This is a genomic window from Prauserella cavernicola, assembly GCF_016595675.1.
GTDB lineage: Bacteria > Actinomycetota > Actinomycetes > Mycobacteriales > Pseudonocardiaceae > Prauserella_A > Prauserella_A cavernicola.
In genome coordinates this window covers 113,577-303,593 of the sequence record NZ_JAENJH010000008.1, presented here as the reverse complement: position 1 = coordinate 303,593, position 190,017 = coordinate 113,577, and the positions used below count along the sequence as shown (strand labels likewise).

General features: G+C 69.0%; 169 protein-coding genes and 1 pseudogene. 101 read left to right on the top strand and 69 right to left on the bottom strand.

Features of this window, described 5'->3' with window-relative positions; genetic code table 11:
- On the top strand, window positions 1–229 hold a 229-nt coding region (locus JHE00_RS27135; RefSeq protein ID WP_200323329.1), incomplete at its 5' end, for an integrase core domain-containing protein.
- 191 nt (window positions 230–420) lie between these two features.
- Here the strand turns inward: JHE00_RS27135 and JHE00_RS35675 are convergent.
- The 10 genes from JHE00_RS35675 to JHE00_RS27090 all read right to left on the bottom strand — a co-directional run bounded on the left by JHE00_RS35675 (window position 421) and on the right by JHE00_RS27090 (window position 7,867).
- Complete coding sequence (locus JHE00_RS35675) at window positions 421–543, bottom strand: hypothetical protein (RefSeq protein ID WP_268958423.1); 123 nt, start codon at window positions 541–543, stop codon at window positions 421–423.
- Window positions 540–1,310 (bottom strand): carboxymuconolactone decarboxylase family protein, encoded by a 771-nt coding sequence (locus JHE00_RS35285; RefSeq protein ID WP_307832136.1) that lies wholly within the window; start codon window positions 1,308–1,310, stop codon window positions 540–542. The genes JHE00_RS35675 and JHE00_RS35285 overlap by 4 nt, the downstream gene beginning before the upstream one ends.
- Window positions 1,311–1,418: 108 nt before the next feature.
- The gene (locus tag JHE00_RS27125) at window positions 1,419–2,117 is read right to left on the bottom strand and encodes a GntR family transcriptional regulator (RefSeq protein WP_200323327.1); all 699 of its coding nucleotides are present in this window, start codon (window positions 2,115–2,117) and stop codon (window positions 1,419–1,421) included.
- A 33-nt stretch (window positions 2,118–2,150) separates the two neighbouring features.
- The gene (locus JHE00_RS27120) at window positions 2,151–3,107 is read right to left on the bottom strand and encodes an NAD(P)-dependent oxidoreductase (protein WP_200323325.1); all 957 of its coding nucleotides are present in this window, start codon (window positions 3,105–3,107) and stop codon (window positions 2,151–2,153) included.
- A 1-nt stretch (window position 3,108) separates the two neighbouring features.
- Complete coding sequence (gene pcaC, locus JHE00_RS27115; protein ID WP_200323323.1) at window positions 3,109–3,507, bottom strand: 4-carboxymuconolactone decarboxylase; 399 nt, start codon at window positions 3,505–3,507, stop codon at window positions 3,109–3,111.
- Window positions 3,507–3,914, bottom strand: a complete 408-nt coding sequence (locus JHE00_RS27110; protein WP_200323321.1) for a cupin domain-containing protein — start codon at window positions 3,912–3,914, stop codon at window positions 3,507–3,509. Before JHE00_RS27110 ends, pcaC begins: the two co-directional genes overlap by 1 nt.
- On the bottom strand, window positions 3,911–4,819 hold the full coding sequence (locus JHE00_RS27105) for an NAD(P)-dependent oxidoreductase (protein ID WP_200323319.1): 909 nt from the start codon (window positions 4,817–4,819) through the stop codon (window positions 3,911–3,913). Before JHE00_RS27105 ends, JHE00_RS27110 begins: the two co-directional genes overlap by 4 nt.
- On the bottom strand, window positions 4,816–5,664 hold the full coding sequence (locus tag JHE00_RS27100; RefSeq protein ID WP_200323317.1) for an SDR family NAD(P)-dependent oxidoreductase: 849 nt from the start codon (window positions 5,662–5,664) through the stop codon (window positions 4,816–4,818). Before JHE00_RS27100 ends, JHE00_RS27105 begins: the two co-directional genes overlap by 4 nt.
- Window positions 5,664–6,500, bottom strand: coding sequence for an N-acyl homoserine lactonase family protein (locus JHE00_RS27095; protein ID WP_200323315.1), 837 nt, complete (start codon window positions 6,498–6,500; stop codon window positions 5,664–5,666). The genes JHE00_RS27100 and JHE00_RS27095 overlap by 1 nt, the downstream gene beginning before the upstream one ends.
- The gene (locus JHE00_RS27090; RefSeq protein ID WP_200323313.1) at window positions 6,497–7,867 is read right to left on the bottom strand and encodes an MFS transporter; all 1,371 of its coding nucleotides are present in this window, start codon (window positions 7,865–7,867) and stop codon (window positions 6,497–6,499) included. Before JHE00_RS27090 ends, JHE00_RS27095 begins: the two co-directional genes overlap by 4 nt.
- A 246-nt stretch (window positions 7,868–8,113) precedes the next feature.
- Between JHE00_RS27090 and dctP the strand changes: the two genes are divergently transcribed.
- The 4 genes from dctP to JHE00_RS27070 are packed head-to-tail and all read left to right on the top strand — an operon-like array spanning window position 8,114 to window position 12,242.
- The gene (dctP, locus tag JHE00_RS27085) at window positions 8,114–9,136 is read left to right on the top strand and encodes a TRAP transporter substrate-binding protein DctP (RefSeq protein WP_200323311.1); all 1,023 of its coding nucleotides are present in this window, start codon (window positions 8,114–8,116) and stop codon (window positions 9,134–9,136) included.
- Complete coding sequence (locus JHE00_RS27080) at window positions 9,133–9,690, top strand: TRAP transporter small permease (protein WP_200323308.1); 558 nt, start codon at window positions 9,133–9,135, stop codon at window positions 9,688–9,690. Before dctP ends, JHE00_RS27080 begins: the two co-directional genes overlap by 4 nt.
- On the top strand, window positions 9,687–11,114 hold the full coding sequence (locus JHE00_RS27075; protein ID WP_200323306.1) for a TRAP transporter large permease: 1,428 nt from the start codon (window positions 9,687–9,689) through the stop codon (window positions 11,112–11,114). The genes JHE00_RS27080 and JHE00_RS27075 overlap by 4 nt, the downstream gene beginning before the upstream one ends.
- Before the next feature lie 33 nt (window positions 11,115–11,147).
- Window positions 11,148–12,242 carry a zinc-binding dehydrogenase gene (locus JHE00_RS27070; RefSeq protein WP_200323304.1) on the top strand — a complete coding sequence of 365 codons (1,095 nt, stop codon included), beginning with the start codon at window positions 11,148–11,150 and terminating at the stop codon, window positions 12,240–12,242.
- Between the two features lie 346 nt (window positions 12,243–12,588).
- On the opposite strand, the gene JHE00_RS27065 is transcribed toward JHE00_RS27070, so the two are convergent.
- Together JHE00_RS27065 and JHE00_RS27060 are read right to left on the bottom strand one after the other, a co-directional pair.
- Window positions 12,589–12,957: a YciI family protein gene (locus JHE00_RS27065; protein ID WP_200323302.1), complete on the bottom strand. Its 369-nt coding sequence runs from the start codon at window positions 12,955–12,957 to the stop codon at window positions 12,589–12,591.
- A gap of 124 nt (window positions 12,958–13,081) precedes the next feature.
- Window positions 13,082–15,808 (bottom strand): helix-turn-helix transcriptional regulator, encoded by a 2,727-nt coding sequence (locus JHE00_RS27060; RefSeq protein ID WP_200323300.1) that lies wholly within the window; start codon window positions 15,806–15,808, stop codon window positions 13,082–13,084.
- Window positions 15,809–16,363: 555 nt separating this feature from the next.
- Here JHE00_RS27060 and JHE00_RS27055 point away from each other — a divergent pair.
- Window positions 16,364–17,137 carry a transposase gene (locus JHE00_RS27055; RefSeq protein ID WP_307832135.1) on the top strand — a complete coding sequence of 258 codons (774 nt, stop codon included), beginning with the start codon at window positions 16,364–16,366 and terminating at the stop codon, window positions 17,135–17,137.
- 253 nt (window positions 17,138–17,390) lie between these two features.
- Here JHE00_RS27055 and JHE00_RS27050 read toward each other — a convergent pair whose 3' ends face one another.
- The 3 genes from JHE00_RS27050 to JHE00_RS27040 are packed head-to-tail and all read right to left on the bottom strand — an operon-like array spanning window position 17,391 to window position 20,099.
- The gene (locus tag JHE00_RS27050) at window positions 17,391–18,074 is read right to left on the bottom strand and encodes a response regulator (RefSeq protein WP_200323298.1); all 684 of its coding nucleotides are present in this window, start codon (window positions 18,072–18,074) and stop codon (window positions 17,391–17,393) included.
- Window positions 18,071–19,258, bottom strand: a complete 1,188-nt coding sequence (locus JHE00_RS27045; protein WP_307832134.1) for a sensor histidine kinase — start codon at window positions 19,256–19,258, stop codon at window positions 18,071–18,073. The genes JHE00_RS27050 and JHE00_RS27045 overlap by 4 nt, the downstream gene beginning before the upstream one ends.
- Before the next feature lie 10 nt (window positions 19,259–19,268).
- On the bottom strand, window positions 19,269–20,099 hold the full coding sequence (locus JHE00_RS27040) for a CPBP family intramembrane glutamic endopeptidase (protein ID WP_307832133.1): 831 nt from the start codon (window positions 20,097–20,099) through the stop codon (window positions 19,269–19,271).
- 387 nt (window positions 20,100–20,486) lie between these two features.
- Here JHE00_RS27040 and JHE00_RS27035 point away from each other — a divergent pair, with 387 nt between their 5' ends.
- From JHE00_RS27035 to JHE00_RS27020, 4 genes are all read left to right on the top strand, one after another.
- A complete protein-coding gene (locus JHE00_RS27035) occupies window positions 20,487–20,810 on the top strand; it encodes a hypothetical protein (protein WP_200323294.1) in 324 nt (107 codons plus the stop codon).
- Between the two features lie 52 nt (window positions 20,811–20,862).
- Window positions 20,863–21,558, top strand: coding sequence for a DedA family protein (locus JHE00_RS27030; protein WP_200323382.1), 696 nt, complete (start codon window positions 20,863–20,865; stop codon window positions 21,556–21,558).
- Between the two features lie 184 nt (window positions 21,559–21,742).
- Complete coding sequence (locus JHE00_RS27025; protein ID WP_200323292.1) at window positions 21,743–22,768, top strand: TerC/Alx family metal homeostasis membrane protein; 1,026 nt, start codon at window positions 21,743–21,745, stop codon at window positions 22,766–22,768.
- A gap of 407 nt (window positions 22,769–23,175) precedes the next feature.
- Window positions 23,176–26,076, top strand: coding sequence for an FAD-binding and (Fe-S)-binding domain-containing protein (locus JHE00_RS27020; RefSeq protein WP_307832132.1), 2,901 nt, complete (start codon window positions 23,176–23,178; stop codon window positions 26,074–26,076).
- Window positions 26,077–26,347: 271 nt separating this feature from the next.
- Here JHE00_RS27020 and JHE00_RS27015 read toward each other — a convergent pair whose 3' ends face one another.
- Both JHE00_RS27015 and JHE00_RS27010 read right to left on the bottom strand, forming a co-directional pair.
- Window positions 26,348–27,478, bottom strand: coding sequence for a hypothetical protein (locus JHE00_RS27015; RefSeq protein ID WP_200323280.1), 1,131 nt, complete (start codon window positions 27,476–27,478; stop codon window positions 26,348–26,350).
- Between the two features lie 367 nt (window positions 27,479–27,845).
- Window positions 27,846–30,641: an ATP-binding protein gene (locus JHE00_RS27010; protein ID WP_200323278.1), complete on the bottom strand. Its 2,796-nt coding sequence runs from the start codon at window positions 30,639–30,641 to the stop codon at window positions 27,846–27,848.
- A 438-nt stretch (window positions 30,642–31,079) separates the two neighbouring features.
- Here JHE00_RS27010 and JHE00_RS27005 point away from each other — a divergent pair, with 438 nt between their 5' ends.
- The 22 genes from JHE00_RS27005 (at window position 31,080) to JHE00_RS26900 (ending at window position 51,185) form a co-directional block, all read left to right on the top strand.
- The gene (locus JHE00_RS27005) at window positions 31,080–31,796 is read left to right on the top strand and encodes a class I SAM-dependent methyltransferase (RefSeq protein ID WP_200323276.1); all 717 of its coding nucleotides are present in this window, start codon (window positions 31,080–31,082) and stop codon (window positions 31,794–31,796) included.
- Between the two features lie 333 nt (window positions 31,797–32,129).
- Window positions 32,130–32,984: a ParB/RepB/Spo0J family partition protein gene (locus JHE00_RS27000; RefSeq protein WP_230425012.1), complete on the top strand. Its 855-nt coding sequence runs from the start codon at window positions 32,130–32,132 to the stop codon at window positions 32,982–32,984.
- 235 nt (window positions 32,985–33,219) lie between these two features.
- Window positions 33,220–33,369 carry a hypothetical protein gene (locus JHE00_RS26995; protein ID WP_200323271.1) on the top strand — a complete coding sequence of 50 codons (150 nt, stop codon included), beginning with the start codon at window positions 33,220–33,222 and terminating at the stop codon, window positions 33,367–33,369.
- Window positions 33,370–33,559: 190 nt separating this feature from the next.
- Complete coding sequence (locus JHE00_RS26990; RefSeq protein ID WP_200323269.1) at window positions 33,560–34,309, top strand: phosphotransferase; 750 nt, start codon at window positions 33,560–33,562, stop codon at window positions 34,307–34,309.
- Window positions 34,302–35,168: a T3SS effector HopA1 family protein gene (locus JHE00_RS26985; protein ID WP_200323257.1), complete on the top strand. Its 867-nt coding sequence runs from the start codon at window positions 34,302–34,304 to the stop codon at window positions 35,166–35,168. Before JHE00_RS26990 ends, JHE00_RS26985 begins: the two co-directional genes overlap by 8 nt.
- Window positions 35,165–35,797 carry a flavoprotein gene (locus tag JHE00_RS26980; protein ID WP_200323255.1) on the top strand — a complete coding sequence of 211 codons (633 nt, stop codon included), beginning with the start codon at window positions 35,165–35,167 and terminating at the stop codon, window positions 35,795–35,797. Before JHE00_RS26985 ends, JHE00_RS26980 begins: the two co-directional genes overlap by 4 nt.
- Window positions 35,763–36,335: a GNAT family N-acetyltransferase gene (locus JHE00_RS26975; protein ID WP_200323252.1), complete on the top strand. Its 573-nt coding sequence runs from the start codon at window positions 35,763–35,765 to the stop codon at window positions 36,333–36,335. Before JHE00_RS26980 ends, JHE00_RS26975 begins: the two co-directional genes overlap by 35 nt.
- Window positions 36,332–36,790: an ester cyclase gene (locus tag JHE00_RS26970; protein ID WP_200323250.1), complete on the top strand. Its 459-nt coding sequence runs from the start codon at window positions 36,332–36,334 to the stop codon at window positions 36,788–36,790. Before JHE00_RS26975 ends, JHE00_RS26970 begins: the two co-directional genes overlap by 4 nt.
- Window positions 36,787–37,743 (top strand): 3-oxoacyl-ACP synthase III family protein, encoded by a 957-nt coding sequence (locus JHE00_RS26965; RefSeq protein WP_200323248.1) that lies wholly within the window; start codon window positions 36,787–36,789, stop codon window positions 37,741–37,743. Before JHE00_RS26970 ends, JHE00_RS26965 begins: the two co-directional genes overlap by 4 nt.
- Window positions 37,744–37,752: 9 nt before the next feature.
- Window positions 37,753–38,874: a quinone oxidoreductase family protein gene (locus tag JHE00_RS26960; protein WP_200323246.1), complete on the top strand. Its 1,122-nt coding sequence runs from the start codon at window positions 37,753–37,755 to the stop codon at window positions 38,872–38,874.
- Entirely contained in the window at window positions 38,871–39,713 is an 843-nt protein-coding gene (locus JHE00_RS26955; protein WP_200323244.1) for an SAM-dependent methyltransferase, read from the top strand. Before JHE00_RS26960 ends, JHE00_RS26955 begins: the two co-directional genes overlap by 4 nt.
- The gene (locus JHE00_RS26950; RefSeq protein WP_200323242.1) at window positions 39,710–40,270 is read left to right on the top strand and encodes a DUF6624 domain-containing protein; all 561 of its coding nucleotides are present in this window, start codon (window positions 39,710–39,712) and stop codon (window positions 40,268–40,270) included. Before JHE00_RS26955 ends, JHE00_RS26950 begins: the two co-directional genes overlap by 4 nt.
- Window positions 40,270–41,433, top strand: a complete 1,164-nt coding sequence (locus tag JHE00_RS26945; protein WP_200323240.1) for a glycosyltransferase — start codon at window positions 40,270–40,272, stop codon at window positions 41,431–41,433. Before JHE00_RS26950 ends, JHE00_RS26945 begins: the two co-directional genes overlap by 1 nt.
- Window positions 41,423–42,307 (top strand): phytanoyl-CoA dioxygenase family protein, encoded by an 885-nt coding sequence (locus JHE00_RS26940; protein WP_200323238.1) that lies wholly within the window; start codon window positions 41,423–41,425, stop codon window positions 42,305–42,307. Before JHE00_RS26945 ends, JHE00_RS26940 begins: the two co-directional genes overlap by 11 nt.
- A gap of 31 nt (window positions 42,308–42,338) precedes the next feature.
- A complete protein-coding gene (locus tag JHE00_RS26935) occupies window positions 42,339–43,838 on the top strand; it encodes an NDP-hexose 2,3-dehydratase family protein (RefSeq protein WP_200323236.1) in 1,500 nt (499 codons plus the stop codon).
- Window positions 43,835–44,797, top strand: coding sequence for an NAD-dependent epimerase/dehydratase family protein (locus JHE00_RS26930; RefSeq protein ID WP_200323234.1), 963 nt, complete (start codon window positions 43,835–43,837; stop codon window positions 44,795–44,797). The genes JHE00_RS26935 and JHE00_RS26930 overlap by 4 nt, the downstream gene beginning before the upstream one ends.
- A complete protein-coding gene (locus tag JHE00_RS26925; protein ID WP_200323232.1) occupies window positions 44,794–45,906 on the top strand; it encodes a DegT/DnrJ/EryC1/StrS family aminotransferase in 1,113 nt (370 codons plus the stop codon). Before JHE00_RS26930 ends, JHE00_RS26925 begins: the two co-directional genes overlap by 4 nt.
- Window positions 45,903–46,547 (top strand): dTDP-4-dehydrorhamnose 3,5-epimerase family protein, encoded by a 645-nt coding sequence (locus JHE00_RS26920; protein ID WP_200323230.1) that lies wholly within the window; start codon window positions 45,903–45,905, stop codon window positions 46,545–46,547. Before JHE00_RS26925 ends, JHE00_RS26920 begins: the two co-directional genes overlap by 4 nt.
- The gene (locus tag JHE00_RS26915) at window positions 46,529–47,761 is read left to right on the top strand and encodes a class I SAM-dependent methyltransferase (protein ID WP_200323228.1); all 1,233 of its coding nucleotides are present in this window, start codon (window positions 46,529–46,531) and stop codon (window positions 47,759–47,761) included. Before JHE00_RS26920 ends, JHE00_RS26915 begins: the two co-directional genes overlap by 19 nt.
- Window positions 47,762–47,764: 3 nt before the next feature.
- Window positions 47,765–49,039 (top strand): activator-dependent family glycosyltransferase, encoded by a 1,275-nt coding sequence (locus tag JHE00_RS26910; protein ID WP_200323226.1) that lies wholly within the window; start codon window positions 47,765–47,767, stop codon window positions 49,037–49,039.
- The gene (locus JHE00_RS26905; protein WP_200323224.1) at window positions 49,036–50,235 is read left to right on the top strand and encodes a cytochrome P450 family protein; all 1,200 of its coding nucleotides are present in this window, start codon (window positions 49,036–49,038) and stop codon (window positions 50,233–50,235) included. Before JHE00_RS26910 ends, JHE00_RS26905 begins: the two co-directional genes overlap by 4 nt.
- Window positions 50,232–51,185 (top strand): LLM class flavin-dependent oxidoreductase, encoded by a 954-nt coding sequence (locus tag JHE00_RS26900; protein ID WP_200323222.1) that lies wholly within the window; start codon window positions 50,232–50,234, stop codon window positions 51,183–51,185. The genes JHE00_RS26905 and JHE00_RS26900 overlap by 4 nt, the downstream gene beginning before the upstream one ends.
- A gap of 3 nt (window positions 51,186–51,188) precedes the next feature.
- Here the strand turns inward: JHE00_RS26900 and JHE00_RS26895 are convergent, their stop codons facing one another.
- From JHE00_RS26895 to JHE00_RS26885, 3 genes are read right to left on the bottom strand one after another with little or no spacing between them, the layout of a single operon-like run.
- On the bottom strand, window positions 51,189–52,157 hold the full coding sequence (locus JHE00_RS26895) for a zinc-binding dehydrogenase (RefSeq protein WP_200323220.1): 969 nt from the start codon (window positions 52,155–52,157) through the stop codon (window positions 51,189–51,191).
- Window positions 52,158–52,176: 19 nt separating this feature from the next.
- Window positions 52,177–52,995, bottom strand: a complete 819-nt coding sequence (locus JHE00_RS26890; protein ID WP_200323218.1) for an ABC transporter permease — start codon at window positions 52,993–52,995, stop codon at window positions 52,177–52,179.
- Entirely contained in the window at window positions 52,992–53,981 is a 990-nt protein-coding gene (locus JHE00_RS26885) for an ATP-binding cassette domain-containing protein (RefSeq protein WP_200323215.1), read from the bottom strand. The genes JHE00_RS26890 and JHE00_RS26885 overlap by 4 nt, the downstream gene beginning before the upstream one ends.
- 91 nt (window positions 53,982–54,072) lie before the next feature.
- Here JHE00_RS26885 and JHE00_RS26880 point away from each other — a divergent pair, with 91 nt between their 5' ends.
- Both JHE00_RS26880 and JHE00_RS26875 read left to right on the top strand, forming a co-directional pair.
- Window positions 54,073–54,822 carry a MerR family transcriptional regulator gene (locus JHE00_RS26880; protein ID WP_200323204.1) on the top strand — a complete coding sequence of 250 codons (750 nt, stop codon included), beginning with the start codon at window positions 54,073–54,075 and terminating at the stop codon, window positions 54,820–54,822.
- 343 nt (window positions 54,823–55,165) lie between these two features.
- A pseudogene (locus JHE00_RS26875) lies at window positions 55,166–55,546 on the top strand (DDE-type integrase/transposase/recombinase); the annotation flags it as partial.
- A gap of 681 nt (window positions 55,547–56,227) precedes the next feature.
- Here the strand turns inward: JHE00_RS26875 and JHE00_RS26870 are convergent.
- Window positions 56,228–56,797, bottom strand: a complete 570-nt coding sequence (locus tag JHE00_RS26870; protein ID WP_200323378.1) for a TetR/AcrR family transcriptional regulator — start codon at window positions 56,795–56,797, stop codon at window positions 56,228–56,230.
- A gap of 161 nt (window positions 56,798–56,958) precedes the next feature.
- Between JHE00_RS26870 and JHE00_RS26865 the strand changes: the two genes are divergently transcribed.
- Window positions 56,959–57,900 (top strand): alpha/beta hydrolase family protein, encoded by a 942-nt coding sequence (locus JHE00_RS26865; protein ID WP_200323200.1) that lies wholly within the window; start codon window positions 56,959–56,961, stop codon window positions 57,898–57,900.
- 6 nt (window positions 57,901–57,906) lie between these two features.
- Here the strand turns inward: JHE00_RS26865 and JHE00_RS36155 are convergent, their stop codons facing one another.
- Complete coding sequence (locus JHE00_RS36155; protein WP_372440499.1) at window positions 57,907–58,272, bottom strand: FAD-dependent oxidoreductase; 366 nt, start codon at window positions 58,270–58,272, stop codon at window positions 57,907–57,909.
- Window positions 58,273–58,474: 202 nt separating this feature from the next.
- Entirely contained in the window at window positions 58,475–58,876 is a 402-nt protein-coding gene (locus JHE00_RS26855; RefSeq protein ID WP_200323196.1) for a DUF6924 domain-containing protein, read from the bottom strand.
- Between the two features lie 360 nt (window positions 58,877–59,236).
- Between JHE00_RS26855 and JHE00_RS26850 the strand changes: the two genes are divergently transcribed.
- From JHE00_RS26850 to JHE00_RS26825, 6 genes are all read left to right on the top strand, one after another.
- The gene (locus JHE00_RS26850; protein ID WP_200323194.1) at window positions 59,237–59,539 is read left to right on the top strand and encodes a response regulator transcription factor; all 303 of its coding nucleotides are present in this window, start codon (window positions 59,237–59,239) and stop codon (window positions 59,537–59,539) included.
- Between the two features lie 5 nt (window positions 59,540–59,544).
- Window positions 59,545–60,438 carry a LysR family transcriptional regulator gene (locus JHE00_RS26845; protein ID WP_200323191.1) on the top strand — a complete coding sequence of 298 codons (894 nt, stop codon included), beginning with the start codon at window positions 59,545–59,547 and terminating at the stop codon, window positions 60,436–60,438.
- Between the two features lie 136 nt (window positions 60,439–60,574).
- A complete protein-coding gene (locus JHE00_RS26840; protein ID WP_200323189.1) occupies window positions 60,575–61,972 on the top strand; it encodes a Na+/H+ antiporter NhaC family protein in 1,398 nt (465 codons plus the stop codon).
- A gap of 43 nt (window positions 61,973–62,015) precedes the next feature.
- Window positions 62,016–63,638, top strand: coding sequence for an N-acyl-D-amino-acid deacylase family protein (locus JHE00_RS26835; RefSeq protein WP_200323186.1), 1,623 nt, complete (start codon window positions 62,016–62,018; stop codon window positions 63,636–63,638).
- 30 nt (window positions 63,639–63,668) lie between these two features.
- The gene (locus JHE00_RS26830) at window positions 63,669–64,181 is read left to right on the top strand and encodes an RDD family protein (protein WP_307832131.1); all 513 of its coding nucleotides are present in this window, start codon (window positions 63,669–63,671) and stop codon (window positions 64,179–64,181) included.
- 96 nt (window positions 64,182–64,277) lie between these two features.
- Complete coding sequence (locus tag JHE00_RS26825) at window positions 64,278–65,993, top strand: alpha/beta hydrolase (protein WP_200323184.1); 1,716 nt, start codon at window positions 64,278–64,280, stop codon at window positions 65,991–65,993.
- Between the two features lie 77 nt (window positions 65,994–66,070).
- Here JHE00_RS26825 and JHE00_RS26820 read toward each other — a convergent pair whose 3' ends face one another.
- Genes JHE00_RS26820 through JHE00_RS26810 form a run of 3 tightly spaced genes read right to left on the bottom strand, consistent with a single transcriptional unit; the run spans window position 66,071 to window position 68,382 of the window.
- A complete protein-coding gene (locus JHE00_RS26820; protein WP_200323182.1) occupies window positions 66,071–66,721 on the bottom strand; it encodes a response regulator in 651 nt (216 codons plus the stop codon).
- The gene (locus JHE00_RS26815; protein ID WP_230425010.1) at window positions 66,721–67,911 is read right to left on the bottom strand and encodes a sensor histidine kinase; all 1,191 of its coding nucleotides are present in this window, start codon (window positions 67,909–67,911) and stop codon (window positions 66,721–66,723) included. Before JHE00_RS26815 ends, JHE00_RS26820 begins: the two co-directional genes overlap by 1 nt.
- Window positions 67,912–67,935: 24 nt before the next feature.
- Window positions 67,936–68,382, bottom strand: a complete 447-nt coding sequence (locus JHE00_RS26810; RefSeq protein WP_200323180.1) for a hypothetical protein — start codon at window positions 68,380–68,382, stop codon at window positions 67,936–67,938.
- Window positions 68,383–68,706: 324 nt separating this feature from the next.
- Between JHE00_RS26810 and JHE00_RS26805 the strand changes: the two genes are divergently transcribed.
- Entirely contained in the window at window positions 68,707–68,958 is a 252-nt protein-coding gene (locus JHE00_RS26805; protein WP_200323178.1) for a hypothetical protein, read from the top strand.
- 74 nt (window positions 68,959–69,032) lie between these two features.
- Here JHE00_RS26805 and JHE00_RS26800 read toward each other — a convergent pair whose 3' ends face one another.
- Genes JHE00_RS26800 through JHE00_RS26785 form a run of 4 tightly spaced genes read right to left on the bottom strand, consistent with a single transcriptional unit; the run spans window position 69,033 to window position 72,633 of the window.
- Window positions 69,033–69,824, bottom strand: coding sequence for a 2-keto-4-pentenoate hydratase (locus JHE00_RS26800; RefSeq protein ID WP_200323176.1), 792 nt, complete (start codon window positions 69,822–69,824; stop codon window positions 69,033–69,035).
- Complete coding sequence (dmpG, locus tag JHE00_RS26795) at window positions 69,821–70,909, bottom strand: 4-hydroxy-2-oxovalerate aldolase (RefSeq protein ID WP_200323168.1); 1,089 nt, start codon at window positions 70,907–70,909, stop codon at window positions 69,821–69,823. The genes JHE00_RS26800 and dmpG overlap by 4 nt, the downstream gene beginning before the upstream one ends.
- The gene (locus JHE00_RS26790; RefSeq protein WP_200323166.1) at window positions 70,906–71,820 is read right to left on the bottom strand and encodes an acetaldehyde dehydrogenase (acetylating); all 915 of its coding nucleotides are present in this window, start codon (window positions 71,818–71,820) and stop codon (window positions 70,906–70,908) included. Before JHE00_RS26790 ends, dmpG begins: the two co-directional genes overlap by 4 nt.
- Window positions 71,821–71,823: 3 nt before the next feature.
- A complete protein-coding gene (locus JHE00_RS26785) occupies window positions 71,824–72,633 on the bottom strand; it encodes a 2-keto-4-pentenoate hydratase (RefSeq protein WP_307832130.1) in 810 nt (269 codons plus the stop codon).
- A gap of 111 nt (window positions 72,634–72,744) precedes the next feature.
- On the opposite strand from JHE00_RS26785, the gene JHE00_RS26780 reads away from it, so the two are divergent.
- Window positions 72,745–73,503, top strand: coding sequence for an IclR family transcriptional regulator (locus JHE00_RS26780; RefSeq protein ID WP_200323162.1), 759 nt, complete (start codon window positions 72,745–72,747; stop codon window positions 73,501–73,503).
- A 3-nt stretch (window positions 73,504–73,506) separates the two neighbouring features.
- On the opposite strand, the gene JHE00_RS26775 is transcribed toward JHE00_RS26780, so the two are convergent.
- Genes JHE00_RS26775 through JHE00_RS26765 form a run of 3 tightly spaced genes read right to left on the bottom strand, consistent with a single transcriptional unit; the run spans window position 73,507 to window position 75,218 of the window.
- Window positions 73,507–73,692 carry a tautomerase family protein gene (locus JHE00_RS26775; RefSeq protein WP_200323160.1) on the bottom strand — a complete coding sequence of 62 codons (186 nt, stop codon included), beginning with the start codon at window positions 73,690–73,692 and terminating at the stop codon, window positions 73,507–73,509.
- A 16-nt stretch (window positions 73,693–73,708) separates the two neighbouring features.
- Complete coding sequence (locus JHE00_RS26770; RefSeq protein WP_200323158.1) at window positions 73,709–74,521, bottom strand: IclR family transcriptional regulator; 813 nt, start codon at window positions 74,519–74,521, stop codon at window positions 73,709–73,711.
- Window positions 74,522–74,546: 25 nt separating this feature from the next.
- Window positions 74,547–75,218, bottom strand: a complete 672-nt coding sequence (locus tag JHE00_RS26765) for a cupin domain-containing protein (protein WP_200323156.1) — start codon at window positions 75,216–75,218, stop codon at window positions 74,547–74,549.
- A 152-nt stretch (window positions 75,219–75,370) separates the two neighbouring features.
- Between JHE00_RS26765 and JHE00_RS26760 the strand changes: the two genes are divergently transcribed.
- Window positions 75,371–76,678: an MFS transporter gene (locus tag JHE00_RS26760; RefSeq protein ID WP_200323154.1), complete on the top strand. Its 1,308-nt coding sequence runs from the start codon at window positions 75,371–75,373 to the stop codon at window positions 76,676–76,678.
- Between the two features lie 53 nt (window positions 76,679–76,731).
- Here JHE00_RS26760 and JHE00_RS26755 read toward each other — a convergent pair whose 3' ends face one another.
- A complete protein-coding gene (locus JHE00_RS26755) occupies window positions 76,732–77,385 on the bottom strand; it encodes an ABC transporter ATP-binding protein (RefSeq protein WP_200323152.1) in 654 nt (217 codons plus the stop codon).
- A gap of 72 nt (window positions 77,386–77,457) precedes the next feature.
- On the opposite strand from JHE00_RS26755, the gene JHE00_RS26750 reads away from it, so the two are divergent.
- Window positions 77,458–77,745 carry a peptidoglycan-binding domain-containing protein gene (locus JHE00_RS26750; RefSeq protein ID WP_200323150.1) on the top strand — a complete coding sequence of 96 codons (288 nt, stop codon included), beginning with the start codon at window positions 77,458–77,460 and terminating at the stop codon, window positions 77,743–77,745.
- Window positions 77,746–77,816: 71 nt separating this feature from the next.
- Here JHE00_RS26750 and JHE00_RS26745 read toward each other — a convergent pair whose 3' ends face one another.
- The 6 genes from JHE00_RS26745 to JHE00_RS26720 all read right to left on the bottom strand — a co-directional run bounded on the left by JHE00_RS26745 (window position 77,817) and on the right by JHE00_RS26720 (window position 83,172).
- Window positions 77,817–78,614: an SDR family NAD(P)-dependent oxidoreductase gene (locus JHE00_RS26745; RefSeq protein WP_200323149.1), complete on the bottom strand. Its 798-nt coding sequence runs from the start codon at window positions 78,612–78,614 to the stop codon at window positions 77,817–77,819.
- A gap of 14 nt (window positions 78,615–78,628) precedes the next feature.
- Window positions 78,629–79,246 carry an enoyl-CoA hydratase/isomerase family protein gene (locus JHE00_RS26740; RefSeq protein WP_307832129.1) on the bottom strand — a complete coding sequence of 206 codons (618 nt, stop codon included), beginning with the start codon at window positions 79,244–79,246 and terminating at the stop codon, window positions 78,629–78,631.
- Between the two features lie 32 nt (window positions 79,247–79,278).
- Window positions 79,279–80,538, bottom strand: coding sequence for a CaiB/BaiF CoA transferase family protein (locus JHE00_RS26735; protein ID WP_230425009.1), 1,260 nt, complete (start codon window positions 80,536–80,538; stop codon window positions 79,279–79,281).
- Entirely contained in the window at window positions 80,531–81,388 is an 858-nt protein-coding gene (locus JHE00_RS26730) for an alpha/beta hydrolase (protein WP_200323370.1), read from the bottom strand. The genes JHE00_RS26735 and JHE00_RS26730 overlap by 8 nt, the downstream gene beginning before the upstream one ends.
- Window positions 81,389–81,508: 120 nt before the next feature.
- Window positions 81,509–82,210, bottom strand: coding sequence for a Crp/Fnr family transcriptional regulator (locus JHE00_RS26725; protein WP_307832128.1), 702 nt, complete (start codon window positions 82,208–82,210; stop codon window positions 81,509–81,511).
- 50 nt (window positions 82,211–82,260) lie between these two features.
- The gene (locus tag JHE00_RS26720; protein WP_200323145.1) at window positions 82,261–83,172 is read right to left on the bottom strand and encodes an alpha/beta fold hydrolase; all 912 of its coding nucleotides are present in this window, start codon (window positions 83,170–83,172) and stop codon (window positions 82,261–82,263) included.
- A 349-nt stretch (window positions 83,173–83,521) separates the two neighbouring features.
- On the opposite strand from JHE00_RS26720, the gene JHE00_RS26715 reads away from it, so the two are divergent.
- The 15 genes from JHE00_RS26715 to JHE00_RS26645 all read left to right on the top strand — a co-directional run bounded on the left by JHE00_RS26715 (window position 83,522) and on the right by JHE00_RS26645 (window position 98,190).
- Window positions 83,522–84,700 carry an LLM class flavin-dependent oxidoreductase gene (locus JHE00_RS26715; RefSeq protein ID WP_200323143.1) on the top strand — a complete coding sequence of 393 codons (1,179 nt, stop codon included), beginning with the start codon at window positions 83,522–83,524 and terminating at the stop codon, window positions 84,698–84,700.
- 46 nt (window positions 84,701–84,746) lie between these two features.
- Window positions 84,747–85,562, top strand: coding sequence for an SDR family NAD(P)-dependent oxidoreductase (locus tag JHE00_RS26710; protein WP_200323140.1), 816 nt, complete (start codon window positions 84,747–84,749; stop codon window positions 85,560–85,562).
- A 174-nt stretch (window positions 85,563–85,736) separates the two neighbouring features.
- Window positions 85,737–86,975 carry a bifunctional 3,4-dihydroxy-2-butanone-4-phosphate synthase/GTP cyclohydrolase II gene (locus JHE00_RS26705; protein WP_307832127.1) on the top strand — a complete coding sequence of 413 codons (1,239 nt, stop codon included), beginning with the start codon at window positions 85,737–85,739 and terminating at the stop codon, window positions 86,973–86,975.
- A 5-nt stretch (window positions 86,976–86,980) separates the two neighbouring features.
- The gene (locus tag JHE00_RS26700; RefSeq protein WP_230425045.1) at window positions 86,981–87,799 is read left to right on the top strand and encodes a flavin reductase family protein; all 819 of its coding nucleotides are present in this window, start codon (window positions 86,981–86,983) and stop codon (window positions 87,797–87,799) included.
- A 15-nt stretch (window positions 87,800–87,814) separates the two neighbouring features.
- Entirely contained in the window at window positions 87,815–88,567 is a 753-nt protein-coding gene (locus tag JHE00_RS26695; RefSeq protein ID WP_200323138.1) for an SDR family oxidoreductase, read from the top strand.
- Complete coding sequence (locus tag JHE00_RS26690) at window positions 88,564–89,346, top strand: SDR family oxidoreductase (RefSeq protein ID WP_200323136.1); 783 nt, start codon at window positions 88,564–88,566, stop codon at window positions 89,344–89,346. The genes JHE00_RS26695 and JHE00_RS26690 overlap by 4 nt, the downstream gene beginning before the upstream one ends.
- Window positions 89,346–90,101 carry an SDR family oxidoreductase gene (locus tag JHE00_RS26685; RefSeq protein WP_200323134.1) on the top strand — a complete coding sequence of 252 codons (756 nt, stop codon included), beginning with the start codon at window positions 89,346–89,348 and terminating at the stop codon, window positions 90,099–90,101. The genes JHE00_RS26690 and JHE00_RS26685 overlap by 1 nt, the downstream gene beginning before the upstream one ends.
- A gap of 12 nt (window positions 90,102–90,113) precedes the next feature.
- Window positions 90,114–91,136, top strand: coding sequence for a phosphotransferase family protein (locus tag JHE00_RS26680; protein ID WP_200323132.1), 1,023 nt, complete (start codon window positions 90,114–90,116; stop codon window positions 91,134–91,136).
- Window positions 91,137–91,149: 13 nt separating this feature from the next.
- Entirely contained in the window at window positions 91,150–92,376 is a 1,227-nt protein-coding gene (locus tag JHE00_RS26675) for an acyl-CoA dehydrogenase family protein (RefSeq protein ID WP_200323130.1), read from the top strand.
- Between the two features lie 151 nt (window positions 92,377–92,527).
- Window positions 92,528–93,325, top strand: coding sequence for an alpha/beta fold hydrolase (locus JHE00_RS26670; RefSeq protein WP_200323128.1), 798 nt, complete (start codon window positions 92,528–92,530; stop codon window positions 93,323–93,325).
- A 122-nt stretch (window positions 93,326–93,447) separates the two neighbouring features.
- A complete protein-coding gene (locus JHE00_RS26665) occupies window positions 93,448–94,719 on the top strand; it encodes an MFS transporter (RefSeq protein ID WP_307832126.1) in 1,272 nt (423 codons plus the stop codon).
- A 55-nt stretch (window positions 94,720–94,774) separates the two neighbouring features.
- A complete protein-coding gene (locus JHE00_RS26660) occupies window positions 94,775–95,728 on the top strand; it encodes an NAD-dependent epimerase/dehydratase family protein (RefSeq protein ID WP_230425042.1) in 954 nt (317 codons plus the stop codon).
- Between the two features lie 22 nt (window positions 95,729–95,750).
- A complete protein-coding gene (locus JHE00_RS26655; protein ID WP_200323122.1) occupies window positions 95,751–96,728 on the top strand; it encodes an NADPH:quinone reductase in 978 nt (325 codons plus the stop codon).
- 143 nt (window positions 96,729–96,871) lie between these two features.
- Window positions 96,872–97,558, top strand: a complete 687-nt coding sequence (locus tag JHE00_RS26650; RefSeq protein WP_200323120.1) for a TetR/AcrR family transcriptional regulator — start codon at window positions 96,872–96,874, stop codon at window positions 97,556–97,558.
- A 356-nt stretch (window positions 97,559–97,914) separates the two neighbouring features.
- Window positions 97,915–98,190 (top strand): nuclear transport factor 2 family protein, encoded by a 276-nt coding sequence (locus JHE00_RS26645; protein WP_200323118.1) that lies wholly within the window; start codon window positions 97,915–97,917, stop codon window positions 98,188–98,190.
- Between the two features lie 114 nt (window positions 98,191–98,304).
- On the opposite strand, the gene JHE00_RS26640 is transcribed toward JHE00_RS26645, so the two are convergent.
- Window positions 98,305–98,799, bottom strand: coding sequence for a nuclear transport factor 2 family protein (locus tag JHE00_RS26640; RefSeq protein ID WP_200323116.1), 495 nt, complete (start codon window positions 98,797–98,799; stop codon window positions 98,305–98,307).
- Between the two features lie 221 nt (window positions 98,800–99,020).
- Here JHE00_RS26640 and JHE00_RS26635 point away from each other — a divergent pair, with 221 nt between their 5' ends.
- The gene (locus JHE00_RS26635) at window positions 99,021–100,715 is read left to right on the top strand and encodes an NAD(P)/FAD-dependent oxidoreductase (RefSeq protein WP_200323114.1); all 1,695 of its coding nucleotides are present in this window, start codon (window positions 99,021–99,023) and stop codon (window positions 100,713–100,715) included.
- 94 nt (window positions 100,716–100,809) lie between these two features.
- Here the strand turns inward: JHE00_RS26635 and JHE00_RS26630 are convergent, their stop codons facing one another.
- Window positions 100,810–101,715: an NADP-dependent oxidoreductase gene (locus tag JHE00_RS26630; protein WP_200323112.1), complete on the bottom strand. Its 906-nt coding sequence runs from the start codon at window positions 101,713–101,715 to the stop codon at window positions 100,810–100,812.
- 235 nt (window positions 101,716–101,950) lie between these two features.
- Here JHE00_RS26630 and JHE00_RS26625 point away from each other — a divergent pair, with 235 nt between their 5' ends.
- Both JHE00_RS26625 and JHE00_RS26620 read left to right on the top strand, forming a co-directional pair.
- Entirely contained in the window at window positions 101,951–102,787 is an 837-nt protein-coding gene (locus tag JHE00_RS26625; protein WP_230425008.1) for an alpha/beta fold hydrolase, read from the top strand.
- Between the two features lie 175 nt (window positions 102,788–102,962).
- Complete coding sequence (locus JHE00_RS26620) at window positions 102,963–103,859, top strand: NADP-dependent oxidoreductase (RefSeq protein ID WP_307832125.1); 897 nt, start codon at window positions 102,963–102,965, stop codon at window positions 103,857–103,859.
- 15 nt (window positions 103,860–103,874) lie between these two features.
- Here JHE00_RS26620 and JHE00_RS26615 read toward each other — a convergent pair whose 3' ends face one another.
- The 3 genes from JHE00_RS26615 to JHE00_RS26605 form a co-directional block, all read right to left on the bottom strand.
- The gene (locus tag JHE00_RS26615; RefSeq protein WP_200323109.1) at window positions 103,875–104,270 is read right to left on the bottom strand and encodes a hypothetical protein; all 396 of its coding nucleotides are present in this window, start codon (window positions 104,268–104,270) and stop codon (window positions 103,875–103,877) included.
- Window positions 104,271–104,605: 335 nt separating this feature from the next.
- Window positions 104,606–105,637: a proline racemase family protein gene (locus tag JHE00_RS26610; protein ID WP_200323108.1), complete on the bottom strand. Its 1,032-nt coding sequence runs from the start codon at window positions 105,635–105,637 to the stop codon at window positions 104,606–104,608.
- A 51-nt stretch (window positions 105,638–105,688) separates the two neighbouring features.
- Complete coding sequence (locus JHE00_RS26605; RefSeq protein WP_200323107.1) at window positions 105,689–106,807, bottom strand: mandelate racemase/muconate lactonizing enzyme family protein; 1,119 nt, start codon at window positions 106,805–106,807, stop codon at window positions 105,689–105,691.
- Between the two features lie 184 nt (window positions 106,808–106,991).
- Here JHE00_RS26605 and JHE00_RS26600 point away from each other — a divergent pair, with 184 nt between their 5' ends.
- The gene (locus tag JHE00_RS26600; RefSeq protein WP_307832124.1) at window positions 106,992–107,657 is read left to right on the top strand and encodes a GntR family transcriptional regulator; all 666 of its coding nucleotides are present in this window, start codon (window positions 106,992–106,994) and stop codon (window positions 107,655–107,657) included.
- Window positions 107,658–107,738: 81 nt separating this feature from the next.
- Here the strand turns inward: JHE00_RS26600 and JHE00_RS26595 are convergent, their stop codons facing one another.
- From JHE00_RS26595 to JHE00_RS26585, 3 genes are read right to left on the bottom strand one after another with little or no spacing between them, the layout of a single operon-like run.
- Window positions 107,739–108,530 (bottom strand): amino acid ABC transporter ATP-binding protein, encoded by a 792-nt coding sequence (locus tag JHE00_RS26595; protein ID WP_200323106.1) that lies wholly within the window; start codon window positions 108,528–108,530, stop codon window positions 107,739–107,741.
- Window positions 108,527–109,459, bottom strand: a complete 933-nt coding sequence (locus JHE00_RS26590; protein WP_200323105.1) for an amino acid ABC transporter permease — start codon at window positions 109,457–109,459, stop codon at window positions 108,527–108,529. The genes JHE00_RS26595 and JHE00_RS26590 overlap by 4 nt, the downstream gene beginning before the upstream one ends.
- A gap of 57 nt (window positions 109,460–109,516) precedes the next feature.
- Window positions 109,517–110,512 carry a transporter substrate-binding domain-containing protein gene (locus tag JHE00_RS26585; protein WP_200323104.1) on the bottom strand — a complete coding sequence of 332 codons (996 nt, stop codon included), beginning with the start codon at window positions 110,510–110,512 and terminating at the stop codon, window positions 109,517–109,519.
- A gap of 161 nt (window positions 110,513–110,673) precedes the next feature.
- Between JHE00_RS26585 and JHE00_RS26580 the strand changes: the two genes are divergently transcribed.
- From JHE00_RS26580 to JHE00_RS26545, 8 genes are all read left to right on the top strand, one after another.
- Window positions 110,674–111,705 (top strand): proline racemase family protein, encoded by a 1,032-nt coding sequence (locus JHE00_RS26580; RefSeq protein WP_200323103.1) that lies wholly within the window; start codon window positions 110,674–110,676, stop codon window positions 111,703–111,705.
- 28 nt (window positions 111,706–111,733) lie between these two features.
- Window positions 111,734–113,713 (top strand): FAD/NAD(P)-binding protein, encoded by a 1,980-nt coding sequence (locus JHE00_RS26575; RefSeq protein ID WP_307832123.1) that lies wholly within the window; start codon window positions 111,734–111,736, stop codon window positions 113,711–113,713.
- Between the two features lie 17 nt (window positions 113,714–113,730).
- On the top strand, window positions 113,731–114,654 hold the full coding sequence (locus JHE00_RS26570) for a transporter substrate-binding domain-containing protein (RefSeq protein WP_200323101.1): 924 nt from the start codon (window positions 113,731–113,733) through the stop codon (window positions 114,652–114,654).
- A 139-nt stretch (window positions 114,655–114,793) separates the two neighbouring features.
- Entirely contained in the window at window positions 114,794–115,852 is a 1,059-nt protein-coding gene (locus tag JHE00_RS26565; protein WP_200323099.1) for a proline racemase family protein, read from the top strand.
- 65 nt (window positions 115,853–115,917) lie between these two features.
- Entirely contained in the window at window positions 115,918–117,384 is a 1,467-nt protein-coding gene (locus JHE00_RS26560) for an aldehyde dehydrogenase (protein WP_307832122.1), read from the top strand.
- Window positions 117,385–117,463: 79 nt separating this feature from the next.
- Window positions 117,464–118,354 carry a dihydrodipicolinate synthase family protein gene (locus tag JHE00_RS26555; protein ID WP_200323097.1) on the top strand — a complete coding sequence of 297 codons (891 nt, stop codon included), beginning with the start codon at window positions 117,464–117,466 and terminating at the stop codon, window positions 118,352–118,354.
- 54 nt (window positions 118,355–118,408) lie between these two features.
- Window positions 118,409–119,302, top strand: a complete 894-nt coding sequence (locus tag JHE00_RS26550; protein ID WP_200323095.1) for a dihydrodipicolinate synthase family protein — start codon at window positions 118,409–118,411, stop codon at window positions 119,300–119,302.
- Window positions 119,303–119,480: 178 nt separating this feature from the next.
- Complete coding sequence (locus JHE00_RS26545) at window positions 119,481–120,374, top strand: dihydrodipicolinate synthase family protein (protein ID WP_200323093.1); 894 nt, start codon at window positions 119,481–119,483, stop codon at window positions 120,372–120,374.
- 10 nt (window positions 120,375–120,384) lie between these two features.
- Here the strand turns inward: JHE00_RS26545 and JHE00_RS26540 are convergent, their stop codons facing one another.
- Entirely contained in the window at window positions 120,385–121,791 is a 1,407-nt protein-coding gene (locus JHE00_RS26540) for a mannitol dehydrogenase family protein (protein WP_200323092.1), read from the bottom strand.
- A 142-nt stretch (window positions 121,792–121,933) separates the two neighbouring features.
- Here JHE00_RS26540 and JHE00_RS26535 point away from each other — a divergent pair, with 142 nt between their 5' ends.
- The 8 genes from JHE00_RS26535 to JHE00_RS26500 all read left to right on the top strand — a co-directional run bounded on the left by JHE00_RS26535 (window position 121,934) and on the right by JHE00_RS26500 (window position 129,238).
- Window positions 121,934–122,854, top strand: coding sequence for a DUF6772 family protein (locus JHE00_RS26535; protein WP_200323090.1), 921 nt, complete (start codon window positions 121,934–121,936; stop codon window positions 122,852–122,854).
- Window positions 122,851–123,183: a hypothetical protein gene (locus tag JHE00_RS26530; protein WP_200323088.1), complete on the top strand. Its 333-nt coding sequence runs from the start codon at window positions 122,851–122,853 to the stop codon at window positions 123,181–123,183. The genes JHE00_RS26535 and JHE00_RS26530 overlap by 4 nt, the downstream gene beginning before the upstream one ends.
- A 7-nt stretch (window positions 123,184–123,190) precedes the next feature.
- The gene (locus tag JHE00_RS26525) at window positions 123,191–124,513 is read left to right on the top strand and encodes an MFS transporter (protein WP_200323086.1); all 1,323 of its coding nucleotides are present in this window, start codon (window positions 123,191–123,193) and stop codon (window positions 124,511–124,513) included.
- A gap of 7 nt (window positions 124,514–124,520) precedes the next feature.
- The gene (locus JHE00_RS26520; protein WP_200323084.1) at window positions 124,521–125,600 is read left to right on the top strand and encodes a LacI family DNA-binding transcriptional regulator; all 1,080 of its coding nucleotides are present in this window, start codon (window positions 124,521–124,523) and stop codon (window positions 125,598–125,600) included.
- Window positions 125,601–125,627: 27 nt separating this feature from the next.
- Window positions 125,628–125,921: an immunity 53 family protein gene (locus JHE00_RS26515; protein WP_200323082.1), complete on the top strand. Its 294-nt coding sequence runs from the start codon at window positions 125,628–125,630 to the stop codon at window positions 125,919–125,921.
- Window positions 125,922–125,930: 9 nt separating this feature from the next.
- Window positions 125,931–126,101 (top strand): hypothetical protein, encoded by a 171-nt coding sequence (locus JHE00_RS26510; RefSeq protein ID WP_200323080.1) that lies wholly within the window; start codon window positions 125,931–125,933, stop codon window positions 126,099–126,101.
- Between the two features lie 125 nt (window positions 126,102–126,226).
- Window positions 126,227–126,763, top strand: a complete 537-nt coding sequence (locus JHE00_RS26505; RefSeq protein WP_200323078.1) for a pyridoxamine 5'-phosphate oxidase family protein — start codon at window positions 126,227–126,229, stop codon at window positions 126,761–126,763.
- A gap of 3 nt (window positions 126,764–126,766) precedes the next feature.
- Entirely contained in the window at window positions 126,767–129,238 is a 2,472-nt protein-coding gene (locus tag JHE00_RS26500) for an excinuclease ABC subunit UvrA (RefSeq protein WP_307832121.1), read from the top strand.
- A gap of 10 nt (window positions 129,239–129,248) precedes the next feature.
- Here the strand turns inward: JHE00_RS26500 and JHE00_RS26495 are convergent, their stop codons facing one another.
- Window positions 129,249–130,142 (bottom strand): TIGR03619 family F420-dependent LLM class oxidoreductase, encoded by an 894-nt coding sequence (locus JHE00_RS26495; protein ID WP_200323076.1) that lies wholly within the window; start codon window positions 130,140–130,142, stop codon window positions 129,249–129,251.
- A 216-nt stretch (window positions 130,143–130,358) separates the two neighbouring features.
- Between JHE00_RS26495 and JHE00_RS26490 the strand changes: the two genes are divergently transcribed.
- Entirely contained in the window at window positions 130,359–131,291 is a 933-nt protein-coding gene (locus JHE00_RS26490; protein WP_200323074.1) for a nucleoside hydrolase, read from the top strand.
- On the opposite strand, the gene JHE00_RS26485 is transcribed toward JHE00_RS26490, so the two are convergent.
- Window positions 131,284–132,312: a LacI family DNA-binding transcriptional regulator gene (locus JHE00_RS26485; RefSeq protein ID WP_200323072.1), complete on the bottom strand. Its 1,029-nt coding sequence runs from the start codon at window positions 132,310–132,312 to the stop codon at window positions 131,284–131,286. The two genes, JHE00_RS26490 and JHE00_RS26485, sit on opposite strands and share 8 nt — an antisense overlap.
- A gap of 75 nt (window positions 132,313–132,387) precedes the next feature.
- Here JHE00_RS26485 and JHE00_RS26480 point away from each other — a divergent pair, with 75 nt between their 5' ends.
- Window positions 132,388–133,824, top strand: a complete 1,437-nt coding sequence (locus JHE00_RS26480) for an MFS transporter (RefSeq protein ID WP_200323353.1) — start codon at window positions 132,388–132,390, stop codon at window positions 133,822–133,824.
- On the top strand, window positions 133,821–134,765 hold the full coding sequence (locus tag JHE00_RS26475; protein ID WP_200323070.1) for a ribokinase: 945 nt from the start codon (window positions 133,821–133,823) through the stop codon (window positions 134,763–134,765). Before JHE00_RS26480 ends, JHE00_RS26475 begins: the two co-directional genes overlap by 4 nt.
- Before the next feature lie 14 nt (window positions 134,766–134,779).
- Here the strand turns inward: JHE00_RS26475 and JHE00_RS26470 are convergent, their stop codons facing one another.
- Window positions 134,780–135,373, bottom strand: a complete 594-nt coding sequence (locus JHE00_RS26470) for a TetR/AcrR family transcriptional regulator (protein ID WP_200323068.1) — start codon at window positions 135,371–135,373, stop codon at window positions 134,780–134,782.
- A gap of 70 nt (window positions 135,374–135,443) precedes the next feature.
- Between JHE00_RS26470 and JHE00_RS26465 the strand changes: the two genes are divergently transcribed.
- Window positions 135,444–136,337, top strand: coding sequence for an NADP-dependent oxidoreductase (locus tag JHE00_RS26465; RefSeq protein ID WP_200323067.1), 894 nt, complete (start codon window positions 135,444–135,446; stop codon window positions 136,335–136,337).
- A 64-nt stretch (window positions 136,338–136,401) separates the two neighbouring features.
- Here JHE00_RS26465 and JHE00_RS26460 read toward each other — a convergent pair whose 3' ends face one another.
- From JHE00_RS26460 to JHE00_RS26420, 9 genes are all read right to left on the bottom strand, one after another.
- A complete protein-coding gene (locus JHE00_RS26460) occupies window positions 136,402–137,895 on the bottom strand; it encodes a sulfatase family protein (protein ID WP_200323065.1) in 1,494 nt (497 codons plus the stop codon).
- A gap of 424 nt (window positions 137,896–138,319) precedes the next feature.
- Complete coding sequence (locus JHE00_RS26455; RefSeq protein ID WP_443678464.1) at window positions 138,320–139,012, bottom strand: YqeB family protein; 693 nt, start codon at window positions 139,010–139,012, stop codon at window positions 138,320–138,322.
- Between the two features lie 156 nt (window positions 139,013–139,168).
- A complete protein-coding gene (locus JHE00_RS26450; RefSeq protein ID WP_200323061.1) occupies window positions 139,169–140,101 on the bottom strand; it encodes an ornithine carbamoyltransferase in 933 nt (310 codons plus the stop codon).
- Window positions 140,098–147,312 carry a non-ribosomal peptide synthetase gene (locus tag JHE00_RS26445; protein WP_200323059.1) on the bottom strand — a complete coding sequence of 2,405 codons (7,215 nt, stop codon included), beginning with the start codon at window positions 147,310–147,312 and terminating at the stop codon, window positions 140,098–140,100. Before JHE00_RS26445 ends, JHE00_RS26450 begins: the two co-directional genes overlap by 4 nt.
- The gene (locus tag JHE00_RS26440) at window positions 147,309–159,650 is read right to left on the bottom strand and encodes a non-ribosomal peptide synthetase (protein WP_200323057.1); all 12,342 of its coding nucleotides are present in this window, start codon (window positions 159,648–159,650) and stop codon (window positions 147,309–147,311) included. The genes JHE00_RS26445 and JHE00_RS26440 overlap by 4 nt, the downstream gene beginning before the upstream one ends.
- Window positions 159,651–159,675: 25 nt before the next feature.
- Window positions 159,676–159,876 (bottom strand): MbtH family protein, encoded by a 201-nt coding sequence (locus tag JHE00_RS26435; RefSeq protein WP_200323055.1) that lies wholly within the window; start codon window positions 159,874–159,876, stop codon window positions 159,676–159,678.
- Between the two features lie 46 nt (window positions 159,877–159,922).
- Window positions 159,923–160,921: a 2,3-diaminopropionate biosynthesis protein SbnB gene (gene sbnB / locus JHE00_RS26430; protein ID WP_200323048.1), complete on the bottom strand. Its 999-nt coding sequence runs from the start codon at window positions 160,919–160,921 to the stop codon at window positions 159,923–159,925.
- Window positions 160,915–161,916 (bottom strand): 2,3-diaminopropionate biosynthesis protein SbnA, encoded by a 1,002-nt coding sequence (gene sbnA / locus JHE00_RS26425; protein WP_307832120.1) that lies wholly within the window; start codon window positions 161,914–161,916, stop codon window positions 160,915–160,917. The genes sbnB and sbnA overlap by 7 nt, the downstream gene beginning before the upstream one ends.
- A 143-nt stretch (window positions 161,917–162,059) precedes the next feature.
- Window positions 162,060–162,335 carry a hypothetical protein gene (locus tag JHE00_RS26420; protein WP_200323046.1) on the bottom strand — a complete coding sequence of 92 codons (276 nt, stop codon included), beginning with the start codon at window positions 162,333–162,335 and terminating at the stop codon, window positions 162,060–162,062.
- Between the two features lie 341 nt (window positions 162,336–162,676).
- On the opposite strand from JHE00_RS26420, the gene JHE00_RS26415 reads away from it, so the two are divergent.
- The 8 genes from JHE00_RS26415 to JHE00_RS26380 all read left to right on the top strand — a co-directional run bounded on the left by JHE00_RS26415 (window position 162,677) and on the right by JHE00_RS26380 (window position 170,658).
- Window positions 162,677–163,906, top strand: a complete 1,230-nt coding sequence (locus tag JHE00_RS26415) for a class I SAM-dependent methyltransferase (RefSeq protein ID WP_200323044.1) — start codon at window positions 162,677–162,679, stop codon at window positions 163,904–163,906.
- Between the two features lie 180 nt (window positions 163,907–164,086).
- Window positions 164,087–165,130, top strand: a complete 1,044-nt coding sequence (locus JHE00_RS26410; RefSeq protein ID WP_200323042.1) for a class I SAM-dependent methyltransferase — start codon at window positions 164,087–164,089, stop codon at window positions 165,128–165,130.
- A gap of 109 nt (window positions 165,131–165,239) precedes the next feature.
- Entirely contained in the window at window positions 165,240–165,590 is a 351-nt protein-coding gene (locus tag JHE00_RS26405) for a hypothetical protein (protein WP_200323040.1), read from the top strand.
- 51 nt (window positions 165,591–165,641) lie between these two features.
- Entirely contained in the window at window positions 165,642–166,175 is a 534-nt protein-coding gene (locus tag JHE00_RS26400) for a GNAT family protein (RefSeq protein ID WP_200323038.1), read from the top strand.
- Between the two features lie 71 nt (window positions 166,176–166,246).
- Window positions 166,247–167,356, top strand: a complete 1,110-nt coding sequence (locus tag JHE00_RS26395; protein ID WP_200323036.1) for a DegT/DnrJ/EryC1/StrS family aminotransferase — start codon at window positions 166,247–166,249, stop codon at window positions 167,354–167,356.
- 65 nt (window positions 167,357–167,421) lie between these two features.
- Window positions 167,422–168,924 carry an NDP-hexose 2,3-dehydratase family protein gene (locus JHE00_RS26390; RefSeq protein ID WP_200323034.1) on the top strand — a complete coding sequence of 501 codons (1,503 nt, stop codon included), beginning with the start codon at window positions 167,422–167,424 and terminating at the stop codon, window positions 168,922–168,924.
- Entirely contained in the window at window positions 168,899–169,510 is a 612-nt protein-coding gene (locus JHE00_RS26385; RefSeq protein WP_200323349.1) for a dTDP-4-dehydrorhamnose 3,5-epimerase family protein, read from the top strand. The genes JHE00_RS26390 and JHE00_RS26385 overlap by 26 nt, the downstream gene beginning before the upstream one ends.
- 14 nt (window positions 169,511–169,524) lie before the next feature.
- Entirely contained in the window at window positions 169,525–170,658 is a 1,134-nt protein-coding gene (locus JHE00_RS26380) for a nucleotide disphospho-sugar-binding domain-containing protein (RefSeq protein ID WP_200323032.1), read from the top strand.
- Between the two features lie 36 nt (window positions 170,659–170,694).
- Here the strand turns inward: JHE00_RS26380 and JHE00_RS26375 are convergent, their stop codons facing one another.
- Window positions 170,695–171,972 carry a flavin-dependent oxidoreductase gene (locus tag JHE00_RS26375; protein WP_200323030.1) on the bottom strand — a complete coding sequence of 426 codons (1,278 nt, stop codon included), beginning with the start codon at window positions 171,970–171,972 and terminating at the stop codon, window positions 170,695–170,697.
- Window positions 171,973–172,145: 173 nt separating this feature from the next.
- Here JHE00_RS26375 and JHE00_RS26370 point away from each other — a divergent pair, with 173 nt between their 5' ends.
- Genes JHE00_RS26370 through JHE00_RS26355 form a run of 4 tightly spaced genes read left to right on the top strand, consistent with a single transcriptional unit; the run spans window position 172,146 to window position 176,647 of the window.
- A complete protein-coding gene (locus tag JHE00_RS26370) occupies window positions 172,146–173,498 on the top strand; it encodes an activator-dependent family glycosyltransferase (protein WP_200323028.1) in 1,353 nt (450 codons plus the stop codon).
- Window positions 173,495–174,862 (top strand): ferritin-like domain-containing protein, encoded by a 1,368-nt coding sequence (locus JHE00_RS26365; RefSeq protein ID WP_200323026.1) that lies wholly within the window; start codon window positions 173,495–173,497, stop codon window positions 174,860–174,862. Before JHE00_RS26370 ends, JHE00_RS26365 begins: the two co-directional genes overlap by 4 nt.
- On the top strand, window positions 174,852–175,661 hold the full coding sequence (locus JHE00_RS26360; protein WP_200323024.1) for a hypothetical protein: 810 nt from the start codon (window positions 174,852–174,854) through the stop codon (window positions 175,659–175,661). The genes JHE00_RS26365 and JHE00_RS26360 overlap by 11 nt, the downstream gene beginning before the upstream one ends.
- 17 nt (window positions 175,662–175,678) lie before the next feature.
- Window positions 175,679–176,647: an aldo/keto reductase gene (locus JHE00_RS26355; RefSeq protein WP_200323022.1), complete on the top strand. Its 969-nt coding sequence runs from the start codon at window positions 175,679–175,681 to the stop codon at window positions 176,645–176,647.
- A gap of 42 nt (window positions 176,648–176,689) precedes the next feature.
- On the opposite strand, the gene JHE00_RS26350 is transcribed toward JHE00_RS26355, so the two are convergent.
- Window positions 176,690–177,898: a cytochrome P450 gene (locus tag JHE00_RS26350; protein WP_200323020.1), complete on the bottom strand. Its 1,209-nt coding sequence runs from the start codon at window positions 177,896–177,898 to the stop codon at window positions 176,690–176,692.
- A gap of 189 nt (window positions 177,899–178,087) precedes the next feature.
- Here JHE00_RS26350 and rfbA point away from each other — a divergent pair, with 189 nt between their 5' ends.
- The 5 genes from rfbA (at window position 178,088) to JHE00_RS26325 (ending at window position 183,021) form a co-directional block, all read left to right on the top strand.
- Window positions 178,088–178,960, top strand: a complete 873-nt coding sequence (gene rfbA, locus JHE00_RS26345) for a glucose-1-phosphate thymidylyltransferase RfbA (protein WP_200323012.1) — start codon at window positions 178,088–178,090, stop codon at window positions 178,958–178,960.
- Window positions 178,961–179,166: 206 nt separating this feature from the next.
- Complete coding sequence (locus tag JHE00_RS26340; protein ID WP_200323011.1) at window positions 179,167–180,291, top strand: class I adenylate-forming enzyme family protein; 1,125 nt, start codon at window positions 179,167–179,169, stop codon at window positions 180,289–180,291.
- Window positions 180,291–181,799 carry an aromatic amino acid lyase gene (locus JHE00_RS26335; RefSeq protein WP_307832119.1) on the top strand — a complete coding sequence of 503 codons (1,509 nt, stop codon included), beginning with the start codon at window positions 180,291–180,293 and terminating at the stop codon, window positions 181,797–181,799. Before JHE00_RS26340 ends, JHE00_RS26335 begins: the two co-directional genes overlap by 1 nt.
- A gap of 101 nt (window positions 181,800–181,900) precedes the next feature.
- On the top strand, window positions 181,901–182,107 hold the full coding sequence (locus JHE00_RS26330) for a hypothetical protein (RefSeq protein WP_200323009.1): 207 nt from the start codon (window positions 181,901–181,903) through the stop codon (window positions 182,105–182,107).
- A gap of 41 nt (window positions 182,108–182,148) precedes the next feature.
- The gene (locus tag JHE00_RS26325) at window positions 182,149–183,021 is read left to right on the top strand and encodes an SAM-dependent methyltransferase (protein ID WP_200323007.1); all 873 of its coding nucleotides are present in this window, start codon (window positions 182,149–182,151) and stop codon (window positions 183,019–183,021) included.
- Window positions 183,022–183,083: 62 nt separating this feature from the next.
- Here JHE00_RS26325 and JHE00_RS26320 read toward each other — a convergent pair whose 3' ends face one another.
- The 6 genes from JHE00_RS26320 to JHE00_RS26295 all read right to left on the bottom strand — a co-directional run.
- Window positions 183,084–184,346 carry an activator-dependent family glycosyltransferase gene (locus JHE00_RS26320; protein WP_200323005.1) on the bottom strand — a complete coding sequence of 421 codons (1,263 nt, stop codon included), beginning with the start codon at window positions 184,344–184,346 and terminating at the stop codon, window positions 183,084–183,086.
- Between the two features lie 21 nt (window positions 184,347–184,367).
- Window positions 184,368–185,633 (bottom strand): activator-dependent family glycosyltransferase, encoded by a 1,266-nt coding sequence (locus JHE00_RS26315; protein ID WP_200323003.1) that lies wholly within the window; start codon window positions 185,631–185,633, stop codon window positions 184,368–184,370.
- Between the two features lie 25 nt (window positions 185,634–185,658).
- Window positions 185,659–186,939: an activator-dependent family glycosyltransferase gene (locus tag JHE00_RS26310; protein ID WP_200323001.1), complete on the bottom strand. Its 1,281-nt coding sequence runs from the start codon at window positions 186,937–186,939 to the stop codon at window positions 185,659–185,661.
- Between the two features lie 23 nt (window positions 186,940–186,962).
- Window positions 186,963–188,243, bottom strand: coding sequence for an activator-dependent family glycosyltransferase (locus JHE00_RS26305; RefSeq protein WP_200322999.1), 1,281 nt, complete (start codon window positions 188,241–188,243; stop codon window positions 186,963–186,965).
- Entirely contained in the window at window positions 188,240–189,553 is a 1,314-nt protein-coding gene (locus JHE00_RS26300) for an activator-dependent family glycosyltransferase (RefSeq protein ID WP_200322997.1), read from the bottom strand. The genes JHE00_RS26305 and JHE00_RS26300 overlap by 4 nt, the downstream gene beginning before the upstream one ends.
- 14 nt (window positions 189,554–189,567) lie before the next feature.
- Window positions 189,568–190,017 (bottom strand): nucleotide disphospho-sugar-binding domain-containing protein (locus JHE00_RS26295; protein ID WP_268958417.1); only part of this gene is annotated, 450 nt, incomplete at its 5' end.

Sequence of the window (190,017 nt, the reverse complement as noted above, 5' to 3'; positions counted from 1 at the left end):
CCAGGTCGGCGCGGCCGGTGACAACGCCGCCATGGAGAGCTTCTTCAGCCTCCTGCAACGCAATGTGCTTGACCGCCGCCGCTGGGACACCCGCGAAGAACTCCGGATCGCGATCGTGACCTGGATCAAACGCACCTACCACCGTCGACGCCGCCAGAACAGGCTCGGACGCTTGACCCCCATCGAATACGAAACCATCATGACCACGCTGGCCGAGCAGGCCGCCTAACCACTGTCACAGTTTCCTTCAGCAGCCCCCAACCCGTTCGGCCCAGTCGTTACAAAGCGAACACCAAAAGTAGCCGCGATGACACAGATCCCACCCGCCGACCGAGCGAACTCCGCCGCTCGATGGTTTCGGCTCGCACACGCCCGCCGTTTTCTCTTAGTCAGCGGGTTCGGGTTGCAGGCTTCGCGGCTTCAGTCCTGATGGCGCGTGCGCGCCGACGGCATCGAGGCGCTGGAGATCCGGTTGCCGGAGGTCCAGCCCTGCTCCGGTCGCCGGTGTCCGGCTGACCGCGCGGCGCTGTCCGGGGGCCTCACCCTCGCGCCTCCTGCTCGAAGCGCTCGATCTCCTCTTCGAGGATCGGCACCGCGGTGGTCGCAGCGTGGATACCGATGACGCTCGCGATCTCCATGACCTCGAGGATCTCCTGCGGTGTCGCGCCGTGACCGATCGCGTTCTCGATGTGGAGCTTGAGACCCGGTACGTAAAGATGCGTCGCGGCGGCGTCGAACGCGATGTAGACGAGCTCCTTGACCTTCGGTGAAAGCGTGCCGGTCTTCCACGGCACGCTCGAGAATTCGAGGTAGGCCTCGAACATCTCGGGGTCGAGCTCGAGCATGTGATCCCAGAATGGATGCCAGTAGCCGCGGTGCTCGACGAACGCCGCCTTGATGCGCTGCCGCTCCTCGTCGAGTGGTGCCGCCTCGGTCCGCAGCCCCTTCTCTTCGAGCACCTCGACGAGGATCGGCACGCCGATGTTCATCGCGTGGATTCCCAGCGTCGAGGTGAGTTCGATGACCTCCATGATCTGTTCGGGCTTCGCACCGAGGCGCAACGCGGTCGCGATGTGCGCGCGCGTTCCAGGCGAGTACATGTGCGTTGCCGCCGCGTCGACGGCGATGAAGATGAATTCCTTCGTGAGATCGTCGAGGTGGTTCTTGCGGAACGGCACCGCCGACAGCTCCAGATAGGCACGGAGGAACTCCGCGTCCTGGCGCAGGATGCTCTCCCACGTCTCGCCCCAGGTTCCGCGCACGGCGATGAACTTGTCCTTGATCTCCTGTTGCCGCGGCGTCAGGCTCACGACGTCTCCTTACTGTGGTCCAAGTCTGTGGTCGAGGTGAGATGAGGCGACGACAGGTTCGGGCGCCGCACGACCAAGGCGCGCGGTGCCGTCAGGCTGAGCCCCCGGTCAGTCGCCGTCGGGGAGATTCCCGAGCGCGGTGTGCGCGGCCATCATGATGTGCTCGGCGCACAACCGAGAAGCACGGGCGGCGTTGCGCCGCTCGATGGCCTCGACGATCTCGCGCAGTTCCACGACGACATCGGTGAGCCGGCCGGGCTGGGACAGCGACGTCACCCGCAGCATCTGCACGCGCGCCTGGATGCCCTCGAGAATTTGTTGCAGCGGTGCGCTTGCCGCTCCCTCGACGAGTACCCGGTAGAAGCCGGACTTCGCGGCGAGCGCGGTACGCATGTCGCCGCTGGCGTGCACGACGCGTTCGTATTCGTCGACCGCCGCGACGATCCGGGCGACCTGCTCGTCGCTCGCGCGCTCGACGAAGCGCCGCACGATGAGAGATTCGAGCGAGGCCCGCATCTCGTAGAGGTCGGCGGCCTCCTCACGGGACGGGGCGCTCACTCGCGCGCCCTTCTGCGGGACGACCGTCACCAGCCCCTCGGACGCGAGTTCGCGGATGGCCTCGCGAATCGTCGTCCGTGAAACGCCGAGCCATCCGATGAGCTCCCGCTCCACCAGCCGCTGGCCTGGCTTGAGCCGGAACTCCATGATCGCTTGACGCAGAGAATCGATCACCTGCTCACGCAGCGGTGCGCCTACCCGGACAACGGGCGCGAGCTGGCTCTGCCCGTCGTTCGTGTCCGTCGTCATGGCTGACACCTTAGGTCTCCCGCTCTCCATCTGTCAGAGGATCCCGCGCGAGGCGGGCGCATCCGAGACATCTGCGGTGCCCGCCGGGCTCGTTGCCTCCGGCTCAGCGGACGTGGGTTCGCCCGCGTGGTCGGCGATCCAGCGCGCGATCTCCGTGTGGTCGGCGTCGGCGGCGAGTTCGTCCGCCGCCGCCGCCCACCGGCTGATCGCGTCGTCGCCGAGTGATGGTTCGACCCCGACGGCGCGCGAGAGGTCCGCGGCGATCCGCATGTCCTTGAGCATGAGCCGCAGGGCGAACCCGGAGTCGTAACCGCCGGGAAGGATGAAGTTCGGCCACTTGTTGTCGGTCGAGCCGCTGCGCCCGCTGGAGCCGTTCACGATCGCGAGCATGACCTCGGGGTCGATCCCGAAGGCTCGCCCGGCGTGCATCGCCTCGCTGGTGATCCACAGGTGTGTCGCCGACATGAGGTTGTTCAGCGCTTTCACGGCATGACCGGCTCCGGTCCCTCCGGCCCGCACTACTGTGCCGAGAGTGCCGAGAACCGGTTCGGCGCGCACGATCTGTTCGTCGGATCCGCCAACCATGATCGTCAGTGTGCCGCGTTCGGCACCCCGCACTCCACCCGATACCGGTGCGTCGACGAGGCCGACGCCCCGCTGCCCGAGTTTCCCGGCCAGTGCGCGGGTGCGCAGTGGTTCGGATGAGCTCATGTCGACGACGAGCGTTCCCTCGTCAAGGGCGGCCGCGACGTCGGTCCGGCCGAGAACGTGCTCGACCACGCCGGAATCGGGGAGCATGAGAACGACGATGTCGGCGGCGGCCGCGGCTGCCGCGTCATCGACGGCGTCTCCTCCCTCGGCGGCGAGCCGGGAGCGCGCGTCCTTGGCGAGATCGAAGCCGCGGACGCGGTAACCGGCCTTGATGAGCCGGGCCGCCATCGGCAGCCCCATCCGGCCGAGGCCGATGAAACCGATCGAAGTCCCCGTCATCTCAGGCATCCTGATCGAGTTCCGTCAGCACGCGCTCCGCGATACGGAACGATTCGAGCGCGGCGGGGACGCCGACGTAGATCGCGGTCTGCAAGAGTACCTCCTGGATCTCGGCGGCGGTGACGCCGTTGTGGACAGCGCCTTTGACATGCACCGCGAGCTCGTGTGGCCGGTTGAGCGCCGTCAGCATCGCGAGGTTGATCATCGACCGCGTCCGCTGATCGATCCCCGGTCGCGTCCACACCTCGCCCCAGCAGTACTCCGTCACGAGCTCCTGGATGGGCCGTGAGAACTCGCTGACGCTCGCGAGCGAGCGCTCGACGTGCTCGGCGCCGAGCACGCGTTTGCGCATGTCGATGCCTCGCTCGTAGCTCTCGTGGTGAGTGCCTTCGGTCGTCATCAGTCGTTCTCCTCGCCTTCCGTGGCGGTAGCGCGGTATTCGTCCTCTGCCACGGGCACATCCCAGGCGGTCTCGCCGAGCGAGATCGCCGTGTGCACCATGAAGCTGTCCGGCGCGGCGCCGTGCCAGTGCCGCTCGCCAGGCGGAACCCAGACGGTGTCGCCGACGCGCAGGACGACGACGGGGCCACCTTCGCTCTGGGCCAGCCCGCGCCCGGCGAGAACCTGCAGGATCTGCCCGTGCTCGTGCGAGTGCCAGTACGTGCGTGCTCCCGGCGTGAAATCGACCGTGTTGATGACGACTCCGTCGGTCGCCGCCATCGTCATGTAGGGAAAGGCCGCACCAGTGAACTGAGAGCCTGCCTTCCCCGCTGTTCCGGCCTGTTGCCGTGGCGAGATGTGGATCATGCGCGCTCCTCCGTGTTCGCGTCGTGCAGCCGAACGCCGCCCGAGACGTCGCCGATCGCGTCGACGACCCTGTTACTGATCTGGTCCGCGTATCCGAGCGCCCGCGCGAGTCCGAAACTCGCGACAGGGCCGGGGGAATTGAGGCTCGTGACACCGAGTTCGGCGACCAGGTCGAGGTAGAGCGTCACGTCCTTGAGCATCAAGGTGTTCGTCAGGCCACCCTCGAGATAGTCGCCGTGGATGATGTGCGGGAACCGGTTGCGGCTCGCGAAGCTCTCGCCTGAACTCGCGTTGATGACGTCGAGGACGTTGTCGAGGTCGAGTCCGGCCTTCTTCGCGGCGACCATCACTTCCGACGTCGCCGACAGCGTCACGGCGTTGAGGAAGTTGTTGAGCAGCTTGACCGTGTGCCCGGCGCCGATGTCGCCGCAGTGCACGATCTTCGTCGCGAGGTGGTCGAGCACCGGTCGCACGCTGTCGAGGGCCGCCGGATCGCCGCCGACCATCAGGGTGAGGGCGCCACGCTCGGCCGCGGCCGCTCCGCCGGAAATGCCCGCGTCGATCCACGTCGCGCCACGTTCAGCGGCATCGGCCGCAATCCGTCGTGTCGAGGCCGGAGCCGAGGTGCTGAGGTCGACGACCACGGTTGCTGGCCGCAGTGCCGCGAGGAGCTCGCCCTCGCCGTACACGACGCTCTCCACGACCCTGCTGTCCGGCAACGAGAGCAGGACGATGTCGCTCTCCCTCGCGACGTGCGCCGCGCTCGGCGCGGGGGCAGCCCCGACGGCGGCGATCACGTCGGCACGCGCGTCGAAGCCCAGCACGTCGATGCCGGCGTCGACAAGGCACCGCGTCATGCGGCCGCCCATGTTCCCGAGTCCGACGAACCCGACCCGCGGCGTCATCGGACCCACCCCTCGTACAAGGCGGAGTCCACGACCTCGGTGTCCCACGCGCCCGCGCCGCCCGATGGCCGCACGGTGTTCACGACCGACGCGCCGCCGTCGGCGGCGACGAGCTGCCCCGTCAGGTACGAGCTGTCGTCGGAAAGCAGGAACGAGACGACGCCCGCGATTTCCTCCGCCCTGCCGGCGCGGCGCAGTGGCGCGGTGGACGCGCGGCGCGACATGTCGTTCTTTCCGCCCGTTGCTGAGGCCGCGTTCCGGAACAGTTCGGTCGGCACGATCCCTGGCGCGACCGCGTTGACCCGGATGCCGAGCGGGCCGCCGTAGACGGCCGCCGACCGGACGAGGCCGGTGACCGCGTGCTTGGAAACCTGGTAGGGAACCAGGTCGGCCGCACCGGTGAGGCTCGCGATGGACGCGGTGAGCGCGATCGTTCCGCGCTCACCGGTCGTCCGCCAGTGCCGGAACGCGGCCCGCAATCCCAGCAACGGGCCTCGGACGTTGACGGCCATCACGCGCTCGAAGTCGTCGACTTCGAGGTCGGGCAGCGTCGCGAAGCTGCCGAAGACACCGGCGTTGAGGTGATGCAGGTCGACGCGGCCGAAGGTGTCGACGGCGGCGCGCATGTAGGCCTCGACGTCGGTCTCTCTCGAGACGTCGCCGCCGATCGCGATGGAGCGTGTCGGCAGCTCGGCCGCGACGGCGGTGACGGCGTCCGTGTCGATGTCGACCGCGACGACGTTCGCGCCTTCTCCGGAAAGTCGTAACGCCGACGCCCGCCCCAGTCCCGAGGCCGCGCCGGTGACGACCGCGACCTTTCCCTCGAACCGTCCTGCCGTGCTCATCACTGCGCCTCCTCGGCGTTGGTGTCGATGGATCCGATCGTCGCCGCGATCCCGGCGAGCGCGCCGTCCTCGACCGGACGGAACCGGGCGAGTGTGTCGGGGTCGTGTCCCGAGACGAGATGCTTCGCGGTGCCGTCGGCGAGCATCGCCCTGATCCGGTCGAAACCGGAGTACATCGCGGGCAGTTCGGCCACGAAGGCGAACGGCATGTCGCTGTCGTATTCCTCGTAGTAGTGCACCGCGTCGGAGCCGAGCAGCACCGGTCCTTCGTCGGTGGCGACGAGCACGATGCTCTGCCCCGGGGTGTGACCGCCGACGCGGATGAGCCGCACTCCCGCGTCGAGTTCGAGCTCGTCGTCGAATGTGCGCACCCGTCCAGCCTCGTTCGCGGCGGCGAGGTGGGCGATCTCGTCGGCCTCGACGGAGTGCGCGAACTGCGCGCGCCCGGCCAGCGGCCCCGTCCAGAACGCGAGTTCCGCTGCCGAGATGACGATCTCCGACCGGGGGAACAGCCCCAGATTGCCGATGTGGTCGTAGTGGGCGTGCGTGACCACGACCGTCGGCGCGTCGTCGGGATCGACGCCCAGCTCGGCGAAGATCCGTGCGGGCTCCGCGACGAACGTCCTGTTCCGCGCCGCGCCACCCGCTTCCGAGAAGCCGGTGTCGACGACGATCGTGCGCCCTGGCCGCTGCAGGACCCAGACGAAGTAGTCCATGCCGATCGGAACGTCGGGCTGCCCGTAGATGTGGTGGTTGAGGTAGACGTCGGACTTCGTCGTCGACCGGGTGCCGTATTTCGCGATCGTCACACGCCATGTCGGCGAGATGGTGGTCATGCGCTGCTGTTCTCCTTTGCGCGCGAGCTGGGCTGGTGGTGCGCGACGGCGTCCGTGCTGTTGAGATCGCGGTTCTTCGTCTCGGGCAGCCAGCGGTAGAGGATCGGCAGCGCGAGCAGCGAGACGACGACGAGGTATCCGGCCGGTGCCACGGCGCTGCCGGTCGAGGCGGCGAGCCACGCGGCGATGTAGGGGCCGGGGCCGGAGAAGATGACGTTCGCGAAGTTGAACCCGAACGCGCTGCCGCTCGCCCGCGAGGTCGACGGGAACAGCTCGACCATGAGCACGACGGTCGACACGCTCACCAGCGACTGGAACAGTCCCAGCACGGTCAGACCGAGCACGATGAGGAAGCCGTCGCCGGTGGCCAGCAGAGCGAAGACGGGGAACAACGAGAGGACGAAGCCGAGGGTGCCGACGAGGTTGACGCTACGGCGGCCGAACCGGTCGATCGCGAAGCCCGCCGCGACACAGAATCCGATGTAGATCGCCAGTGCGACGGCGATGAGCGCGAGCGCGTCGGCGCGTTCGAGGCCGACCGAGACGGTCAGCAGGTTCACCGCGTAGGTGCCGAGGTAGTAGTAGCCGATGCCTTGCACGGCACCGATCGCGAGCGTCAGCAGAACCGGCCTGCGGTCTCGCACGATCTTGCGCCACAGGGGCGAATGGTCGATCTCCTGCTCCTGCTTGATGTGCTCGAACACGGGGGTGTCCTCGAGCTTGAGGCGAAGGTAGAGACCGGCCAGTGCGAGCGGGGCACAGAGGATGAACGGCAGTCGCCAGCCCCACGAGTTGAGGTCGTCCTCCGACAGGCCGGTGGTGAGCCACAGCGCGAGCAGGCTCGCCGACAGCAGCGCGGCGGCCGAGGATGCGGAGTTGATGCTGCCGTAGCGCCCGCGCTGGTGCCCTGGCGCGCTCTCGACCATGAAGGCGTTGGCTCCAGTGGCTTCGCCCCCTGTCGAAAAGCCCTGCAGGCACCGCATCAGCACGAGCAGGATGGGCGCCCAGATGCCGATCTCCGCGTAGGTCGGCAGCAGGCCGATCATCGTCGTGCCGAATCCCATGAGGAGGACGGCGATGGACAGCGCGACCCTGCGCCCGTACTTGTCGCCGATGGGGCCGAGTACGAAGCCGCCGATAGGCCGGAACACGAACCCGACGGCGAAGACGCCGAGAGCTGACAGCAGGCCGACAACGGGTGACGAGTCGGCGAAGAACTGCGCTCCGATGATGGTCGCGAAGAAGCCGTAGAGGCCCCAGTCGAACCACTCCATGAAGTTGCCGATCCCGACCGCGATGGCGACGCGGCGCATGTCTCGCCGAGGCTCCGCGGGGGAGGAGCCGCTCGGCTCGCTCGCATTCGACATGAGAATCCTCCTTGGTCCTCGTCGCGGCGGATCGTATGACGATCGGCGAGTGGGCGTCAATCTGGAGGCGATGGCGAAAGTTCGTCAGATCCGCCTGAGAGTGTGCTTTGAGCTGCAAATATGCCTGGATTTTGGCGATCTCGACGCCTTGTCCTGACTGGATGGCCGAACTGGGTTGGTTGCCAAATGTCAGATCATATGACAATAATTCGGCCGACTCGACGGCGAGAAGGAGACGCGACGACGATGTCAGCACCCACATACCGGCGCCGAGCCGCACTGCGCCTCGGGGCAGGTGCCATCGCCTCGATGGTCCTCAGCGGTTGTCTTTCGGCAGGCGGCGGTGTCGTGTCCAAGGACGGCAAGGTCACCCTGCGCCTGGCGACGACGCAGACCCGCGACGCGCCGGAGAACCTCGGGCTCTGGAAGCTGATCGAGCGCCTCGAGAAGGACGCGCCCTGGATCACGATCGACTACGTCGGTGGTCCCGAGACGATCGCTCCCAACGACGCTGCCGAGAACGTGCAGAGCGGAGCGCTCGATCTGGCGAGCGTGTCGAGTGCGTACTACACGCAGACCCTGCCGGAGGCCGAGGTGTTCGACCTGACACCCAACGCCCCCTCGGTCGACCGGGAGTCAGGGGCACTCGACGTCATCAACAACTGGCACGAGGAAGTGGGCCTGCGTGTACTGGGCGTGACCATCTCCGAGATGGCCTACATGTTGCACTTCGGCTCGCGCTGGACCGAGATCGACATCGCCGATCCCGACCTGACGGGCTGGCTGATGCGGGGCGGCCCCACGCAGCAGCCGATGCTGGAGGCGCTGGGCGCGGAGGTCGTGAACATGCCGGTCGGCGAGATCTACACGGCGATGGAGCGGGGGACGATCGACGGCTTCGCGGCAGGCAACAGCGGCATGTACGACCTCGGGATCGCCGAGCCCATCAAGGCCTCGTACATGGCGCCGTACCTGACGATCCGCTACCCGCTGCTCATGAACCTCCAGACCTGGCACAGCCTCGACGACCGTACGCGCCAGGCGCTCGACAAGGCGATGACCGAACTCGAGATCTCGCTGCCGGACATCTACCGGCCCGTCGTCGAGGACGAGTACGAACGCTGGGCAGGAGACGGCAAGGAGTTGCTGGAACCCACGGCAGCCGAAACCGAGCGGTTCCAGTCACGTGCCCGTGACATCGGGTGGGAACTCCTTGAACAACGCGCGCCCCGGGCCACCGAAGTCCGCGACTTCTACGAGGCACGATGAAGTCCGGCACGGTCGCGTCCGGCAAGGCCGACCGGGTACTGCGAGCCGCGACCACCGCGAGTGCCGTGATCGCCGGCGCGGGTCTGGTGTACATGGCGCTCGCGACGATCGCGGGAGTCGTGCTGCGGTACGTGTTCAGGGCTCCGAACAGGTTCCTGTTCGAGTCGACCGAGTTCGCGCTGCCGCTGACGGTCTTCTTCGCGCTCGGCGTGGTCGCGCTGAACGACCGCAACGTGCGGGTCGACCTGATCCCGAGTCGCTTCGTGCGCACCAACCACAAACTCGACGTCGCATCGCGGTTCGTGACCGCGGCGATCGCGGGCACGTTCGGCTGGTTCGCCGTCCAGTTGTTCGTCCGCGACCTCGGCACCGGCATCCGGATGGGGTCAACGTTCGGGCTTCCGAGGTGGATTCTGATGCTCGGTCTCACAGTCGGCCTCGTCCTGTTCGCGGTCAACGAATTCCGTACCGCGCTCGACCGGCTGCACTCCGGTGCCCCCGTCGGTGACGAGCGCGACGCCACCGCGAACGCGTCCGGGGAAGGGCGAGCATGATCGATCTCAGTCCAACGACGTGGCTCGCGATCTTCGTGGCGGGCCTGGGAATCCTGGTGCTCCTGCGCATCCCGGTCGCCGTCGCGTTGCTCGTGGTGTCGTCCGTCGGCGCGGTTCTGCTCTACGGATTCTCCCCTGGCATCGAGATGACCGTCGTGTCGATGGTCTCGGGGCTGGCGACCTTCACCCTGACGGCCATCCCGATGTTCATCCTCATGGGCGAGCTCCTGTTTCGCTCGGGCGTGGCCTTTTCCGCGATCGGGGCGGCCGAGCGCGGGCTCGCGCGATTGCCCGGCAGGCTCGCGTTCCTTTCCGTCGGCATGGGCGCCGTGCTCGGGGTGCTCTCCGGCTCGGTGATGGCCTCGACCGCGATGCTCGCCGGCACGCTCGTACCCGAGATGGAACGGCGGGGGTACTCGCGCCGCCTCGCGGTCGGCTCGGTGCTCGGTTCGGGCGGGCTCGCGGTGGTGCTCCCGCCCAGCACGATCGTCATCGTGTGGGGAGCCACGGCAGGCGTTCCGGTCGGACCACTGCTGATCGCCGGCATCATTCCGGGCATTCTCATGGCGCTCGGTTACGCGGTCGTGGTGGGGGCCTGGTCGGTCTTCTTCGGCGGTGCCGAACGGCCCGCCGTGCTCGGCACGCGCACGGCACACGCGGCCAAGGAGCGGAGGAAACACGCCGGCTCGGGCGCCCTGGGCGCGGGTACCTCCACGGCAACCGAGGCCCCTGCCGTGATTCCGAAGGGGCCGGCGGGCGCCTCGGACGATCAGCGCGGCTCGTTGCTCAACCTGGTCGCGCTGGTCGGGATGATCGCCGGCGTGCTCGCGCTCATCCTGTTCGGGATCGCGACGCCGACCGAGGCCGCGGCTGTCGCGGTCGGCCTGACGGCCGTGATTCTCGTCGTGCAGCGCCGGTTGACCCGCGAGGTCGTTGTCGCGGCACTGAAGCACACCTTGCTCGCGACGGGGATGGTGTTCCTCATCATCGCCGCGGCCACGATCTACGGCAGGGTCATGGCGGGAAGCGGCACCGTGACGGCATTCGTGGACGGGATCACCGGCATCACGGGCAATCCGACCGTGCTGCTGGTCATCATGCTCGCGATCGTGATCATCCTCGGGCTCTTCCTCGAGTCGATCGCGATCGTGCTCCTGACGATCCCGCTGTTCATGCCGATCGTGCACATCGCCGGATTCGATCCGATCTGGTTCGGCATACTGATGATCATCGCGATCCAGATCGGCACCGTGACGCCGCCGTTCGGGATGTCGCTGTTCGTCATGCGCCAGTACGCGCCGAAGTCCATGCCGATGTCGGAGATCTACAAGGCAGCGGTCCCGTTCGTCCTTTCCGATCTCGCCGTCATCTCCTTGCTGGCATTCACCCCCGCAATCGTGACCTCGCTCCCGTCACTCGTGTGAGTCACCCGAACTATCGCTGTGGAGAGTCGAAGTATGACCGTCGAAACAGGCAAGCTGGCCTACATGACCGAGCCCGGCAGGCTCGAACTGCGGGAGTTTCCCGTTCCCGAGCCAGGGCCCGGAGCACTGGTGATGCGCACGACCCGCGCGAACGTCTGTGGCTCCGAACTGCACATCTGGAACGGCAAGCACCCGGTGAAGCGCTCCGGCGGGATCGGCCACGAGATGACCGGAGTGGTCGCGGCGCTCGGCGAAGGTACCGACCGGGACAACGCGGGAGCCCCGCTCGCGGTCGGTGACCGGATCGCCGTCGTCTATTTCCAGGCGTGCGAGCGCTGCTTTCACTGCGTCCGCGGCGAGTGGAACCTGTGCGACAACGCCTACGAGCACTACGCCAAGCAACCCACCGAATGGCCTCACTTCCACACCTCGTTCGCCACGCACTACTACGCGACACCACGACAGCACGTCTACCGTGTGCCGGACCGCGTGCCCGACTCTGTCGCGGCCGCGGCGAACTGTGCACTGAGCCAGGTGATGTACGGAATCGACCAGGCTTGCTTCGGCCCAGGCCAGACGATCCTCATCCAGGGCGCGGGCGGGCTCGGCCTCTACGCCACCGCGGTCGCGGCGACACGCGGCATCCGGACCATCGTCGTCGACGGTGTGCCCGCGCGCCTTGAGCAGGCCCGGCGGTTCGGGGCGGACCACACGCTCGACATCAGCGCGATGCCGGATGCCGACGAGCGGCGTGCCTGGGTCCACGACCTCACCGAACAGCACGGTCCTGACGGCATGATCGAGGTGACGGGCGTTCCAGCCGCGTTCGCCGAGGGGCTCTCCCTGATCAGGCGGGGCGGAACCTACCTCGTCATGGGCAACCTCTCGCCCGGCTCCGTCGTCGACTACGACCCGGGCCTCGCCACCCGTCGTGCTCTGCGCGTCCTGCACGTCGACCGATATGCGCCGTACTACCTCAAGCAGGCGCTCGACTTCCTCGCCGAGCAGGGCGGCCGGTTCCCGTTCGACGGGCTCGTCGACGCGGAGTTCCCGCTCGAACGCATCGTCGATGCTCTTGACGCGTCGGCGCGACGCGAGGTCACGCGCGCCTCGATCGTCGTGTCGTAGCGCAGGGGCACCGTCACCGGCTCGAGTTCGCGCACTGGTCAATTCGAATCCGCAGGGAGAACTCACGGCCATGCGGGACGGCCGCTGAGCCGAGCAACGAGTTCGATCGGCCTTGGCTGCGGCGTTGTGCGGGTGCACGAGTACGCGGCCAGACCCCCGGACTTCTTCGAGCGTGCATGAGCGGCAGGCAGGTGCCAAGGTGGCGGCAAGGCGGCGATGCCGTCCCGCCCGGTGGGGCGCTCGCACGATTCGCCGTCGCCTGGCCGGGTCACGCCGCGGAAGAGCACCGCGGCCCGACCCCTTTCCCCAGACGTCGGCGCTACCCGAGCGCGCCCCGGCCGGACCGTCAGGCTGCGGGCTCCTCCTGGAGGGCACGTACTTCGATCCTGCTTCGCAGTGCCCTCGATGCCTGCTTGGTCCATTCGATCGCGACGTCGTCGTTCTCGGCCTCGATGATCCAGAAGCCACCGAGGTACTCATCGGCCTCGACGAACGGGCCCGGTGTGAGTACGGGGCTGTCTCCCGAGTAGTCCACCGTGGTCGCGCTCGACGGTGGCTGCAGGCCTCCAGCGGTCACGAACGCGCCGGCCTCCTGAATGGCGGTGTTGAACGCACCGACCGCGGCCATGACCTCCTGCAGCTCGGCGGGGTCCATGTCCTCCATCGTCGGCTCCTCGGCGGAGTCGTGCGGGAGGCTCAGGAAGTACTTCGTCATTGTCGTCTCCTCGTCGTAGGGCCGACGGCCGCTGTCTGGACACCCGAAACGCTAGGCGGAGCTCACCGCTGACGAATCAGTCATCGTGACTGGTGTCCGGGAAACCGACGACCGGCGTCGGCCACTAGTCGAGGTGGGTCAGCTCGGTGCGCCCGGTGACGCCGAGCTTCGGGTATGCCTTGTAGAGGTGGTGGCCGACGGTCCGTGGGCTGAGGAAGAGCTGTGCGGCGATCTCCTTGTTGGTGTGACCGGCGGCGGCCAGCCGTACGACCTGCAGCTCCTGCGGGGTCAACAGGGTGAGCGGACCGCTGCGCTGAGGCTCATCGCCCCGCTCGCCGAAGGCCGCCAGCTCGCCGCGCGCACGCTCGGCCCAGAGCTGTGCGCCGAGGCGCTCGAACGCGGACACCGCCGCGGCGAGATGGCCGCGGGCCTCGGCACGGCGACGACGGCGCCGCAGCCACTCGCCGTAGACCAGCTGGGTGCGGGCGCGCTCGTAGGGGCCGCCGTGCCGCTCGTGCAGTCGCAGCGCCTCGGCGTACAGCGCGTCGGCGTCTTCATCGTCGGCCAGCAAGGCCCGGCACCGCAGGACGAGCCCGGTGGCGACCGGGCGGTCGACGTGCTCAGCCCAGTGCCGGAACGCCGCGAGCGGTCCGTGGGCGCGATCCGGCATGCCGCCGCGCGCGGCGGCTTCCACCAGATCCGGCACCGCCCGCACCAGGAGGTCGCGGCTCGCAGGTCCCCGGGACACTTGCTCGAGCCGGTCGAACGCGTCCCCGAACCGCCGGGCGGAGAGGTCGAGCATCCCGAGGCCCCACGCCGCGATCTCGGCATTGACCCGGTGCCGGGTCCGGGCTCGCGGGAGCACCTCCTCGGCGAGAGCACGGCAGCGTGCCTCGTCACCCGAAACGGCGTGCAACCACACCTCCACCGACCGGTGGGCCAGGTGCTCGGTCGTGTTCCCGAGTTCGTCGCTCACGGAAACGCCTTCCGCCACACACGCGAGGGCGTCCGCGAACTCGCCGCGCAACAGCCGCGCCACGGCAAGCACGTTCAGGGTGTACGGGACCCACCCCAGCGCCCCGGTAGCCCGCACCACGGCCAGCATGTCCTCGGTCCCGGCGATGACACTGTCGTCGTCAGCGATCATGAGCCCGCCGAACCCGGCGGTGATGCGATGCATCAGGTCGTGCCCGCCACCGCGTGTGGTGGTGTGGAGATCGCGCATCGGGCCGACGGCCAGCTCCGGACGTCCGGCGAAAAGCTCCGCCCACCCGAGCAGGGCGTCGACAACGGGTGCCCAGTGCTCCGGTGGGGTGAACCCGCGCATCAGATCCGCCGCACGCTGCAGGAGGTCGTGCGCCGCCCCGTGCCGGGCGGCGTGCACGGCCTCGTAGAGCGTGAGCGCGGCGCGTTCCGGATCGGTGTCGCGCACCAACGCGGCGGCCTCGAGCGTCAGCTCCGCGTCGGCCCGAGGGGAGGTGCGTTCGTACTCCACGGCACCACGCGTGTAGATGGCATCGGTCCGGACGCCGGTGTCGGCGGTGAGCGCGAGCGCTTCGGCCGCCAGCCGGGCGGCGCGGTCGGCCTTGCCCGCGTCGAACGCGGCCTGGCTGGCCCGGGCGATACGCCGGGCCTTCAGCTCCCGGTCGGCACTGAGTCGACCGGCGCGTTCGTAGGCAGCGCAGACCGCCATCGTGTCGCCTCGGTGCCAGGCCCGCTCCGCCACGCCTTCGAGTTCGACGGCCACCGCCTCGTCGGGTTTGGTGGTGGCAGCTGCGAGGTGCCAGGCCCGGCGGTCGGCATCGGCGTCCGCGCGCAGCGCCTCGGCGTACGCGCGATGTACCTCGATCCGCCGGTGCAGCGGCGCGTCCTGGTAGGCGGCTGCCCGTACCAGGGGGTGTCGGAACGTGATCCGGCTGTCGATCCGGACCAGCCGGTCACGTTCGGCGGGCTCCAGGTCGCCGGCGGCACCCCCGAGGGATTCGATCACGTGCAGGACCGTCGACAGGGGCGCCGCCGTGTCGGCCGCCGCCACCAGAAGGGCACGTTGGGTGGGTCCGGAAAGCTCCACGATCTGGTGGCGGAACGCCTCCTGCACGCGGCGGGTCACCGGCAGCGGGCCGACCTGCTCGGCCGGGTCGGACTCGTCGACATCGCGGGCCGCGAGCCGCGACAACCCGAGCTCGATGATCGCCAGGGGATTGCCGCCGGACTCCGCGAGAACCCTGGTGCGCGCCCGCTCGGCGAGTTCCGGCGCGTGGTCGTCGAGCAGCAGGGCGGCATCGGGAGCGCCGAGGCCGGACAGATCCACGACCTCGACGCCCGCGATCACGAACGGCACGGACGTCTCGCGCACCGCGAACAGCATCGCGATCGGATCGGCGACGAAGCGGCGGGCCGCGAACAACAGCGCCTCCACCGACCCCTGGTCGAGCCATTGCAGGTCATCGACGACGCACAGCAGCGGGGCGTCCTCGGCCAGATCGGCGAGCAACGACAGCGTGCCGGCGGAGATCAGGAACCGGTTGGCTTCGTCTCCCTCTGACAGCCCGAAAGCACAACGCAGTGCCCTGGCCTGGGGAGCGGGGAGGGCGTCCAACCGATCCAAGTGAGGAAACAAGAGCTGGTGCAGGCCGCCGTACGCCAGCTCGGAGTCGGACTCGACTCCCGCCCCGCGGATCACGTGCATGCCGCCCTCGGCTTCGGCGAGGGACACCGCGTAATCGAGAAGAACCGACTTCCCCATGCCCGCCGCGCCCCGCAGCCCCAGCGCGCCGCTGCCTTCGTCGCGCGCATGTGTCAGCAGGCGTTGAATCCGCGCTAGCTCGACGTCCCTTCCCACCAGCGACATGCGGTCACCCTAGTACTGCAGTGGTAGACCGTGATCTTGGCTGATGAGGGTGCAAAGGGCGTCCGCTTCGTTGATCACCGAGTTGATCGTCTTGGTCGATGATCGATCTAACGGTGAACCCTTCTCCTCAACCAACGGTACGCCCGACCCAGCCGCCATCCGCGCGAAGTGGGCTGCTCAGAACCGTGAAACATGGGCCAGTCGCTGCGCACGTGCCAAGATCCACGTCTCGGTCCGGAAAAGCCTGTCCTGCGTCTTCTGCGTGCTGGCCGGCGCACAGGTCGATGATCCGGTCCCCGAGGTCCGAAGCCGAGCGCGCCAGTGGCCGAGGACGAACGTGCGTTCGGCCTCGGTGAGGTCGAGGGTGAGGTCGATGAGCTGGCACGCCGGTGTGCGCGCCGGGCTCCTGTTCGTGGGTCAGCGTGGCCACGCCCTAGCTTGAGTTTTCACGTCTGGGGTGTGGGGCCAACCTCAGTTGATCATGGATGAAGCCCTTGGTTGATCATTCTTCTTGCGACAGAAAGACGATCAGACCAAGGGCTTCAGTTGATCAGTGTGCACGACTTGGGCGCGGGCAGCGTGTCCGGGGAGCTCGTCCGGTTCCGACACGAGTTCTATCGATCTCTGTCCCGCCGGGCGGATGCGTTGTTCGAGCTGACCGACGCCGTGTTGTGTGCCGAGGGGCCGGTCCGGTCGCTGCCGGAGTTATCCCTGCTCGCGGAGCATCGCCGAAGTCATGGTGGGCTCTATGCGGGCCTGGCGCACGGCCGGATCGATGTCGATCGGCTCCGCGACGCCATCCTGGCCGGGCCGCTGCCGCGAGCGGCCGACGGCCGACTGGTACTGGCCGTGGACATCACCTGCTGGTTTCGGCCCGAGGCACACACCGCACCCGACCGGGTCATGTGCCATGCCTACGGCCGCAACCGGAACCAGCATCTGGCGATTCCCGGCTGGCCCTACTCGGTCGTGGCCGCGCTGGAAACCGGCCGCAGCTCCTGGACCGCGCCCTTGGACATCCAACGCCTGGTGCCCGGAGCCGACACCGCCACGGTCACCGCCGAACAACTCCGCCGGGTCGTGACCGGGCTGATCGCCCGCGGGCACTGGCAGCCCGGTGATCGCGAGATCCTGATCGTGGCCGACGCCGGCTACGACGGACCACGCCTGGCCTTCCAGCTGGCTGACCTGCCCGTGGCGGCGCTGGTGCGGATGCGCTCGGACCGGGTCCTGCGCCGCTCGGCCCCGCCACCCACCCCGCACACGGTGGGCCGGCCGCGCCGTCACGGCAGCGAGTTCGGACGCGCCCAGCTGGACTTCGCTGGTTAACCGTCATGCTCCGATTGCCGAGCTTGGCAGCGGTCTGAACCCCACCCCTGCGTGGTGGATAGGTGTCCTGTTCGTGTGTGGCCGCCAGAGTTGGGTGAACCGGCGACCGATGCTGAGCCGGTGGCGGGCCGATTCCTATGGTTCTTCGGGTATGCCCAGGCGTTGTGTCGGTCGCCCGGTCTCATCAGGCCGGGAAGTCCGCGAGCGCACGGGCCCGCCCGTCGAGTCCTCAGCCGGCCTCGCCGTTCCGAGATCAGTCCTCGCTGTGAACCAGACCGATCCGGTAGGCCAGGACGACCGCCTGCACGCGGTCCCGTAAGCCGAGTTTGGTGAGGATTCGGGATACGTAGGTCTTCACGGTCTCGACGGAGATGACCAGCTTCTCGGCGATCTCGGCGTTGGCGAGGCCGGCAGAGAGCTGTTCGAGAACCTCCAGCTCGCGGCGGGTGAGCGTCCGCACGACGTGGTCCCGTTCCGGATGGGAGGTGTCGGTGGGGCTCAGGCGTTCGGCGAAGCGGCCGATCAGGCTTCGGGTGACCGCGGGCGCGAGTAGGGACTCGCCGCGGGCGATCGTGCGGATGCCGTCGACCAGTTGAGGAGGTGGTGTGTCCTTGAGCAGGAACCCGCTGGCGCCGGCGCGAAGTGCGTCGTAGACGTACGCGTCGACGTTGAAGGTGGTGACGACCAACACCTTCGGGGGTGTCTCGACGCCGGGACCGGCAATCCGCCGGGTCGCCTCGATGCCGTCCAGAATCGGCATGCGGACGTCCATCACGACCACGTCGGGGCGCATCCGCAATGCCAGCTCCACCGCCTCGCGGCCGTCCGCTGCCTCACCGACGACCGTCATGTCGGGCTGTGTCGAGAAAATGGTGACGTACCCGGTGCGCACCAACGCCTGGTCCTCGCAGATCAGGATGCGGATCGACTCGGTCATCCGGCAGTGCCCGACGGGATCAGGGCATGGACGCGGAAGCCACCGTCCGCGCGAGGACCGGCCACCAGGTCGCCGTCGAGCATCCGCACCCGTTCCCGCAGCCCGGTCAGACCTCGTCCCCCCGACGGCGCGACCGGTGTGTCGGCGGCGGGGCCCGTGGTGGTCACCTCGATCTCGACGTGCTCCTCGCCGTGTCGGACCAGGACCGTGGTCGGTCGTCCGGTCGCGTACTTGATGGCGTTGGTGAGCGCTTCCTGCACCACCCGGTAGGCGGCCAGTTCCACGTCGACGGACTGCGGCCGGACGACACCATGCTCGGTCAGTTCGACGGGCTGCCCCGACATCGAGGCTTGCTCGACCAGGTCGCCCACCCTGCCCATGGTCGGTGTTCTGGCCGGGGTCGGGGAGTCGCCAGTCGCCTCGAGCACATCGAGCAGGGCCCGCAGCTCGGTCAGCGCCCGGCGTCCGGTCTCGCTGATGGCGGTCAGCCCTCCTTCGGCGCGCGCCGGTGCGGTGCCGAGCACGAACTGTGCCGCGTCGGCCTGGACCACCATCGCCGTCACGTGATGGGTGACCACGTCGTGGAGGTCCCGAGCGATTCGCGCCCGCTCGGCAGCTGCGGCCATCTCCGCGGCCAGTCGTTCGCGCTCGGCTCCTTCGGCGCGCCACCTGCGCACACCGCTGCCTGCCAACCAGACCACCGCCATCATCAGGTAGAACGCGAAATAGTCGAGAAACCGCTGCGGTGACCCCAGTTCGTGCAACACGACCGCGAGCACCGCGTAACTCGCCGTGAGCACCACACCCACTCCCAGACGGGACCGGGCGAGATGTGCGCCGGCGGCATACAAGGCCAGGAGGAATCCGACCTTTCCGAACGTGTTCGGGTAGCCCAGCACCTGACTGACCGCGAACGCACCGCTGGTGATCAGGACGCACGCGGCCGGCCGCCGGGTCCGTACCGCCAGCGGCAGACACAGCGCCAGAGTCAGCACCAACCCGATCGCGGTGCCGGAGGTGCCGAGGAATAGTGGGGGGAGATCGCCGATCTCCGGTGCGATGTGGGCCACGGTGGGGACGAAGGCCAGTGCCGCGATTCCCGCCGCCAACGCGATGTCCTGCAACGGAATCGGGCGATCGCGCCACCTGACCATGGAACGGATGGCTGCCGCGTCAACGAGCACCCGGCGGAGTCTAGCGTCGGCGCCGAGTCACCAGGTTCCCGCGCCTGCGCGCGACGATGAGCATGGGCGTGGCGAGCAGCAGGCTCACGATGATGGGGGCGATCGACGCCTCGATGCCGAACTCACCCCCGGTCAACAGGTCCGGGCCGGTCGGGTGTGTGGTCAGCACCCCGGCGACCTCATGGCCCGAGACAGGGATGCCGAGCAACGACACGCACGTGTTCCACGCGAAGTGCAGGCCGACTACCAACCAGAGGTTGCGCCGCCACAGGAACGCCGCACCGAGCAGCACCCCTGCTTCGACGGCGATCGCGAACGAGCTCCACACCGTGGCGCTCGGGTTGGCCAGGTGCAGGAGCCCGAACAGCGCTGCGGTGATCGCCAGCGCCATCCAGCTACCCCACAGCCTTTCCAGCGCCTGGAACGCCAGACCGCGGAAAACCAGCTCTTCGGTCACCGCTGCCCCGAGTTGTATCGCGACCATGCTCGCCACGATCGCCGTGACGTCGCCGGACGCCGGGGCGAACGAGAACTCCGTGATCACCATGAGCACCGAGGCGGCGATCATCACGACACCGAGTACGGTGCCGATCACCGCGTGGGACACCGCCCGCCTCGGCGCGATCTCGGGCATGCTCCGCCCCGCCCCGTAACGCATGACCGCCCAGTAGACCGCAACCGCGGCCACCGCCCCGACGACGGCCAGCACCGGAGGCCCGCCCGAGGTCAGCGCCGACACTCCGACGATGCCGACGATGCCGACCAGCATCCACCCGAGCGGTGACCGCGAGACGCGGCCGAATCGCCCCGTCTCGTGATCCGTGCGTGCGACAGCTTCCACCGATGACCTCCTGTTGACCATCGCCACCTGGTCGGTGACCTGGTGAAGGCTATGAGCGCTCGGCCGTCGCGGAATCCCCGCCGAGGCGACGATTCGGATAGCTCTCACGGGGGACCCCGGCCCGCGAAACTGTGCACACCGAGGGCTACGTGGCGGCCAGGCGTTCGAAACGCGCGCCGGCCTGATCCAGCCTGATCCGGCCTGATCCAGCCAACAGCCCAGCGGGACCTGTGTGCGACCAGGCGACCTCGCGATCTCGCGATCTCGCGACAAAGGGGGGCGACACGGCTGTTCGCCGCAGCGGTTGGTTGGCCGCGTTTGGTTGCTGAATCGGTGCGCTGCCTGGGTGTCCTGGACAGACCGGTCGGGCAGGGGCAGCCTGAAGTGGTGGATGACGGCGAGCGCGTTCGGGCGGTCGATCTGGCCATGCAGGTGGCGGGTCCGGTGTCGATCGCCCCGGCGTGCACGGCCAGTCAGGGGACGGGGTGGTTGAAACGGGTCACCGGCGAGTTCGACGTCGTGCTCGAGGCCGCCAACGACGCTGATGTCGTCACCGCGGCGGGGTCGGTGACCTGCCGTCATCGGCGCGGTCTTGCACGGCCATCGACTGACCATCGTCGCCGCACCCGCCCACAGTCAACTCACTGTGCGCGGGTCGCGGTGAAGAATGTGCCGGCGCGAGCCATCGATCGCGCAACTACCGACACTTGATCCTCTGGTGCGCGATGTTCGCGGAGTTCCTCGCGAGGTGGCAGGCCCGATGATGACCGCACGGCTGGCACACAACGACACTGGCGAGTTCGGCGGCATCGCCGGATGGGGTGTCGACCTGATGGATACGCTCGGGGTGCTGGGTCCTGCGATCTTGGTCGCGCTCGACAACGTGGTGCCGCCCATTCCCAGCGAGGTCGTGCTGCCGCTAGTGGGTTTCAGCGCGGCCGACGGCATGTTCTCCTTGGCCGAGGCGTTGTTGTGGACCACGGCGGGGTCGGTGCTCGGCGCGATCATTGTTTATTATCTCGGTCGGTTGCTCGGCCGCGAGCGCACCCGTCGGCTCATCTGCAAGCTACCGCTGGTCAAGCCCGCGGACTTTGACAAAGCCGACAGATGGTTCGCCAAGCATGGCACTAAGGCGGTGTTGCTGGGGCGAATGGTTCCCCTGGTGCGCAGTTTCGTGTCGCTGCCCGCCGGCATTCAGAGAATGCCGTTCTGGGTGTTTGCGTTGCTGACCGCGCTGGGCAGCTTGATCTGGAATTCCACGTTTGTCGTCCCTGGCTACGTTCTGGGTGTCAATTGGCATGTGGTGGAGGGGTTTGCGGGCGTGTTCCAGATCATCGTGGCTGTTTTCGCTGTCGCCGCGGTGGTTCTGTTCACGGTGATTCGTCTCCGTGCCCGCCGTCCCGGTAATCGTCGACGGCATGCCGGTGCTCAGGCAGACCCGAGGATGAGACGGGCGTAGTAGGGCATCTTCATCCTCAAACCGAGACTTGCAACAATGACCGATATGCCGGGAAACTGTGGGTGAGGGGAGTACTTCCTCAAGGACCCTGCCGGTCAGGACGAACGCAGCAGGGGCGTTCTCGGCGGGTCGCCCGTGAGCGGGTGAAGGAGACCTCGAACGAAAGACGTTCGTGGAGGTCTGTGTGCTCACAGGATTCGCTGGTTCCGGTGAATTACTCACCGCCGCACCCGTCGCCGAGACAATAGGTTCGCCGTGGTTGTGGGGTATCAGCATCGCCGTGTTGCTGGGCTTGTTGATCGCTGATTTCGTGATCACTCGCAAGCCGCACGAGGTGTCGATGAAGGAAGCCGTCGGCTGGTCGGTGTTCTATCTGGCGTTGCCGTTCGTGTTCGGTCTGTGGTTGTGGCTGGCGTTCAGCGGCGCACAGGCGACGGAGTTCGTCACGGGCTTCGTCGTGGAGAAGTCGTTGTCGGTGGACAACCTCTTCGTGTTCATGTTGATCCTGGCCGGCTTCGCCGTTCCGCTCGCCGTGCAGCAGCGTGTGCTGCTGTACGGGATCGTGGGCGCGCTGGTGTTGCGTGGCATCTTCATCGCGGCCGGTGCGGCGATGCTGCAGGCGGGAACGTGGGCGTTTCTCGTGTTCGGCCTGGTGCTGTTCGTCTCGGCGGTGAAGGTCTTGCACGAGGCCACCAGGGGTGGGCAGGGCGGCAAGGACGTCTCGGACATGCGGTCCGTGCGGCTGCTGCGCAAGGTGATGCCGGTGACCGATGACTACCACGGTACGAAGATGGTCGTCCGCCAAGCCGGACGGCGGGCTCTGACGCCGTTGATGCTCGTGGTGGTCGCGGTGTTCGCGACGGACATCGTGTTCGCCGTCGACTCCGTGCCCGCGGTGTACGGCATCACCGAGGATCCGTATCTGGTCTTCGTCACCAACGCCTTCGCTCTGCTCGGACTGCGTGCGCTGTACTTCGTGTTGCGGGCGGTGCTGGCGAGACTGGTGTATCTCAACCACGGTCTGGCGATCATTCTCGCGTTCATCGGCGTGAAGCTGGTGCTGCACTGGGCGCACACCGTCTGGCCGTCCGTGCCCACGATTCCGACGCCGATCTCGCTGGCGACGATCGTCGTCGTCCTCGCCGTGGTGACGGTCGCGAGCATGCGGCGAGTCCGCAAGGACGCCGAAGCACAGGCCAGGCGGACCTGACGAACAAGGAGCTGACGATGATGGTGGATTTCCTCATCGAGCTGGCATTGACCGTACTGCTTCTCGTGGCGGCGGCGATCACCTGTGGTTCCCTGGTGAACTTCCGACGTCACTGCTGAGCTACGAATCAACGCGTACGAGAGGTCACACACGTCGGTATCTACACCGCTTTCAGCGGTTTCTGTCCGTCGCTCGAGCGAACATGCCGACGCTGTTCACTATGGGTTGGCGTGCTGTCAATAGGTTCCAAGTGCTACCTCGCCCGCGTGATTTACCGCCGCCAGTGGCATACCGATCCCGGCTTGACATACGTAGGAGAGTCCATCGATCGGGTCACTGCGGTCCGTTGTGCGCGGCCGCGTGTACTTGCCGCTCGTTGGTAGCGTCCGGGTATCGAGAGGAGCCGCGTGAGCCCAACCAACGTTCCCGCCACGAGCATCGCCGCGCACCGCGCACTGGAGCAGGACCTGCGTGCCGCCATCGGCGGCGAGGTCCGGTTCGACGCGGGAAGTCGTGCCATGTGGTCGGCGGATGCGTCGAACTACCGGGGTGTCCCGATCGGCGTCATCGCCCCGCGCGATGCCGATGACGTCGAGGCCGCGATGGCGGTGTGCCGAAAACACGACGTCCCGGTACTCCCGGTGGGGGCGCGGACCTCGATCGCCGGTCAGGCGGTCAACACCGCGGTCGCGTTCGACTTCCGCACGCACATGGACCGGATCCTGTCGGTGGATCCAGACGCGCGGACGGCGACCGTGCTGCCCGGCGCTGTGTGCGACGCCGTGCGCGACGCCGGGAAGCCGCATGGGCTGACGTTCGGTCCGGACCCGTCGACACACAATCGGTGCTCGATCGGCGGGATGATCGGCAACAACGCCTGTGGGTCGCACTCGGTGGCGTGGGGCAAGACCGTCGACAACGTCCGGTCGCTGGAGGTGCTCACCTACCGCGGAGAGCGGATCACTCTCGGCGGCGAGGGCGTCGAGACCGGCGCGATCCCTGATGCTTTGCGGGCGCTCGGCGCCGAGATGGCCGCCGACATCCAGGCACACGTCCCCGAGCTCACCCGCCGCGTGTCGGGCTACAACCTCGACCAACTGGTGCCAGGCCAGGTGAACCTGGCGAAGGCGCTGGTGGGCACGGAGGGCACCTGCGCCACGATCCTGTCGGCGACGGTGGACCTGGTGGAGTCTCCACCGGCGCGAGCGTTGGCGGTGCTCGGCTTCCCTGACGCCTACACCGCCGCGGACAACGTCATGATCGTGCGGGCGCAGTCCCCGCTGACCATCGAGGGCATGGACGCCGGGCTGATCGCCGCGCTGCGAGCACTCCGTCCTGGCGAGACCACCAGCCGGATGCTGCCCGAGGGTGGCGGCTGGCTCTACGTCGAGACCGGCGGCGAGACCAGGGCCGCGGCCGAGGCCGCGGCCCGGGACGTCGCCACCGCGATGAAGCCGTACACCACGGGCTCGGTCGTCGTCTCGGATCCGAAACAGATGGGCGCTCTGTGGCGGGTGCGCGAGGAAGGCGCGGGGCTGCTCACCCGGTCCCCGGACGGCGGCGAGGCCTGGCCCGGATGGGAGGACGCTGCCGTCCCGCCCGAGCGTTTCGGCACCTATCTGCGCGAGTTCGACCGGGTCCTGGAGCGGCACGGCCGCAAAGGCATCTACTACGGTCACTTCGGTGACGGCTGTCTGCACGTCCGGATCGACTTCGACCTGATGACGAAGCCCGGTATCGCGAACTTCCGGGCCTTCATGACCGACGCTGCGGATCTCGTCGTCGAGCACGGCGGGTCGCTGTCCGGTGAGCACGGCGATGGTCAGGCCCGCGCAGAGCTGCTGCCGCGCATGTACCCGCCGGAGATCATCACCGGCTTCGAACGCTTCAAGCAGATCTGGGACCCGGACGAGAAGATGAACCCCGGCCGGGTGGTCCGTCCGGCGACGATGGACGAGAATCTGCGGGTCCAGCTGGGCATGCCGACCATGCCCGACAAGCCGAAGCTGGCCTTCGGCCACGATCAGGGTTCGTTTCACCGCGCTACCCGCCGATGCCTGGGCGTCGGCAAGTGCGCGATCGACACGGGCAGCGGAGTGATGTGTCCAAGCTGGAACGTCACCAAGGAGGAGAAGCACTCGACCCGCGGTCGCGCTCGCCTGCTGTTCGAGATGGCTCGCGGCGAGGTGATCACCGGCGGCTGGCAGTCCGATGAGGTCGCTGAGTCACTCGATTTGTGCTTGTCCTGCAAGGGCTGCAAGTCCGACTGTCCGGTCGGTGTCGACATGGCCGCGTACAAGACCGAGTTCCTCGCCCAGCGTTACCGCCGCAAACTCCGTCCTCGCGCTCACTACTCGATGGGTGCGCTGCCACGTTGGCTGCGGATCGTCGGTGCACTGCCCGCCGCCGCCGTCGATCGGCTCAACCGGCTGGCGCGAGTTCCCTTCCTGGCGAAGGTCGCCAAGAAGGCGGGCGGGATCGACGCCCGCCGGGCCATCCCGCCGATCGCTCGCGAGACCTACACCGCCCGCGCCGCGAAGGGTGCCCCGATGAGCCGGGTCCCCGACCTGGGAATCGAGCCGGGCAGTCGCGGCCCGTTGCTGCTGTGGACCGATACGTTCACCGATCACTTCGATCCGGCCATCGCTGCCGACGCCGTCGCCGTGCTCACCGCGCTCGGCTACCGGGTGGAACTGCCGCCTCGCACCGTCTGCTGTGGGCTGACCTGGACCTCGACCGGCCAGGTCGGCGCGGCGAGGCGGGTCCTTGCCCGCAGCCTGCGCGCGATCGGACCCGCGCTCGACGCCGGTGTCCCGGTGGTCGGACTGGAGCCGTCCTGCACGGCAGCGCTGCGCTCGGACGCCGCCGAGCTGCTCCCGGACGATCCTCGGGTGGAGCTGCTCGGCCGGCACGTGTCCACGTTCGCCGAGCTGTTGAACCGGCACACCGACGAGCTCTCCGCCGTCGCTGGGCAGGGAAACGGTGGCGCGTTGGTGCAGATTCATTGCCACCAGCACGCCGAGCTCGGTAGCGAGCCCGACCGTGCCGTGCTGGCCGCACTCGGAGTCGACGCGACAGTGCTCGACTCGGGCTGTTGTGGTCTGGCCGGAAACTTCGGTTTCGAGGACGGCCACTACGACGTCTCGATGGCGTGCGCCGAACGCGCCCTGCTGCCCGCCATCCGGGCCTCCGACGATTCGGTCGCGGTGCTCGCCGATGGGTACTCCTGCCGCACCCAGGTTCGCCAAGCAGGGGAGAGGGAGCCGGTGCACCTGGCCCAAATCGCCGCCCGCGCGCTGCGCCGGTGACACCAGCAGCCGCGGAGACCGGTCATCTCGGCCGAATGCCGGGAGCGGGTCCGCCACGGTGCTGATCGGTCAGGTGACCCGAATTCCGCGCTGTGCACAGTCGCCGAGGCCATCGACCACGCGTCGCTGACCGCGCTCATTGCCACCGTCGATGGGATCGGCGAGCCGGCGTGGCGTGGCGTCGCACCCATCGAGGTCGCTCCTGGCCCACATCGGCGTCCCCGGTGATCATCGCTGTCCCTGTCGGGTTCGGTGCGCGGGGACTGGCTCACTACAGCATCTGATCCTGGATGTTGGTGCGGTCGGTTGTGTGGATGTGCTGCTCTACCGTCCCGCCGTTGTCCGGGCCGGCGCCGTTGAGGTCTGGGTTTTCTGCCAGTGCATTCAAGATTTCCGTGTTCGTTGTCTCGATGTTGAAATTTGCGCGGGTGGCATCGGTGAGCCGGCATCCGGCTTCGTAGTATCGCGCGCACGTGGTCTGCAGGAAGGAAACGTATGTGTCGCGCGTGTCCTTCAGTTCCAGCAGCTTGCTGTCGGTGCTCGCGATGTCGCGCTGGAGTTCCTTGACCTTGTTGGTCCAGTCGAATCCCGCGTTGACGGCGTCTTCCCTGGCTTTTGCCAGGTTGTCCTTGACGCCGGTCACTATGCTGTGGATGTCGTCGGCGTATTCCATGCCGGAATGGTAGAAGTCCATCGCGTTGCCCACGACGACCGCTGCCGAGACCGCGACGCCTGCGCCTCCGCTGACGATGCCAACGCCGATGGCGGCCACGCTCAGGCCGGTCCATTGCCACATTTCGGTCTCGGAGTTGTCGGTGCTGACGGTCTGGCTCAACGTGTCCGTTGCCGTGCGAATGGCGCGAATGATGTTCTGGCGAGCGGAATCGATGACAACCGCGCGCGCCGCATAAAGGTTGATGAGGCTGTTGGCTATACCACGCTGGTTGTCCATGGTTGGGCGTGTGGACAGCCCGAAGTTTTCCCGGAACGCCTCGCCGGAAATCCCGGCCCACTTGCTGAAGCTGTTGATGTGGTTGACGTGGTCGGGGATTCCCGTAGGCGTTCCGATCGCATCCTCGTTGCCGAGAAAGCTGCTGGCACGATGGAGTTGATCGAATGCCGATGTCACGACGTCCAGGTTCTGTGTCTCGTACACAGGGATCTCGGACTCGACGTCCTTGCGGATCTGCCTCACCCATCGGGGGATGCTCTGGCGGACAGCATCGGGAGAGGACGGCGCTCCGGCTGCGGGGTTCTCGCGGTCCGGGTTCCACGGCACGCCGACCTCCCGCGCCTCCTTCTCGTACCTCTCCGTGAGTGCCCGCTCGAAGTCGGCCAGCGCCTGCTGGAGGTCCGCGACGTACTTCGTCGGGTCGGTGTGCTTGAGCGTCTTGTCGGTCATCGATGTTCATCCCCCAGCGCTTGACGTGCTCGCGTGTGATGCACCAACGACGTTCTCGTCGGCTCGAGGCACGGTCCAGGTCACGCCGCAGGCCATGCATGGCCGGTCGCGATCACCTGCGCAAACGCCGGTAATGAGCCGGAGGAGCGGCACCCGCTCACGTCACGTAAACGGGGGCTTCCAGCACAACAAGTTCCTCCTCGCCGACCTGACGACGCGCGCTCATGTCGAGGGAGACCTCACTGCGGTCTACGGCTACCTGACGAGTACTGGGTCGCCCGTGCATGGGCGCGACGCTCGGGTCACCACGATCCGGGCGGGAGCAACGAGCTGAGGAAGGAGCTCCGCCTGGCGTGCGTAGCCCGAGTCAGCCCACGCTCATCGGCGCGCCGATCTCTTTTCGCAACCTGGCCGGCAGCTCGGTTCGCCTGCTGATGTTCAGTTTGCGGTATGCCCGGGTGAGGTGCTGCTCCACTGTGCTGACCGTGATGTACAGCTTGCCCGCGATCTCGGTGTTCGTGTGGCCCTGGGCGGCAAGGCGCGCCACCCGCCATTCGGCCTCTGTCAGCGATCCGGCGCCGACCGTCGACTTCGGTATCCGTCTGGTGTGGACGGTCACGTCGTCCGCGGGTTGCGGGAGCAGTCGCTGGCACAGCGGTTCCGCCCTGAGTTCCTTCGCGATGAGTAACGCCCGGCGAACCGTCGACCTGGCCTGGCCGACTCGGTCGGCATCCCGGCGTGCCGCACTCAGGTCGGTCAGCACTTTGGCCAGTTCCAATCGGTCTCCGCAGCTCTGCAATACAGCTTCGGCCTCGCGGAGCAGTTTCTGGCGATGCCGAGGGTCGCTTGTCGCGGCCAGGACGCGCAGGGAGACGCCCCGGCTTCGTGACCGCGGCTGTTTGCACCGGGCGAGCTGCTCGGCGGCCAGCTTCTTCGCCGCGCTCCGCTGCCCCAATTGCAGGTAGGCCTCAGCGGCTGACGAACGCCACGGAACCAGGGCCGGCAGGTCCAGCCGCCATTCGGTCATGAGGTCGCCGCAGGCGCGGAAGTCGGCGATCGCCTCGTGGAACGCGTGAGTCGCCAGGTTGTACTGCCCGCGCGCGAAGCGGTACGGCAGTCCGGCCCTTGTGTGCAGCAGCCATGCCGGGAACGGCTGCTCGAGCAGGTCCGAGGCTTCCCCGTAACGGCCCATCGCTGTGAGTGCGAGCACGAGACTGCCCAAAGGACTGCCGATCGCCGTTCCCCAGCTCGATCCGGCCAGATACCGCAATGCGGCCTGCGCCCGGTACTCAGTGGTGCCGAGATCACCCTGGCGGAACGCGATCTCGGCTCCAGCCGCGTGCAGTAGCGCCTGCCATCCCGGCGCGTCTTGCTGTGAGGCCTCGTCCTGCAGCGTTTCGTACCACGGCACGGCCTTGTCGAAACGGTCGGAATAGACCAGCGCGTACAGCGAGGTACAGATCGCGTCGACCGTGTTGTCGGCGAGCCGAGTCGCTCGCAGAACCTGCTCGGCGGCCGTGATCACATCAGCGTCCGTGCCACGCGTGAATACCGCGTGAAGTGCTTCGGCGGCCCGGTGCCGGGGTTCCGCGCCGGCCGGCGCTGGCGACGCCGCAAAGCGAGTCGAAAGCCTGCCGAGGATGGAGGGAAACCAGAGAGCCAACGAGCGCCAAGCGGTGGTCGCTTCCTCAGACCATTCCGGATCGGCGGCACGTTTCTGCAACGCGGTGGCCACCTCGACCGCTTCCTCGGTGTACCCGTGCCACAGCAAGTGGCCCAGCAGCGAAGCCGCCCGCTCCGCGTCGAGCAGGCCGGATCGCATGGCCGATGTGAGTGCGTCAAGCCGTCGCAGCACCGCGGCCGGGTTGAGCCGCCATTCGATGTTCGCCACTCTGCCGAGCAAGCCGGCGCGGGCGCGTTCGTCGGTGCAGAGCACGCGAGCGTGCTCGAGGTAGCGGACCGCCTGCTGCGGCCGGTCGTCGCGGAGTGCTTGGTCGGCCGCTTGCTGGAGAACCGGCACGGCCCAGGGAGCCGCGGCATCGCCCGCCTCGACCAGGTGCTCGGCGACGACGCTCGGTTCGTGCCCACGGTGGTGCAGCAGCTGCGCCGCCGTGCGGTGCATCGTCGCCCGTTCCTTCTCACTGAGGCTCTTGATGATGGCGGCGCGGGCGTTCGGATGCCGGAACCTGGCCCCGGCCAGCAGACCGGCTTCGTCGAGCCGCTGCACGGCGCTGCTCGCGACCTGCGGTCCGAACTCGGTCAGCTCGCTGAGTATGCCGAGATCGGGACCGTCGCCGAGGACCGCGATCCCGTACGCGACTGTCCGGGCGATGTCGTCGCTGCGGTACAGGCAGCTGATGACCGCCTGCTCGAACGACTCGCCGACGGCCACGCCAGGCCTGTTATCCGGCTTCGCCGTTGTCCGCCCCGCGATGTTCTGATCCTCCAGCAGAGCCCGGACCAGCAATGGATTACCGCCGCTGACGGAGTGGACGCTGCTGGCGAGGGCGTCGGCCGCGCCTGTGCTCGTCCGCGCCGCGATCACCTCGGCCACTCCGGTCTCGCTCAGCGTGGTCAGCCGGATGCGATGCGAATGCAGCTGGCGCAACAGCTCTGCCTGGATCAGCGGATGGGGCTCGCGTACGGGTGTGGTCCGGCCGATGGCCAGCACCACGGGTGTCCAGCGGATCTTTCGCACGAGCAGGAGCAGGCACTGCAGAGAGGGGACATCCGCGTACTGAGCATCATCCACCACGAGCAGCAGGGGGTGCGTGGCCAGATCGGTGAGCAGCGAGCAGAGGGAGTGTGCCACGGCAGTGCTGACCTGTTGGACGTGTTCGGACGCGAGGTCGCCGTTGTGGATCCGCGCTCGCGCTTCGGCCAGCAGTTCGATCGCTCGCCGCCGTGTCTGCGTCGCCAAGGGGCAGTCGAGCAGCAACTGGCCGAACATCCCGAGCGGTGTGGTCTTGTCCGCGGGGAAGCACAGGGCGGTTGCCAGCGTGGCCCCCTGCTTGACCGCCTCGTCAGCGGCCGTGTTCAGCAGTTCGGTCTTTCCGGACGCGACCGGCCCGCTCACCACGACACCGCTACCGCGGTGTTGGCGAGCGTCATCCAGCAGTGATCTCAGTCTGGCCAGGTCGTCAGCGCGTTCGGCCAGGACCATGGTTGACGTCCTCCCCAGTACGAAAGTCGTAGCGACAGAACGCGAACGTGATGAATGGTGCGTCTGGGCCGAAGCTTCGCGGAAGCGACTCTATCGAGTGTGCTCGCCCAGAGTCGACTGTTCCGGCATTGAGGGCGGAATTGGACCAGTTATCGAACGTGTCCGGTGCGCCGATCGGCGGCGCCGGGCCAGCCGTTCGGAGCACTGACGTAGGAGACTCATAAGTCCACATTGGAGTTATCCACGAATTACCGATCTTTACCGGTCGTGCGATTTTCGAGGCAGGGGAGGTGCAACGTAGGGGCGTGTAGGGGGTGCGGGTCCTGTCGGCGAACGGTTAGCGTCGGCGTCCTCGCTGTGATCCGTGCCGACGTCCGGTCGCGGTGGGCTGCGGGTGTTCACCGTCTGCGAAGCCGTGTGCGCGGTTCAGGGGGGGCCATGTATCAGCGCGAGGTGGCAGAGGTCTACGAGTTGATTCACGGCTACCGGGGCAAGGACTGGGTAGACGAGGCTAAGACCGTGATAGCCGAGTCTGTGAGGCGGCAGCCCGCTGCGACGTCATTGCTGGATGTGGCCTGTGGCACCGGTGCGCACCTTGCGACGTTCAGTGAGTGCTTCGACGAGGTGCATGGGATGGACTGCGCCGAGCCGATGCTCGAACACGCTCGCCGGCGCCTCCCGGACGCCGTCATGCACCGTGCCGACATGCGTGACTTCGAGCTCGGCCGGCGTTTCGACGTGGTGTGCTGCCTGTTCGCGTCCATCGCGTATCTGCGGAACGTCGCCGAACTGAATGCCGCGGTCGCCGGCATGGTCCGACACCTGAATCCCGGCGGGGTCGTGGTGATCGAACCGTGGTTCTGTCCTGAGCAGGCTGTCGACGGCTACATCGCGGCCGATCTGTATCGCGAGGACGACGTCGCGATCGGGAGGTTCTCGCATTCCGTGCGGCGCGGCTCGTTCGTGCAGATGGATGTCCGATTCGTTCGCACTGACCGGGCCGGGATCGATGAGTTCTCGGAACGGCACGAACTGAGGCTCTTCGCCCTCGACGAGTATCTGGGGGCGCTGACTTCGGCCGGCTGCACGGTGGAACGCGTCGACGGCGTCTTGCCGAGAAGCGCATCCGGATTGCTGATCGGCGTTCGGGAGTGACGCGTCTGTTCGGCGGCCCGCGACGATTGTGGAGGAATCACCTTTTACCGCATTTCCATGTTGAGGCGTGCCTCGGACGCGAAGCGGTGGTCGTGTCAGAAGGCACGGGAAGGGGACGGTACGTGCATGAGTGGTGCGACCAGCGCGCCGTACGAAGACGGCTCACGGTGGTCCAATCTTGTATCCGCGGGCCGGGACGAGGGTAGGGCGTCGGAGTCAGTGAACGAGCCATCGGTACCGGGCCACTGGAGCGGGCCCACGAAAGTGCCTCTCGCCCGAATCTGCCCCGCCGACTCGCCTCGCTCCGAAGGAGTGGACGACGAGCATGCCCGCATGCTCGCCGAGTCCGCGGCCCCGCTGCCGCCTATTCTGCTGCACCGGCCCACGATGAAGGTCATCGACGGAATGCACCGGCTTCGTGCCGTGGGCCTTCGGGGTCACGACGAGATCCTCGTCCGGTACTTCGAGGGCTCCGAGGCCGAGGCTTTCGTGTGGGCGGTGCACACCAACATCGCGCACGGGCTGCCTTTGACTCGCGCGGATCGGGAAGCCGCCGCCGGACGCATCCTCCGGACGCATCCCGACTGGTCCGACCGGGCGATCGCCGCGACGAGCGGCCTCTCTCCCGCGACAGTGGGTGTGCTCCGGCACCGGTCAACCGGACAAATCAGTCAGTTGAACACCAGGGTGGGGCGCGACGGCCGGGTCCGGCCGCTCAACGCGGCCGAGGGCAGGCGGCGAGCCGGCGAGATCATCGCGAAGCATCCTGAGATATCGCTGCGAGAAGTGGCGCGCCTCGCCGGTGTCTCAGTGGGGACAGCGCGTGATGTGCGCGAACGCCTCCGGCGTGGCGATGATCCGGTTCCGGAGCGAGTCCGTGAACTCGCTCAGCGGCAGCATGGCGCCCGCGGCAAGTCGGCCCGGGCCCCTGTGCACATGGCGGAAGCCGAGCAGTCGATCGCCCTGCACAACCTCTGCCGGGACCCGTCCATCCGTTTCTCCGAAACCGGGCGTTCGCTGATCCGATGGCTCGGAGTGCACTCGGTCAGATCCGATGGTCTCGAGGACGTGGTCCGCGCGATCCCGCCGCACCTGACGGGCCTCATGGCCGAGCTGGCCCGCGCCTGTGCGGAGAAATGGATTTCGCTTGCCGAGGAACTGGACGAGAGGTCGGAGAACTCGGCCTGAACCAACCGATGTCGAGGCGTTCCGCGAGCTGAGTTCGTAGCTCGCGGAACGCCCTTTCGGCGTGCTTCTGGGATGCCTGGAAAACTTCGCGTTTCGTCGTGAACGCAACACCTTCCGTGCAATTCGTCGCCCTTGACGAGGTCGGCATGGGATCGCTTTCATTTGGTGCGGGAATTCATCCCGAATCCCTCGGCGAATGCGCCGGATTGGTTCTGTTACCCGAAGGAGTTGCCAAATGGCGACGAAGGAGTACGAGATCGAGGACGTCCTCGGCACGCTGCTGGAGGCCGAGGCCGCTGAGTCGATCGCCGACCTCGAGATCGACCCGGTTCAGATGCCGGTGGCCAAGAGCTCCGTGACCTACACGGTCGCCGTCCACTGCTGACGGCTCGCGGCGGGCGGGTTTACCCGCCCGCCGCGTTCCCTCACGTGGGACCAGAAGTCCTCCGGTCTGACCGCCGACATCGAAAGGAACGGGGATGGAGACGGCTCCAACTGGCGTGATCGGCGAACGGGACATCGCGCGCGCCGCCGCCACACTCGCCCCGGCGCCGGGGACTCCGCTCGCTCCGCCCGTGATCGGGGACAGCGGCGGTCGTCCTGTGCTCGACCACGTTCCAGGTCCGCGCCTGGATGTCCTGATCCAGGAGGGAACTGCGCGCGAGGAAACGCTTGTCGCCGCCGGCCGGTCGCTCGGGACGCTGCATGGGGCGGAGCCACCGACAGGGCTCGGCCGGGCACTCGCCGAGGCACCGCCGTGGGAACCCTTGGGATCGGCGACCTGGCTGGGGCTGTCGGCGACCCAGCGCAGGCTGGTCGGCGTGTTTCACACCGACGACGAACTGCGCACGCTCGGCAGGAGCACCAGGGATCTGCTGCGCCACGGGAACGTCTGGATTCACGGCGACGCAAGGACTTCGAACTTCTGCGTCTCGGCGGACGGCGGGCCGCTCCTCGTCGACTGGGAGACGGCCGGGCTCGGCCGGGCCGAGGCGGACCTGGGAGCTCTGGCAGCCGCGGTGATGACGGACACCCTGCTCACGCTCAAGGAGCCACCGGGGAAGGCATCTCGAATCGCTCTGGCCGCGGCGATGAACAGAGCCGCGCGAAGTATCCGCCTGGTCCTCGACGGCTACCGTGCGGTTCGCCGAGAACCGGTGGACGACGATCTTCTCGCGGCCTCGGTCGGTTGCTCCCTGCTCACTCGTTCCTTCATGCGTGCTTCGGCGACGCGGTGGGAACGGGTGCTGATGGCCCAGTACGAGCTGGGACGAGGTTTGGTGACGGACCCCGCGCGATGGAAGGTGATCGACCGTCATGGCTGAACGCGACGAGATCCCGTGGATTCGCCACGTGGTCACCACCGTTCTCCCCGGGCCTGACGGCGTGCCCGTCGACGCCGCCCAGCGGGAGCACTTGATCGAGCGCGTCTACACATCGGTCCACACGCGACGCCCTCCTGACGGAGGCGCCTTCGCCGCGAACCGCGTCGAGTTCGCCCGGCTCGTGCACGGGGCCCGGAACCGGCTCGCTGACCTGACCTTCCCGAGTTCGGGCCTCAAGCACGTGCGTGAGGCCGGGACCGATGTCGTGATCCGTTGCCCGGAAGGTGTCGAGCTGCGGGTTCCCGCTTCGATGGTGGAGCCGGAGTACCTCGGGTACGTGACGTTGCGGATCAGCGCGGTGTCCAGCCCTCCGGAGGCTCGCTGGATCCACTGGCGCCGGCCTGGCGGCCACGCGATGTCCTGGGACGCCCGGATCTACGTCAACGCCCGTGCCGACGCCGCCATAGAGGTGTGGACGGAGATCGTGCGTGCGCTGGAATCGGATGCCGTGGACTTCACCACGAAGGTCGGCGGGTCCACCGAGATGCTGAGCAGAGCGGACTGCATCGTCGTCTATGTCGCAGCCGCCGAACTTCCCCGGGTACTGCCCATGCTGAAGCGCATCCCGTCCTCTCAGCTCGACGAACCGGTGGCGGGGTTCAGTCACGCGGTGGCACACGGCATCGGCGCGGCGCTCGTACCCGGAGATCTGGGGCCGGTACTGGGCAGCGTCGGCTACCACTGGGCGAGAGCGCTGGTGGCCGCTTGGACGGAGGGGACGCTGGACACCGCGCTCGCTGAGCTGACCCGTTCCTGGTACGAGGCAGGCCGGAGGAGCAACGGGGCGGCTCTGCGATGAACGACGAGTTCCCAGAGTCCATCGGGGCGGGCCGGATCGTGCTCGTCGGAACCGGTGCCATCGCCGTGTGCCATCTGCCCACGGTCGTCACGTTGCTGCGCAGGCACTACCGGGTGGAGACAGTGGTGTGCCTGACGGAGTCGGCCCGCACGATGGTGTCACCGCAGGCCGTGGAGACGCTGAGCGGCCACCCCGTCGTGCCCGCCGACTGGTCCGGGGCCGCGGGGCCCATCCACGTCGAATGGGCCGAGTGGGCCGAGGCGGTGCTCGTGTGGCCGGCGACCCTCCACTTTCTCGCCGCCTGTGCGGCAGGTCTCGCCGGCGACGTGCCGACGAGCATCGTGCTGAGCACCCGTGCTCCGGTGGTGCTCGCACCGTGCCTGGCCGCCGGGGCCGTGCGAGGCGGTCCGTATCGGCGGATCGCCGAGGCGCTCGAGGCGGACGGACGGCATCTCGTCGGACCGGTGACCGGCCACAGCGTATCGGCCTGGCAGCTGACGGAAGGTGCCTGTGCGCCCCCGGACGCGGCACTGCGCGCGCTCGGCCGTGTGACGTCGGAGACCACGGCAAACCGTACTCACGAAAGGGATCGCCATGACCAGCACCATGTCTCGCCTGTTGCCCAGTGAGCTCGTCGTGCGCGAGATCAGCGAACGCGATCAGGACATCGTCGACGAATTCCTGTCCGCCGAGCGGATCAGCTCCATGAGCGATTCCGGCTTCACCGAGGCCGACGATGAGACCAGGCAGCACGTCATCTCCTACATCTCGGCCGGGATCGCTCGTGGCTGGTTCGTCGAGTTGCCAGGACACGGCCCGCTGTGCCTCCAGCTGTACATGCCCTTCGGCGTACCGGGAGTGTGGAGTGGCGACGTGATCAACGGACCGGGCGCCAGTGGGGTCGGCAGGCCGGGCGTGGGCACCGCGTGCATGGCCGCCGTTCTCGACGCGCTCTTCGCCGGCGACGACGTGCACCGGCTGATGGGATTCGTCTCTGTGACCAACGTGCCGTCGCTGCGGATGTGTGACCGCCTGGGGTTCACGAGAGAAGGACTCGTGCGGGAACAGATGCCGAGCCCGGACGGCAGAGTCGACGCCGTGGTGATGGGCCTGCTCAGCCGTGAGTGGCGGGGCGCGGCTGCCATTGAGGAGCAACTGGTTCGATGATCTGGACCTACGCGCACAACTCCGACTCGACGGCATTCGTCGAGGAGTTCGTCGATGACATCTGGAACCAGCAGAGGTTCGAACGGCTCCCGTCCTACCTGCATGCCGATTACCGCCAGGTCGACGAGCGTGCGGAAGTCATCGTCCGTGGCCGCGACGAGTACGCCCGCAGCGTGGAGTCCACGCTCGAACTGATCACGGATGCGCGGATGCGGGTAACGCACGCTGTCTGCTCCGGGTCGGGTTTCGCCTACCGCTGGGAGCTCACGGGCTGGATCGCCGATCTCGAGGTGCTCGGCCCGGGGCTTCGCATGATCGCACGGCAGCTTCCAGACGTGCGCCTGATCTCGATGACCGGCATGAACATCGCCCGCGTAGCGGACGGTCTGATCGTCGAGGAGATCAACGAGCTCGACCCGCAGTCCGTGACGGAACAGATGGGGTGGTGGCGATGAAGTCCGATGTGGAGCCGGGGGTGGGCATTCTCGGGGTGGGCTCGTTCCTGCCGGGGGCAGCGCTGGCCAATAGTCACGTGTCCCGGAATCTCGATGTCGAGCCCGGGTGGATCGAGGACCGAACGGGAATCGTGGCCCGGCACCGAGCGGCCGAGGGGGAGGGTACGTCTGAACTGGCCACCCGCGCCTCGGCGGAGGCCATCGCTCAGGCCGGAACTCGCCCTGACATGGTCGTGCTCGCCACCGTGACACCTGATCGGCCGGTTCCGGCGACCGCATGCGCCGTGCAGGAACGTCTGGGGCTGCACGGTGTTCCGGCCGTCGATGTGAACGCGGCCTGCTCGGGGTTCGTCTATGCCGTCGTCACGGCCTGGGGCGCGATGACCACGGGCGTCTGCCGCTCACCACTCGTCGTGGGCGCGGACGTGTTCACCCGTCATGTCGATCCGGCCGACCGGCGCACCGCTCCGCTGTTCGGCGACGGGGCGGGAGCCGTGGTACTCGGAAGGGTTCCGCCGGGGTTCGGAATCCTCGCCGCCGAGCTGTGGGCGGACGGCTCGCAGCAGGACATCGCCCATGTGCCACCACCGGAAGCCGACGCGCGCTGGTTCCACATGGACGGTGGACAGGTGCGCGATGTCGTGCTGAACACGGGTCCCAAACTGCTGGAGACCGTGCTGAGCTCAGCCGGGGCGCGGGCGGACGAGCTCGATCGCGTGATCGTGCATCAGGCGAATCCGAAGCTGGTGCAGACCCTCGCTCGTTCGGCCGGCCTCGACGAGCGGGTGGTGCCGCTGTATGGCGCCCACACCGGGAACACCGCGTCGGCGTCGTTACCGGTGTCGCTCGCGCTCGCCCACCGTGACCGTCCGATGGTCCGAGGGTCCCTGGTGGCGCTGGTGGCCGTGGGAGCGGGGATGACCGCGGGCGCGATGGTCGTCCGCTGGTACTGAGGAGAGGCCGTGAAGGTACTGCTGTGTGACGAGAAGACCGGCGAGCGCTCGCCCGCGCACTGGGCGGGCTCGGCGACCCACACCCTGCGTGGTCTGCCGCTCAGGTTCGGCCTCGCCGAGGTGGCGGACACCGCGTTCGACGCCGCCGCTGACCACAACCGGGAGTACGTGCTCGTCCGGGTGCTGGGGTTCTCCCTCAACTACCGGGACCTGTCGCTGCTCATGGGCGAGCAGTCCGGCGTGCTGCACGACCGAAGCCGGGGCATCGGCTCGGACTTCGTCGGCGAGGTCGTCGCGACGGGCCATGCGGTACCGGGGCTCGAGATCGGAGACCGGGTGATCCCGAACATGGTCTGGCCACCTCGGCCCGCCGACGCGGTCTCCGCGGGCGTGCTCACCAACAACGCGTCCAGGGAGCTGCAGCGGATCCACCATTCCCGGCTCGTGCCGGTTCCCGATGCGGTGAGCACGGCGAACGCCGCGGCGTTCTCGGTCGGCGCCCAGACCGCGTACGCGATGGTCCGCCGTGCGCGGATCACGCACGGCAGCACGGTGCTGGTCACGGCGGCGACCTCGGCCACGAGCCTGTTCACGATCAGCGCGGCCGGTAACCGCGGTGCCACCGTCTACGGAGTCTCGCGCAGCGCCCGAGGACACGACAGGCTCCGCGAGCTCGGGGTGCGGCGTGTCTTCGATTCCTCCTCGGCAGAGGACCTGAAGGACCTGTCCGGCCTCGCTCGCGCCAGTCGTGGCTTCGACGCCGTCATCGACCCCTACTTCGACAGCTACCTGGTGACCGGCATGAGACTGCTCGGCTTCGGAGGAAGGTACGTCACCTGTCGGCTGATGGGCGGCCCGAACGAGAGGCCGGAGCTGGACCTGCCCGCCGCGGAGGCGATGCGGATGTTCACCAGCATGGTGGCGAAGAACGCGAGCATTCACGGTCAGTGCCTCGGGGAGAGGTCCGATCTCGAGCGGGCTCTCACGGATCACGCCGACGGCGGGCTCGACGTCGTTCTCGACTCGGTTCACACCGGAGGACAGCTCGAGTCCTTCATCCATCGCAGTTTCTCCGCCGACCGGCTCGGCAAGGTCGTGTACCTGTTCGGCGATCAGGGAGGGAAGCCATGACCTTCGACACGAGCTGTCTGTTCGGGCCCTTCGCGGAGATCGAACGGCTCTCCCTGCCGGACACCCGGCTGAGCCCGCCGTTCGAGGGCGTACTGGGTGTCTTCTACACGAAGCTGGTCACGAAGGCCGACGAGGACAGTCGATGGTTCGCCGACAACGTCGGCAGCCCGCACGAGCACGGTGCGCTCGATCTCTGCTGCGGCGGGGGTCGGTCGGTGCTGGAGCTCGCCAAGAAGGGCTGGCGCGTCACCGGAGTGGACCGGTCGGTCACCCAGCTGAGCGCGGCACGGACTCTGCTCTCGGGCGCGGGGGAGGACGTCTCCGACAGAGTCTCGCTGGTCCGTGGCGATGTCACCTCGCTGGCACTGTCCCGCACCTTCGGCGCCGTGGTGATCGGAGGGTTGAGTCTGACCCTGTTCGATGTGGACCGTCGTTCGGAGGTCCTGGCCTCGGCGCGCAGGCATCTGCGCGACGGTGGCCGGCTGCTGTTCGACTACGTGCCGGTCGCGGTGGGCGAGCAGAACTCGGAAGCGACGATGGTCTTCCCGGTGCGAACGACCAAGCGCACCGGGTTCGTGCTCGTCGGAGCCCGCCGCGAACCACGACGACGGCGGCAGCTGACCAATCTCTACGCCGAGCTGGTGGCCGAGGACGGTCACACCAGCCGTGCGCTCACCGGGTTCGAGTTCCGGCTGACCCCGTATCCGGAGTTGGAGGCCGAGCTCGCCGGGCACGAGTTCGTGGTGACCGGCATCGAACGGGAGCAGGTGGACGGGCTCGACGACGCCGCGTCGCCGTTCGGGACACGGCAGTACGTGACCGCGGAGGTCGCCGCATGAGCGCCCGCGTCGCCCGACCCGAACTGGCCGCCGAGTTGCGTGAGCGAGTACGGCGGGATCAGGAGGTGCGTGCCGGTGGTGGTGCGACGCCGGATCGGCTCGCGCGCTGGCGAGACGTTGACGACGGCAATGCGTCCCGCATGTGGGAACTCCTCACTGAGCACGGCTGGCTGGGCCACTCTCTCGTCGGGGCCGGCGGCTCGGCGGACGCGGCGCTGCTCGTGCAGCACGCAGACCGGGACCGGATGCTGCAATGCCTCGGCTTCGAACTGCTCGTCGAGGCAGCGGACGCCGGCGAAGCCGAGGTCGTGCACCTGGCCTACCTGACCGATCGCCTCTGCACCCACCGTGGGCTCCCACAGCGATACGGCACGCAGTACGCGCGCACGGTCTCCGGCGGATACCGGATGCTGTCGGTCGAGGACGCCGAGGGCCTCGACCGACGGCGGCGTGCCGTCGGCCTTGGCACGGTCGCCGAGTTCGAGCGTGAGCTGGTCGGACTGCACGGCCCGGAGGTGCTGGCGGCCGCGCCGTCGGGCAGAGGAGAACCGTCGTGATGGCCGGGACATCATCGCGAGGCAAGATCCTCGCGGTCGCCAGTCCGGCGCTGGGCCACTTCTTTCCGATGGTGCCGACGTTGTGGGCCTTGCGCGCCGCCGGCCACGACGTGCGGGTCGCGGTACCGGCCTACTTCGCGAGGGCCGTGCTGCAGGCGGGCCTGCCCGTGCTCGCCTGCGCGCACCCGCGTTCGGAGGATGCCGCACTCCGTCCCGGCGACGAGGCCGGTTCCTACACCGACGAGGTGCCGACCCTGCGCCGGTTCGCCCGGATCGCGGAGGCGATGCTGCCGGAGCTGACCGACCTCGTCGAGCGCTGGCGGCCGGACCTGCTTCTGGCCGATCAGGTGGACGTGGCGGCCCGGAAGGTCGCGAGTGACGCCGCCGTGCCCTATGTCGAGCATCGCTGGGGGTTGTCGCTGCCGGTGGCGAAGCGGTGGAAGGCGGCACACGATGTCTTCGGTGCGCGCTGCGCGGCATGGCCCGGCTTCGGCACCGCGCCCTCGCTGACCGTGGACCCCTGCCCTCCGTCGTTCCAGCTTTCGGACGCCGAGCCGGGACTGCGGACAAGGTACGTGCCGTTCAACGGTCCTGCACTGGTTCCCGGCTGGCTGGCCGGCCCGCGCGACGGCGCGCCGAGGGTGCTCGTCACTTTCGGCACCGTGCTGCTGGAGGAGGGACACCATGTCGCGGCGCTCGCCGACGCGGTCTCCGGTGCGCTCACAGCGGGAGCAGAGGTGGTGGTCGCGGCGGATCGTCGCACTGTGCCCGCGGCCGTCGCGGAGAGGGTACGCGCAGTGCAGTGGCTGCCGCTCGGACTGGTCGCGGAGCACTGCGATCTGGTGATCCATCACGGCGGCTCCGGGACGACCTTGTCGGCGCTGACTCATGGGACCCCACAGATCGCCTGTCCCGCTTCCTTCGACGAAGGGGACAACGCCCGCAGGCTAGCTGAGCTTGGCGCCGGGGTGTGCGTGCCCTTCGAGGCGAACGATCGTGGGGTGGCACTGGCCGACGCCGTGCCAGAGGTGCTCGGCGATCCTCGGTACCTGGCAGGCGCGAGAGAACTGCGAGCGGAGATCGCAGCGTCCCCGCCGCCCGCCGTCACCGCGACGGCGATCACCGAACTGATGACGAACGAAGGGGTCCACCGTGCAAGCTGAGAACGCGGCTGTCTTGCCCGACGACGCCATCCGGAGCTTTCGGGAGAACGGCTTTCTGTTCCCGCTCGAGATCCTGGGCGAGCACGAGGTGGCAACACTGGCCGACCACGTCGGACATCACCTGGCGGACAGCCGGGCGGAGGGCGATGTACAGGCGGCGCTGGCGTACGGACCGAAGATTCATCTGCTCCGGCCGTGGGCGGCCGAATTGGTGCGGCATCCCCGGCTGATCGCCGTGGCGACGAGCCTGCTCGGGCCTGACGTCCTGGTCTGGAGTTCCAACATCTTTGTGAAGGAGCCCGGAGGCGAGAGCGACCTTGCCTGGCATCAGGACGCGCTGTCGTACGACCTTGCCGGTGCCATGGACCGTGCTTTCCGGGTCTGGCTGACGCTGACCCCTGCGACCGCCGAGAACGGCACCATGCGCTTCGCCTGCGGCACGCACCGGCTCGGTGTCCTCCAGCACCGGCGTGGAGCCACCGAGGCTGAGCTCATGCGGGGCGACGAGGTGTGTCTCGACCTTGACGAGTTCACGAAGCACGACGTCGTGCTCCGGGCCGGGCAGTGCTCACTGCACAACATGTTGATCGTGCACGGTTCGGGGCTGAACAAGACCAGCGACGCCCGCGTCAGCATCGCCATCGACTACCTGGCCCCGTCGGTCCGGCCGTCCGGTGACAACCCGGACAGCGCGCTGCTGGTCAGCGGTCGCGACCGGTACGGGCACTTCTTGCCGGAGCATTCGGCACGGCCCGGCTTCGACGAGGCGTCGCGCGCGGAATTCGAGCGGGCGGTGGAAATCCGGTTCGCCCGCATCGGTTCGGCCATGCGCGCGGGCCAAGCGGCGGGCGTGATCGTTTCCTCCGGTTCATGAGAGCCGGTGCCGACGAGAGGAGCCAACACAGATGTCCATTCCGGCAATCGGGCACGGGGAACCGGCCCACGCGGGTGCCGCGGACGTATCGGCGTTGTCCCGGGGCCTGGGCGCGCGCGGGGTACCTGTGCGAATCGCGCATGCGGTGCACGCGTCCGGGGGATCGGCCGCTGACCTCGTCGACGTTCGCGGGTGGCTCCAGGCGCTGAATGCGCAACTCCGTACCGACACGGACATTGTCGCGCTCGACCGGCTCTCCGGGTGGCACCACGATCCCGGGGCGGGGACGATCGCGCACCACAGTGGCAAGTTCTTCACCGTCGAGGGCCTGCGGGTGGGCCTGCCAGGCAACGTGGTCCCGGAGTGGGACCAGCCGATCATCAACCAACCCGAGGTCGGGTTGCTCGGCATCATCGTGCGCGAGTCGGGTGGAGTCCTGCACTGTTTGATGCAGGCCAAAGCCGAACCCGGAAACCGCAACGGTGTTCAGCTGTCGCCCACCGTGCAGGCGACGCGCAGCAACTACACCGGGGTGCACGGCGGGAAGCCGGTTCCCTACCTCGACCACTTCGCCGACAGCACCAGGCATCGCGTCGTCGCGGACGTGCTCCAGTCCGAGCAGGGAGCGTGGTTCCTGCACAAACGCAACCGGAACATGGTGATCGAGGTCCGTGAGGAGGTTCCCCTGGAGGCAGGCTTCCGGTGGATTCCGGTCGGCTTGTTGCACCGGCTGCTCGCGGTGGAGGACCTCGTCAACATGGACACCAGGACGGTGCTCTCCTGCCTGCCCTTCTCGACCAGCGGGCTCCCCGGAGAGTTCGAGTCGTCGGGTTCCGGGTTCGCGACCGCGCTGCTGCGCTCGGGCGACGAGGACTGGGGGTGCCTTCACTCCACCCGGGACGTGTTGAGCTGGCTCACCGACGTCAGGGCGGGAAGCCAGATCAGCAGGGAGCGGGTGCCGCTCGCAGACCTGTCCGAATGGCGGCGGACTGAGCGCGCGATCGTCCATCGAACGGGCCGGTTCTTCGAAGTGATCGGCGTGAACGTGCGAGCGACCGGACGCGAGGTGGCGCAATGGTCCCAGCCAATGTTCGCCGCGGTGGGGACCGGCTTGGTCGCCTTCCTGGTCCGGCGCGTGTACGGCGTGCTGCACATTCTCGTGCAGCTGCGCAGCGAGCCCGGGCTCGCCGGAGTGGCCGAACTGGCGCCGACCGTGCAGTGCACCCCCGACACCTACCCGCACGTGCCGTCGTTGCTCAGGCCCCACTTCCTCGACGACGTGCTGGACGCGCCCAGCGAGAACATCCGCTTCGACACCGTGCTGTCCGACGAAGGCGGCCGCTTCTACCACACGCGTAGCCGGCATCTGATAGTCGAGACCGACCAGGCTCACGAACATCCCAACTATCGATGGATGACCTGCCACCAGCTGAGTTCGTTGCTGCAGCACAGCGACTATGTCAACGTGCAGGCCCGGAGCCTTGTCGCGTGCCTGCGCAGTCTCGCTGTGCCGGGGGGTCCGCGCGGATGAGCGGTGGAACGGACACCAGGCCGCTGGTGGTCGTCCTCGGCGCCTCCGGTCTCATCGGCGCCGCGGTTGCGAGAGCACTGGCCCGGAGAGACATCCGGCTGCGCCTGGTAGCAAGACGGTGCCCCGCGCGCCCACTCGGCTCCGACGCGGAGACGCGAGTCGCCGACCTCACGACCGGCCACGCGCTCGCCGATGCGGTGGCGGACGCGGACGCCGTGGTGAATCTCGTCGCGCATGTGGCCGGGAAGGGTTCGTGGCGGATCAGCGAATCCGACCCGGACGGTGTGAAAGTGAACGCCGAACTGGCTCGCGCACTGGTGACCGCGCTCGGAGGGGCCGGCTCCCGCGAACGGCCGCCGGTACTGGTCCAGGCGAGCACCACTGTCCAGCCGGGAGCGGAGGAATCCCCGTACGTCAGGCAGAAGATGCTCGCCGAACACGTGCTCATCGAGGCCACCGAGGCCGGTTCGGTGCGTGCCGTGATACTGCGCCTACCGACGGTGTACGGGCACGGTCCCAGTAGGACGGTGCGGGACAGGGGCGTGGTGGCGACCATGATCCGCCAGGCTCTCTCCGGTGGACCGATCACGATGTGGCACGACGGTACCGTCCGCCGTGACCTCCTCTACATGCGCGATGCCGGTGAGGCGTTCGCGGTGGCGGTGGACGGCGCGGACCGGCTTGCCGGCGAGCGATGGCCGGTGGGGACCGGTGTGAGCACACCGCTTGGCGACGTCTTCCGGCTGATCGCCACCGCCGTCTCGGAACACACCGGCACCCCGCCCGTTCCGGTGACCAGAGTCGACCGCCCGGACGGGGCACGGGACGCCGATTTCCGCAGCACGTTCGTGGACAGTTCAGCCTTCCGCGCGGCGACGGGGTGGGAGCACCGGACGCAGGCGGAGGAAGGAATCCGCAGAACCGTGGCCGTACTGGCGGCCGAAGGAGGACACGAATGACCACCCGGGTCTGGAGTTACCTGCCCGAGTACGAGCGGGAACGTGAGGACATCCTGGACGCGGTGCGCACCGTGTTCGAATCCGGCCAGTTGGTGCTCGGCGACAGCGTGCGCGGGTTCGAACGGGAATTCGCCACGTTCCACGACGTCGCGCACGGCGTCGGTGTGGACAACGGGACCAACGCGATCGTGCTGGCTCTGCGTGCACTCGGCATCGGCCAGGGGGACGAGGTGATCACCGTCGCCAACACCGCCGCGCCGACCGTCGTCGCGATCGCGTCGTTGGGGGCCGTACCTGTCTTCGTCGACGTCCGCGCGGACGACTACCTGATGGATGTCGATCAGCTCGAAGCCGCTGTGACCAGCAGGACGCGTTGTGTGCTGCCGGTGCATCTGTACGGCCAATGCGTCGCCATGGATCCGGTTCGCGAGGTCGCCCGCAGGCACGGACTGGCCGTGCTCGAAGACTGCGCGCAGGCGCATGGCGCCGTCCATCGGGGCGAGATCGCGGGAAGCTTGGGGAACGCATCCGCATTCTCCTTCTATCCCACCAAGGTGCTCGGCGCGTACGGAGACGGCGGCGCCGTGCTCACAGCTGACGAGGAGCTCGCCGGCCGCCTGCGGCGGCTCCGTTACTACGGGATGGACGACGGCCGCTACTACGTCGTCGAGTCACCAGGGCACAACAGCAGGCTGGACGAGGTGCAGGCGGAGATCCTCCGTCGGAAGCTGCGCAGGCTTCCGGCCTACCTCGACGGCAGGCGGCGGATCGCACGGCGCTACGCCGAGGGACTGGCGGACACCGGTCTCGTGCTGCCGGCCGTGGCCGAGGGCAACGAGCACGTGTACTACCTGTACGTCGTGCGCCACGCCCGTCGTGACGACCTCATGGCCGAGCTCAGCGAACGCGACATCGCGCTCAACATCAGCTATCCGTGGCCGGTACACCGGATGAGCGGCTTCGCCTACCTCGGGTACCCCGAGGGTTCGCTCCCGGTGACCGAGATGCTAGCGGGGCAGATCTTCTCGCTGCCCATGTATCCGTCACTGGACCTCGGAACACAGGACAAGGTGATCGACGCGCTGCGCGATGCGCTGGGAGCGACATGACCACCGGTGAGCTCGACGTGGCGGGCGCGGCGGTGTTCGTCGCGCCCCAGTTCACGGATGCGCGTGGCACGGTGGTGGTCGCGTGCCACGAGGATGAGGTGACCGGTGCGGTGGGACACCCCCTGTTCGCCGTGGCCCAGACGGTCCTCACCCGCTCACGCAGGCATACAGTGCGTGGCCTGCACTACACCGCGGGCAAGCCCGGGATGGCCAAGTACGTCTACTGCGTGTCGGGCGAGGCGCTCGACATCGTGGTGGACGTTCGGGTGGGGTCGCCGACCTTCGGCAGGTACGCCACGGTGCGGCTGGCACCGGAGGACTTCCGTGCGGTGTATCTGCCGGCGGGAGTCGCCCACGCGGTTCTCGCGCTGGCAGACGACACGGTCATGCACTACCTGCTGTCCGGCCTCTATCGCGCCGATCGAGAACGGTCGCTGTCCGTGTTCGACCGCGAGCTGAACCTGCCGCTGCCTGCCGGAGCGGATCTGTTGCTGTCAGAGCGGGATCGCGCGGCACCGACTCTCGCTGCGGCGCGGGACGCCGGTCTGCTCCCGGACTACGCGGAGTGCCAGAGGATCGAGCCGGGTGCCCTCGGGCCCCGGATGGAGAGGGGTGACGAGCGATGGAGCCGAACGACGTGACGCGGTGCCGCATTTGCGAGGGAGCGGTCAGGCCGTTCCTCGATCTGGGAAAGCAGCCGATCTCGGATGCCTTCCGCGAATCCGACGCGACGGGACCGGAGTTCTTTTTCGATCTCGTCGTGGGCCTGTGCGATTCGTGCACCATGGTGCAGTTGCTTCACGAAGTTCCACGGGAACGGATGTTCCACGCCGACTACCCGTACTACTCGTCGGGGTCAGCGACCATGCGCGAGCACTTCGAGAGGGTCGCGCGGAAGTTCCTGTCGACCGAGTTGCGCGGACACGATCCTTTCATGATCGAGCTCGGCTGTAACGACGGCGTCATGCTCGGTGTGATAGCCGAAGCGGGATGCCGGCACCTCGGCGTCGAGCCTTCCGCCGCGGTGGCGGAGGTGGCGCGAGGCAAGGGCATCCACGTCCGCAACCAGTTCTTCGAGGAGTCCACGGCGAAGGACATCGCCGCGACCGAGGGCAAGGCCGACGTCGTGTACTCCGCCAACACCATCTGTCACATCCCGTACCTGGATTCGGTGTTCCGTGGGCTGGACGAGGTGCTCGCAGACAACGGGGTGTTCGTGTTCGAGGACCCCTACTTCGGTGACATCGTCGGGAAAACGTCGTTCGACCAGATCTACGACGAGCACTTCTACTTCTTCACGGCCAGGTCGGTGCGGGCCGTGGCGACGCGATTCGGGTTCGAGCTCGTGGCAGTCGAGCGTCTTCCCGTGCACGGCGGTGAAGTCCGCTACACGCTCGCGCGTGCCGGAAGCCGGGCCGTCGCACCGTCTGTCGCGGCAATGGTGGCGGACGAGGAACGCGCGGGACTCGCGGAGTACGGTACGTGCGCGGACTTCGCCGCGAGGGTGGACAGGACCGGCCGTGAGCTGCGCGCGCTGCTGGAGCAGCTGTGTGCCGAGGGTCGCACGGTGGTGGCCTACGGCGCCACCGCGAAGAGCGCGACGGTCGCGAACTACGTCGGGATCACGCCGGAACTGGTGTCATTCGTGTGCGACACGACGCCCGCGAAGCAGGGCCGACTGACGCCGGGAACGCGGCTGCCGGTGGTGGGCCCCGAGCGTTTCCGTGACCCGTACCCCGATTACGCCCTGCTCTTCGCCTGGAACCACGCGGACGAGATCATGGCGCAGGAGCCGGACTTCCGCGAGACAGGCGGCAAATGGATCACCTATGTCCCCGACGTCAGGGTCGAGTGAGCCATGCGAGTTCTGTTCGTGCCCTACCCCGCGAGGACTCACCTCTACCACCAGGTTCCGCTGGCGTGGGCTTTGCGCATCGCCGGGCACGAGGTCCGTTTCGCAGTCCAGCCGGATCTGGTTCACGACGTCATGGCGGCGGGGCTTCCGGCGCTCACGGTGGGGGAGGAGATGCGGTGGGGCGAGGTACTGGACAACCTCCCTTCCGAGGACCCGGGGCGGACCGGACTTGACCTCAGTGACTACCGGCCGGGGGAGAACTCCTTTGAGTTCCTGCACACGCGGTTCACCGTGATGGCGACGTTTCCCTTCCACGAGCTGTGTGTCCGGCCTGTCGTGGACGACCTCGTCCACGCGGCGCGGGCATGGCAACCGGACCTTGTCGTGTGGGACGAGACGATGTTCGCGGCCCCGATCGCGGCTCGCGCGTGCGGTGCCGCGCACGCCAGGTTGCTCACGGGTCTGGACTTGCTCGGGGCGATGCGGTCGGACTACCTGCGCCTGCTGGTGCGGCGGCATCCCTCTGCTCGCCAGGATCCGGTCCGGGAATGGCTGGGCTGGAACCTGGCCCGGTTCGGCTGCGACTTCGACGAGGACGTGGTCGTCGGTCAGTTCACACTCAACCCGTACCCGGCGTCGCTACAGTACCCGCTGCCGAACCAGGTCTCCTTCCGCTACGTGCCGTACCACGGTGGGTCGGAGGCGGTGCCTGAGTTCGATCCGCCCGCCTCCGGCGCCCGGGTCTGCCTGACTTTCGGACTGTCCTTTCGAGACGCCACCGAGTTCGAAGCGGAGGGCGTGACCGATCTGCTGGACGCGGTGGGTGGGGTCGACGCCGAGGTCGTTGCGACGGTTCAAACGCATCGGCTGGTTGCCGGGTACCGGATACCCGGCAACGTCCGCGTGGTGGATTTCGTCCCGCTGGAGGCAGTTCTGCCGACCTGCTCGGCGATCGTGCATCACGGTGGTGCCGGTACGGGTCTGTCGGCCTCGTTGCACGCCGTTCCGCAGCTTCTCGTGCCCGACGGCTCGTGGGACACGGTCCCGAGGGCGGTGAGACTGGATCGCCTCGGCGCGGGTGTCCATGTCGAACGGAATGGCTTCCGGCCGGCCATGCTGCGGGACCGCCTTACCGACGTGCTGGGTGACGCGTCCTACCGGGAGTCCGCCCGGTCTCTGTGTGCCGAGATGGAGGGGGTCATGGGTCTGCCCGAACTGGTGCCGGTGCTCGCCGAGCTGGCGGCGAAGTTCGGCGCCGGGAAGGCGGGTGCACGGTGAGCGCGGTGGAAGCCAGAGCGGAACTGGGCAGGCATCTGACGACCCTGCGCAGTCTGCAGTGGATGGCAGGGGAGATGGGAGATCCGTACGCACTGCTCTTGCGGGCAGAGGACCACACGACGATGTCGCTCGAGCAACGCGGGCCGGTCTGGCGCAGCGAGCTGGGAGCGTGGATCGTCACGGATCGTCGGCTCGTGCGCGCACTGCTGGCCGACTCACGGCTGGCGGGCAGCCATCCGGGAGGTGCGCGAGCGCACGCGGTGCGGGGCCCGCGGTGGAACCGGCCGTGTTGTCACGTGCTCCCGCTGGACGGTGTCGCACCGCAGCCCACGCCGGACAGAGTGCGGCGCCTGGCGGTGCTGGCCGCCGCGGCCGGGCCGGACTGGGGGCCCGCGGAGCGGGCCTGCTATCGCCTGGCCGAGACACTGACGGGAACCGTGGATCTGGTGAGCGCCTACTGCGAACCCGTTGCGGTCGCAGCGCTCGGCGAGTTGATGGAACTGCCGGAGTCGGTCGCGCCGAGCGTGGCCGATCTCGCTCCGGTCCTGGACGCGTTGTCGAGCCCACCGTCGCTGGAGACCGCGGAACGGTTGCTGACGACGGCTGCGCGGGTCCGGGATGACGTCGCCGCGCTTGTCGTACAGCGGGTGGCCGAGCCGGGCGCAGAGGACCTGCTGAGCGCTTTGCTGGGTGCGGCGAGACGTACGGGAGCGAGTGTCGAGGACGTGCGGGAACTCGTGACGGGGCTGGTCGTGGTGGGCACGCGAATGGCGGCCGACCTCGCGGCGGCGGCGCTCGCCGGACTGCTGGCGAATGGACTCTGGACGGCGAAGCACGCTGAACGCGCCGTGGACGACATCCTGCGGCATGCTCCGCCCGTCCGGTTCACGACGCTTGTCTCGCAGGTGGACTTCGACCTCGACGGCCTGTGGGTGGAGGCGGACACCCCCGTCGTCGCCCTGCTCGCGGAGCCGACGGACGGTGCTGGGGAAGCGGAACCACTCGTGTGGCGCTGCGGTCTCGCGGCAGGGCTCGTACCCGCGTTCGTCCGGCGCTGTGCCACAACCTCGGTGCGAGCACTGATGAACACGTTTTCAGGAGTCATCCCGATGGGGCAGCCCATCTGTCGCCCGAATGCTCCAGTGACGCAGGGGCTGCTCTCGCTCCCGGTTTCGCTGGCGACGAGGGCCGCATGAAGGTCTCCTTCTTCGTTCCGTTGATGCCCACTCGGGTCGAGCAGGTGCTCCCCTTCGCCGGACTGGCGCAATGGAGCCGTGCTGGCCGGATGTGGTTCGGTCAGAACCTGACCGTCGAGACTCATCTGGTCTTCGCCGCGGCCGCGGCCGCCGGGTTCCGGGTGCCGATGGGAGCCGGCGTGACTCTGACGCCGCTCTCGCATCCGTTCGCCGCCGCGCTCCAGGCGCGCTCGGTGGCCGTCGCGTCCGGTCATCCCTTCGTCGCGGGTTTCGGTCCGGGTTCCCGGGACTTCCAGCGTTCGGTGCTCGGCGCGCCCTACGCCAGTCCGCTGACCGCCGTGCGTGAGTACGTGGAAGCCGTGCGGGCGCTGCTGGCGGGGGAGCCGATGGATCACGACGGTGATTACGTCAGCGGTCACCTTCGGCTGCCGTTCGTCCCCGCACCACCGGTCGAGATCGGCCTGGGCGTGCTGCGTCCCCGGATGGCCCGGCTGGCCGGGTGCGTCGCGGATGTCGCGATCACCTGGCTGACCCCGGCGCGGTACCTGCGGGAGTCGGTCGTTCCCGAACTGTGTGCCGGTGCGGCCGCCGCCGGCAGGCCACGCCCCAGGCTGGTGACAGTCATCCCCGTGTGCCTCGCCGCACCGGACCGCGAGCCCGCCGAGATCGCCCTGGCTGGGAGCGAACCGCACCTCCGCGCCTCGCACTACCGTGACATGCTGCGCAGATCACGCATCGATGTCGACGAGCACGATCTCGCGGCGACCGCGTCGAGGCTCGTCGCCGGTGGTGGCTTCCTGGCCGGTACCGTGGAGGAGCTGGTCAGTCAGGCGACGGAGTTCGCCGAGGCCGGAGTGGACGAGCTGGTGCTCAACTTGAGCGGAGTGCACAGCCGGTACGGAACCCGGGCCACCCTCGCCGAACTGGCCACCATTCTGTCCGGGTTCTGAACCTCAGCCGAGCGAGAACACGATCTTCCCGAACACGTCGCCGCGGTCCAGCGCCGCGAATCCCTCACGCGCCCGGCACAGCGGGAGCACCGAATTCAGCACAGGCCGCGCGAGTGCCTGGTCGCAGAACGTCACAAGCTGTTCCAGCTGGCGCAGCGTACCGAGTTTGACACCGACGATCGACAGTTGTCGGGCGACGACCTGCGACAGCTCAGCGGGCGGCCCGCTGCCTGTGGTGGCGCCGCTGACGACGATCCGCCCGCCTGCTCGTACGGACCTGATCGAGTGTCCCCAGGTCGCCGCGCCCACCGTTTCCAACACCGCGTCCACCCGCTCCGGCAATCGCTGTCCGGGGACGAATGCCGCGTGTGCGCCCAGTTGAAGGGCACGATGGCGTTTGTCCTCGCTGCGACTGGTCACCCAGACCCGGTGTCCTGCCGCGGCACCCAGGCATACGAGGGCTGTGGCGACTCCACCGCCGGCGCCCTGCACCAGTACCGTCCCGCCCGGCGGCAACCGCATGGCCCCGAACAACATGCTGTACGCGGTCAGCCAGGTTCCCGGGAGGCACGCGGCTTCCTCGAAACTCAGCCAGGGCGGCTTGCGCACGAGGTTTCGCCGCGGCACTGCCAGGTACTCGGCAAAGGTCCCGTCGTGAACCTCGCTAAGGACGCTGTGTTCCGGGGCCGGCGTGTCGTCGGCGTGTTGCTCGCCGTGGGAGATGACCGGGTACACGATCACCTCGTTACCGTCTTCGTCGACGCCCGCGGCCTCGCTGCCCAGCACGATGGGCAGGCGCTGGCCGGGAGGGCCGACCCCGCGCAGTGTCCACAGGTCGTGGTGGTTGAGTGATGTCGCGAGTACCCGGACCTTTGCCCAGCCAGGGGCGGGCTCAGGTTCGGGATACTCGCCGAGGCCGAGGTGTTCCAGCGGCCGGAGGGCATCGGTTCCCGTGGCGGTCACGGCAAGCATGGTGAGTACCCGTTCCGGGTCAGGACGCTTCCTTCTGGAAGCGGTACACAGCGAGGGGGACGCACACCAGCAGGATCAGCGCCGAGGCGCCGATCGTGGCGGGCACGGGGTTGGCCATGGGCCAGGCCAGGTCACCGGAGGGCGCGCCAGGGTTCCCGAACAGCTCACGGCAGGCGGTGACCGCCGCGCTCACGGGGTTCCAGTCGGCCAGCGCGCGCAGCGCCGAGGGCATCCCGCCGGTGGGAACGAAGACGTTCGAGATCATCACGAGGGGTAAGGCCAGCATCATCAGCCGGGCCGCGGTCTCCTCGTTGTCGACCAGACTGCCGAGCACGGCTCCGAGCCAGGACACCGCGTAGTACAGCAAAAGGATCAGCCCGAAGGCGCCGAGCGCGGGCACGAGTCCATTGTGGGCGCGCCAGCCGAAGATGAGCCCTACCACCGACATGGTCACCAGCCCGACGACGCCGATCACCAGTGTCGCCGCGGTCTGTCCGAACGGCACCGACCAGCGTTCCATGGGCATGGAACGGAACCGGTCCATGACGCCGAGGCCGTTGTCCCTCGCGATCGCTGTGAGCGAGCTCAGCGCACCCAGCACTGCCCCCATCACGAGCAGGCCGGGCATGAGGTACTCGAGGTAGCTGCTGCCGTTCTCGATCGCGATCGCGCTGCCGAACACGTAGCCGAACAGCAGCACCATCACCACCGGCACGATCAGCTCGGCGATGATCTGACCGGGCTTGTGCTTGAGCTTGAGCAGGTTGCGGATCATGATGGTGAGGCCGTCACCGAAGCCGGTCAACGGTGTCGTCTTTCGCTGCAGGGGCTGAGTCATGGCACGAGGCTTTCGTGTTCGGCTTTGCTGTTGTTTCCGGTGATGGTGAGGAAAACCTCGTCCAGGGTGGGGCGCCGGATACCGACGTCAAGTACGTCGATGCCCGCGCTGTCCAACTGCCGTACGACGGCGGGCAACGTGAACGAGTCGGCGGCGACGGGAACGCTGAGCGTCCGGCCGTCCTCGTCGACGTCCGGCACCGCGCCGTCCGCCGCGATGGCTCTGAGCGCGAGCGCGCTGTCGGCCAGGCTCGCCTCCGGCGCGAGCGCGACATCGACTCTGCTTCCAATGATCGCCTTGAGTTCGTCGGGGGTGCCGCGCGCCACGACCGTGCCCGCGTCGACCACAGCGATCTGTGCGGCAAGCTGGTCGGCCTCGTCGAGGTACTGGGTCGTGAGCATGACTGTCGTGCCGTCGGCGACCAGCGCCCGTACCGTCTCCCAGATCTGGAGTCTGCTCCGGGGGTCCAGTCCGGCGGTCGGCTCATCGAGGAAGAGAACGGTCGGCGAGATGATCAGGCTGGCGATCAGGTCAAGTCTGCGCCGCATACCGCCTGAGTAGGTCTTGACCAGCCGGTCCGCCGCATGGTCCAAGGAGTACTTCTCCAGCAGATGGTCCGCCTGCCTGCGCGCGGTCCGCCTGCCGAGGTGGAACAGCCTGCCGATGATCTGGAGGTTCTCCCTGCCGGTCAGCTCCTCGTCAAGCGCCGCGTGCTGGCCGGCCAGGCCGATCTGCCGGCGGACCTGGCGCGCGTCCCTGACCACGTCGTGCCCAGCCACCCTGACCTCGCCGCCGTCCGGCCTGGTGATGGTGGCGAACACCCGTACCGCGGTGGTCTTGCCCGCGCCGTTCGGGCCGAGCAGGCCATAACAGGTACCCGCCGGCACCGAGAGGTCGAGCCCATCGAGCGCCTGGACCTTGCCGAACCGTTTGGTGAGCCCTTCCGCCCAGATCACCGGTTCCCTATCTTTCTCAACGTCGAGCATGTGCTCCTCCTTTCGCCAACGAGTACAAACCTTGACGTCGCGACAAGGTCAAGCCGTTGACCTGCACGTGGCGTTGAGGTTTTCTGAACGCATGCGGATCGGCGAACTGGCAGGACTGGTCGGCATATCGACCAGGGCCGTGCGCCACTACCACAAACTCGATGTGCTGCCGGAGCCCTCACGGTTGGCCAATGGCTATCGGGAGTACACGCTGCGGGACGCGGTGGTGCTCGCCCGCGTGAAGCGGCTGACCGAGCTGGGGCTCAGCCTCGGCGAGGTGCGGGAAGTGATCGCCAGTGATGCCAAGACGAATCTGCGGGTGTTGCTGGCGGAGCTGGATGCCGACCTGGCGAGTCAGGAGGAGGAAATCCGCCGCAGGCGAGCCCGGCTGGCGGATCTGCTGCGACGGGAGTCGCTGCATCCCGACGACCCGGTCTCGGACGGGGTCGCCGCTTTGCTCGGCAACCTGCCGGACGGCGCGTCCGGCCTGGCCGCGAGAGAACGCGAATGGCTTGCGTTGTTGGACAGTTCCATCGGCGATGCACCCCGGCGCGAGATCGCGGACCTGGCGAACGCACTGGCCGCCGACCCCGACTACCCGGACCGGATGCGGCGGTTCTATCAGGCAATGGACGAACTCGAAGACGCGGACCCGGACGATCCGCGGATCGGCGTACTGGCCGCCGAACTGGCGGAGAGTCTTCCCCGGGGCCTGCTCGGTCTACTGCCGCCGGCCGCTGCGCCCCGAGCCGCACACACGGCACGAGATTTCCTTGAGGAACTCTCGCCCGCGCAGGCGGAGGTGGTGCGGCGCGCTTTCTCCGTATTGGCCGGAGAGTGAGTGGTGTAGAGCGCGATGGCGGCGGGGCGCCGTAAACGTCGCGCGCGTTCATCGAAAGGCCGGTGGTGTGCTCAGCGTCGGCGCGGCCTCGGGTGTGCGGGCCCAGCGCAACCCGGATGGCTGCGGCGAGGTTCTCGACCGGCATCCGTTCATCCGCCATCTCGGAGCATGGCACGGCTGGGGATACGTGAACCGTCACGGGTTGGGGGCCGCTTCTTGTCTGAGGGAAGATGGTCGTCATCGTGTCGAAGCGTTACCCGCGTGAGGTCCGTGAGAAGGCTGTTCGTCTGGTCTTGGAGCGGTTGGACGAGTTCGAGTCGCCGTATGCCGCAGCGCGGGCGATCGCCCCGTTGGTCGATGCACCGTCGACCGGATCATGCGCGAACTGGGCATGAACGGCGTGGCGCGGGGTCATAAGCGGCGCACCACGACCCCTGCCAAGGACGGCATACGCGCCGGTGACAAGCTCAACAGGGACTTCACCGCACAGGAGCCCAACCGTGTGTGGGTCGCGGACTTCACCTACGTGGCGACCTGGACCGGATGGTCCTACGTCGCCTTCGTCATCGACGCCTACTCCCGCGCGATCGTCGGCTGGACCGCCTCGAGTTCGAACACAACCACGTTGGTGTCCAAGGCCCTCAACATGGCCCTCTGGCGCCGTGATCATTACGGCCACCCGGTCGAGCCCGGACTGATCCACCACTCCGACGCCGGCAGTCAATACACCGATCCGGATGGCTGCGGCGCGTTCTGCCAGGAATCAGCGATGTGGAGGTCCGTGGTTGATTCCCTGATCGCTGAGACATCCACAACTGTCGACAAATCTTGAGTTCAGCTTACGGGCGGCCTTCGCAACCCCGGACACCTAAGTGGGCGCGATGATCGGGACGTCCTGTCCATGGAGCGGGGGCGCCACGACTAGTGTCAGGCCGACCGCGTTGGTGAACTCGTCCGGCGGGCAGGACATAGTCGAGTGCGTCGCCAAGCTCGACTCGGTCACAAGGTTCTATTCAGACATATCCCAGAAGCCCCGGTACGGGTGCCGTACCGGGGCTTCTGGTGGGGGAGTGGGGCTCCTCGTAATGAACGCACCCTGCTTCTACCGCGAGTCAACAGGTCGACGGTGTTCTGGCGAGCAAGTTGCCGGCAGCGATGACGAGTGCCGCGTCCTGCCCTCGCGGAGGTTCTCGGCTCGGCGCTGCGCGCCGTGCGGCGCCGCGGATCAGCTACGACTGCCCGGCATGACGGACACGCCGTTCAGTCCGGCCTCGCCGTGCGGGCGGTGCGCGGGCCGGACCTCGGGCGTGCTGACAACGCCGATGACGATGGAGTCGTCGCCTCGGAGGTGCGGCGAGAGCTGAAGATTCCGATCGTTTCGTTCGCCGCCGGGTAGCTCCTGGTTCTACCGCCTGCATCCCTCGAGCAAGAGCCGAACGGTCAGCCGCGCGTCGTACTCGGGGTCGACCCGCTCGGCACCCGCGCAGATGTCGCCGATCGCGCGAAGTAGTTGGTAGGCGGTGACGTCAGCCGTGACCTCGGCCGCGTCGCGGGCGGCGGAGAGGATGTCGGCGAGCACCGGCACCAGGCGATCGAGGAACAGTGCGTGCAGGGCGGCAAAGCCATCCGGGTCGTCACGCATCGCCGCGGCGAGGCCGTGTTTGGTCACCAGGAAGTCCACGAAGAGGCTCACCCACTGACCCATCGCGGCGAACGGTGACGTCGCCGTCGCGAGCAGGGCCGGCCCGGCTTCGGCGCACGCCTCGACCTGGTGCCGGTACACCGCCACGACGAGGTCGGCGCGCGTGGGGAAGTGTCGGTAGATCGTCCCCATGCCGACGCCCGCCTCGGCGGCGATCCGGCGTACCGGCGCGTCCACCCCGTCGGTGACGAACACCGACGCCGCGGCATCGAGCAGCGCCTTCTCGTTCCGTCGGGCGTCCGCGCGTTTGGCCGGATTCGCGGTCGCCGACATCGCCTCTTCGCCTGCACCCACGCGGCGCTCCTTTCGCACGGCTCTTGCCAATCGGAACACTGCTCCGTATATTCGGAACGGTGCTCCGGTTGGAGAGTCTAGCCGGTAGCCACTCAGCGGAGAACCCGCGTCCACGAGCCATCGAAAGTGAGAAGCCGCCCATGCCCGCACCCAACGTCGCTCCGAGCGCCGTCCCTGTCCTGACCACCCCGATCATCAGCGTCAAGCCGGTTGTGCTGCCCGCTTCAGAGCGCGGCGACGATCTACAGGTGCGCGTGTCGGCACCCGCCTCCGGCACCGGCCTCCCGGTCGTCATCCTCGCCCACGGCTTCGGCAAATCGATGTCCTCCTACGACCCGCTGGTCGACTTCTGGGCCGGCAACGGCTTCGCCGTCATCCAGCCCACGTTCCTCGACTCGCGCACCCTCGGCCTCACCCTCGAAGACCCCCGGTTCCCGGACATCTGGCGCATCCGGGTCCAGGACGTCGGACGGGTACTCGACGAGCTCGACCACGTCCTCGCCGCGGTCCCGGGGCTCGGTGACCGCGTCGACCGCGATCGCATCGCCGTCGCGGGACATTCCTGGGGCGGGCAGACCGTCAGCATGCTTCTCGGCGCGCGCGTCATCGGTGCGGACGGACAGCCCGGACCGGACATGTCCGATTCTCGCGTCAAAGCCGGGGTGCTCCTCGCGACGACCGGCATTGGTGGTGACGACCTGACGCCCTTCGCCAAGGAGAACTTCTCCTTCATGAGCCCCGACTTCGACGGCCTCACCACGCCGACTCTCGTCGTCGCAGGTGATCACGACCAGTCCGCGCTCTCGACCCGCGGCCCCGACTGGTTCACCGACATCTACCGATACAGCCCCGGCGCTCGGGGCTTGCTCACCCTGTTCGGAGGCGAGCACTTGCTCGGCGGAATCCACGGCTACAACGCCAACGACACCACCGACGAGAGCCCCGAGCGGGTCGCATTGGTTCGACGGGCTTGCTGGGCCTACCTCCGCAGCGCCCTCGGGATCGACGACCTCGCATGGAAGCAGATGCAGGCCGAACTCGCGGACACCGCCGAGCCGATCGGGCGGATCGACAACAAGTAGGACGCGTCAGCTGTGCCGCATCGTGCGTGCCGGCGACCGATCCATCGCCGGGTGAACGGGTCCGGGTCGAGCAGCTCGGACACGGTGCCCGAAGCGGCCGGGCGCAGGAGCCGATCGGCGATGAGCCGGGCGGTCACGGGTGCGAGGATCAGCCCCCCACCTGCCGTGACCCACGGCGACTGACAGGTTCGCGCACCGCTTCGTCCCGCCGATCGCAGGCATTCCGTCCGGGCCGCACGGTCGTTCGCCTGACCAGCGGTCGAGCACCCGCCGCCCGGCCGGGGAGGGCAGCGCGCGGGTCGCCACGGCCAGTAGAGCGTCCGCTCGATCGAGGTACGACTGTCTGCTCGCCCCGCTCTGGTACAAGCTCATCCACGGCGCCACTCGCGCGTCGCTGTCGGAGTACCTCTGGTTTGAGACCCAAGATCACTTCGGGACTGATCCTCAAGTGTGCGGCGTTGATGCGTTCGCTGAGCGGCTGCACGCGGTGGCCGCCACGTGGGCGAAGTCGGATCCGGCCGGACGTCTGCCGCCGCAGGCACACGACAGCCGTTTCTGACGCCCCGGGGCAAGATCAGAAACCCCGGAAGATGCCGTCCGCGTCGGCAGCCCTGGTGAACTCGTACCAGTCCATGTTGGCGAGGGAGATGTTGTTCTCGATCGACCACAACTCGTCGGCGACGACTCGCAGCTGCTCGACTCGCTCTCCATCGCGGCGCATGGTGAGCAACGGCTGCCCGGGCGCGGTGATGGCGAACGTGTCGGCGACGATGAGCAGTGAATAGGGGTCGAGCAGTGCCGCGAGCTGCTCGGAGGTCACGTCACGATAGGCGGGATCATCCACCACGTGCACGTTCGCCACAAAACCGTCTTGGTTTGGTGTCGTGACTGCCGTCCGCAACGCCTCCCAGCCCTCCTGATCGGAGAAGTCGGTGCGGACCAGGAGAGTTCCGGCGGATTGCGGCAAGCTCGTCATGTCAAACATCCTCACACCTCTGCCGTGCCTGACATCGCACCCCCAGCGAACCGTGCGCCTGAGGCGTCAAATACTCGAGGATCGCTCAGCAGCTATCCCCGCGAGCAGCCCTGAATTGCGGGATGTTCACCCGTCATCAAGAGCAGCGACGCCAAGCAAGAGCCACATACATCTACCTGTTCCCGTTCGAGTGGGTGGCGATCCCAGCCGCAACTCAGCGATCGCGTGAGGTCTCTCGCAGCTCTCCGCGCTCGACCTCGACCCGCCCATAGAGTACGTCCGCCGTCGGAATTGCCGGTGATGTCGACGACTCCCATCCGCACGACGAGAGGTTGCGCAGTGCCCACGCCATTGAGGGTCATGTTGGTCGAGGACCATCCCGTCGTCCTGCGCGGCCTGCGTGTGCTGACCGTCGAGCAGTCTGGCACGCACAGTGGCGTCGAGCTGTGCCCTTCCCTGAAGTCGGAGTTGGCTGCCCGCGGCGACCGTGAGCACACGATCCTGCGGCAGATCCTGGAAGGACGGTCCAATCCCGACTTCGCCCACCGACTGTCCATCGAGATCACGACCGTGAAAACCCACGTCCGCAACATCCTGCGCAAGTTCGGAGTCGACACGCGCCGAGACCTGTTGTCCCCGCACGCCGCGCAGCGCTCACACTGACCGGCATGATTAGCCTCGCGCTCCGCTACTTCCTGGAAACCGTCGAGCGGGGATCCATCGGCGCCGCGGCCGAGTACCTGCACGTCGCTCCGTCCGCGGTCAGCCGGATGATCAAGAAACTGGAGACCGATCACGGGGTCGAGCTCCTCGAACGCCAGCCGCGAGGAGTCGTGACCACGGAGGCCGGAGATCTACTCGCGGCATACGCCCGGCGGCTCTCCGTCGACGCCGACCGCACCCGCTCCGACATCCGCGCCCTGCGCAAGCTGGGCCAGCGCCACATCAAGATCGCGGCGAACCAGTCCTTCGCGTTGGAGATGCTGCCGCGACTCATGAACGAGTTCCAGAATCGAGAGCCCGAGGTCGTTTTCGAGCTCTCCGTGGTCCAGTCGCCCGTGGTCAACTCCCGGGTCCGGGAAGGCAGGGACGACATCGGACTGAGTTACGAGCTCGCCCGCCCGGAGGGCGTCGACATCCTGCACGCGCACACGGTGCGCGTCTACGCCACGATGACGGCCGATCACCCGCTCGCGACGAGGTCGGAGCTCCTTCTGCGCGACGTGGTGCCGTTCCCGCTCGCGCTGATGGGGGCGGGCAGCACGGTCAGGGTGGTGGTCGATCGATGCGCACAGTACGAGCAGATCGAGCTGCATCCGGCGCTCACCAGCAACAATGTCGGCGCTATCCAGAACTACTGCAGGGAGCGCGGCGCGGTCGCGTTCTGCGGGAAGCCGACCGTCATGGCCTCGGTCGACCGCGGCGAGTTCGTCCTCGTCCCGCTGGCGCACGGGACCGTGAGCGAACGCAGCATGTACATCCAGGCGATGGCGGGCAGGACCGTGCCGAGGAGTGTCGCGGAGTTCGCGGGCATGGTGTCGCGGCAGATGGTCGACATCTAATTTTCAGATGCTTGCCGTGCAATTCTTCTACTTCTCGTGAGTCGGGTCGCTGGTTACGCTTCGCCGACGCATTCGGTAGCGCGGTCAGGCACCCGCCCCGACGGTGCGTATCGCCCAGCATCGCTGAGAGGTATGGATGTCGACGAAGGCCGAGTCACCCAGCAGGATGTCGTCCGCCGTGGTGCCTGTGGTGGTCACGGTGTCGATCGGGCTGTGCCTCGCGATCGGCTTCACGGTGGGATCGGGATCGTTCTGGGGATTCGTGCCCATCCTGCTCTACACGGTGCTGTGCCTGTCGGGGCTCAACATCCTGATCGCCACCGGCGCAGCACTCGCGGCGGGATTCGCTCTCCTGCAGCCAACTCCGCTGGACGCGGCATCCGTGCTGGGCGACTCTCTGGGCGGCAGCGTCACGAGCATCGGCCTGATCATCCTGCTCGGCGCGGGCCTCGGTGAGGTTCTGCGGGTCACCGGAGTCGCCGGCGTGCTCGTGCGCGCGATCATGGGTCTACTCGGGGAACGGAGCCGGACCGCCGTCATCATCGGGATGATGGCCACGAGCCTGATCACCGTCTTCATGCTCGGAACTCTGGCCGGGGCGCTCGCCATCGTCGCGCCGATCCTCATTCCGATCGCCGCCAGGCTCGGAGTCACGCGCACGGCCACCGCGGTGACGTTGCTCTACGGCGGCTGTGCGGGACTGGCGCTCGCCCCCTTCGCGGGATCCAACATCGCGATCATGGAGGCCGCAGAGGTCTCCTACGGCGAGTACGTGACCTACGGTGCCGGGCCGCTGGCGATTCTCTCCGTGCTGCTGGGCACGGCGATCGTGCTGATGTGGCAGCGCAGAACCGAGCGGCTCGACGACTTCTACACCGACGACCCGACGGACGGCGGCGACGAGCCCTCCTCGGCGAGGCCGCGGCTCGCCACCGTCGGCTTCACGATCAGCCTGCTCGCCAGCGTCACCTACGCGACCCTGAACCAGGCGGGCACAGCCTTTCCGCTGCTCGCGCTGCCGGTGATCGCTCTGGTGACGGGACTCGCCGCGCGCCAGCGGACGACCGACACGGTCACCGCGTTCTGTCGCGGAGCCGGGGCCTACCTCCACCTGTTCCTGCTCTTCTGGCTGCTCGAGGCCTTGTTCGCGGTCGTCGACCAGTTGGATCCGTTCCAGGCCGTCTTCGACCGCTGGGGAACAGAGCTGTCGGCGACCTCGCCGTTCGTGTTCGCGGTGGTGGTCGGGTTGATCGGCCTGGCAGGCGTTCCCGGTGCGTCGGCAGCGGTCGTCGTGCTGGTCGACCAGATTTTCGGTTCCGTGGCGGCCGAGATCGGGCTGAGCCCCGCCGCGTGGATCGTGGTCCTGCTGTTCGCCTCGAAGGGCGACACCTACGGGCCGTTTCCCAACCCGAACATGGTCACCTGCATGGGACTGTCCCGGTACGAGAATCTCAGGTACATGTTGATGAGCGGCTGGATGCTGTTGATTCCCGCCACACTCATGTACACCGTCATCCTCTACTTCATCACCTGACACATGCTCGCGCTTCTGCCTCAGGTGACAAGGAGTTCGTAGGATGCCCGAGTTCGATGTCCTGCTCAGCGGTGGAACGGTGGTGGACGGCACCGGATCGGCTCCCGTCCAGGCCGATGTCGGCGTGACCGGTGACCGGGTCACGTTCATCGGAGCAGCCGGCTCCGCTCGCTCGGCGGCGGCAGTACTGGACTGCACCGGCGCCGTCGTCTCTCCGGGATTCATCGACCTGCACTCGCACAGTGACTTCACGCTCTGCGACAGCCCCGCGGCACAGGCGTGCGTGTGTCAGGGCGTCACCACCGTGGTTACCGGGAACTGTGGAAGCGCGCCCTTTCCGGGGCCGCACGGGTTCGACGGCGTCGCGAGCACGCAGCTGGCCCGCAACGGCGGCAAAGCCGAGATCTGGCCCGACTTCGACGGGTTCGCTGCCGCCGTCGAGGCCGCCCGGCCCGCGGTCAACGTCGCGGCGATGGCCGGGCACGCGACGCTTCGGATGGCGGTGCTGGGCGACGAGCTCCGCGACGCCACACCCGACGAGTTGGTTCGCATGTGCGGACTGCTCGACCTTGCCGCCGGGCAGGGGATCTTCGGGGTTTCCACCGGGCTGATCTACGCCCCGGGCTCGTTCGCCACGGTCGAGGAGCTGGTCGCGATCACCGAGGTCGCCGCCCGCCACGACCTGCTCTACAGCACGCACATGCGCGATGAGGGGGACCACCTGCTCGAGTCCGTGGCCGAAGCGGTGCAGACCGCCCGGCGAACCGGTGCCCGACTGCAGATCTCGCATCTCAAGGCTCTGGGCCCGGCCAACCACGGCGCAGTGGAAGACGCCTTGACGGCGATCGACGAAGCCCGGGCCGAGGGCCTGGACGTTGCCTGCGACGTCTACCCGTACGCCGCCTCCTCCACCAGATTGACCTCCCGGCTCCCGAACTGGGCGCTGGACGGGGGCTTCGGGGCGCTGCTGGAACGGCTCGGCGATCGTGACGCCCGTGCGGTGATCGCCGCGGAGCTGCGCGAGCGGGTCGGGCGTACGTTCCTCCCGGCCGGGATCACTCTGGCCGCGATGCCGGAGGGTACCTACACCCGCTGGATCGGCTCCTCGCTGGCCGACGTCGCCGTCGCCACCGGAGTGGAGCCTGCCCAGCTTGCGCTGGACGTGCTCGCCGAGCACGAGGCCCAGGTGTGGATCGTCAACCACGCGATGGCCGAGTCCGACGTCGACACCGTGCTGAGACATCCGTCGTCGGCGGTGGTCAGCGACGGGTGGGTCCTCGACGCTGAGGCCGGCGGCCACCCGCATCCGCGGCACTTCGGCACGTTCGCCCGCACCCTGGGCCGCTACGTGCGAGACCGCGGTGTCCTCGACCTGAGCGAGGCGGTGCGGAAGATGACGTCCTTGCCGGCACACCGAATCGGTCTGACCGAGCGTGGCCGGCTGCGGCGGGGACTTGTCGCCGACATCGCCGTGTTCGATGCCGAGACCGTGACCGACACGGCGACCTACGAGGCTCCGCGCAGCTACGCACTGGGTGTGCGCCATGTGCTGGTCAACGGGCGCTCGGTGCTTCGCGACGGCACGCCGACCGCCGAACGCGCGGGACGTGTGCTCCGGCGGCAGGACTCGCCGCTCGGGACTCGGCGCGGCACCGGCGAGGTGTAGTCTCAGCCCCCGCGATGTCCGGGGGTGGTAGTGGAATCCGACGCAAGCGTGGTCGCCGAACCGGTTGCCGCCGAGTCGGTCGTGGCGGGCACGGAGCCCAGCCGACTGGAGATGATCGCCCGGCGTGGGTCCCAGCACGTGGTGGACTGGGCGCTGGCCGTGGGGTCCGGTTGCCTCGCCGGAGTGCTGACCGGGTTCGTCGCCCTCCCGCTGGTGAGATGGGGTCTCGTGCCTTCGACGGTGGCGCTGTGGGTCACGGCGATCGTCCTGGTGGGGGGCGCGTTCGTCGCCGATGTGCTGATCCAGGTGTGGGTGCCGTTGCGCCGCGGCGGGATCACCCCGGGAATGCTGGTGCTGGGGCTGCGGGTAGAGACCCTGCGCGGCGGTCACCCGCGCGCCCGTGACTTCTTTCTGCGCTGGCTTCTGTTCACAGTGGACGGTCTGTTGCTCGGGCTGGTGGCGGTGGTCGGCATCGCGGTGACCGATCGGCGCCAGCGCCTTGGCGACGTGGTGGCGCGGACCGTGGTGGTCCGCACCAGCTGAGGCGGGTCGGCCGAAAGTACTACGTGGTCGTGGACGCTGTGGCAGGAGTGCTGCTGGGATGGGTTCTTCTCCATTCCCTGCCACGAAAGGACTGCTGTGCGCAGATCCACTGTCGGCGCGGTGCTCGCGTTCACCTCGGCACTCGTCCTCACCGGGGCCGTGGTTCCTGCGGGCGCCGTGACCGGGCCGTTCGCCGGGTACGCCGACCAGCAACTCACCTGGGAGCCGTGCCCGTTCACCCCTGCCGAGGACGCGAAGCCCGCGGAGTGTGCGCTGGTGACCGTGCCGCGCGACTGGGCGGCGCCCGAGACCGGACGGAACCTGCAGGTGTCGATCAGCCGAGTCGCGGCTACCGGCGAGCACCTCGGCTCGCTGCTGGTCAACCCCGGTGGCCCCAGTGCCCAGGGCACCTCCCTGCCCGGTTCGCTGGCCGCCGCCCAGCCGACATTGCACGAGGGCTATGACCTGATCGGCATGGATCCGCGTGGGACGGGGCAGGAAGGGGGCTTCGCCCCCGAGACCTGCGAGGTGCCGGTGGACCGGTTGTCCCAGCGCACCGATCTCGACGCGCGGGATCGTTCGGCGGACAGCATCGCCGAGCACGTCAAGCAACCGCGCGCGGTCGCCGAGGCGTGCCAGAGCGAAGCGCTCGCGCCGTTTCTCACCACCTGGCAGACCGCCCACGACATGGAGCTGATCCGGCACCTGCTCGGCGAGTCCACGCTGAACTACATCGGTTACTCCTACGGAACCTGGCTCGGCGCCAAGTACGCGTCCTTGTTCCCCGACAGTGCGGGCAAGATGGTGCTGGACTCCGGCACCGACTTCCAGGGTCGGCTCCAGGCGGCGTTCGAGGACTGGCCGCGCATCAACCAGCGGCTGTTCGAGGACTCATTCCTGCCGTGGATGACCCGCCAGTTCCCCGACGAGGTCGGGTCCACCGTCGAGGAGGCCGCGGCGAACTGGGAACGCGGCCGCGAGTTCTTCGCGACCATGGGCACCAGCCCGAACAGCTACGACATGATGTTCACCGGCATGGGCTCGCAGCTGCGCTGGATCCTGGGTGCGGCGGTGTTCGTCCAGGCGGTGGGCGGCGCGGACGGAGAGGACCCCGCCACGGCACTGGCCGACTCGGAGCTCGCCCCCGCGCTGGACGAGCTGTCCCGCAGCCGGTTCGGCGTGCAGCTCGCCGAGCTGACTCCCGATGTTGTCGCGCGAGCTCTCGCCGACGATCCGGAGGACTACCAACAGGTTCCGGCGACGCGCTACGCCGTGGCCTGCGGTGACCAGGTGACCCGGTCGGAGTCCTGGTACCGCAGGCTCAGCGACCGGCAGGGACCGCAGTACCCGCTGAACGGCTGGGCGTACGGGCTGAGCGAACCCTGCTCCTTCTGGTCCGACGAGCCGCGCCAGGAGCTGCCCGAGCTGCCGGAGGAGGTGGCCGACCGCGTGCTGGTCGTGCAGGGTGAGCTCGACCCGCAGACCGGGTACGAGCAGGCCAGGTCGGCGGTGCGGGCGGCTCCCGGCGTGAGCATGGTCTCGGTGGACGACAGCCCGTTCCACGGGCAGTACGCCTTCGACGGCAACCCGTGTGTGGACGGGATGGTCAACGTCTTCCTGGTGAACAACTCACGCCCTGGCAACGCGACCTGCCCGGGGACTCCGCTTCCCGGCGAGACCGAGGTGCACCCCGTTCCCGGTCCGGTCCGCACGGCGGCCGTGCAGCCCATGCGGGCGGCCGAGGCGGAACTGCCCGAGCTGCTCGCCTCGGTGCAGGCGATGATCAGCGACGTGAACGCGCCACGCCGCTGACTACGCGGTGAGTCGGCCCGGCCTCGTTCGTCGTCTCGCCACCAGCGGGACGACGAACGGGGCCCTCGGGTGAGTGATCAGCGGAGCAGGCCGCGCTGCCACGCCCAGATGGCGATCTCGGTGCGGTTACGGGCGTCGAGCTTGCCCTGCGCGCTCGCCAGGTGGGTCTTCACCGTGGACAGCGAGATGCCCAGGTCGGCGCCGATCTCGGCGTTGGTCCGGCCTCGGGCGACCGCCAGCACCACATCGGACTCCCGGTCGGTCAGGGGAGTCGGCACCGGTTGGGAGCGGCGGCGCACGTTCTCCGTGAAGCGGGCCAGCAAGCGCACGGTCACCGCCGGCGAGACCATCGCGTCCCCGTTGGCCGCCGCCCGCACGGCCTCCACCAGCAACCGAGGGCCGGCATCCTTGAGCAGGAAGCCGCAGGCGCCGCCGAGCAGGGCGGCGTAGACGTTCTCGTCGGCGTCGTAGGTGGTCACCACGACCACCCGCAGCGGATCGGCGACCGCGGGCCCGGCCAGTTGCTCGGTCGCCTGCAGCCCGTCGACCTTGGGCATCCGGATGTCCATCAGCGTGACGTCGGGCCGCAGCCGCCGCGCCAGCCGGACCGCGGCTTCGCCGTCGGCGGCCTCGGCGATCACCTCGATGTCCGGTGCGGCCTCGAGCACCAGCCGGAAACCGGTCCGTACCAACGTCTGGTCGTCGGCGACGAGTACGCGGATGGACATCAGATCCCCTGGGGCAGTGTGTCGAAGGGCCGGTGCTCACTGCCCAGCGGCAGTCGTGCGATGACGCGCCAGCACCGGCCGGGCGCCGGTCCAGCGCTCAGACTGCCACCGAGCATCGTGATCCGCTCGGTCATCCCGACGATGCCGAATCCGCTGGGGGCGGAGGCCGGTGCCGATGTGACCCCGTCGTTGTGCACGTCGAGTACCAGGTCGTCGGCGTCGGCCCGTGCGGTCACCGACACGTCGGCGGCATCCGGCGCGTGCCTGCGGACGTTGGTCAGCGCCTCGAGTACCACCCGGTGCACCGTGGTGGCCAGTTGTGGCGGGAGCACCAGCTGGTCCAGTTCCTCGGCGACGTCTGGCGGGGTGGTCCCGGCAGCGGCGCGCACCGTGTCACCGAGGCTCGCACCGGCCGGGGGAGGGACGTGTTCGGTGTCGCGCAGCATGCCGACCAGTCGGCGCGCCGCGCTCAGTGCCGCCCCGCCCGCCTCCTCGATCTCGCGGTAGACCCCCGCGTGGTCCTGTCCGTCGGGAGCGGCCTCGGTGATCGCGCGAGCGGCCTGCACCCGGACCACGATCCCACTGACGTGGTGCGAGACCAGGTCGTGGAGTTCCCTGGCCAGTTGCAGACGTTCCTGCGAGCGAACCCGCTCCAGGACCGCGCGCTGGCGGCCGTCGGCATCGCGCAGGATCAGCCCGACGCCGAGGCACGCGCCCCAGTAGGCCGCGGCCGCCACGCTGATCAGTGCTTCGGGTTCGTCGAGGCCGTAGCGCAGCAAGGGCGCCGCGATCATCACCGCGCCCAGCGCCGAGGCGAGCGCCGCCGCGTGTGCCGGCGGGAGCCGCCGGCACACCGCGGCGGTGAGCACGCCCGCGGCCACGATCTCGGTGAGAACCGGTTGCGCCCCGCCGTGTCCGGCGACCAGCGCCACGACCGTGCTGAAGGCCGAGAGCCCTGCGACCGCGGCGGCGAGCGTGCCGACGTGCCGGCGGAACCGTCGCCGCAGCACGGCCAGCACCGCCATCGCCGGCCCGGCCGGAGCCAGGAAACCGGCCAGCGTGTCGGTCCAGCCGCGGTCCGAGCCGGGGAACCGCAGGGCCAGCACGCTGTCGGCGATCGTGGCCACGACGAGCACCGATATCTCGGTGACGAGCACGCCGCGCCTGGCCGCGGTTCCCCCTCTGCGCATGACCGGCATCATCGCGCAGCGGCTTCAGCTCGTTCTCCCAGCCCCGGCGACGTAGGCGTTGGACGGCGGCAGGTAGCTGGACACCATCGCCAGCACCGCGACCGCGCAGCTGAGGTAGCCCGCCCAGGTGGCGTGCGTGGCCAGCAGCGACGCCGCATGCAGGAGCGTGAGCACGGTGAGCGCCACGCGCGCCCAGTTGCGTCCTGCCTTGAGCTTGAACGACAACCACAGGTAGGTCAGCACGACGACCGCCACCACGGCGAGCGCGAATCCCTGCGCCACCAGCACGGCCTGGTCGAGCCGCTCGCCGCTGAGCGAGGTGTCGGCGTCGCGCAGCGTCGCGGCGAGTTCGTCGCGGTAGTTCAGGATCAGGAATCCGCCTGCGAGCGCGGACACCGTGGAGGCGAGGAAGCCGAAGAACGCGGCGACGATGGTCATCGGCGGGTTCGTTCGCGTGGTTTCGGTAGTCATGCGGGAAAACTAGGACCACGGCATGGCCTGCTGCAGGGCAAGAACGGCTCCTCTCGTACTTTCGGCCGAGAGGCTTGTGGGAGTCCCGGCGCCTGCAGCGATCGGCAGGGCAACGAGGTCACTCGCGCCGAAAAGGTCCGATCTCGAGAGCTGCCGAGGTGATGCCGAACCAAGGCCACTGTGCGGTGACCTCGTAACTCTCGGTCGGTCGAGGTCACAACCAGAGAGTCCGTAGCACGTCCGACGGGTGCCGCCGGGCTGTTCCTGGCGATATGATCGCGATGATCATCGCGTCGATAACCGGGACAGAGGAGCTGCTGCGGCATGAGCCTCGCCAGTAGGTCGGACTGGACAACTTCCCAGCGCATCCTGGTCATCGGCGGAGCAATCGGCGTGGTGCTCAGCGTGGTCGGCGCGATCGTGAGTCTTTACACGGCCGGAACTTCTCAGGCGTTCTTGTTCTTCGCGATCCCCTATCCGCTGTCGGTGTTGGCCACAGTGATCGGAAAGCGATCGCGCGAGAAGCGGCTTCAGGCCGCGGGATTCCGGGCGTCGGGACTTCGTTGGCTCCATTAGCTTTCCTGCGGAAACCGGCTGCCTCGACACCGGCACCCTGGCGGCCAGGGTGCCGGTGTCGCACTCCACGAAGCTCAGGTGGCCGTGAGGAAGACCGAGCCGAGGTTGCTGAACTCCGCGCCGATCTGTTCTCCCGCATGGATGAACACCGCGTCCGTCAGTCCGCCGGTGAGTACGACCTGGCCCGCTTCGATGGCCTCGCCGCGGCGGGCGAGGTCGTTGGCCGCCATCGCGAGCGCTTCGGCCGGATGCCCCTGGACGGCAGCGCCGGTGGCGGTGTCCACGACGGCCCCGTTGACCGACAGGGCGCATGCCTCGAGCGCGAGGTCGAGGTTCTTCGGGGACACGGCCTTGCCGCCGACGACGAAGCGCGCGGAGGACGCGTTGTCGGCGACCACGTCGGGCAGGGTGAACTTGAAGTCGATGTAGCGCGAGTCGATGACCTCGAGTCCCGCGTGCACGCTCTCGACGGCATTGAGCGCCGTCGCCGCCGTGACCCCAGGGCCCTCGAGACGCTTGCGCATCACGAACACGATCTCGGGTTCGACGCGGGGGTGGATCAGCTGATCCAGCTGGAGCGGCACGTCGGCCTCGAGCGCGTAGCCGTCGGTGAGCACGGCCGTCAGCGGGGAGTCGATGCCCATGCGCTCCTGCTTGGCCCGCGAGGTGAGGCCCAGCTTGACCCCGACGATCGACTCGCCGGCGGCGATCTTCTTCTCGACGAGCCGCCGCTGCACCCGGTACGCGGTGCCGAGGTCGAGTCCGGCCCACTCGTCGGTGATCGGGCCGCGGTCCTGCCGCCGTGCCTCGGCGGCCAGCAGCACGTCCGCCGCCGTGTCGATGTCCCAGTTCGTGGCCTCGGTCATGCGGTCACCCTGTCCTTTCCGGCTGCGCCGAGTTCGTCGCGCAGCGCGATCGCCACGTCGATGATCATGTCTTCCTGCCCGCCGACGTAGCCGCGTTCGCCGACCCGCCGCAGGATCTGGTAGGCGGGCACGCCGTACCGTTCGGCGGCGCGTTCGGCGTGCAGCAGGAACGAGTTGTAGACGCCGTAGCGGCCCTGCACGATCGCGGAACGGTCGGCGACCGGCATTCTCGGGACCACCGGGGCGAGGATCTCCTGCGCCGCGGCGAGGATCAGCTCACTGTCCACTCCGGTCTGGACGCCGAGAGCGTCGAAGACGGGCACGAGGATCTCGGTGGGCGAGTTGCCAGCGCCCGCACCGAGTGCGCGCAACGTGCCGTCGATCTGGCGTGCACCGGCCCGCTGCGCCGCGATGGAGTTCGCGACCCCGAGCGAGAGGTTCTGGTGGCCGTGGAAGCCGACCTGCGCGTCGTCACCGAGCTCCTGGACCAGCGCGGTGACCCGGTCCGTGACACCATCGGGCAGCAGGGCACCCGCGGAGTCGACGACGTACACGCACTGGCAGCCGGCATCGGCCATGATCCGGGCCTGCGTCGCGAGGCCCTCGGGGGAGTTCCGGTGCGACAGCATCAGGAACCCGACGGTCTCCAGACCGAGTTCCCTGGCGGCGCCGAAGTGCTGGATGCTGACGTCGGCCTCGGTGCAGTGCGTGGCCACGCGGGCGATCTTCGCTCCGGCTGCCGCTGCCTCGCGCAGGTCGGCGACCGTGCCGAGGCCGGGCAGCAGGAGCACGGCGATCCTGGCGTTGCGGACCTCGTCGGCCGCCGCGGCGACGAGGTCGATGTCGCGCACGGCGGAGAAACCGTAGTTGAACGACGATCCCGCGAGCCCGTCGCCGTGGGTCACCTCGATGACCTCGACACCCGCACTGTCGAGCGCGCGGGAGACCGCTCGAACCTGGGGGACGGTGAACCGGTGGCTGACGGCGTGGCTGCCGTCGCGCAAGGTGGTGTCGGTGATGCGGACTTTCTCGACAGCCGCGTTGTCGGTGCTGCTGGCGGAATTGTTCGTGGCGGGGCCGGTCATCGTGTGATCGTCTCTTTCGGCTCGGCCGCGCCGGTGACGAGCAACTCGCCCGCCCTGACCGCGGCGGCGGTCATGATGTCGAGGTTGCCCGCCCATGGCGGGAGGTGGTCGCCGTTGCCGGCGACCTCCAGGAACACCGCGACACGTGCCTGTCCGTTCCACCGCTCGTTCGCGTCCTCGAACTGCGGGTCGGAGGCCAGCCGGTAGCCGGGGACATAGGTCTGGACCTCGGTGACGGCGCGGTGGATGGACTCGCCGATGGCGTCGCGGTCGGCGTCCGGCGGGATCGCGCAGAACACGGTGTCGCGCATGATCATCGGCGGTTCGACCGGATTGAGGATGATGATCGCCTTGCCCCTCGCCGCGCCGCCGACGGATTCGATGGCGTGCGACGTGGTCTCGGTGAACTCGTCGATGTTGGCGCGGGTGCCCGGCCCGGCCGAGCGGGAGGAGATCGAGGCGACGATCTCGGCGTAGGGGACGTCGGTGACCCTGGAGACGGCGTGCACGATCGGGATGGTCGCCTGCCCGCCGCACGTGATCATGTTGATGTTCGGGGCATGGGCGTGCGCCCCGAGGTTGACCGCGGGACAGACGAACGGGCCGATGGCGGCCGGGGTGAGGTCGATCGCGCGGATTCCCGCTTCCGCGTAACGAGGTGCGTTGGCGAGGTGGGGTTTCGCCGCGGTGGCCTCGAACACGACGTCCGGCAGCTCGTCGCGGGCCAGCAGCCAGTCGACGCCCTCGGCGCTGGTCTCGACGTCGAGCGCGCGGGCGCGGGCGAGTCCCTCCGAATCGGGGTCGACGCCGATCATGTAGCGCACGTCGAAGACGTCGCGCCGCTGGAGTTTCACCAGCAGGTCGGTGCCGATGTTGCCGGGGCCCACGATGGCCGCGGTGGGTCGGGACATCTCTTACTCCTGCGAGGCGGCGGCGAACGTCGCGGTGACGCTGCCGAGATGGGCGAAGGTCGCGGTGACGGTGTCACCGGGGGAGACGTCGACGGCGGCCGTGAGCGCGCCGGGCAGAACGACGGCGCCCGCTTCGAGCCGCACGCCGAGCGCGCCGACGGTGTTGGCGAGCCAGACGAGGGCGTTGACGGGCGAGCCGAGAACGGCGGCGCCGGCACCGGTCTGCTCGATCCGGCCGTTGCGGCGCAGCACGACACCGGTGGTGCGCAGGTCGAGCGTGTCGAGCGGGACGGGAACCGAGCCCAGGACGACACCGCCGGACGAGGCGTTGTCGGCGATGGTGTCGGGCAGGCTGATCCGCCAGTCCTCGATGCGGGAGTCGATGATCTCCAGCGACGCCACGGCGTAGCCGATGGCGTCGAGCGCGGACGCGACGGTGACGCCGGGCCCCGCGAGCGGAGTGCGCAGGACGAAGCCGATCTCGGGCTCGATCCTCGGGTTCAGGTACGCGCCGACGGGAACCGGTTGCGACTCGAGGTGGAAGGAGTCCGCGAAGAGGTGGCCGTAGTCGGGGGAGTCGACACCCAGCTGGCGCTGGATCGCGGCGGAGGTGAGACCCACCTTGTGCCCGGCGATCTTCCTGCCCTGGGCGGTCCAGCGCGCGACCTGGCGGAGCTGGATGTCGTAGGCGTCCTCGACCGTGAGGCCGGGCTGGGTCGTGGTCAGCGGCGGGATCGCGACGCCGGATTCGTAGGCCTGCAGAAGGCGGAGGGCGGCATCGGCCCTGTCGGCTTCGCCGAGCTGTGGACTCACGTGGTCACTCCTGTTAGGACAACTGGGGTTGATTGACATGGTGTCCGCGGGACCTGCACACTTCCTAGTGTGTGTACCAGTGAGCGGAACACCTCCTCGGGTGCGCAATCGATGATCGCCAGGGTTTCGCTGGTGTTCGGTGCTTTTCGCCCCGAGGACGAGGCGCTCGGTGTTCGGGAGATCAGTCGCAGGACCGGTCTTGCCGCCTCGACGGTCTCGCGTATCGTGCGAGAGCTCGTCGAGCACAAGTTCCTGGAGCAGGCCGGCTCCGAGGTGCGGATCGGGCTGCGTTTCTTCGAGCTGGGCGAGCAGGCGGCCACACCGCACGAGTTGCGCAGGCTCGCGCTGGCGAGCATGTCCGACCTGCGCGGCGCGACCAGACAGACCGTGCACCTTGCCGTGCTGGACGGGACCGAGGTCGTCTACGTGATCAAGCTCCGCAGCCGGACGGCTCCGCCGCTGGGATCGCGCGTGGGCGGCAGGCTCCCGGCACACGCGACGGGGGTCGGGAAGGCGTTGCTAGCCTTCGCGGGGACCGCCGTCGTGGACCGGGTGATCGCGGAGGGACTGACCCGGCTGGGTCCGGGCACCATTACCAGTCCCGCGCGGCTGCGCGAGGAGCTGGCGGCCATCCGCGAGTCCGGGATCGCTTACGAGACCGAGGAATCGGGCCCGGGCGTGGAGTGCGTCGCGGCTCCGATCCGGCATCGCGGGGGCACGCCGATCGCGGGGCTCTCGATCAGCACCCGGGCCGGAGACTCGGACGTGGCCGCGCTCGGGCCTGCCGTCCGGACCGCGGCGATCGCGCTCGGCAGGCAGGCCGCGCGGATGCCGGGGTTCGGCGGGGCGGAGTGGGCCGGGCTCCGGTGAGCATCACGGGTCGGACTTGAGCCGGTCGCCGACGGCGAAGTGCTGGGGTTCCACCTCGTTGACGACGACGCGCACCGTGCCGAGTGGAGCGTCGAGACTGTCGGACACGGTGCGGGCGACCCGGCGGACACAGTCCTCGACGAGTGCGCTGTCCCTGCCTTTGACGAGGGTGATCTGCACGATGGGCATGGCTGCTCCTTGACGGTCAGGTGGTGTGGCGGTGGCCAAGTGCCCGGGAGAGGTCGTCGGCCGCGCTCGTCAGCGCGGTGACCACGTCCTCGGGCGGCGGGTCGGGAAGGAAGTGCATCGAGGAGATGATCGCGAGCGTGCACGAGATCTCCCCGTTGTGCGCGAAAACCGGCGCGGCGAGCGCGTTCACGCCACGGTAGGTCTCCTCGGGAGCGGCGGCCCAGCCCTGCTCGCGCACGGCGTCGACCTGTTTCCACAGCGTCTTCTCGTTGGTCACCGTGCTCGGTGTCCGTTCCTCGGTGACGAGCCGGGACCAGCTCTCGAGCTGGGTCTCCGAGGCGAAGGCGAGCGCGACCTTGCCCTGCGCGCTGCTGTTGTAGCCGAACTGGGTGCCGACGTGCAGGATCACGTCGATCGGCGAGCCGCCCTGCAGCACCTCGGTGACGGTGACGCCGTGATCGGTGAGCTGCGACAGCACGATGGTCTGGCCGATGCTGTCCCTGAGCCTGGCCATCACGGGCTTGGCCATGGTGACGATCTGGCTGCGGGCCTCGATCTGCTGGCCGAGCAGCACCAGCCGCCAGCCGGCCTGGTAACGGCGGGCCTCGTTGTCCTGCGACAGGTATCCGGCCTGGCGCAGGTTCGACAGGTGCCGGTGAACCCTGGCCTTCGGTAGTCCGAGCGCGTCGGCGAGTTCGGTGACGCCCCACGACTCGCCTCTGGTCAGCAGTGTTTCGAGCAGCTGAAGGGGGAGGAGCGACGGCGACGGCGTGGAGCCTGCCTTGGCGGCTCCGCCCTCCTGCTCGCCCGGCTCAGGCTCGGTGCTCACGGGTGCGCTCCTTCCTACTGCTCGATCACGTCCACGACATGATCCTCTCCGCGAGTACGCGGTACTTCTGGGTGTTGGCCTTCGCCCGGTCCTCGGGCCGCACGATGCGCAGCGAGCTCACACCCTTCACCTGCTTCGGCAACACGAAACAGCGGACGAACGTCGTGCTCGACTCGGCGGTCGTGCTCGCGTACACCGGCACCACGCCCTTCTCCGCCCACGCGTCACCAGGTCCGTGGACGTGCTCGGCGCCCTCGGTCTCGATCGTGATCTCGCCCTCGCGCGTGATCCTGATGCCGGGGCCCTGGTGCAGGTGCGTGAACGCCTCGCCGGAGGGCGGGAAGGTCACGGTGTCGCACCGCATCAACCAGGTGTAGCGGTCGTCGAGCTCCAGGTCGGCGGCCAGCTTGAGCGTGCTGGTGGTCTCCGGCGCGGAGCGGAACGCGTAGTCGTCGGCCTCGGAGGTGTCGCCGAGTTCCCAGCGCCACAGCACCGCGTCCTGGTCCTCCGAGGCGAGAGTCAGTTCGGTGCCGGAGGTGTGCGCCGAGCCTTCCCAGAGGAACTGGCTTGCCGTGTCCGAGATCGCCTCGACCGAGCCCGAACGCACGTAGACGCTGCGGTCGCCCTCCGGGAGATACACCGGCCGGGCGTGGGCGGGAATGGTGTCCTCGAACAGGAAGAGTTTCTTCGTGGTCACTACGGCCTTCCTTCGCTGTCTCGCTCAACGTTACGCATGTATTGACCAGTAGTACCACACGCCAGTCCGTGTTACGGTCTCCGTGTTCACGCAAACAGGACACGTGTCTCGATGAGCGAGACGTCGAGTTGGTCCTTCGAAGGAGAAGCCCAATGCGCGACGACAGTGGAGCGATGGCGACCTCCGCCGGGGTGGAGAAACGCTGGTACCGGGGTGCCACGAAGAACCAGTGGCGGACGTTCTCGGCGGCCTATCTCGGCTGGATGCTCGACATCATGGATCTGATGATCTTCTCGATGGTCATCGGGCACATCGTCACCGAGTTCGGCTCGGACCGCGGCACGGCCGGAGCCATCGCGTCCTTCACCCTCGTCGCCTCGGCGTTCGGTGGTCTCGTGTTCGGCCTGATCGCCGACCGCATCGGCCGGACGAAGGCCATGGTGGCGAGCATCCTCTGCTACTCGGTCGGCACGTTCCTCTGTGGACTCACCACGGACATGGGGATGCTCCTGGTCGCGCGCATCGTCGTCGGCCTCGGGGTCGGCGGCGAGTGGGGAGCGGGAACGGCTCTGGTGACCGAGACCTGGCCCGCGCGGCACCGCGGCAAGGTCGTCGCCTGGGTGCAGAGCGCGTTCGCGACGGGCTACGCGCTGGCCGCACTCATCACCCTGCTCGTCGTTCCGACCCTCGGCTGGCGCTGGGCCTTCTTCGCGGGGATCCTGCCGGCGATCGTCGCGTTCTGGATCCGCCGTGCGACGCGGGAGTCCGAGATGTGGCTCGAAGCGGGTGAACGGCTGAGCGCGAAGCAGTCGATCAAGCAGCTGTTCTCCGCCAACCCGAAGGCTGTCGTCGTCTGCATCGGCTTCACCGCCCTCGCGATGTGCGGATACTGGGGACTGTTCACCTGGATTCCCAACTATCTCGGTTCACCCGTGGACGAGGGCGGCAGGGGAATGGGGATCCTGTCCTCGACGACCTGGATCATCGTGATGCAGGTGGGCGCCGCGGCCGGGTTCATCTCCTTCGGCTACGTCGCCGACCGGATCGGCCGTCGCTGGGCGTTCATCCTCTACTTCACCGCCGCCGCGCTGTGTGTTCCCGTGTTCATCCTCATCGAGAACGAAGTGCTGATGCTGGTCTTCGGTGCGGTGATGTCGCTGTTCGGCACCGGCTTCTACTCCGGATTCGGCCCGACGCTCGCGGAGTTGTTCCCGACCGAGATCCGCGCCTTCGCCCAGGGCTTCATCTACAACACCGGCCGTGCGGCGAGTGCGCTCGCCCCGATGCTGGTCGGGGTGATGGCCACCAATCTCGGTGTGGGCATGGCGCTGACCGGAACCGCGGGCTTCTACCTGCTCGCCGCGATCGTGGTGCTGCTCTTCCTGCCGGAGACCAAGGGGCAGGAACTGACCACGGGCACGGGTGCGGCGGCGCGTGTCCCTCGGAGCAGCGAAGCCTGAGCGTCGACGTCGTACGAGGGCCGACGCCGCGCGGTGCGGCGTCGGCCTCTGGGTCAGCGTCTGCTGAGGAATCGGCGCTTGATCCCGGTGGCGCGGGGAGCCGCGATCTTCTGTGACCGCGTGACCTCGTCGCGCAGGTACTCCCAGATCGTGAAGACCATGTCGCCGTACTCGGGAGCGTGCCGCAGGCCCAGGACGTCGCGCGGGCGCTCGAAGGGCACGTCGACGAACGTCTTGGCCGTGCCCGGTCGCGCGGTCATGACCATGATCCGGTCGCCGAGCGTGACCGCTTCGTCGACGCTGTGCGTGATGTAGACGACCGTCTTGCGGTTCTCCTCCCACACCCGCAACAGCTCTTCCTGCAGCAGGGTCTTGTTCTGCTCGTCCAGCGCGGAGAACGGCTCGTCCATGAGCAGGACCTCGGGATCGTTCGCGAACGCGCGGGCGATGGAGACTCGTTGCCGCATGCCGCCGGACAGCTGATGGGGGTAGGCGTCGGCGAACTGGCTGAGGCCGGTCTTGTCGAGATAGTGGCCGACCGTGTCGCGGAACTGGCCCGCGGGAATGTCGATCTGGATCTTGTCCAGTGCGACGACATCCTGTTTGCGCCCGTGGAAGACACGGCTGAGGTCGTTGATCGCGATCTTGGCCGGAGCGATGGCGGTCTCGGATCCGCCCTCGGCCGCGGGGGTGTCGATGGTTGTCATCTCACGTCTCCTTGCTGGGGTGTGTGCGCTCAGGGCCGCGACCACGGCATGAGTAGGCGAGCGACTTCCTTGATGAGCAGGGCGACCACGAATCCGATCACGGCGCTGCAGGACAACATTCTGACCTGCTACCGCGATACCGCGGCCGCTCAGGTGATCCGGAACAACGGCGGCGCCGACGGCAAGTACGGCACCGCGACCGAGCGAGCCGTCAGGGCACTCCAGGAGCACCAGATGGGCTTCAAGGGGTCGGAGATCGACGGCGTCCACGGGCTGAAGACCCGCAAGGCCATGACGTGGCACCTGCACGCCCAGGCCGGCTACCCCCTGTACCGGTGCAAGAACCCGAACCAGGTGTGACGCTGACAGAAACGGTGACGGCCGCCCGCGTGGGAATCACGCGGGCGGTGCCGAGCCCCGTCGCCTTCTGGCTAGTAGTGCACCGCGCCCCTGTTGCCGCCTCCTACGCCGACCGCATCGCCGGTCACCCCGACCGCTCGGGGGGAGCAGAGGAAGACGATGACGTCCGCGACTTCGGCCGCGGTGACAAGGCGGCGCAAGCTCGTCGTCGCGCCGAGGCCGGCACGAACCTCCTCCTCGGTGAGCCCCGTGCTCGCGGCCCGGTCGGCGACGAGCTTCGGGGTGCGTTCGGTGTCCACCATTCCGGGGTGCACGACCGTGACACCGACGCCGTGAGGGCCGAGCTCGTCGGCGAGATTGGCGGTGAGGGCGGCGACGGCGACGTTTCGGACGGTGCCGGAGATGGAGCCGGTGCGGCGGGTGTTGAGGCCCGAGATGTTGACGATCCTGCCCCCGCCCTGCGCGATCATGTGCGGGGCGACAGCGCGGGCACACCGGAGGTACCCCATCACCTTGGTGTCGAAATCCGTCAGCACCGCGTCGTCTGTGAGATCCGCGAGGGCTGGGGGAGCGGCGGCGAACGAGGGTTGGGCGGCGGCGTTGACCAGCACGTCGACCCCACCCCACGCGGCCTGGACCTTGTCGACCATCGCTCGTACGGAGGTGTCGTCGGTGGTGTCGGCGGGGATCGCGAGCACGTCGGCCTCGCCGTCACGGATGCTCTCCGCGGCGACCTCGAGCCGCTGCTCGTCGCGGGCTGTGAGCGCCACCCTCGCGCCCTCTGCCACGAGACCGCGGGCGACAGCGAGTCCGATTCCGCGCGAGCCACCGGTCACGATCGCGCGCGCACCGTTCAGATGCAATTCCATGGCTGGAGTCCTTCCTAGTGAAACTGCGGCGCGGTCCTGATCGCCGCGGTGGTCGACGCGATGGCCGACTCCCGCGCGCCGCGCAGGTTGGCCAGAATTCGCTCGACGGCCGCCGGGACGTCGTCAGTGCATCTGTCGACCAGGCCGTGTGCCACGGCCTCGTCGGCGTTCCATCGCTCGCTTCCGTACAGCAGCAGCCCGGCCGGACCAGGCCCGACGATCTGCGCCAGTCGCCGCACGAAGACCGGCTCGTAGGCGAATCCGTGCTTGAGCGCGGGAATTCCGAACTGTGAAGCCGGAGAACACAGGCGAACGTCACAGGCGAGCGCAAGGCTGCAACCCGCGCCGAAGCACGGTCCGTCGATCTCCGCGACCTTTGGTGGGGTCAGTTCCATCAGCGCGACGACAGCCTCTTCGGCGAAATCCCGGTACTCCTCGACCCGGTCCTGGTCCGGGTCCCTCATCTCGGCCAGGTCCGCGCCGGCCGAGAAACTCCCGCCGACGCCCCGCAGGACAACGGCCGAGATGCCGGAGGTCTCGTCGATCGTCCTGATGTGCCGGCGGAGGCTGTGCCACATGTCCGCTGACATGGCGTTGCGTTTCTCAGGTCTGTTGATGGTGAGCCGGGCCACGCGATCAACGACGTCGAGCCGTAGCAGGTCTGTCATGCCGGGTCTGCCTCCGAGTCCGCAGCCGAAGTTTTCCCCGCCGCGGAGCCGACCACCTGGTCTCGCAGCAGTGCCCGAATCTCCTGATCGCCGATTCCCACCTCGCTCAGCAGCGCGACCGTGTCCTGCCCGATGGCGGGTGCGTTCCGTTGTGCGCGCGGGGCGCCGTCGGCGATGAGCGGTGTGTTCACGATGCGGCGGTGCCCGAACCGCTCGACGTCGCTCGGGAACATTCCCCGAGCGGCGTACTGGGAGTCGTTCAGCATCTGCGGGATGGTGTTGACGGGCCCGCACGGGACCCCGGCTTCGCGGAGCAGGTCGATCCACGTGTCCCGCGGTGCCGTGCTGAACCGGGATTGGAGCAGCTCGGCGAGCTGCTCGCGGTTGACGAAGCGGTCGTATTCGCGCTCGAAGCGCACGTCCCCGGAAAGGTCGATGTCCAGGACGGCGCAGAAGGTCCTCCAGGAACGTTCCGTCACACCGATCACGAGCATGTCGCCGTCACCACAGGTGAACGCCTCGTACGGCGCGACGAGCCGGTGCGCGGTACCGAGTGGCGCCGGCGCTTGCCCGGTTCCCACGGAGTCGGCCACCTCCCACAAGGACCACCCGGCGATCGTGTCCGCGAGCGACACGTCGATGTGGGAGCCGCCGAGGCCGGCGCGGGCTCGCATCAACGCGGCCAGCACACCGATCGCACCCCACATCCCGGTGCCCAGGTCGCCGATGGGGTAGCCCGCCTTCGCCAGGTCTCCGCCCGCGCTTCCCGTGACGCTCAGCAGCCCTCCGTACGCCTGTGCGACCAGGTCGATGCCCTTCGCGTCCCGCATCGGCCCGAACTGCCCGAAGCCCGAGATCGAGCAGTACACCAGGTTCGGGCAGTCCTCCTTGAGGTCGTCGTAGGACAGACCTTGCCGCGCGAGTGCGTCGACCCGGAAGTTCTCGACGAGTACGTCCGACCGCATCGCCAGCGCTGTGACGACCTCCCGCCCCCGGTCGCTCTTGATGTCGACAGCGAGGCTGCGCTTGTTGCGGTGGATCAGGTCGAACGGGAGGGGTTGCTGTTCCGGCCCCACCAGGCGGCGCCGAAGCGAATCGCCGTCCACCGGTTCCACCTTGATGACCTCGGCGCCGAGGTCGGACAGGATCGTCGTGCAATAGGGGCCCGCCAGGGCGCCGGTGATGTCCAGTACACGTACGCCGTCGAGAAAGTGCTGCCCTGTCGGCAGTCCGCGTGCCCCGCTCGCGTCAGACATGCGCTCGCTCCAAGGCCTTCTTCAGCACGGCGACTTCCTCAGCCAGCTCCCGCCGGCTCACCGCCGCGTCCCGTGCCGCGGCGGAGCCGTGATAGGTCCCGGGAAAGAGATGCAGTTCGACGGGGACTCCGGCGGTCAGGAGCGATCGCGCGTAGTCGATCGCCTCATCGCGCAAAGGGTCGAACTCCGCGACGGACACATATGTCGGCGGAAGTCGCGTCAGATCGGAGGCCCGAGCGGGAGCCGCGTACGGCGAGACCGCGTTGCCGCTCCCGATGTGCCCGAGGTAGGCCGCCCAGCAGATCTCCACGTCCCGCCGGTTCAGCGCGGGAGTGTCCGTGAATCGTGTGCTGCTCTCGGTCGCGAGCCGGTCGTCCAGCACCGGCGATTTGAGGAACTGGAACAAGATCGGTGGCCCCTTCCGATCGCGGGCCAGCAGCGCGGTCGAGGCCGCGATGGCGCCACCGGCGCTCACGCCGTGAAGGACGACGAGTGCCGGGTCGATATCCAGCTCGCCCGCCCGTTCGCGCAGCCAGGAGAGTCCACTGTAGACATCCTCGACCGGAGTGGGAAAGGGCCACTCCGGGGCCAGTCGATAGCCGACGGAGACGACGACCGAGCCGACTTCGCGCGCGATCTCGACGTTGCGAAGGTGACTCATCTCGAGATCGCCCACGATGAAGCCGCCGCCATGAACGTGGTAGATGACGCCCCTGTTCGTGCGGCGGTGTGGCCGGTACAGCCGCAGCTCGACAGTCTGCCCGTCGCTGCTCGTGCAGGAGTGGTCTTCTGTGGTCACACCGTCGTCGGCCGAGTCGTACCGGCCGGAATCGACGACACGAGCCGACATGATCTTGCGGGCTTGCGCGACGTCGGTGCGATCGACCACGGGTAGGTTCGCGATCGATGTCGCCAGCTCGTCGTCTAGCTGATAACTGCCCAATTTTTCCCTCACTTCGGTGAGTGCCGGCTAACGATTCCGCAGGTCCGCCGAGATGAACGACTTCAGCAGCCCTGGGTCCTCGATCCAGATCTGGCGCCGAGAGCGGCGAATCGCACCGGTGTCACTCAGCTTCTTGAGAGCCCGGGCGACCACTTCTCGCACTGATCCGATCGCGTGGGCGAGCTCTGTCTGATCCGTCTGGACGAGCAGCCCGTTGATCGTGGGCGTGGCCATCTCGAGTAGATGTCTGCTCACTCTCTGTTGCACGGAGCCGAAGAGGTTGTCCTCGAGGTATGCCACGGATTCGTAGGTGGACTCCGCCAGATACACGGCGACCGCATAACAGAGGTTCGCGCTGGTCTGCATGAGGCGCCGGAAGGTGTTCGGGTTCAGCACCGAGACCTCGCACGACGTGACGGCCTCGAGCGACGAAGGCGCACCGTGCGTCAGCATCGCCGGAACGGCGGTGATGTGACCGGCCGTCAGGTACCGGGTCGTGACCTCCCGGCCGTCCCAGGCGGTGATCTTCGCCCTGACGCGCCCCGTGTGAATGAGAGCGACCAGGTAGTCCCCCTCGTCCGCCCTGCAGATGAACGCGCCGGCGGGATACGACACGACTCGGCTGTCCCCGAGGAGCGCGTCTCGGATCTCCGGATCCTGCTGGCACAGGAAGCTCTGGGACCACGCCTCCAATGCGGCTGCCGAGATGCCGTTGTCGTGGTGATTCACGTCAGCGCTCGCCTCGTCTCTGAAGCTCGGTGTCGCGTGCGGCGAGGCCGCTACTCGGTGGGGGAATCAGCGTGTTCGAGTCCGAATTGCGAGGACGCCTTCGACCTCGGATCGCGCGTGGGCCAGGTTCCCGATTCCACACTACGAAGGAATCGGCGGGTGATCTCGTTGAACTGCCGCGGGTTTTCGAGGTTCGGGACGTGTCCGCTGTTGGGCAGTACGTACATCCCGCACGAGGGCACCGTTCGTTTGAGCATCAGCCCGGTGGACAGGCACGCCTCGTCCTCGTCGCCGTTGACGACGAGCAGAGGGACCGAGAGGCTCGCGAGTTCGCCGCGCAGGTCGTGCAGCGACGGCCGTCGGCCCTGGATCTCGAGGATCGTGAGCGCCAGCCCCTCCGCGGAATGCTCGGAGAACTGGTCGATCATGTCGTGCCAGGCCGGCTCGTTGTGCAGCTTGAGCTGTACCCGGCCGGGTCCCTCGCCCATGCTGCGTCCGACAAAAGCCGGTCCGTGGGAGCGGAGCCGGTCGGCGACGAGCCTTGTCTCGTCCAGGTAGGCGGACCGCGTGGCGGGGTCGGAACCGGATCCGACGCTGACGGCCATGACCGATCGTATCCGGCCGGGGTGGCGGAGTCCCAGCTGAACAGCCGTGTACCCGCCCATCGACAGTCCGACCACGTGGGCGGTGCCGATCTCGAGCGCGTCCAGCACGGTGACCGCATCGTCCACGGCTCGCTGCCAGGAGTAGGCGGAGGGAGCGGTCGGCACAGCGGAGGGCGGGTAGCCGCGCGCCGCGTAGGTGATGCACCGGTGGTCGTCCTTGAGCTCGGCGACCTGCCGGGACCAACTTCGGTGGTCGCCGGCGTACTCGTGGAGGAAGAGCACGGGCGGCCCGTTTCCGGTGTCGGTCACGTGCAGGCGAATACCGTCGGCGGTGTCGACGAGCGGGTACGTCGTCATGTCTCCTCCTCGCTGCCCGGGTCCAGCTTTCCCGCTGCCAGGCCTCGCTGCGACTGGCGCCATTCTGTCCAACCTCGGCGATCGCGTCTGTGACTCGCGTCCGCTGGGTGTGGTGTTCGCGCGAACCGTGAGTCAGCGGTAGGTCCGGCACCAGCTCGGCGGGCCGAAATCGCCGGATCCAGGTCACAGTCTTTCGTTGCCGTCAGGAGCCAGACTCTGAGCCGGCCGGAGGCGACGGGGTTGAACGGCAGCGCCGTGGCAGCGAGGAAGGGGCCGGCTGACAATGCCCGATTCCGGGGCCGACGTCGCGCCTTTCGACCGCACCCGAGACAGGACAGGAGCTTTCCCGATGGAGTACTGGCACTTCAGCGAGTGCGCATACCCGGATCTGCCGGATCCGGAAACCTACGACTCGGTGCGCGTCACCCTGCCGAACGGCGTCATCGACCCCGCGCGTGCCGCCGGGCTGTGGGACCGCTACATCCGTGAGTGGCAGGTCGCGGACGAATGCGGCCTGAACGTGATGGTGAACGAGCATCACCAGACCGCGACGTGCATGAACTCGGCGGCCCCGTTGATCGCGGGAGTGCTGGCGCGCGTCACGACGAAGGCGCGGATCCTGATCCTGGGCAACCCGGTCGCCAACCGCGACGACCCCGTACGGATCGCCGAGGAGATGGCGCTGGTCGATCTCCTCAGCCACGGCCGGCTGGACGTCGGCTTCGTTCGCGGAGTCCAGTACGAGGTGAGTGCGACCAACACCAAGCCGGTCCGCATGACCGAGCGGATGTGGGAGGCGATCGAGCTCATCACCCGCGCCATGACGACGCACGACGGGCCGTTCAACTGGGAGGGTGAGTTCTTTCATCATCGCCAGGTGAACATCTGGCCGCGTGCCTATCAGCAGCCGATGCCGCCAGTCTGGATCGCGACCGGTACCCCGGCCAGTGCGATTCCGGTCGCTGACCGCGGCTACAAGATCGCGACGTTCCTCGGCGGCACGAATGCCGCGCGCAAGCTCTTCCAGACCTATCGAGACCGGCTTGCCGACACCGGCAAGCCCGCCGCCGGCGACGACATGTTCGGCTACGCGGCCCTGTCCTACACCGGAAAGACCGACGCCGAAGGTCTGGAAGGTGCCCGCAAGCTGTTGTGGTACCTCAAGAGCAACAAGGTGTCGAAGCCGTTCACCTACCCACCGGGGTACATGCCGTACTTCGTGCGTGCGGCTGCCCTGCGCGGGCCGCAGGCGTCGGGTTCGGGTGCGCCCGCGTTGTCGCCGATCCCGGACCTGACCACGATGTCCGTGGAGGACCTCATCGATCGGGGCATTCTCTTCGCGGGCAGTCCCTCGACGGTCACGGCGCAGATCGAGCGCTTCTACAACGAGGTGGGGGGCGTCGGCCACCTCCTTCTCATGGGCCAGGCGGGTCACATGGGGCACGACGAGGCAGTGCGAGGCATCGAGCGTTTCGCCGACAGTGTGGCGCCCGCTGTCCGCAAGGTGACCGATGGCGTCGCGGTCTGAGCCGGACATCCCAGCGACAGAGCCACGCAACCAGGGAGACGAGAGCATGGAGTCGACAGCGGGTCGCTTGACCGGGAAGACGGCACTGGTCACGGGTGCCGCCGGGGGGATCGGGGCGGCGACGGCGGAGCTCTTCGCCCGCGAAGGCGCGAGGGTCGTCGTCGCTGATGTCAACAAGGACGGTGCCGCCGCGACGGCGGATCGGATCCGCGACGACGGTGGTATCGCCGCGCCGTTCGCCGCGGACGTCTCGGACGAGACTCAGGTGGCGGGCCTCGTCACCTTCGCCGTGGAGGAGTTCGGAGGCCTGGATGTGCTCCAGAACTATGCCTCCAACCGAGGCGTCGTGCCCGAGGACGTCTCCGTCGCGGACGCCGACCTGTCGGTCTGGACCGCGCAGCTGAGTGTGGATCTCCTGGGGTGCGTCCTGACGTCCAAGTACGCCCTGCCGCACATGCTCGAGGCCGGCGGAGGCGCCATCACCAATTCCTCGTCGCTGGCGGGCTGGCTGTCGCTGGGATCGCGCCCCGCGTACGCGACCGCGAAGGCAGGGGTGGTCGGGTTCTCGAAGACTCTCGCGACCCAGTACGGCAAGCAGGGGATCCGCTGCAACGTCATCGCCCCTGGGTACATCGCGACGCCGGCGACCGAGCAGATGTACGACGAGAAACAGACACAGGTGCTGTTCGACCACGTGTCCGCTCCGCGCCTTGGGCGACCCGACGATGTCGCCCTCGCAGCGCTGTTCCTGGCCTCGCCGGAGTCAGCGTTCATCAATGGACACGTGCTGGTCGTCGACGGCGGGATGTCGGCCTACGCGCCCATGCTCCCGTCGCTGCGCCGATTGGCGGACGAACAGTAGGCGCCGAGTACCGCGCGCGTTCCACTGTGGACTATCCGGCGGACCGCGGCAGGTAGCCGGATCCAGGTCACAGTCTTCGGCGCGGTGAGCGGCCACAATGGAGGCCTGGCGGAGGCGTTCGGAGGCGTTGTTCCGACGCTCGATCTTGTGACTACGGAGGAAGGGGACGATCCCATGATGCCCGATTCCGAGGGCGTGTCGGCGGCTGTCGCTGAGCTTCGCGCTGGCCGGCTGGTGATCGTCGTGGACGACGCCGACCGCGAGAACGAGGCGGACCTTGTCGTCGCCGCGACGGATGTGCGACCTGAGCAGATCGCGTTCATGTCCCGGCACACCACCGGAATCCTGTGTGTTCCGATGCCGGGGGAGCGGCTCGACCTCCTCGAGATCGGCTTGATGGTGGGTGACAACAGCGATCCGCATCGAACCGCGTTCACCGTCAGCGTCGATCACGTGGGCGTCTCGACGGGGGTGAGCGCAGCCGACCGTTGCGCGACCGCGAACGCACTCGCCGATCCGGAGGCCACTGCCGAGCACTTCACCCGCCCCGGCCACATGTTCCCGCTGCGCGCCCGCGAGGGCGGAGTACTCAAACGCGCGGGGCACACCGAGGCCGCCGTCGACCTGCTCACGCTGGCGGACAGGGCTCCCGTCGCCGTGATCTCGGAGCTGATCAACGACGACGGAACGATGCTGCGCGGCGGGCAGATCGACGCCTTCGCCGCGGCTCACGGGCTGGCGGTCGTCACCGTCGCCGAGCTGGTCCGGTACCGGCGTCGCCACGACCGGCTGGTGACGCGCAGCGGCAGCGCCACGCTGCCCACGGCACACGGCGAGTTCCAGGCCGTCGCCTACCAGGGCAGGCTCGACGGCGCCGAGCACTTGGCGCTCGTCCTGGGCGACCCCACCGACTCGCCGCCGGACGGCCTGCTGGTCCGGGTGCACAGCGAGTGCCTGACGGGCGACCTGTTCGGCTCCCGTCGCTGCGACTGCGGCGACCAGCTCGCCGGCTCCCTCGACGCGATCAGTCAGGAGGGCCGGGGCGTACTGATCTACCTGCGCGGCCAGGAGGGCCGCGGCATCGGGCTGGGGCACAAGCTCCGGGCGTACGCACTGCAGGATCGGGGCCACGACACCGTCGACGCCAACCTCGCCCTCGGTCTGCCGGTCGACTCCCGTGAGTACGGGATCGGCGCACAGATGCTCAGCGATCTGGGAGTGAGCCGGATGCGGTTGATCACGAACAATCCCGCCAAGTACGGGGGTCTCGAGGGCTACGACATCGAGATCACCGAGCGCCATTCGCTGCCGACGACCGTCACCGCCCACAACGTCGAATACCTTCGCGCCAAGCGCGATCGGCTCGGGCACCACATCACGGTCCCGCTTCCCGGCGACGCAGTGAGTGCGTGAGCGACATGCTGGTCTATCTGCCCGACGGAGGGCGAGGGCTGCCGCAGCTGCGCGCGGCCGAGGACCTGGGCGGGCTGTCCGTGCGCACCGAGGCGAGCTCACCCGACGGGGAGATCCTGTCGCGGACGCTGCGTGCCGCCGGTGCGGGGGAGGTCGTCGGTGATCATGCCTGGCTCGACATCTCCTGGTTGCGGGCCGCTGCCGGTGAACGCGACGCCGACTGGCACGGCGGGTTCGCGGCCATGCTCGACTACGCAAGGGCTCGTGGCTGGCTCAGCGCCGACGGCCGTCGAGTTCGTGCCCATGTCGACCGGGGCCGGCGGCCCGACGGCATCTCCAGCGAGTGCTATCGGGACGTGCTCGGTCATTTCGTCACCGGAGTGACGGTCGTGACGGCGATGCACACCGACGGGCCGGTCGGATTCACGTGCCAGTCGTTCGGCGCGCTCTCACTGGATCCCCCACTCGTCCTTCTGTGCCCCGGCAAGACCTCGACGTCGTGGCCGAAGGTCGCGGCGAGCGGTCGGTTCGGGGTGAACGTGCTGGCGCACGACCAGCTCGCGGTGGCTCGCGGATTCGCCGTGAGCGGGGGCGACAAGTTCGCGGGCGTGGGCTGGGAGGCCGGGCGGTTCAGCGGCGCACCGATGCTGTCCGGCACGCTCGCGTGGCTGGAATGCGGCCTGGAGTCCGTACAGGAGGCCGGGGACCACTGGATCGTCGTCGCCCGGGTCCTCGACCTCGCCGCGGTCGCGGACCGGGAGCCGCTGACGTTCTTCCGTGGCGCACTGGCCGGTATGGCCACGGTCCTCGAGCGGCTGAGCTGAGCAAGGAGAGAGCACATGAGCGTTGCGGGAAAGACTGCGATCGTCACCGGCGCCAGCCGTGGGATCGGCCTCGCGATCGCCGAGCGGCTGGTCGCGGACGGGGCGCGGGTGGTGATCACCGCGCGCAAGAAGGAGGAACTCGACGCGGCCGTGGTTCATCTCGGTGGCCCTGAGGTGGCGCTCGCCATCGCGGGCAAGGCCGACGACACCGAGCATCAGGCCGAGACGGTCCGCCGGGCCATCGAGAGGTTCGGCAGCGTCGACCTGCTGGTGAACAACGCCGGCATCAATCCGTCCTACGGCCCGATGATCGAGCTGGACCTCGGGGCGGCCCGCAAGATCGCCGAGGTCAACTGCATCGCGGCGCTGTCGTGGCTACAGCAGGCCCACCGGTCCTGGATGCGCGAGCACGGCGGCGTGGTCGTCAACGTCGCGTCCCACTCGGCGATCACCTCCGAGCCTGGAGTGGGGTTCTACGGCGCCAGCAAGGCCATGCTCGTCGCGATCACCAAGCAGCTGGCCGTCGAGCTGGGCCCGGACATCCGGGTCAACGCCGTCGCACCGGCGGTGGTGAAGACCAGGTTCTCGGCGGCGCTGTACGAGGGCCGCGAGGCGCAGGTGGCCGAGGCGTACCCGCTCAAGCGCCTGGGAGAACCCGAGGACGTCGGCAGTGCGGTCGCGTTCCTGCTGTCCGCGGACGCATCCCTGATCACCGGCCAGCTGCTGGTCGTCGACGGCGGCGTGACCCTGAGCGGGGTGAGCGGATGACGGTCGCGGGCCAGGGCGTCGTCGTCACCGGCGCGGCGGGCGGGATCGGCAAGGCGCTCGCGGCGCGGCTGGCGGACGGGGGAGCGCGCGTCGTGGTGAACGACCTGGACCCCGCCCGGACGCAGGCGGCGGCCGCCGAGATCGGCGTATACGCCGTCGCTGGTGATGCCGCCTCCGAGGCCGGTGTCTCCGCGCTGGTGTCGGCCGCACGCGACCACCTCGGGCACATCGACGCCTGGTTCGCGAACGCGGGGGTCGTTCGCGGCGCCGGCCTCGACGCGAGCGAGACCGAGTGGGCGGCGAGCTGGGAGGTCAACACGATGGCGCACGTCCGCGCCGCCCGGCTGTTGGTTCCCGGCTGGCTGGAGCGCGGGGGTGGCCGGTTCGTGGTGACCGCCTCGGCCGCGGGGCTGCTGACCGCGCTCGGCACCGCGCCGTACTCGGTGACCAAGCACGGCGCGGTGGCGTTCGCCGAGTGGCTGTCCGCGACCTACCGGCACCGAGGAATCGTGGTGCAGGCGATCTGCCCGCAGGGCGTGCGGACCGACATGCTCGACGAGACCGGCCCGATGCGGACCGTCCTGGCCGGGGACGCGGTGACACCCGAAGACGTGGCGGAATTGACCTGGCACGCATTGCAGGACAACCGCTTCCTCATCCTCCCGCACCTCCAGATCGGCGACTACTACCGCCACCGGGCCACCGACACCGATCGCTGGCTCGGCGGGATGAACAAGCTGCAGCGACACCTCGAGAGCAATCCCGAAACGGAGAACTGATGGACCAACAGCGCATCGCGATCGTCACCGGCGCCGCCCGCGGAATCGGTGCGGCCACGGCGATCCGCCTGGCCGACGACGGCCATTCCGTTGCCGTACTTGACCTGGACGCAAGGAGCTGCGCGGACACGGTCGACGCCATCACCGCACGGGGCGGGACGGCGCTGGCGGTCGGCGCCGACGTCAGCGACGAGAGCTCGGTGGTCGCGGCGTTCGACGCGATCGTCGCCGGGCTCGGGGAGCCCACGATCCTGGTCAACAACGCCGGCATCCTTCGGGACAACCTGCTGTTCAAGATGTCCACAGCGGACTGGGACGGTGTGCTGGGTGTCCACCTGCGCGGAGCGTTTCTCATGAGCCGGGCCGCGCAGGGCCACATGACCAAGAACGGGTTCGGGCGGATCGTGCACCTGTCGAGCACGTCGGCACTGGGCAACCGCGGCCAGGCGAACTACTCGGCGGCCAAGGCCGGTCTGCAGGGCCTCACGAAGACGCTGGCCATCGAGCTGGGCAAGTTCGGTGTCACCGTGAACGCGGTGGCGCCGGGATTCATCCGGACCGACATGACGGCGGCCACCGCCGACCGGATCGGTGTCGCGTTCGAGGACTTCATCGCGGGTGCGGCCGCGCAGATCCCGGTCGCGCGGGTGGGCGAGCCCGAGGACGTCGCCCACACGGTGTCGTTCCTGGTCAGCGAGGGCGCCGGGTTCGTGTCCGGCCAGGTCGTCTACCTGGCCGGCGGCCCGACCGACTGAGGACATCCGACGATGAGCGATGTTTCTCCTGGCTTGGATCTGACGCGGTTGGCGGACTGGATGCCGACCGCGCTGCCCGGGATCGCCGGAGAGCAGCTGTCCGCACGTCTCATCGCGGGCGGCAGGTCGAACCTGACATACGAGATCGGCGACGGTGACCGCCGGTGGGTGCTGCGCAGGCCACCGCTCGGGCATGTTCCGGCACACGCCCACGACATGGGCCGCGAGTACCGGGTCATGTCGGCCCTCGCGGGCACCGGCGTTCCCGTGCCGGCCACCTACGCGCTGTGCACGGACGACTCCGTCCTCGGGGTGCCCTTCTACGTCATGGAGAAGGTCGAGGGGACCCCGTACCGGACCGCGGCGGAACTCACGCCACTCGGGCCGGACCGGGTCCGGACGATCTCGCTGCGGCTGGTCGACACCCTGGTCGCACTGCACGAGGTGGACCCCGCCGAGGTGGGCCTGGCTGACTTCGGCCGCGCCGAGGGATTCCTCGACAGGCAGGTCCGGCGCTGGAGCGCCCAGCTGGCGGCGTCCCGCGGTCGCGACCTCCCGGCGGCCGACGAACTGCGCGACCTCCTCGTGGCGAACGTCCCCGCGCAGTCCGCACCGGGCATCGTGCACGGGGACTATCGCCTCGACAACGTGCTCGTCGACTCGTCCGACCGGCCCGCGGCGATCATCGACTGGGAGATGGCCACCATCGGCGATCCGGTGACGGATCTCGCCCTGTTGATCATGTACCAGAAACTGGGGCGGCTCAGCGGCGGCGACGTCGTGTCCGACTCCGCGTCGGCGCCGGGACATCTCACCGAGGACGAGGTGCGGAGCCGGTACCGCTCGCGTGGCGGTCGCGACCCGGCGCACTGGGGATTCCACCTCGGCCTCGCCGCGTACAAACTCGCCGGGATCGTCGAGAGCCTCCACGCCCGCCACCTGAACGGCACGACGGTCGGTGCCGGGTTCGACCGGATCGGCGCACTGACCGAGCCCCTGCTGGAGCTCGGGTTGACAGCGCTCAGAGACCACTAAGGGACCACGTCTGATGGACTTCACGTACGACGCCCGCACCGAGGACCTGCGCGGGCGGCTCCTCGACTTCATGACCGACCACGTCTATCCGGCGGAGGCGGTGTTCGAAGAACAGCTGGCAGGACTGGAGAACCGCTGGGCCTGGGATTCGGCGCCCATCCTGACCGAGCTGCGGGAAGCAGCCCGACAGCAGGGATTGTGGAACCTGTTCCTGCCGAGCGAGCGCGGCGCAGGCCTGACCAACCAGCAGTACGCGCCGCTGGCGGAGATCACCGGCAGGAGCCCACACCTGGCGCCTGCCTCCCTGAACTGCGCCGCACCCGACACCGGCAACATGGAGCTGCTGGCGCAGTTCGGCACCGGCTCGCAGAAACAACAGTGGCTCGAACCCCTGCTGACCGGGCGCATCCGGTCGTCGTTCGCGATGACCGAGCCCGACGTCGCGTCCTCCGACGCCACCAACATCGCCACCCGCATCGAACGCGACGGCGACCACTACGTGATCAACGGCCGCAAGTGGTGGATCACCGGGGCCATGAACCCGAACGCCAGGATCTTCGTCGTCATGGGCAAGACCGACCCGGGCGCGGACCGTCACCGTCAGCAATCCATGATCCTGGTGCCGCGGGACACTCCCGGGGTGCGGGTCGTCCGGGGCATGCGCGTCTTCGGCTACGACGATCACGAGCACGGTGGCCATGCCGAACTGAGCTTCGACGACGCCCGCGTCCCGGCCACCAACCTCATCGGCGAGGAAGGGGACGGTTTCTCCATCGCCCAGGCCCGTCTCGGGCCGGGCCGCATCCACCATTGCATGCGGGCCATCGGCCTGGCCGAACGCGCACTCGAGCTGCTGTGCACCCGGGTGCGGGAGCGGGTCGCGTTCGGCAAGCCGCTGGCCGACCAGGGAGTCGTTCGCGACTGGATCGCGGAGTCCCGAGTCAGGATCGAACAGCTGCGGCTGCTGACCCTCAAGGCTGCCTGGCTCATGGACACACAGGGCAACCGGGCCGCACACACGGAGATCCAGGCCATCAAGATCGCCACGCCCAGCGTTGTCCAGTGGATCCTCGACAAGGCGATCCAGGCCCACGGCGGAGGTGGCCTGTCCCAGGACTTCCCACTCGCCTACGCCTATGCACTCGCCCGCATGCTGCGCTTCGTCGACGGACCGGACGAAGTCCACAAGGACGCCCTCGCGCGCAGGGAACTCCGCAGGTCCGGAGTGCCACGAACGTAGTCGTGGGCCCGCGACAAGTCGCCGGATCCAGGTCACAGTCTTTGCTGCCGTGAGGAGTCAGACTCTTGCCAGCCGGACGCGACGAGCACAACGGCTGCGTCGGCTCAGGAGCGGTCATAGTTGGGGTCGGTGAGGCCCTGTTGGAGGCATTGTGCAGACGCTCGACCTTGTGGACGCCCACAGCGGCGTCGAGTTCGGACACGGTGTCCACCTCGACGCCCGTGTCGACGGACACGGCAGCCGGCTCGCCCTGGTACTCCCCGGAGCTGAGCGCGCACTGGAGAACACCGCGTTCGTGGACGCACTGGCGAAGGACTTCTCCGTGGTGACCCCGAGCCACCCGGGTTTCGGCCGCTCGCCTCGACCGGACTGGTGCTCGTCGGTCGACGATCTCGCCGACATCTACCTCGACTGGCTCGACCGGTCGGGGCACACCGATGTCACGCTCGTCGGCCTTCAGTTCGGCGGCTGGGTCGCCATGGAGATGGCGGTGCGCGGCCACGCACGGATCTCGCGTCTCGTGCTCGTCGACTCGGTGGGCGTCAAGCTGGGCGGGCCGCTCGATCGGGAGATCGTCGATCTCTTCGCGACGCCGCACGCGGAACTGGACCGGCGCCTGTACGCGGATGCGAGCCTCGGGCTGGGCGACCTGGCGCGTGCGCGGGAGGAGGACGTCCTCGAGATGGCACGCAATGAGGAGGCTCTCGCGACGTACGGGTGGGTGCCGTACCTGCACAACCCTCGGCTGGTCCGCTCGTTGGGGCGCATCGCCGTGCCGACGTTGGTCGTCTGGGGCGCCCAGGACGGCATCGTCGCGCCTGCGTACGGGCGTGGTATCGCCGAGAGGATCCCAGGCGCACGATTCGAGCAGGTCGGCCAAGCCGGGCATCGAGCACAGGTCGAGTGCCCCGAGATGGTCGCCAAGCTGATCGCCAACCCCATCGCCTGATCACGCACAAGACCGTGATTGATCGGAGGACAACGATGTCCCAATCATCCCCACCGGACGCGGAATACCGGTCGCCATCGGAAGCCGAGCGTGCCCGCGCTAGCTCGCTCCGGCGTCGAACCGTGATCGCCGCGGGTTCCGGCAACGCTCTCGAATTCTATGATTTCGCGGTGTTCGCGTCCTTGACGCCGGTCATCTCCCAGCTCTTCTTTCCCTCCGGCGACCCGCTGGCGGCGATTCTGTCGACCTTCGCGCTCTACGGAGTCGGCTTCATCATGCGGCCCGCGGGCGCGATCCTGTTCGGGTGGCTCGCGGATCGGCGCGGGCGCAAGATCTCCCTCGCGTTCGCGGTGCTGCTCATGGGCTTGACCACGGTTCTGATCGGCATCATGCCGACCTACCCGCAGGCCGGGATTCTGGCACCGGTACTCCTGTGCGTCGCCCGGCTGCTCCAAGGATTGTCCGTGGGAGGTGAGTTCGGCACGTCGGCCAGCTTCCTCGTCGAGCACGCCCCCCGGCACCGTCGCGGACTCTACGGATCTTTCGCCTTCTTCTCGTCCACCTTGGGATCGGTGATCGGTACCGTCGTGGTGCTGATCATGACGGTGTCCATGTCGTCTGACGCCCTCAACAGCTGGGGCTGGCGGCTGCCGTTCCTGCTGAGCTTCCCGCTACTGGCGATCGGCCTCTACCTGAGGTTCCGCATCGCGGAGTCACCGGAATTCGAGGAGATCAAGGCCGAGAACGCGCGAGCGAAGAGCCCTCTGCGCACACTCTTCACGCAACATTGGCGCGCGTTCCTGACGGTGATCGGCATCTGCGTCGGATTCAGCATCGCATCAGCCACACTCCAGGCGTTCGTGCTCACCTACATTCGAACCGTCACGGGAATGCCCGCCGTACCGGCGCTGAGCACCGTGGTCATCGCCACGACCGTCGGCATCTTCCTGGTCCTCGTGTTCGGGCATCTCGCGGACCGGTACAGCAGAAGGTCGATCCTGGTTTTCGCCTGCGTCCTGACGGTGGCGCTGCCTGTGCCCAGCCTGCTCATCATCGGCCTCGGAGGATTCGTTCCCGCGTTGGTCGGGCAGCTCATTCTGTGGATCCCGGTTGCCGCGTTCGGTGGCGCCATTCCGGTTCTCTTCGCCGAGTTGTTCCCGGCTCGGGTCCGAGCGTCCGGATTCGGCATCGGTTACGGATTCGGTTCCGCACTCTTCGCCGGTACCGCACCCTTCGTCGCGACGTTGCTGATCGAAAGGACGGGAAGCAGCGTGTCGCCGGCGTGGTACATGATGGCGGCCGGTGCGATCACGTTGGTCGTCGTCATCGTGGCGGTGAACGGACAGCGGCCGCAGGCGCGGGAGACAGGCCAGCTGGCGGAAGGCGTGGCCTGAGCATGGGATCGCTGTTCGACCGGGACATGAGGAGTGGGGAGTCGACGTGCGTGTGATGGTGACGGGCGGGTTCGGCGTCAACGGCGCCTGGGTGGTCCGAGAACTTCTGGGCCGAGGCCACGAGGTGTCCGTCTTCGAGAGCCGTGACGACACCTCGCTCGTCGAGGACGTGGCGGGAGAAGTCGAACTCGTCGTCGGCGACATCCGCGAAGCCGGGCAACTTGCCGGTGCGGTGTCGCGGCTTCGGCCGGAATGCATTGTTCACCTCGCCGCGGTCGTCGAGTGCGAACGAGATCCGTACGCGGCGATCTCGGTGAACGTCGGCGGTACCGCCAACGTCTGCGCGGCGGCAACGGCCGCAGGTGTGAAGCGGGTCGTGCACACCAGCTCGAAAGCGGTGTACGCGCCTGCGACAGGACAGCGCGGTTTCCCGGTGTACGAGCCGATCTCGGAAGACGACGACCTGCGTCCCACCGGCATGTACGGCATCACCAAGGTGGCCGCCGAGAACGTACTGGAGTGGTACGGGCGGAATTCCGCCGTCGAGTGCGTCAGCCTGCGCTTCGCCACGGTCATCGGCCCGGGAAAGCTTCAGCGCCATGCCGGTCCGGTCAACACCTACAGCTCGATGATCGAGCTTCCGGCGTCGGGCCGTCCGTTCACCATGGAGCACGGTGGCGATGAGCGGGACGGCGTCATCTACGTCCTGGACGTGGCCGACGCCATCGCGCGCGTCGCGCTTGCCCCGGAGCCGCTTCGTCACCATGCCTACAACGTCGCCAGCGGGAGCACGGTATCGATCAGTGAATTCGCCGACGCGATCCGCGGAATCATCCCTGGCGCGGTGCTCGATGTGGGCTCCGGAACGAATCCCATGAACATGCCAGATCCTTACTACATGGCGCTGGACGGCGCCCGGATGGAGGAGGAATTCGGATGGCGGCCGCGCTACGACCTGGACAGGGCGATCCGGCACTACTACGACCTCGTGACGTCTCGTCCTTCCTGACGGGCCCGAGGGCGGTGGGGGCATGAGAGCAGCGGTCTATCGCAGCACCGGCCCCGCTGCCGAGGTGCTCGAGGTCGTCGAGCTGGAGCTGCCGGAGCCGGGCCCGGGAGAGGTCCGGGTCAGGATCGTCACCTCCGGGATCAACCCGACCGACTGGAAGAGGCGTGCCGGGCTCACCGGCCGGACGCCGGACGGGTTCCAGGTCCCGCACCACGACGGCGCGGGAGTCGTCGATGCCGTGGGCAGCGGCGTCGACGGGCTCGTGGTCGGCCAGCGGGTGTGGCTCTATCTCGCGGCCTTCGGCAACCGATACGGGACCGCGGCCGAGTACGCGGTCGTGCCCGCGGTCCGGGCGGTACCGCTGCCCGACGGCGCCTCCGACGAGCTGGGCGCCTGCCTCGGCGTTCCGGCCCTCACCGCCGCGCACTGTCTGGGCGGGAACCCGGGGGCGTTGCAGGGGCGGACGGTTCTCGTGGCGGGGGGAGCGGGGGCGGTGGGTCACTACGCGATCGAGCTCGCCAAGCACGCCGGCGCGACGGTCGTCGCCACCGTGAGCTCGGACGAGAAGCGCGCTCTGGCCGAGGACGCGGGCGCGGATCTGGTCGTCCGCTACCCGGACCAGGACGTGTCGCGGCAGATCCGCGACGTCGTGCAGCACGTCGACCGCATCGTCGAGGTCGCGCCGGCGACGAATCTCGAACTGGATCTGGCCGTTCTCCGCGACGGCGGCACGATCGCCACCTATGCCGCGGAGGGGGATCTCGTCCTGCCCAGCGGAAAGCTGATGACGGCGAACGTCACGCTCGCGTTCGTGCTCCTGTATGGAGTGTCCTCGGACCAGTTGGCCGATGCGGTCCGGTGGACGTCCGACGCGCTCGCGGTCGGTGCGCTTTCGGCGTTGCCGGTGATTCCTTATGCGCTGGAACGGGTGGCCGATGCGCAGGACAGGGTGGAGCAGGCGGCCGTGGGGAAGGTCGTGCTGAGCGTGGCGGCGAGGTGAGGGACCCAGGCTCGTGAAGAACCGGACCACCGGACCGGCGTCGCTGTCGCGAGAGTGAGCTCGTCCGTTCGCGGGCCGCAGGCGAAGTACCCGCCGGAACGCTGACGCCGTGCCGCTTCGTCACCGCGCGCCGCTGAGCCCGGATGCTCGACGCGGTCGCCGGCCGTGACCGGGTGGCGATCCGAGACCAACTTGGGCTAACGTGGGTCACGTCGGGACGGTACCGTACCGTCCGGTTGGGGTTGGAGGTCTCCGTGCGCGATCCCGTCGGCGCCGCCGTCCTCCGTCCGGAGAAAACGGCCTCGATCACCGAGGCGGTCCTCGCCGAACTGGCCGAGGTCGGCTACGCACGGCTGTCCATGGAAGCGGTGGCCCGCCGGGCCGGTGTCGGGAAGAGCGCGCTGTACCGCCGTTGGCCGGGAAAGGACGCGATGGCGGCCGCTGCGATCGCGGAGCTGAGCGTGCCCGCGGCGCCGCAACCGGACACCGGATCGCTTCGCGGCGACATCCGGGTGATAGTCGAGGGCATGGTGGCCTGGCTGTCTCACCCGCAGTTCAGCCGCATCTTGCCCGACGTGGTCGCGGAGGGGGTCCGTGAACCTTCCCTCGCCGCGGCTGTTCGGGACAACGTCAGCACCCCACGGCGCGACGCCGTGAAGGTGGTGCTGGACCGTGCGGCGGCCCGCGGTGAGCTGGGGGTGTCCGCGGAACTCGCGCTGGACCTGTTGGGGGCGGCGGTCTACTGGCGTATGTCGGTGCGCAAGGCCGACTGTGGGGCCGAGTACCTCGACGAGCTCACCGAAGCCCTCGTTCGCGCCATCGGAACGTAGAGACACCCGGAGCCCGCGTCGCTGAGGACGAGGGCTGTGGCTTTCGCCAATCCAGAGAACCGGATCCGGCTCGATCCACAATGGATGGATTGCTCCGCTTGTCACGGAACAACAAGGAAAATCCGAAGTTTTCGAGAGAAGGGCTCAACCATGACCGAGACAGTGAACGACCAGTCGGCTGTGAACGACATTCGTGCCGGCGCCCAGCAGGCGTTCAAGAACCATCTCGAATTCCTGTCCACCGGCCGCATCGAGGAATGGGTGGATCTGTTCACGGAGGACGGGGTACTCGAGTTTCCCTACGGTCCCGAGGGTTACCCGTCGAAGGTGTCCGGTAAGGAGGCCTTGAGGGGTACATGGACAACTTCCCCAAGCACTTCCGCGTGGACTTCATCGACCTGCGCTTTCACGAGACTGTCGAGCCGTCACTCGTCATCGCGGAGTTCCGGAGCCAGGGGGTCGCCCTGGCGACCGGACGTCCCTACAACCAGACCTACATCTCGGTGGTGGAGACGAAGAACGGCAAGATCACCCGTTACGTCGACTTCTGGAACCCCCTGGTGGCCGCAGAAGCGCTCAGCACCGACCAGACGGAGCTCGGCGGCGTGGTGACGGCCTCCGGCTCGGACTGACAACGGCATTCGCACCCGCTCGGTACCCGGCCCGGCGTCGTCGTCGACATGCGGACGACGCCGGGCGGGTTCGCGGTTGAGCGGCGCATTGCCGCAGGCGGTCCGCGCAGCGATTCAGGCCGGTGGGCGGGTGAGCTCGTTGCGCAGGTCGACGATGCGGTCGTCCGTCCCGACCGTCGCGTGTTCCAGGCCGGCCACGGTCACCAGCGATCCGTCGGACATGCGCGCTGCGCACGCCCATTCCGCCCGCTGTCGCCCGTCGGGCAAGACCGTCGCGTTCCAGAAGTGCTTGGCCTCGACGTGGATCGCGATGAAGTCGCGGTAAAGCTCCCGGATGGCGCGCGAACCTCGCACTGGAGTGTCGTCGAGCTGCACCACGGCATTTGGCGCGAAGATGTCGACGAGTTCCTCCAGTACGGCCTCGTCGGCGATCGCCCGGTCGACCGTGGCGATGTAGCGCTCGATCGCGAGAGGGGGAGTCTGGGGCATGGTGTGCTCCTTCAGGAATGGGGCCATGTCGTTGGTGGCCGCAGCGCCTCGACCGTCCAGTCGCGACGGTGTTCCGCGCGTGACGAAGGGAAGGGCGAATCCGGCCAGGTCGCGGGCCATGCGCTCGTTCCGGGACGTGGTGGTGACCGCGCCGGGTGAATACGGTCGCGTTTCGACGCTAACACAGGTGCGACGAGGCGGTGCCGTCCCGCGCTACGATCCGTACCTGAGCGCGCCTTCTCGTCCCTTGGTCGGAGAGAGTGCTGTGTGTCGCCGGTAACCGGCCAAGCACAGCTACGGATCTCAGTCCTTTCGGGACCGCCACCTACCAGGAGACCAACGTGCCCGTTCCCGCCATCGTGATCGCCTCCACCCAGCACGCGGACGCCCTGCGAGCCCAGTTGCGCCGCTACGAACACGACTATGATGTTCGGGTCGCGGGATCGTCGGCCGGCACCGTCGACATCGTCGAGGAGATCACCGCGGCAGGCGGTCAGGTAGCCATGATCGTGCAGGACGGCGAGTTGCCCGACGCCGATCCGTTGGCCGCCTTCGCCACCTGGCGTGGCCGGGTCCCCGCCGCCCGCCGGGTCCTCGCGGCGCCCTACGACCGGTTCATGGCCGAGCTCCGCACCGGTGAACGAGGCCTGCGTGCGGCGCTGGGTGCCGGGGTGTTCGACGCCTACCTGCTCATGCCACGAGGCCCGCGCGACGAGGAGTTCCACATCGCGCTCGCCGAGCTGCTCTCCGACTGGGGATCCACGACCGCTGATCCGGAAGTCGCCCTGATTCGCATCGTCTCCGACGGTGACAACCCGCTGACGGCAGCGGTCCGCGAGCTCACCGAGCGCATGGGAATGCCCACCGAGGTGCTCGCGGTCGACAGCGACGCGGGCCGCGCCGTGCGCGACGCCTACGTCGCGACCGGACAACACCTCAGCTACCCCCTCGTTGTCGTGTTCGACCATCCGCCGATCGCACCGAGTCGCCCGGGCGACGTCGCCGCCCTGCTTTACGGTTCCCCCGGCGACATCACCGAGACCGTGGATCTGGCGATCGTCGGTGCGGGCCCCGGAGGGCTGGCGGCCTCCGTCTACGGTGCGAGCGAAGGTCTCACGACGGTCGTCCTCGACACCGACGCCGTCGGCGGTCAGGCGGGCACCAGCTCGATGATCCGCAACTACCTCGGATTTCCCCGTGGCATTTCCGGCATGCGCCTGGCCCAGCGCGCTCGCACACAGGCCGGTCGCTTCGGTGCACGGTTCCGCGTCGGCTGGGAGGTTCTGGAACTCGTTCCCGGTGCTGACGGTGAGCACACCTTGCGCACCACCGGCGGTGAGGTCCGTGCCCGCACCGTGATCATCGCGTGCGGCGTCGCCTACCGAACGCTGGGCGTGGAGTCGCTGGAGCGGCTCGTGGGGCGGGGCGTGCAGTACGGCGCAGCGATCAGCACGGCCCGGGACACCGCTGACCACAACGCGGTCGTCGTCGGTGGCGGCAACTCCGCGGGCCAGGCGGCCATTCACCTCGCTCGCTTCGCCGCTTCGGTCACCGTGGTCGTGCGCCGAGACGGTCTGACCGACACGATGTCCGACTACCTCGTGCACGAGATCGAGGGCCACCCACGGATCACCGTCGTGACCCGTACCGAGGTCGTCGACGGTGGCACCTGCGACCAGGGCTCGCTCTCCTGGGTGTCCCTGCGCCACCTCGACACCGGCGACATCACCCGCCGCGACGTACGGGGTCTCTATCTGCTGCTCGGCGCCGAGCCGCATGGCACCTGGCTTCCCGGCCACGTCGACCGCGACGACCGCGGCTTCGTCCTCACCGGCCGGGACCTGCCGATGCGGCACTGGGTCGACGGCCGTCCGCCCGCGGATCTCGCGACGAGCGTTCCGGGAGTCTTCGCCGTCGGCGACATTCGTGCGGGCTCGATGAAGCGGGTCACCTCCGCGTCCGGGGAGGGCGCCTCGGCGGTCCCGATGGTCCACACCTATCTCACCGATGCCACACGGGGTAGTGCTGCCGGCTGACGTCCTCCGGTCCGTCCACATGCGGCTTTGTCGACCAAGGTCCGCGGGCTTCCCGCGGCCGGAGCCGCGGGAAGCCGCGAAGAGGGAGACCGGCTCAGATGCCGATCACGATCTTGCCCCGGGTGTGTCCGCGCTCGGCGTACTCGTGCGCTTCGGTGACCGCATCGAGCGGATAGATTCGCTCGATGCGCGGTGTGTAGCGGCCTTGCCTGCCGAGTTCGCCCGCTTCGGCGAGGAGCGTGGAGTCGTTCTCCGCGTTGGCCATCCGTACGCCCAGCCGTTCGGCATTGGCGTAGTCGGCGACCGTCGACACGCGAGCGGTGTCGCCCACGATCGCGATGAGATCGGCCAGGGATCCGGAGGCCGCGGTGTCGAGGGCGATGTCGACACCGTCCGGAGCCAGGGCGGCGAGACGCTCGGCGAGGCCGGTTCCGTAGGTCGTGGGTACGGCTCCGAGCGAGGTGAGGAACTCGTGGTTGCGTTCGCTGGCCGTCCCGATCACGGTGGCGCCCTGTGCCACCGCGATCTCGACCGCGGCACTGCCCACACCTCCGGCGGCGCCCTCGACGAGAAGAGTGCGCCCCTGCAAGGGACCCAGCGCCTTCAGCCCGCCCATCGCCGTCACGGATGCCAGACCGGCGCCGGCGGCCTCCTCGTCGGTCCACGTGGCGGGCGCGGGGGCCCAGGCCGAGAGCACGGCCAGCTCCGCTGTCGCGCCGGTGACGCCGCCCAGTCCGAAGACGCGGTCGCCGATGTTCACCCCCTGCACACCGTCACCGGTCTCGTCGACGACGCCGACGGCGTCCCGCCCAGGAATCGCGGGCAGGTCCACGGGGAGCACGTCGCGCGCCGCACCGGAGCGCACCTTCCAGTCGATGGGATTGACACTGGCCGCCGTGACGCGGATGCGAATCTCGCCGTGCCCGGGATGCGGGTCGGGAACCTGTTCGACCACAAGGGTCTCCACACCGCCGTACTCGTGATAACGGACTGCGCGCATGACGTTCTGCCTTTCCACGGGCCTGATTCGGCCGCCCTGAGATCAGTGGGATGAATGTTCGACGAGTGCCGATGACCCCATGCTACGGCTCCGCGCCCGGCATTCAGGGGGGAATAGATCACGACGTGAGGTGTTGTCCATTACGTCGGGTTGACCGTGCCGTTGGGGCATGGTCTTTCCTGGTAACTGTTCCGCGCACTGAGAAGGACCGCACGCTGTCGACTGAAGAGGAAAGATGTTGCGCAATCACCCCGGTAGCGGCCACGTGACAGTTCGGCGCATCACGAGTGACGACGGCTGTGAACTCCACTGCGAAACCCGCGGATCCGGAGAACCGCTTCTCCTGATTCAGGGCGGAGTCTCCTCGGCTGCGACCGTGGAGGAACTCGCGGACGCGTTGTCCGAGCGTTTCCTCGTCATCACGTACGACCGTCGCGGGTTGTCCCGTAGCCCGGCGTCACTCGATGCTCCACCGGTCGACATGTATCGGCATGCCAACGACGCCGCGGTGATCCTGAGGGCACTCGCACCCCGCCCCGCGCGGGTACTGGGGTCGAGTTTCGGGGCACTGCTCGCACTCCACGTGGCGGAGGCCTATCCGGACGGTGTCAGTACGGTCATCGCCCATGAGCCGCCGCTGTCCGAGGTCGTGCGGGATCCAGCCCTGGACGCGGCGATGGAGCGGATCGCGCGAATCGCGCAGCGCGACATCCGCGCGGCACTGGCGGAACTGGCCGCCCTTGCGGGGGAAGGGAACCAGGACGAGGCAGGGGAGGAATCTGCTGAGATCACGGAAGAGTCAGTGGGCAACATGCGATGGTTCTTTCGTCACGACCTTCATGCGGTGCAGCGATCGGGGCTCACCGCGGACCGAGTGGCCGCTCTGCCTGACCGGGTGCGCGTCGTCCCGTCGGGTGGGGCGCAGACGCCGCGGGAGCGTTGGGAGAACCGTTGTGCGCGAGAGCTCGCGGCTCGCATCGGGCAGCCGCTCCTCGAACTACCGGGCGGCCACGACGGGCTGACCATACACCCGAACGGCGTCGCTGAGGTCATCTCCCGACTGGCGCCGTGATGGCGGAACGGTGGCACCGCGACAGCACGGGGCAGCCAGCGGATGCTCTGTGTGACCCAAGTCCACTTAGTTCGATGGCCGCGGCCGGGCAGGAATACCGTCTCGGCGCTCGAGGTTGCCATCGAGTGTGAAGGCAATTGGATTACACAACTACGGTGGCCCGGAAGTCCTGCGAGTGCTGGATCTGCCCGAACCCCAGGCAGGCCCCGGTGAGGTTCGCATCCGCGTACACGCCGCCGCCGTCAACCCGACCGACGTCCTGTTGCGGACGGGAGGCCACGCGTTCCGCATGCCCGACCGGCAGCCCCCGTTCGTGCCCGGCATGGACGCGGCGGGCGTGATCGAGCAGCTCGGTCCCGGGACCGGCGACCGGCTCGCCGTGGGGCAGCGGGTGGTCGCGATGGTGCTGTTCGTCGGGGCGCACGGCGGTGCGTATGCCGAGCAGATCGTGGTGCCCGCGGATTCGGTGGTGCCTGCGCCGGAGGGCGTGGACTTCCCCGCGGCGTCCACATTGCTGATGAATGCCCTGACCGCGCGCCTCGCCCTGGACGCGGTGGCCGTGCCGCGGGGTGGCACCGTCGCCGTGACCGGTGCGGCCGGAGCCGTTGGCGGGTACGCGGTCGAGCTGGCCAAGGCGGACGGGTTGACCGTCATCGCGGACGCCGCGGCACACGACGTCGACCGGGTGCGCGGTTTCGGCGCCGATCACGTGGTCGAGCGCGGATCCGAGGTCGCCCAACGAATCCGAGAGCTCGCCCCCGACGGGGTTCCCGGGCTCGTGGACGGCTCGATGCAGACCACCGAAGTCCTGCCCGCGATCGCCGACGGTGGGGCGCTGGCCGAGCTCCGGGGCTGGGAGGGCGCGGCCGGGCGCGGCATCCGGGTGCACCCGGTGATGGTGACGGAGGGAATGACCGACACCGCGAGGCTGGACGCGCTACGCCGCCAGGCCGAGGACGGCACGGTGACGCTGCACGTCGCCGACGTGCTGCCCGCCGACGAGGCGATCCGGGCGCACCGCCTGCTGGAAGCGGGCGGGGTGCGCGGCCGGTTGGTGCTGGACTTCTCCTGAAGCCGACGCCGTCGGCTACTGATCGTGCAGTCGGTGGTGCCACCAGGCATCCGCAGGCCTGGAGGTGGAGCGCGTCCGCGGGTCGGGGAGGGTTCTGCGCCGGAACTCGTCGTCGAGTGCGGCGATGACCCGGGACAGCTCGGCGCGGGGCCCGCGTGGCAGCATTCGCAGCGCTGTCTCCAGCTCGTCGCGGGCGTCGGTCACATCGCAGCACGGGCAGTCCGCCACAGGGAGGTAGAGCCACCGGCCGGGTTGCAGCACGAACCGTCGATAGCGGTCGAACGCCTGGCCGACGGAGCCCGCGCCCAAGCGGCGAGCTTCCGCGATCGCGATGGCGACCTGCGTGGCCCGGCTGACACCCGGGACCTGGATGGTGGATCGGCGGGGGTCTCGTGGTCGGTGGGCGCGCACGGCGCCCGGGCTCCTACGAGGCATTGCCCCTTGGGGTCGGCATCATGGCGAACATCATGTCACGTCCGTAGGCGGGCGTGGCTCACGATTCGGTCAACGGGTGTCGGCGCGTCGGGTGGGTCTTCGGTGTGCTCGGGTTCCTGGTGCCTGTTGGGTCGGGGTCGGCGCCCTGGTGTCGTCGAGCCGGGCGGAGCCGAGATCAGCAGCATCTACGAGTCGAACGCGGGCGATATCCCGGACGCCGTCGTGCGGCTTCCGCTCGGCTAGCCCGCCCGGTCCTGACCCGGAGAGCCGCCCGTGCCGCGCCGACCACCCAGGCCGGCGCGGCACGGGTGTTAGTGGCGGTGTGCGTCGGTGGCGTAGCCGACGCCGAAGCCGTGGGGGTAGGGGTCGTGGGGGTCGAGGTGGAAGGTGGTGTGGGCGGTGATGTGGGCTCGGCCTCGGATGGTGGGGATGACGGCGGTGGTGGTGCCGAGTTGGGTGGTGTGGGTGAGGTGGCCGTGGAATTGGGTGCCGATGATGGATTCTTGGATGTAGGTGTCGCCGAGTTGTTGGTGTCCGCGTCCGTAGCGTTGGGCCATGCGTGCGGAGGTGCCGGTCCCGCCCGGTGAACGGTCGATCCCCGACTCCCCGAAGAACACGAGGTTCCGGTACGCGCCGTCGGCTCGGGGCTCGTTCTCGGCCAGGATGACCAAGGGAATGGGCCCGGCGGGGCCGTTGACGGGATGTTCCACGGTGACGACCTTGTTGGTCGCGTCGCGGATGAGCCTGCTCGCGTGGGCGAGTTGGTCCGTGTGCTCGGGGATGACCGACAGGCCGAGGTCTTCGGCGGAGGCGATGACGTAGAAGTTGCCGCCGTAGGCGATGTCCACGCTGAGTGTGCCGAACCCGGGAACGTCGATCAGCTGATCGGTGGCGTAGAGGAACGAGGGGACGTTCTCGATCGTCACGCCCTGCACCACGCCGTCCGAGACGTCCACCCGCGCCACGACCAGCCCGGCCGGGGTGTCGAAGGTGACCGTGGTGACCGGCTCCACCACCGGGACCATCCCGCACTCCACCACCACCGTCGCCGCACCGATCGTGCCCGCACCGCACATGGTCATCCAGCCGCCGGTCTCGATGAACACGATCCCGAGATCGGCGCGGGGGTCGCACGGCGGGAGCAGGATGCTGCCGCACATCTCGGAGTGGCCTCGCGGTTCGTACATCAGCAGCTTGCGCACATCGTCGTGGTCGCGTTCGTAGGTGTCCCTGATCTCGGCGATGGTGTCGCCCCGCACGTGGGGAGCGCCCGCGACCACCACACGCGCGGGGGCACCGGCACTGTGTGCGTCGATGACGGAGTACTGAACTCGGGATCGCACGGTGTTACTCCCTGTCGTCGTTGGGTCGATGAGCAGTGTGGGGCGGTGCGCTCAGCCGGTGGTCGCGCGCACGGTGAAGAGCGGCTCTCCGAGCCGATCGAGGTCGACGTCGATTCCCAGGCCAGGTTCGGTGGGCGCGCTTCCTCGACCGGCCGCGGATCGCGGTCGGTGGCCGGCCACGTGCTCGTTGGTCCAGTCGTTGAAGAACGAGACCGAGAGCATGTCGTGGCAGGCGGTGGACGCCGCCAGGTGCGAGACGGCAGCGGTGGTGACGTCGCCACCCCACGCGTCTTCGAGGGACACCGACATTCCCAGCGACACGGCGAGATCACGCATCATCCGGGTGCCGGTCAGCCCTCCGAGGCGGCCCAGCTTCAGGTTGACCGACCCGGCGCCCACCTCGTTCTTGGCGGCGACCAGGTCGAGTGGGGTGAGCACGGACTCGTCCATGACCATCGGCAGTGAGGTCAGCGTCCGAACGGTCCGGCAGTCCTCGATGCGCCGGCACGGCTGTTCGAGGTAGATCGGCAGCGCGTCGACGAGGCGGACCGCGCTGACCGCCTGCTGGAGTGTCCAACCGCCGTTCGCGTCGCCGATGAGTGTCGTACCGGCGCTCGCAGCCTCCGAGACCGCGCGCAACCGGGCGTCGTCGTCGGCGGGTTCGTTGCCGATCTTCACCTGGAAACAGGTGATGCCCGCGGCCGATCGCCGGGCCACGAACTCGGCCATCGCCTCGGGCGACGACAGTGGAACCGCCTCGTACAGCGGAAAGTCGGTTTGCACGCGCCCGCCCAGCAGCTCGGCCACCGGAAGTCCGGCCCGTTTGCCGAGCAGGTCCCAGCACGCGAGGTCGACGGCGCTCTTGGCGTAGTCGTGTCCCATGAGCCTGCTGTTCATGGCGGCGTGGACGGCTGCCGGGTTCGTGCCGTCGACACCGAGCAGCGCGGGGGCCATCTCGGCGAGAGCGGCCCTGGCGCCTCCGGCGAACGCCGGCCAGTACGTGCCGGCCAGTGTGCAGACCTCGCCCCAGCCGTAGGTGCCGTCCTCGCAGCTGACCCGCACGAGAGTCGAGTCCTGGGCGGTCGCCGCCCGGCCGCTGGACATCACGTATTCGCCGTGGGCGTAGGTGAGCTCGTATCCGTAGACGTCGATCGCGACGATCTGAGTCATCGGGGCGTCCTCTCTCGCTGCATCAGGTCTCGGGCGCGACGCGCGCTCGGCAAGGGGGAGGTCACAGCGACATGGTGGCCGGTAACAGATAACATACTACATATGACGGCTTGGCCTGCCGACCGCATGCTGGAACACTGAGTAATAAAGACCGCAGACGCTGCTGCACCCCGGGGAGACAACAGTGACGACGGATTCGTCGACGGGAACGACATTGCACCGGTTCAGCCTGAGAGATCAGGCGTTGAGCGTTATTCGTCAACAGGTGGTGACCGGCGACATCGTGCCGGGAGAGATCTATTCCGCGGCCACGATCGCGAATCAATTGGGCGTCTCCAACAGTCCCGTGCGCGAGGCGATGCTGACACTCGTGAACCAGGGCGTGATGGAAGCCGTCCGCAACCGCGGATTCCGGCTGATCCCGCTCTCGGACAAGGACCGGCACGACATCTACGACCTGCGCGTGATGCTCGAAGTGCCCGCCATGGGCCGGCTTGCCGCGGGCAGGCCGACCCTCAGCCAGCAGTTCAGCGACCTCGCGAGCGACACCGTGGTGAGTGCCGTCAACGGCGACATGGTCCGCTACCTCGAGGCCGACCGCCAGTTCCACCTGGGCCTGCTGGCCCTGGTGGGCAACGACCGGCTGGTCGACATCGTCGGTGATCTGCGCGACCGGACCAGGCTCGTCGGAGTCCGTTCGCTCTCGGAGCAGGGACGGCTCGAGCACTCCGCTCGGGAACACCACACTCTCCTGTCCGCTCTCAACAGTGGCGATCCCGAGCGCGCCGAAGCGGTCATGTTGCAGCACCTCAACCACATCCAGGGCGACTGGAACGGAGAAGAGGACTGATGCGACGCCGGCCGCGAATAGGGGCTATCCGCGGCCGGCGCGCATCGGGATCAGTTCAGCTCCCGCTCGGGCGTTTCTCGATCACAGCACTTTTCCGAGAAAGTCCCGGCAGCGTTCGGTCTGCGGATTCGCGAACATCTCGGCCGGAGCGCCCTGCTCGACGATGTATCCGCCGTCCATGAACACCACCGTGTCGGCGACCTCGCGGGCGAAGCCGAGTTCGTGGGTCACCACGATCATGGTCATTCCTTCGGCGGCCAATTCCTTCATCACCGACAGCACCTCGCCGACCAGTTCCGGGTCCAGCGCGCTCGTCGGTTCATCGAACAGCATGAGCTTGGGTCGCATCGCCAGTGCCCGCGCGATGGCGACGCGCTGCTGCTGCCCGCCGGACAACATCCGGGGATAGGCGTCCTCACGTCCGGTGAGCCCGACCTTGTCGAGGAGCCTGCGGGCGTCCGCGACGGCATCGTCCCGTTGGTTCTTGCGCACGGCCATCGGCGCTTCGATGATGTTCTCGAGCACGGTCAGGTGCGGGAACAGGTTGAAGCTCTGGAAGACCATTCCGATGTCGGCCCTGCGCCGGGCGATCTCGTGGTGCCGGAGCTCGTGCAACCGTCCTTTGTGCTCGCGGTAGCCGACCATCTCCCCGGCCACGCGCAGCAGGCCGCCGTCGATGCGCTCCAGGTGGTTGATGCACCGGAGAAAAGTGCTCTTGCCCGAACCCGACGGGCCGATGACGCACATCACCTGGCCGTGCGGAACCGAGAGGTCGATCGACTTCAGTACGGGAGTGCCGTCGAACGATTTCTGCACCGCGACGCACTCGACGGCGACATCGCTTTCCACGGCAGTGGTTGCTGGGGCGTTCATGCGGTCGCCTCTCGTTGTCCGTTCGTCACAGTCTTCTTCAGCCTGGCGAGGGTGAAGGCCGGTTTGTTGTCACTCTTGCTGAACCTGCGTTCCACGAAATACTGTCCAATGGAGAGGATCGTGGTGACGATGAGATACCAGATGCTCGCGACGATCAGCAGGGGAATGGTCTGGAAATTGCTCGAGTAGATCATCTGGGCGGAGTACAGCAGATCCGGTAGTGCGATCACGCTCACCAGTGAGGTCGTCTTGAGCATGCCGATCAACTGGTTCCCGGTCGGCGGGATGATCACGCGCATTGCCTGGGGAAGGATGATGCGGGTGAGGATCCGCCGGGAACTCATGCCCAGTGCCTCGGCGGCCTCACGCTGACCGGAGTGCACGGAGTTGATGCCGGCGCGCACGATCTCGGCCATGTAGGCGCCCTCGTTGAGGCCGAGGCCGAGCAGGGCTGCGACATACACGGTGATGAACTCGTTCGCGCTGCCCGAGATGAACTCCGGGCCGAAGGGGATACCCAGCGACAGCTTGGGATAGAGCGCTGAGAGGTTGAACCAGAAGATCAGCTGGACGAGCAGCGGCGTTCCGCGGAAGAACCACACGAACGTCGCCGCCGACCCCGAGAGTACGGGATTCGGCGACAGCCGCATGATCGCCAGCACCGTCCCCAGCACGATGCCGATCGCCATCGCCGCGGCCGTCAACCACAACGTGTTGAACAGGCCCTCGATGATGGTCGGTGTGGTGAAGTACTCGGCGACCACGGTCCACTGGAATCGCGGGTTGGTGAACAGTGTGTGGACCAGCATCGCGACCAGCACCAACAGCACCGCGGTGCCGAACCACCGACCGTAGTGCCGGGTCGGCGCCACCTGGAGTGTGGCCAGGTCCGGTTTCGGCTGGTCGGTTGTCGGTATCGGTGTCGTCATACTGCGTTTCTCCAGACTCGGTGCCCGCGCCGGGAGACTGTCGGCGCGACGACGTGATCACTTGTAGATGGGATGGTCTGAACCACGTGTGTAGATGGTCGGATTGTCGATGGCTCCGTAGGTCGTGTTGTTGGCGTCGAGGATCTGTGCGTACGCGCCATCGGCGATCAGCACCTCGTAGGCCTTCTTGACCGCCGCGAGCATCTCGTCGGAATACTCGGTGCGGGCGACGGCCGTGGCGCACGGTCCACCGCCGATCTCGCCGACCAGGGTGAACGGCTGGCCCTTCTCGATGGCGCTCTCTCCCGCGCCCCGTCCCACCAGTACACCCGCGACCCGGCCGCTCGACATCGCGAGCACACCCGCGGAGATCGAGGGGAAGGCGTTGACGGAGATGGGTTTTCTGCCCCGGGCCGAGCACTCCGCCTGAGCATCGTTGAGGAACTTCAGCTCGACCGAGCCGTCCATCGCCCCGATGGGCAGCCCGCACACGTCGGTGAGCGCCTCGGGTTTGACCTCGGCGTCGGCCGGCACGATGAAACTGCTGAAGTCGCGCCAGTCCGTTACGAAGTCCACCACCTGCACGCGGTCCTCGGTGACGTAGAACTGTCCGAAGGAGACGTCGTACCGGCCGGACTGCAAACCGGGCAGCGTCGCGTTGAACGGAATCATCTCGGGTTGGTACTTCAGGCCCATCACCTGTGCCAGTGCCTCACCGAGGGCAGGGTCCATCCCGCGCAGCTCGTCGCCTTCCCGGTAGGCCAGTGGGGAGCCGATGTCGGGAATGGCGACGCGCAAGGTGCCGCGCTGCTTGATCGGCTCGGGCACCAGTTCGCTGACCTCGGCCGAGGCTGAGACGTTGACAGGAGCGACGCTTTCCGGCTCGGAGGCGCCTGCGCAGGCGGTGGCCGTGACACCCACGACGGCGAGTGCGGCAACCGTACGTGCGCGTCTGAACAGTGACTTCATCGTCGTACTCGCTTCGAATGAGAGGAGCTGCGGACGAGTTTTCCAAGGTAGCCTGTTATCGGTAGAATTTAAGATGCTATCCACCTTCGGGCGCTGTCAAGGGCGTCATAGAGCCGAAACATGCCGGTAGCGATGCGCTCCGGTGGGCGAACGCGAGGTCGTTCGCATGGCTCTGGAGGCTTGCGTGGGTCTAGGTAATGTGTAACATTCTACCGATCACGAGCCTCGAGGAAGGTCTTCTACCAGTGCGATCTGCTCGAATGTTCACCGTGGTCGACAGCCACAGCGCGGGAGCGGCGGCGCGAGTGGTCACGTCGGGGGCGCCGTTGGTCGGCGGGACGACGATCATGGAGAAGCGGCTCCGTCTCATGCGTGATCACGACGATGTGCGCAAGCTGCTGATGTACGAACCGCGGGGCAACGCGCAGATGAGCGGCAGTATCTTGCTGGCTCCGTGCGACCCCCGGGCGGATTTCGGGATCGTGTTCATCGAGACCGGCGGCTGGTTGACCATGTGCGGTGCGGGCACGATCGGTGCGGCGACGGTGGTGGTGGAGTGCGGGATGGTGCCGGTGGTGGAGCCGGTCACCACGGTCACCTTCGACACCCCGGCCGGGTTGGTCGTGGCGCGGGTGGACGTCTCGGACGGCGTGGTGCAGGGCGTGACGATCGAGAACGTGCCGTCCTTTCTGTATGCCACCGATCAGCTGATCGACGTTCCCGGGTTCGGCACGCTGAGTGTGGACATCGCCTACGGCGGCAACTTCTACGTCATCGCCTCCGCTGAGGACCTCGGCCTGTCGGTGATCCCTGAACACGCGGGCGAACTCGCCCGTGCGGGGCGTCTCATCCGGGACGCGGCCGACGCGGCCATCCCCGTGCGCCATCCGGAGCGAGGTGAGCCGGAGCGAATTCCCGACGCGCTGATCACCGACGAGCGATCGGGTAGCGAGGGGGCGCACCGGGTTCTGGTGTTTTTCGGGGAGTCGGGGATCGACCGTTCACCGGGCGGGACCGGCACCTCCGCACGCATGGCCCAACGCTACGGACGCGGACACCAACAACTCGGCGACACCTACATCCAAGAATCCATCATCGGCACCCAATTCCACGGCCACCTCACCCACACCACCCAACTCGGCACCACCACCGCCGTCATCCCCACCATCCGAGGCCGAGCCCACATCACCGCCCACACCACCTTCCACCTCGACCCCCACGACCCCTACCCCCACGGCTTCGGCGTCGGCTACGCCACCGACGCACACCGCCACTAACACCCACACGCCCGGCCTCGGTCATTGCATGCCAGTCAGGAGAACCATGGTGCGATCTCTTCGCTGCGCCGACGGCGTGACGGAAGCGAACGCAGACGACAGTTCCTCCGCTCACCGGGAGACCGGGGACCTCGTCATCGCCCTTGTCGGCGGAGGGCCCCGATGTCTCGGTGTTCTCGACAGTCTGTGTGCCAACGTCGCCGAGCTCCCGATGGGCCGGCGGCAGATCACTGTGCACGTGTTCGATCCCTATCCGGTCGGGGGAGGCCGGGTGTGGCGGCGCGACCAGCCTTCGTTGCTGTGGATGAACGTTCCCGCCTCCGGGGTGACGGTGTTCGCCGACGAGACGTGCGTGCTCGGCGGGCGGCTCCGCACGGGGCCCACGCTCGCCGAGTGGATCGCCGAGCATCGCGCGGAACTGCTCGAGGATCCCGATCTCGCCGAGGAGGCGGCCTCGGCCACGGGCGACACGTTCGTCTCCCGCGGCCTGCAGAGTGAGTACCTGAGGTGGGCGTTCGAGCACATCGTCGGCACCGCGCCCGACCGCGTCACGATCGTCGTCCACCAGGACACCGTGGTGGACGTCGCCGACGTCGAGGGCACGGTCGCACAGTGCGTCCGGACGGCAGCGGGCCGGACCCTCATCGCCGACAGGGTGGTGCTCGCACAAGGTCATCTCGACGACGAGCTCGGGTCGCGCGAGAGGGCCCTCCGCGAGTTCGCCGCCGAGCACGATCTCGTTTACGTGCCCCCGGCCTACACCGCCGACTGCGACGCCGATCTGGTGCCCGCGGGTGAGAACGTGATCGTGAGCGGGCTCGGCCTGGCCTTCATCGACTGGATGGTGCTGCTCGGTGAGAGCCGCGGCGGCCGCTTCGTCGACGACGGTGGTTCACTGCGGTATCTGCCGTCGGGCAAGGAGCCCGTGGTCCACGTGGGTTCCCGTCGCGGCGTTCCGTACCACCCCAAGATCACGCATCCGCTGCTCGCCCCGCGTCCGCCGCTGCCGCACTTCTTCGACGTCGCGGCGGTGCTCGAACGGCATCCGGACCCGCGGGCCGCGGACTTCGCGACCGAGCTGTGGCCGTTGGCGTGCAAGGAGATTCTGTATGCTCACTGCCACGAGCTCTTCCACGGCCATCCCGAGTTGGTCACCATGGAGTGGGCCGATTTCCTCGACAGGCTGACCGTTCTCGACTACGGCAGTGCCGCCCTGGCCGAGTTGCTCCGCGAGGCCATTCCCGCGCAGCGGGACCGCTTCGACCTGGCGGCGATCGACGCGCCACTCGCCGGTGCGGCGGACACCGGAGCGGCTGGAGTTCACCGGCTCGTCGCCGACTTCGTCCGAGCGCACCTCGCGCGGATCGACGATCCTCGGTGCAGCGTGGATTCCGCCGTGGCCCTGGCTTTCTTCTCCGTGTACGACGTGTTCGGCCGTATGGTGCGCTCGCGTCAGCTGGCGGAGACATCCATCGTGCGCGACATCGACGGCTGGCTGCACGGCCTGTTCAGCCATGTCACCAGCGGGCCGCCACCGGAACGGCTCGCGCAGCTGGTCGCGATGGCCGACGCCGGCGTGGTGGTGTTCCTCGGCAGCGGGTTGCGGGTCACGCCCGATCCGTACACCGGACTGTTCAGGGCGTCGAGCGACGCGTCGGACCGCGACATCACCGCGCGGTGCCTGATCGACGCACGACTGCCACCCGCCGACATCGGCAGAACGGTCGACCCGCTGCTGCGCTCGCTCGCGGCGCGCGGAGCCGTGAGCGACCGGATCGGCGAGGTCAACAGCGGGCGGATCGTCGTCGACGACAGCGGGCGGCTGATCGGGTCCGACGGCCGGGCGCATCCCGCGCGATGGGCGGTCGGACCGTGGGTCGTCGGCGCTGGTTGGGCGCACGCCTTTCCTCGGCCTCAGCAGAACGCCGGCTTCTTCCGGCAGAACGACGCGCTGGCGCGCGAGATGTTGCGGCCCGGCAATTCCGGTCAGTACCAGCACTGGCAATGAATCGAGGAGTACCTGTGATGACACGCAAACACCGGCTGCGGAGCATGCTGGTGGTCGCCATTTCGGTCCTGACCGTCACCGTGGGCTGTTCGAGCGGCGGTGACGACGCCGGTGGATCCGGGCCTGCTCAACCCGACGTGCAGCCCGACCCCGAGGTCGAGAATCTCGTACCGCCAGCCGTCCGCGAACGCGGGGTGCTCCGGGTGGCGATGATGAACAACTACAAGCCTTACTCGTACAACGAGAACGGCGAGCACGTCGGGATGATTCCGGAGATGGCGACGGCGGTCGCCCAGGTGATGGGCCTCGAGGCCGAGAACACGGCCGTGGATTTTTCGTCCATCCTGACCGGTCTGCAAGCCCAGCGCTACGACATCGGGATGGGGGAGTACTTCGTCCGCGAAGATCGCCTGCAGGCCGCGGATTTCGTCACCGAGTGGAGCAACCACAACTCGTTCATCGTCGACGCCGCCGGCGACTATCAGCCGGAGACCATCGCCGATGTCTGCGGCCGCCGGATCGCGATCCTGTCGGGATCGTCCGGTGTGCCGTCGATGGAGACCGGTGTGTCCAGGTGCGCGGAGAACGGGAAAGAGGCGCCCGAGGTGCGGACGTTCTCGGTGATGAACGACGCGGTGCTGGCGCTGACCAGTGGCCGGGTGGACGCCGTGCTCACCGGCCGGGAAGTCGGAGTCTCCCTCGAGGAGGACGGTGCTCCGGTCAAGACGGTCGGCAAGGTGGGTGGTGGCCCCACCGCCACGGCGGTGGGCAGGCAGTCCGGCAACGACGGTCTGCCGGAGGCGATCGCGGCCGCGTACCGGGCCCTGATCGACAACGGTGTCTACGAATCCATCCACACCAAGTGGAAGACGGACTACGGGATGATCACCGACCCGACGGTGTATCGGCTCGGCGATACCCCGCCCACCTACGAGGACTGACCACGGAGCCACGTTCGGAGGCTTCCCCGAACAGGCTTGGGATAGTAGTATTTTACGTGTTACCCACTACTGGAGCTCTGGAGGACTGCTGCGATGTGCCTGCTGACCTCTGCTAGGCGGTCGTTCGCGGAGCGGTTCGATGCGTAGTCCCGGTCTTCCGGCGCTGGAAGCGGAATGGTCGGCGGGCCGACAGGCCGCGCCACTCGGCGTCGTCGACACCCATACCGCCGGAAACCCCACGCGCGTCGTCGTCGAGGGACTCCAGCTGCCGCCGAGCGCCCGCGAGGTCCCCGATGCCAGGCGGTGGCTGCGGGACTCGGCGGACTGGGTGCGGCGGCTCCTGGTGCACGAACCCCGCGGCGGCGGACTCACGTGCGCGGTGGTGCCGCTGGCGAGCACCGCCGCCGATCACGACCTCGGCGCGGTCATCCTCGAGCCCGGTTCCTACCCGCCCATGTGCGGGCACTGCATGATCGGGCTGGCCGCGGTCGTCGACGAGTTCGATCTCGTGCCGGGACACGTCGGAGCCGACGGCCGTCGCGAGGTCACGATCAGAACGCCTGCCGGGCTGGTACGCGCCGGAATCCTCCGCACTCCCGGCGCGCCCAGCACCGTCGAGCTGACCAACGTCGCCTCCTGGTTCGTGCACAGCTGGAACCAGGTTCTGGGCGGCAAGCGGGTCCGGGTCGACCTGAGTTACGGCGGCGACTACTACGCCACCGTGGACGCCGGCGAGCTCGGACTCTCGCTGCGACGCGAGTCCGCTCTGGACATCGTCGGTCTCGCACGGGAGCTGGCCGCGAGCCTGACCGAGCACCCGCGGCGGGACCCGCTCACCGGAGAGCTGATGGACGTCTACCAGGTGATGTTCTACGAGCGCCTCGACGACGGGGAGACACCGTCGTGCCGGGTGGTGGTCGTCGCTCCTCCCGGCGAGATCGATCGTTCGCCGTGCGGCACGGGCTCGAGTGCTCTGCTGGCACTGCGCCTCGCGCGCGGTGAGATCGGAGGCGGAGACGAGCTGGCCACCCGCAGCATCATCGACAGCCGCTTCACGGTGAGGGCGGCGGAGGTGAACGACACCGGCGCCCGGCCGACGGTAACCCCGGTGCTCACCGGCAGCGCCCACGTGACCGGCTTCTCTCGGCTCGTCGCCGATCCGCTCGACGTACTGGCCCACGGATTCGAACCCATCTGATGATGTCCCACCGATCCATCAGGGCCATGCCGGCCCACCGCACCGACGATTCAGGCAGGAGCACTGTGTCCGACCCGAAATTCATCACCCAGCCCTTTGTCGACGGCAAGGTGGTGCCCGCGCAGGCCGGGGAGACGTTCGACTCGGTCAACCCGGCCACCGGCAAGGTCATCGCCGCGGTCGCGGCCTGCGGTGAATCCGATGTGGACTTCGCCGTCGCGTCCGCCCGCGCCGCCTTCGACCGCGGAGTCTGGAGCCGCGCCGATCCGGCCGAGCGCAAGGCCGTTCTGCTGCGGTTCGCCGACCTGCTCGACGAGCACATCGACGAGCTGGCCGAGCTGGACTCGATCGACGCCGGAAAACCGATCACCGACTGCCGGACCCTCGATGTCCCGGACGCGATCGGCACCATCCGGTGGTACGCCGAGAGCATCGACAAGGTGTTCGGCAGCGTCTCGCCCACCGGGCCGGGCAACCTGGGGCTGATCACCCGCGAACCCGTCGGCGTGGTCGCCGGGGTGCTGCCGTGGAACTTCCCGATGGCCACGCTGTCGTGGAAGATCGGCCCCGCGCTGGCGGCGGGCAACTCCGTGGTCATCAAGCCCGCCGAACTGTCGCCGTTCTCCACGCTGCGCACCGCGGAGCTCGCGGTGGAGGCAGGGCTGCCCGCCGGTGTCCTCAACGTCGTGCCGGGTCTGGGACACGTCACGGGCAAGGCGCTCGGTCTGCATCCGGACGTCGACGTCGTGACCTTCACCGGGTCGACGGAGGTGGGCAGGCACTTCCTGCGGTACTCGGCCGACAGCAACCTCAAGAAGGTCGTGCTGGAGTGCGGCGGCAAGAGCCCGCAACTGGTGCTCGCCGACCAGCGGGACCGGATCGGCGCGATCGCCGAGGAACTGGCCGACGCCGCGTTCTGGAACATGGGCGAGAACTGCACCTGCGGCTCGCGCATCCTCGTCCACCGCAGCCTGCGGGACGACCTGGTGGCCGGACTGGTCGCCCAGTTGCCGTCGTGGCCCGTCGGAGACCCGCAGCACCCGGACACCAAGGTCGGTGCGCTGATCGAGGAAGCCCACCTGCGCAAGGTGCTGGGCTACATCGACGCGGGGGTGTCGGAGGGAGCCAGCGTCGCGGCAGGCGGGAACCAGGTCCGGCAGGAGTCCGGCGGCTGGTTCGTGGAACCCACGATCTTCACCGACGTCACGCCCGAGATGTCGATCGCACGCGAGGAGATCTTCGGCCCGGTGTTGTCGGTGATCGCCTTCGACACCGAGGAGGAGGCGATCCGCATCGCCAACGACTCGCCCTACGGTCTTGCGGCGTCGGTGTTCACCGACGACCTCAACGCCGCGCATCGCGTCGCGCGTGCACTGCGGGCAGGCACGGTCTCCGTCAACTGCTACAGCGAGGGCGACATCACCACCCCGTTCGGCGGCTACAAGATGTCCGGCTTCGGTGGCTACGACAAGGGTCTGGAGGCCTTTGACCAGTACACCGCCGTGAAGACCACCTGGTTCGCGTTGCGCTGACCGGCGTCCTCGACGAGTGCGGCGCCGCACCGTCCGCACCAGTAGCACGTTACCGATCACTCAAGACAGGGAGCACATCATGGCTGTGTGGCATGGAATCGTGGTGGCCGCGGCGCTGCCGCTCAAGGACGACCTCTCGGTCGACCTCGACAAGGTGCAGGAGCACGTCGCCTGGCTGGCCGAGAACGGCTGCGACGGCGTCAGCCCCAACGGCTCACTCGGCGAGTACCAGGTGCTCACCGCGCAGGAACGCGCCGACATCGTGCGTGCCGCGGTGGAGGCGGCCCCGGACGGGTTCTCCGTCATTCCCGGCACCGGAGCCTACGGCGCCGACGAGTCGCGCCGATGGGCCGACCAGGCGCTGGAAGCCGGCGCCGACGGTCTGCTCTCGCTGCCGCCGACGGCCTACCGGGCCAACGCGGACGAGGTGGTGGCGCACTATCGCGAGCTGTCTAAGGTGGGCCTGCCGGTGGTCGCCTACAACAATCCCTTCGACACCAACGTCGATCTGAGCCCGGACCTGATCGCCCGCATCGCCGAGTTCGACAACATCGTCGCTGTCAAGGAGTTCTCCGGTGACGTGCGCCGGGCTCACCAGATCCGCAACCTGGCTCCGCAGATCGACGTCCTCGCCGGTGCCGACGACGTTCTGCTGGAACTGGTCCTCGTCGGCGCCGTGGGCTGGATCGGCGGTTTCTCGAATGCGTTCCCGCGCGAGTGCCGCCGGCTCTACGACCTCGCCGTCGCCGGAGACCTCGAACAGGCGGTGCCCCTGTACCGCCAGGTCCACGACGCGTTCGCCTGGGACTCGCGACACACGTTCATCCAGGCCATCAAGCTCGCGATGGACATGGCCGGGCGGCACGGCGGCCCGGTGCGGCTGCCCCGGCTGCCGCTGGACCCGGACTCGGAAACGCGCGCCCGCAAGGACTTCGAGCAGGCGTTCGCGGCGTTGGCCACCGCGGGCTGACGCCGCGAGGCACCGGGCAGATCCCACCCGAACATCCAGAGAGGACCACAGGACATGAGCATCCACGGCGCCTTCGCCGCGATCGTCACCCCCTTCACCTCCGACGGCTCCGCGGTCGCCGAGAAGCCGCTGCGGGATCTGGTCGACCGCATCATCGGTGCGGGAGTCGACGGGATCATCGCCTGCGGCGGCACCGGTGAGTTCGTCGCGCTGACCCCCGAGGAACGGCAGCAGGTCGTGGCCGTCACCGTCGACCAGGCGGCAGGCCGGGTGCCGGTGCTCGCCCAGACCGGCGGGCTCTCGACGGCCGAGGCTCTGCGCCACGGTGAGCACGCCGGAGCGGTCGGTGCGGCGGGGCTGATGGTGACGCCACCGTTCTTCGACGCGCTGTCGCGCACCGAGGCCGAGGAGTACTTCGGCGCTGTCGCCACGTCCACCGAGTTGCCGGTCATGCTCTACAACTATCCCCACGGCACGGGCCTGGCGATGGACACCGACCTGATCGTCGGCCTGGCCCGCGCGCACGACAACATCCGCTATGTCAAGGACTCCAGCGGGGACGCGCTGCTGCTGAGCGCACTGGTCAGCGAGCACGCCGACGATGTCGGCACGTTCTGTGGCGAGGATGTTCTGGCCGGTACGGCGCTCAGCATCGGGGCACTGGGTCTGGTGACCGGCAGCTTCAGCTTCATGATGCCGGTGTACGCGCAGATGGTCAGGGCCGCGCGTGCGGGTGACGACGCCACCGTCGCCCGGCTCACGCGGGAGACGCTGCCCCTGGTCGTGTGCCTCGCCTCGAATCCCTACACCAGCGCGGTCAAGACCGCGTGCGAGCTGCTCGGGCACGACGTGGGGCCGGTTCGCGCGCCCCACCCCACGATCAGTGCCGAGGGACGCAAGGCACTCGAGCAGCACATCGCCGCTCTGGACCCGGCGTACTTCGCCTGACGCGGGTTCTGACGAGAGTCACCGAGCAGCCGGGTGGGTCATCAGGTGCCCACCCGGCTGCTCGCTGCGCCCCGACTCACAAACGGCTGGAAAGTTCGTCCCAGGACATTTACTGTCGGCGACCGGGAGAAGCCGCGCGACGTGCTCGCGTTCGCCGCCGTCCGTTGAGGAGGAACACGTGTCGTTCACCGGGCTCAGCGCCTTCCCTCTCACCCCGCAGCACGGCGGCGAGATCGACGAACTGGCTGTCACCGCACTGGTCCGGCGTCTCGTCGCGGCCGGAGTGGACAGCATCACGGTGCTGGGCTCCACCGGCTCGTACGCCTACCTCGACCGGGCGGAGCGGCGCCGCGTCATCGAGCTCGCGCTCCGGCACGCGGACGGAGTTCCCGTCCTGGCCGGGGTCGGTGCGCTGGCCACGCGCGACGTCCTGCACCTGACCGAGGACGCCCAGCGGGCGGGAGTGTCCGGCGTCCTGCTGGCGCCCGTGTCGTACCAGCCACTGACGCACGACGACGTCGCAGGCCTCTACGGCGACGTCACCGCGAACCTCTCGGTGCCGCTGGTGGTCTACGACAACCCCGGCACCACGCATTTCGCCTTCACCGACGAGCTCTACGCCCGGGTGGCCGCGCTGCCGCACGTCGCCTCGATCAAGATCCCCGGCGTGCCGGCCGATCCCGCCGAGGCCGCCGCGCGGATCCGGTCGCTGCGCTCGATCCTGCCCGGTCACGTCACCATCGGCGTCAGCGGTGACCCCGTCGCCGCGACGGGCCTCGTCGCGGGCTGCGACGCGTGGTACTCGGTGCTCGGCGGCACGCTGCCCGAACCCGCGCTCCGGATCACCCGCGCCGCCCAGGCCGGTGACACGTCCGGTGCCGTCGAGGCCTCCGGCCACCTGCGGCCGCTGTGGGACCTGTTCGCCCGGCACGGAAGCTTCCGGGTGATCGCGGGCGTCGCGGAGGAACTCGGCCTGGCGACGCGCCCGTGCCTGCCCCGGCCGCTGCTCGGCCTGCCCGATGCGGACCGCGCCGAGGTGCGCCGCGTGATCGAGCGGCTCGAGCTGCGCTGAGCGGTCACGATCAGACGTGGCTGTACTCCTGGTGTGCGTGGCGGAAGTCGACCGTGAAGCGCGGGTCGTCGATCAGGTTGTCGAACCAGTCGCTGTTCGCGAGGAAACCGGCCGGGTCGGCGTCGGTGCCTCGCAACGCGGCTTCGAGGCGTTCGGCCTGCCGGTCGTTGAGCGTCCTGCCCGCGTGCAGGTCCCGGCCGGAGCGGACCGCCCACGCGGCGAGCACGCTCGCCGACGCCGGTGCGGGCTCACCTGCCTGCGACAGCTGTGTCGCGACGGGCACGAGGAACTTCGGCAGGCGGTCGCTGGCGTCGGTGGCGAGCCGGGTGAGGGTGTCGCGGATGTTCGGATTCGCGAACCGCTCCAGTAGCTGGTCCATGTACTGCGTGAGGTCGATGCCCGGCACGGGATGCAGCGTGTGAGCCGCTTCGCCGACCATGTAGCGCCGGACGAGGCCGACGATCTCCGCGTCCGCCATGGCCTCGTGCACATAGGTGTGGCCGCGCAGGATCCCGGCGTGCGCGATGGCCTGGTGGCTGCCGTTGAGCAGGCGGATCTTCATGAGCTCGTACGGTGCGACATCCTCGACCAGCTGCACGCCCGCGTCCTCCCACGGCGGCCTGCCGAGGGTGAAGTCGTCCTCGAGGACCCACTGGGTGAACGGTTCGCAGACGACGGGCCAGGCGTCGTCGATGCCGAAGTCGTCGCGCACCAGCGCGCGTTCGGCGTCGGTGGTCACCGGGGTGATGCGGTCGACCATGCTGTCCGGAAAGGACACCGAGGCGTCGATCCAATCGGCGAACTCGTCGTCGTAGGCCAGGCGCGCGAACGCGACCAGTGCGCGGCGGATGACGCCGCCGTTGCCGGGGACGTTGTCGCACGAGACCACGGTGAACGGCGCGAGTCCCTTGCCGCGGCGCAGGTGCAGCCCCTCGGCGAGGATCCCGAAGACGGTCCGCGGATGCTGAGCCCCCACGTCCGCCAGGATGTCCGGGTTGGACGTGTCGAACTCGCCGGTGACGTCGGAGGTGTTGTAGCCGCCTTCGGTGATGGTCAGCGAGACGATGCGGATCTCCGGTGACACCAGGTGTTCCCGCACGCGCTCCGGCTCGGCCGGCGCGTGGACGAAGTCGATGATCGACGAGATCCGGGTCGCTGTCCTGCGGCCGTCGCCGCCGAGTTCCACGAGCGTGTAGGTGAAGTCCTGTGCGTGCAGGATCTCGCCCAGCTGCGCGTCGCGGGGGAGCAGCCCGACCCCGATGATCCCCCAGTCGCTCGCCTGGCCCTGGCGGAGCAGCCGGTCGAGGTAGGCCGCCTGATGGGACCGATGGAAGTTCCCGACCCCGAAATGCAGGATCCCCGGGCTCACGTCTGCGCGGTCGTATGTCGGCGTGTGCACGCCGCCATTGTTCGTCATCGCTGCTCCTCGCCGTCACGCGCCATCGGTGGCGCTGTGGGTGACCGGTCGGCTACGCCGCCCGTCCGGGCTTGACGGACCGGCGTCGCTGTGGTCATGATAAATCGATTGTTCAGGCAAGAGTTACCCGTCGAGAAGAGATATGACAAGCACCGGTTTCTTCGATCCACTCCCACGTGTCCTGGTCGCCGACGACTTCGACAGGGGGATGAGCGGGTGGCTCGACCTGCGTCCGAACTTCGTCGCCCCCGGGTTCCGCGAGCACTCCGACGACATCGATCTGATCCACTGGGGTCCGACGATGCTGAGCTCGGCGACCTTCGCGTTCGGCGGCACACACGGGTCCGCGCAGGGCACCTATTCGCTCAAGATCTCCAGCCGGGCCGCCGCGGCGCCCCCGGACGAGCCACCCGCCCCGGGGTCGATGGGATTGTCGATCAAGCGACTTGCCGTGCCCGCTGGGACCAGGCGCGTGCGGGTCGAGGCGCTGATCGCGTACAAGGCCGAGCAGGACCGGCCCGGTCTCGGGGTCGACGACGTGCGGGCGTTCGGGCTCTTCGTCGACCTGCAGGACGAGGTGCACCGCTACATGCCCGGCGTGCGGTACGTGAACGCCGTGGCCGGACAGCCCGTGCGGCGCTGGCAGTTCTACAGCCCGACCGACGTCACCGACGAGCAGTGGAGCTACGGTGCGGACGGCTGGCACAAGGCCGGGATCGATCCACAGTGGTTCGGAGCCCGTCGCGCAGACGGCTCCACCGTCGCCACCACCTGGTTCCCCGACGGCGCGCAGCACCTGATCTACAACGAGTCCGACGACAAGCTCAACTGGATGCCGCTCTCGCTCACCGTGAACCTCGAGACCCGGTCCTATGAGGAGTTCCGGGTCGGCACGCGACGGTTCAGTTTTCCCGACGGGGCGCACCCGACGCTGGCGCCGGCCTACAACGACATCGAGGGACTGCTGAACCCGGTGTTCTTCGTCGAGGCGGACACCGACCGTCGCGTCTCGCTGTTCGTCGACTCCGTCGTCATCTCGGCGGAGACGGGAGAGCGCTCGTGAAGACCTTCTACACCTCCGTCGTCGAGTTGCGACAGCGCTTCGACACCGCCGTCGAGACGCACCCGTACGAATGCGGCTGGGCCGACGAGGCCATCTTCTTCGTCGAGACCCACGACCTCACGCCCGGCACGCGACTCGCGCTCCGCGTGCAGGTGAGTCCGGACGGCATCCGCTGGCTGGACGAGGGAACCGAGCTGGAGCTCACCGACACGGGCTTCGTCCGCGTCGCACATTTCGGCGGCTTCCTGCGCATGGTCGGCACCGCCGTCGACACCGAGGCACGGCCGGTGCCGGTCACCGTCTCCGTCCGCCTCGCCTTGAAGGGATGAGCGAACAATGACGTTTCGAATCAACAAGGCGACAGTCGGCGCGACCGTCGGCACGGCGCTGGAGTGGTACGACTTCTCCCTCTACGCGACCGCGAGCGCCGTGGTCTTCCCCATGGTCTTCTTCCCGTCGGGTGACCCGTTCCTGGCGACGCTGGCCTCGTTCGCCGCGTTCGCGGTGGGGTTCTTCGCCCGGCCGGTCGGCGGTGTGATCATCGGCATTCTCGGCGACCGCTACGGACGCCGCCAGATGCTGTTCCTCACCCTGGTCCTGATGGGGATCTCCTCGGCGCTCATCGGGTTCATCCCCGACTTCACCACGATCGGCATCGCCGCACCCGTGCTGCTGATCGTCCTGCGGATCCTGCAGGGTGTCGGCGCGGGCGGTGAGTACGCGGGCGCGACACTGCTGGCGGCCGAGCACTCCCAGGCCTCCTCGCGTGGGCTGAACGCCGCGCTGCCCGGTGCGGGAAACGCCGCGGGAGCGCTGCTGGCGACGGGCGTGCTGACGCTGCTGAACACGACGCTGCCCGAGGAGGACTTCCTGTCCTGGGGCTGGCGGGTGGCGTTCATCGCCAGCATCCTCGTGTGCGTCGCGGGCATCGTGATCCGCCTGCGCGTTCCGGAGAGCCCGGAGTTCGAGGGATCCAAGGCGAAGCGCGACGTTCCGCGCGTGGCGCTGTCGGAGCTGTTCCGGTCCGCGGGCCGCAAGGTCCCGCTCGCGATGCTCGCCAGCATCGGCCCCAACGTGGCCAGCTACCTGCCCTCGGTGTACGCCCTGACCTACCTCTCGTCGGTGGTCGGCGCCCCCGCGTGGATCGGGCTCACCGGAATCATCATCGGCAACCTCCTCAAGCTGGTCACCATCCCGATCGCGGGCTGGCTCTCCGACCGGCACGGGCGGCGGCCGGTGTTCCTCGCCGGAGCCATCGGCGCGGCCGTGCTCATCTATCCGTTCTTCTTCCTGCTCAACACCGGAACCCCGATCCTGATCTGGATCGCCTTCGTGCTCGTGTTCACGTTGTGCAACGACGCGATGCTCGCCGCCCAGTCGGGTTTCATGTCGGAGCTGTTCGACGTGCGGTACCGCTACACCGGCGTGACGTTCAGCCGCGAGATCACCGGCGCGCTCGTCGGTGGCACGCTGCCCTTCGTCGCGGCCGCGTTGACGGAGGCAGCGGGAGGTGCCTACTGGCTGGTGGCGCTCTACTGCCTCGTGCTCATGGCGCTGGCGGCGGTCGGCATGTTCCTGCTGCCGGAGACGCGGGCACTCGTGGCACCGCGGGCCGCCGCCCAGTCCGGCGGCACCCGGGACGAGGTCGACCAGGCATAGTTGGGGAATGCAGGGACGGAGCAAGGAACAACCCCACCGGCCGCGGCGGCAGCGCGGCGGCGTCCGGCTCGCGGACGTCGCCGCCGCCGCGCAGGTCTCCGCCCCGCTGGCGTCCCGCGTCCTCAACGCCGACCCGAACGTCCGCGCCACCCCCGAGACCAAGGCCCGCGTGCTCGAAGCGGCCGAGCAACTCGGCTACGTGCCCAACATCGCCGCGAAGACCCTGCGCCAGCAGCGGACGGGCCTGCTCGGCCTGGTCGTCCACAACCTGTCCAGCCCGATTTATCTGGACCTGCTGCAGGGTGCGCGCACCGAGGCCGCCGCCAACAACTACTTCCTGGTGCTCGGCGACGTCGACGAACTGCTCACCGACGACGAGGCGTACCGGATCTTCATCAACGGCAAGCGGGTCGACGGGCTGATCGTCCAGGGCGGACACGGTGAGTTCGATCAGCGCATCGCCGAGATCGCCCGCGCACTGCCGACCGTGATCGTGAACGCGCCGCCGAAGTCGACGGACACGGTGGCCCCGCTCGTGGCCCCGGACGAGGTCGCCGCGACGAGGATGCTCACCGAGCACCTCCTCGCGCTCGGGCACGCGAGGATCGGGCTCATCTCCGGGCCGCACGACTCGCCCACGAACCTGCTCAGGGAACAGGGCGTGCGCGACGCGCTCGCCGAGGCAGGACACACGCTGCGCGACGAGGACACCGCCCATCTCACGTGGTCGGCCGAGGCGGGCCGTGCGGGCCTGCGGACACTGGCCGGGCGATGGGAGAACACGCGCGACCGGCCCACCGCCCTCATCGGAGGGAACTCGCTCATCGGCATCGGCATGCTCCGGGCCGCCGCGGAACTCGACATCGCCGTGCCCGGTGACCTCTCGATCGCCGCCGTGCACGACACCTGGATCAGCGAGCACCTGGTGCCGTCGCTGACCACCGTCAGCCTGCCGCTGCGGGAAATGGGCGAGACGGCCGTCCGCCTCCTGCTCACGGACACGCCCCGGACGCAGCGAACGATCATCTCCGACCCGCCGCCGCGACTCCATGCGAGGGCGTCGACCGCGATCGCCCGGGAACACTGACCCGCGCTCACGAATTGATAGGCGCCCATGGCCGATGATCCGTTCGAGTTTCTGCGGGCGTGGTATCACGATCACTGCGACGAGGACTGGGAGCACCAACAAGGCGTGCGGATAGGGACTCTCGACAACCCCGGGTGGTCCGTTCGAGTCGATCTCGCCGAGACGTGTCTGGACGGGCGTCGGCTGGACCGCGTCACGGTGGACCGCAGCGATCAGGACTGGGTCCACTGGTGGTCTGATGGCCTGCGGTTCCAGGTCGCCTGCGGGCCCCGGAACTTGCGGGAGGCGTTGGTGAAGTTCGCCGAGTTCGCGGTGCCATGAGACATGGTCGTGCTTGACGTAACGCACGCGTTCGCGTTCGGCGTCGCGATCGTGACCGACCGGGGTGCGGACCTGGACTACCCCGAGTTCGCACCAGACGAGGTTCCGGTCGCCTTCGTTCGAGAGATCGAGCCCGGGAACGTCGATGTGATCCTCCGACGGCTGGCTCCTGACAGCTGACGGGCGCTTTCACAAGATCGAGGCAACCTTGACGGAAGTTGTCAGGGTTCGCGTCCACGATGGGTCTGTGGTCGCACGTCGAACTCGTGCGGACCGAGACCTATGGACGGACGAAGGGTGCCTCGATGCGCGAAACACCGGAAGACCTCACCGAGTTGCAGGCACTCCTGGACGCGTCCCTTCCCGGTTCGACCCCGCATCTGCGTTCCATCATCAACGCCGAGAGCACGGTGTCGGCGGAGCGGCTCGCCGGAGTGCTCACGGGCATGCGCACGCTGGCGGTGTCCACCGTGACGGCGAAGGGTGAGCCGCGGATCAGCGCCGTCGACGGGCACTTCCTGCACGGGAAGTGGCATTTCGGTACGGCGCGCGGCGCCGCCAAGGCCCGCCATCTGACCGCGCGTCCCGCCGTCAGCGCCGCGTACCTGGTCGGTGAGGACCTGGGGGTGTTCACGCACGGCACGGCGGAGGTGCTGAACCCGCAGGGCACCGAGCCCGCCGCGGACTGGCCGTACCTTCTCGCCTACTTCAAGGACTTCTACGGCGAGAACGCCTTCGACTGGGACAACGACATCGTCTACTTCCGGGTGCGCCCGCACTGGATGGCCGTCTACGCACCCGACCTCACCAAGCTCACGCCGAGCGACGACTCGGCGGAGTGACGCGTGTCGATCTCGATCCGGGACATCGCGAGCACCGAGTCCATCGACGTCGTGGGGGCTCGCACCAACAACCTGCGCGACGTGTCGGTCGGCATTCCCAAGGGACGGCTGGTGGCCTTCACCGGGGTGAGCGGCAGCGGCAAGACCTCGCTGGCGATCGACACCCTGCACAACGAGGCCCAACTGCGGTACCTGGAAGGGCTGTCGCCGTTCGTGCGGCAGTACATCACCCAGCGAAACCGGCCGAAGGTCGACCGCATCCTCGGCCTCGGGGCCACGCTCGCCGTCGACCAGCGCCGCCTCAACCGCAACCCCCGGTCCACGGTCGCGACGATGACGGGCATCGACGGGCACCTGGGGTTGTTGTACTCACGGCTTCCGGCCGGCGGCGGCGAGCACCTGACGACGGCTCACTTCGACCGCAACTCCAGCGAGGGCTCCTGCGCGGACTGCCACGGAGTGGGCGGGCGCTGGCAGGCGCAGGAAGACCTGATCATCACCCACCCCGAGCTTCCGCTCTTCGACGGTGCCTCGCCCTGGTACGCCAAGTGGCGCTCGGGTGAGCACGCGTTCGTCCCCGCGCTCGCCGCGAAGCGCGACGTGGACCTGGCCAGGCCCTGGCAGTCGCTGCCCGAGGAGTTCCGCCACAGCGTGCTGTACGGCACGGGGGAGGAGAGCATCGAGGCGAGCGTCGAGGTCCCGAACAGGCACGAGACCGCACGCATGACCTACACCTCCAGCCAGCCGCTGCGTGGCGCGCTCGCCGAGGTGGAGCGCGTGTTCCTCAACGCGCAGACCGCCAGCGCGAAACAGCGCTACCTGCCCTACCTGCGCAAGCAGCCCTGCGGCACCTGCGGCGGTAGCGGCTACGACGGGGCGGCGCGATCCGTGCGGTTGGGCGGGCTGACCTATCCCGAGTTGCTCGAGGTGTCGGTCCGGCAGGTCCGGGACTGGACCGGGCGGGTCGCGGATGGTCTGGACGAGCGCCACCTCGAGGTGGGCGCGCCGCTGTTGCAGGACCTCGGCCGCAGGCTCGGCATTCTCGATCGGCTCGGACTGGCCCATCTCCAGCTGTCCCGGAGCGCGGCGACGCTGTCCGGTGGTGAACTGCAGCGCACCCGGCTCGCCGCGCAGCTCAGCACCGAGCTCAGCGGAATCACCTTCGTCCTGGACGAGCCCGGAGCCGGGCTGCACCCGGCCGACAAGGCGCAGCTGCTCGACATCGCACTGGAGCTGCGCGCCGCGGGGAACACGGTGCTGCTGGTGGAGCACGATCCCGAGCTGATCGCCCACGCCGACTGGGTGATCGACATGGGACCCGGCGCGGGCCGCCTCGGTGGTGAGGTCCTGGTGTCGGGCCCGCCCGCCGACGTGATCGCCCACCCGGACTCGCTGACCGGGCGGCATCTGGCAGGGGCGGGCCCGCGCGTGCGCCGCGCCCGCCGCCCGGTCGGCGACGACGCCGGCTGGATCCAGCTGCACGGCGTGAGTGCGCACAACCTGACGGCCGAGCTGGTGCGGCTGCCCGTCGGTCGGCTGACGTGTCTGACGGGCGTGAGCGGCAGCGGCAAGAGCGCACTGCTCGGCGCTCTCGGGGCGAGTGCGCGGGCGGCGTTGACCGGGACGGCGAGCGACACGGTGCGCAAGGTGACCGGGCTCGAACAGCACGGGTGGGTCGCGATCGTCGACCAGGAACCACTCGGGCGAACGCCCCGGTCCAATCCGGCCACCTACAGCAAGGCTTTCGACCACGTCCGCACGTTGTTCGCCGACACCGAGTCGGCGCGCGAACTCGGACTCACCGCGTCCTGGTTCAGTTTCAACACCGCGGACGGCGGCCGCTGCGAGACGTGCACCGGCTACGGCCGCACGCTCGTCGACATGCATTTCCTGCCGGACGTGTGGGTGGTCTGCGAGGCGTGCGAGGGCCGGCGCTACCGGGCCGAGGCACTGCGGATCACGTACCAGGGTCTGGCGATCGACCAGGTGCTGGAGCTGACCGTCGCCGAGGCCGCGGAACGGCTCCGCGAGCCCCGGCAGCTCGCGGAGACCCTCGAAGCCCTGCGCCAGGTCGGGCTCGGCTACCTCCAGCTCGGCCAGAGCGCCACCGAACTGTCCGGTGGGGAGGCACAGCGACTGAAGCTGGCCGCCGCCATCCAGCGTGGCGCCACCGGCCGCAAGGCCGGGCTCGTCGTGCTCGACGAACCCGTCTCCGGCCTGCACCCGTCGGACGTGCAACGGGTGGTGGACGCGCTCGATGTCCTGCTCGACTCCGGCAACACCGTGGTGGTGGCCGAACACGACGTTCCCGTCGCCGCGTCCGCGGACTGGGTGATCGACCTGGGGCCGGGAGCCGGACCGGACGGGGGCACGGTCGTCGCGGAGGGAACACCCGAGGCCGTCGCGAACGCCGACACTCCGACCTCGGGTTTCCTGCGCAGGCACGCCGCGGGCCTGCGCCTCCTGGGGGACTGAGCGGCGCGGATCAGCCCTTGGCGATCAACTCCAGCAGGGTTCCGGTGAGGTCGATGTGCTCGTTCACGCTGCTGGTCAGGTAGGTGAGATCCACGAAGAGATGGTCCGGCTCGAGCACCGAGGAGACCTTGGCGACCGACTCGGCGATCGCGTCCACCGTGGTTCCCGGGTCGACGTTCACCCGCAGCGCGACGCCGAGCGCCTCGGGGTCCCGGCCCGCGTTCTCGGCGGCCGCCCGGAGTTTGGCCACGGCGCCGGTGACGACGTCGGCGGGGAACTGTTCGGGCACCGACCAGACGGGCAGCCAGCCGTCGGCTCGCTCGGCGACCCGCCGCTGTGCCCGCTCACCGAACGCGGCCAGGTACACCGGAGGCTTGCGCACCGGCTTGAGCCCGACGTGGGACTCCGGGACCGTGTAGCCGATGCCCTCGTGCGACACCTTGTCCTGGGTCCACCAGGCGTCCAGCAGGTCGAGCGTGTCGTCGAGCCGTTTGCCGCGCTCCGCCATCGGGACGCCGACGGCGCCGTACTCCTCGGGCGACCAGCCGATGCCGAGCCCGGCCAGCAGCCGCCCGTTGCTGGCGACGTCGATGCTGGTCAGCTGCCGCGCGAGGTTGGTGGGCTGGTACTGGGGAGCGTTGATCGTGCTGGACCCGAGGGTCACGGTCTCGGTCACCGCCGCGGCGACGGCCAGTACGACGAACGGGTCCTGGGCGACGGCGAACTCGTCGGGCATGGTCTCGTAGCCCGGGTAGGACACGGTCGGGGCGACCGGGGAGAGCAGGCGATCGCCGACCCAGAGGCTCGCCGCCCCCGCCTGCTCTGCGGCGCGCGCGTACCGCGCGACCGCGCCGGGCTCGGCGGCCGCTGAGCCGAACACCGGAAGACTGAAACCAACACGCATGGATGTAACCCCCGTGATGTGAACGGACCGCACCGGTCCTGCTACCACAAGTACCGGATTTTGTTGAGAGCGCAAGTAACTCTGCCAGGCCGGTCACATGGCGGTGGCGCCGGTCCATCCGGGGCACCGGCTCTCGGCTCTTGACAAGCTCCGGCACGGGTGTAATCGTTTCCACTCGATAATGCGGAAACGTTTACGCAACTCGTGAGGAGCAGTATGCCCACTCCGGTCATCATCGACTGCGACCCCGGTCATGACGATGTTTTCGCCCTCTGGCTGGCCGCCGGAAACCCGGCGATCGATCTGCTCGGTGTCACGACGGTCGGCGGAAACGGCCGCCTGGAACACACGACGCACAACGCGCGGGTCGCCCTCACCGTGGCCGGTGTCGAGGGTGTGCCGGTGGCGGCCGGCGCCGACAAGCCGCTGCGGCGTGAACTCACGCCGGCGACCTGGATCCACGGGGACAACGCACTCGGCGGACCCGAGTTGCCGACGCCCACGGTCCCACTCGACGAGCGCGGCGCGATCAAACTGATCGCGGATCTCCTCGAGAGCGCGGCGGAGCCCGTCACCCTGATCCCGACCGGGCCGCTCACCAACATCGCGACGCTGCTGGAACAGCGACCTGGCCTCGGCGCGAAGATCGCCGAGATCATCTGGATGGGCGGCTCGACGGGGCGGGGCAACGTCGGCGCCTATCCCGAGTTCAACGCGTGGGTCGATCCCGAGGCGGCCGACCTGGTCGTCAGGTCCGGCCTGCCGTTGACGATGGTCGGGCTCAACATCTCGCACCAGGCGCTGATCACGTCCGAGGTGATCGAGTCGATCGCCGCGATCGGCAACGAGACCAGTGCGTTCGGCGTCGAACTGCTCCGCTTCTTCTGCGGCACCTACGATGCCGTCGAGAGCATGCCGGAGGGACCGCTGCACGACCCGATCACCGTCGCGATCGCGATCAACCGCGCCGTCGCCACCATCCAGCGCAGCCACATCGACGTCGAGACCACGGGCGAGTTCACGTCGGGAGCCACGGCGGTCGACCTGCACGACATGCTGGGCAAGGAACCGAACGCCGACATCGCGATCACGCTGGACGTCCCGCTGTTCTGGCAGCTGATCCGCGAGGCCGTCGCGGCGCTCAGGTAGCGCTGTGGGACGCCGAACTCGTGACGCGAGCGCCCGTCGAATCGCCGCGGCGCAACGTGGTGGGAAGCCGAACGTGCGCTCCGGCGGCACCGGTGTCGTCGATCTTGCGCAGCAACTCCTCGACGCCCGCTTCCGCGATCGTGGCCATGGGCTGCTGCACCGTCGTCAACGTCGGATTGCAGATGTCGGCGAGGATCGTGCCGTCGAAACCGGTGATCAGCACGTCGCCCGGCACCGACACCCCGTGGCGGGCGAACCCGGCGAGGAGTCCGGTGGCGATGAGGTCGTCACCGGCGATCACCGCGTCCGGCAGGGTGGGGCGGTCCCGCAACCGCTCCGCCGCCGACAGGCCGAACTCGAAGAGATACCGGTCGATGATCGGCTCCTGCGCCGCGAGCCCGAGCTGTTCCACGACCGTCTCGAATGCCCGTCGGCGCTCGCGGCCCACCGAGGTCCGGTCGTCCGCGCCGACGAACACCACGGTGCCTGCTCCCTGCTCCGCGACGTGCCGCAGTGCCTGCCCGATTCCATCGGCGTTGTCGACGCCGACGAAGGCCAGCGCCGAGTCGTCCTCGACCCGGCGGTCGACCTGCACCAGCGGCAGTTGCCGCGCAATCTTCGAAATGGCGGGACGTGATCGATCGAAATACGCCGGGACGGCGAAAATTCCCCGAACCCGTCGACCGGCCAATGCTTCGAGTCGCTCCAGTTCGCGGTCGAGTTCACCGTGCGAGTCCGCGATGAGCAATTTCAGGTTCAGTCTGGAAAGTTGGTCCTCGAACTCGTGGACCAGTGCTGCGTAGAACGGATTGCTGACCATGGGAACAACGATTCCGACAACGCCGTCCGAACCTTCCCTGAGCGCCTTGCCCAGTGCGTTCACCTGATAGCCGAGACGGTCGGCGGTCTCGCGCACCAGGCGCGTCGTCGCCTCCGACACTCGCCCCTTGCCTCCGAGTGCTCGCGACGCCGTCGCGATCGAGACTCCCGCGGCGTCTGCGACATCCCGAAGTGAAACCACCGCTACCTCACCGTCGAATCCAATGACAAGCAATTGATTCTATCACGAAACTGATTCCGACAGAAAGTGCCGGCAATGATGCCAGTGAACAGAACCCGGACCGAACCGTCGGTCACAATCCTGATGGTGGCGCTGCTTTCCGCGTGTCTGGCTTTCCAGCTGAACGCGAGTATGCTCAGTCCGGCGCTCGTGTCGATTGAGCGGCAATTGGACGCCAGCGCGAGTGCCGTGGCGAATACGCAAACCGCGTTCTTCACCACCGCGGCGATGTTCTCGCTCTTCTTGCCCCGCCTGGCCGACATCGCAGGCCGCCGCCGGGTCCTGTGCGGCGCGCTACTGGTGATGGCCGTGGGGTGCGTGGTCGCCGCGCTCGCGCCGAACATCGAGCTGCTCTTCGCCGGCCGCATCCTCCAGGGCGCGTCCGGGCCCGTGATCCCGATCGTGCTGGTGATGCTGCGCGTCGAGGTGGCCGAGCCGAAGAGGTACGGGACGCTCATGGGCGTGGTGACCGCGGTCAACGGCGGGATCGCCGGGTTCGACGCGCTCCTCGGTGGCTACCTCGTGACCAACCACGGGTTCGAGTCCCTCTTCTGGACCATGGCGGCGGTTGCGGTCGCCGCGGCGCTCCTGGTGCGCTTGCTGACCAGCGAATCCTTCGCGCCGGACCGCCGACGGCTGGACATCATCGGAACGGTGCTGCTCGTCGCCGCCGTCGGTGCGGCCCTGATCGCCCTCAACGAGATGGGCAAGCTCGGTGCCGCGAACTGGTGGATCGCGATCGGAACCGCCGTGCTCGCGGCGGTGACCTTCGCGGTGTTCTGGCTCGTCGAACAACGCCTGCCCGCGCCACTGGTGCCGATCTCCCAGCTGCGAGAACGATCGACCTGGGCTCTGGTCACGACGACCGCCCTCACCCTCGGCGGCGTCTTCGCGATGATGAACGGCATTCTTCCTGCGCTCGCGCAGGACGGCGCGCTGGGTGTCCGGCTCAGCGCCGAGGCGGTGTCGGCGCTCGTCCTGACGCCGTACGCTGTCGCGGGGCTGCTGGTCGGGCCGCTCTCCGGGCGGCTCGCCGCGAGCCTCGGCTACCGGAGCATTCTGCGCCTGGGCATCGCGGGCGCGGCGGTGGGAATGCTCGCGCTGGCCATCGGGGCGCCGAGCGCGACCACGGTCTTCCTGTTCGTGATCGCCGTCTGGGTGGGCGTCACCTACGCCGGCATCGCGAACATCATGCTCAACGGGCTCGGCGTCGTCCTCAGTCCGGCGGACCGCCCGGGTTCGCTTCCCGGGCTGAACAACGGGGCGTTCAACATCGGCGCTGGGCTGAGCTTCCTGGTCATCTACACGATCCAGGCGGCGGCGACCCCGTCGCCCTCGGCACCCGCCTCCGGCTACGTCGCCGCGGCGATCGGCAGCGCGGTACTGCTGATCGCCGCCCTGGCGGTCTCGTTCGCGATCCCGCGCCCCGTGACGGCGGAGACGACGGCCGACGACATCAGGAGTGTCCATTGAGTACAGGTCGAATCCTCAGCATCGGGTCGGTGAACCTCGACCATTCCTTCCGCGTGCCCTCGATCGCGAGGCCGGGGGAGACCCTGCTGGCCGAGTCCGTCCACACCGGCGTCGGTGGCAAGTCCTTCAACCAGGCCGCCGCCGCGCGGCTGCTCGGCGGCGACGTCGAGCTCGTCGCGATGCTCGGTGACGACGCCGCGGCGCGGACGGTCGAGCACGACCTTCGCGGCCTCGGGATCGGGTCGGGGCGGATCCTCGTGAGCCGGGACCACCCGACCGGATCGGCGTTCATCAGCGTCGACGCCGACGGCGAGAACGCGATCGTCGTCGCGCAGGGCGCCAACGCGAGGCTGACCGTGACCGGCGAGGTCGACGCCGCGGTCTCGGAGGCCGACGTCGTGCTCATGGCCCTCGAGATCCCGGTCGAGACCGTCGCCGCGTGCGCACGGCGTGCCGCGGCCAACGGCGCGAAGGTGGTGCTCAATCTGTCGCCCTACCAACCGGTGGACGCCGACCTCCTCCGGGACTGCTTCGTGGTGATCGTCAACGACCACGAACTGGCCCGGCTGCTGCCGGACACCGCGACCCCGCACGTCACCGACGACCGCGCGCAGGTCGCGGCCGCGCTGCGGCGCCGCGGAATCGACCGCGCGATCGTGACACTCGGTTCCCGGGGGTCCGTCGTCTTCGAGTCCGGCGAGCACACGCCTGTCCCCGCCGTTCGAGTCCGCGCCGTCGACACGACCGGCAGCGGGGACGCCTTCGCCGGCGCCGTCGGCTACGGCCTCGCGCACGGTCTCGACCTCGTCGCGGCGGCCGCGCTCGCGTCCGAGGTGGGAGCGTGCGCGGCGACCCGGCCCGGAGCACGTCCCTCGTACCCGACCATGGCCGAACTGGAGGCCTGGCGTCGGTCGCGAGGCGACGTCGTGCCGACGCGGTAGGTGCGCCCGAACGCTCAGGAGTTCGCGGCGGCGCGCACGTCGGCGGCGTCCCAGGCGCCCTCGATCATCCGGAAGATCTCGTCCACCGCCGCGTCCGGATCGGCCGCCTCGCGGGCGAGCGAGTGGGCGTCGATCACGAACCGCGCGATCGTCCGGCAGGCCATCGCGGTCCGGTCCAGGTCCGGATCGGCGGCGATGGCCTCGGCCAGCGATTCCGCGTGGCGCAACCGCATCGTCTCCTCGTACTGCCGCAGCGCGGGTGAGGCGTCGATCATGCGCCAGATCGGTGCGCTGCCTTCCGCCGTGCAGTGCCGCACCAGGGCCAGGATCTCGTGGCGCAGTGCGGGGATGAGCGGTTCGCCCGGTTCCCTGGCGGAGACCGCGTGGGCGAGGCGCTGTTCGAAGTCGTGGTCCTGCTCGAACACCAGGGCCTCTTTGGAGGTGAAGTGGGCGAAGAGCGTGGTGACGGCGACGTCGGCCTCGGCGGCCACGTCCCGGATGCCCACCGCGTCGTACCCGCGTTCCAGGAAGAGCCGCAGTGCGGTGTCGGCGATCTTCTGGCGGGTCGCGGCCTTCTTGCGCTCACGACGTCCGGTCGGCACGGTCACCCGCTGACGCTAGCAGATCCAAAGGTGTAACAGTTCCAAAAAACTAACGGTTAGTGTTACTGTCGATCTCATGAAGAGCGTGCGCTTCGCCGAGTTCGGCGGTCCCGAGGTCCTGCAGCTGGTCGACGCCGAGGAGCCCCACGCGGGCCCCGGCCAGGTACGGATCGCCGTGCGGGCGGCGGGGGTGAATCCCGTCGACTGGAGGATCCGCGAGGGTCAGGTTCTGGGAGCCCATCCCATCGAGCTGCCCTCCGGTGTCGGGCTGGACGCGGCAGGCGTGGTGGACGAACTCGGCGAGGGTGTGACCGGGTTCGAGGTCGGCGACCGCGTGTTCGGCGAGGGCATCGACACCTACGCCGAGCTCGCCGTGCTGTCGGCCTGGACGCACCTGCCGGAGAGGCTGACCTTCGAGGAGGCGGCCGGGTATCCGTCGGTGGTCGAGACCGCGCTGCGCATCCTCGGCGAGGTCGGAGTTCGGCCGGGGCAGACGCTGCTGGTCAGCGGCGCGTCGGGCGGCGTCGGGTCGGCGGTGCTGCAGATCGCCCGCGACCGCGGAATCACGGTGATCGGTACGGCGGGGGCCGCGAACCAGGACTACCTGCGGGGACTGGGCGCGCTCGCCACGACGTACGGCGAAGGCTGGGTCGAGCGGGTCCGCGCGCTCGGCAGGGTCGACGCGGCGCTCGACCTGGCGGGCTCCGGCGTGATCCGCGAACTCGTCGAGCTCACCGGGGACCGGAACCGGGTGCTCACCATCGCCGATCTCGGTGCGCCCGAGCTGGGCGTCCGGTTCTCCGGCGTGGCCGGGAGCGTGCCGGACGCGCTCGCCGAGGCCGTCGACCTCATCTCACGGGGACGGCTGCACATCCCGGTGGAGAAGACGTACCCGCTCGCCGACGCCGCCGCGGCGCACGCCGACAGCCAGTCCGGCCACGCGCGCGGCCGGCGGGTGCTGGTGATCTAACAGGTCCATTGTGGACCACTCAGGTCTCGGTCTGTAGAAGTGGAGGGCGCCGGCCGGCGTCCGGTCAGGTGACGTCGCTGGGACCGTAGTACGGGACGTTGTCCCAGAACCGGTCTCGCGGGTTCGCCGCCCGAAGGTCACCGGTGTGGCGCTGCCAGGCCAGCAGCTTGCCGGCCAGGTGGGCCTTCACGGCGGCGTACTTGGGATCGTCGGCCAGATCGGCAAGACTGTGGGGATCCGTGCGCAGGTCGTAGAGCTCTTCGGCGCCACGCTTGCCGGTCGCGAGACGGAATGGTGTGACGAAACCTGGTTGCTGACGACGGTCGATCAGTTGGGTCTTGGTCGGCCCCGCGTCGATATCGCTGAAGACCCCTTGCGAAGCGGAGAGATCGGGGTCGCCCGCCGGCCACCGCTCGGGGAAGTAGTTGCGAATGTAGAGCCAATCCGCGGTGCGCACCGCACGCGCCGGGTAGGCGAGGTTGGGCTCGCGGGAGCGTGCGTGCCGCTCGCGCTCGAGAACGACGAAATCGCGTGGCGGCGCGGACTCGGTCAGCGTCGGGATCAGCGACTGCCCCGTGAAGTCCGCGGGGATCTCGATTCCGGCCGCTTCCAGGAACGTGGGTGCGAGGTCGCTGAGCACGGTCAGCCGATCGACGACGGTGCCGGGTGCGACGTGGCCAGGCCAGCGGATGGCCAGCGGCACGCGGGTGCCGGCGTCGTAGACGGTGGCTTTCGCCCGCGGCCACGGCCAGCCGTTGTCGCTGGTCACCACCACGATGGTGTTGTCGGCGAGCCCGCGGTCCTCGATCAGCGCGAGCGCGTCGTCCAGTCGGCGATCGAAGCGCTGCACCTCCGCGAGGTAGTTCACGATGTCCTCGCGGACCTCGGGGGTGTCGGGCAGATAGGGCGGAACGTCGACCGCCGCACTGTCGATGTCCGACGCCTCGCCGAGTGCCGGGTCATAGGGGCGGTGCGGATCGGCCGAACCGAGCCAGAACGCGAACGGGACGTCGGCCGGTTGTTCCTGGAGGAACTGGCCGAAGTCCGCGAAGTCCGGACCTGCCGGGTCCCGGGGGCGTTCGTCCAGGCTTCCCGGGCCGTACGCCTTTTGCGTCTTGCCGACGCGGTAACCCGTTTTCTCGAGGAGGTCGGGGTACGAGGCGAACCTCGCGGGAAGGGAGGACCAGAGGTTCGCACCCGCTTCCAGCCGATGAGGAGCCTGGCCGGTGAGGATCGCGTTCCGCGAGGGGGTGCACGACGGTGCCGCGGCGAAGGCATGGGTGAAGAGGGCTCCCTCGCCCGCGACGCGGTCGAAGACCGGGGTCAGTGCGGCCGGGTCCGCATAGGCTCCGGCGTGCGGATAGCCCCAGTCGTCCGCGACGACGATCAGGACGTTGGGGCGCGCCTTCGGCGTCGCGCGGCTCGCGGTCGGGAACAAGCCGAGGGCCAGCGTCCCGGCGGCTCCGGCTCCGAGGACCGATCGCCGGCTGAGTCCCCTGGGGGCCGAGGTCGCGCTCGGGGCGTTCGCTGCAGTGTCCGGATCCTGGGCGCTCGCCATGTGGGTCCTCCTCGCTGAGGTGGCGGGTTCATGCAGGCAGGGTCATCGGCGCAGGTCGGGCCAGGAACCATCGGCCCGGACGTCAACTGCCGGCTCCTCGTCTCCGGGTCGCAACTCGGCCAGAGCGGCCTGCGAGGTCAGCCGTGACATCGGGCCTCCTCCCGCGTGGCCGGGCGAGTGACAACGTTGACGTCTGACGATCTTTCCCTGATATCCACCAAGGGTCAACGGAGTCCGGCATGCGGAATCAGCAGACCCTCGAAAGGACCAGTGGAGCGGCGTCGCAGTGTCACGCCGTCCGCGGCGATGGTGACGGTCGTACGGTCTGGCCCGAATCGTGCATCGTCCCAGCGCCTCGCTGCGCTGACGACCAGGCGAGAGTCGTCAGCCCAGCGACCGGACCGAGTAGACCATTGTGGACCGTTCAGTTCTGCGTCAGCCGCCAGTACTGCCGCTTCTTGCGGTCCCGGACGACCACGCCGAGCCGGCCCAGTTCCTCGCGCAGATCGCGAATGTCGGCCTTGCCGGAGTCGCCCTTCGAGAGTGCTCGCTCACGGGCCTTCAGCAGCGCGTCGGCGCCGGTGGGCAGTCCCGGTGTCTCCGGAACCCAGCGGCGGTACTCGTCCTCGTGCGGATCTCCGTCCAGCCACCGGTAGCCGTGCTCGGTGAACGCGGCCGCGACCTTCGACGCGGGCAGGTCGCACTCGTCCCTGGCTCGCTCCGCGCCGTCGTGCCCCAGCACCACGAGCTCGCCGCCGTCGCGGAACACGCCGGACACGGCGTCGCCCGCGACCTCCTGTGTGCGTTCTCCGCGGGTGAGCACCACCTGCTGTTCCGAGACCGTCACCGCCGTTCCGGCTCTGGTCGCGAAGAACGCGAGCACGAGTCCGCCGACCACGCCGATGGCCACCGCGGCGCTCGTGGCGAGCGGATCAGCGATGCTGTCGAACAGTTCGAGCGGGCCCTGGAACGGTACCCACGGAAGGTTCAGCAGCCACCCCACCGCGTGCTTGAGCAGGAGCAGCAGACCGCCCCCCGCGAGCGGGAGACCAAGCCACACCAGCACCTTCACCCACGGCGGATCGGTGACGACAGTAGGGATTTCTCGCGTTGGCATCGGCCCCCCGGCTTTCGACGTGTCACGGCCATGCCGTCGCGCACGACGTTGGCAGGCACGCGCGTATCCATTCGCTGACACAGTGTAATGCGGGCCTGAGTCGTCCGCTTCGTGCGGTCCCCGCGCGATGGAGCGCAGGTGCGAGCCGGTTCGCCATCAGCTGGGCACGGCCCGCTGGCACCACTCCAGCACCGCCATCGCGCTGTGCAGTTTGTGCCGTGCCTGGTCGAACGCGATGCTCGCGGGGCCGTCCAGCACCTCCGCGGTGACCTCCTCACCGCGGTGTGCGGGCAGGTCGTGCATGAACACAGCGCCCGGATGGCGCGCCATGAGCGAGTCGTCGACCTGGAACGGTGCGAAGGTCGTCCTCCAGTCAGGATCAGCCTTGCTGGTGCCGGTGGTGTTCCAGCGGGTCGTGTAGACGACGTCCAGACCATCGGGCAGATCGGCAAGGTCGGACCGTTCGCGAACCGTGCTACCGCACCGCTTCGCCGTCAACTCGGCCTCGGCGAGCACGTCGGGGTCGAGGCCGTAACCGGGCGGGGTGCGGAACTCCAGCTCGACGTCGCGGAACCGGGGCAGTGCGCGGGCGAGCGCGGCGGCGGAGTTGTTGCCCTCGCCGACGTAGAGGACCCGCAGCCCCGTGATCCGCCCGAACCGCGCCGCCAGCGTCGTCAGATCGGCGAGCGCCTGGGTGGGGTGCTCCTCGGCGCTCATCGCGTTGACGACCGGCATCGAATGGCCCGCGAGGGCGCGGAACTCGTGCGTGGGACCCGCCGTCCGCATGACCAGGCCGTCGAGCATCCCCGCCAGAACGTGCGCGGTGTCCTCGATCGTCTCCCCGGTGTTGAGCTGCAGGTCGCCGGGACCGTAGGTGATCACCCTGGCGCCGAGCCGGAGCGCGGCGACGGTGAACGCGGTGCGCGTACGGGTCGAGGTCTTGCTGAAGTAGATCCCGATGATCCGGTCCCGCAACACGTCGCTCTGCGGGGCGGACGCCTCGCCGAAGCTCACACCGCGCCACACGATCCGTTCGAGTTCGTCGTCGGTGAGGTCGTTGAGGGAGATCAGATGGCGGATGTCGCTCATGGTGTGGTTCCCCCGTGGTCGTGTCCGATGAGTTCGGTCAGGGTGCTCGCGAGTTCGGTGACGTGGGGCTCGCGCAGTACGCCGAGGTGATCGCCTGCGATCCGGTGCACCAGCACCTCGCCCGAGGTGAGCTCCCGCCAGCGCCGCAGGTAGTCCGGATAGGACTGGCCGTGGATCGACTCGTGCTTCTCCTGTGCCAGCTCGTCACAGAGGATCAGGTGCACCGTGCCCGGATAGGTGTCGAACGAGTACGACAGCCTCGCCTCGAGCAGCGAGCGCCACGACCGCAGCCGGTACGCCCACGCCTCGCCGATGTCCTCGGGGCGGATCTCGTCGCCGCCCTCGTCCACGATGTCGAGCAGTTCCGTCACCAGCTCCGCCCGCACCGCGTCGAGTTCGGCCGCGGGACGATCCTCGTGCAGCGTCGCGAACAGCGTCTCGGCCCGCCGGAACTCCGCCAGCTTCCTCAGATGCGCTTCGTTGTCCCGTTCGGACACGTCGAGTACCGGATCCAGCAGCATCAGCTCGACCCGCTCGCCGGCCGCGCGGAGCCGGTGCGCCATCTCCCAGGCGATCCCGCTCGAGCCGCACCAGCCGAGCAGGTGGTACGGACCGGAGGGGCGGGCGGCGCGCATGGCGTCGAGATAGAGACCGGCGATGTCGCCCACGTTGCCAGCCGGGGCGAGATCGCCGTGCAGCCCCGGCCATTCGAACGCCGCCAGTGGCCGCTCCGGCGCGAGCACGTCGGCGAGCGTGCGGTACCAGTGGCCGCTGCCGCCGCCGGGGTGGACGCAGAACAGCGGCTCGCGCTCGCCGGACCGGCTCAACCACAGCAGTGGGGACCGTGCACCGCTGCTGTAGACCGTCGCCGCGATGCCGCGCACGGTCCGCTGCTCCAGGAAATCGCGGAACGTCAGGTCGATGCCGTGGTCCTCACGGAGCCGGACGATGATCCGCATCATCAGCAGCGAGTGGCCGCCGAGTGCGAAGAAGTCCTCGTCGCGGCCGACCCGGTCGAGTTCGAGCACTTCGGCCCACAGCCGCGCCAGCAGTTCCTCCTCCGGCCCCTCGGGCGCCACGTACTCGGCCGAGGCGTGGTGGGCACTGTCCGGCACGGGCAGCGCGGCCCGGTCGACCTTCCCGTTCGGCAGCGTGGGGAAGGCCTCCATCGGGACGAAGAACGATGGCACCAGATGGTCGGGCAGGGCTCGTGCCGCGAACTCGCGCAGCTCGTCCGTCGCCAGGGCGCCGTGCTCGGGAACCAGAAAGGCGCCGAGCATGGGCGAGCCGTCGGTGCCGGAGACCGGATGCACGACCGCCGCGTGGACGTCGGGGTGCTCGGCGAGCGTGTTCTCGACCTCGCCGACCTCGACGCGGAATCCTCTGATCTTCACCTGATGGTCGACCCGGCCGAGGATCTCGATGCGGCCGTCGGGGTGGCACCGCCCGAGGTCGCCGGTGGCGTAGAGGCGTCCGCCGGGCGTCGAGGTGAACGGGTCCGGCCGGAACGAGCCCGCGGTGTGGCCTGGCCGGTCCAGGTAGCCGAGTGCCAGTCCGGCACCGCCCACGTGGACCTCGCCCGGAACTCCGGCGGGAACCGGTTCGAGTGCCGGGTTCAGGACGTAGGCGGAGGTGTTGCGGGCGGGCACCCACTCGGCGCGGGATCCGTCCTCGGCGATCCTCGTGCCGAAGCAGAAGATCGTCGCCTCGTTGGGGCCGTACACGTCCCACACCTCGGCCTCGCCGGTCAGCCGGTCGAGCAGCGCGCGGGGCATCGCCTCGCCACCCGAGACCAGCCGGAACCCCGGCGGAGGCGACCAGCCCGACTCGACCAGTAGCTGCCACGTGGTGGGAGTGGCCTGCATCCAGGTCACCCCCGCCTCGCGTACCAGGTCGGCCAGCGACGACGGGTCGCGCGCGAAGTCCTCCTCTGCCAGCACCACGGTGCCTCCGCACGTGAGCGGGCCGAAGAGATCCAGCTGGGCCACGTCGGTGATGAACGGGACCACGGCGGCCACGACGTCGTCGGCGCCGAGCCCGGGGGAGGCGCCGTTCGCGAGTACCCGGTCCGTCAGCGCGCCGTGCCGCACGAGGACGCCCTTCGGCCTGCCGGTGGAGCCCGACGTGTGGATGAGGCACGCGGCCTCGTCCGGCCCGGGCGAGATCACCGCCGCCTGCGGGCGGCCGGAGGGCGGCGCCACCGTGGCAGGGACGTCGTCCGGCAGGGTCGCGGCGATCGCCGGGGTGGTGACCACGGCGCTCACGGACGCATCGCGCATCATCGCGGACAACCGGCCCTCGGGATGCCGGGGATCGAGCGGCACGTAGGCCGCGCCGACCGACAGCACTCCGAGCACGGCGGCGACCAGGTCGGTTCCGCGCGGCAGGCAGAGTGCGACCAGGTCGCCGCGCTCCACGCCGAGGTCCCGCAGCCCGGCCGCCCAGGCGGAGGACCTTTCGCCCAGCCCGGCGTAGGTCAGCTCGCCGTCCGGAGCCCGCACGGCCACCGTGTCGGGAACGCGGGTGACCTGCTCGGCGACGAGTTCGTGGACGGCGCGTGCGCAGGCCGGAACCTGTGGGCCGGTCCCGTTGACGAGCAACCGTTCCCGGTGAGCCGGGGGCAGCAGGGAACACCGCGCATCACCGTGCGGGTCGGCGGCCATCGCGGTCAGTGCCGCGCGGTAGAGCTCGCTCAGCAACTCGCCGTGGGGCCTGCCGATCGCGTCGCCCCGGGCGGTGATCACCAGCGAGCCGCCTTCGGTGGACACGGCGAGCGGGAACTCGTTCGGGCTGATCTCGCTGCTGTTCGCGGTGTCGACGGCGTCGCGGTCGAGGACGTGGAAGTCGAGGTAGTTGAAGACGACGTCCAGCAGTCTGCCGTCGCCGGGTCGCAGGCGTTGCATCTCGGCGAGCGGGTAGCGCCGGTGGGGCCAGAGCTCGACCTCCTCGGCGAACACCGCGCGGACCAGGTCGCTCCAGGTCGCGGTCCCCTCCGGCGCCAGAAAGGGAACCGTGTTCAGGAACATTCCCCTGACCTCGTCGCCGCCCCTGACCTCGGTCCGCCCGTTGCTCACGAGTCCACAGTAGAAACGCTGGTGTCCACGCAGGAATCTCCAGACCGCGACATGCGCGGCGAGCAGCACACTCTTCAGCGACGCGCCCGCGTGCCCGGCGAGCCGTCGCAGGCCGGGGCCGAGCTCGGCCAGCGGGAACGAGACCTCGTAGACGGTGGTGTCGTCCGGATCGGCCCACGCCGAGGGGATGGTCAACCGCTCGGCGTCGTCGAGCTTGCCCGCCCAGAACTCGCGATGCCGGGGGTCCTTCAGACTGCGCTGTTCCTGCGCGATGAAGTCGGCGTAGCGGACCGGCGGCGCGGCGTCCGTGGATGCGACCGAACCGGCGCGGGCATCGCGGTAGCAGGCCAGCAGCTCGGAGATGATCGAGTTGTGGCTCCAGCCGTCGAGGACCGCGTGGCACTCGGTCAACGTGAGGTACCACCGGTCCTCGGCCACCCGGTGCGCGCCGATCCGCACCAGCGGCGCGGCGGTGACGGCGAAGGCCTTCGCGTGCTCGTGCCGGCGGAACTCCGCCATGCGCTCGTCTCTGTCCTCAGCGGACAGTGCGCGGAGATCCGCGTACGTCACCATCGGGGACGCCGCCGCGTGCACGAGTTGCATCGGCTGCTCGTACGAGGCGAGGTCGAACGAGGTTCGCAGCACCTCGTGCCGGTCGACGATGGCCTGTACCGACCGGCGCAGCGCCTGCTCGTCGAACGCGCCCTTGTCACGGATCAGATAGCTGGTGACGTTGTGGTAGAGGTTCCGTCCCGGGTCGGCCAGCATCTCGTAGACCATCCCCGCCTGCCCGACCGACATCGGGTAGGCGTCTGCAAGGCCGGGAGGCAATCGCTTGCGGTCCGCCGCGCCGACGAGCGCGAACGGTGCGGTGCCGGCCTCCTCACCGCTCTCGTCCCCGCCTCCGCCGTGGCGCGCCAGGTCGGCGACGGTCTGGTGGCGGAAGAGGTCCTGCACCGACAGTTGCTGGCCGGCATCCCTGAGCAGCCCGATGAGCCGGACCGCGCGGATCGAGTCCCCGCCGAGCGCGAAGAAGTTGTCGTGTACGCCGATCCGGTCCACCTGAAGGGCCGTCGACCACGCCTCCGCCACCATGCGCTCCCTCGGCGTGCGGGGTGCGACGTGGGCCTGTTCGAGGTCGGGGCTGACCTCGTCCGGGTCGGGCAGCGCGCGCCGGTCGACCTTTCCGTTGACGGTGAGCGGGAGCGCGGTCAGCAACACGAACAGCGACGGCACCATGTATCCGGGGAGCCGGTCGTTGGCGTAACCACGAAGCTGGGACTGTGTCAGCGTCGCTCCGTCCTTGGGCAGCACGTAGGTCACCAGCCTGCGCTCGCCCGCCGGGGGCTGGTGCGCGACGACCACCGCGGTCTCGACGTCGGCGTGCGCCGACAGGACCGACTCCACCTCGCCGAGCTCGATCCGGAAGCCGCGGATCTTCACCTGGTCGTCGAAGCGGCCGAGGAAGCCGATGTCGCCGTTCGCGAGGAAGCGCGCCTTGTCACCGGAGCGGTACAGCCGGGCGCCGGGCTCGCCGTACGGGTCGGGCACGTACCTCGACGCCGTCAACCCGGGCCGCCCCAGATAGCCCCGCGTGACACCCGGACCGCCGACGTAGATCTCACCCGCGACGCCGACCGGGACGGGGCGCATCCGGGCATCCAGGATGTACAACGTCAGGTCCCGCACGGGATGCCCGATGGGGCTGCGGTCTCCGTCCAGGTCGGCGGGCACGACCGGGCGGTAGGTGGTGTGCACCGTCGTCTCGGTGATCCCGTACTTGTTGACGATCGCGGCCGCGGAGTCGCCGAACCGCTTCCACCACGGCGCCAGCGCGGTCACGTCGAGCGGTTCGCCCGCCAGGATGACCAGCCGGAGCCCGAGCCGGTCGACCACCGGGTCGCCGCGGTCGGCGAGCTCGACGAGCCCGTGGAAGGCCGACGGCGTCTGGTTGAGGACCGTGACCTCCTCGTCGGCGAGCAGTTCGGCCAGCTCCCACGGGGACCGGGCGACCGAGGAGGACACGACGACCAGGCCACCGCCGTAGAGGAACGCGCCCCAGATCTCCCACACGGAGACGTCGAAGGCGTACGAGTGAAACAGCGCCCACCGGTCGTCGGGGCCGAACCGGTACTCCTGCTCCGTGCTGGTGAGCAGACGAACGACGTTCGCGTGGGTCACCTGGACGCCCTTGGGCTGTCCCGTCGAACCGGACGTGTAGATCACGTACGCGAGGTCGGCGGGACGGGACCTGGTCTCGGGCGCCTCGACGGGCATCGCCGCGAGCCGTTCCCGCTCGGCGGGATCGTCCAGCACCACATGCTCGACACCGTCGCGCGAGGGCAGGTGTCCCGTCAGCGCGTTCTCGGTGACCACGACCCGCGCGTCCGCGTCGTCGAGGACGTACTCGATCCGCTCCGCCGGGTGGCCCGGGTCGAGGGGCAGGTACGCGCAGCCCGCCTTCAACGCGGCCAGCAGGGCGACGACCGTGTTCGCCGACCGGTGCAGGCAGATCCCGACCAGGTCCTCCCGGCCGAGCCCGAGCGCACGCAGCCGGTGTGCCAGCTGGTTCGCGCGCGCGTCCAGCTCGGCGTAGCTCAGGCTCGTGTCACCGGCGCGAAGCGCGAGCGCGCCGGGCCGTTCGCGGGCCTGTGCGGCGAAGCGCTCGTGCAGGCACGGTCCTTCGGCGGCGGTGCCGACCGGACCTCGCACGAGGTCGTCGTACTCCCGCCTGCTGAGCAGAGGCAGGTCGCTGATCCGCGTGCCAGGGGCGGCCACCACGGCGTCGAGGGCCCGCACGTAGTGCCGGGCGAGCCGTTCGATCGTGGCTCGGTCGAACAGCGCGTGCGGGAAGGTCGCCTCACCGGCGACGGAACCGTCGGGCCTCTCCTCCAACGTCCAGGTGAGGTCGAACTTGGCTCCCTGGGAGATCACCGGCAGCTCCGTGCCGGTCAGCCCGTTCGCCTCGAATCCCGCCACTTCGGTGTTCTGCAGGACGAGATTGACCTGGAACAGTGGATGCGTGGAGAGGTCCCGGTCGGCGGCGAGCGCGTCGACGAGCCGTTCGAACGGGACGTCCTGGTGGGCGTACGCGTCGATCGCGGTGCCGCGCGCACGGTCGAGCAGCTCCGCGAAGGACGGGTCGTCGCCGAGATCGGCCCGCAGCACCAGCATGTTGATGAAGACGCCGATGAGGTTCTCGGTCTCGGTGCGGGTGCGTCCCGCGACGGGCGTGCCCACGGCGAAGTCGGTCTGTCCCGAGTAGCGCGACAGCACGGCCCAGAGCGCGGCGAGGTGGGCCATGAACGGCGTCGCGCGGTGCGTCCTGCCCAGTGCCGCGATTCCCTCGGCCGTCGCGGCCGGGATCTCGAAGGTCACGGTGTCGCCGAGCGAGTTCCAGGTGGCGGGGCGTGGCCGGTCGGTCCGCAGCTCGAGCGGAGGCAGGCCGTCCAGCTGCTCGATCCAGTACCCGGTTCCGCTCTCCAGTTTCGCCCCGGAGACGTGCTCGCGTTGCCACGCGGCGAAATCGGCGTACTGGATGGGAGGTTCGGCGCCTGAGCCCGGCGTGGTGTAGCTCTCGGCGAGCTCCCGCACCAGCAGACCGGTGGACCAGCCGTCCACGGCGATGTGGTGCAGCACGACGCTCAGCACGTGGTCCTGGTCGCCCAATCGCAGCACTCTCGCCCTCAGCACCGGGCCCGCCTGCAGATCGAACGGCCGGCGGCCCTCCTCGGCGAGCACCGCCTCGAGCTCGGACTCGCGTCCGCGGAGGTCGACGAACTCGACCGGGACCGGCGCGGGTGGGTCGATCACCTGCACCGGATTGCCGTCGCCGTCGGTCTCGTAGCGCGTGCGCAGGATCTCGTGCCGGGCCACGACCTCGCCGAGCGCGCGAGCGAGGTCGTCCCGCCGCAGCTGCCCGGTCAGCCTGAGCACGACCGGCACGAGGTAGTCGGTACCGCCCGGCCGGAGCCGGTCGAGCAACCACAGTCGTTGCTGCGAGAAGGACAGCGGCAGCGGCTCATCGCGGGACACGGGAGCGATGCCGTCGCCGCGTTCGGTCCGCGCTGACCGCTGCCGCAGTCGCTCACCCAGCAGTCTGGCTCCGGCACCCTTCGATTCGGGCGTAGCGTTCATCGATCATTCACCTGCATCGGTCGGTGCTGGTTGGAGTTCGTTTCGTGTTCCGCTTCTGTCTCCGCGAGGCGCTCCAACGCCTCTGCCTGTGCCGCGACGCTGGTGGCCTCGAACAGCACGCGAAGCGGCACGTCGATGGCGAAGAGATCTTCGAGCCGGGTCATCACCCTGGTGGCGAGCAGCGAGTGCCCGCCGATCTCGAAGAAGTCGTCGTGCACGCTCACCCGTGGCACGGCGAGGACGTCCGCCCAGATGTCGGCGATCGCGGCCTCGATCTCGCCGCGCGGTTCCACGTGCTCCCGATCGAGGGCTGCCTGCCGGAGATCGGGTGCGGGCAGTGCCTTCCGGTCGATCTTCTTGCTGGCGGTCAACGGCAGCGTGTCGAGCGTGACCCACAGCGCGGGAACCATGTAGTCGGGCAATCGCCCGCGCAGGAAGGCCCGCAGCTCGCTGGGGGAGCAGGTGCGGCCGTCCGCGGGCACGACGTAGCCGACCAGCGCGCGTTCCCCGCCCGGCTCGCCGTGGGTGGCGACGGCGACGGCCTGTACGCCCGGGTGCTGGGCCAGAGCGGCCTCGACCTCACCGAGTTCGATGCGGAAACCGCGGACCTTCACCTGGGTGTCGATGCGGCCGAGGAACTCGAGATCGCCGCCGGACCGGTACCGGACGAGATCACCGGTGCGGTACAGCCGTTGCCCCGGCCGCTCGCCGAGCGGGTCGGGCACGAAGCGGTCGGCGGTCAACCCGGCCCTGCCCAGATAACCCCGGCTGAGCCGGTGCCCGCCGAGGTAGAGCTCGCCGGGCACCCCGACCGGCACCGGGTTCATCGCCTCGTCCAGCACGTAGGCCCTGGTACCCGGCACGGGGCGGCCGATGGGCAGGGGACCGTCCGGGGCACCCTCGGCGGCCGCCTCGCGCGTCACCGGGTGGACGACCGAGGTGATCGTCGCCTCGGTGGGGCCGTACGTGCAGAGGAACCGCCCCGGCAACGCGGTGTCCAGCCAGCGCCGCGCGTCGTCGTGGGTGACCACGTCGCTGCCGACGTTCATCAGCCGCAACCCGGCCAGGCGGGCGTCCGCCTCGCCGACACCCGCCATCATCTCCCGGTAGTAGGCAGGGGTGATCTCCATGTGCGTCACCCGGTTCTCGGCCAGCCGGTCCGGCAGCTCCGCGGGGGTCCAGAACACGGACTCGCCGATGACCACGGTGGCACCGGCCAGCAACGTCGCCGCGATCTGGTCCATGGCGACGTCGAAGGTCAGTGCCGCGAGCAGCAGGACCCGGTCGCCCGCGCGGATGTCGTAGGTGTCGGCGATGACCCGGCAGTGCTGGGTGTAGGCCCGGTGCGGCACCATCACCGCCTTCGGCCTGCCGGACGAACCCGAGGTGTAGATCAGGTACGCGAGCTGGTCCGGGTGGACCGGCGCGGGTGCGTCGTCCGCGATCGGATCCCGGCCACCGCCTGCCACGGACAGGACCGGGTGTTCGACGCCCGCCAGTGCGGGTGTGGCCGGTTCGGCGATGACGGCCGCGGGAGCCAGTTCGTCGAGCATGAACGCGATCCGCTCGGGCGGATGTGCCGGATCCAACGGCACGTAGGCACTTCCGGACTTGAGGACGGCCAGCAGCGCGATCACCGCGGCGCTCGATCGCTCGAGCAGCACGGCCACCGGCCGCTCCGCGCCCGCGCCGACGGCCCGCAGCCGGGTGGCGAGCTCATCGGCCCGTGCGGACAGCTCGGTGTAGGTCAGCGGGCCGCCGGGACCGTCCACCGCGACGGCCGACGGGCAGTGATCCACCTGAGCGTCGAACGCGTCGTGCAGGCACTCCGGCCCGGTCTCGGACCCCGGCTCGTTCCAGTCGTGCACGAGCAATCGCCGCTCGGCGGCGGTCAGCAGAGTCAGCTGGCCGATGGGAGCGTCCGGGCTGCGCGCGGCACTGCGCGCCAGCTCGGCGAAATGACCGGTAAGGCGCTCCATTGTGGATTCGTCGAACAGCGCGGTCGCGTACTCCACATCGGCGCTGTAGCCGCCGTCGGGCTCGGCGGTGAGCGCCATCGTCAGGTCGAACTTCGCCGTCGTCGTCGCGGTCGTCACCCTCCGCACGTCGAGATCGCGCAGGCGCGGAGTGTCCTCGGGCGCCTCGCGGACCTCGAACATGACGTCGAACAGCGGGGTGCGGGCGAGATCCCGCTGTGGTGCGAGCTCCTCCACCAGCAGGTCGAAGGGAAGCTCGTCGTGGCCGAAAGCGTCCAGGGCGGCGTCGCGGACCCGGTCCACCAGCTCGTCGAAGCTCGGATTGTCGCCCAGGTCGGCGCGCACCACGACCGTGTTGACGAAGAAGCCGACCACGTTCTCCAGCTCGGATCGTCCGCGCCCCGCGACGGGAGTGCCGACCGGCACGTCCACCGCGCCGGTGTTGCGGTGGAGGAGACAGGCGAACACGGCGAGGAAGGTCATGAACGGTGTGGCGCCGCGGCGGCGGCCGAGCGCCACGAGTGTCCGGCACACCTCGGCGGGCAGCCGGAACCGCACGACCGCACCCTCGCCGTCGGCCGAGGGCATCCGCAGCCGGTCCGTCGGGAGGTCGAGGCGGGGCAGCCCGGACAACCGTCGGCGCCAGTGCTCGAGCTGGTCGTCCAGCAGCTCGCCGTCGATGCGGTTCCGTTGCCAGCTCGCGTAGTCGGCGTACTGCAGCGGTGCCGGCACGAGCGTGGGCGCCCTGCCGTCCAGCCTCGCCGAGTACAGCTCCGACAGCTCGCGCGCCAGGATCTCCTCAGACCAGCCGTCGGACGCGATGTGGTGCAGCACGAGGGCGAACACGTGCTCGTCGGTGCCGGTCCGGAGCAGGATCGGGGTCACGGGCGGTCGTTCGGCGAGGGCGAAGGGCGTGCGTGACAGGGCGCCGAGCCGGCCCTCGGCGCTCTCCTCGGGCCCGAGCTCGACCGGGGTGAGGTTCACGGGCGCGGCAGGCTCGACCAGCTGGAAGGGATCTCCGTGTTTGCCCTTGGGATAGCGGGTTCGCAGTGTCTCGTGCCGGGCCAGCAGGTCGGACACCGCCGAGGACAGCGCCGCGACGTCGAGCCTGCCTGCCAGCCGCAGTGCCCACGTCACGTGGTACTCGGTGCCACCCGGATTCAGCTGGTCGAGGAACCACAGACGCTGCTGGGCGAACGAGAGGGGCGGCTCGTCGACCCGTAGTTCGGCGGCCAGCGGCGGGGTATCCGCCTCGAGCGAGTCCCGGTACCTCGTCAGTCGCGCGGCGAGCCCGGCGACCGTGCGGTCCTCGAACACCGCCCGCACCGGCAGTTCCACGCCGCTCGCGGCGCGCAACCTGCTGGTGACCCGTCCGGCGAGCAGGGAATGGCCGCCCAGGGTGAAGAAGTCCTCCGTGATCCCCACGGCGTTGAGGTCGAGTACCTCGCGCCAGACGCTCGCGACCAGCTTCTCCTCGGTCGTGGTCGGCGGAACCAGCCGGTGTCCGAGCCGCGACTCGTCCGGCGAGGGCAACGCGGCCCGGTCGGTCTTGCCCGACGACGTGAGCGGCAGCCGGTCGAGCAGGACGAAGATCGAGGGCACGTACGGTGCCGGGAGCGTCGCCAGCAGATGGTCGCGCAGGTCGGAATCCGGCAGCGACGCGGTTCGCGGCAGCACGTAGGCGACGAGCTGGAGCCTGCCCTCGGGCCCCGGCCTGGGGACGACGGCGGCCGCCGCGACCCCGGGGTGCTCCGAGAGCACGGTCTCGATCTCGCGGGGCTCGATCCGGATCCCGCGGATCTTCACCTGGTCGTCGTCGCGCCCGAGGAAGTGCAGGACTCCGTCGGCATCGCGGCGGACGATGTCGCCGGTGCGATACATCCGGGAGCCGGGCGGGCCGTACGGGTCGGGGACGAACGCCTCCGCCGTCCTCCTTGGCCGCCCGAGGTAGCCCCTGGCGAGGCCGTCGCCCGCCGCGAACAGCTCGCCCGCGACGCCGGTGGGCGCGAGCCCGCCGTCGGGGTCAAGCACGTGGATCCGGGTGTTGTCCAGCGGCCTGCCGATCGGCACCGAGCCGCTGTCGGACCCGGGACCACCCTCGGCGTGCGGCCACGCGGTGACGTCGATCGAGCACTCGGTGGGGCCGTAGGTGTTGACAAGCTGTGCGGGCAGCCGGTCCGCGAGCTCGGTCGTGAGCGGCTCGCCCGCGGAGAACAGCAGCCTCAGCGACGAGCGGTCACCGAGTCCGGGCTCGTCGGCCAGCGGACGCCACAGCGAGGGCACCGCCTGGAGGATCGTCACCTCGTGCTCGGCCACGGTGCGGACCATCGCGGCGGGATCGTGTTCCACGCCCGAGGGCGCCAGCACCACCGTGCCACCGGACACGAGCGGCGCCAGCACCTCCCACATGGCCGCGTCGAACGTGATCACGGTCTTCTGCAGCATGCGATCGGCGGGCGAGATGCCGAACGTCTCCACCGCCCACAGGACCCGGTTGCGGATGCCGCGGTGCGCTACACCGACCCCCTTGGGCCTGCCGGTCGAACCCGAGGTGTAGACCACGTAGGCCAGCGAGTCCGGATCGGCGCGAACAGGCTCGGGTCCGGATTCGGCCGCACCGACCGAGTCCGGCGTCAGCACCGCCGTGCCGGGCGGGGTCGTGTCCGGATCGGCGATCACCAGCCGCGCACCGGAGTCCTCCAGCATCCACCGGTGTCGCTCCGCCGGATGCGCGGGATCCAGGGGCAGCACGGCGGCGCCGGCCCGCTGCACGCCGAGGATCGCGACGACCAGGTCGGGCCTGCGGGGCAGGCACACCCCGACGACGTCGTCGCGGCCGATCCCGGTCGCTCGCAGCGTGCGGGCGAGCGCGTCGGCGCGGGTGAGCAGGTCGCCGTAGGTGAGGTGGCCGAGTTCGTCTCGAACGGCCACCGCGTCCGGGGTGTGCCGGGCTCGCTGCGCGATGAGCTCGGGCAGCTGGTGCTCGCCCCGGGACCGCACCGGGCCCGTGCCCGTCCTCAGCAGTGCTGCCGCCTCCGTGTCGTCGAGCAGGGCGAGCCTGCTCACCGGGGTGCCAGGGGAGGCGGCGGCGTGGTCGAGCAGGTGCAGGAAATGTGTGACGAGCCGGTCGATCGTGGCGCTGTCGAACAGGGCGGTCGCGTACTCGACCACTCCGTCGAGGCCCCCGTCGGGCGCGCGGGTGAGTTCCACCGTGACGTCGAACTTGGAGGTCCGCGACGGCACGGGCTCCGGCGTCACCTCGAGGCCGGGCAGGTGGAATCGGTCCTCGCCCTCGTCGCGGTAGGCGAACAGGAGCTGGAACAACGGGTTGCGCGACAGGTCGCGCTCCGGAGCCAGGTCCTCCACGAGCAACTCGAACGGCAGGTCGTCGTGGGCCATGACGTCGACGGTGCGCGCCCGGACCCGGTCCAGCAGGTCCCCGAAGGCCGGATCGCCGGAGAGGTCCGCGCGCTGGACGACCGTGTTGACGAAGAGGCCCACGAGGTCTTCGCTCTCCGGTGCCGCGCGTCCGGCCACCGGTGTGCCGACGGCGACGTCCGTTCGGCCGGTGTAGCGCGACACCACGGCGAAGAACGCGGCCAGCAGCGTGGTGAACGTGGTGGCGCGGTGCCGATGGCCGAGTTCGTCCAGCGCGCGCGCCGTGTCGGGGGCGACCCGGAACCGGCGTAGCGCTCCGCGCGGGTCGTGCACCCTGGGGCGGGGCCGGTCGGTCGGCAGCTCGGTCGGTTCGAGGTCCGCGAGCTGCTCGCGCCAGAACGTGAGCCGCTCGGCCAGGTGCTCGCCGGACATCCGCTCCCGTTGCCACGCCGAGTGGTCGACGTAGCCCACCGGCAGCGCGGGCAGCTCCGCGCCCCGGTACGCGGCGTCCAGCTCGGCCGCGAGCAGGCCGGTGGACCAGCCGTCGGTGGCGATGTGATGGATGGTCAGCACCAGCACGTGCTCGTCGGGACCGGCACGGACGAGCCGGGCCCTCAGCATCGGGCCGGTGGCCAGGTCGATCGGTCCGGCCGCCTCGTCGGCGAGCACCTGGCGGGGGTCGTCGTGTTCGACCCGCAGGGGCACCGGTGCCGGCGGGTCGATCACCAGCTCCGGTTGCCCGTCGGGACCGGAGAGGTAGCGGCTGCGCAGGATCTCGTGCCGGGCCACCACCGCGCTGAGCGCACCGGCCAGCGCGTCGACGTCGAGCTCTCCCCGCAGTCGCAGCGCGGTCGGCACGAGGTAGTCGGAGCGTCCCGCGACGAGCTGGTCCAGGAACCAGAGGCGCTGCTGGGCGAAGGACAGCGGCAGCGCCGTCGTGCGCGGGATCGGGGAGATGCGCGCGACGGCCGCGGTGCCGGTCCGCGCGTCGAGCGTCGCGGCCAGCCTGGTGACCGTCTGTCCCGTGAACACGTCGCGCACCGAGACCGGAAGCCCGAGCCGTTCCTTGAGCCGTGCGGCGACCCGGGTCGCCGCAAGCGACTGACCGCCGAGGTCGAAGAAGTTGTCGTGCACCCCGACGCGCTCGACGCCGAGCACCGCGGACCACACGTCGGCGATCGCCTGTTCCGTCGGCGTCTCCGGTTCGGCGAAGGGCTGATCGCTCGCCGCCGGTGCCAGTGTGGGAAGTGCGGCGTGGTCCAGCTTTCCGTTGCGCAGCAGGGGAAGCTCGGCGACCGTCGACCACAGCGTCGGTACCAGGTGCTCCGGCAACCGGGCGGCGAGGAACGCGCGCAGGTCCGCGAGGTCCACGCCGTCGCCGTCCGGCGCGACGTGCGCGCCGAGAACCCGGTCGCCCTGAGCGGACTCCGCGGCGACCACCGCGGCGGCCCGCACGCCGGGATGAGTGCTCAGCACGGACTGGACCTCACCGGGCTCCACGCGGAACCCGCGGATCTTGACCTGCTGGTCCCGCCTGCCGTGGAACTCCAGCCTCCCGTCGCCGCGCAGGCGCACCAGGTCGCCCGTGCGGTAGAGCCTGCCGCCGCGCTCGGCGGAGAACGGGTCCGGCACGAAGGCCTCCGCGGTCCTGGCCGGCTGTCCGAGGTAGCCGCGGGCGACCCCGCGCCCGCCGACGTACAACTCGCCGACCGCGCCCCAGACGACCGGGCGCATCGTGTCGTCGAGGACGTGGCACGTCACGCCCGGCAGCGGCTTGCCGATCGGGACCGCTCCCGGCCCGACGTCGCCCGCCCGCGCGATCTCGGCGCAGCAGGCGATGGTGACTTCGGAGGGTCCGTAGCTGTTGACGACGACCGTGTCCGGCGCGTGCCTGTGCCACGCCGCGAGCTGTTCTCCCCGCAGTTGCTCACCGGCGACGACGAGGCAGCGGGAAACCCCTGCCTGGTCTACATCGGACAGTGTTGTGCCCAGCAGGTCGAGGTGGGTGGGGGTCAGCTTCACGAGCCCGAACGGCTGCGGACCCGCCGCGACCAGGCCGTCGACCCCGGCCTGCTCGGACTCCACCAGCGCGATCGTGGCGCCGGCGCCGAGCGGCGGGAACACCGAGGTCAGTACGAGGTCGAACGCGATCGAGGTGTGCAGTGGCACGGTGCCCCCGGGCGAGAGCTCCCGGCACGCCCAGTCCAGGTAGTTCGCCAGCCCGCCGTGCGTGACCAGGACACCCTTGGGGCGCCCTGTGGATCCGGAGGTGTAGACCACGTAGGCGAGGTCGTCTTGCCCCGGTCGCACCGAGGGCGGCGTGGCCGGGTGGCGGGCGATGGCCGTTCGCTCCACGGAATCGTCGAGCGGCACCAGCCGGGCGGGAACCCGTGGTGCGAGGTCGGTGTGGGTCACCAGCAGAGCCGCGCCCGAGTCGCGAAGGGCCGAGGTCGTGCGCTCGGCCGGATGCTGCGGATCCAGCGGGACGTAGGCGGCCCCGGACCTGAGCACCGCCAGCAGCGCCACCACGAGGTCGGTGGTGCGGGGCAGCAGGACTCCGACGTACTCGCCCGTGGCCGCGCCGAGTTCCCGCAGCCTGCGAGCCAGCCGGTTGGCCTCCCGGTCCAGTTCGGAGTAGGTGAGCGTCCGGTCGGCTCCGGTCACCGCGACGGCGCCGGGGCGCTCGGCCGCGCGGGCGGCGATCAGGTCCTGGACGAGGAGGGCATCCGCTGGCGCGCCCGGGCCGGTGGCGACCCGACGCAGCGCCGTGAGCTCCGATGTGGACAGCAGCGGCAGGTCGTCGACCGGGCGGTCACACTGGTCCACGACCAGGCCGAGCATGCGGACGTAGCGTTCGGCGAGATGTCCGACCGTCTCGGCGTCGAACAGCGCTGTGGCGTAGTCGATGCGGCCGTCGAGCCCGCCGTCGGCGCGCTCGCTCAGGTGCCAGCTCAGGTCCAGCTTCGCTCCACCGATACCCGGCATGGCGACGGCATCCGCGCGCCGCGCGCCGTGCAGGGTGAACATGATCTGGAACAGCGGGTTGCGGGCGGGATCGCGCTGTGGCGCGAGGTCCTCGACGAGGAGCTCGAAGGGGAGCTCGTCGTGGGCGTAGGCCCGCACCGCGTCGTCGCGTACCGCGCTCAGCAACTCGGCGAAACTCGGACTGCCGGAGAGGTTCGCCCGCAGCACGATGGTGTTGACGAAGCAGCCGATCAGGTTCTCGGCTCCGGGATGGTCGCGGCCCGCCACCGGCACGCCCACCGCGAGGTCGGTCTGCCCGGTCGCCGTGCCCAGCAGGCCGAACAACACCGCGAGGTGCGCCATGAACGGGGTCGTCCCGGATCGGCCGCCGAGGTCGGCGAGCCCGGCGGCGAGTGCGGGCGGGACGGTGAACCCGACACTGCCACCGTCGTCGTCCCACACGTCCGGCCGGGGCCGGTCGGTGGGCACCTCCGCGGGCCGCACCCCGGTCAGCTGGGCTCGCCAGAACCGGAGGTGGTCCTCGCGCGCGTGTTCGGTGAGCCTGTCGCGTTGCCACACGACGTAGTCGCCGTACTGCACCGGCAGCGGCGGTAGCGGGCGGCCGCGGTAGGCCGCCTCCAGTTCGTCGGCGAGGATCTCCTGCGAGCGGTCGTCGGTGGCGATGTGGTGCACCACGAACAGCACCGCGTGCTCGTCGTCCGAGGAGGAGACCACCCTGATCCGCACCGGCGGTGCCGCGCTCAGGTCGAAGGGCGTCGCCAGCATGCCGGACAGCGCCTCAGCGGGATCGCCGCGCTCCGCCGCCACCGGGGTCCTGGCGGGTGGGTCGACCACCTGCACCGGATCTCCGTCGGCGCCGGACGGGTAGCGCGTGCGCAGGATCTCGTGCCGCTCCAGTAGCAACGACAGCGCCTCGTCGAGCCGGGCCTTGTCCAGCGGTCCGGTCAGCCGGACCGAGAACGGTTCCGAGTACTGCCTGCTGTCCGGATCCAGCTGCGCCAGGAACCACAACCGGCGCTGGGCGAACGACAGTGGGAGGGGCTCGGTGCGCGGTACGGGGACCAGCGGGGGAGCCGCGCTCGTGGCTTCCGCCAGCCGGGCCGCGAGCCGGGCCACGGTCCGTGCCTCGAACAACGTCGACAACGGGGCGTCGACTCCGAGCTCGGCGCGCAGCGCGTTCATCGCGCGGATGGCGAGCAGGGAATGACCACCCAGCGCGAAGAAATCGTCGTGCGGGCCGAGCGCGGGGTTCCCGAGTAGCTCGGCGAGCACAGTCGACACGACGCGTTCGGTCGGCGTGCGCGGCTCGTCCGGCTCAGCGGGCCACGGGCCCGGTTCCGCCGAGGGCGCGGGCAGCGCCGCGCGGTCCACCTTTCCGTTCGGCGTCGTCGGGAACTCATCGAGGAGGACGAACCGGGCTGGGACCATGTAGGGCGGCAGTCGCAGGGAGCAGTGGGCGCGCACCAGCTCAGGGCTCGGCGGCTCCCGGCCCCCGGCCGCGCGCAGGTACCCGACCAGGGTCGCCTCACCGTTGTCGTCGGTCAGCAGATGCACGACCGCGGCCCGGACCAGTGGATGCTCGGCCAGCACGCTCTCGATCTCACCCGGCTCGACCCGGAAGCCGCGGATCTTGACCTGGTGGTCCGTGCGCCCGAGGATCTCGATCCGGCCGTCCGGATGCCTGCGGGCCACGTCGCCGGTGCGGTAGAGCCGGCCGCCGGGACCGTCGCCGTAGGGGTCGGGCACGAACCGTTCCGCCGTCAGAGCGGACCGGCCGAGGTAGCCGAGCGCGACACCGGCACCGCCGATGTAGAGCTCGCCGGTGCCGCCGAGGGGAACGGGTTCCATGCGATCGTCGAGCACGTACAGGGTCGTGTTCGCCACCGGGGCGAAGTCCCGGACCACACCGTCGGACAGTGCGGCGACCGAGGACCAGATCGTCGTCTCCGTCGGCCCGTAGAGGTCCCACAGGCGCACACCGCTCTCGCACAGGCGGGCCGCCAGTTCGGGTGGCAGCTTCTCACCGCCGCACAACGCGACGAACCCGGCGGGCGGCCGCCAGCCCGACTCGAGCAGCAGTCGCCAGGTGACGGGTGTGGCCTGCATGATCCTGGCGTCCACCCGCGTGAGCAGCCCGGCCAGCCGCTCCGGGTCGCGGGCCTGCGTGCGGTCGGCGACCACCACGCGTCCACCCCGCAGCAGCGGCAGATACAGCTCCAGCGCCGCGATGTCGAAGGACACCGTGGTGATCGCGGGGAAGGTGACACCGTCGGGCACGCCGGGACGCTCGCTCATCGACGTCAGGAAGTTCGCCAGCGCGCCGTGCCCCACCTGCACGCCCTTGGGCCGCCCCGTGGAGCCGGAGGTGTAGATGACGTACGCCGGGTCGTCCGCCGTCACAGTGGGGCTCGCCATCGTCCCGGAGGCGGGCGCGATCTCGTCGAGCTCGACGATCTCTCCGGACACAGCGGGCAGGTCCCGTCGCACGTCGCCGGTCGTGAGCAGCACGCGCACGCCCGCGTCGTCCAGGATGTGGCTGAGCCGCTGTCCGGGATGGTCGGGGTCGAGCGGAACGTAGGCCGCGCCGGTCCGCAGCACCCCGAGCAACGTGCAGAGCAGTCCCGCGCTCCTCGGCACCGCCACGCCGACCAGGTCGCCCACGCCGACGCCGAGGCCGCACAGGTGCTCGGTCACCGCGTCCGCCCGCGCCATCAGCTCCGAGTACGTGAGGGTCGCGTCGGTGCCGTCGACCGCGACGGCGTCCGGACTGCGGCGGGCCTGCTCGGCGACGAGCTCGTGTGTGGTCGTGGTGGGGACGGCGCGCCGTGGGGGCGCGGGCAGCGTCGCCGCGCGTTCCGCCTCCGGCATGAGCTCGAGCCTGCCGATCGGGCTGTCCCCGCCGTCGGCGACGCTGGCGCACAGCCGCGCCGCCCTGGCGGCCAGCCGCTCGGCGGCGCCGCGGCTCAGCAGCGAATGCGGGTACTCCAGCTCCCCGCTCCAGCCGCCCTCCGGCGTCCTCGTGAACCGCAGCACCAGGTCGTACCGGGTCGTCGTCACCCGGCAGGGCAGTGCTTCGACGGCGAGGTTCCCGAAGGTCTGCGGCACCGTGTCCACGACGTCGACGAGCACGCCGAAGACCGGGTTGCGGGACATGTCACTGGCGGCGGCCTCGTCGGCCAGCACGAGCTCGACGTCGACGTCACCCGCGTCGGCCAGCAGCGAACGGGTGCGGGAGAGCGCGTCGCCGAGGGGCAGGTCGCCGGGCAGGTCGAGGGGAACCGGTACCGTCCGCCCGCGCCTCGCGAGGGCGAGTACCCCGGACCACCGTCCACTGTGGCGTGCCAGCAGGGTGTGGGCCAGCACGGCGAACTCGGCGTCGTCGGGACCGGCGAACGACGCCGGAACCGCGAACCCGACGGTAGCGCCCTGCGCCCGCCAGATGGCGGGGCGGGGACGGTCCGCGGGAATGTCGTGTGCCTGCAGTGCGTCCAGTGACTCCCGCCACCGCCGCGCGGGCGGACCCGCGGGCCCGTGCTCGGCGGCGGGCCGGGGCACGCGTCCCGCGTACAGCTCACCGAGCTCGGTGACCAGCCCGGGCAGGACCCCGGGTCCGGCCACCGACTGATGTGCCCTGACGACGAGCAGCCGGTCACCGGTGCTCTCGGTGGCGAGGGCGGCGGCGAACGGCCGCTCGTCGTCGGGCAGCGTGTTCCACGGGCTCCGGCCCTCGAGCGACGATCGCGTCAGCACCGGCCGGTCGGGGGCCTCAACGACCACCGGTTCGCCGTCCCGGTCGACGCAGTGCGACCCGAGTTCGGGGTGCCGTTCCAGCAGCGCCGAGAAGGCGTGGTCGAGCGCGACCTCGTCCAGCTCACCGCGCAGCCGCACGGCGTAGGTGGTGGTGTACCGGCCCGCGTCCGCGTCCAACTGCTCGAGGAACCACAGGCGTCGGTGGAGCGCGCTCGGCTCCCCTCCGGTGGACAGGGACGACCAGCTCATGGGCACCTCGGCACGATGTCGGTGGTCAGCGTTCCTCGGCCATGCGCTGGCGCAGGCTGAGCGGGCGCATGTCGGTCCACACCCTGTCGATGTGGTCGAGGCAGTCGTCGCGGCTTCCGGCGAAGCCCTCCTTCCGCCATCCCTCGGGCACGTCGCGGTCGGCGAACCAGACGGAATACTGCTCTTCGTGGTTGAGCACGACCACGTAGTCGTCCTGAGTGGACATGACCCTCCTCGTGACTGGTGACGAATCCGGTGCGAGCGCGGGTGTTCTACTCGAGGAACCCGGGTACCGAGGTCCCCAGCTCGCGTTCGGTCGCTGTGTCGACGACGAACGCCGCCACGGCGGCGTCGAGCGCTCCGAGGCCGAAGGGCGAGAAGACGGTGGTCGCGGTGCGGTCGTAGCCGACCGACACCGTCCCCGCCAGGATGTCGCCCACCTCGGCGTGCACGAAGTCGCGGTGACCGACCGCCTGCTGGGCCAGATCGAGCGACGTCGCCGCCCGGCACACGTGATCGGCGTCGTCGACCACGTTTCTCGCTCCGATGATCGAGTCGACGGCCAGGTCGCGCAGCGAGACGTGCAGCACGACCGATCCGGGCTCGCAGGATCGGGTGCTGAGGTACGGAGAGCTCGCCGTGGTGGCGATCGAGATCAGCCGGTGAGCGCGTGTCGCGGCCTCGGCGTCCTCCACGACGGTGACCGAGAGGTCCGGCCACTGCGCGGTGATGCGGTCGCCGAACCGGCGGGCCCGCTCGGCACTCAGGTCGGCGATCGTCACCGTGCCCAGTTCGGGGAACTCGGATCGCAGGAACCGCAGCACCTCGAAGTTGATGACGCCGCAACCCACGAGTGACACACCCGAACGCACGTCCTCCGGAGCGCCGGAGGTGAGCTCGCGCGCGGCGACGGCGGCGCTCGCGGCCGTGCGGCGGGCCGAGATCACCGAACCCTCCAGCAGGGCGACCGGTCTGCCGTCGGTCATGGAATTGAGCAGGATGGCCGCCGACGCGCGCTCGACGCCCCTGTCGATGTTGCCGGGGAAGGACGCGATCCACTTGAGGGAGGCGACCGGGTGCGCGCCACCGACGTACGCGGGCAGCGCGATGATCCGGTTTCCCGGCTCGTCGGGGAACCGGAGGAACGTCGAGTGCGGGACCACCGTCCTGCCCTCGGCATGTGCCACGTACGCGCCGGACACGGCGTCTCGCACGGCCCGTTCGGAACCGTCGAGCACGTCCAGTACGTCGCTCTTCCGGAGAATCAGCATGGTGCCTTCCTCTTCCAGAGGTGCTTGATCTCGCCGAAGTTGCCGTGCACCCACTCGTCGGAGTAGATGGTGTCCAGATACCGCTCGCCGCGATCCGGTAACACCAGTACGCAGGTGGAGCCGTCGGGGATCTCGTCCCGCAGGTGTTCCACCGCGCTCACCACGGCTCCGGACGACCCGCCCGCCAGTATCGCCTCGGCGCCGACGAGGTTCCGGCAGCCGACGACGCAGTCCTGGTCGTTGACCGAGACGACCTGGTCGGCGATGCCCTCGTGCCACAGCGCCGGGCGGATCGCCGCGCCGTGCCCGGGAATCAGCCGCCTGCCCGGTGTCCCGAAGATGGCACTGCCCTCGGCGTCGACGGCGACGATCCGCGTGCTCAGCGCGTTTCTCCTGATGAACCCACCGCAGCCACGGATCGTGCCGCAGGTGCCGGTGGCGATGAAGATGTAGTCCACTCGCTGCTCGAGCTCGCCGACGACCTCGCGCATGATGCTCTCCTGCGCGCGAGCGTTGAGCACGTTCTCGTACTGGTTGGTCCAGTACGTGTGAGGCAGCTGCGCGCACAGCTCGCGCACCCGGCGCAGCCGGGCCGTCAGGTAGTCGCCCGCGTCGCCCGCCTCGGAGACCAGGTCGATCTCCGCGCCGTACGAGCGGAGGATGGAGATGTTCTGCGCCGTCGTCTTGGGATCCACCACGCAGATGAACCGCACGCCGAAGCGGCAGCACGCCTGAGCCAGCCCGATCCCGAGGTTGCCGGAGCTCGACTCCACCACCACGGAGCGGCCCGGTTCGATCGTCCCCTTCTCGATGGCGTCGAGCACCATGCTCGTGGCGGCGCGGTCCTTGACGCTGCCGGCGGGATTCAGCCCCTCCAGCTTCGCGAAGAACCGCGTGGAGGAACCGTTCCTGGAGAACAATCGGTCGAGCTGGACGAGCGGTGTGCGTCCCACCGCGGACAGGATTCCCTCATCGATGCTCAGGTTCGCCGTCACGGTCCTCCGTTCTCGACGCCCACACGGTGTCCGAAGTGGCCATCCGGAAACCCGGTGCGGGCCCGGCCGTCGGTGGTCCGGTCCGCCGTTTCGGGCCGGGGCCGCGACCGGTCACCTGGTTCCGGATGGCCTGCCGCCGCTGGTTACGCACCCGGCGCGGCGGGAGAGGACGCGCTTCCCGCGGCCGCCGCGCGGGCCAGAATGAATTCTGCGAGGTCCTCGAACTGGTCGCCGCTGAAGTTCTCAAGATCCTCCAGGACTTTGACCTGATAGCTGTTCTCGAGTTCGAGCACGACCTGGACGAACGAGAACGAATCGAGGTCCTTCAACGTTTTCGGTTCCGGCATGTCCGGCTGCTCGGCGCAGATCGTCCTCGCAGTCTCGCGGACGCGCTCTGTCACCTCTGCCTTGTCGAGCATGGATCGAAGCCTTTCCTTGCGCCGTCGTGATGTTGGCGATGATTGCATGAATTCGGAGAACGAGTCCGTGGGAATCAGTCCCTCACATCGGGAGCTCCGCAAGAAGTTACCGACGGCGCGAGCGCGCCGTCAACGCCGTTCGGCGCTCTCCGGTCAGGCGTCCCGCCAGCGGGACCCCGCGGTGTCCGGCACCGGGAAAACGTTGGTGTCTCCTGTTTTTCGCACTCCTTGGGTACCGTGCGTCGAGCGGGCGGTGCTGTCCGCGCCGGTGGCCGACTCTCGTGCCGCCGGGCGGAGCCGGCCCGGTCGAAGCCGGAAGCGATACGAAGTCGAGGAGAACGATGCCCGTAACGTCTCAATGCCGGATCTGCTCCGGCACGGTCCAGGAGTTCATCCACTTCGGACGCCAACCGCTCTCCGACGCCTTCCTGGAGCCCGATGCCGACCGCGACGAGGAGTTCTTCTTTCAGCTGGCGACCGGCGTGTGCGACACGTGCCGGATGGTGCAGCTGATGGAGGAGGTCCCGCGGGAGCGGATGTTCCACGCGGACTACCCGTACCACTCCTCGGGATCGTCGGTCATGCGCGAGCACTTCGAAGGACTCGCCAAGCGCTTCCTCAGCACGGAGCTCACCGGGGCGGACCCCTTCGTGGTGGAGCTCGGCTGCAACGACGGCATCATGCTGAAGGCCGTGGCGGAGGCCGGTGTGCGGCACCTCGGCGTCGAACCTTCCAGCGGGGTCGCCGATCTCGCCGCGGACAAGGGAATCCGCGTGCGCAAGGACTTCTTCCAGAGGTCGACCGCCGAGGACATCCACGCCACCGACGGTCCCGCGGACGTGATCTACGCCGCGAACACCCTGTGCCACATCCCGTACATGGAGTCGATCCTCGACGGCGTGACCACCCTTCTCGGCCCGCAGGGCGTGTTCGTCTTCGAGGATCCCTACCTCGGCGACATCGTGGAGAAGACGTCGTTCGACCAGATCTACGACGAGCACTTCTTCCTCTTCAGCGCGCGGTCGGTGCGGGAGATGGCCGCACGCAACGGGCTCGAGCTCGTCGACGTCGAGCGGATCCCGGTGCACGGTGGCGAGGTCCGGTACACGCTGGCGCGCAAGGGTGCGCGCACCCCCACGGCCGCCGTGGCCGAGCTGGTGGCGGAGGAGGACGCACGCGGGCTCTCCGACCTGGCCACCCTCGAGGCGTTCGGTGCCAACGTCAGGAAGATCCGCGACGACCTGGTCGCGTTGCTGCGCACGGTGCGGGCCGAGGGCAAGACCGTCGTGGCCTACGGCGCCACGGCGAAGAGCGCCACCGTGGCCAACTTCTGCGGCCTCGGGCCCGACCTGGTGTCGTTCGTCTGCGACACGACGCCCGCGAAGCAGCACATGCTCACGCCCGGTACCCACATCCCGGTGCGGCCGCCGGAGTCGTTCTCCGCGCCGTATCCGGACTACGCGCTGCTCTTCGCCTGGAACCACGCCGACGAGATCATGGCCAAGGAGCAGGAGTTCCGCGAGCACGGTGGACGTTGGATCCTCTACGTGCCGGAGGTTCACGTGGTGTGAGTCCCGGCCGTCGGGCGTCCCGCTGGCGGGACCGGCGACCGGCCGCCGCTCATCGGTGACGGCCGTCGCCACCGGACAGCCATGTCTTTCTGGTGATTCAGCAGTCGCTGCCTTTTCGCACGTCGTCCTCGAGCCGCGGGTACGTGTCGGAAACGGTCAGCCGGGGTGGAAGGAGAACTCATGACAGAGGTCGCCGGCCTGCACGAGGCCGAGACGAGCTCGGCCGTCCCCTCCACGGGGCGAGAGGCACGCGAACGCGTCGCCAATGTCTACAACTCGACCGTGGCGGCGTTCGCTATCAGCTCCGCCTGGGACGTCGGCGCGCTGGACGCGCTGCGCGAGCGCGGGGTCGTCGACTCCGCGGAGTTCGCCGCCGACCGTGGCCTCGATCGTCGAGCCACCCAGGCCATGTTCGCGGCACTCGCGGGCGTGGGTGTCGTGACTCGGGCCGGCACCGAGATCCGGCCGGGGCCGGACTTCGCCGAGTTCTACGGCAGCAAGGCCTTCTACCACTGGCTCACGATCGGATCGGTGAGCCTGTTCGCCGACATGGCGAACGTGCTGGAGACGAAGAACCGCAGCGGGGAGTTCTACCAGCGCGACGCGCCCGCGATCGGGCGGGCCTGCCGGGACATCAACCAGCTGGCCTTCGAACCGGTGTTCTGGGAGGCGCTCGACGAGCTCGACTTCGACCCGAAGGCCGTCGGCGACCTCGGTGCGGGCAGCGGTGAGCGGCTGCTCCAGCTGCTGAACCGCTTTCCTGTGTCGTCCGGTGTCGGGCTCGACATCGCGGGCTCGGTTCTGGTCGACGCCGAACGTCACCTGCGCGACGCGGGTGTCGGCGACCGGGCCGAGCTGATCGTGGCCGATGCGACCGCGCTGGAGCCCGATCCGCGCTTCGCCGAGGTGGAGCTGCTGACGTGCTTCATGATGGGCCACGACTTCTGGCCGCGGGAGAACTGCGTCGCCTCCCTGTCCCGGCTCCGCGAGGTGTTTCCGAACGTGCGGAAGTTCCTGCTCGGTGACACTGCCCGCACCCACGGGATCGCGGACACCCGGATGCCGGTGTTCAACCTGGCCTTCGAGGTCGCCCACGACCTGATGGGCGTTTACCTGCCGACACTGGAGGAATGGGAAGGCGTCTTCGCCGAGAGCGGCTGGAAGCTCGACCGGGCTCGTCGGGTCGAGGTCCCGAGTGACTCGGTGATCTACGAACTGAGCTGAACGCGTGCGGCGGGCACGGTCGCCGGGCGGCACGAGGGTTGCGGGGTCGGAGCCGGTCTCGGCCGGGTCCGGCGCACGCACTCCAGGCGGTCACGAGGAGTGCGGGACTGTGCGGGGACCTGTCGGCGACTGGACCGAGGTGCGTGACCGGCTGTGGTGCGAGCTGAAACACCTGGAGGCGACAGTGGACCGCGCCGACCCGGTGGCGGAAACCGTGCTCTGTCTGGTCGAGTCGGCGATGCACGCCGCGGACAGTGCGGGCCGGTGTCGGCGAGTCGGGCACGACCCCGGTGCGGCCCTCGGTGTCGATCCCGCTGTCGAGAACCTGCTCGCGGCGGCGCGTGCCGCGGTGGTCGCGGCGGGGTTCGCCGAGGTGGCCCACCGGGACAGGGCTCGGTCGTCCTGCCGGCGGGACGACGAAATACCTGGACATCCGGAAATTCCGCCCGATTTATCGTGAATTCGGACAGAATTCCGGAGTAGTAGCTCAGCGCAACAAGGAAGGTCCACCATGCTCTTTCCTCACGTTGAGTCCAAGCGGGTTCTGCTGCGACCGGCGAGCAAGCAGGACGGCCGGACGGCCTACGACATCCTGTTCAGGATCGGTCGCACGCCGCTGCCCGTTGTGGACTCCTACATGGACGGCTTCCTCCAGGGAGCCGCTGCCCAGTTACTGCTGCAGAACAAGGATTCCGGAGACATCGTCGGATTCACGGAGGTGTCCGAGCCCTCGGATGCGGGCCATGCGCAGGTGTCGGTGCACATCGACCGGGCGCAGAGCGAGGAGATCGCCATCGATGCCGCCGCGCTCACGGTCAACTTCGCGTTTGCGATGTGGCGGATCAGAAAAGTATATTTCCACACGCACGAGGAAAGCCTCGCCGATCTCGGATTCGTCGGCGATTACGCTGAACTGGTCACCCACGAAGCGGTGCTCGCCGATCACATGTACTTCCAGGGTCGGCACTGGGACATGCACATTCATTCGATCTCGCGTAATCGCTGGGACGAGCACGGAACGGAACTCGTCAAGGGAATCGTGTGAACCGTTTCGGGCCGCGTTCGCCGAGCACGACGACATCGCAAGAACACCCGCCTCGGAGGTGGAGAGAGTAAATGAGCCAGTACGTCTGGGGTTATCTGCCCGAGTACGAACAGGAGCGCGACGACATCCTCGACGCGGTCGACAGCGTCTTCCGTTCCGGCAAGCTGGTGATGGGCCCGAGTGTGCGCCAGTTCGAGGAGGAGTTCGCCGCGTGGCACGGCGTCGAGCACTGCGCCGGCGTCGACAACGGGACCAACGCGATCGTGCTGGGCTTGCGCGCGATCGGCGTGAAACCCGGTGACGAGGTGATCACCGTGTCCAACACCGCGGCGCCCACGGTCGTGGCGATCGACGCGGTCGGAGCCACCCCGGTCTTCGTCGACGTCCTCGAGGAGAACTACCTCATGGACGTCACACAGGTGGAGGCCGCGATCACCGAGAAGACGTCCTGTCTGCTGCCGGTGCACCTGTACGGCCAGTGCGTGGACATGGCTCCGCTGCGGGCGATCGCGCAGAAGCACGGGATCCCGATCCTCGAGGACTGCGCGCAGTCACACGGTGCCCGTCACCACGGCGAGGTCGCCGGTTCGATGGGGCTCGCGGCCGCGTTCTCCTTCTATCCGACCAAGGTCCTCGGCGCATACGGCGACGGTGGCGCGACGATCACCAGCGACTCCACCGTGGATGCCAGCCTTCGCCGGCTGCGGTACTACGGAATGGAGACGGTCTACCACGTCGTGCAGACTCCGGGGCACAACAGCAGGCTGGACGAGGTCCAAGCCGAGATCCTGCGCCGCAAACTGCGTCGTCTCGACGCCTACATCGGCAGGCGCAGGGAGATCGCCGACCGGTACGCGGAGGAGCTGAGTGACACCGAGCTGGTGCTGCCCGCGGTCGCAGCCGGCAACGACCACGTGTACTACGTGCACGTGGTCCGGCATCCGAGGCGGGACGCGGTGCTCGAAGCACTGAAGGAGCACGACGTCTTTCTCAACATCAGCTACCCGTGGCCGGTGCACCGGCAGCGGGGTTTCCAGCACCTCGGGTACGCGGAAGGCTCGCTGCCCGTTACCGAGAAGCTGGCGGGCGAGATCTTCTCACTGCCGATGTATCCCTCGCTGTCGGACGCGGAGCAGGAGAAGTTCATCGACGTGCTCCGGGGAGTCCTCGCGGCGGTCTGACCGACGACGGACCGTGGCCGGGCCGGCCCGAGGTTCGCAGACCCGTGACGCAAAGGAAGTGCAGTATGGGCGAGCCACTCTCGACAAGCGACGCCGCGACCCCGGTGCGCGACGTGACGTCTCTGCGCGGGGACGTGTCCCGGCCGCTGGAGTCGAGTGACGAGTTCTGGCACTGGTGGAACGAGCGGAGCATGGCGACGCGGTTCGAGGTGAGCCAGGTGCCCTTCGCCGAGCTGGACGCGTGGCGGTTCGACCCGGACAGCGGGAACCTGGGCCACGAGAGCGGACGGTTCTTCAGCGTCGAAGGGCTTCAGGTCAGGTCCGCCGGGGTGGACACCTGGTCGCAGCCGATCATCAACCAGCCCGAGATCGGCATCCTCGGCATCCTCGTCAAGGAGTTCGACGGCGTTCTCTGCTGCCTGATGCAGGCCAAGATGGAACCCGGCAACGTCAACACCATCCAGCTCTCGCCCACGGTGCAGGCCACGCGCAGCAACTACACTCAGGTGCACCGGGGCAGCAGCACCCGGTACCTGGAGCACTTCGCGGGCCCCGGCCGTGGACGGGTGATCGTGGACGTGCTCCAGTCCGAGCAGGGCGCTTGGTTCTGGCGCAAGCGCAACCGGAACATGGTCGTGCTGGTGACCGAGGACATCCCGGTGCACGACGACTTCCGGTGGCTGCCGCTGAGCCAGGTCCGCGAGGCGCTCAACGTCGACAACCTGGTCAACATGGACGCGCGAACCGTGCTGTCCTGCATGCCGTTCGGACTGCCGGAGGAGCCCGCGGGCTCGGCCGGCGACACCTTCTCGGAGGCGCTCGCCCGGTCTTACCAGTACCAGTCCGCCCACGGTGACCGGCCGGGCCTGCACACCGCGGGCGAGATCCTGAGCTGGTTCACCGAGGCGAAGACCCGGTGCGACTGGACCGCGTCCCTCATCCCGCTGGCGGGAGTCCGGCAGTGGTCTCGCGACGAGTCGGAACTGTCCGCCGAGGACGGCAGGAACTTCCGGATCATCGGGGTGCGGGTGCGGGCGGACAACCGGGAGGTCGCCGGCTGGAGCCAGCCATTGCTGGAGCCACGGGGCCGGGGGCAGGCGTGGTTCGTCACCCGCGTCATCGAGGGTGTGCTCCACGTCCTGGTCCGAGCCCGGCCCGAGTTCGGCCTGATGGACCTTGTGGAGATGGCACCCACCATCCACCTGCTTCCCGGGCAGGGACTCGCCGACGTGCAGGAGGAGTTCCTGAGCGAACTGGTGGGCTCAGGACTGGGCCGGGTGCGCTACGACGCTGTGCTGTCGGAGGAGGGCGGGCGGTTCTACCACGCGTTGACGCGTTACCGGATCGTCGAGGTGGGGGAGGACTTCCCGGTCTCGGTGCCTCCGGATTTCTGCTGGATGACACTGAGCCAGCTGACGGATCTGCTGCGGCACGGCCACTACCTGAACATCGAGGCCCGTAGCCTGCTCGCGTGCATGCAAAGCGTGTCCGAAAGTGCAGAACTGCCGACCCCGGCAGGAAACCGAGGAGGGCTTGATTTCCATGCAGGCGCGCGAGCTGGCCGTTGAGGGAGCCGTCGAGTTCACCCCCGAGGTCTTTCCCGACGACCGGGGACTGTTCGTCTCCCCACATCAGCAGGCCGCGTTCGTCGACGCGGTGGGCGCACCGCTGTTCCCGGTCGCGCAGACGAACTTCAGCGAGTCGCGCCGCGGAGTGGTGCGGGGCATACACTTCACCGCGACACCGCCTGGCTCGGCCAAGTACACGTGCTGCGTGCGCGGTAGGGCGCTCGACGTCGTCGTCGACATCCGGGTCGGCTCCCCGACCTTCGGCCAGTGGGACGCCGCCTCGCTCGACGGCGAGTCGTTCCGCTCCGTCTACATCCCGTTCGGCGTCGGGCACGCCTTCATCGCGCTCGAGGACCACACGGTGATCTCGTACCTGCTCTCCGAGTCCTACGTCGCGGTCAACGAGCTCGCGATCGCTCCAGGCGACCCGGAGCTCGGCCTGCCCATCCCGGCCGACATCGAGCCGATCATGTCCGCACGCGACCTTGCCGCGCCGACGCTGGCGCAGGCGCTGGAGGCGGGGATCCTGCCGGACTACGCCACGTGCAAGCGCCGCGAGCTCGCCACGGTCGTACCCACCAACTAGTCAGGAGGGGCCGGATGCGGGTCCTGATCACCTCGGTAGCGCTGCCCGGCCATTTCTTCCCGCTGGTGCCCCTCGCGTGGGCGCTCCGCTCGAGTGGCCACGACGTGCTCGTCGCCGTTCCGGAGACGTTCGTTCCGACCGCAGCCCGCTCGGGGCTCCCGGTGGTCTCGTGTGTGCCGGAGGCCGACTTCGTGCGGCTGTCCGCCGATGGCGGTGGGGACCGGATTCCCCGCGGCCAGGAACGGTCGCTGGTGCACGGACGGTTCTTCGGCAGGCTCGCGGCCGCCGGTCTGCGCGGTGTGCGTTCGCTGGCGGAGTCCTGGAAACCGGACCTGGTCCTCAGCGAGCGGGCGGAGTTCGCGGGCCGCATCGCCGCGGCCGAGCGGGACATCCCCTTCGTCGAGCTGCAGTGGGGCGTCGCCCGGCTCGACGACTACGTGGCGGGTGCGACCGTCGAGCTGGCCGCGGAGCTCGCCGCCGCGGGCCAGTCCGCCCTGCCCGAGCCCGCCGAGGTCCTGTGCCAGTGGCCGCCGAGCCTGCGGCTGCCGCACACGGGTCTTTTCCGCACCCTGCGATACGTGCCGTACAACGGCGACGCCCACGTGCCGGCCTGGGCGCTCGGGCCGGCGGGCGCTCGCACGATCTGCGTGACGATGGGGACGCTCATCCCGCGGTTGGGCCCCGACGGTGTGCGGGAGCTGATCCTGCCGATGCTGGAGAGCCTCGCCGAACTCGACGTCGAACTGCTGGTGGCGGTCGACGACGCCGTCGTCGCCGGGTGGCCGCGCCTGCCGGACGCAGTGCGTTTCGCGGGCAGACTTCCGCTGGCCCAGGTGCTCCCGCACTGCTCGGCCGCCATCAGCCACGGCGGTGAGGGCAGCACGCTCACCGCGTTCGTCTCGGGCTGTCCGCAGCTGATCCTGCCGCAGTTCGACGACCAGTTCGACAACGCCGCCGCGGTCGAGCAGGCGGGTGCCGGCCTCGGCCTGCCACCCGACGAGCTCACCCCGGCGGCGGTCGCGCGGCAGTGCCGGAAGCTGCTCGACGATCCTCGCTTCGCCCGGTCGGCGGAGCGCGTCGCGGCCGAGATCGCGGCCCAGCCCTCGGTACTGGAGATCGTGGGGACGCTGGAGAAGCTGACCGGTTGAGAGCAGGGGTGTCCCGCCGCGGCGGGACACCCCACCTCAGCGTGGGGAGTCGGCGGTGGACGACTCGCGGTCGGCCGGTGGGACGTCGTAGCTCGGGCGTTCGTTGAGGACCGCTGGGTCGAAGCCCGCGGTCTGCTTGTACCGCGCGGCGATCTCGCGTCGTTCCGCCAACGGGAGGACCTCGTCGATGTCGGTGAAGCCCTGAGGAGCCCGCTCGGCGGCCAGGTTCATCACCACCTCGGGGCCCATTCCCCGGTTCGCCAGCTGGATGCCGGTTGTGGCGGGCCGCCGCTCCTGCTCGTAGCGGGCCAGTGCGCTGCGCACGTTCGCGCTCGTGGCCAGCGCACTGGCCAGCACCCTCGCGTCCAGGATCGCCTGCGAGGCACCGTTGGAGCCGATCGGGTACATCGCGTGCGCGGCGTCGCCGAGCAACGTGACGTGCTCCCCGGACCACCTGCTCAGCGGCTCCCTGTCGACCATCGGGTACTCGTAGGCGACCTCCGCGGCACGGATGACTCCGGCCACGTCGAGCCAGTCGAATCGCCAGTCACCGAAGTGGGTCAGGATCTCGGCGACGTCCACCGGCCGGTTCCACTTCCCCCGGTCCACCGCGTCGCGGCCGAGCGGGCGTTCCGCGATCCAGTTGATGGGCTGCGTTCCGTCGGCGTCGGGTCCGGCGATCGGGTAGGCGACGAACTTCTCGTCCGCGTCACCCGCCATGATCATCGACCGGCCGGTGAGGAACGGCCTGCCGCGGCTGACGCCCCGCCACAGCACCTGGCCGTTCCACGGCGGACTGCCCTCCTGCGGCTCGAACACCCGGCGGGTCGCCGAGTGGATGCCGTCGGCGCCGACGAGCAGGTCGCACTGAACAGGCGCGTGCCCGGCGAACGTGGCGACGGCGCCGGAAGGGCCGTCGGAGAACCCGGTCAGTGGCATGCCGCAGCGCACGGCGTCGGCGCCGAGCCGTTGCCGGACGGCGGTGAGCAGCAGTTCCTGCAGCAGTCCTCGGTGCAGCGAGAACTGCGGCCAGTGGTATCCCGCGCCCACTCCCCTCGGCTCCGACCAGATCCGCTGGCCGAACCGGTTGAAGTAGGCGAGCTCCCCGGTCGCCACCGCGATGGCGGCCAGTTCGTCGGCCAGCCCGAGCTCGGTCAGCTCGCGTACGGCATGGGGCAGCACGTTGATCCCCACCCCGAGTGGCTTGATCTCACCGACGGCCTCGGCGACGAGTACGTCGGTGATGCCGACGGCGTGCAGACCAAGCGCCGTCGCCAGGCCACCGATGCCGGCTCCGGCGATCACGACTCTCATGTCCCCTCCGATGCTGGGTGTCCTGAACAGCGTTGTGACTACTGTGGATCGGTACAACACACACGTGGTGAGAGATATGGTGTCGGCGTCATGCCAGGGCGGAGACCATACCGCTGCCGGGAGGTCCCGCCGACACATGCCCGGAGTTTCCGTTCCGACGAGTGGGGTGGACGGTGCGCGTCCTGTTCGCGACGTACGCGGAGAAAACACATGTCCAGCCGATGGTTCCGCTCGCGTGGGCGTTGCGGACCGCCGGGCACGAGGTCTGCGTCGCCAGCCAGCCGGAGCTGGTCGACACCATCCGGCGCACCGGGCTGACCGCGGTGTCCGTTGGCAGTGACCACAATCTGTGGCGGGCGGCGAAACGGTTCCTGACCGCGCGGGTCGCGCAGGCGAGCCCGGAGACCTACAACAAGGTCCGCGGTGTGAAGCAGCCGCCGTTCGACGTGGTCGACGAACCGCCGGAGAACATCAGCTGGGAGCACCTCAAGGCGGGCTACGACGACATCGTCGCCTCCTGGTACCGGATGGTGAACGACCCGATGCTCGACGAGCTCGTCGAGTTCGCCAGGGGCTGGCGGCCGGACCTCGTGGTGTGGGAGTCGTCGACGTACGCGGGCGCGGTGGCCGCCAAGGCCGTCGGCGCCGCGCACGCGAGACTCCTGTGCAATTTGGACATGTTCGCCGTCGCCAGGCAGCACTACCTCCGCCTGAAGGAGCTGCAGCCGCCGAGCCGGCGGGAGGACGCGTTACAGGACTGGATCACCGCGCGGGCGGCGGATCACGATCTCGACTTCACCGAGGACATGACGGTCGGCCAGTTCACCATCGACCAGCAGCCCGACTCCCTGCGGATGGAGGCCGACCTGCACTACCTCCCGATGCGCTACGTCGCCTACAACGGCCGCGCGGAGACACCGAGCTGGGTGTGGAGGGAGTCCGGGAGGCCGAGGGTGTGCCTGACGCTCGGCAGCACCTCGGCGGAGCGGTTCGACGGATACGCGGTGAACGTGGCCGACATCATCGCGACACTGTCCGATCTGGACATCGAGCTCGTCGCGACGCTGCCGGACGACGAACGGGACAAGATGCCCGCGCTGCCGGACAACGTGCGCACGGTGCCGTTCATCGCCCTGCACACGCTGGCCCCGACGTGCTCCGCGGTGATCCACCACGGCGCGTTCGGCACGGCCACGACCACCGCGAGCTGTGGTGTGCCGCAGCTGTCCCTGCCCGAACGCCACGATGCGCCGTACCATGCGGAACGGCTGGCCCGGCACGGTGCCGGCATCGCGATCAACTACCGGGAGGCCACCGGGACAGCCGTGCGGAACGCGCTGGTGCGGCTGCTGGAGGACCCCACGTTCGCACGCCGGGCGCTGGCTCTGCGCGACGAGATGTCAGCACTGCCGTCCCCGAACGAGGTGGTACCGATGTTGGAGCGGATGGTGCCGGGTCTGCGTACCCGTTCTCCCGGCGCAGGACCGTTTTCGGTCTCCGAACCAGAGGGGATGTGTCACGGGTGACGGACGCCGTGGGCGGCACTCGCGCGGAGGCGCAGCGGACCGGCGACGTGGCCGCGCCGCGCGCCGAGCTGACCGGCTACGTCGGCGAACCGGGTGGGTCCGGGTTCGCCCGGCGGATCCCGGCCTCGATCACCACGCGCAACGAGCTGATCGACGCGTTGAGCGTGGCGGCCTCGCTCGAGCACGCCATCCTGTTGCAGTACCTGTACACGGCGTGGACGTTGAAGCGGCGGCCGGACGAGGGCCTGCACCCCAAGCAGGAACGGCTGATGCACAACTGGGGCCAGACCATGTTGCGGGTCTCCCACGAGGAGATGATCCACCTCGGGATCATCACCAACCTGCTCAACGTCGTGGGTGCCGCGCCCGTCCTGCACCGGCCGAACTTCCCGCAGGCGCTGAGCCCGGAGAGCCCGTTCGGGCTCAGCCTGACCAAGTGGGACGACCACACGCTGTGGCGCTACGAGCGGATGGAGCTGCCGAGGGGAGTCCCGCTGCCGCCCGAGCCGGAGCGGGTGCCCGACCGGTTGCTGGGCCATGTGTCGTCCGAGCTGCCCAACGTGATCGAGTTCGACTATCTCGGCGAGCTTTACGACATCATCCGCGCGGGCTTCGTCAACCTCGGCGAGGACGCGTTCCTGGTGCCCGCGGGAGTGGACACCGACACCAAGTGGGGCCTGCAGGTCCGCTCGATTCCCGCGGTGACCGACCTCGAGTCCGCGCTCGCGGCGCTGGACCTCGTGGTGGAGCAGGGCGAGGGCGCGCCGGACGACGACGAGGACTCGCACTACGCGCTCTTCCAGCGGCTGCGCAGGGAGTTCGCCGAGCTTCCGGCCGGGTTCGTCCCGACCCGCGACGTCGTCGACAATCCGCGAACCTGGGCGAACCACCGGGACAGCCCGCTGCCGGGGACCTACATCGAGAACGAGCTGACCCGGCGGGTGGCCGCGGTCTCGAACGACGCGTACCGCGTGCTGACGCTGCTGATGCTGCAGATGTTCAGCTACGACGAGCCACCCGCCTCCGGCCCGGCCATGCTGGTCGACCGCGAGCTGGTGAAGTCCGCGAGCAAGCAGCTCATGTCGTCGTTCATCAGGGCCATCTCGGAGATACTCACCGAGATGCCGGTGTACGACGACCCGGCCGACGGGGTGGCAGGCGTCCCGTTCGAGGTTTACGAGGAGGTCCGGCTCTCGCCGAGGCACGAACCCCGGTTCACCATCGTGATGGAGTCGTTGACGGCGCTGGAGAACGACTGCAAGCAACTCGCCGGTGAGGCGGGGATCGCTCGCCTTGCCACGCTGGCCGAGCACGCGGGCTGGCTGAGGCGAAACCTGGCGGAAGGAGTGTCCCGTGCCGATTGAGATCGATTTCCGCGGATGGTTCCAGGTCCGGCTCGCGACGGACCCGGACCCGCACGACGAGCCCAGAGGGGTCTCCGGCTTCACGTGGGCCTATCCGGGTGAGCCCGACTTCGATCGGATCATCCGGTTCCAGCCGGAGGGCGCGTTCGCCAGGGTGGCGTGCGAGCCGGAGATCCGTGTCGGCGTCTCCGTCGCCGAGGTCCGCGTCGACGGCACCGCCGTGCCCGGCCACCCGCTCGACGGAGCCACGGTGGACCTGGGTGACCGGCCCGTCTTCGAGGGCCGCAATGGGATCGTCGCCGAGGCGGGACTCGAGCCGATCCTGCCGTTCCGGATCAGGTTCGGCGACGGAACACGCCGGTTCGGCCGGGCCTACGCCACCGGCTACGAGTTCCCCTACGCGGAGCTTCGCGGCAAGGGCATCGACTTCAGCGACGAGGCCAGGGACGAGGTCAGACAGGCCACGGGGATCGCGGACCTCGGCGCCCTCTGGAAGGAGCGTGAGCGCAGGCTGGAGGCCGTCATCGAGTCGACCGACGACGAGGCGCTCGCCGAGGCGTGCCGTTGCCGCATCGAGTTCATGCGGAAAGACGAGTACCTGGTCGGTGACTACGACCTGCGGTCGCGGTACGCCATGGACCTCACCGGCCCGGTCGAAGGACTCGAACTGGTTCCGGAACTGTCCGACGCGGACGCGGACGGGGCGTGGCCGATCAGGTTCTGGATGGGCGGCTGGGACTTCGACTCGATGTGCGGGTACGTGACCGGCACGCTGGCGACGGCTCAGCCGACGGCATAGTAGGGAGAGAGCGCACTGTGGACTATGTTCGGCTGGGCGACTCGGGGCTGCGCGTCTCGCGGATCTGCCTCGGGATGATGAGCCTCGGTGACCCGGGAAAGTCGCCGTGGCACCTCGACGAGGAGCGGGGCGAACCGATCGTCAGGCGGGCCGTGGAGGCCGGTGTGACGTTCTTCGACACCGCGGACATGTACGCGGGCGGGGTGAGTGAGGAGATCACCGGCAGCCTGCTGCGGAAGCTGTTCGACCGGCGGGACGACTACGTACTCGCCACGAAGGTCTTCTTTCCCACCGGGCAGGGATCGAATGACCGTGGGCTGTCCCGCAAGCACATCAACGCCGCCATCGACGCCTCCCTGCGCCGGCTCGGCACGGACCACGTGGATCTCTACCAGCTCCACCGCTGGGACTACGAGACGCCGATCGAGGAGACTCTCGAGGCGTTGCACGACCTGGTGCGTGCGGGCAAGGTCCGTTATCTCGGCGCGACGAGCATGTTCGCGTGGCAGCTGGCGAAGGCGCAGTACACGGCACAGGCGATGGGGCTGAGCCGGCTGGTGTCCATGCAGAGCCACTACAACCTGCTCTACCGCGAGGAGGAGCGGGAGATGATCCCGTTCTGCGCGGACGAGGGCATCGGTGTGGTGCCGTGGAGCCCGCTGGCCCGCGGCAGGCTCGCCGGCAACCGCGAGCGGGGCACGGTGCGCGCGGAGAACGACCGCCTCGCCACCATGCTGTACGACGACGGCGACCAGGAGGTGGTCGATGTCGTCGGCGACGTGGCGCGCGCCAGGGGCCTGGCCCCGGCGCAGGTCGCGCTGGCCTGGTTGCTCAGCAGGCCGGCGGTGGTGGCGCCCACCATCGGCGCGACGCGGACCGATCACATCGACGACGCGGTCAGCGCGCTGGACGTCACGCTGGACGACGACGAGCTCGCCCGCCTCGAGGCGCCGTACCGGCCCCACGAGATCCTGGGTCACGAATGACCAGCCGGTGGTACTGGCGCCGCAGCGCCAGTACCACCGGGATCACCACGTCACCAGCAGTTCCCGGACTCCCCGGTTGGTCGAATGCTCGCGCAGCGGCACGTCGGTGGCGGGCACCGCGAGCCGTAGCGCGGGAAACGCCGCGAACAGCTCCAGGTAGGCGATCCGCACCTGGATCTTCGCCAGGTGCTGCCCCAGGCACTGATGCAGACCGTGTCCGAACCCCAGATGGCGGCCCGCCTCCGCGCGGGTCAGGTCGAGCTCGTCGGGGTCAGGGAAGGCGGCGCCGTCGCGGTTCGCCGCGGGCAGTGAGACTGTGACCGTCTGGCCCGCACTGACGAGGACCCCGGCCACCTCCACGTCCTCGAGCGCGGCGCGGTTGGGTGCGCCCTGGTGCGCGATCGTCAGGTAGCGCATCAGCTCGTCGAACGCGTTGTCCGCGATGGCCGGATCGGCGCGGATCTGCGCGAGCTGCGCGGGGTGCTCCAGCAACGCGAAGGCTCCCAGCGCGATCATGTTCGCCGTCGGCTCGTAGCCCGCGACGAGCAGGATCATGGCGATGCTGGCGAGTTCCTCGTCGGTCAGCTCGCCGGTGGCCACGAGCTCGCCCAGCATGTCGTCGCCGGCCCGGGTGCGCTTGTCCCTGACGAGATCGGCCAGATAGCCGTACAACGCCTCGAACGCGGCGTCCGCCTCGGCGCGCGGCGCCTCGAGGTCCACCACCGTCCGGGTCCATTCCTGGAAGCGCTCGTGGTCGGCATAGGGCACGCCCAGCAGTTCACAGATCACGGTCGACGAGATCGGCATGGCGAACGTGCTCACCAGATCGGCCGGTCGGCCCGCATCGGCCAGCACGCGCAACTGAGCGGCGGTGATCTCCTCGATGCGGGGTTCCAGCGCGGCCAACCGGTTTCGGGTGAAGTACCTGGTCAGCAACCGGCGGTACCTGGTGTGCTCGGGCCGGTCCATGTTCACGAACCAGCCCGGCATCGCCTCGTCCGTCTCGTGTTCGGCGACGGCGTCGGTCACCGATTCGGCCTCGGGAACGTGCTCCAGTACGGGAATGTGGCGCAGCTCCGGCCGGTTGCTGAATCGCGGGTCCGACAGCACCGTGCGAGCCGCGGTGAATCCGGTGACCAACCAGCCGAGGTGACCGTCCGGATAACGCAGCGGGGTGATCGGTTCCAGTGGGGCGAGTTCGGGAGGTGGGTCGAACGGGCATCCGTGGGCGCGTGTCGTTGGCAGGGTCATCGGGGCTGGCGAGTCGCCATTGCCTTCTGTGGAAGACACTTCAACCGATCTCCGAGTACACAATAGACTGTCCTTTCGATTGACCCTAGCTCAGCGTGGCTGCTATCAACAGGTCGTCGGCGAGAGTGGGGCGCCACCAGTTGCCCGCCCTGATCGAAGGTGGGCCCGAACCCGAGAAGGATGCGAAAAATGAAGGGCATAGTTCTCGCCGGTGGAAGTGGAACCCGCCTGTTCCCGCTCACCCTCGCGACCTCCAAGCAGTTGCTCGCGATCTACGACAAGCCGTTGGTCTACTATCCGCTGTCGGTGCTGATGCTGGCCGACATCCGCGACATCATGATCATCTCGTCGCCGGGCAGCCTTCCCGCTCTCACCGACCTCTTCGGCGACGGCTCCCACCTGGGGCTCAATCTCACGTATGCCGCGCAACCCGAGCCGCGTGGTATCGCCGAGGCCTACCTCATCGGCGCCGACCACATCGGCAACGACGACTCCGCGCTCATCCTCGGCGACAACCTGTTCCACGGCCACGGTTTCGCCCGGCTGCTGCGCGAGACTCGCCAGGACATCGGCGGCTGCACGCTGTTCGGCTACCCGGTCTCCGACCCCGAGCGCTACGGGATCGGAGAGGTCGACGACGCGGGAAACCTCGTCTCGCTCGAGGAGAAACCCGCCGCGCCGCGCTCGGACAACGCCATCACCGGCCTCTACTTCTACGACTCCGACGTGGTGGAGATCGCGCGCGACCTGACCCCGTCCGACCGGGGCGAGCTCGAGATCACCGACGTCAACAGGGTGTACCTGAAGAACGGCAGGGCCCGGCTGGTCCGGCTCGGTCGCGGCTTCACCTGGCTGGACGCGGGCACGCACGAGTCGATGCTGGCGGCGAGCACGTACGTCCAGGTGCTGGGCAAACGACAGGGAGTGCGGGTCGCCTGCCTCGAGGAGATCGCGCTGCGGATGGGCTTCATCGACGCGGAGGCCTGCCACGAACTGGGAGCGCGAATGAAGAACTCCGACTACGGCCAGTACGTCATGGACATGGCCAGGCGGCTGACGTGAGCACCGTGCGGGCACGTCTCGCCGGCGAGACCGCGGGATCGCCGGTCCCTTGCCAGCCGGGCCGGGCGAGGAGCACAGTGTCGGCGACGCCGCCGCGCTCGCCTTGACTGTCCACACAGGAGCTTCAAGGCACGGGGCTCCCGACGGGGCTCCGCCAGCGCTCTCCTCGAGAAGGCCTGTGCTCTCCCGCTGTCTGAGAGGTTGCCGTGAGCTACGTTGAACTCACCCCCACCGAGCTGCTGAGTCTGGGATTCGACCATCCGCGGGTCGCGGAGGAGTCCTGGTGTGTCCGCTGGGACCGGTGCGACGCCGACATCGAGCAACTCGTCCTCGACACACTGCCCCCGACGATCGACTTCCACACGTCGGGCAGTACGGGCCCGAGTCAGTGCTGGCGAAGGCTGCGCGAGAACGTATGGAGCGAGGCGGGTCTGCTCGCCGATCTCATCGCACCGGAGCGACCGGAAGCACTGGCCTCGTTCGTGCCGCCCGTGCATCTCTACGGCGCACTCGCGAGCGTGCTCGTCCCGGCGAGGCTGCGCATTCCCGCGTGGTACCGGCCCTCGTTCTTCGGCAGGATGCCGCCGCGCGAACACGATCGCTGGGCCGTGATCGCCACGCCGTGGATCTTCACGCTGCTGCTGGAGCAGCTGTCGTGGGTGCGGTCGATGGACCACGTCACGGTCATGCACGGGGGCGCCATGCTGCCCGCGTCGGCTGGGGACTTCCTCCGCGAGGCCGGACCCGACCGGGCGCTGATCGTGGAGGTGCTGGGTTCCACCGAGGCAGGTGGGATCGGTACGCGTCGGTGGCGCGAGGGTGAGCCACCGCCGTGGCGATTGTTCGGCGACGTCACCGCCGTTCAGAGCGGCGGTGACGTCGTCACGGACGACGAGGCGCCGCTGAGGGTGCGCAGTCCGAGGCTCGCGTTCCGGCCGGACGGAGAGCCGCCGGAGACCTGGGAAATGGACGACCAGGTCGAAATGCTCGACGACCGGACGTTTCGCTTCTCGGGCCGTCGCAGCAGGCTCGTCAAGGTCAACGGTCGCCGGATCAATCTCGACGAGATGGAGAACGCCTTACGGACACTGGTCTCCTGCACCGATCTGGCCATCCTGCCGGTGGCCGATGCCATGATCGGCGAGCACGTCGAACTGCTGATCGTGCCGGAGTCCGGGGAATCACTGAGCGACATCGACATGGCGGCCGTCATCAACCGGCTGGGAGTTCGCCCGCGGCGCGTGCACGCAGTCGACCGGATCGACCGGTCCGCCACTGGAAAGCTGCTGAAGCAACAGCAGTCCCTTCTCGCCAAGTCAGAGGTGGAATAGTGAAGACACTGTCGACGTCCGCGGGTTTCGAGAATCTCGCCGACCTCGTCCGCCGGGCCTCGTGGGACGCCACGATCGATCCCTGTGACCAGGACGACGTGGCCCGCATGAACGCGAGCTCGGACATCGTGGCCAAGAAGCTCGCCGCCGACGAGCCGATCTACGGGCTTACCCAGGGTTTCGGTCCGCTGGTGCTCTACTCGGCCGAGTCCGAGATGGAACAGGGCAGCTCGCTGATCTCCCACCTCGGCACCGGACAGGGGCAACCGCTCGACCCGGAGACGAGCAGGCTCGTCGTGTGGCTCCGGTTGAACAGCATGCGCAAGGGTTTCTCGCCGGTGTCGCCCGAGTTCTGGGACAAGCTCGCCGACCTGTGGAACCGGGGTTACACGCCCGCGATTCCCCGGCACGGCACGGTCAGCGCGAGTGGCGACCTCCAGCCGCTGGCGCACGCGGCGCTGAGCTACACGGGCGTGGGTGAGGCGTGGAGCCGTGGCGCCGACGGCCGGAACGTGCTCAAGCCGTCCCGCGAGGTATTGGGCGAGCTCGGTACGGAGCCGTTCGAATGGCCCGTCAGGGAGGCACTCGCGTTCGTCAACGGCACCGGAGTCGGCCTCGCGGTGTCGATCCTGAACCAGCGCTCGGCCGTACGGCTCGTCCGTGCCGCCGCGGCGCTGAGCGGCAGGCTCGCGCGGTTGCTGCGGGCCAACCCGGAGCACTACGAGGACGGTATCGGCGTCGCCAGGGGACAGGTGGGTCAGCGCAGGGCGGCCGGCTGGATCCGGCGGGAGCTGCCCGAGGACCTGACGCGCGACCCCGCGCGCCCGCTGCAGGAGCCCTACAGCCTGCGCTGCGCCCCGCAGGTGCTCGGCGCCGTGCTCGACCAGCTCGAGCACGCGGGTGAGGTCCTGCTGCGCGAGGCGAACGGCGTCACGGACAACCCGATCACCTTCGACGACGAGGTGCTGCACGGCGGCAACTTCCACGCGATGCCCGTCGGCCTCGCGTCCGACCAGATCGGGATCGCGCTGCAGATGGCGGTCTACCTGGTCGAGCGCCAGCTCTCGCTGCTGCTCAGCCCGTCGACCAACGGTGAGCTGCCGATGATGCTCACCCCGCGTGCGGGCCGCGGCTGCGGGCTCGCCGGCGTGCAGATCAGCGCGACCTCCTTCGTCTCCAAGATCCGGCAGTTGGTCTATCCCGCGTCGCTGACCACGCTGCCGACCAACGGCTGGAACCAGGACCACGTGCCGATGGCTCTGAACGGGGCGAACTCGGTGGCCGAGGCCCTCGAGTTCGGCTGGCTGGTCATCGGTTCGCTCGGCCTCGGTGTCGCTCAGCTCGAGGCCATCACCGGCCAGGAGCCGGAGAGCAGCGGTGTCTGGTCCGAGCTGGCCGGCATCTCCCCGCCGCTGGACGAGGACCGGCCGATGGGTGCGGAGGTGCGCGCCGCGGGCGGCCTGCTCGACACGACGGCAGCGACACTGCTCGCGGAGGAGGGATCCTGAGCTGACAGCGCCGCGGTGCGGTCGGAACCAGACCAAAGTCGCGTGCCGGACCCACTTCGGGGCGATGACCCGGGGACTTCCGGTGCGGTACCTTCCCCGGCATGAGGCAAGTGATCTCCTTCGTCGGTGGACTTCTGATGCTCCTGGGAGTCGCCGGACTGATCAACGAGTTCGTCGGGTGGTTCCGTTTCTTCGCGGTCGCGCAGTATGTGCCGGCGCTCGAGGGAAACGAGGTCGTGGCCTACATCGGCCTCATCGTCGTCGGCTTCGTCGTGGTTCTGCTCACCGAGCACAAGGCACGGAAGTAGGGCCGCGTACCACTCTCATTCGAAGCCTTCTGTGAGGATGAATGCCAGTCGAGTACAGACACAGCAGCCCCACCGAGGTAGGTGCCTTCTACGATGAGGTGAACCGCTTTCTCACCCGTTTCCAGGGTGGGAGCATGCATTACGGGTACTGGACGGGTCCCGACGACGACAGCACGTTCGAACAAGCCGCGGAACGTTTCACCGACATCATGGCCGAGCGGTTGCGGGTCGCACCCGGTGACCGCGTGCTCGATCTCGGTTGTGGCACGGGAAAACCGGGCGTCCAGGTGGCCAGGTCCACGGGTGCGCACGTGGTCGGTATCTCCGTCAGCGCCAAGGACGTCGAGCTGGCCAACGAGAACGCCCGTAGCTCGGGCCTGAGTGATCGGGCCGCCTTCGAGCGGGCCGACGCACTGGCTCTGCCGTTCCCGGACGACTCGTTCGACGCCGTGCTCGCCTTCGAGTCCATCGTGCACATTCCGGACCGGTCCCGGGTGCTGGCGCAGATCGCCAGGGTGCTCAAGCCGGGTGGCCGGGTGGCGCTCACCGACGCGCTCGACAAGGGCCGGGCCATGGGCGACGAGGACGAGCACGAGCTGGCCCACTCGCTGTCGGTCTTCCGGGCCGCTCCACTGGTGAGCCTGGACGACTACCGGGCCTTCGCCGCCGAGGCGGGGCTGGTGGTCGACGAGCTCACCGACGTCAGCGAGCACACCCGCTACACCTATGTCGGCGTCTACGAGGCCATCTACGAGTACCTGCGCGACCACGGCGATGAGGAGCTGAGTCCCGAGTTCCAGCGCATCGTCGAACTCGGTCCCGGCCCGGAGAACCTCCGCTGGATGAAGCGTATGCAGGACGGCGGCAACGAAGGTGTGCTGCTGATGGCAGGGCATCTGCCCACCGCGGCCTGACCCGCACGTAGCGCAGGGGCGGGGCCTTCCACGTCGGAAGGCCCCGCCCCTGTCACATGAGCTCAGCTGTTGGTGTCGCGGTGCTTGGTGACGAGCTGTTCCAGCTGGGTCACCACCTCGTTGGGTGTGGGCATGGCGAGGACGTCCGAGCGCAACGCGCCGGCCCGCGTACGGAACTCCGGTTCTTCCAGCACCCGCAGGAGTCCGGTTCGGACGGCGTCGCCGCTCGCCTGGTCGGAGTGGAGCATCAGCGTGGAGCCCTGAGCGGCCAGCCTGCGCGCGAAGGAGGGCTGGTCGAAGTGGAAGGGCACCGCCAGCTGGGGTACACCGAACCGGGACACCGTGGACAGGGTGCCGAAGCCCGCGTGGTGGATCACCGCGGCACAGCTCGGCACGATCGAGGGCAACGGCACGTAGGACACCACCCGCGTGTTGTCCGGCACCGGTCCCAGTTTTCCCTGTTCCTCCTCGGCGATGGTCGCGACCAGCTCGATGTCGAGGTCCGAGAGCGCGTCGAGCACCTCGGGAATGTCGATGGTGTAGCCGTCGAAGTGCTCGGTCGCACTGATCCCCAGCGTGAGCACGACCCTGGGCCTGGACGGTGGAGTGCGGACCCAGTCCGGGACGACCGCCGGGCCGCCGTACTGGACGTAGCGCATCGGCACGTAGTCCAGGTCCGCGGACATGCGCAGGGGCGGTGGTAGCTGCTCGATGGTGAACTGGCCGGTGACCAGGTCCTCGGCGAAGTCGCCGCCGACGTAGCCACCGAGGAAGTCGGCGATCGGGTCCTCCCGCTCGTGCGCGGGCCGCGACTGCTGGAGCCTCAGGAAGTGTTGTCTGGTCTTCCCGAACACGTCCAGCGTGTAGAGCACCCGGCCGTGTGCCGCGCCGCAGGCCCGCGCGGCGATGGCTCCCGCGAACGTCGTCGGCTCCCACAGGACGAGGTCGGGCTGCCACTGCCGGGCGAAGGACACCAGGTCGTTGATCATTGGGACGTTGTCGAGCTTGTGCCACCAGAGGGTGGCCTCCCGGTACTCGGCGAGCAGCGTCGGCCAGTCGAGTTCGGACTCGGACAATTCGGCTGCGTGGTACGGCGGAGGCAGGTCCTTGCGCACCGCGTCGCGGTCGACCTCGGTCTCGAGCCTGCCCAGGTCGAGAGCTCGGCCGACCGGCTGTGCGGTCAGACCGGCCTGGGTGATCGTGGCGGTCATGGGGGGCTGGCTCGCCACCCGCACCTCGTGTCCGGCCGTCCGCAGCGCCCACGCCAGTGGCACCGTGGCCATGAAGTGGGTGCTGTCGGCCACCGTGGTCAGCAGAACTCGCACTGGTACTCGCTCCCTTGCCGGTCAGTGCCGGTATTCGACGGCCAGTTCCTCCAGCCGTGTCACGATCTGGTTGGGGGTGGGCTGGGCGAGCATTCCGTCCCTGAGCTCGTCCGCGCGGGTCTGGAACCGCGGTTCCCGCAAGAGCCGGAGAAGGTCGTCGCGCACCGATTCGCCGGTGGCGTCGGTCGCGTTCGTCGCCAGCCCCGCTCCCTGGCTCGCGAGCTGCCGCGCCAGCAGCGGCTCGTCGAACAGCCAGGGCAGCGCCAGCTGGACAACGCCGCCGAGCGCCATGGTGCAGAGCGTGCCTGGACCGGCGTGGTGGATCACCGCCGAGCACGACGGTGCCAGCGCGTGCAGCGGCACGTAGGGCACGATCCTGGCGTTGTCGGGAATCGTTCCCAGCTCACCCTGAGCGCTGTCCGACACGGTCGCCACCACTTCGATGTCGAGGTCCGCGATCGAGGCGAGGATGTCCTTGACCGACACGGCGTACTGGTCCAGATGGGCCTTCGTGCTCACCCCGAGCGTGAGCGCGACCCTCGGCCGCTCGGGAGGCTTGCCGGTCCACTCCGGCACGACCGCTGCTCCGCCGTACGGGATGTAGCGCATGGGGAGGTGTTCGGTGTCCGGATCCAGCCGCAGCGGGTCAGGCAACTGGTCGACGGTGAACTGACCGGTGACCATGTCCTCGGAGAACTCGGCGCCGTACTTGCGCGCGTAGCCACCGAGCCAGTCGGCCAGTGGGTCGGCGCGGTCGTGCGCTCCGCGCTCGCGGGCGAGGTCCAGGTACCGGGCCCGGGTGAACCCGAAGATGTCGACGCTGAACATGAGCCTGCCGTGAACCGCACCGCAGGCCTTGGCCGCGATCGCGCCCGCGTACGTGGACGGGTCCCAGATCACGAGATCCGGTTGCCAGTACCGGGCGTACTCGACCAGCCCGGCGATCATGGTGGCGTTCTCGAGCCGGTGCCAGCCTGGTACCGCCTCGGCGTAGCCGTTGGTCAGGTACTCCCACGTGGCCTTGTCCGGCGCCTCGGCGACGTCGTACGGCTCGGAGATGCCGCCCTGGTCGGCCTCCATCCACTCCGGATTGAGCTCGATCATCCGCCAGATGCGGTGGTTGCGTCCCACCGGTACGGCGGTCAGGCCCGCGCGGGTGATCTCGTCGGTCAGTTCGGGTTGGCTGGCGACACTGACCTCGTGACCCGCGGTACGCGCCGCCCACGCCAGCGGTGTCATCGCGAGCAGGTGTGTCTTCTCGGCGTAGGTGGCGAACAGGATGCGCATCGTCGTCTCCCGTGGTCGGTGAACGTCAGCCGGGTACCGGGCTACGGTGCCCGGTGGCGAGCTCCTCCAACTGCCGGACGATCTCGTTCGGCGCCGGGGCAGCCCTGATCTCGTCGCGCAGCTCGTTGGCGCGTTCCCGGAAGGTGGGCTCGGTCAGCAGTCGTCGCACGCCGTCCCTGACGGAGCGGCCGGTGGCCTCGTCGTTGGGAATGGCGATCCCCGCACCGTGCTCCGCGAGCCTCCTCGCGTACATCGGCTGGTCGAAGTGCAGGTGCACAGCCAGCTGTGGCACGCCGTACCTCGAGACGGTGGCGAGTGTCGCGGCACCGGCGTGGTGCACGAATGCCGAGCACGTGGGCGCCAGTGCGTGCAACGGCACGTAGGAAACGGTGCGTACGTTGTCCGGCAGGGGACCCAGCCGTTCCCGCACGGAGTCGGCGACCGTGGCGACCACCTCGACGTCCAGTTCGGACAGATTGGTGAGCAGCGTGGCCATGTCGACGGTGTATCCGTTGAAATGCTCGGTGGCGGACAGGCCCATCGTCAGGCCGACGCGTGGCCGCTTCGGCGGTTCCCACAACCACCTCGGCACGACGGCGGGCCCGCCGTACGGAACGTACTGGGTGGCGAGGTAGCGCAACCCGTCCGCCCGCGCCTGCAGTGAGGTGGGAAACTGGTCGATGGTGGCCTGACCGGTCACCATGTCCTCGGAGAACTCCGCTCCGTACGCACGCGCGTTCTCGCCGAGCCAGTCCGCGAAGGGGTCGGCTCGGTCGCCGTCCGGCTGCCGCTCGCGCAACCGCAGGTAGTGGGCTCGGGTGACACCGAAGATGTCCTGTCCGAAAAGGACTCTGACGTTCGCGGCCCCGCAGGCCTTGGCCGCGATCGGCCCCGCCGCGCAGTTCGACTCCCAGACCACCAGGTCTGGCCGCCAGTACCGGGCGTAGGAGACCAGGCCCGGGATCATCGGGATGCTCTCCATCACGTACCGGCCGACCACGCGGTCGGCGTAGCCGTCCCGCAGGTACTCCCACGTGGCCTTGCCGGGGTCGTCGGCGACGTCGTAGGGCGCGGGCAGGCCTGCCCGCTCCGACTCGAGCTGGTCGGCGGTGAGGTTGGTGACCCGCCACGGCTCGGCGTTGTCGCTGACCGGGACCGCCGTGAGGCCGGCCTGGGTGATGACGTCGGTGAAGTTCCCCTGGCCGGCGAAGGCGACCTCGTGTCCCGCCGTGCGCAGGGCCCACGCCAGTGGGACCAGGTACTGGAAGACGGTCTTCTCGGGGTAGGAGACGAACAGGACTCGCATGACTTCCTCGTCGGTGTCGGCCGTCAGCCTCGCGGACCGCGGTACTTGGTGACCAGTTCCTCGAGCCGGGCAACGAGCTCGTTGGGGGTGGGCAGGTCCCGCATCTCGGTGCTCAGTGCCCGGGCACGTTCCGCGAACTCGGGCTCGTCAAGGATGCGGACCAGGCTGTCCCTGACGACGGTGCCCACGTCGTCCGTGCGGTGCACGACCAGACCGCCACCGTGCTCGGCGACCCGGTCGGCGAGCTCGGCCTCGTCGAAGAAGTCCCAGGGCAGGATCAGCTGCGGGACGCCGTGCAGGGCTGTCGTGCACAGCGTGCCGAAGCCCGCGTGGTGGATCACCGCCGAGCACGTGGGAACCAGAGCGTGCAGCGGCACGAAAGGCACCGCCCGCACGTTTCCGGGCAGCGATCCGAGCTTGAGTTGTTCGGACTCCGGGATCGTGGCGACCACCTCGACGTCGAGGCCGGCCAGCGCGTCGAGGACGGCGCGGACGTCGATGCTGTAGCCGTCGAAGCGCTCGGTGGCGGTGGTGCCGAGCGTGAGCGCGACCCTCGGCCGCGTGGGCGGGTCGTCCCACAGCCACCGCGGCAGCACCGCGGGGCCGCCGTAGGGGACGTACCGCACGGGAACGTACTCGAGGTCGGCGTCCACCCGCAGCGAGCCCGGCAGCTGTTCGATGGTGAAGTGGCCGGTGGCCATGTCCTCGGTGAACTCGCCGCCCGCCTCACGGGCGTAGCGGCCGAGCCAGTTCGCGAGCGGGTCGTCGCGGTTCTCCGGCGGCTGCTGGTTCATCACCCTGAGATACGTCTCGCGGCACCCGCCGAGCACGTCCGGTCCGTTCGTCAGCCTGGCATGGGCCGCGCCGCAGGCCTTCGCCGCGATCGCGCCCGCGTACGTGCTGGGTTCCCAGACGACCAGGTCGGGTTTCCAGTGGCGGGCGAAGTCGACCAGGTCGGCGATGAGGGGGAAGTTGTCCATCCGGTGCCACCACTGGACGGCGCTCTCGTACTCCTCCCGCAGGTGCTCCCAGTTGCTCTCCTGGGCGCCTTCCCGCCACATGTCGCCGTCCTCGGCACGGGGCCCGCGAAGGTCGAGATAGTCCGGGTGCGCCTGCAGCATCCGCTGGGAGTCGCGATCGGTGCCGACCGGCACGGCGGTGAGCCCAGCCTGGGTGATCACCTCGGAGAATCCGGGCTGGCTGGCGACCCGGACCTCGTGCCCCGCCGTACGCAGCGCCCAGGCCACCGGGACCATCGGCAGGAAGTGGGTCTTCTCCGGATAGCTGACGAACAGCACGTTCATGGGGTGCCTCCTGGTCCTGTGCGCTGAGGTTCCGGGCTCGGGTGTCGGTAGGTGGCGCAGAGCCGTTCGAGCTCGCCGGCCAGCTCGTTCGGGGAGGGCGTGGCGAGCATGTCGTCCCGTAACCGCCCGGCGGCCAGGGCGAACTCCGGCTCCCGCAGCAGCCGCAGCAGGTGTGCGCGCACGGCCTCACCGCTCGCCTCACCCGGATCCAGCACGAGCCCGGCCCCCTGCGCGGCGAGTCCGCGCGCGAGCTCCGGTTCGTCGAAGTCCCACGGCAGCATCAGCTGGGGCACGCCGTACCGGCTCGTCGTGCGCAGCGTTCCCGGTCCCGCGTGGTGGATGACGGCCGAGCAGGTGGGCATGAGGGCGTGCAGGGGCGTGAACGAGACCACGCGGGTGTTGTCAGGGATGCGGGCGAGCTTGTCCTGTTCCTGCCGGGCGATCGCGGCGACCACCTCGATGTCCAGGTCGGACAACGAGTCCAAGATGGACTGGACGTCGACGGTGTAGCCCGCGAACCGGTTCGTGGCCGTGATGCCGAGGGTGAGTGCGACCCGGGGCCGCCGGGGCGGGTGCGAGAGCCAGTCTGGGACGACCGCCTTGCCGCCGTAGGGCACGTACTGCACCGGGAGGTAGCGCAGTCCGGGCGCCTCCAGCCGCAACGATTCGGGGAGCAGGTCGATGGTGAACTGCCCGTTGATCAGGTCCTCGTCGTAGGCGAAGCCGTACCTGTCGGCATAGCCGCGCAGCCACTCGCCCATGGGATCGGTCCTGGCCTCGGCCGGCTGCCGCTCGCGCAGCCGGAGATAGTGCTGTCTGGCCGTGGCGAAGACGTCGATGCTCCACAGCAGTCTCGCGTGCGCGGCGCCGCTGGCCTTGGCGGCGATGGCGCCGGCGTAGGTGGTGGGTTCCCAGATGACGAGGTCCGGTTTCCAGTGCCTGGCCAGTGCGACGAGGTCGTCGATCATCGGGAAGTTGTCCATCTTGTGCCACAACAGCAGGTGGTGCCGGTACCCGGCGGTCATCTCGGCCCAGGACAGGTCCTCGGGCCGCCGGAACGCGGCGTCGTAGGGCGAGGGCAGGCCAGCCCGCTCGGCCTCGGTCTCCTCGGGGTGAGACTCGGCGAGCCGCCACGTGGCGTGGTCCCTGCCGACCGGTACCGCGGTCAGCCCGCCGTCGATGATGTCGTCGACCAGTTCGGGCTGGCTGGCGAAGAGGACCTCGTGACCCGCCGTCCGCAGCGCCCAGGCGAGCGGCGCCATGGCCTGGAAGAAGGCCTTTTCCGGATACGTCGTGAACAGGACGCGCATGGGGATCCTCGGGGTCAGCCCGCGGCGGGTGAGCCGCGGTGGATGGCGGTCAGGTCGGGCAGGAGCGCGGCCAGCTCGTTGGCGGCCGGCTGGGCCAGCAGCTCGTCGCGCAACCTGCCCGCGGCCACGGCGAACGCGGGCTCGCCGAGCAGCCGCCGCAGGCTGTCGCGCACGGCGCCGCCGGTGGCCTCGGCGGGGTCGAGGGTGATGCCGGCACCCGCATCGGCCAGCCCGCGCGCCACGTACGGCTCGTCGAAGTACCACGGCAGCACCACCTGCGGCACACCGTGGCGGGCGATCGTGCACGTGGTGCCGGGGCCCGCGTGGTGGATCGCGGCGGTGCAGGTGGGGATGAGGGCGTTGAGGGGCACGTAGGGGACGGCTCGGATGTTGCCGGGAAGGGGACCGAGCCGCCGTCGTGTCAGCTCGTCGATGGTGGCGACGATTTCGATGTCCAGTTCGGA

Excerpts from the sequence above, each read along its gene's own strand:
- JHE00_RS27125 (WP_200323327.1), bottom strand. The coding sequence starts at position 2,117 with ATGACGACGGACACGAACGACGGGCAGAGCCAGCTCGCGCCCGTTGTC.
- JHE00_RS27120 (WP_200323325.1), bottom strand. The coding sequence starts at position 3,107 with ATGACGGGGACTTCGATCGGTTTCATCGGCCTCGGCCGGATGGGGCTG.
- pcaC (WP_200323323.1), bottom strand. The coding sequence starts at position 3,507 with ATGACGACCGAAGGCACTCACCACGAGAGCTACGAGCGAGGCATCGAC.
- JHE00_RS27110 (WP_200323321.1), bottom strand. The coding sequence starts at position 3,914 with ATGATCCACATCTCGCCACGGCAACAGGCCGGAACAGCGGGGAAGGCA.
- JHE00_RS27105 (WP_200323319.1), bottom strand. The coding sequence starts at position 4,819 with ATGACGCCGCGGGTCGGGTTCGTCGGACTCGGGAACATGGGCGGCCGC.
- JHE00_RS27100 (WP_200323317.1), bottom strand. The coding sequence starts at position 5,664 with ATGAGCACGGCAGGACGGTTCGAGGGAAAGGTCGCGGTCGTCACCGGC.
- JHE00_RS27095 (WP_200323315.1), bottom strand. The coding sequence starts at position 6,500 with ATGACCACCATCTCGCCGACATGGCGTGTGACGATCGCGAAATACGGC.
- JHE00_RS27090 (WP_200323313.1), bottom strand. The coding sequence starts at position 7,867 with ATGTCGAATGCGAGCGAGCCGAGCGGCTCCTCCCCCGCGGAGCCTCGG.
- dctP (WP_200323311.1), top strand. The coding sequence starts at position 8,114 with ATGTCAGCACCCACATACCGGCGCCGAGCCGCACTGCGCCTCGGGGCA.
- JHE00_RS27080 (WP_200323308.1), top strand. The coding sequence starts at position 9,133 with ATGAAGTCCGGCACGGTCGCGTCCGGCAAGGCCGACCGGGTACTGCGA.
- JHE00_RS27075 (WP_200323306.1), top strand. The coding sequence starts at position 9,687 with ATGATCGATCTCAGTCCAACGACGTGGCTCGCGATCTTCGTGGCGGGC.
- JHE00_RS27070 (WP_200323304.1), top strand. The coding sequence starts at position 11,148 with ATGACCGTCGAAACAGGCAAGCTGGCCTACATGACCGAGCCCGGCAGG.
- JHE00_RS27065 (WP_200323302.1), bottom strand. The coding sequence starts at position 12,957 with ATGACGAAGTACTTCCTGAGCCTCCCGCACGACTCCGCCGAGGAGCCG.
- JHE00_RS27060 (WP_200323300.1), bottom strand. The coding sequence starts at position 15,808 with ATGTCGCTGGTGGGAAGGGACGTCGAGCTAGCGCGGATTCAACGCCTG.
- JHE00_RS27050 (WP_200323298.1), bottom strand. The coding sequence starts at position 18,074 with ATGACCGAGTCGATCCGCATCCTGATCTGCGAGGACCAGGCGTTGGTG.
- JHE00_RS27030 (WP_200323382.1), top strand. The coding sequence starts at position 20,863 with ATGACCGCACGGCTGGCACACAACGACACTGGCGAGTTCGGCGGCATC.
- JHE00_RS27015 (WP_200323280.1), bottom strand. The coding sequence starts at position 27,478 with ATGACCGACAAGACGCTCAAGCACACCGACCCGACGAAGTACGTCGCG.
- JHE00_RS27010 (WP_200323278.1), bottom strand. The coding sequence starts at position 30,641 with ATGGTCCTGGCCGAACGCGCTGACGACCTGGCCAGACTGAGATCACTG.
- JHE00_RS27005 (WP_200323276.1), top strand. The coding sequence starts at position 31,080 with ATGTATCAGCGCGAGGTGGCAGAGGTCTACGAGTTGATTCACGGCTAC.
- JHE00_RS27000 (WP_230425012.1), top strand. The coding sequence starts at position 32,130 with ATGCTCGCCGAGTCCGCGGCCCCGCTGCCGCCTATTCTGCTGCACCGG.
- JHE00_RS26995 (WP_200323271.1), top strand. The coding sequence starts at position 33,220 with ATGGCGACGAAGGAGTACGAGATCGAGGACGTCCTCGGCACGCTGCTG.
- JHE00_RS26985 (WP_200323257.1), top strand. The coding sequence starts at position 34,302 with ATGGCTGAACGCGACGAGATCCCGTGGATTCGCCACGTGGTCACCACC.
- JHE00_RS26980 (WP_200323255.1), top strand. The coding sequence starts at position 35,165 with ATGAACGACGAGTTCCCAGAGTCCATCGGGGCGGGCCGGATCGTGCTC.
- JHE00_RS26975 (WP_200323252.1), top strand. The coding sequence starts at position 35,763 with ATGACCAGCACCATGTCTCGCCTGTTGCCCAGTGAGCTCGTCGTGCGC.
- JHE00_RS26970 (WP_200323250.1), top strand. The coding sequence starts at position 36,332 with ATGATCTGGACCTACGCGCACAACTCCGACTCGACGGCATTCGTCGAG.
- JHE00_RS26965 (WP_200323248.1), top strand. The coding sequence starts at position 36,787 with ATGAAGTCCGATGTGGAGCCGGGGGTGGGCATTCTCGGGGTGGGCTCG.
- JHE00_RS26955 (WP_200323244.1), top strand. The coding sequence starts at position 38,871 with ATGACCTTCGACACGAGCTGTCTGTTCGGGCCCTTCGCGGAGATCGAA.
- JHE00_RS26950 (WP_200323242.1), top strand. The coding sequence starts at position 39,710 with ATGAGCGCCCGCGTCGCCCGACCCGAACTGGCCGCCGAGTTGCGTGAG.
- JHE00_RS26945 (WP_200323240.1), top strand. The coding sequence starts at position 40,270 with ATGGCCGGGACATCATCGCGAGGCAAGATCCTCGCGGTCGCCAGTCCG.
- JHE00_RS26935 (WP_200323236.1), top strand. The coding sequence starts at position 42,339 with ATGTCCATTCCGGCAATCGGGCACGGGGAACCGGCCCACGCGGGTGCC.
- JHE00_RS26930 (WP_200323234.1), top strand. The coding sequence starts at position 43,835 with ATGAGCGGTGGAACGGACACCAGGCCGCTGGTGGTCGTCCTCGGCGCC.
- JHE00_RS26925 (WP_200323232.1), top strand. The coding sequence starts at position 44,794 with ATGACCACCCGGGTCTGGAGTTACCTGCCCGAGTACGAGCGGGAACGT.
- JHE00_RS26920 (WP_200323230.1), top strand. The coding sequence starts at position 45,903 with ATGACCACCGGTGAGCTCGACGTGGCGGGCGCGGCGGTGTTCGTCGCG.
- JHE00_RS26915 (WP_200323228.1), top strand. The coding sequence starts at position 46,529 with ATGGAGCCGAACGACGTGACGCGGTGCCGCATTTGCGAGGGAGCGGTC.
- JHE00_RS26910 (WP_200323226.1), top strand. The coding sequence starts at position 47,765 with ATGCGAGTTCTGTTCGTGCCCTACCCCGCGAGGACTCACCTCTACCAC.
- JHE00_RS26900 (WP_200323222.1), top strand. The coding sequence starts at position 50,232 with ATGAAGGTCTCCTTCTTCGTTCCGTTGATGCCCACTCGGGTCGAGCAG.
- JHE00_RS26895 (WP_200323220.1), bottom strand. The coding sequence starts at position 52,157 with ATGCTTGCCGTGACCGCCACGGGAACCGATGCCCTCCGGCCGCTGGAA.
- JHE00_RS26890 (WP_200323218.1), bottom strand. The coding sequence starts at position 52,995 with ATGACTCAGCCCCTGCAGCGAAAGACGACACCGTTGACCGGCTTCGGT.
- JHE00_RS26885 (WP_200323215.1), bottom strand. The coding sequence starts at position 53,981 with ATGCTCGACGTTGAGAAAGATAGGGAACCGGTGATCTGGGCGGAAGGG.
- JHE00_RS26880 (WP_200323204.1), top strand. The coding sequence starts at position 54,073 with ATGCGGATCGGCGAACTGGCAGGACTGGTCGGCATATCGACCAGGGCC.
- JHE00_RS26870 (WP_200323378.1), bottom strand. The coding sequence starts at position 56,797 with ATGTCGGCGACCGCGAATCCGGCCAAACGCGCGGACGCCCGACGGAAC.
- JHE00_RS26865 (WP_200323200.1), top strand. The coding sequence starts at position 56,959 with ATGCCCGCACCCAACGTCGCTCCGAGCGCCGTCCCTGTCCTGACCACC.
- JHE00_RS36155 (WP_372440499.1), bottom strand. The coding sequence starts at position 58,272 with ATGAGCTTGTACCAGAGCGGGGCGAGCAGACAGTCGTACCTCGATCGA.
- JHE00_RS26855 (WP_200323196.1), bottom strand. The coding sequence starts at position 58,876 with ATGACGAGCTTGCCGCAATCCGCCGGAACTCTCCTGGTCCGCACCGAC.
- JHE00_RS26850 (WP_200323194.1), top strand. The coding sequence starts at position 59,237 with ATGTTGGTCGAGGACCATCCCGTCGTCCTGCGCGGCCTGCGTGTGCTG.
- JHE00_RS26845 (WP_200323191.1), top strand. The coding sequence starts at position 59,545 with ATGATTAGCCTCGCGCTCCGCTACTTCCTGGAAACCGTCGAGCGGGGA.
- JHE00_RS26840 (WP_200323189.1), top strand. The coding sequence starts at position 60,575 with ATGTCGACGAAGGCCGAGTCACCCAGCAGGATGTCGTCCGCCGTGGTG.
- JHE00_RS26835 (WP_200323186.1), top strand. The coding sequence starts at position 62,016 with ATGCCCGAGTTCGATGTCCTGCTCAGCGGTGGAACGGTGGTGGACGGC.
- JHE00_RS26820 (WP_200323182.1), bottom strand. The coding sequence starts at position 66,721 with ATGTCCATCCGCGTACTCGTCGCCGACGACCAGACGTTGGTACGGACC.
- JHE00_RS26815 (WP_230425010.1), bottom strand. The coding sequence starts at position 67,911 with ATGCGCAGAGGGGGAACCGCGGCCAGGCGCGGCGTGCTCGTCACCGAG.
- JHE00_RS26810 (WP_200323180.1), bottom strand. The coding sequence starts at position 68,382 with ATGACTACCGAAACCACGCGAACGAACCCGCCGATGACCATCGTCGCC.
- JHE00_RS26805 (WP_200323178.1), top strand. The coding sequence starts at position 68,707 with ATGAGCCTCGCCAGTAGGTCGGACTGGACAACTTCCCAGCGCATCCTG.
- JHE00_RS26800 (WP_200323176.1), bottom strand. The coding sequence starts at position 69,824 with ATGACCGAGGCCACGAACTGGGACATCGACACGGCGGCGGACGTGCTG.
- dmpG (WP_200323168.1), bottom strand. The coding sequence starts at position 70,909 with ATGACCGGCCCCGCCACGAACAATTCCGCCAGCAGCACCGACAACGCG.
- JHE00_RS26790 (WP_200323166.1), bottom strand. The coding sequence starts at position 71,820 with ATGTCCCGACCCACCGCGGCCATCGTGGGCCCCGGCAACATCGGCACC.
- JHE00_RS26780 (WP_200323162.1), top strand. The coding sequence starts at position 72,745 with ATGATCGCCAGGGTTTCGCTGGTGTTCGGTGCTTTTCGCCCCGAGGAC.
- JHE00_RS26775 (WP_200323160.1), bottom strand. The coding sequence starts at position 73,692 with ATGCCCATCGTGCAGATCACCCTCGTCAAAGGCAGGGACAGCGCACTC.
- JHE00_RS26760 (WP_200323154.1), top strand. The coding sequence starts at position 75,371 with ATGCGCGACGACAGTGGAGCGATGGCGACCTCCGCCGGGGTGGAGAAA.
- JHE00_RS26755 (WP_200323152.1), bottom strand. The coding sequence starts at position 77,385 with ATGACAACCATCGACACCCCCGCGGCCGAGGGCGGATCCGAGACCGCC.
- JHE00_RS26750 (WP_200323150.1), top strand. The coding sequence starts at position 77,458 with ATGAGCAGGGCGACCACGAATCCGATCACGGCGCTGCAGGACAACATT.
- JHE00_RS26745 (WP_200323149.1), bottom strand. The coding sequence starts at position 78,614 with ATGGAATTGCATCTGAACGGTGCGCGCGCGATCGTGACCGGTGGCTCG.
- JHE00_RS26735 (WP_230425009.1), bottom strand. The coding sequence starts at position 80,538 with ATGTCTGACGCGAGCGGGGCACGCGGACTGCCGACAGGGCAGCACTTT.
- JHE00_RS26730 (WP_200323370.1), bottom strand. The coding sequence starts at position 81,388 with ATGTCGGCTCGTGTCGTCGATTCCGGCCGGTACGACTCGGCCGACGAC.
- JHE00_RS26720 (WP_200323145.1), bottom strand. The coding sequence starts at position 83,172 with ATGACGACGTACCCGCTCGTCGACACCGCCGACGGTATTCGCCTGCAC.
- JHE00_RS26715 (WP_200323143.1), top strand. The coding sequence starts at position 83,522 with ATGGAGTACTGGCACTTCAGCGAGTGCGCATACCCGGATCTGCCGGAT.
- JHE00_RS26710 (WP_200323140.1), top strand. The coding sequence starts at position 84,747 with ATGGAGTCGACAGCGGGTCGCTTGACCGGGAAGACGGCACTGGTCACG.
- JHE00_RS26705 (WP_307832127.1), top strand. The coding sequence starts at position 85,737 with ATGATGCCCGATTCCGAGGGCGTGTCGGCGGCTGTCGCTGAGCTTCGC.
- JHE00_RS26700 (WP_230425045.1), top strand. The coding sequence starts at position 86,981 with ATGCTGGTCTATCTGCCCGACGGAGGGCGAGGGCTGCCGCAGCTGCGC.
- JHE00_RS26695 (WP_200323138.1), top strand. The coding sequence starts at position 87,815 with ATGAGCGTTGCGGGAAAGACTGCGATCGTCACCGGCGCCAGCCGTGGG.
- JHE00_RS26690 (WP_200323136.1), top strand. The coding sequence starts at position 88,564 with ATGACGGTCGCGGGCCAGGGCGTCGTCGTCACCGGCGCGGCGGGCGGG.
- JHE00_RS26685 (WP_200323134.1), top strand. The coding sequence starts at position 89,346 with ATGGACCAACAGCGCATCGCGATCGTCACCGGCGCCGCCCGCGGAATC.
- JHE00_RS26680 (WP_200323132.1), top strand. The coding sequence starts at position 90,114 with ATGAGCGATGTTTCTCCTGGCTTGGATCTGACGCGGTTGGCGGACTGG.
- JHE00_RS26675 (WP_200323130.1), top strand. The coding sequence starts at position 91,150 with ATGGACTTCACGTACGACGCCCGCACCGAGGACCTGCGCGGGCGGCTC.
- JHE00_RS26660 (WP_230425042.1), top strand. The coding sequence starts at position 94,775 with ATGGTGACGGGCGGGTTCGGCGTCAACGGCGCCTGGGTGGTCCGAGAA.
- JHE00_RS26655 (WP_200323122.1), top strand. The coding sequence starts at position 95,751 with ATGAGAGCAGCGGTCTATCGCAGCACCGGCCCCGCTGCCGAGGTGCTC.
- JHE00_RS26650 (WP_200323120.1), top strand. The coding sequence starts at position 96,872 with ATGCTCGACGCGGTCGCCGGCCGTGACCGGGTGGCGATCCGAGACCAA.
- JHE00_RS26645 (WP_200323118.1), top strand. The coding sequence starts at position 97,915 with ATGGACAACTTCCCCAAGCACTTCCGCGTGGACTTCATCGACCTGCGC.
- JHE00_RS26640 (WP_200323116.1), bottom strand. The coding sequence starts at position 98,799 with ATGGCCCGCGACCTGGCCGGATTCGCCCTTCCCTTCGTCACGCGCGGA.
- JHE00_RS26630 (WP_200323112.1), bottom strand. The coding sequence starts at position 101,715 with ATGCGCGCAGTCCGTTATCACGAGTACGGCGGTGTGGAGACCCTTGTG.
- JHE00_RS26625 (WP_230425008.1), top strand. The coding sequence starts at position 101,951 with ATGTTGCGCAATCACCCCGGTAGCGGCCACGTGACAGTTCGGCGCATC.
- JHE00_RS26605 (WP_200323107.1), bottom strand. The coding sequence starts at position 106,807 with ATGACTCAGATCGTCGCGATCGACGTCTACGGATACGAGCTCACCTAC.
- JHE00_RS26595 (WP_200323106.1), bottom strand. The coding sequence starts at position 108,530 with ATGAACGCCCCAGCAACCACTGCCGTGGAAAGCGATGTCGCCGTCGAG.
- JHE00_RS26590 (WP_200323105.1), bottom strand. The coding sequence starts at position 109,459 with ATGACGACACCGATACCGACAACCGACCAGCCGAAACCGGACCTGGCC.
- JHE00_RS26575 (WP_307832123.1), top strand. The coding sequence starts at position 111,734 with ATGCCAGTCAGGAGAACCATGGTGCGATCTCTTCGCTGCGCCGACGGC.
- JHE00_RS26570 (WP_200323101.1), top strand. The coding sequence starts at position 113,731 with ATGACACGCAAACACCGGCTGCGGAGCATGCTGGTGGTCGCCATTTCG.
- JHE00_RS26565 (WP_200323099.1), top strand. The coding sequence starts at position 114,794 with ATGCGTAGTCCCGGTCTTCCGGCGCTGGAAGCGGAATGGTCGGCGGGC.
- JHE00_RS26555 (WP_200323097.1), top strand. The coding sequence starts at position 117,464 with ATGGCTGTGTGGCATGGAATCGTGGTGGCCGCGGCGCTGCCGCTCAAG.
- JHE00_RS26550 (WP_200323095.1), top strand. The coding sequence starts at position 118,409 with ATGAGCATCCACGGCGCCTTCGCCGCGATCGTCACCCCCTTCACCTCC.
- JHE00_RS26540 (WP_200323092.1), bottom strand. The coding sequence starts at position 121,791 with ATGACGAACAATGGCGGCGTGCACACGCCGACATACGACCGCGCAGAC.
- JHE00_RS26535 (WP_200323090.1), top strand. The coding sequence starts at position 121,934 with ATGACAAGCACCGGTTTCTTCGATCCACTCCCACGTGTCCTGGTCGCC.
- JHE00_RS26525 (WP_200323086.1), top strand. The coding sequence starts at position 123,191 with ATGACGTTTCGAATCAACAAGGCGACAGTCGGCGCGACCGTCGGCACG.
- JHE00_RS26520 (WP_200323084.1), top strand. The coding sequence starts at position 124,521 with ATGCAGGGACGGAGCAAGGAACAACCCCACCGGCCGCGGCGGCAGCGC.
- JHE00_RS26515 (WP_200323082.1), top strand. The coding sequence starts at position 125,628 with ATGGCCGATGATCCGTTCGAGTTTCTGCGGGCGTGGTATCACGATCAC.
- JHE00_RS26505 (WP_200323078.1), top strand. The coding sequence starts at position 126,227 with ATGCGCGAAACACCGGAAGACCTCACCGAGTTGCAGGCACTCCTGGAC.
- JHE00_RS26495 (WP_200323076.1), bottom strand. The coding sequence starts at position 130,142 with ATGCGTGTTGGTTTCAGTCTTCCGGTGTTCGGCTCAGCGGCCGCCGAG.
- JHE00_RS26490 (WP_200323074.1), top strand. The coding sequence starts at position 130,359 with ATGCCCACTCCGGTCATCATCGACTGCGACCCCGGTCATGACGATGTT.
- JHE00_RS26480 (WP_200323353.1), top strand. The coding sequence starts at position 132,388 with ATGATGCCAGTGAACAGAACCCGGACCGAACCGTCGGTCACAATCCTG.
- JHE00_RS26465 (WP_200323067.1), top strand. The coding sequence starts at position 135,444 with ATGAAGAGCGTGCGCTTCGCCGAGTTCGGCGGTCCCGAGGTCCTGCAG.
- JHE00_RS26460 (WP_200323065.1), bottom strand. The coding sequence starts at position 137,895 with ATGGCGAGCGCCCAGGATCCGGACACTGCAGCGAACGCCCCGAGCGCG.
- JHE00_RS26455 (WP_443678464.1), bottom strand. The coding sequence starts at position 139,012 with ATGCCAACGCGAGAAATCCCTACTGTCGTCACCGATCCGCCGTGGGTG.
- JHE00_RS26450 (WP_200323061.1), bottom strand. The coding sequence starts at position 140,101 with ATGAGCGACATCCGCCATCTGATCTCCCTCAACGACCTCACCGACGAC.
- JHE00_RS26445 (WP_200323059.1), bottom strand. The coding sequence starts at position 147,312 with ATGAACGCTACGCCCGAATCGAAGGGTGCCGGAGCCAGACTGCTGGGT.
- JHE00_RS26440 (WP_200323057.1), bottom strand. The coding sequence starts at position 159,650 with ATGAGCTGGTCGTCCCTGTCCACCGGAGGGGAGCCGAGCGCGCTCCAC.
- JHE00_RS26435 (WP_200323055.1), bottom strand. The coding sequence starts at position 159,876 with ATGTCCACTCAGGACGACTACGTGGTCGTGCTCAACCACGAAGAGCAG.
- sbnB (WP_200323048.1), bottom strand. The coding sequence starts at position 160,921 with ATGCTGATTCTCCGGAAGAGCGACGTACTGGACGTGCTCGACGGTTCC.
- JHE00_RS26420 (WP_200323046.1), bottom strand. The coding sequence starts at position 162,335 with ATGCTCGACAAGGCAGAGGTGACAGAGCGCGTCCGCGAGACTGCGAGG.
- JHE00_RS26415 (WP_200323044.1), top strand. The coding sequence starts at position 162,677 with ATGCCCGTAACGTCTCAATGCCGGATCTGCTCCGGCACGGTCCAGGAG.
- JHE00_RS26410 (WP_200323042.1), top strand. The coding sequence starts at position 164,087 with ATGACAGAGGTCGCCGGCCTGCACGAGGCCGAGACGAGCTCGGCCGTC.
- JHE00_RS26400 (WP_200323038.1), top strand. The coding sequence starts at position 165,642 with ATGCTCTTTCCTCACGTTGAGTCCAAGCGGGTTCTGCTGCGACCGGCG.
- JHE00_RS26395 (WP_200323036.1), top strand. The coding sequence starts at position 166,247 with ATGAGCCAGTACGTCTGGGGTTATCTGCCCGAGTACGAACAGGAGCGC.
- JHE00_RS26390 (WP_200323034.1), top strand. The coding sequence starts at position 167,422 with ATGGGCGAGCCACTCTCGACAAGCGACGCCGCGACCCCGGTGCGCGAC.
- JHE00_RS26385 (WP_200323349.1), top strand. The coding sequence starts at position 168,899 with ATGCAGGCGCGCGAGCTGGCCGTTGAGGGAGCCGTCGAGTTCACCCCC.
- JHE00_RS26380 (WP_200323032.1), top strand. The coding sequence starts at position 169,525 with ATGCGGGTCCTGATCACCTCGGTAGCGCTGCCCGGCCATTTCTTCCCG.
- JHE00_RS26375 (WP_200323030.1), bottom strand. The coding sequence starts at position 171,972 with ATGAGAGTCGTGATCGCCGGAGCCGGCATCGGTGGCCTGGCGACGGCG.
- JHE00_RS26350 (WP_200323020.1), bottom strand. The coding sequence starts at position 177,898 with ATGACCCTGCCAACGACACGCGCCCACGGATGCCCGTTCGACCCACCT.
- rfbA (WP_200323012.1), top strand. The coding sequence starts at position 178,088 with ATGAAGGGCATAGTTCTCGCCGGTGGAAGTGGAACCCGCCTGTTCCCG.
- JHE00_RS26330 (WP_200323009.1), top strand. The coding sequence starts at position 181,901 with ATGAGGCAAGTGATCTCCTTCGTCGGTGGACTTCTGATGCTCCTGGGA.
- JHE00_RS26325 (WP_200323007.1), top strand. The coding sequence starts at position 182,149 with ATGCCAGTCGAGTACAGACACAGCAGCCCCACCGAGGTAGGTGCCTTC.
- JHE00_RS26315 (WP_200323003.1), bottom strand. The coding sequence starts at position 185,633 with ATGCGCATCCTGTTCGCCACCTACGCCGAGAAGACACACCTGCTCGCG.
- JHE00_RS26310 (WP_200323001.1), bottom strand. The coding sequence starts at position 186,939 with ATGCGAGTCCTGTTCGTCTCCTACCCCGAGAAGACCGTCTTCCAGTAC.
- JHE00_RS26305 (WP_200322999.1), bottom strand. The coding sequence starts at position 188,243 with ATGAACGTGCTGTTCGTCAGCTATCCGGAGAAGACCCACTTCCTGCCG.
- JHE00_RS26300 (WP_200322997.1), bottom strand. The coding sequence starts at position 189,553 with ATGCGCGTCCTGTTCACGACGTATCCGGAAAAGGCCTTCTTCCAGGCC.